The 165,174-nt window shown below is 62.3% G+C and carries 135 protein-coding genes (1 of these 135 cut by a window edge); 74 read left to right on the forward strand and 61 right to left on the reverse strand.

Features of this window, described 5'->3' with window-relative positions; all coding sequences use genetic code 11:
* Positions 1–2,981 carry the 3' portion of a LamG-like jellyroll fold domain-containing protein gene (locus BV071_RS11135; protein WP_035606468.1) on the forward strand. The gene continues 388 nt to the left of window position 1, outside the view, so the window shows 2,981 of its 3,369 coding nt (coding positions 389–3,369); its start codon lies off the left edge, out of view; the stop codon is at positions 2,979–2,981.
* 79 nt (positions 2,982–3,060) lie between these two features.
* On the opposite strand, the gene BV071_RS11140 is transcribed toward BV071_RS11135, so the two are convergent.
* The gene (locus BV071_RS11140) at positions 3,061–4,080 is read right to left on the reverse strand and encodes a glycosyl hydrolase family 18 protein (protein WP_035606471.1); all 1,020 of its coding nucleotides are present in this window, start codon (positions 4,078–4,080) and stop codon (positions 3,061–3,063) included.
* Positions 4,081–4,221: 141 nt separating this feature from the next.
* Between BV071_RS11140 and BV071_RS11145 the strand changes: the two genes are divergently transcribed.
* The 6 genes from BV071_RS11145 (at position 4,222) to BV071_RS11170 (ending at position 10,392) form a co-directional block, all read left to right on the forward strand.
* A complete protein-coding gene (locus BV071_RS11145) occupies positions 4,222–4,743 on the forward strand; it encodes a YcxB family protein (RefSeq protein WP_035606474.1) in 522 nt (173 codons plus the stop codon).
* Positions 4,744–4,776: 33 nt separating this feature from the next.
* Entirely contained in the window at positions 4,777–5,256 is a 480-nt protein-coding gene (locus BV071_RS11150) for a hypothetical protein (RefSeq protein WP_035606477.1), read from the forward strand.
* 65 nt (positions 5,257–5,321) lie between these two features.
* On the forward strand, positions 5,322–6,569 hold the full coding sequence (locus tag BV071_RS11155; RefSeq protein ID WP_265594330.1) for a hypothetical protein: 1,248 nt from the start codon (positions 5,322–5,324) through the stop codon (positions 6,567–6,569).
* A gap of 14 nt (positions 6,570–6,583) precedes the next feature.
* A complete protein-coding gene (locus BV071_RS32820; RefSeq protein ID WP_052573153.1) occupies positions 6,584–7,999 on the forward strand; it encodes a toll/interleukin-1 receptor domain-containing protein in 1,416 nt (471 codons plus the stop codon).
* Between the two features lie 77 nt (positions 8,000–8,076).
* Complete coding sequence (locus BV071_RS11165; protein WP_035606483.1) at positions 8,077–9,555, forward strand: MBOAT family O-acyltransferase; 1,479 nt, start codon at positions 8,077–8,079, stop codon at positions 9,553–9,555.
* A gap of 6 nt (positions 9,556–9,561) precedes the next feature.
* Positions 9,562–10,392, forward strand: coding sequence for a hypothetical protein (locus tag BV071_RS11170; RefSeq protein ID WP_035606486.1), 831 nt, complete (start codon positions 9,562–9,564; stop codon positions 10,390–10,392).
* Between the two features lie 52 nt (positions 10,393–10,444).
* On the opposite strand, the gene BV071_RS11175 is transcribed toward BV071_RS11170, so the two are convergent.
* The 11 genes from BV071_RS11175 to BV071_RS11225 all read right to left on the reverse strand — a co-directional run bounded on the left by BV071_RS11175 (position 10,445) and on the right by BV071_RS11225 (position 19,831).
* A complete protein-coding gene (locus BV071_RS11175) occupies positions 10,445–10,747 on the reverse strand; it encodes a hypothetical protein (protein WP_035606489.1) in 303 nt (100 codons plus the stop codon).
* 52 nt (positions 10,748–10,799) lie between these two features.
* A complete protein-coding gene (gene purU, locus BV071_RS11180) occupies positions 10,800–11,660 on the reverse strand; it encodes a formyltetrahydrofolate deformylase (protein WP_035606492.1) in 861 nt (286 codons plus the stop codon).
* A 73-nt stretch (positions 11,661–11,733) separates the two neighbouring features.
* The gene (locus BV071_RS11185) at positions 11,734–12,120 is read right to left on the reverse strand and encodes a hypothetical protein (RefSeq protein WP_035606495.1); all 387 of its coding nucleotides are present in this window, start codon (positions 12,118–12,120) and stop codon (positions 11,734–11,736) included.
* Between the two features lie 76 nt (positions 12,121–12,196).
* Positions 12,197–13,207, reverse strand: coding sequence for a cysteine synthase A (locus BV071_RS11190; RefSeq protein WP_052573154.1), 1,011 nt, complete (start codon positions 13,205–13,207; stop codon positions 12,197–12,199).
* A 17-nt stretch (positions 13,208–13,224) separates the two neighbouring features.
* Entirely contained in the window at positions 13,225–14,208 is a 984-nt protein-coding gene (gene epsC, locus BV071_RS11195) for a serine O-acetyltransferase EpsC (RefSeq protein WP_081885942.1), read from the reverse strand.
* Between the two features lie 2 nt (positions 14,209–14,210).
* On the reverse strand, positions 14,211–14,747 hold the full coding sequence (locus BV071_RS11200; protein ID WP_035606497.1) for a rhodanese-like domain-containing protein: 537 nt from the start codon (positions 14,745–14,747) through the stop codon (positions 14,211–14,213).
* Between the two features lie 4 nt (positions 14,748–14,751).
* Positions 14,752–15,222, reverse strand: a complete 471-nt coding sequence (locus tag BV071_RS11205; RefSeq protein WP_035606500.1) for an HAD family hydrolase — start codon at positions 15,220–15,222, stop codon at positions 14,752–14,754.
* A 17-nt stretch (positions 15,223–15,239) separates the two neighbouring features.
* Positions 15,240–16,967 (reverse strand): SufS family cysteine desulfurase, encoded by a 1,728-nt coding sequence (locus BV071_RS11210; protein WP_075090890.1) that lies wholly within the window; start codon positions 16,965–16,967, stop codon positions 15,240–15,242.
* A gap of 37 nt (positions 16,968–17,004) precedes the next feature.
* A complete protein-coding gene (locus tag BV071_RS11215) occupies positions 17,005–17,949 on the reverse strand; it encodes a family 2A encapsulin nanocompartment shell protein (RefSeq protein ID WP_035606503.1) in 945 nt (314 codons plus the stop codon).
* Positions 17,950–18,229: 280 nt separating this feature from the next.
* On the reverse strand, positions 18,230–18,682 hold the full coding sequence (locus BV071_RS11220) for a hypothetical protein (protein ID WP_265594331.1): 453 nt from the start codon (positions 18,680–18,682) through the stop codon (positions 18,230–18,232).
* A 111-nt stretch (positions 18,683–18,793) separates the two neighbouring features.
* Positions 18,794–19,831 carry a glycoside hydrolase family 43 protein gene (locus BV071_RS11225; RefSeq protein WP_265594332.1) on the reverse strand — a complete coding sequence of 346 codons (1,038 nt, stop codon included), beginning with the start codon at positions 19,829–19,831 and terminating at the stop codon, positions 18,794–18,796.
* 138 nt (positions 19,832–19,969) lie between these two features.
* Here BV071_RS11225 and pheS point away from each other — a divergent pair, with 138 nt between their 5' ends.
* Positions 19,970–20,986: a phenylalanine--tRNA ligase subunit alpha gene (gene pheS, locus BV071_RS11230; protein WP_035606509.1), complete on the forward strand. Its 1,017-nt coding sequence runs from the start codon at positions 19,970–19,972 to the stop codon at positions 20,984–20,986.
* A 48-nt stretch (positions 20,987–21,034) separates the two neighbouring features.
* Positions 21,035–23,410: a phenylalanine--tRNA ligase subunit beta gene (gene pheT / locus BV071_RS11235; RefSeq protein ID WP_035606512.1), complete on the forward strand. Its 2,376-nt coding sequence runs from the start codon at positions 21,035–21,037 to the stop codon at positions 23,408–23,410.
* A 13-nt stretch (positions 23,411–23,423) separates the two neighbouring features.
* On the opposite strand, the gene BV071_RS11240 is transcribed toward pheT, so the two are convergent.
* The 6 genes from BV071_RS11240 to BV071_RS11265 form a co-directional block, all read right to left on the reverse strand.
* A complete protein-coding gene (locus BV071_RS11240) occupies positions 23,424–24,197 on the reverse strand; it encodes a hypothetical protein (RefSeq protein ID WP_265594333.1) in 774 nt (257 codons plus the stop codon).
* A 29-nt stretch (positions 24,198–24,226) separates the two neighbouring features.
* A complete protein-coding gene (locus BV071_RS11245; protein WP_035606517.1) occupies positions 24,227–25,726 on the reverse strand; it encodes a sigma-70 family RNA polymerase sigma factor in 1,500 nt (499 codons plus the stop codon).
* Between the two features lie 139 nt (positions 25,727–25,865).
* On the reverse strand, positions 25,866–26,108 hold the full coding sequence (locus tag BV071_RS11250; RefSeq protein WP_035606520.1) for a Zn-finger protein: 243 nt from the start codon (positions 26,106–26,108) through the stop codon (positions 25,866–25,868).
* A 94-nt stretch (positions 26,109–26,202) separates the two neighbouring features.
* Positions 26,203–26,466, reverse strand: a complete 264-nt coding sequence (rpsT, locus tag BV071_RS11255; protein WP_035606523.1) for a 30S ribosomal protein S20 — start codon at positions 26,464–26,466, stop codon at positions 26,203–26,205.
* Positions 26,467–26,593: 127 nt separating this feature from the next.
* The gene (locus tag BV071_RS11260; RefSeq protein WP_081885930.1) at positions 26,594–27,241 is read right to left on the reverse strand and encodes a L,D-transpeptidase; all 648 of its coding nucleotides are present in this window, start codon (positions 27,239–27,241) and stop codon (positions 26,594–26,596) included.
* A 10-nt stretch (positions 27,242–27,251) separates the two neighbouring features.
* Complete coding sequence (locus BV071_RS11265) at positions 27,252–28,763, reverse strand: cellulose synthase family protein (protein WP_035606526.1); 1,512 nt, start codon at positions 28,761–28,763, stop codon at positions 27,252–27,254.
* Positions 28,764–29,217: 454 nt separating this feature from the next.
* On the opposite strand from BV071_RS11265, the gene BV071_RS11270 reads away from it, so the two are divergent.
* The 3 genes from BV071_RS11270 to BV071_RS11280 are packed head-to-tail and all read left to right on the forward strand — an operon-like array spanning position 29,218 to position 31,289.
* Complete coding sequence (locus tag BV071_RS11270; protein ID WP_035606529.1) at positions 29,218–29,787, forward strand: hypothetical protein; 570 nt, start codon at positions 29,218–29,220, stop codon at positions 29,785–29,787.
* Positions 29,788–29,818: 31 nt separating this feature from the next.
* Positions 29,819–30,025: a hypothetical protein gene (locus tag BV071_RS11275; RefSeq protein WP_035606532.1), complete on the forward strand. Its 207-nt coding sequence runs from the start codon at positions 29,819–29,821 to the stop codon at positions 30,023–30,025.
* A gap of 19 nt (positions 30,026–30,044) precedes the next feature.
* Positions 30,045–31,289 carry a hypothetical protein gene (locus BV071_RS11280; protein WP_035606533.1) on the forward strand — a complete coding sequence of 415 codons (1,245 nt, stop codon included), beginning with the start codon at positions 30,045–30,047 and terminating at the stop codon, positions 31,287–31,289.
* 284 nt (positions 31,290–31,573) lie between these two features.
* Here the strand turns inward: BV071_RS11280 and BV071_RS11285 are convergent, their stop codons facing one another.
* Positions 31,574–31,798: a hypothetical protein gene (locus BV071_RS11285; RefSeq protein ID WP_035606535.1), complete on the reverse strand. Its 225-nt coding sequence runs from the start codon at positions 31,796–31,798 to the stop codon at positions 31,574–31,576.
* 352 nt (positions 31,799–32,150) lie between these two features.
* Between BV071_RS11285 and BV071_RS11290 the strand changes: the two genes are divergently transcribed.
* The 3 genes from BV071_RS11290 to BV071_RS32825 are packed head-to-tail and all read left to right on the forward strand — an operon-like array spanning position 32,151 to position 34,661.
* Entirely contained in the window at positions 32,151–32,978 is an 828-nt protein-coding gene (locus BV071_RS11290; protein ID WP_265594334.1) for a hypothetical protein, read from the forward strand.
* A 2-nt stretch (positions 32,979–32,980) separates the two neighbouring features.
* A complete protein-coding gene (locus tag BV071_RS11295; protein ID WP_035606540.1) occupies positions 32,981–33,835 on the forward strand; it encodes an NAD(P)-dependent oxidoreductase in 855 nt (284 codons plus the stop codon).
* 4 nt (positions 33,836–33,839) lie between these two features.
* Positions 33,840–34,661: a folate-binding protein YgfZ gene (locus BV071_RS32825; protein WP_052573156.1), complete on the forward strand. Its 822-nt coding sequence runs from the start codon at positions 33,840–33,842 to the stop codon at positions 34,659–34,661.
* A gap of 57 nt (positions 34,662–34,718) precedes the next feature.
* Here BV071_RS32825 and BV071_RS11305 read toward each other — a convergent pair whose 3' ends face one another.
* Positions 34,719–35,414 (reverse strand): PEP-CTERM sorting domain-containing protein, encoded by a 696-nt coding sequence (locus tag BV071_RS11305; protein WP_035606543.1) that lies wholly within the window; start codon positions 35,412–35,414, stop codon positions 34,719–34,721.
* Positions 35,415–35,644: 230 nt separating this feature from the next.
* Here BV071_RS11305 and BV071_RS35325 point away from each other — a divergent pair, with 230 nt between their 5' ends.
* The 8 genes from BV071_RS35325 (at position 35,645) to BV071_RS11350 (ending at position 46,446) form a co-directional block, all read left to right on the forward strand.
* The gene (locus tag BV071_RS35325; RefSeq protein WP_265594335.1) at positions 35,645–37,834 is read left to right on the forward strand and encodes an alpha/beta hydrolase-fold protein; all 2,190 of its coding nucleotides are present in this window, start codon (positions 35,645–35,647) and stop codon (positions 37,832–37,834) included.
* Positions 37,835–38,125: 291 nt separating this feature from the next.
* On the forward strand, positions 38,126–38,266 hold the full coding sequence (locus tag BV071_RS35330) for a hypothetical protein (RefSeq protein WP_265594336.1): 141 nt from the start codon (positions 38,126–38,128) through the stop codon (positions 38,264–38,266).
* Positions 38,267–38,367: 101 nt separating this feature from the next.
* Positions 38,368–38,775, forward strand: coding sequence for a hypothetical protein (locus BV071_RS11320; protein ID WP_265594337.1), 408 nt, complete (start codon positions 38,368–38,370; stop codon positions 38,773–38,775).
* 830 nt (positions 38,776–39,605) lie between these two features.
* Positions 39,606–40,955, forward strand: a complete 1,350-nt coding sequence (locus BV071_RS11325; protein WP_052573157.1) for a protein kinase — start codon at positions 39,606–39,608, stop codon at positions 40,953–40,955.
* A gap of 9 nt (positions 40,956–40,964) precedes the next feature.
* Complete coding sequence (locus BV071_RS11330; protein WP_052573158.1) at positions 40,965–42,116, forward strand: ATP-binding domain-containing protein; 1,152 nt, start codon at positions 40,965–40,967, stop codon at positions 42,114–42,116.
* On the forward strand, positions 42,113–43,507 hold the full coding sequence (locus BV071_RS11335; RefSeq protein WP_265594338.1) for a hypothetical protein: 1,395 nt from the start codon (positions 42,113–42,115) through the stop codon (positions 43,505–43,507). Before BV071_RS11330 ends, BV071_RS11335 begins: the two co-directional genes overlap by 4 nt.
* A 78-nt stretch (positions 43,508–43,585) precedes the next feature.
* On the forward strand, positions 43,586–44,263 hold the full coding sequence (locus BV071_RS11340) for a recombinase family protein (RefSeq protein WP_035606555.1): 678 nt from the start codon (positions 43,586–43,588) through the stop codon (positions 44,261–44,263).
* Between the two features lie 1,133 nt (positions 44,264–45,396).
* Positions 45,397–46,446 carry a hypothetical protein gene (locus BV071_RS11350; protein ID WP_035606561.1) on the forward strand — a complete coding sequence of 350 codons (1,050 nt, stop codon included), beginning with the start codon at positions 45,397–45,399 and terminating at the stop codon, positions 46,444–46,446.
* Between the two features lie 78 nt (positions 46,447–46,524).
* Here BV071_RS11350 and BV071_RS11355 read toward each other — a convergent pair whose 3' ends face one another.
* Together BV071_RS11355 and bamA are read right to left on the reverse strand one after the other, a co-directional pair.
* Positions 46,525–47,688 (reverse strand): tyrosine-type recombinase/integrase, encoded by a 1,164-nt coding sequence (locus BV071_RS11355; protein ID WP_081885932.1) that lies wholly within the window; start codon positions 47,686–47,688, stop codon positions 46,525–46,527.
* Positions 47,689–47,840: 152 nt separating this feature from the next.
* The gene (gene bamA, locus BV071_RS11360) at positions 47,841–50,225 is read right to left on the reverse strand and encodes an outer membrane protein assembly factor BamA (RefSeq protein ID WP_035606567.1); all 2,385 of its coding nucleotides are present in this window, start codon (positions 50,223–50,225) and stop codon (positions 47,841–47,843) included.
* Between the two features lie 111 nt (positions 50,226–50,336).
* Between bamA and BV071_RS11365 the strand changes: the two genes are divergently transcribed.
* The 5 genes from BV071_RS11365 to BV071_RS32830 all read left to right on the forward strand — a co-directional run bounded on the left by BV071_RS11365 (position 50,337) and on the right by BV071_RS32830 (position 56,183).
* Entirely contained in the window at positions 50,337–51,737 is a 1,401-nt protein-coding gene (locus BV071_RS11365) for a hypothetical protein (protein ID WP_035606570.1), read from the forward strand.
* A gap of 400 nt (positions 51,738–52,137) precedes the next feature.
* Positions 52,138–53,469, forward strand: coding sequence for a trigger factor (tig, locus tag BV071_RS11370; RefSeq protein ID WP_035606573.1), 1,332 nt, complete (start codon positions 52,138–52,140; stop codon positions 53,467–53,469).
* Positions 53,462–54,154: an ATP-dependent Clp protease proteolytic subunit gene (locus BV071_RS11375; RefSeq protein WP_052573159.1), complete on the forward strand. Its 693-nt coding sequence runs from the start codon at positions 53,462–53,464 to the stop codon at positions 54,152–54,154. The genes tig and BV071_RS11375 overlap by 8 nt, the downstream gene beginning before the upstream one ends.
* Positions 54,155–54,230: 76 nt before the next feature.
* Positions 54,231–55,508: an ATP-dependent Clp protease ATP-binding subunit ClpX gene (gene clpX / locus BV071_RS11380; protein ID WP_035606575.1), complete on the forward strand. Its 1,278-nt coding sequence runs from the start codon at positions 54,231–54,233 to the stop codon at positions 55,506–55,508.
* 12 nt (positions 55,509–55,520) lie between these two features.
* Entirely contained in the window at positions 55,521–56,183 is a 663-nt protein-coding gene (locus BV071_RS32830; protein WP_052573160.1) for a type II secretion system protein GspG, read from the forward strand.
* 97 nt (positions 56,184–56,280) lie between these two features.
* On the opposite strand, the gene BV071_RS11390 is transcribed toward BV071_RS32830, so the two are convergent.
* On the reverse strand, positions 56,281–58,776 hold the full coding sequence (locus tag BV071_RS11390) for a phospholipase C, phosphocholine-specific (RefSeq protein ID WP_035606578.1): 2,496 nt from the start codon (positions 58,774–58,776) through the stop codon (positions 56,281–56,283).
* 208 nt (positions 58,777–58,984) lie between these two features.
* Between BV071_RS11390 and BV071_RS11395 the strand changes: the two genes are divergently transcribed.
* Positions 58,985–59,527, forward strand: a complete 543-nt coding sequence (locus tag BV071_RS11395) for a Uma2 family endonuclease (RefSeq protein WP_052573161.1) — start codon at positions 58,985–58,987, stop codon at positions 59,525–59,527.
* Between the two features lie 81 nt (positions 59,528–59,608).
* Positions 59,609–60,823: a S41 family peptidase gene (locus BV071_RS11400; protein WP_035606581.1), complete on the forward strand. Its 1,215-nt coding sequence runs from the start codon at positions 59,609–59,611 to the stop codon at positions 60,821–60,823.
* Between the two features lie 139 nt (positions 60,824–60,962).
* On the opposite strand, the gene BV071_RS11405 is transcribed toward BV071_RS11400, so the two are convergent.
* Complete coding sequence (locus BV071_RS11405; RefSeq protein WP_035606584.1) at positions 60,963–62,303, reverse strand: PhoPQ-activated protein PqaA family protein; 1,341 nt, start codon at positions 62,301–62,303, stop codon at positions 60,963–60,965.
* 85 nt (positions 62,304–62,388) lie between these two features.
* Between BV071_RS11405 and tsaD the strand changes: the two genes are divergently transcribed.
* On the forward strand, positions 62,389–63,420 hold the full coding sequence (gene tsaD / locus BV071_RS11410) for a tRNA (adenosine(37)-N6)-threonylcarbamoyltransferase complex transferase subunit TsaD (RefSeq protein WP_035606904.1): 1,032 nt from the start codon (positions 62,389–62,391) through the stop codon (positions 63,418–63,420).
* Here the strand turns inward: tsaD and BV071_RS11415 are convergent, their stop codons facing one another.
* On the reverse strand, positions 63,421–68,856 hold the full coding sequence (locus tag BV071_RS11415; protein WP_265594339.1) for a hypothetical protein: 5,436 nt from the start codon (positions 68,854–68,856) through the stop codon (positions 63,421–63,423).
* A 220-nt stretch (positions 68,857–69,076) separates the two neighbouring features.
* Here BV071_RS11415 and BV071_RS11420 point away from each other — a divergent pair, with 220 nt between their 5' ends.
* The 3 genes from BV071_RS11420 (at position 69,077) to BV071_RS11430 (ending at position 74,324) form a co-directional block, all read left to right on the forward strand.
* On the forward strand, positions 69,077–69,712 hold the full coding sequence (locus BV071_RS11420) for an HAD hydrolase-like protein (RefSeq protein ID WP_035606589.1): 636 nt from the start codon (positions 69,077–69,079) through the stop codon (positions 69,710–69,712).
* A gap of 57 nt (positions 69,713–69,769) precedes the next feature.
* Positions 69,770–70,960, forward strand: coding sequence for an OmpA family protein (locus BV071_RS11425; RefSeq protein ID WP_035606591.1), 1,191 nt, complete (start codon positions 69,770–69,772; stop codon positions 70,958–70,960).
* Positions 70,961–71,192: 232 nt separating this feature from the next.
* Positions 71,193–74,324 carry a Calx-beta domain-containing protein gene (locus BV071_RS11430; protein WP_035606594.1) on the forward strand — a complete coding sequence of 1,044 codons (3,132 nt, stop codon included), beginning with the start codon at positions 71,193–71,195 and terminating at the stop codon, positions 74,322–74,324.
* A 168-nt stretch (positions 74,325–74,492) separates the two neighbouring features.
* Here the strand turns inward: BV071_RS11430 and BV071_RS11435 are convergent, their stop codons facing one another.
* Positions 74,493–77,042, reverse strand: coding sequence for a beta-L-arabinofuranosidase domain-containing protein (locus BV071_RS11435; RefSeq protein ID WP_052573162.1), 2,550 nt, complete (start codon positions 77,040–77,042; stop codon positions 74,493–74,495).
* Between the two features lie 275 nt (positions 77,043–77,317).
* Between BV071_RS11435 and purB the strand changes: the two genes are divergently transcribed.
* Positions 77,318–78,772: an adenylosuccinate lyase gene (gene purB / locus BV071_RS11440; RefSeq protein ID WP_265594340.1), complete on the forward strand. Its 1,455-nt coding sequence runs from the start codon at positions 77,318–77,320 to the stop codon at positions 78,770–78,772.
* A gap of 5 nt (positions 78,773–78,777) precedes the next feature.
* Here the strand turns inward: purB and BV071_RS11445 are convergent, their stop codons facing one another.
* The 9 genes from BV071_RS11445 to purM form a co-directional block, all read right to left on the reverse strand.
* Positions 78,778–79,080 carry a type II toxin-antitoxin system VapC family toxin gene (locus BV071_RS11445; protein WP_052573163.1) on the reverse strand — a complete coding sequence of 101 codons (303 nt, stop codon included), beginning with the start codon at positions 79,078–79,080 and terminating at the stop codon, positions 78,778–78,780.
* A gap of 6 nt (positions 79,081–79,086) precedes the next feature.
* Entirely contained in the window at positions 79,087–83,163 is a 4,077-nt protein-coding gene (locus tag BV071_RS32835) for a Calx-beta domain-containing protein (protein WP_052573164.1), read from the reverse strand.
* Positions 83,164–83,481: 318 nt separating this feature from the next.
* Positions 83,482–83,811 carry a hypothetical protein gene (locus tag BV071_RS11450; protein WP_035606597.1) on the reverse strand — a complete coding sequence of 110 codons (330 nt, stop codon included), beginning with the start codon at positions 83,809–83,811 and terminating at the stop codon, positions 83,482–83,484.
* 243 nt (positions 83,812–84,054) lie between these two features.
* Positions 84,055–86,172, reverse strand: coding sequence for a PQQ-binding-like beta-propeller repeat protein (locus BV071_RS11455; protein ID WP_035606600.1), 2,118 nt, complete (start codon positions 86,170–86,172; stop codon positions 84,055–84,057).
* Positions 86,173–86,221: 49 nt separating this feature from the next.
* On the reverse strand, positions 86,222–86,608 hold the full coding sequence (locus tag BV071_RS11460) for a hypothetical protein (RefSeq protein WP_265594341.1): 387 nt from the start codon (positions 86,606–86,608) through the stop codon (positions 86,222–86,224).
* Positions 86,609–86,649: 41 nt separating this feature from the next.
* Positions 86,650–87,105, reverse strand: coding sequence for a hypothetical protein (locus BV071_RS11465; protein WP_035606604.1), 456 nt, complete (start codon positions 87,103–87,105; stop codon positions 86,650–86,652).
* A 57-nt stretch (positions 87,106–87,162) separates the two neighbouring features.
* Positions 87,163–87,723 (reverse strand): hypothetical protein, encoded by a 561-nt coding sequence (locus BV071_RS11470; protein WP_035606607.1) that lies wholly within the window; start codon positions 87,721–87,723, stop codon positions 87,163–87,165.
* A gap of 869 nt (positions 87,724–88,592) precedes the next feature.
* Entirely contained in the window at positions 88,593–90,518 is a 1,926-nt protein-coding gene (locus BV071_RS11480; protein WP_035606613.1) for an amidophosphoribosyltransferase, read from the reverse strand.
* A 17-nt stretch (positions 90,519–90,535) separates the two neighbouring features.
* Positions 90,536–91,531 (reverse strand): phosphoribosylformylglycinamidine cyclo-ligase, encoded by a 996-nt coding sequence (gene purM / locus BV071_RS11485; RefSeq protein WP_035606616.1) that lies wholly within the window; start codon positions 91,529–91,531, stop codon positions 90,536–90,538.
* 583 nt (positions 91,532–92,114) lie between these two features.
* Here purM and BV071_RS11490 point away from each other — a divergent pair.
* The 20 genes from BV071_RS11490 to BV071_RS11580 all read left to right on the forward strand — a co-directional run bounded on the left by BV071_RS11490 (position 92,115) and on the right by BV071_RS11580 (position 110,113).
* The gene (locus BV071_RS11490; protein WP_035606619.1) at positions 92,115–92,765 is read left to right on the forward strand and encodes an ATP-binding cassette domain-containing protein; all 651 of its coding nucleotides are present in this window, start codon (positions 92,115–92,117) and stop codon (positions 92,763–92,765) included.
* Between the two features lie 9 nt (positions 92,766–92,774).
* The gene (locus tag BV071_RS11495) at positions 92,775–93,542 is read left to right on the forward strand and encodes a hypothetical protein (RefSeq protein ID WP_035606623.1); all 768 of its coding nucleotides are present in this window, start codon (positions 92,775–92,777) and stop codon (positions 93,540–93,542) included.
* A gap of 55 nt (positions 93,543–93,597) precedes the next feature.
* On the forward strand, positions 93,598–94,464 hold the full coding sequence (locus BV071_RS11500) for a hypothetical protein (RefSeq protein ID WP_035606626.1): 867 nt from the start codon (positions 93,598–93,600) through the stop codon (positions 94,462–94,464).
* Between the two features lie 28 nt (positions 94,465–94,492).
* On the forward strand, positions 94,493–95,767 hold the full coding sequence (locus BV071_RS32840; RefSeq protein ID WP_052573165.1) for an ATPase, T2SS/T4P/T4SS family: 1,275 nt from the start codon (positions 94,493–94,495) through the stop codon (positions 95,765–95,767).
* A gap of 82 nt (positions 95,768–95,849) precedes the next feature.
* On the forward strand, positions 95,850–96,263 hold the full coding sequence (locus BV071_RS11510; protein WP_035606629.1) for a prepilin-type N-terminal cleavage/methylation domain-containing protein: 414 nt from the start codon (positions 95,850–95,852) through the stop codon (positions 96,261–96,263).
* Between the two features lie 124 nt (positions 96,264–96,387).
* On the forward strand, positions 96,388–96,798 hold the full coding sequence (locus BV071_RS11515) for a hypothetical protein (RefSeq protein WP_265594342.1): 411 nt from the start codon (positions 96,388–96,390) through the stop codon (positions 96,796–96,798).
* A gap of 143 nt (positions 96,799–96,941) precedes the next feature.
* Positions 96,942–98,729, forward strand: a complete 1,788-nt coding sequence (locus BV071_RS11520) for a hypothetical protein (protein ID WP_035606636.1) — start codon at positions 96,942–96,944, stop codon at positions 98,727–98,729.
* A 28-nt stretch (positions 98,730–98,757) separates the two neighbouring features.
* The gene (locus tag BV071_RS11525; protein ID WP_035606639.1) at positions 98,758–99,288 is read left to right on the forward strand and encodes a hypothetical protein; all 531 of its coding nucleotides are present in this window, start codon (positions 98,758–98,760) and stop codon (positions 99,286–99,288) included.
* On the forward strand, positions 99,285–99,419 hold the full coding sequence (locus BV071_RS35335) for a hypothetical protein (RefSeq protein ID WP_265594343.1): 135 nt from the start codon (positions 99,285–99,287) through the stop codon (positions 99,417–99,419). The genes BV071_RS11525 and BV071_RS35335 overlap by 4 nt, the downstream gene beginning before the upstream one ends.
* On the forward strand, positions 99,416–102,034 hold the full coding sequence (locus BV071_RS11530) for a secretin N-terminal domain-containing protein (protein ID WP_035606641.1): 2,619 nt from the start codon (positions 99,416–99,418) through the stop codon (positions 102,032–102,034). The genes BV071_RS35335 and BV071_RS11530 overlap by 4 nt, the downstream gene beginning before the upstream one ends.
* A gap of 71 nt (positions 102,035–102,105) precedes the next feature.
* Positions 102,106–102,681, forward strand: coding sequence for a hypothetical protein (locus BV071_RS11535; protein ID WP_265594344.1), 576 nt, complete (start codon positions 102,106–102,108; stop codon positions 102,679–102,681).
* Positions 102,678–104,372: an ATPase, T2SS/T4P/T4SS family gene (locus tag BV071_RS11540; RefSeq protein ID WP_035606647.1), complete on the forward strand. Its 1,695-nt coding sequence runs from the start codon at positions 102,678–102,680 to the stop codon at positions 104,370–104,372. Before BV071_RS11535 ends, BV071_RS11540 begins: the two co-directional genes overlap by 4 nt.
* Positions 104,365–105,510, forward strand: a complete 1,146-nt coding sequence (locus BV071_RS11545) for a type II secretion system F family protein (protein WP_035606649.1) — start codon at positions 104,365–104,367, stop codon at positions 105,508–105,510. The genes BV071_RS11540 and BV071_RS11545 overlap by 8 nt, the downstream gene beginning before the upstream one ends.
* Before the next feature lie 34 nt (positions 105,511–105,544).
* Positions 105,545–105,958: a hypothetical protein gene (locus BV071_RS11550; protein WP_035606652.1), complete on the forward strand. Its 414-nt coding sequence runs from the start codon at positions 105,545–105,547 to the stop codon at positions 105,956–105,958.
* A 78-nt stretch (positions 105,959–106,036) separates the two neighbouring features.
* Complete coding sequence (locus tag BV071_RS11555; RefSeq protein WP_035606655.1) at positions 106,037–106,459, forward strand: type II secretion system protein; 423 nt, start codon at positions 106,037–106,039, stop codon at positions 106,457–106,459.
* The gene (locus BV071_RS11560; RefSeq protein ID WP_035606658.1) at positions 106,456–106,965 is read left to right on the forward strand and encodes a hypothetical protein; all 510 of its coding nucleotides are present in this window, start codon (positions 106,456–106,458) and stop codon (positions 106,963–106,965) included. The genes BV071_RS11555 and BV071_RS11560 overlap by 4 nt, the downstream gene beginning before the upstream one ends.
* Positions 106,966–106,973: 8 nt before the next feature.
* Positions 106,974–107,780 carry a hypothetical protein gene (locus BV071_RS11565; protein ID WP_035606660.1) on the forward strand — a complete coding sequence of 269 codons (807 nt, stop codon included), beginning with the start codon at positions 106,974–106,976 and terminating at the stop codon, positions 107,778–107,780.
* Positions 107,777–108,511 carry a hypothetical protein gene (locus BV071_RS11570; RefSeq protein ID WP_035606663.1) on the forward strand — a complete coding sequence of 245 codons (735 nt, stop codon included), beginning with the start codon at positions 107,777–107,779 and terminating at the stop codon, positions 108,509–108,511. Before BV071_RS11565 ends, BV071_RS11570 begins: the two co-directional genes overlap by 4 nt.
* Positions 108,508–109,080, forward strand: a complete 573-nt coding sequence (locus tag BV071_RS11575; protein ID WP_035606665.1) for a hypothetical protein — start codon at positions 108,508–108,510, stop codon at positions 109,078–109,080. Before BV071_RS11570 ends, BV071_RS11575 begins: the two co-directional genes overlap by 4 nt.
* Positions 109,081–109,171: 91 nt before the next feature.
* Entirely contained in the window at positions 109,172–110,113 is a 942-nt protein-coding gene (locus BV071_RS11580) for an alpha/beta fold hydrolase (protein WP_081885934.1), read from the forward strand.
* 18 nt (positions 110,114–110,131) lie between these two features.
* On the opposite strand, the gene BV071_RS11585 is transcribed toward BV071_RS11580, so the two are convergent.
* The 6 genes from BV071_RS11585 to BV071_RS11610 form a co-directional block, all read right to left on the reverse strand.
* Positions 110,132–110,584, reverse strand: a complete 453-nt coding sequence (locus BV071_RS11585; protein ID WP_265594345.1) for a DUF3368 domain-containing protein — start codon at positions 110,582–110,584, stop codon at positions 110,132–110,134.
* Between the two features lie 5 nt (positions 110,585–110,589).
* Positions 110,590–110,829 (reverse strand): UPF0175 family protein, encoded by a 240-nt coding sequence (locus BV071_RS11590; protein ID WP_035606674.1) that lies wholly within the window; start codon positions 110,827–110,829, stop codon positions 110,590–110,592.
* Positions 110,830–110,890: 61 nt separating this feature from the next.
* Positions 110,891–112,564, reverse strand: coding sequence for a ribose 5-phosphate isomerase B (gene rpiB, locus BV071_RS11595; protein ID WP_035606678.1), 1,674 nt, complete (start codon positions 112,562–112,564; stop codon positions 110,891–110,893).
* Positions 112,565–112,864: 300 nt separating this feature from the next.
* Positions 112,865–113,611 carry an N-acetylmuramoyl-L-alanine amidase gene (locus BV071_RS11600; protein ID WP_035606681.1) on the reverse strand — a complete coding sequence of 249 codons (747 nt, stop codon included), beginning with the start codon at positions 113,609–113,611 and terminating at the stop codon, positions 112,865–112,867.
* A 50-nt stretch (positions 113,612–113,661) separates the two neighbouring features.
* On the reverse strand, positions 113,662–114,141 hold the full coding sequence (locus tag BV071_RS11605) for a low molecular weight protein arginine phosphatase (RefSeq protein ID WP_035606684.1): 480 nt from the start codon (positions 114,139–114,141) through the stop codon (positions 113,662–113,664).
* 36 nt (positions 114,142–114,177) lie between these two features.
* Complete coding sequence (locus tag BV071_RS11610; RefSeq protein ID WP_081885936.1) at positions 114,178–118,773, reverse strand: Ig-like domain-containing protein; 4,596 nt, start codon at positions 118,771–118,773, stop codon at positions 114,178–114,180.
* A gap of 192 nt (positions 118,774–118,965) precedes the next feature.
* On the opposite strand from BV071_RS11610, the gene BV071_RS11615 reads away from it, so the two are divergent.
* The 4 genes from BV071_RS11615 (at position 118,966) to BV071_RS11630 (ending at position 123,027) form a co-directional block, all read left to right on the forward strand.
* A complete protein-coding gene (locus BV071_RS11615; RefSeq protein WP_035606689.1) occupies positions 118,966–119,679 on the forward strand; it encodes a class I SAM-dependent methyltransferase in 714 nt (237 codons plus the stop codon).
* Positions 119,680–119,769: 90 nt separating this feature from the next.
* Positions 119,770–120,249, forward strand: a complete 480-nt coding sequence (locus BV071_RS11620) for a (2Fe-2S)-binding protein (protein ID WP_035606691.1) — start codon at positions 119,770–119,772, stop codon at positions 120,247–120,249.
* Positions 120,246–122,417, forward strand: coding sequence for a xanthine dehydrogenase family protein molybdopterin-binding subunit (locus BV071_RS11625; protein WP_035606693.1), 2,172 nt, complete (start codon positions 120,246–120,248; stop codon positions 122,415–122,417). The genes BV071_RS11620 and BV071_RS11625 overlap by 4 nt, the downstream gene beginning before the upstream one ends.
* Before the next feature lie 10 nt (positions 122,418–122,427).
* Positions 122,428–123,027, forward strand: a complete 600-nt coding sequence (locus tag BV071_RS11630; RefSeq protein WP_265594346.1) for a hypothetical protein — start codon at positions 122,428–122,430, stop codon at positions 123,025–123,027.
* 100 nt (positions 123,028–123,127) lie between these two features.
* Here the strand turns inward: BV071_RS11630 and BV071_RS11635 are convergent, their stop codons facing one another.
* Positions 123,128–123,301 (reverse strand): hypothetical protein, encoded by a 174-nt coding sequence (locus BV071_RS11635; RefSeq protein ID WP_265594347.1) that lies wholly within the window; start codon positions 123,299–123,301, stop codon positions 123,128–123,130.
* Positions 123,302–123,415: 114 nt separating this feature from the next.
* Between BV071_RS11635 and BV071_RS32845 the strand changes: the two genes are divergently transcribed.
* Positions 123,416–126,556 (forward strand): tail fiber protein, encoded by a 3,141-nt coding sequence (locus tag BV071_RS32845; RefSeq protein ID WP_265594348.1) that lies wholly within the window; start codon positions 123,416–123,418, stop codon positions 126,554–126,556.
* 18 nt (positions 126,557–126,574) lie between these two features.
* Here BV071_RS32845 and BV071_RS11655 read toward each other — a convergent pair whose 3' ends face one another.
* Positions 126,575–128,704 carry an ATP-dependent DNA helicase RecQ gene (locus BV071_RS11655; RefSeq protein WP_052573167.1) on the reverse strand — a complete coding sequence of 710 codons (2,130 nt, stop codon included), beginning with the start codon at positions 128,702–128,704 and terminating at the stop codon, positions 126,575–126,577.
* Between the two features lie 137 nt (positions 128,705–128,841).
* Here BV071_RS11655 and BV071_RS11660 point away from each other — a divergent pair, with 137 nt between their 5' ends.
* The 3 genes from BV071_RS11660 to BV071_RS11670 all read left to right on the forward strand — a co-directional run bounded on the left by BV071_RS11660 (position 128,842) and on the right by BV071_RS11670 (position 131,535).
* Positions 128,842–130,941: a hypothetical protein gene (locus BV071_RS11660; protein ID WP_035606698.1), complete on the forward strand. Its 2,100-nt coding sequence runs from the start codon at positions 128,842–128,844 to the stop codon at positions 130,939–130,941.
* A 187-nt stretch (positions 130,942–131,128) separates the two neighbouring features.
* Complete coding sequence (locus tag BV071_RS11665) at positions 131,129–131,326, forward strand: hypothetical protein (protein ID WP_265594349.1); 198 nt, start codon at positions 131,129–131,131, stop codon at positions 131,324–131,326.
* 20 nt (positions 131,327–131,346) lie between these two features.
* Positions 131,347–131,535 carry a hypothetical protein gene (locus BV071_RS11670; RefSeq protein WP_035606701.1) on the forward strand — a complete coding sequence of 63 codons (189 nt, stop codon included), beginning with the start codon at positions 131,347–131,349 and terminating at the stop codon, positions 131,533–131,535.
* Between the two features lie 129 nt (positions 131,536–131,664).
* Here the strand turns inward: BV071_RS11670 and dgt are convergent, their stop codons facing one another.
* Positions 131,665–132,957 carry a dGTP triphosphohydrolase gene (gene dgt, locus BV071_RS11675; protein WP_035606704.1) on the reverse strand — a complete coding sequence of 431 codons (1,293 nt, stop codon included), beginning with the start codon at positions 132,955–132,957 and terminating at the stop codon, positions 131,665–131,667.
* 93 nt (positions 132,958–133,050) lie between these two features.
* Between dgt and BV071_RS11680 the strand changes: the two genes are divergently transcribed.
* From BV071_RS11680 to BV071_RS11690, 3 genes are all read left to right on the forward strand, one after another.
* A complete protein-coding gene (locus BV071_RS11680) occupies positions 133,051–136,605 on the forward strand; it encodes a FlgD immunoglobulin-like domain containing protein (protein ID WP_052573169.1) in 3,555 nt (1,184 codons plus the stop codon).
* The gene (locus BV071_RS11685) at positions 136,602–138,284 is read left to right on the forward strand and encodes a hypothetical protein (RefSeq protein WP_035606707.1); all 1,683 of its coding nucleotides are present in this window, start codon (positions 136,602–136,604) and stop codon (positions 138,282–138,284) included. Before BV071_RS11680 ends, BV071_RS11685 begins: the two co-directional genes overlap by 4 nt.
* A gap of 133 nt (positions 138,285–138,417) precedes the next feature.
* Positions 138,418–140,106: a DUF4407 domain-containing protein gene (locus BV071_RS11690; RefSeq protein WP_035606710.1), complete on the forward strand. Its 1,689-nt coding sequence runs from the start codon at positions 138,418–138,420 to the stop codon at positions 140,104–140,106.
* Between the two features lie 35 nt (positions 140,107–140,141).
* Here BV071_RS11690 and BV071_RS11695 read toward each other — a convergent pair whose 3' ends face one another.
* Positions 140,142–140,546, reverse strand: a complete 405-nt coding sequence (locus tag BV071_RS11695; protein WP_035606712.1) for a VOC family protein — start codon at positions 140,544–140,546, stop codon at positions 140,142–140,144.
* Between the two features lie 132 nt (positions 140,547–140,678).
* Positions 140,679–140,918 carry a hypothetical protein gene (locus BV071_RS11700; protein ID WP_265594350.1) on the reverse strand — a complete coding sequence of 80 codons (240 nt, stop codon included), beginning with the start codon at positions 140,916–140,918 and terminating at the stop codon, positions 140,679–140,681.
* 223 nt (positions 140,919–141,141) lie between these two features.
* On the opposite strand from BV071_RS11700, the gene BV071_RS11705 reads away from it, so the two are divergent.
* On the forward strand, positions 141,142–142,320 hold the full coding sequence (locus BV071_RS11705) for a hypothetical protein (protein ID WP_035606718.1): 1,179 nt from the start codon (positions 141,142–141,144) through the stop codon (positions 142,318–142,320).
* Between the two features lie 10 nt (positions 142,321–142,330).
* Here the strand turns inward: BV071_RS11705 and BV071_RS11710 are convergent, their stop codons facing one another.
* Entirely contained in the window at positions 142,331–143,302 is a 972-nt protein-coding gene (locus BV071_RS11710) for a glycoside hydrolase family 43 protein (RefSeq protein ID WP_052573170.1), read from the reverse strand.
* Between the two features lie 249 nt (positions 143,303–143,551).
* Between BV071_RS11710 and BV071_RS32850 the strand changes: the two genes are divergently transcribed.
* From BV071_RS32850 to BV071_RS11725, 3 genes are all read left to right on the forward strand, one after another.
* Complete coding sequence (locus BV071_RS32850) at positions 143,552–144,319, forward strand: class I SAM-dependent methyltransferase (protein WP_052573171.1); 768 nt, start codon at positions 143,552–143,554, stop codon at positions 144,317–144,319.
* A gap of 73 nt (positions 144,320–144,392) precedes the next feature.
* Positions 144,393–145,535, forward strand: coding sequence for a metabolite traffic protein EboE (eboE, locus tag BV071_RS11720; protein WP_035606726.1), 1,143 nt, complete (start codon positions 144,393–144,395; stop codon positions 145,533–145,535).
* 11 nt (positions 145,536–145,546) lie between these two features.
* Positions 145,547–146,539, forward strand: coding sequence for a UbiA family prenyltransferase (locus BV071_RS11725; RefSeq protein WP_035606728.1), 993 nt, complete (start codon positions 145,547–145,549; stop codon positions 146,537–146,539).
* A 237-nt stretch (positions 146,540–146,776) separates the two neighbouring features.
* On the opposite strand, the gene BV071_RS11730 is transcribed toward BV071_RS11725, so the two are convergent.
* The 3 genes from BV071_RS11730 to BV071_RS11740 all read right to left on the reverse strand — a co-directional run bounded on the left by BV071_RS11730 (position 146,777) and on the right by BV071_RS11740 (position 149,118).
* Positions 146,777–147,682: a DUF808 domain-containing protein gene (locus tag BV071_RS11730; RefSeq protein ID WP_035606731.1), complete on the reverse strand. Its 906-nt coding sequence runs from the start codon at positions 147,680–147,682 to the stop codon at positions 146,777–146,779.
* Between the two features lie 132 nt (positions 147,683–147,814).
* Entirely contained in the window at positions 147,815–148,630 is an 816-nt protein-coding gene (locus tag BV071_RS11735; RefSeq protein ID WP_035606734.1) for a TerC family protein, read from the reverse strand.
* 71 nt (positions 148,631–148,701) lie between these two features.
* Positions 148,702–149,118 (reverse strand): SufE family protein, encoded by a 417-nt coding sequence (locus BV071_RS11740; protein WP_035606737.1) that lies wholly within the window; start codon positions 149,116–149,118, stop codon positions 148,702–148,704.
* 163 nt (positions 149,119–149,281) lie between these two features.
* On the opposite strand from BV071_RS11740, the gene BV071_RS11745 reads away from it, so the two are divergent.
* From BV071_RS11745 to BV071_RS11755, 3 genes are read left to right on the forward strand one after another with little or no spacing between them, the layout of a single operon-like run.
* Complete coding sequence (locus tag BV071_RS11745) at positions 149,282–149,746, forward strand: hypothetical protein (protein WP_035606741.1); 465 nt, start codon at positions 149,282–149,284, stop codon at positions 149,744–149,746.
* 53 nt (positions 149,747–149,799) lie between these two features.
* Positions 149,800–149,985 carry a hypothetical protein gene (locus BV071_RS11750; RefSeq protein WP_035606744.1) on the forward strand — a complete coding sequence of 62 codons (186 nt, stop codon included), beginning with the start codon at positions 149,800–149,802 and terminating at the stop codon, positions 149,983–149,985.
* Complete coding sequence (locus BV071_RS11755) at positions 149,970–150,272, forward strand: type II toxin-antitoxin system RelE/ParE family toxin (RefSeq protein ID WP_035606747.1); 303 nt, start codon at positions 149,970–149,972, stop codon at positions 150,270–150,272. Before BV071_RS11750 ends, BV071_RS11755 begins: the two co-directional genes overlap by 16 nt.
* Positions 150,273–150,278: 6 nt before the next feature.
* On the opposite strand, the gene BV071_RS11760 is transcribed toward BV071_RS11755, so the two are convergent.
* The 3 genes from BV071_RS11760 to BV071_RS11770 all read right to left on the reverse strand — a co-directional run bounded on the left by BV071_RS11760 (position 150,279) and on the right by BV071_RS11770 (position 153,953).
* Positions 150,279–151,817, reverse strand: coding sequence for a lysyl oxidase family protein (locus tag BV071_RS11760; protein ID WP_035606750.1), 1,539 nt, complete (start codon positions 151,815–151,817; stop codon positions 150,279–150,281).
* A gap of 61 nt (positions 151,818–151,878) precedes the next feature.
* Positions 151,879–153,099, reverse strand: coding sequence for a cysteine desulfurase (locus tag BV071_RS11765; protein WP_035606753.1), 1,221 nt, complete (start codon positions 153,097–153,099; stop codon positions 151,879–151,881).
* Positions 153,100–153,149: 50 nt separating this feature from the next.
* Positions 153,150–153,953, reverse strand: a complete 804-nt coding sequence (locus tag BV071_RS11770) for a hypothetical protein (protein ID WP_035606756.1) — start codon at positions 153,951–153,953, stop codon at positions 153,150–153,152.
* 124 nt (positions 153,954–154,077) lie between these two features.
* Here BV071_RS11770 and BV071_RS11775 point away from each other — a divergent pair, with 124 nt between their 5' ends.
* Positions 154,078–155,544 (forward strand): DHA2 family efflux MFS transporter permease subunit, encoded by a 1,467-nt coding sequence (locus tag BV071_RS11775; RefSeq protein ID WP_052573172.1) that lies wholly within the window; start codon positions 154,078–154,080, stop codon positions 155,542–155,544.
* 47 nt (positions 155,545–155,591) lie between these two features.
* Here the strand turns inward: BV071_RS11775 and BV071_RS11780 are convergent, their stop codons facing one another.
* The 8 genes from BV071_RS11780 to BV071_RS11815 form a co-directional block, all read right to left on the reverse strand.
* Positions 155,592–157,103 (reverse strand): DHA2 family efflux MFS transporter permease subunit, encoded by a 1,512-nt coding sequence (locus tag BV071_RS11780; RefSeq protein ID WP_052573202.1) that lies wholly within the window; start codon positions 157,101–157,103, stop codon positions 155,592–155,594.
* A gap of 53 nt (positions 157,104–157,156) precedes the next feature.
* The gene (locus BV071_RS11785) at positions 157,157–158,284 is read right to left on the reverse strand and encodes an HlyD family secretion protein (RefSeq protein ID WP_035606762.1); all 1,128 of its coding nucleotides are present in this window, start codon (positions 158,282–158,284) and stop codon (positions 157,157–157,159) included.
* 12 nt (positions 158,285–158,296) lie between these two features.
* Positions 158,297–158,992 (reverse strand): hypothetical protein, encoded by a 696-nt coding sequence (locus BV071_RS11790; protein WP_052573173.1) that lies wholly within the window; start codon positions 158,990–158,992, stop codon positions 158,297–158,299.
* A complete protein-coding gene (locus BV071_RS11795) occupies positions 158,989–159,447 on the reverse strand; it encodes a carbonic anhydrase (protein WP_265594351.1) in 459 nt (152 codons plus the stop codon). The genes BV071_RS11790 and BV071_RS11795 overlap by 4 nt, the downstream gene beginning before the upstream one ends.
* A 153-nt stretch (positions 159,448–159,600) precedes the next feature.
* Positions 159,601–160,068 (reverse strand): MarR family winged helix-turn-helix transcriptional regulator, encoded by a 468-nt coding sequence (locus tag BV071_RS11800; protein WP_035606768.1) that lies wholly within the window; start codon positions 160,066–160,068, stop codon positions 159,601–159,603.
* A 78-nt stretch (positions 160,069–160,146) separates the two neighbouring features.
* A complete protein-coding gene (locus BV071_RS11805; protein ID WP_035606770.1) occupies positions 160,147–162,480 on the reverse strand; it encodes a VCBS repeat-containing protein in 2,334 nt (777 codons plus the stop codon).
* A 71-nt stretch (positions 162,481–162,551) separates the two neighbouring features.
* On the reverse strand, positions 162,552–163,169 hold the full coding sequence (locus BV071_RS11810; RefSeq protein WP_081885940.1) for a VTT domain-containing protein: 618 nt from the start codon (positions 163,167–163,169) through the stop codon (positions 162,552–162,554).
* A 15-nt stretch (positions 163,170–163,184) separates the two neighbouring features.
* A complete protein-coding gene (locus BV071_RS11815; protein ID WP_052573181.1) occupies positions 163,185–164,600 on the reverse strand; it encodes an SLC13 family permease in 1,416 nt (471 codons plus the stop codon).
* Positions 164,601–165,174: the final 574 nt, after the last annotated feature.

Raw genomic sequence — 165,174 nt, forward strand, 5'->3', positions numbered from 1 at the left:
TGGGCGAAGGCAGCGCTTGGCGCATCGCCCGCAATGGTAACAGCAACCCGCTGAAATACAGCTATGCTGGCGGCAGTGGGGACATCACCACCGCCGCCACCTTCGGGGCCTCCGGAACGCCGATCACCACCTGGACCCACCTCGTCGCGGTCACGGAGAAGAATGTGGGCACCCGCCTCTATATCAACGGGGTGCAGGACGGAAATAACAATGCCATCCCCAACCTCACCACCAACAACAGCACCGTGCTCTGGATCGGCGGCAACCCGAACTCTGCCAACCGCACCTGGAACGGGCTTTTGGACGACATCGGGATCTGGAACCGGGCCCTGACCCAGGCCGAAATCACCCAGCTCTTCACCCAGGGCAACGCCGCCACGCCCCGCAGCCTCGGCTCACTGCTGGCAGAGGAAAACCTCGATACGGACGGTGACGGCTTGGTCGATGCTTGGGAGCAGGCCTATCTGCCGGCCGGAGCCTACCTCGACAACGGCTCGACCAATCCCGACTACGGCGCCAACGGCAATCCCGACGACGACGCCTCCACCAACCTTCAGGAGTTCCAGCGCCACACCCTGCCACTGGTGGCGGATACCGATGGCGACGGACTGAAGGATGGCTACGAAACCAACACCGGCATCTTTGTTTCCGCGACCAACACAGGAACCAATCCCCTGATCGCGGATATGGATGGGGATGGACTGAAGGACGGAGTGGAGAATCCCCTGATCCCCTTCAACCCGGCCAGCCCCCTCACCGAACCGGGCAGCAGCCCCTTCACCTCGGATGGCGACTCGGACGGCTTTCCCGATGGTGTGGAGGCGGCCAATGGCACGAATCCCACCAGTGCTGCCTCAATGCCCACGATTCCGGGCCTCCCGATCACCGACAATTTCAATGACGGGATCTTCGACACCACTCGTTGGGGCAGGAAATTAAACGTCCAACCCGGAGGCGCTGCAGTCACCGAGACGGGCACCCAGATCGAGCTGACCGGCCGCGGTCACCTCAATACGGCCAGCCAATTCAATCCGGATACAGTCGGCGGCCTCTATATCACCGGCAAGTGGACCTTCAAAACCGATGAGGACTTCCTGCAGATCCTGACCCGCACCGACGGCGAGCCCCAGGGCCAGTATGGCGAGACCGCCACCGGTCTGGAGTTCTACCTCGAGCAGACCTCCAACACGCCAACCATCCGGGGTCGTACCAGCGACATTGCTCCGGGAGCAATCACCCGGGTCGGCAAGCTCACGGTCATCCGCAACAAGACCTACAACTTCACGGTCATCGACGGAGGCACCGACTACGGCAACTTCGCCTCAATCCGCCTGACCCAAGCCGATGATCCATTCAACTCGGTAACGGTCTACACCACTCTCGCGAGCGCGACGGCGACGGCGAACTACGTGAGCTTCCACAACCGCGAGGGCGGCAACCACGTCTCCGCGCTGGATGATATCTCAATCAAGGCGGCGACGGATGCTGATGGCGATGATCTGCCGGACGCCTGGGAAAGCGACAACGGGTTGAATCCGCAGGTGGCCAACACCGGCGACACCGACGCTGACGGCTCCCTCGACATCGACGAATACCTGCGCGGCACGAAGCCCACAGTGAAGGACTCCGACGGCGATGGGGTTTGGGACGGCCCGGAGACGGGCACCGGCGGCTTCACTGATGCCACGGACACCGGCTCCGATCCCCTCATCCCCGATACGGATGGCGACCTGCTCTCCGACGGTGTGGAGACTGGCACCGGAACCTACGTCGACGCCACCCACACGGGCAGCAACCCGACAGTCGTCGACAGCGACGGCGACGGGATTGCCGACGGCGTGGAAGTCTCGGTGGGCATGAACCCTTCCGATCCCGATGACAAGGACCTCAAAAAGGGCCTCGTCTCCTATTGGACCTTCGACAACACACTTGCGGACGTCGCGCACGGCTCCGGCGTGGGCGTCAGTGGCACGGCGGACAACGGCAGCTTCACCGGCGCTCCGGATGTCGCCTACGACGCTGCCGGACGCTTCGGCCCCGGCATCTTGCTCAACGGCGGCGCCGGCTGGGTGACCGTGCCGAAGAGCCAGGACACTATCGGCGGACAGATCACCCACAGCGTGAGCGTCTCGATGTGGGTGAAGGTGACTGCCTTCAGTTCCGACTTCCAAACGCTGATCGCACAGGGTGAAGGCACCCACTGGCGCATCGCGCGGAACGGCAGCGGCAGCTTCTTCGCTTACGCCGGTGGCTCGAATGACATCAACTCCACCACCTCCTTCACCCCGCCCTCAGACTGGGTGCATGTGGTGGCGGTGAGTAGTGAAGGCGTCGGCACGAAGATCTTCATCAACGGCGCGCAGGAGAATACCGGTGGCGAACCGAATCTGGACCTGAACCTGGCCAACGCGAGCAACCTGTTCATCGGTGCCAATCCGGATTCCTCGAACCGCGAGTGGTCCGGCTACATCGATGATGTGGCGATCTGGAACCGGCCGCTCAAGCTTGAGGAGGTCGAGCAGATCTATCAGGCTGGGAGCGGCACCACCAGTCTGGGCGGTCTGGTCGGCATCGTGGCGACCAATACCTACGCGAACTGGATCAGCGGCTACAACGTGGGAACCAAGACCGGCTTCGAGGATGACTTCGATGGCGATGGCTTGGAGAACGGTGTGGAAAACCTGCTCGGCACGAATCCTTCGGTGCCCAACAAGGCACTGGTGGTGGCCAGCAGCAACGCGACCGTGACGACCTTCCGTCACCCCGCGAATGCCAGCCCGGCCAGCGACATCAGTGCCAGCTACCAATGGTCCACGGACATGAGCAGTTGGAACAACTCGGGCGTTGCCGTCGGAGGCACCACGGTGACCTTCGTGCCCACTCCGGACTCACCGGCACCCGGCACCACCACCGTGACGGCGACGGTCACCGGCACAGGACGGACCAAGCTCTTCTTCCGCCTCGTGGCGACGCAGGGGTGAAGTGAGCTGACCATACCCACCCGATATTCGCGCCGCCCGGGAGACCGGGCGGCGTTTTCTGTTCCACCAAAGACCTCATTCAATCCACGTTTCCGCGACTCTTGCAAAACTCCTCATCCAGCGCCTTCCAGTCTTCCCCGCCCATCTCCCACTCTGAGTAGATTGCGATGCCTCCGTAGCTCGCCGGCTTTCCGTTCGCCAAGGCCGCATGGACTCCGCGCAGGGCGTTGCGCAAGTTCTCCACCTTTGGATTGTGGTAGCCGCTGCCGGCATCGTCATAAGCAGGCAGACCTAACAGAACCGGCTTGCCTCCCGACCATGCCAGAACCTCCGTGGTCCAATCCACCATCAGCTTGCGGTACGGCTTCTGCCACTTGATGCCGGTGTCGTAGAGCATCGGCACGATCTGGTCGGCGCGCTTGGCGACTTCGCGGAAGTAGGACTCGCCCCAATGAACGTCGGGGAAAGGATGCCAGCGCGTAGGCGGCGGATAGGCCGCCACGGAGATCATCTTGCCGGGTGGCAGGGTGGCGCGCAGCTCATCCAGCAGGACGAGATAGTCGGAATCGCCCTCGGGCATCGGTTCGATATTCACGTGCACGCCTGCCAAGCGTGGATGAGCCGTGAGCAAAGCAGCGGCAGAAGAAGTGAAGCGAGCCCGCCACGCCTTCACACCCGGATGAGCGGATTCATCATGCACGCCGCCGATCCACGGCAGCACGCTGATGGAGGAGAAGCCATCCAGAAAGCGCTCCATCTGCACCGGATCATGCGCAGTGATCGAGCCATCCGGCAGGCAAGGGCAGAGATGGGGAAACACGTACTTGATGCCGTGACGCGTGAGCTGCGTCCGGAGCTGCTGGATCTTCTCCGCGCTGCGAAAGCGCGCGGGATCGCGGCCGTTCGTTTCGAACCACGCGTCATCCCCCAGCCAGCCATGCTGGAGCCATATGCCATTGCTACCCGTGTCGTCGCGCCCATCCGCGACGCGTTCGCCCGGTGACCAGGCGAGATAAGCCAAGCCGGCGACACCGAGCAACGCCGCCAGCAGGAGCAGCGTGCGCCACGGCGGGCGCTTGAGTCGCTGCCAGAGGGTCATTCCCTGCTATCTAGCGGCGGCTGGACCGGCTGGCAAGATCCCGCCAAGAGGAGGCGGGCAACGCTCCCGGGTTGCCCGCGCGCGATTCTTGCCTTACCAGTGCCTCCGCTGCTCTCACGCCCGCACCCGACGCACTCCTGAATGACGATATCCGCCACCCTGTCCCCCGAGGACTACCTGAAGGCCCAGCGCCTCCAGCTCCGCTGCCTGCTGCTGCGCAGCACGGTGGTGGCCTGGATGCTATTCGCGATCATCCCGGCGCTGACAATCTACTGCATCTGGCAATTGGTGGAGCGCCCGCCAGAAGGAATCAACTGGATGCCCTTCCTGATCGTGGGGATGGCGGCGCTCCTTCCGCTCTTTTACTGGGTGCTGCTGCCGCAGCAAATCCGCAAGGCCTTCGCCACCCAAGTCTGGCTCCAGGAGCCAAAAGAAATCCAGATCGATGGGGAGCGGCTCTCGATCCGCAGTTCCGGCAGGACCTTCTCCATGCCTTGGAAAGACTTCCTGAAGTATGAAGTCCACGGCGACATGGTCTTCCTCTACGAGACCCAGCGGAACTACCATATCTTCCCGCAGCTCTGGTTCACGGCTGAGCAATATGCGGAGTTCAAGGAAGTGCTGAAGAAGACCTTGGGCGACCGGAAGGGTTCCAAGTCCTGAATTGATTCGCGGCTCGCCGTTCCGTGCCACAGCATGCCGAAAGTGAAAATGAGCGCCATGGCCTCCATCCGCTTGCTGGCCGCGGTCATCGCCGCGATGGCCTGTGCCTGCACGGCTCCGAAGCCAGCGCCGCCCGCCGCGGTCGAATTCCGTCCGATCCCACCCGTGGCAGAGGCACGCCGCGCCCTCGGCCTGCATCTGCCCTGCGACTTGGCCACACTCAAGGCAAGTGCCGGACGGGACGGCTGGGAAGAAGTCCATCATTGGATGGGACCGCCCCGCTTCCCGGAGGAGGTGAAATTCGACCGCCTGCTGGATAAGCAATGGCGGCTGCCCGATGGCTCGGTGCAGACACTCGAGGCTGGCATACGCGACGGAGATCGCGTGGTGGGGATCAGGGTGTCGATTGCCACGCGCCAAGACGGGCGGCTCCTGCCACACACCACTTGGCACACGACTCCCACCCGCCGGGCAGTGCCCCTCGATTCGCTGCACATGGCGGGATTTCGCTGATTACTTGCGCTGCCCCACCGGATTTTTGATTCCCGCGCGAGCCGACTTCGGGCATGGTGGCAGGGATGCGAGCCCTCCCCCTGGCGATCCTCTGCTGTGGCCTCTTCCCTGCTGCCTATGCCCTCGAGGGCGTAGGCGTCCACCTCGCCGCCGGCTCCGGTGTGCCGAAGGGCTTGTCCGCGGACGAGTGGAAGGAGCATGAGTTCAACGCGATCCTATATACCGGCAAATCCGAGGGCGATAAACTCAGCATCGTGCCGACACTCGAGTGTCCGGTCGCCGGGGACAAGAAGGGGAACTACCTCAAGCTGCTGGCCGATGGCGGGCCAATCGCGCCGGTGGGCTATTCCTGTGAATACGACATCACCTTCCCGGCTCTGGACCTGAAGGTGGTGAACAACAGCAAGAAGGCGCTGCAGATTTCCGAGGTGCGGATGATGGTGGAGGAAAGCCGCCCCGACCTGACACCCCTGCCGCAAATCTTCAGCGACTACGATCAGGTCCAGCACATTGAACTCTACAACGAAGGTTGGGGCCGGATCGAGAAGGCGGACTTCGATTTCAACCTGCTGCCGGGTAAACCGAAGGGCAAGCCGAGCGCCGAGTTGCCCTTCCACCAAACGCTCTACCGCGTCGAGAAACCCACGAAACTGCAACTCAATGCCGAGCTGGAAAAGGCCGGCTTGCCTGCGGAGCTGACCAAGCTGGGCGGGGAATACCAGAACCTGCGCAACAAGATCACCGATCTCTACGACAAGGCCGGCGAGAACATCAGCGAGGACCTGGAGAAACAGAACGAAGCGCTGGACGAACAATGCTCCGAGATCGCGGCGAAGATGCACAAGATCGGCGACGGCCTGAAGACCGGCCCCTTCAAGGTGAAGCCGGACCAATTCGGCGACAGCACCATCGAGTGCTGGATGCACGGCTGGCTGAACTACACGTGGAAGGAGGGGGAGACGGAGAAGTCCAATCGGGTGGCCCTCCGCGTGCCGGTGCTGATCCTGCCGCCGGATGGCCTCGGCGCCACTGGACCGGTCGAGGGCAAGTATGAGGCGATGCTGCGCGAGAGCGACAAGGACTACGCGCTGAAGGTGCCGGTGACCCAGACGGTGAAGCCCGGGGCCACGACACGATTCACGGTAACGCTGGGCGTGCCGAAGTCTTCCTTCCACCGTTTCAAGGTGGCGCTGGTAAGCACCGATGGCGCGGAGATCGACGCCGGCCTGGTAGAGCTTCAGGCGCTGCTGCCACGCTCGGCCGTGGGCCAACTTGAAATGTCGGCGAAGGCTCCCAAGGAAGAAGGCGAATAAGCTCCCCGCATCGGATGGCCCACGACGTTTTCATCAGCTACTCCAGCAAGAACAAGCAGGTCGCGGACGCCATCTGCAGTGCGCTGGAGCAGCGCAAGATGCGCTGCTGGATCGCGCCGCGCGATGTGCCGCCCGGCGGCAACTATGGCGAGGCGATCGTGCACGCCATCGCCGGCTGCCAAGTGGTAGTGCTGGTCTATTCCGCGGCGGTGAATTTGTCCGCCGCGGTGATGCGCGAGGCGGAGCGGGCAATGCACCATGCCAAGCCGATCATCCCCTTCCGCCTGGAAGATGTGCCGATGCAGCCGGGCTTGGAATTCTTCCTGGCCTCCTGCCACTGGCTTGATGCGATCCACCCTCCGATGGAGGAACACATCCAGCGGCTGGGCGATGCGGTAGAATCGCTGATGGGACGCGAGGTCGCCAACCCCGTGCCCTTCCCCGCTGCGGCAGCGCACATCCCGGTCAGGAAGGCGCGTGTGGCGTGGCTGCCGATTCTGTTAGGTGGGACCTTGGTTGCAGGTGGAGCCGCGCTGGTGGCAATGAAGCCGTGGCAAGGCGCGCCGCCAGCAGCTGCGCCACCGGCGGCTAACACTTCACCGACCGAGGCTGCGAAGTCACCATCGCTTGCGATCGCTCTCGCAGGCGCGGGCGAGAACGTGATTGCCGGGCATTTCCATGAGGCGGCTCCGGGCTCCATCCACTACATCTCTAGCGAAGACAGCGGCAAGCTGGTGATCCGGCCCGCATTGCCCAAAGGCGTTCCACTGCTCGCAGCGGATGCCAAGGGGCGGCACTTCGCAGTGGAGCCGCTGCAGATCGAGCTGAAGCTGATTCACAATGGGCCGGGCACGCTCTACTTCCACACGGCGACTTTGGAGGTGGAATCGAGCCAAGTGGTGAGCACGCCCCTGTGGTTCATCGAGGCAAAGGGCCTACCGAAATCCGTCGAGTTGACTCACACCGGCGACGAAGCCGAAGCTGCGAAGCTGCGCTATACTTTGGCCGGGCCGCAGGATGCGGGTGATCTCTCCGCAGTCACGCCACTGGCCCTGCCGGAGGAAGGACGCTGGCACCTGGACCTGGCGGAGGGAAAGACCCTGCTGGGCGAGATCCTGCCTGCCCCGGGCGGGCAGGCGATTGCCTTCGAAGTGGCAGGCAGCAAGGCACCGACTCCGCCGCCGTCCCCTGCCAAGCCAAAGGAGCCCGCCTACGATCTGACACTGGGTGGAGTCGAAGGAGCATACGATACCAGCACCGATCTCTCGCAGAACCTCCGCAGCGGTGAAGGCGACCGTTTCTTCCTGAGCCTGAATGCCGAGACTTGGTCGCGGCATCGCTTCAAGATCGCGCTGGAATACGACGACGGTTCGGGCGCGAAGAAGAGCATCGAGAGCGGCTGGGTGGAGGCAGAGATCTTCCGGGAGTAGTCCTTCACCCGCGATCACGTGATCTCATCGCTATTGCCCGCGGCACTAATTCCGGGTTTTGATGGCGCGCCCCCCGCATGCTGTTCAATTCCCTGCCCTTCCTGGTATTGCTGGCAGTCACGCTGCCGCTTTACTACCTCCCGCTTCCGGCGAGGTGGTCGCGGGTGTGGCAGGTCCTGCTGCTGCTGGGCGCGAGCGCGGTCTTCTACGCTTGGGAAGAACCACGGCTGCTGATCCTTCTCGGCTTCTCCTGCGTGATGAACGCGGTGCTGGTCGAGCGCATCATCCATCACCAGCGAGACCCGCAGGGCGCGCCTGCCGCGAAACGCTGGATGATCGGAGGCGTGATCGCGAACCTCGCGCTGCTCGCCTTCTTCAAATACGCGGGCATTCTGTTGGGATTGCTGCCCCACGGCGTGGTTCCTCCGGAGGCGGTGAAATGGGTGAAGTCGATCCCGCTGCCGATCGGCATTTCCTTCTACACCTTCCACGCGCTCAGCCTGCTGATCGACGTGCACCGCCGCCACGTGAGCGAGGAGACACGCGAGCGCCTTGGCCTCCAAGGGGCGGGGCGGGTGTCCTCGATGAAGGACCTCTCGCTCTACATCATCTTCTTCCCGCAGCTGGTCGCGGGGCCGATCGTCAAGGCGAAGAACTTCATCGACCAGATCCGCGAGAAGCTGTGGCGCGACATCAATTGGGTGCAGGTGCGCCGCTATCTCATCACCGGCTACTTCCTCAAAATCTACGTGGCGGACAACCTCGCCGAGCAGACCGCGATGCTCACCATCGGCCCGAAGGCTCTGGCGGAGACCGCGCCGGTGCAACTGATGGCGCTACTCTATGGCTACGGCTTCCAGATCTTCGCGGACTTCGCCGGCTACTCGCTGATCGCGATCGGCCTCGGCATCATGTTCGGCTACCGCCTGCCGGAGAACTTCGACTTCCCCTACCTCTCGCGCAGCATCACGGAATTCTGGCGGCGCTGGCACCTCTCGCTTTCGGCATGGCTGCGCGACTACCTCTACATTCCGCTCGGCGGCAACCGCAAAGGCTCCGGCCGGACCTATCTAAATCTCTTCCTGGTGATGTTCCTCGGCGGCCTCTGGCACGGCGCGGAGTGGAAGTTCGCGCTGTGGGGCACGCTCCACGGTGTCTTCCTCGCGGTGGAGCGCTTTCTCACGCGGCGGCGCGGCAAGCTTGAGGATCAGCCCGCCTCACCGCTCCACGCCATCGCGGGCTGGGTCTATACCTTCCATGCGGTGACGCTGCTCTGGCTCACCTTCCTGATGCCGGACATGGCCAGCATCGGAGCCTTCTTCAAGGGCTTGGCCAGTGCCAAGCTCTCAATCCCCGGCCAGCCGCTCTTCGCCCTTGCGATGTATGGCGGCCCGGTGATCGCCTACCATGCCTGGGGCTGGATCAAGGAGCACCGCCCGCTCTCCGCCGCGCGCTGGCAACATCCGCTGGTCGAAGCGAGCCTCCACGCCATGATGGTCTTCCTGGTGCTCACGAATCCCGGCGCGCCGCGCGGCTTCATCTACTTCCAGTTCTAAGCTACCATGCGCCTCTACCCCATCGCCTTCCTCGCTGTGCTCGCCGCCTGTTTCGGCGCGCAGACGCTGGCGCTTCGCATGGCCGGCGGGCGCACGGTGAAAAGCGAGTCGAACTACTTTTCCTCGATCGCACGACTCCAGACCGGCAATCGCGAGGATGCCCGTATTCTCATGCTGGGGTCATCGATGACCGCGCGTCTCGCGGACCGCACCAAGCCGATCCCGGGCATCGTCAATCTCGGCTGCGACGGTGGCAGCGCGGTGATCACCCTGCGGGCCATCGACCGCGGCGACCTGAAAGCGGCACCCCTGGTCATTGTCGAAGCCAACATGCTGGCCTTCGAACTCGAGCACCGCGGCAAGGAGATCGCTGAATCGATCGGCTCGGACTGGTTCAAGCTCGGCACCCGCATCCCGAATCTCAGCGCCACCGCCCGGCCCACCGCTTTTGCCTACTCGAAGCTCCTGGCCCGCAACAACACCACCGCCAGCGGCTCACTGCCCATCGACACCAAGCCGCACCGGCTTGAGTCCGCGCCAGTGCCAGAGCTCGATCCCGCAGCCTCCGCCCTGGTGGATGAGCTGGCCGGCATCCTCAAGCGTTTGGAGGAACGCGGCAGCAAGGTGATCCTGCTGGTCCTCCCGCCCGGCATCGAGCCGGGCACGGTCCAAGGTGACCTGCCTGCTGTTCTCGCCAAACGCTCCGGCGTGCTGTGGTGGGATCTCACCGAGGGCCTGCCGAAGGATGCGGTGGGCTTCACCGATGGCTTGCATCTGGACACGGAGAGTGCGGGCAAGGTGCTCTCGCATGTCCTGTATGGTGTGGAGGGGATGTGAGCATCAAGGCCCGCCTCGCGCCGGGCTCTCATATTGCTCTTTCACCCAGCGACTACCCTCCTCTCGGCAGCGGGGAACAATAGCTGCGGAGAATTGAGGTAACCCGCTGGTCCGCCACTCCGCCGGGCTCGTTGTTGATCATGGGGAAGCTCTTCGCCAGCGCTTCGGAGTGATAGATACGGTAGCGGTTCGGCATCGACTCCTCTTCAAGGCTCACGCCATGCAGCGGGCAGCGCTCGCTTGCAGGTGCCCGCAGATCCAAAATCCGCGGCCGGGAGCGAAAATACATCACCCCTGCGCCACTGAGCACACAGGCGGTCAAGAACAGCGCGATGATTTTCGAGCGCTTGGTCATACGGTCTCATCCCCGGACTAACACGCCCTCACCCTTCCGACAAGTTGCGGCTTCAATCCGGAAACACGATCGCCCGGTGGCCGTCGATGATCGTGCGGTCATGCACGTGATAGCGGATCCCCTTCGCCAGCGCGATCCGCTCGCAATTCCGCCCCAAGCGCACGAGGTCATTCGGCGCGTGGAAGTGCTGCACGCGCTCGACCTCTTGCTCGATGATAGGTCCGGCATCCAGATCCGCGGTCACGTAGTGGCAGGTCGCGCCGATCAACTTCACCCCGCGCTCATAGGCCTGCTTATACGGATTCGCTCCGATGAAGGCGGGCAGGAAGCTGTGGTGGATATTGATCAGGCGCCCGGCGAAATCGCGGCAGAAGTCATCCGGGATGATCTGCATGAAGCGCGCGAGCACGGCCAGCTCCACATTCTCCTCCGCCAGGATCCCGCGGATCTTCTTGAAGCCATCTTCCTTCGCCGCGCCATCCATCTCGACCAGGTGGAAGGGAATCCCCGCCCGCTCAGCGATCGCCCTGCAGGTATCGCGGTTGCCGATGATCGAGGTGATCTCGACCGGCATCTCGCCGATCTCCGCGCGCCACAGGATCTCGTTCAGGCAGTGGTCGGTCTTGGTGACCAGCACCGCGGTGCGCATCTTGTAGGGCAGCTTGCGGAAGTGCCACTGTGCCCGCATCGAGCGGCCCAGGGTGCCGAAGCCCTCGATGAAGTCCTCCGGCTCCACGTCCAGCTCGCCGGTCTCGATCTCCAGGCGAGCGAAGAAGCGCAGCGAAAGCTTGTCTGTGAACTGCGCGAACTCGATCAAGTTTCCGCGGTGACCCGCCACGTAGCTGGCGATCTTCGCGACGATCCCGGGCTGGTCGGGGCAACTGAGCTTGAGAATCAATCCGGAGCGAAGCATGGCAGGCGACCGGATTGAGACTGGCCGGGGGGCGCTTGGCAAGGCGGGGGCGTGTCGCGACGCCCCGGGCCGATCAGTAGGGAATGCCCGGCCTAACGCCGATAGCGCGCAAGCCGCAGCGCCACACCAGCCAGAGCAGGAACAGCATGACCCCCAGCCAGATGGCTCCGCCGCCGATCCAGGACGGCAGTGCCTCCCGGACCACCTCCGCCCTCGCGGCATCCCAGCCTTGGGCGGGCTCGCTCTCATACCGGGAGGAAAGGCTGTGGAAGATCCCCTCGTCGATCACGCTCACTGCCAGGCCCAGGATCCCGAGCCAGAGGAGAGCCGCGCACGAAAGGACAAACACCAGCACCCATGCCGTGGCCTGCGACAGGAAGCTGCCATCGCCGTCTGAGACGCGATAGGGAGTGAAGATTTCGCCGCACTCCTCCTCCGGTCTGCTGATCCTGTGAGGCATAGGCGGCGACTCTACCCGGTCCGCGGCATTCACGGTGTGAAATGACGGCGAATTTCTTCGGGCCGGCCCCAAGAAATCACACCGGATCCAGCAGCACCTCCAGCGGCATGTTCGGATCCAGCCCGTTCTCCAGCAGCCAGTCGCGGTTGAAGAGCTTCGATTGATACTTCACCCCGGAATCGCAGAGGATGGTCACGATCGTCTTGCCGGGCCCTTGCTCCAAGGCATAGCGCAGCGCTCCCGCGGCATTGATCCCACTGGAGAGCCCCACGAAAATCCCTTCCTCATGCAGGAGCTGATAGACGATCGAGAGCGCGAGCTGATCGGGAATCCGGTAAGCCTTGTCCACCGGTGCGCCCTCCACGTTCTTGGTCACGCGCCCTTGGCCGATACCCTCCGCCACGGAATCGCCGTCGTCATCATCGAGGTTGCCGTTGGTAAACCATGACCACATGGCGGCACCACAAGGGTCAGCACAGATGACGGCCACCTGCGGGTTCTGCTCCTTTAGGAACTGCGAGGTGCCGGACAAGGTGCCGCCGGTGCCGATCGCCGCGACGAAGGCGTCTACCGTCCCGCCCGTCTGTGCCCAGATCTCCGGGCCGGTCGTCTCGTAGTGCGCCTGGCGATTCGCCGTGTTGTCGAATTGGTTCGCCCAGAACCATCCGCGTTTCTCTGCCAGCCCACGGGCGATGTGATTGTAGTTGCCCGGATCGCTATATGGCTTCGCCGGCACCGGTATCACCTCCGCCCCCAGCGTGCGGAGCTGCTGGAACTTCTCAGGAGCTTGCGTCTCGGGAATCACAATCACGCTCTTGTAGCCGCGCGCATGGCCAATCACCGTCAGGCCGATACCCGTATTCCCCGCCGTGCCCTCGACGATGGTGTCGCCCGGCTTCAGCAAGCCCCGCCGCTCTGCATCCAGAATGATGCCAAGCGCCGCGCGGTCCTTCACCGAGCCACCGGGGTTCATGAACTCCGCCTTGCCGAGGATCTCACAGCCGGTGAGCTCGGAGAGCTTGTTGAGACGGATGAGGGGCGTATTGCCCACGTGATGATCAAGCCCGTGATAGGAGGGTCGGCTCATGGGAGCAGTAAATGAGGTTAGATCGACCAGAGCAAGTCCGCCTGATCGCGACCCCTGCCCTTCCGGATGGGCTTGGTCTTGATGCTGAGATTTTTCTCTTCGTAGATGACGAGCGAGTTCGGCGGCACGCTGTTCATCAGGAAAACGTTGGCACCGATGGTCGAGTTCTCGCCGATCACCGTATCCCCGCCCAAGATCGTCGAGTTCGGGTAGATCGTGACATTGTCGCCCAGATCCGGGTGCCGCTTGAGGCCCTTCACCACGTTGCCATCCTCGTCCTTGATGAAGGTCCGTGTACCCAGCGTGACCCCGTGGTAGATCTTGCAGTGGTTGCCGATGTAGCAGGTCTCACCGATGACCACGCCAGTGCCGTGGTCGATGAAGAAGTGCGAGCCGATGCTGGCTCCCGGATGGATGTCGATACCGGTGCGGGAGTGCGCCCACTCCGTCATCATCCGCGGAATGATCGGCGCTCCGGCACGGTAGAGGCGGTGCGCCAGCCGCTGAATCGAGATGGCCTCGATGAAGGGATAGGAAAGGATCACTTCCTCCCGGCTGCGAGCGGAAGGATCATTGGCGAAGGCCGCCTCGATATCCGTGCGCAGCACCTCACGCACGATGTGGAGCGCACGGCAGAATTTCTGCATGATCGGCGGCGTCCTTCCCGTCGGAGTGTTCGGATTGCCGATCCGCACACTCTTGCGCACCTGGTCTTCCAAGCGCGAGATCACGTCCCACAAGCGCCGCGCGGTTAGTTCCGCCAGCGTCCCGTTCGCCACCACGTCGCTATCCAGGAAGCCGGGAAAGAGCAGCTTCAGCAGATCCTCGCAGATTTCGCCGACGATGTGCTTCGAAGGCAGATTGAGAGCATCAGCATTGTTCCACCCACCGAAGCGTTCGTATGAGGCGATCAACTTCGGCACATACTCGCCGTAGGGGATCTCGAACGGCGAAACGGTGGTCTTGTCGAACTTGGAAACGGATAGGGGCGTTTCGCTCATGATCATGATCGGGCGCGCTGGTTCCATGGAGCCTTGGCGATCAAGAGACCCATCCCGCACCAACCGGAAATACCTGCAAATATCAGACCCGTGCCGACGAAGGCAGACAGGCCGAAGAAACCGCGATGGACGAACCACCCCAACAACACGCCGGTGAGCACCAAGCTCCCCGCAGCGATGCAAACCTGACGCTCCAGCGAGATCACCTTCGACTCTCCGCGCGTGACCGGGAGATTCGCTGCGACCCAAGCCTGGGTGCCACCGGAGACCACAATGGCATTCTCATACCCCGCGGCAGCGAATTGATCGGCCGCCTTCTGCGCCCGTGCGCCGGATTGGCAGAGAATGTAGATCGGCTCCGTACCCGGCAGCTCGCCCTTGTCGATCAACTGCTTCGGCGTGAACCCGCCCAAGGGGAGATTCCGCGCCTGCGGCACATGGACTTCATCGAATTCCAGCGGAGTCCGCACATCGATGACGACCAAGGAGGAATCCTCATCCAGCAGGCTCTTCAAATTGGTGGGTGAAATCGCGCTCATATTTTCAGGATCGGAGTGTGGCAAGCAGGCGCCGGGGATGTATCAAGAGGTCGAGGGCATCGAGAATATTCGGAGCCACAAGGTCCGCCCTTTGAATGGCGCCGAAGGCGGCTCCTTCCTTCTGGACGACCACAATGCCAAGCGCGGCGGCTTCCAGCATCAGGCGGTCGTTGCGACCGTTGCCGATCGCCACAACCCGGTCCAGGCCGAGCTCGCGAATGTATTCCAGCTTGGTCTCCGCCTGCGCCTCGGCGGAGATGATCCGCAACTTCACCGGGGCATTCGCCAGTTGCGATGCCGCCTGCTGGTGCGAATCCGCAGTGACCACGTGCAACGAGAGCTCCCCCGCCAGGCAGCGCAGCTTCTCCAGCACACCGAGCTCCAGGCTGCCATCAAGTGCCAGGGTGCCGTTGTAGTCCATGACGAGGTGCTCAAGCCTGAGCTGGTCGAACCCGGGAATATCGATTTCAAGCATGAGTCCTACAGTCGGGTTCAGCGCCGCGCGATCTGGTGCAGCGCTTGGATCAGCGTGTCCACGTCAGCACGGTTGTTGTAGAAGGCCAGCGAGGGCCGCACCGTGCCCTCCCCGCCGAAGTGGCGCACGGCTGGCATCGCGCAGTGGTGACCGGCCCGCACCGCAATCCCCTGCTGGTCCAGATACTTGGCCACCCGCTCATTGGGGACACCAGGGATCACAAATCCGAAGACGCTGGCCTTGTGGCTCGCCGTGCCGATCGGCCGGACGCCCCGGACCGAGCGCAGCGCTTCCTCCGCATACTCAAGCAGCGAATGCTCGTACGCCGCCAGCGCCGGAATCCCGAGGCCCATCATGTAGTCGATCGCCGCGCCGAGCCCTACCACCCCGGCTATGTCCGGCGTACCGGCCTCGAATTTTTCCGGTGCTGCATTGAAGACCGTCTTCTCGAAGCTCACGTCCTTGATCATGTGGCCCCCGCCTTGCCATGGCGGCATCGCCTCCAGCAGATGCGGTTTCCCGTAGAGAGCTCCGATGCCTGTCGGAGCAAACACCTTGTGACCGGAGAACACGAAGAAGTCCGCGTCCATCGCTTGCACGTTGATCGGCAGGTGAGGCGTCGATTGAGCTCCATCCACCAGCACCGGGATGCCGCGGGCATGGGCCATTGCGATGATCTCCTCCACCGGATTCACGGTCCCCAAGGCATTCGACACCTGGGTCACGGAGACGATCTTGGTCCGGTCTGTTAGAAGCTTCGGCAGTTCCTCGATCAGGAGTTCACCGCGATCATTGATCGGGATCATCCGCAGCGTGGCACCCAGTTGGCCGGCGAGAATCTGCCACGGCACGATATTCGCGTGATGCTCCAGCTGGCTGAGCAGGATCTCGTCGCCCTCGCCGATGTTCTGCCGACCCCAGCTTTGGGCCACCAGATTGATCGCCTCCGTGGTGCCGCGGACGAAGACGATCTCCTTCGCATCCCCCGCCCCGAGGAACTGACGCACTTTCTCACGCCCACCCTCGAAGAGCTCGGTCGAGCGCGCCGCCAGCGTGTGGGCCGCGCGGTGGATGTTCGAGTTATCGCGTGAATAGAAGCGGGAGGTCGCATCGATCACCGCCTGCGGCTTGTGGGTGGTCGCCGCGTTATCCAGCCAGACCAGGCTGTTGCCATTGATGTGCTGCTGGAGAGCAGGGAAATCCTTGCGGACACCCTCGATATTGAACTCCGGCAGGGCGGCGAAGGGCGAAGGTTGCGTTCCGAAGGAGCTGAAGGCATTCACCCCCGGGAGATCCTTGAGGAAGTAGAACTGCGGCTCCGCGGAGATGCCGGGCAGGCCAAGCTCTCCGATCGGCAAAGCCTTCGCCGCCGGGGCTTCCACCCGGGAGTTCAGGCCCCGCGTGTAGAAGGATGGCTCACCGAATTCATGCGTGCGCCCATCCCCCGGATGGTGCGCCCCGCTCGGCGGCCGCGCGCTCTTCGCTGCCGGCTCGGGTTCCGCGGCAACCACCGTCGGGTGGACTGGCGGTGCCGAAGCAGCGGAAGCATTCGGAAAGCCGCCGGACAAGGCGATGTCCCGGCCACCGCCCGGCGCCACCGGAGATTCCAGAGGATTCGCCGGGATCTCGGTGGGCACTCCCGCGGCGGTCCGCGGCAAGGACACCGGAACCGTCGGCACATTCGCCTCCCCCATCGCACCAGAGAACAACTCCTTGGCCAAACGCGAGATCAACGCGGTCTCCATGGACTCCGCGGCGTTGCCAAAGGATGGTGGCGCAGATTCAAGCCTTGGGATAGACATACTCGTGGTAGTTGCCGATCGAGACGCCGTCCAAGCTGGCCAAGGCATCCTCTCCGAGCTTCGCGAGTGAGAAATAGCGCGTCACCAGATGGGAAGCGATCGAGTGCTCGTTGGTGCCCATGTAGCGGACCGAGAGACCTGGCTCGATCTCACCGGCCACACCAGCCTTCTGCAGGCCGACCACGCCGCGCTGATTCTCGCCCACGCGCAACAGCAGGATGCTCGTGGTGCCATCCTTGAGTGGCAGCTTGTCGCTCGGGATCAGCGGAATCCCGCGCCAGGTGATGAAGGGCGAGCCGAACAGCGTCACAGTCGGCGGCGGCACACCACGACGGGTGGCCTCACGGCCAAAGGCGGTAATCGCCTTCGGATGCGCCAGGAAGAAGGCCGGCTTTTTCCACACCAGTGAAATCAATTCATCCAGATCGTCGGGTGTCGGCGGACCGGTGCGGGTCTGGATCCGCTGCGTCTCGGCCACTGCATTCAGCAGGCCGAATTTCTTGTGGTTCACCAGTTCGTATTCCTCGCGCTCTTTCACGGCTTCCACCGTCAGGCGGACTTGCTCGCGAAGCTGGTCGATCGCGTTGCTATAGAGGTCGGTGATCCGGGTGTGGGTCTGCAGCACCGTCTGGATGGTGCTCAGGTGGTATTCGCGCGGGTCTTCCTCGTAGTCGATGTAGTCGCGAGGAAGCTCCGGCTCGCCGTCATCCACGGTCAGCAGATCGACGGTGATTCCATCGGGCTTCTGCTTCACGCGGTTGACGCGATAGACGCCGCCATCGACATCCACCCACGGCAGCAGCAGGTGTAGCCAGCGTGGCGTGATCTCATCCCACTGTGGCGGGGTGACGGTGGCGGTGGCCAGATTGCGGGCGGATTCCGCGCTGACACTGAGGCGCGCGGGAACATCGGCAGAGTCGCTCATGATGAGTGGGGAGAAAAATGGTTGGAACCTTGAAATACAGGCAGCCACGACATGGTCGCGGCAACACGGCGGCAGTTCTCCGGGGACCGGTGGAATCGCGCTCTCGCGGACGCTGCCATCCCTCGTGGGCTCGGCGCGGACCCTTGCCTCCTTAAGTCAGGTCGGCAGCTCGCCTTCACCGCGGGTATCCATGCGGACTCACCGTCGAGCGAAGCGAAGCAGGGGCAACCTGATGCGATGGCCTTGCACTGTCAACGCAAAGGCCTGTCTGCAAATCGCCTCAAGCGTCCGCGCTTGGCTGGACCGGGTCGTCCACCCGCACCATATGCCTCCGGTGATATCGCCACGCGCGCCAGCCCAGGAATCCATACCAGACCGCCAGATAGCCGGTGAGCAGCGCCTGGAAGGACCAGCTAACACCCCAGTAAGTCGATGAACCGACGAACGCGACGGGACCTTTTCTTCCGAGGCTCTGCATCCACAGGTAATGTGCTGGCCCAAATTTCCCGGGGGCAAAATCCAGCTGAAAACCCGTACCCGCCCCAAGCCCCGAGGCCGCTCCCGTCGCAAGCGAGAACCGCTCACTACCCAGAGCGACCACAATCTGCAGATCGCGGCGCGAATAGCTGAAGCCCATTGGCTTCGCGGTGGTCTTGAGCCAGAGCCACGAGATATACGCGGCCACGAGCATGCCGATCCACAGCAGGGGCGAGCGCAAGAGGAAGCGGACCATGGAGAAGCGAATCTCTCTCCCTAACTCCGCCATCCGGGGAAATTGCCTGTGACTCTCGATCCCGAGAAGGGATCACGGCGCGGCCCGATCCACCAAACCCTCAACCCAAGCTCAAGGAAACGCCGCCTTCAAGCTCTCCAACTCCTCTGCATCCACCTTGAACACACTCCCGTGCCGCGCATCCGCCGGGAAGCTCACATCCTCCTCCACCTTCCAGTTCAAGACATCATCCGACGACGACAGCCCGAAACGGTTCGTCATGCAGTAGTCATAGAGCAGCAGCCAGCCCTTGCCCTTCGGGTCCGGCATGATGCTCGGCCCCTCCGTGATCACCGGCACAATCTGCCCCTTGTTCAGCGGCCCATCGTAAATCTTGTACGGCCCCTCGACCGCATCGGCCACCGCCACCCGGATCGCCCGCCGCTCCCCGGTGGCCGGGCAGAACTCCTCTTCCTTGTGGAAGAGGTAGTACTTCCCGCCCTGCTCTAACAGCGTGCCATCGATCACCGAATACGGCGGCGCGAACAGCACCTTGGCCGGCGTGAAAGTCTTCCAGTCCTTCGTCCGCGAATACCACAGCCGGCTCTTCTTCCATCCCGCATCCTCGAAGGACGAAGACCACACCAGGAAGGTCTCCCCGCTCTTGGGATCCGCAAACCACACCGGCGCCCAGATGTTCCGCGCCGGCCGGCCTCCCTCGTCTTGCACGCCCTTCATCAGCGGCAGCGCCTCCACCGTCTCCCACTTCAGCAAGTCCCGCGAGACCGCGTGCAGGCACACCGGACCAGAGCCCTGCTCATCCGGCTTCTGCGCCGACCGGCCGCCCGTAGCCATGAGATGCCACATCCCATCCGCCCCGCGTCGGACGAAGGGATCGCGCAGGCGTTGGTTCCAGACCGGCTTGTTGTCGTTCAGCGGGGTCCAGTGACGGCCATCGGCCGAGATCGCGAGGTGAAGATACTCGACGTTCATCGGGTCCGGCAGCGGCACTTGGTGCTCCTTCCCTTGGGCATCAATCTCCACCCGGCCCTCGTAGCGCTGGCGGAAGTAGGCTAGCACCCAGCCCCCTTCCTTCCCGGCCTCCTGCGCCGGGCAGAGCGCGGCAAGTCCCAGAAAAACAGCAGCCTGCACGAAAAACCGTCGCCTCATCCCGCCAAGGTTCCCCCCTTTCCCCGCAGGGGGAAAGCGATTTGTCCCGGCGGGCCCTCCCTCTTGAAGACAAGCCTTTGACTCCGGTGCCCGCAGCGGCTATCCCCTGCGCCCCGCTTTTTCCCGTTTTCCCATCCCATGAAGGATCAGATCGAAGCCATTCAGGCCGAGGCATTGGCCCGGATCGAAGCCGCCGCCGATGCCCGCGCGCTGGAGGACGCCCGCGTCGCCGTGCTCGGCAAGAAGGGTACCCTCACCGAAGTCTCCGCCGGCATGCGCGACGTGCCGAAAGAGGACAAGGCCGCCGTCGGTGCCCTGCTGAATACCGCCCGTAGTGCGATCACCGCGGCGCTGGAGACCAAGCAACTGGCCCTGCAGGACGCCGCCGACAAGAAGGCGCTCGAAGGCATCGACCTGACCCTCCCGGCCCGCGCCCTGCATCACGGCTCGCTCCACCCGCTCACGATCCTGCGCCACCAGGCAATCTCGATCCTGCGCCGCATGGGCTTCGCTCTCGCCGAGGGCCCGGAAATCGAAGACGAGTTCCACTGCTTCGACGCCCTCAACACGCCCGCCGACCACCCGGCGCGCAATGAGAAGGACACCTTCTACTTCGACTCCGGCAAGCTGCTGCGCACCCACACTTCCAGCGTGCAGGTCCGCACCATGGAGTCGCAGGTCCCGCCGGTCCGCATCATCGCCCCCGGCTCCGCCTACCGCCGGGATGAAATCGATGCGACCCACCTTTCGGTCTTCAACCAGCTCGAAGGTCTCTATGTCGATACCGACGTCTCGCTCGGCGACCTGAAGGGCACGCTGGAATACTTCTTCCAAGAGATGTTCGGCTCCAGCACGGAGGTCCGTTTCCGCCCGCACTTCTTCCCCTTCACCGAGCCCAGCTTCGAGATCGACGTGAAGCTCCATGTGAAGGGTCAGGCCCCGCGCTGGGTGGAAGTCGCCGGTTGCGGCATGGTCGATCCCGCCGTCTTCGAGCAGATCAACGGCTCGCGCAAGGATGGTGCCTACGATCCCGAGAAGGTCACCGGCTTCGCCTTCGGCATGGGCCTCGATCGTCTTGCCATGATCCGCTGGGGTCTCAAGGACATCCGCCTGCTAATCGAGAACGACGCGCGCTTCCTGAAGCAGTTCGCTTGAGGATTGAAGGCACCACGAATTGGACGAATCTAACGAATTTCTTTTAGTATGAATGTTTCGCTGAATTGGCTCGCGACGCATGTGGATCTCAAGGGCAAGTCGCCTGAAGAGCTTGATCGCTTGCTTACCTTTGCTGGCGTCGAAGTCGAAGGCATCGAGGTAAAAGGCGTGGTCTCGGACAAGATCGTGGTCGCGCAGATCATGGAAGCCGTGCAGCACCCGAATGCGGACAAGCTGAAGGTCACGAAGGTGGATGCCGGCGAAGGCACCCTCCGCCAGATCGTCTGCGGTGCGAAGAACTACAAGGTGGGCGACAAGGTGCCCTGCTGCCTGCCCGGCGCGAATCTTGGCAGCTTCACCATCGGCGAGACCACCATGCGCGGTGTCGAGTCAAAGGGCATGCTCGCCGCAGCCTCGGAGATCGGCCTGGTGGACGCGGAGGACGGCCTCATGATTTTGCCCGCCAACGCACCGATCGGGAAGCCGGTGAAGGAGCTTTTCCACGGCGACGTCCTCTTGGAAGTCGAAGTCACGCCGAACCGCCCGGACCTGCTGAGCCACTACGGCATGGCCCGTGAAATGGCCACGCTGCTTGAAGTGCCGCTGGCCCCCCTGGAGATCCCCGAGCGGCACGGTCTGACCGGCAAGGGCGTGAAGATCGAAGCCTCTGATGCTTGCCCCTTCTACACCGCGGTGCGCATCTCCGGCGTGAAGATCGCGCCCAGCCCAGCCTGGCTGCAGGAGCGGCTCGAGTCCATCGGCCTGCGCCCGATCAACAACGTGGTCGATATCACGAACTTTGTGCTGCACGAGATCGGCCAGCCGCTGCATGCCTTCGATGCCGCAAAAGTCAGCGGCGCGCTGGTGATCCGCGCGGCGAATGCGGGCGAGCAATTTCTCGCCCTCGACGGCCAGACCTATCCACTGCTCGAAGAAGACTGCGTAATCTCCGATGAATCCGGCAGCGCCCTCGCCCTCGGGGGCGTGATGGGCGGCGCGGATAGCGGCGTCACCGACGGCACCACCGAGATCCTACTGGAGTCCGCGTACTTCACCCCTTCGCGCATCCGTCGCACCTCGCGCCGGACTGCACTTTCATCGGACTCTTCGTATCGCTTCGAGCGCGGCGTAAATCCGGACAATGTCCTCGCCGGTTCCGCGCTGGCGGTGAAATTGATCACCGAGATCGCCGGTGGCACCGCGGAAGAAGTCACCATGAAGGCGGGCGAGGAACCTGTGCTGACCCAGTCCGTGACGCTCGATACTACCAAGCTCGACCAGCTCACCGGCGGTAGCATCCCCCACCACGAGGCCACCACCATCCTCAAGCGTCTGGGCCTCTCGCTCAGCTCGAATGGCAGCTGGTATGTCCCACCCTTCCGTGCCGACCTCCAGCGCCACATCGACCTCGTCGAGGAGATCGTCCGAGTGAAGGGCCTCGATGCCGTGCCCTCGCGCTTGCGCGGCACCTTCGTGCCCTCCAGCAGCGTGGACGCCGCCTACGATGCCGACATGCGCATCCGCGAGCGCCTCGCCGCCCTCGGCTTCCATGAGTGCCAGACCATCAAGCTGATCTCCGACGCCCAGGTCGGCGATGCCCTGCCACTCAAGCCCCTGCTGCCCGGCGATACCATTCGCGTGAGCCTGCCGCTCAGCGAGGACCACGCGGTCATGCGCCCGAGCATCGTCCCCGGCCTCGTCGCCTCCGCGGCCCGCAATGTCCGCCAAGGCACCAAGGCGCTGCGCCTCTTCGAAATCGGCCGCGTCTTCCGCAATGCCGGCGGCGGCAAGGCCAAGGATCTTGAGGCCGACTCGCTCGCCATCCTGCTCTCCGGCCCAGCCCTGCCCACGGGCTGGGCTCGTCCAGAAGCTGCCGCGGACCTCTACGATCTCAAGGCGATCATCGCCGCTCTCGTGCCCACCGCGGCCGTCCAGCTTGTCCCGCGCCAGCGCGACGGCTTCGCCCTCGGTTGCGACATCCAGGCCGGCGGTCAGAACCTCGGCACCTTCGCGATGCTGCTGCCCTCGCGCCAGCGTGAGCTGGATGCGGAAGGCCCGATCTTCGTTGCCGAACTCGACCTCCCCAAACTCCGCAAGTTCGTCGCCGGCAGCAAGGACATCGCCGATCTTCCGCAGTTCCCCGGTTCCTCTCGCGACGTCGCCCTCGAAGCCCCGGCCGCGCTGGCGAATACCGAACTCGAGAAGGTCCTCGCCAAGGTCAAGGAGCCCCTGCTCACCGGCTTCGAGTGCTTCGACGTCTTCCGCGACGAGACCGGCGCCAAGCTCGCGGCCGACCGCAAGTCCATCGCCTACCGCATGCACTACCGAGCACCGGATCGCACGCTGAAGACCGAGGAAATCGACGCCGCGCACAAGGTGGTGGTGGAGGCGCTGACCAGCGGACTCAAGCTCACGCAGCGCTAGGCCTTGCCGCCGCTCATTTCCCCGCGGGAAGCTCGAACAGCTTGCCGAATTCGGCTTCGAATTCGGCCAATTTCGTCGTGTGGAATTGAGCCGTGCGGCCGTCCTTCGGGCTGCGCATCTGGTAGCTTACCATCACGGCACCTTCCCTAGGGCGGATCACTTCGGCCTCAAGGTCCGGCTTTGCCAAGCGTGCCGATAGATCGTCCCGGAACAGCCCTTTAATTAGCGCGACTGAATGCTTCTCGCCGAGGACGGGCTCGAATTCCTGCAGCAGCCCATCAAACAGAGCCAGCCCCCGGTCGCGGCGGGCGCGGGCATAGTAGAACTGGTGAAGGGAACCGTCCTCGGAATGATTCACGGTGGGCTTCATGCGGCTCGCTAGGTCCTGCGTGGCCTCTTTGCGAAAGCTCTTCATCGCCTCCTGTAGCCGCAGGACATTGGCATCCGTGAGCTTCAGGAGCTTGATAGCCTCCGGCGCGAGTTCTCCGTTCGTCTTCAGGGCAAAAATCTCGGAAAAGAGATTGGTCCCATCGCCGTCGTCGGACCACAGATCCTTCTTACCCTCCAATAGCAGCGCGGCCAGCTTGTCCGAGCCGGACGACGAGCGGGGCTCTCCGCGGGTTCTTCGCGGGCCGTAAGGCTTCGTCTCCCTGGAAGAATCGGAAGGACCCGCAGTCCCAAGGACACGGGCTCGCTCTCTCAATCCCGCCACCTCCCGGTTCTTGAGGACCAAGGCCCCCGTGAGAGCCAGCAGGATACAGCAGCCAAAGACTTTCCACAAATTCATGATCCTTATCCGGGGTTGAAGACCCAGCTCTAACGGCCCTGCGGAAGCGTGCGGATCGGGAGCTTCGGATAAGCGGCTCCGCCCTCTTCCGGAAAGTCGAAGACCTTTCCGAATCGTTCCTCGAAAGAGTCCATCGCTCCGGTAAAGCTTCCCCCGCCTTTGTCAGAGCCGGGCTCCCGGGAGACGCACTTCACCACCCCGATGTTGTTCTGCGTCGGCCCATAGAGGTCGAACTCAAGGTCGTATTTCCCCATGCCGCCGAGGAACTCGTCCTCAGGCATGGCAGCCCTGAAGCGCGTGCCACGCACTTCGCCGATCGCTGTGACGAAGGCCTTCGAAAGCTCCTCGAAGAAGTGCTGTCCGCGATCCGGACGCGCTGGCGCCTGATAGTAGTAGTGGTAGCCATCCGCCTTCTTCTCCTCCCCGGTCAGCTTCACCCGCGCCACGAAGTCCGCGCTCGCCTCCTCCCGCACTCGGCGGACGGCTGCTTCCAGAGCGGCGATTTCACCATCGGTGAGTTCCAGCCTTTCGACGGCGTCCGTGGTCGGGCGGCCCAAATTGTCGAGCCCGACCAGCTTGGGATCGAGGTCCATTCCATGCTGCTCGCCATCGACCTCCACTCCCGCACCCACGGAGAAGCCCGCCCTTGGTGCCACGGTGCGGCCGACACCTTTGCTCTCCGCCCTCATGGGCGCCGCGGCAGCCTCTCCCTCCAAGCGTCCACCGGAGCTCGGAAGCTTAGGCACGGCAACAGCGATTTCGGCGCGCAGCCGGTCAGCCTCGCGATTCTGGAGCAGCCAAGCCCCGGCGAGGAATACGGTCGCGATGGGAATGAGCATCTTCATGATCAGGCTTGTCGCAGTCAGGGTGGTGGCCGGGCCCGCAAGGACCGCGGCGCTGACCGCACCAGCCAAGGCCACCGGCGCGGCTTGCACCGCATGTCCCGGAATGGCGACCGTGAGCACACCCGCCGAAACGCTGACCCCGCGCCGTGCGAACAACTCACGCAGACGCTCGACAGCACGGTTCACCCGCTTCTGCGCGGACTCCGCGCTGATCCCCAGTTGCGCCGCGATCTCCTTCGCCGAGCGCTTCTCGAAGAAGCGCAGCAGGATTGCATCGCGGTCGGACTCACTCAGTTCGCCGAGCACCGCATCCAAGTGTGGCGCAATCTCCGCCCAAGCGGGCTCACCCTCGTTCGCATGGGCCGCTTGCTCATTCATGGCGATCGCTTGTTGCTCGCGCGACCGCCGGCGCGCGTCGCTGCGGATGCTGTTGGTCGAAAGATGCCGCGTCGTACGATGCAGCCAGCCCGCCAGCACCGGGTGGGAGGAAAGGCGCCCGGCCTCCCTGGCCAGCGCCGTAAAAACCGCCTGAGTCACGTCCTCCGCCGTATGCGGATTCCGCACCACCCGCAGCGCCGCCGAATGAACCAGATCAATGTGCCGCCTCACCAACTCCCTGAAGGCGCTTTCAGAGCGGCTCTTGGCGTACTCCTGCAGGAGCTGCTGGTCGGTCAAAGCGTTCACTTATCCCATAATAACCGCCGCCGGAAAAATCGGACAGCCTTGGGAAAAATTCCGCCGGGACCTCATGCCCCGAAGCGCCCGCCATAGGTCCTATAGGACCCATACGACCTATCGCCTCACCAAAGAGGCCGCCCCAGCCTCAGCTCAAATCCCCCGCCGTCACCGAGGTCTGCTCCCGCGACCCCAGCGCATTCGCCTGCTGGATCACCCGCTCCGCAGAAGCATCAAAGCGATAGCTGTGGCAGTTCGGGCAAAGCACCGCTCCGGCACCGACGATCGAGTCACAACCCTCGCAAACTTTGTAGCCTGAGGGATTGGCGGCGATCTTGGCGGCTTTGGCCTGGCGGGATTCGGGCTCGGGCGGCACGGGTGCGGGGTTCATGAATGAAAGGGTGGGTAGGTCTCTCAACCAAAGGAAAAAGCGGCACCGGATACCGGGGCCGCTTTTGGAAATTCCTTCAACCGTCCGGTTCAGCTTAGCCAATCGAAGCAAGCGCCTTGGCAGCCTTGCTCTTCAGGTTCGCGGCCTTGTTCTTGTGAATCAGGCCCTTCTTGGCGGCCTTGTCAACGGCGGACGAGAATTCGGACAGCGACTGACCGGCAGCCGGCTTGTCAGCAGCAGCCACCGCGGCAAGCGTCCTCTTGCGCAGGGTCTTGATGGTGGTCTTGCGGGTGCGGTTACGCTCGGTGCGGACCTTGGTCTGACGGACGCGCTTGAGGGCTGACTTGTGATTGGCCATGGTAAGAAACGGAAAAACGAAAAAACGGGACGGTTGAGAACCCGGGCGGGGTCGCGCGGGGGCGGCAATGTAGGGACACCGCCGCCCCTGTCAAGCTTGTCTGTGGGTCAGGACGAGAATTCCAGAATTAGAGTTTCGCCATCCCGGATCCCAGTCCCGTGCTCGGCGCGGGGCAGGCATTCGGGTGGGATTTCACCCACTCTTGGCCTTCGTAGGTCTCCAGCAGGGAACCGCGCATCACACGCACTTCCGCGCCTTCACCGATCTGGTTGTAGAGATCCACCACATCCTTCTGGCCCATCCGGATGCATCCGTAGGAGGCCGGGGTGCCCAGACGCCACTCCTCGGGAGTCCCGTGGATGTAGACGCAGCGCTTGAAGGTGTTCTGGTTCTGGGCCTCCATGCCGTGCAGCCACATGATCCGGCCCACGATCGGGTCACGGCCAGGGGCGTTCGGCTGGAGCACTTCACCGGTCGGCCGGCGGCTCTTGAAGACCATCCCGGAAGGATAGCCGTCGCCGATCTTGCGGGCGACTTCCATCTTGCCGAGCGGGGTGTAGTTGCTGCCGTTCTTCGAACCGATCCCGAATTTCGAGGTCGATACGACGTACGACTTGACCGGTTTGCCATCCTTGACCAGCAGCAAGCGCTGGTCACGAACACTCACAACCATTTGGCTGTGAGTGTCTTTGGCCGTGCCGCAGCTGTTCAATGACAGCGCGGCGGGTAATAAAAACGAGGAAGCGAGCGCGTAACGCAGGATTCGCTTGATCATGGGGTGCGACTTAGTTGTCCGTGGTGTGTTTTTCAGCAGTGGAGTCTGAAGGAACGCGACCGGAGGGCAGCAGGCGAGCCATCGACGAAAGCGACGTATAGAAAAATCCGACCGGGAAGGGAAGCAGAAGAATTGCTGACGAGTAATTCCCCTTAGCCGCCGCCTCAGCCACCACGAACAGGAAGAAGAAGCCGAAGAGCAGTTCCACCACCGGGGTGAGCGTCTTCATCGCCTTGTAGCTGCTCTTTTTCCAGTCGGTCTTGGCCTTCTGGCCCACCCCATACTTCGGCGTGCGGACGAAGGCGGTCTGGTGGTTCAGCAGCGCTTCGATCACCGCCTTGGCATTGTTGATCGACATCCCGATCCCCAGCGCCAGCAGCAGCGGCAGGTAGGGCAGCTCCTTCCACCAGCTACCCGGGCGCAGGGCCTTCTGGGCCGTGATGTAGAAGACCACCACCGAAACGGAGGAGAAGAAGAAGATCGGGATATTGATGATGTACTTCGTCATCGACCCGAAATCCGGCGCATGCTGCTGGTTCGGGTAGATCAGGAAGCACAGGCAGATCAGCATCAGATAGGCGAAGTTCGAGGTCAGGTGCGCCGTCGCCTCCATCTTGATGTAGAGCGGCACCTTGGCCTTCCAGATTGCCGGCAGGACCTTCTTGCACACCTGGATCGAGCCCTTGGTCCAGCGGTGCTGCTGGCTCTTGAAGCCGTCCATGTCCACCGGCAACTCGGCCGGGGTTTCCACCTCATTGAGGAAGATGAAGCGCCAGCCCTTGAGCTGCGCGCGGTAGGACAGGTCCATGTCCTCCGTCAGCGTATCGTGCTCCCAACCGCCGGCGTCGGCGATGCAGCTCTTCCGCCAGATCCCGGCGGTGCCGTTGAAGGTGAAGAAGCGGCCGCTGCGGTTGCGCGCGGTCTGTTCCAGCTCCAGATGACCGTCCAAGAACATCGCTTGAATCCGGGTCAGCACGTTGAAGGTGCGGTTCAGGTGACCCCAGCGGGTCTGGATCATGCCGATCTGGTCGTCGGAGAAGTAGTGCACCGTCTTCTGCAGGACGTCCGGATTCGGAACGAAGTCCGCATCCAAGATGAAGAGCAACTCGCCCTTGGCGAACTGGGTGCCGTGCTCCAGAGCGCCGGCCTTGAAGCCCGTGCGGTCATCACGGTGGATCATTTCGGCATCGAAGCCCAGCGCCACCAGGCGCTCCACGCCCTTGCGGCAGATCTCGGTCGTCTCGTCGGTCGAGTCGTCCAGCACCTGGATCTGCAGCTTGTCCTGCGGGTAATCCAGCTTGGAGACCGAGTCGAGCAAGCGGTCGACCACGTGCATCTCATTGAAGACCGGCAATTGCACCGTCACCAGCGGCAGATCCGAGAAAATCTCCTTCGGCACCGGGTGCTTCCGCGCGTGGCGCAGGTAGAGGTAAACGATGCACAGGCGGTGGAAACCGAAACCCGCAAGACCGGTGAGCACAACGATATACGAGAAATACCAAAGAGGTGAGGAGAGGTCCATGCGTGTGCTAGCTCAGGGTTGGGACAGTCGTTCGGGAAAAATTCAGCGTGCTCGGAAACGCGGAGACGAAATCGCACCGCGGTAGCGGTTGATTGGTTGTCAGAAATGGAATCCGGGCAGGCCGGAGGCCACCAGCTTTGCATTACACTGTCAAGACAGGAAACCGGTTCTCCAGCGGAAAGCCTTCAACCACAAGGTCCAAGCGGGAAGGCAGCGTCCCCGTTCCGGTTCTGTTGGATTCCGCCGAAGCGGATTTCGTTCAAACGAATTCTTCCCGGTATGAACGGGAGTGATAGGAGGGAACGAAGGATGCTGGCGGCTTCTTTCAAACAATTTGCTCCGCTCCGCGAAACACCGGCCCCCCAGCCAAGCCCGAGCTACGCGCCAGCACTGCAATTGACTGATCCCGGCTATCGGCATCTAGCATTGGCGGCAGAACCCCGCACGGATTCTCATGCCCAACTGCGACTTCTACGCCCTAGGCCAAGACCACCTCGGCATCCTCAGCCACCTCCTTGAGGCCGGTGAGTGCGACATCTACGAACTCAGCTCCCGCAGCGGCCAAGAGACACTCTGCTTCAAAACCCTCGCCGACTTCGAAGCGCGTTACCTCATCCCCGCTGGCGATTGGACCCAAGTTCCGGAGACCATCCACCTCCAGCTCCACGTACGTGCGGCCGGCGGCACGGTCCACCACCGCCGCATCCAGTTCACGGATACTCCCTCCTTCTGTTACAGCACAGAGGGCTGGGGCCTGATCCAGCTTTACCTCCGAGCCCCGCTCCGTGAACGCCTGGGCCCGTCCCACAGCAACCACAACAGCGCCATCCGTGCCACCACCTGGCGGAAGACCATCAAGGACATGGGTGACCCCGACTCCTGGGATTGGCCGCTGCTTACGTCCTTCTCCCGACGCTTGAACTCCTTTATCCGCCGCCAAGCGGTCGCGAAGCAGGGCTCACGGGTCATCCTGCCCGCCGCAGCCGAGGCCAAGGCCAAGGGACTGGAGTTCTCCCTCATTTGAATTTCCGCCCCAAGCTCGTCCGTAAGCCTTCATGATCAAACGCTGCCGCCGCTGCGATCGCATGGTCCTGCCCAACGACACGACGACCAGCGTTTCGCAGCCCGATCTCGCCGGCAAGCAGGTGGGGGACAGCTTGGACCTCATCGTCGATTCTCGGAACCCGCGCCGGCTGGCGGCAGGAAGTGGAACAAGCCGAAGCAACGGGATTGGATTGAATTCCCGCGCCTGCCGGGAATGATGAAAGCCATCTCATCCGCATGATCCGCCCGGCAATCCTCGCCACCACCGCCGCCTTGCTTAGCTTTGCGCCGGTCCTCTCTCTTTGCGCTGAGGAAGAGACCCAAACGGCCGAAGCCAAGGCCGAGATGGCCAGCCTGATCGAAGTCTGGAAAGAGCGGCTGAGGGAGGACCCCATCTCCAAAAAGGCGTATTGGGCGGAAAGAGCCAAAGAGGACGCCGAGTCCTGCGCGAAGGCGAAGGTCGAGATGGCACAGCTCAAGGAACGCGCCAAGGGCCTGACCGCCACCAGCACCCCCGTCGAGGTCGAGCAGGCCTTGGGCAAGGTCGGCTCGGAATCCTTCTCCGTCCGCGGCAAGACACGCACGAAGACTTGGAGCTACCTCGGTCATGGCGATGAGGATGCCTACCTGAGCTTCGCGGTCGACTTCGCCTCCGACAATACCTGCAAGGTCCGCGTCGTGGAGATGACCCGCGAGCAGGCGGAGGCCGAGCCCAAGCATGTGCTCGAAGGCACCATCGAAAGCTTCTACTTCGGCTATCCCAGCGACGAGAGACCGGGATTCGCCTGCAAGGACGTGAAGATCGATGGCAAGGCGGTGGGCCGGGTTCCCTTCATCATGACCGATGACCGCCCGCGGATCACCGGCAGGATGGATGTCGGTGCCAAGGTGCGGATCGTCTATCACGGCAAGCCCGACGACCTCGTCTTCCTCGACCAGCGGGCCTTGAGCCTGGTCTCGTTGGAATGCAGCGGCCTGCCAGAGCTCACGCCCGAAGGCGAGGCCGCCAAGGAACTGGAAGCGAAGCAGGCATATGAGCGGGAGCAGAAACAACAACCGCCGCCACCGCCCTACAAGCGACCGGACACCATCTTCCCGCCCGAAGCGCAGAAGACCGTGAACCTCCTCAAGAAGGAGATCGTCCCGCAGGTCGATTATGAAGACGTGGATGCCACCGTGGTCTTGGAGGACATCCGCCAGCGCCTGGAGAAACTAGACATCGACCACCGGTACATCATCAGGTTCTTCGAGCCCCTTCCGACTGAACCCTTGCCGCTAGGCATCGAACCACCAGAGCAACCCAAGAAGGTAAAAGAACTGCACCTGCGGAATGTCCCGCTCTTCGATTTCATGCATTACTTCGGGGAATCCGTCTATTGGGGCTGGATCGTCTATCCGGACGGTTCGATCCAATTCATTCCCAGCGTATGCGCCTGCGGCTATCCTAGGGACGGACGCGCTGGACATACCGCGAGCTTCTGAGCCTCGCCCGCTGCCATGCCAAGGCCGGCCGCCGCGACGATTGCCTGACAGCCCTTGCCGCCGCCCGTGCGGCTGGTGAAAGAATTCCCGACGCCGCAGACCAAGCTGCCCTTGAGACGGATCTCAAAACGGTGGAGGCAATGCTTTTCGTGGACGCGCCTTTGGAAGGGTGAAGCAAGGCTCTCACGATGCGGCTTGTTGCCGCCGAAGTGCGACGGTCATAGACGCGCCGCTACAGAGGAGGGATCGCGCGAAACGGCGATCCTTGCCTTTCATACAGCCTCTCAGCGGAACCCGCCCATCGTGAAGGCGCGTAGGGCGAAGAACAAGACAGCCAGCAGGGGCACCAACACGAGATACATCGCCACAGTCACCACGAAGCGCCCGAGGACTTCGCGGGTTTCGGTGTGATCTCCCGGCAGCTCCGGCCCCCGCGCTTGCAAGCGCACGGTCGGGGTCTCGGAGGAAGGATCGGATTCAGGATCGTAGCTTGGAAGGGATCGGGGCATGGCAGGAACTTACCCACAATCCCCTGATTCCCGGAATCGATAGGCCGAGGCTCTCCATCGGGATTTCCGATGAAAATCATTGCTTGCCTTCCAACTTCGATGTCGGGCGTTCGATGCTTTTATCTCTTACCCCCCTTCCCACTGCTCAAAACCCCCCTTCCCCTCGCGCCAAAAACCCCCGTTGAAACCCTCCCCTTCATCTTCTACTTCTTCTTCATCTTCTAAAGATACCCCCTACCCCTGCCAGGGGGAGTGCATGGGGGTCTGTGACGGTTGAGGAAAGTGGCGCTTTGCACGGGCATTCCGGTTGCGGGATTCGGGAACTGGTGGCAGCATGACTTCCGTGACACCGATGCGTTCGCTGCTGGGGATTTCGCTTGCCGTCATCATGGCGCTTCCAGCCGCCATGGGCCAGGATGCCAAGCCCGACAAGCCGGGGATCCCGGAAGACTTGCTCTCCGACGAGCATGTCCGGGAGGAATTGGCAGTCAACGAGTTCACAGCCCCTTCAATTGCCAAGATCTTCGAATCCCTGGAGGCGCTGGCCCCGATCCCGATGTTGAAATCGCCGCGGGACACCGTGACGAAGATGCCCTCGAACCGCGCCGATCTGGCGGTGGAGCTGGGCTTCCTGATCGCCGATGGCTTCCTGATCGTGCAGGCCGGTGAGCTCACGAAGGTCGAGACCATGGCCGCCGATCTGACGAAATACGGCAAGGGCCTGGGAGTCGGCGAGAAGGTCAACCGCCACGCCGCGAGCCTCCTGGAAAGCGCCCACAAGAAGGACGTGCCGACGCTCAAGAAGGAACTCGCCGCCACCCAGAAGGACGTGGAGCTCGAGCTGGTCTCCCTGCGCGATCCGGACGTGGCACACCTGATTTCCCTCGGTGGCTGGATCCGCGCGCTGCAGGTTTCCTCCGGTGCGGTGGAGACCCAGTTCAGCGAGGAGCGCGCCAAGCAGGTGATGCGCGAGGACATCGCCGACTACTATTCCCAGGTCGTCAGCGGTCTGGAGCCGAAGATCTCCGAGCGTGCGAACTACGTGGCAATGCGCGATCTGCTGGCTGGTCTGAGCCACGAGATGGTCACCGACGGCAACCCGGCGACCAAGGAGCGGATGGTTGAGATCCACAAGCAGGCAGAGAAGCTGGTCGAACTGGCCCTCACGCGTCACGAGTGATCATGAGCGCCACTATCTGGCAAATCGCGGTGCTCGGCCTGGGCATCATTGGTTCCCGCGCCGCCGCCAATCTGGCGAAGTCCGAACTGGGCACGGTCAAATCCTGGAACCGCACGCCCAAGGGGCTCCCCGGTGAATGCGCCAGCGTGGCGGAAGCCGCGGAGGACGCGAATCTAGTGCTGCTCTACCTGAAGGACGCGGCGGCCGTGCGGGAAGTCGCCCAGCAGGTTTTCGCGCTTCCGCCCATCACGGAGCGAGTGCTGGTGAATCACTCGACCATCGATCTGGCTACCACCAAGTGGCTGGCGGCGGAGTGCGCCCAGCGCGGAATCGTTTTCCTCGATTGCCCCTTCACCGGCAGCCGTGAGGCAGCGGCGGGAGCAGGCTTGGTTTACTACGCCGGCGGTCCGCAGGAGTGGATCGACAAGATCGAGCCGGTGCTGCTGAAGAGCGGCAAGGCGGTGCTGCGGACCGGTGAGACCGGCACCGCGACGATCATGAAGCTGGTGACCAACCTGATCTCCGCGTGCACGGTGCAGGCTCTGGCCGAGGCATTGGCAACGGCGACCAGCCACGGGATCGCTCCCTCCGCGCTGACCGAAGCGGTGGCCCTGAATGCATCCGGCAGCGTGCTGGCGGCGATGAAGCTGCCGACGATGGCTAAGGGCGACTTCGATACCCATTTCTCGCTGTCGAATATGCTCAAGGACAGCCGCTACGTGCTGGAACTTGCTTCTGAGGCCGGACTCGAGACACCGGCGATCCAGGCGGTCTCCACACGGATGGCTGAGCTCTGTGACCAGGGCCTGGCGGAGAAGGACTACTCGGCTCTGGCAGCACCCTACGTGCAGGCGTGACAAGATGAGCCGGGCTTTTTCGATCGGAAAGCGGGCCTTTTTCGCCCTGAAAGGCCCGGATGCGGCCCGCTATGCGAACGGTCAGGTCAGCCAGGACGTGAAGTTGCTGACTCCAGAGGCCGCGCTGCCCGCCTGTGTGACCGATGCCAAGGGACGCCTGCAGGCGCTGGTCTATCTCTACTCGCGGGAGGATGGCTCGATCTGGATTGAGGCGCCGGCGGAGCTGGAGGAAGAACTTGAGCCGCGGCTGGGGCGCTATCTGATTTCGGATGATGCCGAGCTGGAGAATGTCTCCGCGGAGTGGGAGCTGTGGCACGTGCTGGACGCCGCGGAAGCTCCGGCCGGCGATTTTGTCAGGCGGGTGAATCGCTTCGGCAGTGAGGGCTACGATGTGTGGCTGAAGGCCGGGGAAGCTTGCGGGATTCCTTCCATCGCGGTGGAAGAAGTGGAAGCGCGGAGGATCGCGGCCAAGGTCCCGGCCTGGGGCAAGGAACTCACACCGGGGATGCTGCCGCCTGAGGCTGGCTTGGACCGCGATGCGATCTCGTATCGCAAGGGCTGCTACATCGGGCAGGAAGTGCTGTCGCGGATCAAGAGCGCCGGGAAGCTGAACCGGAAGCTCAGCGGATTTTTGTTAGAGGCAGGTATCGCAGAAGGAGAACGCTTCGTGACCGGTGAAGGGAAGGAAGCCGGGGTGATTACGAGCGTTTCGTCTGTAGCGGATGCGGAGACGGGATTGGTTCCGGCCTTGGGCTATGTGGAGAAGGCGGGATACGGGATGGAGGAGTTCTCGGTGGGAGGAAGAGTAGTAAGGGTGCACCCTTGAGGAGATCGTCATCGATCTCCAGGGTACACACTCCCATCCGCAACTTGCAAAGTTGCGCTACTTCCGCCGCTGGCGCAGGAGGCCGAGCGCACCGAGTCCTGCCAGAGCCATGCACGAGGGCTCAGGGATGACGCCGAGGTCTCGGACTTGGACCAGGTTGATCTGGGCACTGCCGCCGTTAGGGTCGCCGTTCTGGGAGGGATCGATGAGGATCGATTGGCTGCCGTTGGCAGCGGCGACGAAAGTCCCGATGATGAATTGCCCTGGGCCGCTTCCATCGGCCGGGTAGTTGAGCACGGCGGAGAGGTCACCGGCACCGCTGGAGATCACGGCCGAGCGGGAGCTATTGATGTTGCGGGGATCGGAGATCCAGAGCTGGACGAGGTAGGTGTGGCCGGGAGTCATGCCGCCCCAGGAGAAGCCGCGGGACTCGGAGCTGTAGACGAAGGCGCCGTACTTCAGCAACTCGTTGTAGTTCGCATCGGCGGTGGAGGGGCCCCAGTAGCCGCCACCATCGTCAAAGGCGGAGTTCAGGGACGGCAGATCGGAGAAGCCTTGGAAGCTGACGCCATTGACCGGGGTGGAGGGAGCATTGGCATTGTACGGGGCCCACGAGCCGTAGTAGGTGCCTTGCAGGGTAACGTCGCTGGCACCGGTGATGTTGGATGGCGTTTGCCAGGAGATGACGGCAGCGGTGGCAAGATGGGCGGAGCCGCTGAGAAGGGCGGCAGCGAGGAGGGCGGGTTTCATCATGGGGCTTGGGTTGGGGGTCGACGCGGCGGCTTGGTCCTTTCCGCGTGATCGGGAAGCTATCCCCTTCCCCGGGTTTCGATCAGTCGCATGTCGGGGTGTCGCATGTCCGGGTGACAGAAGTGATCGATGCGGGCAGGGCTCCTCCAAGTGCGGGAGAATCCCATCCCCCATTTGCGGCTAGAGATGCCTGAAACATCGAGGTAGCGGGCGAGGTTTGAAGGGTTGCCTCCATGAATCCCCAAACCCATCTCGCGCTGGCCGTGGCGCTTTTGTTCGCACCTTGTGCCAACGCCGCGGAAAAGACCCTGATCGATTACTTCAAGCCGATGCCGATCGAGGGCAAGCTCTCGTCCGAGGCATGGGGTGCACCGGGCGTGCTGCCGCGCGATCCGCAGAATGGTCTGGAGGATACCACGATGGAGAAGTGGTGCTACTGGGATGGCGCGGTCATTCCCGGTGCGGATGGCAAGTTCCACCTCTTCGCCAGCCGCTGGGATCAAGCGAAGGGCCACAACGGCTGGTGGCAATCCACCGCGGTGCACGCGGTGAGCGACAAGGTCACGGGCCCCTACGAAGACAAGGGGCTGTGCTGGCCCGATGACCAGGGAGGAAAAGGTCACAACGTCACCGCACTCAAGCTGCCCGACGGCCGCTACGCCGCGGTGGTCAGCGAGACGAGGCCGGGTGATGTGTTCATCGCCGACTCGCCTGAGGGACCGTGGAAGTATCACGGCAAGATCCAGGTCGCGCCGGGTGAGTTCAGCGAACTCGGCAAGATGTCGAATGTCTGCGTGCTGCTGAGGCCCGATGGTGACTTCATGATCTTGGCACGCTCCGGGGCGATCTGGATCAGCAAGAGCGGCATTCTGGGCCCCTACACCATTCAGGGTGGCAGCGTTTACCCGACGGTCAAGGGACTGCCTCTGAAGGATCTGGAGGACCCGATCCTGTGGTACAGCGGAGGCCTCTATCACATCGTGGTGAATGGCTGGAGCACCCGCAAGGCATGGCACATGACCTCGCCAAACGGGATCGACAACTGGACGCTGCGGGGACTGGCCTATGATCCCACCACGGACTTCCTCCGCTACACCGATGGCACGGTCAATCACTGGGACAAGATCGAGCGGCCGGCGGTGGTGATGAAGGACGGGCACGTCACGCACTTCCTGCTCTCCGTGCTGGACGTGCCGAAGGATCAGGAGAAGGGCAACGACCGCCACGGCAGCAAGATCATCGTGGTGCCCTTCGACGGTGAGACACTGGATCGCGACCTCCAGGAGAAGACCCAGACGCCAGCCCCAGCCGCGGAGGAAAAGCCGGCACCACCCGCCGGTGTGCCCGCGAGCACGAATGTGCCGGGCGCGGAGTTCCCGCGGGTCCATCCTGACAGGCGGGTGACCCTGCGAATCAAAGCTCCGGAGGCGAAGAAGGTGCAGTTCGACCTCGGCAAGCGCTACAACGCCGAGCGCGACGCGGACGGAGTCTGGACCGCCACCACGGATCCGCAGGTGCCGGGCTTTCACTACTACTGGCTGGTGATCGATGGTGTGCAGGTGAATGACCCGGCGAGCGAGAGCTTCTACGGGGTGAGCAAGCAATCGAGCGGGATCGAGATCCCCGATGCGGATGGCGAATTTTATCAGCCGAAGGAGGTGCCACACGGTGAAATACGGGAACGCTCGTACTTCTCGAAGACCACCGGGGGCTGGCGCAGGATCTTCGTTTACACCCCGCCCGGCTACGATGCCGATTCATCGGCCCGCTATCCGGTGCTATACCTGCAGCACGGCGGCGGCGAAGACGAACGCGGCTGGGGCGTGCAGGGCCGGGTGAATCACATCATGGACAACCTCATCGCGGAGAAGAAGGCCCAGCCGATGATCATCGTGATGGAGCGCGGCTACGCGCAAAAGGCCGGAGCACCGGCGGTGAGCAGTGGCCCACGTGATTTCAGCCGCTCGACGGAAGCCCTGGAAGAGGTCTTCGTGAATGACCTGATTCCGATGATCGACTCCAGCTACCGCACGCTCTCCGATCGCGAGCATCGGGCGATGGCCGGGCTCTCGATGGGAGGGATGCAGACCTTCACCATCGGACTGAAGCACCTCGATCTTTTCTCGCACTTCGGTGGCTTCAGCGGGGCGGGCGGTGGATTGGGTGGCAGCAGCTTCGACGCGAAGACCGCTCAGGGCGGCGTCTTTGCCGATGCCGCGGCCTTCAATGCGAAGGTAAAGCTGGTCTGGCTGGGGATCGGCACAGCGGAAGACAAGCGCTTCTATGACGGGTTGAAGGGGTATCGGGATGCGCTGGAGGCCGCGGGCATCAAGACGGGCTACTATGAATCACCCGGCACCGCGCACGAGTGGCAGACCTGGCGGCGTTGCTTGAGGGAATTCGCGCCGCTGCTTTTCAGATGAGCTCCGCGAGGCATACGCCGCTGGCATCAAGCGTGAAGCCGCTCCCCCGCTTCGCGGGTCCGACGAAGTCCGCGTAGACGGTGCCAGCGCCAAGCGAGCCAGGTGGCCCAAGGAAGGAAAAAGAGGAGGATCAAGAGCCAGTAGGAGGCCACGATTCTCCAAGTAGAGATCTGCCCTTCCACCCGCCACGCCGGGCGAAACACCAGTCCTTGCGGTGGAGGAGTCCTAGGCGATTGCCAGGCATCGAAGTACGGCCCTGCGAAGGGCAGGGCCTGCATTCCCCAGGCGCCAATGGCACCATTCTCTTGGAAGACTCCGATGTGGCCAGGCACCAACATCGCCCATTTCGGAGGGCTGGTGATCGAGCGGGACCAAGCCCAAGCCAAGAAGCAGAATATGAGCACGCCGAGCCAGAAGGATTTCCACCGATAGAGGGGGCGTGGGGTCATCACAGCTGGGGTAGGTGTTAGCAGCCTTCCCTTTCCGGAACGAGTGGGCATTGTGGCACGGTGAAGCTGGCCTTGCATCGCTCCTTGATCTTTTGGTTCGGGCTGCTGGTGCTAGCCTTCATCTCCATCGCTTGGGTCGACAGTAACTTCCAGGGGACCAATTTCAGGCGTCACCTCTTCGGCACGCAGTTCATCGTCGTTCACGGGCAGAATAGAGTGCTGCTGTGGACCGCCAAGGGACCCGCTGTGGGAGTGCAGAATGTGTTCGATCGAGGCAACACCCCTGCCGCTAAGAATTGGGCCGAGATCTTCCGCTCCTTTCGGGCCCAAGCCTACGAAGTCCGTAATCCGGCGACGAATGCGATCGAATCCGAGAACTTGCGGCTCACCTTGCCCCATTGGCTCGCGGGATTGGTGGCAGTTGGGGTTTGGGTTGGCTTGCTGGTGTGGCGCGGGCGGCGATTCAAGGGACTCACGCAGCAAAACGCATGAAGGCCGCCCTCGCCCTACATCGTTGCCTATTTGGAGAGCGCAGAGGAGGAGGAAAACCATGGTATAAAAGGGAGACTGCCTAACTAAGCAGCCTACCAGTGCCCCTTCAGGGCACGTTTCGGATTGTCCGGGAGACCCAGGGTTGCGCTTCGCTTACCCTGGGCTTTCGGCGTGCCGCCCCCTTGGGGCTTTGGAGTTGTGGAGCTGGGATTGATTGAAGTGAGTCGGCCGTAATGGCAACTCGCGGCCCTTTCTTGCGGAGAGGGAGGATCTACCGAGAACTTGTGTGGCGGTGAGTGGGGAGACTTCGCCCAGAAAGCGGCGATGCTCGCGCGCACTCCCAAAGCGGCTGTGCCGAAAAGAGGGAGGACGAGGAAGAACAGAGGGGGCTGCGGACGGGGGAGGATCGAAAGCAGCCACGCCGCGAGCGGGTGCAGCGCCACTGCGGTAACTCCAGAAACAAAAAGGGCTGCGGTTGCCCGCAGCCCTTTGGAAGGTCGTTAGATCAGGCTCAGCTGATCCGATCAGTACTGGTAGTTTAGGGCACCGATTCCTCAATTCCGCTTGGTTGTATGGACTTTCAGCCTCGCAGGAATCCCTTGCACTAACACCTTGCACTAATGCGGACGATTTCGGCATTACAGAGAAGCACGCACGATCACCATCAAGAACTCACTTCCCGCAGTTCGATGTAGTCTCGGATTCTAGGGGCGATCCATCGCACGGCCCGACACAAGCCCAACCCTTGCCGGGGCCGGTTCGCGACCCAATGACTTGATTTCGTGGGCACGCTGGAATCTGATTTCCGTCTCACATACTCAAGCAAACGAATGCCCGATCTCTCCCCCGAAACCGTGGAGGCCCTCCGACAGATTGCGGAGGCTTACATCGCCGTCGAGTATGTTGGCTGGAAGCTTGAAAATCCACCGGGGGTGGGAGGATCGGCAGCAGTCTTCAAGGCCACACAAGGCGAAGAAAGCCGCGCCATCAAAATAACAGACCCACGATTTTTTGAAGGGGGCGATGTTGCGTCGCAACTCAAGCGTCTTGAATTACAAAGAAGGGTCATTGATCACTCGTGCGACAGCCTAGTTAAAATCTATGACCTCAAAATGTATGATCGCACATGCATTTGCGTCATGGAACACCTTCCTTGGAAGGAATTAAAGGATGTAATTGGGACGATACCGGCCGATCATATACAACCACTCGTCGACCAGCTTGTTAACGCAGTCGCTTACCTAAAAGACATCGGACTTATTCACAGGGACATCAAACCGGAAAATATTTTAATATCCGATGATCTCCGCACGCTTAAATTGGTCGATCTTGGCGTCGTTCGAGAAATCTCAAATAATGAGGACCGTCCTGACTCCACCGACCATGGCTTGCACCGACCATTTCTGGCCACGGCTCAATATAGCTCACCCGAGTATCTCTTTCGCACCGCGCAACCTTCCGAAGAGCTTTGGGAGGCACTTAACCTCTACCAAATTGGCGCGGTAATACATGACCTTATTTCGCAGGAGGAACTATTCGCCGAAGAAATGCGTCAGGAGAATAGATACAGACTTGCCCTTGCAGTCCTCAGCAAGCGGCCGATTATCTCCGATGACAAGCGGAGGCGTCATAATCGCCTAGCTTCGATTGCCGAAGCTTGCCTGATTAAAGATTCCAATACCAGACTTAATATCGTCAAACTCTCAGACTTTTCGGAGCCGGTCTCCCTTACACCTTCCCAGCAACTCAAAGGAGCGCTAGACCGACTCTTCAAAAGTAGCGACATCGACACCGACTCCATCATTAGGCAGCAAGTAACGTCGCAGCAAATTGAGGGCACGTTAAATAAAATCTTTGAGGCGGTATTCCACATGCTCAACAGTGAGTTTGGCTCGAACCTTGAATTAAATCGTATTGATGCGGCAAATTCGCCCACCAGTAGAACACTTTACGCGGGCATCCCCCCGGCCGGGATTGAATACAAATTCACTATTTCCGTGACACTCGCTGAATCATTCGACCTCACTTCCGAAGTTGAGGTGATACTGAAAGACGACAAAGAGATACATTCATCTTCCCCGCAGGGTGCATTCTCCCTCAATTCGGAGACTTCTGAGGAGGGCCTGATAGGACGGCTATTTGAAAGCATTTCGGCAACGCTGATAAAATCATTAACCTAACCCCCGATCATGCAAGGCACTTGGTGGAGAAACTTCGATCAATTGGACAAGGATCAGCAAAAATTTGCCGTCTTGTCCCCCGACGGGAAATACATAATATCCGGGCCGCCCGGATGCGGCAAAACTAACCTTTTATTACTGCGGGGCAAATTCACAGTCAGATCTCAGCTTCACAATATTTTATTCATCACATATGCCAACTGTTTGGCAGATTTCATCCGATCGGGCATAGGGTCTTATTTTGAATCGGATCAAGTTGTTACATACTGGAAATGGGCGAGGCAACATATCAGGAATTATTACCCGGAAGCTTTACCGGAATATTCAGCGCTATTTGATCTGGAGGATGACGCCGAGAAGCGCGCCGGACTCGTTCGGCTTCTAAGGCGCACTTACGAACGGCTACCTAGCCCCATCCTTTATGATGCGATTTTGATTGACGAAGCTCAGGACCTTTCAATTGATGAAATAGAAGAAATTGCGAGGCTTTCTCCCCGGGTAACCATCGCGGGAGACCGCAGGCAGGGGGTTTACCTTCAGAATGGAATGGGCGTCGAAGGCTACACTCCGGTCAAAATCAGGTATCATTATCGGATTGGCCTTCGAATTTGCGAGGTAGCAGACAAATTGCTAGCGCCTCCCGCAGGCGAACCAACGTTGAAAGACTTTTGCCGCTACAGCATAGAGCCATATGGGGAGGCCGAAGCCGAATCGTTTGAACACGCAACTCCCGAGGCGCAATATGAGGAAGTCATCGAACGGCTCTCACGCCAACTCCGCACTTACAGGAATGAATTGCTTGGCGTTTTCTTTACAAAAAACGAGTTTCTTTCAGATTTTCGTAATTATCTGAGCGGCAATCAGCTACTGGAACAGATCGCTTTCCATGATCTCAACGAAAGCGATCACACCTTTACGTCGACGAAGCCAATCCACGCGATGACGATACACGGATCGAAGGGGGCAGAATTTCGCGCGGTGCATATAGTGCGGGGTGAAACCCTTAAATTCCCTTTCAATCACCGAGAGCTAATATTTACGGCGGTCACCCGGGCAAAAACCTCTCTATCGCTGCATTACACCAATAAGCTTTCACCGTTTATAAAAACCGCTTTTGCAACTCCGACGACTCCAAATCCCGACGATCTGTTCGACGAATGAAATCGACCAATTATACTTGGCACGGGATTGAAACAATCAACCTCATGCCAATGCTTTATAGACTCCGTGCCGGTGAGCAACCAACAACCGTTCCGGAATCTTTCAGTCGCACTAGCGGAGCGAAATTGCGCTTAGCCGTCCCAATTTCACCATCGGAGAGGCATTGCCCGATCGCAGTGGTGTCTGACTCATACGCAAACGAATTTTTCGCTTGGCTCTATACGTTTGCCGAAGACGCAATGCCCATCAGCCTACATTGCAAAATACTTAAATCTTCCGACTTTGTTGACCTAGACTTAGCAATACCAGCCTTACCAACGGCAGACTTGGGCAGGTGGACAGCGCTTGTTATGGGCGAAATAATGTTCCGCACTGGAACTGAGGAAATATTATCTGAAGCGGCCACATCGTGGGCACTCCGTTCTTTCAGTTTCGCCGCGACCCTTTGCTACGCAACTTACGGACATCAACCGTCTGCCGTCATTGAGTTGTTCATCAATAGGCTTAAGCGTATCACCTCTGTCCAACTGCCTAATCAGCCCGATCCCATAGGTGCCTTTGCGACCATTTGGGGCATTTGCCACCGCAGCCAGAAATTCTTACATTCCCCCAGTGAAGCCGCAGTTTATAGCTTTCAACTATTGTTAGACACTTCACCCGAGCTTCGTAAAGTCCTTACCTCTAATCCCCCGCTTCTGAAAGCATTAAATGACGCCGTGCAGGGGGCGGATTTTTCTTCGGACTCGTTGGAACGTCGAGTGATGGTCTTCGACAAATATTCCGCCGTCATAAACAGCCTAGACGCTCAAAATTCATTTCTCGGAGGCTTCGGAATTGCAGTTGCGGCTTTCTTTGTGGGCCGGGGGACTTCGCATCTTCATCTTCTAGACGGTCAACTAAACAAGTTTTCGTATCTTTGGTTCTCTTTGCTTGCGGGCCTCTGCGGAGAGGATTGTTGGGACCCGAAATGGTTCGCGATAAATAGGAAGATTGCGACCTTAGCGGAGTTTTACTGGGTTAGCGACCCACTAAAGTCGACTCTGACCGATCTCTGCTGGGAGGAGTATAATTGGGTTTTACAAGGACGCGATGCTGCCGATCAACTCAAAGTTCTCCCCAAGATTACCCCAAACGTAGTCACGGTTGAGATCGTGCCGGGGGTGCCGCTTCAAGTCCGGTTGGGGAGAGCAGAGAGAGTTGGTCAGCCTAGCCCGAGCCGACCCGCGTTCGACGGGCTTAGTACACCCGCGTTGGCGTCATGGTTGGAAGAGATCGCGCGGGAATTCAAAAAGCGATCCAACAATACCGAGGCACCCTCGAATGTTCGGCAGCCCGAACTTCCTTTGGAAGAGCAATCCGGGGAAAGGAAACTTAGAAAACCGAAAAAGTAAGCATCGTCCATACGGAATCAACACCAATTCTAAAGAATTGGTGTTGATTCGAGACACAATTCCTTCATCCTATGCGCAATGAAGGCATTTTCATACCTCCGCGTTTCCTCCCGAGGGCAGATTGACGGCGATGGTTTCGACCGGCAGCGGGACAAGATCAACCAATGGGCAAAGTCCAACGGCGCAACCATTGAACGCGAGTTCTGCGAGAAGGGAATTTCTGGCGCGAACGATTTGGATGACCGGCCCGCGATGGTTGAGCTACTTGCCGCCATCTGCATGAACGGAGTCCGAACTGTCATCGTCGAGCGGGCGGACAGGTTCGCGCGTGATCTTGTGGCGTCCGAGTTGCTGTTGCGCGAATTCACACGCATGGGAGTGAGCGTCATTGAAGCCGAAGGCGGGAACGACCTTTCTGCCGGTGACGATAGCAACCCCACTGCGAAACTTGTTCGCCAGATTCTCGCGGCGGTAGCCGAGTTCGATAAAACAAGCATCGTCCTAAAGCTCCGTGCTGCCCGCACGCGAGCGCGCCGGGAAACTGGCCGGTGCGAGGGGAGGAAACCCTTTGGAGAACGCGACGGGGAAGGCCCCACGTTGGAATTGATCCGCTCCATGAGACGGAAGCCAAAAGGAGGAAAGCGCCTCTCATTCGCCGCCATCGCCGAAAAGCTTAACGATTCCAAAATTCCAAGCCGCACGGGTAAACCTTGGCACCCGGAAGTTGTCCGCAGGATGCTAGGAGCGGAGCGCTAATTATTTTCTAACATCGCACGATTTCTATTGACAGCCATTCACCGAAAAGGGGTGCCGCCGGTTCCTTGCTTTTTGAGAATGTGCTTACCGTGAAAACTGGTGGGGGGTGTTGCGACGCCTCGACCCGGGGAAAATCAGAAATGAACCGGGCTTGTGACTTCAAAATGTTTCAAGGAATGCCGGGGCTGATCGGATCACCAAAAAGAAGCCCAGCGGATTCACGCTCTTGCACCCCCTATCCTTCGAAGTGCATTTGACTTCGCAGTCCATTCATTAATAATCAATTAGTTACAACTTCAACCAAATGCCTCAGCCTGTTGATATTGTAAGCCCGAGGTGTCATAATGCGCTTTAAATCAAACAGTTATGAATTTTACTTTGGCCTCTGCTTATTTTGCTTTCCCATTGCATGCGCACTCGGAATGAACTTATTTAAACTTAACGTTCCGCCGCCACCCCCTAGGCAAGAGTGAGTTATACGCCCCGCAAGTGAACCGCCGTAGCCCCAAGCGCCCCGCGTTACTATTTTAAATTAAAACATAATGTCGGATCGCGAGTAACTCGCCGCCTCGAAAACCGTAACGCACTGCGGCAAATCCAATATATTCGCAATACTATGCAAGATAGTTCTTGCCTTTAAGTCTCATACCGTGGTATAACGACCCCCTACGTATGGACAACACTAAAAACAATAACGTTAAGAAACCCCTTCCGCTTCTCCTTACCACTCAGCAAGCCGCCGAGGCATGGGGAGTGTCCCCCGTCACAATTCGCAGGTGGGTAAAACAGAACAAAATCAAGCCTTACGGGGGAATGAAGGCTTGGAGATTCGAGATTGACGACTTCCGGGGGGCACTGGAACGCCTTTGATGCGGTCTGCTGGAATACTTTTCTGTTTTCGCGAGATAATTAGTTAATGTTTCCGCCGGGCCTCCGGTCCCACGCTCCTCGTTTGACTGGCATGGAGCTAGTGTAATAGACTCGGGAACGTTTTTTTGACTACTAATGAGGGAGGATAAGAGGAAGGGGGAAAGTAGTAGACATTAACAAGAAAGGCATTCCCTGATCCTAATTCAACAAGGATACGCCTCTAAGATCGCCCCTCCGCGCCCTATTTTTAAGAAACCATTGTTATGAATAAGAAACTATTTCAACCGCAAGTTGAAGCCGTGGCCGCGCTACCGTGGTCGAAATACAAGAAACTTGGCCAAGCTGCGGGCGCGTGGAATGCGGCCTCATACACTCTTCACCGCTGCCACCTCGCCCGGCACACCTCGGATTCCGAATGGGTTCCACTTTGGTCTCAGATGATGGCGAAAATTGCAGGGAACGCCAAGAACTGGGGGACGCTTTGGAAATTGCTCGTCTCTGAACGCTTCCTTGAATGCGACGGGAAATTCTCCCATGGCACCAAGAGCCTTTCTTTTCGCTTAGGATCGGCTCTAGCCGGTGCGAACTGGAAGCTGAGCGCCGACCCCTTCCCCCTTCCTGAAATTGCTCCTAGGGCCGTCTGGAAAGGGTTGAGCATAAACGCGACCGAAGCGCACAAGATTCTTGAGGCCATCGCCTCCGCCCGGGGTTGGGATCGCGAGCGGTTGGAGGCTTGGCATTACCGGGTGGCAGAGTTCTCACCGGGGTTCACTACTGGCCGCACCGGTCGCCAATTCGGGGACGCGAACCTATTGCCGTCCGAAGTGCGTGATGCATTAACGATCTTCGGCAAGCCGACTGCGGAGGTGGACATTTCCAACTCCCAACCTCTTTTCCTCGCCACACTCTACCCTCCAGCAAGCAAGGAACGTTCCCGTTATCTTGCCTTGGTCGAAAGGGGAGAAATCTACCAGTTTTTCGGGAAACTATTGGGCACCGATCGGGAAGGGGCCAAGGCTCGCTTTGCTCCATGGCTCTTCGGGGCGCGAGACGATCTCTTCGCTGCCCTATTCGCAAATCAATTCCCCGAGCTTGCCCAAGTGATCGGAGGGATTCGCGACAAGCATTACAAGGCGCTCGCTTTCGATCTCCAACGTAAGGAAGCGGAAGTGATTCTGGACGCGTGCGAAAAGTTTGAAGGCGTTAGCATACACGACGGAATTCGCGTGATTGAAGACCGCGAGGAAGACGTGAAGCTCCACATTGCGAAAACACTTAAGGAGCGGCACGGGCTTGCCGTTCAATTCAAGTAGGCGAAGCTAGTTCGAGCCGCTAGCCGGCGGTGATCCGACTGCGTGTCTGCTAGGCCCGCCAAGCCGACTTAAGAAGAGCTACGCGACCTTGGGCAGTTGCTTGACCACCTTCTCTAGTTCCGCCAAATCGACCCCATATTGCGATGCAATGATTGCTAGGGGTGAATCCTCTCCAATGGTCGGAATACTGGTTAGAGAGGCGTAATACTTCTCCGTTGTCGTGATGCTCTTGTGTCCTAACACCCGGCTGGCAACAAGCATGTTAAAGGTGGTCGCCAAGACGCTTCCGCACTCCTTCCGCAAGGTGTGAACGGGTTTCCGCCCTGTGACGCCTTTCAATCGTAACCAGATCGCGACGGTCTGAATGTGACCCTTGAGACGTTGCTTGCCGGTAAGCGCGTTCGGCACAAGAAATTCAGAGTCCGCCTCGCCCCGAAGCTCCAAAAGCTGCGCCGCGAGTTTCTCCGCGATTGGGAAGTCTCTTATTTCCCTTCCTTTGGGTTTAAAGCTCTCCTCCTCCTGAACGCGGAAAAGCCACTTGCCCGGCGCGACTTCACGAAGCCATTCAAGCCGCGCGGCGGCAATCTCTCCCGACCGCAATCCAATCTTGAGAGCCAAGAGGACGACGAGCGCTTGCGCGGGCTCAAGTTCCTCCTCGCATTCAGCTTCAATTTTCTGACGAAGCCCGGCCTTGAAAGGGCGATATGGCTGAATGCCATCCGTTTTCAGGTCCATTCCTGTTAACGGATTTTCGACGGTAAAACCCTGCTTCTTGTAAAACGCAAGGGCGCTGACCTTGAACACGCTGGCGGCCGATTTCAGAAGCCCCCGCAGGCTGGCCTCACTACCGTTCGGGTTTTCCTTCCGCCAGCCGATGCGCGCTTTCGTGTCGTCCAAATCCCGGATTTTCTTCGCGCCGCACCATTTGGCGACGCGGCGCAACGCACTGATATAGTTTTTTCGGGTGTCGTCGCTAACGGGGTTCTGCCCAACTTCGCAGAACTTGTTGTAAAGGGTCTCCAAGCGCTCCAGTTCTGACCCCTGATTCTCCTCCCCTTGCAACTCTCTCTGCGCCGCTTCAAAGCCCTCTTTCTCCGCTAAGGCTAGAAACCGGTTTTGCCGAGTGATCGCGTCCCGGAGGTTCGCGGTGCCCATGGAAACGGTTTTCTGTCCTACGCCGGGAAATGACTTTCGGAAGGAGAGAATCCCTTTTTTGCCCCTAGGCTTTAGCTCCGGTTTCATGCGCGGGGCAGGAATGACAAAGGGCTAGTGCAAGTCAACCTCGCACTAGCCCCTTGCACTAAATCCGCCCCAACGGACGATAATTCAAGGAAACGGAAGAGAACGGAAAATCATTAAGCAATAACGACTTGCCCCAATTTCCGTAGTTCAAATCAATACTGGTAGTTCAGGTAGAAGTTGAACTGGCCGCCCTTGTCCGCGACGGGATCGGGGCTGTCGAGCGGGAAGGCGTAGTCGAGGGCGATCGGCACGGGGCTGATCGGGAGCTTGAGGCGGACGCCAACGCCGATGTCATGATAGAGGTCGCTGGGGCTCGGGTCCCACGAATCGGCATTCACGAAGCCAAGGTCGTAGAAGACGGCAGCGCGGATGTTGTCGATGATGGGCACGGTGTATTCCGCGGAGAGGAAGCCGAGCGACTGACCACCGATGACTTCACCGGTGACTGGGTCGCGGGGGCCGACGTCGCGGAACTCGAAGCCGCGCAGGGTGCGGCCACCACCAAGGAAGAGGCGGTCGAAGACCGGGACGGTGCCGTCAGTGGCATCGACGAAGGCCAATTCACCGTTGAGCGAGAAGATGGAGTCCCATGGGAGGCTCCAGTATTTCGCGCCCTGCAGGGAGAGGCCGAAGATATCGACGTCGCCACCGAGGATGGTGCCACCGAGGGTGGCGCCGATGTCGACCTTGCTACCGGTACGGGTCTCAATGACGGCATCGCGGCTGTCGTAGACGAAGTTGGCGGCGAGGGCGCTGCGGAGGAAGTCGCCGTCATCAAGCAGCAGCAGCGAGGGCGGGCCACCATTGGCGACGGACTTCTTGGAGAGAGCGCCGACGGAGGGATCGAGATCGACCGAGACGTTTTCCAAGCGGTAGCCGACGCGCAGCGATGACTTCTCGCCAAGCGGCTTGCGGATGTAGATTTCAGCACCGGCGTTGGTCTGCTCGTAGAAGTCCGAGTAGTACTGCGAGTCCTTATAGAAGAGCTCGCCGCCGAGGGCCAACTTCCTGTCCATGAACCAAGGCTCGACCAGCGAGACGCTGAAGTCGGAGCGCTCGGCACCGAGGCGCAGGTTCATCGCGAAGCGCTGGCCACCACCGGTGAAGGCCCAGGGGTTGAAGAGGTCGAAATTGGTCTGCTCAAGGTTGACGAAGCCGACGATGCTATCGATCGAGCTGAAGCCGATACCGGCGCTGATGGAGCCGGTGCGCTTTTCTTCGACCAGCACGTTGATATCGCGGTAGCCGCCACGGCCGGGGGCTGCATCCACCTGGATATTGTCCTCGAAGTACTGGAGGTTCTTGAGGCGGGCGGTGGCGGTTTCGAGTTCGACCGTGTTGAAGTTGTCGCCCGGCTTGAGCGGAAGCTCGCGGCGGATGACCTTGTCCTTGGTCTTGGTGTTGCCCTCGATGTTGACGCGGCCGACGCGGTAGAACTTCCCTTCGGTGATGCGGTAGAAGATGGTGACTTGGTTAGGACCGGCGTCCTTGGTCTCCGGGGCCACGGTGGCGTCCGCATAGCCGCGGGAGCCGTAGTAGCTGCGGATCATCTTGATGTCCTCGCGCATCTTCTTGGAGGAGTAGCCATCGCCCGAGTTCAGGGTGAGGGCCGGGTAGAGTTCCTCCGGCTTGAAGATCGTCATGCGGCTGAAGCCGACACCAGCGACGGTGTATTTCTCGCCTTCGTTGATCGGGATCACGAGGTCCACGCGGCCGTCATCGACGGGATCGCGGCGGACGCCCGGGCTGCTGGCGCGGAGGTAGCCGCGGCTCTTGTAGTAATCGAGGACGTTGGCGACATCGGTGTCGAGCTGGTCGACTTCGAAGCGGCCGGACTTGGTGAACCAAGAGAACCAGCCCTTTTCCTTGACCTTCATCTGCTTGCGCAGGGTCTTGCTGTCAAACTTGGTATTGCCCTCGAAACGGATGTCGCGGATCTCGTTCTTGCCGCCTTCATCAATGATGAAGATCAGGGCGTAGCCGTTGCCGGACTGGCTGGGCTGGGTGCGGGTGGTGATGGTGACGTCCGGGTAGCCGTAACCCTTGTAGTAGGCTTCCAGGTTGTGCTTGGCGGTGAGGATCGCCTCGTCGCTGAGGGAGCCACCGACCTTGAGCTTGGATTCCTTGGCGAGCTTCTGATCGGAGAACTTCTTGGGATTATTCCCGGTGAAGCCGACTTCCACGACGGTACCGCGGGTGGTGACTTCGAAGATCACCTTCAGGGCCTCGCCGGCGGGCTCAGCGAGGACGCGGACGTCGTCGATGTTGCCGGACTCGTAGAGAGCCTTGATGTCGTTATCGACCTTCTCGCTGCGGTAGGTTTCCCCGGAGCGGGTGGAAATGTAGCTGCGCAGGCGGGCTTCATCGACCGTGGGCGGTCCGACGTAGCGGATGGCCACCTCCGAGATGTTCTTGCCTTCAATGTCCTGGGCGCGGGCCGGCGAGGCGGCGAAGCCGAGGAAGAAGAGCGCCGCCAAGAATAGATGGCGGGCGACCGAGGCCCAGCCCCGGTTACTTAGGAGGGGTGAAATATCCATGTGTGATAGCGACGGGGCTGATAGAACCTTTTTGAGGCAGGGTGCGTCAAGGGGATTGCTAGACGGGAAATGGCCTTCCCTGCGCGGAATTGGCAAGGAAGGATGGCAGGAATGACATTGCCGCCATGGCTGTGGCGCGTGCTGCGCTCGCGGAAGACCCGGCTGGCCGGGAAGATCGGGCTGTGCCTAGGGCTCGTGGTGGCGGGGGGATTTTATCCGGTGGTGAACTGGTGGGGGCGGCAGGAGTGGGAGAAGGCGGAGGCGGAAGTGAGGGCGAAGGGGTTTCCGGTGATCGAAGGGATCATCAAGGTGGAGGAGCTACCGGAGAGCTTTTTTTGCCAAGCGGGTTTTCTGGCGGAGGCAGGACGGCCCGCGGCGGACCGACTGGCCTGCCACAAGAGTCCGGGCACCGCCTCGCCGGACCTCTATAAGATCTTTTCCAGGCTTCCGGGGAGCGAGGCCATCACGGCGGAGCAAGCCCGCGCGGCCCGGGATTCCTTAAATTCATGGGAGTCACGGCGTCGGGCGCTGATCGAGGCAACCCAGCAGTCCACTCCCCTCTCCCGCGCCACGGTGAACTACTGCGTCGAGATCCCGCAACCGCTTGCCGAGGTCGCGCGGGATATGGCGCAGTACTTGGAGGAGGACGCGCAGCTCGCCGTTGTCGGCGGAAAGCCGGACGAGGCGTTTGAGAGCATCGAGGCTTACTTCCGGATCATCGCGGACCTGATGGACGCGCGGGCCCTGCACGGACATTTGCTGCGCGAGAGGTGCCCGGAAGAGATCCGACGGCTGGTGCGCGGCGCGATCATCGGGCCAGCAGGAGGGGGCTTCAGCGAGGAGCAACTGAGGAAGATCGACGCGATGCTGGCGGGAATCGATGCCAATGCCGCGATCACCCGATGCCTGCGGGAAATGCCGGGGGAATGTATCACTATCCATCTGGACATCCTGCGCCGGAATTTGCCAGGCCCCGCACCGCGGTATCGCACGCGGGATCTTCTCGCCAGTTGGCGCTGGGATCCGGCTGAGATCATGCGCCGCGCCAAGCTAGCGGGGGAGATCTGGAAGCCCTTCGGCTTCCGCGAGATGGAGATGGCGCGGCGACTGACGGGCCTAGCGGATGTGGTGGATCGGCCGCAGCTTGAGGCGATCCGGGAGTTGGGGAGATCTGAGGCCTTGTCGAACTTCATGAGGTCGGCGGGCGCGGTGCCTCAAAGCCGTTCCTATGACTATCATTCCGGGCTGGGGCATTGGCAGGCGGACTACTCCATGGCGAACGTGGTGCTCGCAAGGTATGTCATTGCGATCCGGCGGCAGGTGCTCCGGCATGGGAAGGTGCCCGCGAAGTTGGAGGATCTGGATGGGGATTTGAGGACGAAGCTGCCAGTGGATCCCTTGAGCGGGCGGGCGCTGGAGTATGCGGTAGAGGGAGGATTTTATACACTGGGGTACTCCGCGGCTTGGGCGAAGGGAGGGAAAGAGACAGTGAGGTTTACTTGGGGGGAGTGAGGGAGATGGGCTTGGGGGAAGGATTGAGAGACGCTTCTGCTTCTAGAAGCTGGCCCGAGAAATGACGCTCGGAGAGCGGCACTCCACATGGCGGCGGGCTGGTGGGAAGCGGTCGGGCCGACTGAAGTCGGCGCACCCAGTGGGCCGTCCGTGGGATGGGCCCGAAGGGTGGGTTCGCCCGACCTTCCAAGCCGGACAGGAGCCGCGGCGGTCCCAAGGGACCGTCCGGGAAGCGGGTCGCCGGGAACCCTTCGTCCGCTCACAGGGCTTAGCGGACTACCTCGCGGACTTATTTCGGGGTGCCTAACCGCCGCTACTTCGCTTTGACAAGGCGCGGGCGGCCCCCTTAGCTTCCCGCCCCCGGCGCGCCTAAGGCCTTTCCCGCGCCGTTCTTTCCGCCATGAACATCACCGTTGAAAAGCAGCCGAACTGCATCGCCACGCTGCGCGTCGAAGTCCCCTCCGCCACCGTGAGCAGCGAGCGCGCGAAGATCGTGTCGGGCTATACCGCCCAGGCACGGATTCCCGGCTTCCGGCCCGGCAAGGCGCCGAAGAACGTGATCGAGAAGCGCTTCCAGACGGCCATCACCGAGGAACTGGACGATCGTCTGGTCCGCCAGGCCTATGACGAGGCGCTGCGCAAGGAGGCGCTGAAGGTGCTGAACTTCGGCATCCCGCAGAATCTGGCCCACAATGAGGACGGCAGCCTGACCTTCCACGCAACGCTGACGCTGGCTCCGGAAGTGGCGCTGCCGCAGTACAAGGGCATCACCGTCAAGGCTCCCTCCACCGAGGTGACCGACGAGGAACTGGATGCCCAGCTCCAAGGCCTGCGCGAGCGCATGGCCGATTACACGGATCTGGAAGGCCGCGCCGCCGAGGCAGGCGACTTGGCCGTGATTGATTTTACCTCGACCCTTGAAGGCAAGCCGCTTGAAGAGGCGCTGGGCAAGTCCGCCGGCTACCTGGCTGGCCGCGAGGGCTTCTGGCTCAAGCTGGACGAGAACAGCTTCCTCCCCGGATTCGCCGACCAAGTGGCAGGCCTGAACGCCGGCGACAGCAAGGACATCGCGCTGACGATCCCGGAAGAATTCCCGCTGAGCGACCTGCGCGGCAAGGAAGTGGTTTTCCACGTGACCCTGAAGGGCCTGAAGCAGGCGGTGCTGCCGGAGCTGGACGACGAATTCGCAGCCAAGCTGACCGGGGGCAAGAACCTCGAGGAGCTGAAGGGTCTGGCCAAGCAGCAGATCGAGGTGGAGAAGCGCCGCCGGATCGACGACTACAAGGTCAACCAGATTGTGGAACACTTCAATTCGCTGGTCGATTTCGACCTGCCGGAAGACCTTCTGCGTCATGAAACGCAGGGTCAGGCCGACCAACTGGTCGAGCGCGGCGTGAAGTCCGGGATGACCCAGGAAGAGCTAGTCGCGCAGCAGGGCGAGATCTTCGCCACGGCCGGTGAGCAGGCCCGCACGAACCTGAAGACGAACTTCATCCTGCAGGAAATCGCCCGCACCGAAGGCATCAGCGTGAACGACAACGAGCTGGTGCAGCACCTGGTGATGATCGCCCAGTCGCGCAAGCAATCGCCGAAGAAGTTCATCAAGGAGCTGCAAAAGGGCGGCCGGATCCCGGGCATCCGCAACTCGATGCTGGTGGGCAAGGCCATTGACTTCGTTCTGGAGCACGCCACCGTTGAGGAAATCGCAGATGAACCGACCACAGATGAGTGATTTCCCTAGTGTGATCCAGGCGGGAGGAAGCCCCCGCAACAGCTATTACGTGCCCGTCGTCATCGAACAGGATGGCCGCGGCGAGCGCTCCTTCGACATCTATTCCCGGTTGCTGAAGGACCGGATTATTTTCATCGGCACGGCGATCGATGACTTCGTCGCCAACTCGGTGATCGCCCAGCTTCTGTTCCTGCAGATGCAGGACCCGAAGAAGGACATCCACATTTACATCAACAGCCCCGGCGGCTCCGTGACGGCCGGTCTGGCGATGTATGATACCATGCAGTTCATGACCTGCGACGTGAACACCTACTGCATCGGCATCGCGGCCTCGATGGGCTCGGTGCTGCTGACGGCGGGGACCAAGGGCAAGCGTTTCTGCCTGCCGAACTCGCACGTGATGATTCACCAGGTCTCCGGCGGTGCCCAAGGCACGGCGCTGGACGTGGAGCGGACCTTCGGCTTCATGATCAACTTGAACAACCGCCTGCACGGCATCCTCGCCAAGCACAGCGGCAAGACCTTGGAGCAGCTCAAAAAGGACTCCGAACGCGACAACTACATGAGCGGCGAAGAGGCCGTGGCCTACGGTCTGGTCGACAAGGTCTTGGAGAACCGGAAGCAGCTTCCGGATGTCGTTGCGGCCCTCGCGGACGCAAATGACGGAAAAAAGGACGACGCCTGAGAAGTTTTCCGCTATTGTAGGGCGTCGGGCTTAATCGGCCCGACGCCTGCTTTTTTATACCCGGCACCCCGTATCCATGGCACGCGCTTCCAATCTCACGATGTGTTCCTTCTGTGGCAAAAGCCACTCGGAGGTGAAAAAGCTGATCGCCGGCCCCGGCGTGTACATCTGCAACGAGTGCGTGGAGGTGTGCTCGAACATCCTGGACAAGGAGCTGAACGAGGGCCCAGCGAAGCCTGCCAAAAACCGCCGCAACCAGAACGTCAAGCGCGTGCCCTCCCCCGCCGAGCTGCGGGCGAAGCTGGATGAATTCGTGATCGGCCAAGAGCACGCCAAGAAGGTTCTCTCGGTGGCGGTCTACAACCACTACCAGCGCCTGCGGCAGGACCAGCCGAACCTGGCTGAGGAATTCAGCGAGGTGGAGATCGAGAAATCGAATGTGCTGCTGCTGGGACCGACCGGCTCCGGCAAGACCCTGCTGGCGCGGACCTTGGCCCGCCTGCTGGATGTGCCTTTCTGCATCGTGGATGCCACCACCCTGACCGAAGCCGGTTATGTGGGTGAGGACGTGGAGAATATCATCCTGCGGCTGCTGCAGGCCTCGGACTTCGACGTCGAGCGGGCCGAGCGCGGGATCATCTACGTGGACGAAATCGACAAAATCGGCCGCAAGACCGACAACGTCTCGATCACCCGGGATGTGTCCGGCGAGGGCGTCCAACAGGCGCTACTGAAGATTCTCGAAGGAACGGTCTGCAATGTGCCGCCGCAGGGTGGCCGCAAGCACCCGCAGCAGGAGTACATCCAGGTGAACACGGAGAAGATCCTGTTCATCTGTGGTGGGGCTTTCGTCGGGCTGGAAGACATCATCGAGCGCCGGATGGGCCGCAGCACGCTCGGCTTCCACGGCCGCGTGGAGGACGTGAAATCCGTCACCGGCAATGTGCTCGACCTGACCGAGCCGGAAGATCTCCTGCACTTCGGCCTGATCCCGGAATTCATCGGCCGCCTGCCCGTCATCTCGGCGCTGCGCAAGCTGACCGAGGAGGAGCTGGTGACGATCCTGACCGAGCCGAAGAACGCGCTGGTGAAGCAATACGGCAAGCAGCTCGCCCTGAACGGCGTGAAGCTGCGCGTGACCCGCGATGCGCTGCGTGCGCTGGCGGAGGAAGCGGTGCGCCGCGGCACGGGAGCCCGTGCGCTGCGCTCGATCTTCGAACGCCTGATGCTGGATGTGATGTACGATGTGCCCTCACAAGGGAACATCGAGGCAATCACGATCAACCGCCCGGTGGTGCTTGGAGAGCGTCCGCCGCTGATGAGACGGAAGCGCGCGGACAAGGATGCGGCCTAGTCCGAGGTATCCGTGATCGAGCAAGTCCTCAAGGTCTGCTTGGGCTGCTCGATCGCGGCGATGGTGGCCTGCGAGTTTTTCATGGGACGGCTCACGAACGAGTTGGTCCGCTTGATCGAGGCGGTCCCTTGTCAGAAAGGGCTCAGCAAGAAGGAAAGCTCCAAGTTCGAGAGCATCACCGTGCAACCACTTTTCAGGCGGGCGGTGCTGACATTTCATGCTATAGGCAAGCTCATGAAGTTCACCTCCATCTCCGCGCTCAGCGCTGCCCTTCTCGTCGCGTCCATCTCGCTTGGCATGGCTGAGGAAGCCAAACCCGCGGAGAAAGCGGTCGAGGAAGCAAAGGACAATGCCAAGGTAAGCCGCACCGATGCCGATTTCAAAGCCATCGCCGCGGCGCTCCAACAATACAAGCTCACCACGGGGGACTACCCGACGGAGGAACAAGGGCTGAAGGTGCTGGTGGAGATACCAAGAACCCCACCGACTCCGAAACGCTGGATCAAGCTGATGTCGGCAGTTCCCAAGGACGCATGGGGGCGGGATTACCGCTATGTAGTCCGCGTGAAGGACAAGAAGAAGGAGACCCTGCTGCTCTCCGATGGACCGGACGCAAAGGACAAGAAGGACGACCTCGAATTTGTGGTCACCTCCGTGGCGGCGGAGAAGAAGTAGCGCAACTTCGAACGTTGCGGATGAGGGCGTTCGGATTCGGAGCCCCGCACGCTTTTCAGTTGGGTGACCGCACCCGGCCACAACTTGCAAAGTTGTGCTACTTCCCTGCGGTCTGGCTGCGTTCGCGGCCGATGAGCGGATCGCTGACGCCATGCTCGCCGTTTTCGACGCGGCCGGCGAAGCGGCGGAGGAAGCGGGGATTGCCGTTGATGGTGATGCCGAGGTCATACCAGCGAAAGCTGGAGCTGAGGTCCACGCTGAGATCCTTCGCCTCCGAGGCTTCCAAGCGAAGCGGGCGTGCCGCGGTACCGTAGCCGTGATCCGTGATGAGCAACTCCACCGCAGTCGAGCCCCGGTTCACGAATTGAAGGAGGAGTTGCGGTCCGGCATAGCGGCAGGCAACAGCCAAGGGCTCCGCGCCATCCCCCACGTATTCTCGGAAGAAGCCATTCGGCCCGTAAGTCCGAAGGTGATAGTAGCCATCCGCGAAGAGATCGAGCGGCCACTGGTAGGAGAGCTTCTCCCCCACCCTGACGGCGAAGGCCCAGCGGCGGCATTCCTCTACCGGCGGCGGCGCATCGGTGTAGCTGGCGCGGTCGTCGGGATAAACAAGTCCAGGCGCGTAGACTTGGAACGGTGCGCCGCCGGACTTGCCCGGGAATTGATGCTCGGCGGCCTCGAAGGTGATTTCGATCGAGCCGTCCCGCAGGCAGGTATCGGCGTGCAATTCGTAGGGCAGCGCGCAGGAGGGGCGTGTGCCCGGCTCCTGGCGTGGCAGGAGGGCGGAGTGCAAGGGATTGTCGCGGATCGAGAGGACTTCCCGCTCATCCAAGGCGCGGAAGCTCGCGGGTGGCTCCATGTAACGCGCGCGGTGGATACTTTCCACGAAGAGATCGCGCTCTACCGGCAAGGGGTGGGAGTCGCGCTCGCCGTCGTGGCGGCGAAAGGCGGAGGTGAGGTCACCGCAGACCATGCGCCGCCACGGGGCAATGTTCGGCTCCTGCACTTGCTTGCCGGTCTTGTGACTGAGGAAGACTTCCAGGAATTGCAGCACCGAGGTGTGATCGAAGACCTGCGAGCAGACATGGCCGCCGCGGGTCCATGGCGAGGCGATCACCATCGGCACACGGTAGCCGAGGCCGACCGGATGGCCGTGCGAGTCGAACTCAAGCCGCGTGTCCAAGCCCGGTGAGGCGGCTCCGCTGCCGGCAAGATCCGGATGCGGCGCGACGAAGGGCGGCACGTGGTCGTAGTAGCCGTCGTTCTCGTCGTAGGTGAGGATGAAGATGGTCTTTTTCCATAGCTCGGGATCGCGGGTGAGGATCTCCAACACCTCGGCGACGTACCATGCGCCATACCAAGGCGCGGAGGGATGGTCGGAGAAGTTCTCCGGGGCGACCAGCCACGAGACCGCGGGCAGCTTGCCGGTGTCCGCATCCTGGCGGAATTGGTGGAAGATATCGCCGGCAGGCACGCGGACATCGCGGAGCTCTTCACCATCCAAATACTGCATGGTGGCCAGCTCCCGCTGCAGGGCATCGCCGGTATTCACCGTGAAGGCCTTTTCATGAAGGCGCTGCTCGCGTTCGGGCAGGCGGGCGAAGTTCTCCGGCGAATATTGCTCCAGCTCGGCGGCCATTCTCGCGATCGCTTCTTCCAGACTGGTGCGTCGGGTCACTGCTTCTTCCGGCGAGATACCCGGGGCCGGGTCCTTCTCCAAGCGCGCCTCCAGGACGGCAAGGCGCTCGCGCAGGAAGGCTTGGCGAGCCGGCGAGAACTCCGCGTGATACTGCGAAAAGTATTCCAGCGGATTGTCGCCGAAGTTGCTGAGCCAGGGGGCCGCCTCGTTGGACAGTCCGGTGGGCAGGTAGAGTTCGTTCTGATAAACCTTCCAGGAGATGCCGTGCTGTTCGAGGCGCTCCGGAAAGGTGGGCCAATCGATGTGGGTGCTGTTGTCGGCATCGCCGTTGCCCAGGATCACCTTTGACTCCGGATCGCGAGGATCGCGGCTGGTGCCGGTCCAGAGGTAGAGGCGGTTCGGCGTGGTGCAGGTCTGCAGCGCGCAGAAGTGCTGGTCGCAGATGGTGAAGGCATCCGCGAAGGCATAGTAGAAGGGAATGTCACTACGATCATAGTAGCCGAGGGTCAGCGGCAGCTCCGCATATTCCTCGTGGCCGGATTGCATCACTCTCAGCCACTGGTCGTGCTTGCCGCCATTGCCGGCCCCGACCTCCGCCTGGCGGCTGTGGGGCAGGCAGCTCATCCAGGTGGACTTCGACTCGTGGATCTTCAGGCCGAAGGGCGCGTAGGTCTCGCCCTTTTCGTCCGTTTGCAGCCAGACCGGATTACCGCCGGGGACCGTGATCGCGCGCGGGTCGTCGAAGCCACGGACGCCGCGCAAGGTCCCGAAGGCGTGGTCGAAGGAGCGGTTCTCCTGCATCAGGATCACCACGTGCTCGGCATCAAGGAAAGTGCTGCCAGCGGCGGGCTCGATGCCCAGCGCCTTGAGGATGGCCGGGGGCATGGCGGACAGCGCGCCGAGGCCGCCGGAGAGGAGGCTGGCTTGCTTGAGGAAATCGCGGCGTGAGGTCATTCAGTGGGTGCGCTTGAGACTACGCGATTGGATGCGATCCCTTGCGGGTGGCAATTGCGACTTTGGCAAAAACTATGGGCAAAATCGCCAGATTGGGAAGACGGGAGGCTACCGCGGAAGCGCAGAGGAATGTGGAGAGTGCTGAGAATGCGGTTTCCAGGTGCTTCGACAGCATTGCAACAGCCGCTTCATCTGGTAGCTTAGAGGAGTGAGCACGGTTTTGGAGTCTCCGGAGCGCGATGCGGTCGAGCATGACCGCACCGCCTTCAACCTTGCAGTGTGGGACAAGATCGTGGCGAACCCGGAATTCGCTGCGATGGCCTATCGCTTCGAGACGGACGAACACGGGCAGATTATCATGTCACCTCCTCCCGCCCCCAGCCACGGCAACAAGCAATCGAAGATTGGCCATCTACTCTGGAGCCTTGCCCCACCGGGAGAGGTGATCAGCGAATGTCCGGTATCGACCCGGAAGGGGGTGAAGGCGATCGACGTGGCCTGGTGCTCTCCAGCAGTCTGGAAGAAGTCGGAGGGCAAATCCTGTCTCGTCCGGGCACCGGAGATTTGCGTGGAGGTGCTATCCCCTTCCAATACCCGAGGGGAGATCGACGAGAAGAAGGAACTCTATTTTGAAGCCGGGGCTGCCGAAGTGTGGATCTGTACCCAAGACGGAGACATGACCTTCCTCTCCCCCACCGGAGAGTTGGATGCATCGGGGATTTGCCCGGACTTTCCCAACAAGTTGGGCTAGGCGGTTCACCATCTCTTCTTCTGCCTTTTCCCCCACATTTCCGCCTTCCCTGCCAGCCAGCGGCTTTCGCATGCTAGGGCCATGCGCTGGCTGTTACCCCTGCTGATCCCACTTGCAGTCCTAGCCGATGAGGCCCCCAAGGCAGCAACACCGCCGGATCCGGATGAAGCGGCGTATGCGGCGATCGAGCGCTTCGTGAAGGTGTTGGAGCAGGTGCGGCAGCGGCATCCGGACGCGGACAAGGTGGCCTATGACCGGCTGGTGAACCATGCGCTGGAAGGGATGCTGTCGAGCCTGGATCCGTTCTCGAGTTTCATCCATCCGGAGATGGCGCGGGCGATGGAGGCGGATCCGAAGCTGGATCCTTACTTGCCGGCCCTGGGTTTGACGCTCGGGCTGCGCGACGATGGCGTTTACATTTCGAACGTGGCGCCGGTTTCGCCGGCGTCGCGAGCGGGCTTGTTACCAGGTTCGGGGATTCTTGGGATCAATGGCCGGAAGCCGGAGGAGCTTCCCGTGCTGCTGACCTCACTGCGCAACCAGGCGCCGGGGACGAAGACCAGTTTCACGGTGAAGGCGGAGACGGCCCCGAAGCCTATCACTGCTGACCTGACCCATGTCGCCGTGGAAGAACGTGCGGTGACGGAGGCGCGGTTGCTGGCCGACAATAGCACCGGTTATATCCGCCTCGCGTCGTTCATGGGCAATTGCGCGCGGGAGATGGAAGCGGCACTCGACGAACTGGAGGACAAGGGCATGAAGCGCCTGATCCTCGACTTGCGCGGCAATCCCGGCGGCGACCTCCACCAGACGGTGCAAATCCTCGGCTTCTTCCTGCCGCCAGATACCGCAGTGGTGACCACCAAGGGTCGCGGTGGCGAAGTCCTGGGCGAGCCGCTGAAGACGCCGGAAAAGCAGCGCCGCAAGCGCGAGTATCCAATCAATGTCTTGATCGACCGCATGTCCGCCTCGGCCTCCGAGCTGACGGCGGGAACCTTGCAGGATCTCAAGCGCGCGGTGATCGTCGGCGAGACGAGCTATGGCAAGGGCTCCGTGCAGAACATCATCCCGATGGGCGGCGGGACGGCGCTGCGTCTAACGATCGCGACCTATCACACGCCTTCCGGGAATACCCCGCACAAGAAGGGCATCACGCCGGATGTGAAGGTGAACTTCACGGATGGAGATCGCGAGAAGCTGGAGCTTGCCTTCCGGAAGGCTTCTTTGACGGCGGAGGAAGCGAAGAAGCTGGAGGGGTGGGAAGATCCGGGGATGAAAGCGGCGGAGGGGAAGTGACCGAGTGAATCACTTATCGCTGCGATCCATTCAGGATCGATCTCATTTGCGTCGCTATACCGGGGGCGTCGCTTCGCTCAACCCCCGGCTACCGGAGCTATGATCCCTTCGGAATCAGAGGAAGACTTGCGCCCCTTGGTTACTTGTCCTCCGCCCCCACCACGCGCAGCTGCGTGCAGAGCCACTGTGGCAGGCCATCGATCTGATAGCCGAGATCGGCGTAGTAGGCGATGAAGCCTTTGTCCGGCTTGGGCCCGGCGGCAATGACGGGCTGGCCCTCCTTCAACTCGATCGGCTGGGACTCCCAGCGGGACTTGCGGAAGTCGCGGGTATCAGAGCGGGCATACCAGAGGCGCGCTTGTTGGGGCGCAGGGTCGGCGGTGACGGTGAGCTTGAGGCTGCCGTCCGGCTCGGTGCTGTGTCTCCAGCCGAGTTTCGGCAGCGGCTTGCCGCTGAGCTGATAGCGGATGAATGCGGAGACGTTGTTGATGGAGCGGTCGGCAGTGAGCTTCTTGCCCTCGGCATCGCGCTCAGTGAGATCGTGGCCGGCGTTCGGGGTGTAGGAGATGTATTTCTCCCCGGGCAGGGCGTCCCAGTAGAGATTGAGGGCATCGGTGCTCCAATAAGGATCGTTGTTCCCGAGGACGATCAGCTTGGGCATGGTGAAGCGCTCGCGGTAGGTCCATGGATCGACCATGGTCCAGAGGCTATTGGCGCGCGGCGTATCGGGAATCGGCACCAGGCCGCGGCTGGTGTAGGGCGAGATCTCCTCGCTGGTGCCGCCGAGTGACTTTTGCTGGTGGGTGAGCTGCTCGCGCATGTTCAGCACGTCGATGACCATCGGCGTGATCGCCATCACGCGCGGATCACTGGCAGCAGTGAGCCAAGTGGTCCAGCCGCGCTTCGAGCCGCCGCCGACAATGAACTTCTCGACCTGCCCACCCCACTCCTGCTTGCTGAACTCCTGGAGCGAGTCCATCGCCTTGACCACGCTCTTCACCATCGGGAAGAGCAGAGGCCATGAGGCATCGCCGGAGTCGAGATAACGGACGAAGGTCTCCGCGATGAGATTATCCTCCTTCTTGCCGTCGAAGAGCGGCTGATTCGGAATGCCGAGCAAGATCGCGACCGGGGCCTTGATCTTGCCTGCAAGGAGGGCCGCGTACATGGCCTTTTGCTCGGAGGCGCTGCCACCTTCATTGAGCAGTAGCATTTTCCCGGTCGGCACGTCCGTCGGGCGCACCACCAGCAGATCGTGGGTCCAAGTGATGCCCTGCCAAGTCTGCGAGGTCAGCTTCAAGCGCCAGACCTTGGCGACGCCGAAGTCCTTGGAATCCTCAAGCTTCCACCCGGATTCCGGCTCCGCCTTGGTGAGATAGTTGGCCAGATCCGCCGGGATGGCGGAGGCTTCCTTGGCTGGCGAGAGGGCCACCGAACCCAGCAAAATCAGTGGCAGCAGGAACTTTCCGAACAAACGCATTCGCCATGCTAGCCGACAAGCGGCCCGGCACAAGCCGCGGATTCTTTCCTTGGCACGCGGCGGGTCTTCCTTGGAACCTCGCGACGTGCTCCTGCTCGCCCTCGAATCCTCCTGCGATGAAACCGCGGTCGCCATCCTGCGTGGCGAGCCGGGGCAACCGGCGGAGATCCTGTCTTCTGAGATCGCCTCGCAAATCGAATTGCACCGGCAGTATGGCGGGGTGGTGCCGGAGGTGGCCTCGCGCAATCACTCGCTGCACCTGCGGCCGCTGGTCGAGCAGGCGCTGGCACATGCCGGCGTGGCGATCAATGAGGTCGATGTCTTCGCCGCCACCTCGGGTCCGGGGCTGGCGTCGTCACTGTTGATCGGAGCCACGGCGGCGAAGGCCATGGCCGCGGCGGCGGGAAAGCCCTTCCTGGCGGTGAATCATTTGGAAGGGCATTTGCTCTCACCCTTCGTCGGCACCGGTGTGGTTCCGCCTCACCTCGGGCTGATCGTCTCTGGTGGGCACACGCTTCTCTTGGACGTGGCGGCACCCGGGAAGTATCGCAAGCTCGGTGGCACGCGCGATGACGCGGCGGGCGAGGCCTTTGACAAGGTCGGCAAGATGCTCGGCCTCCCCTACCCCGGCGGTCCTGAGATCGAGAAGATGGCACGCGGTGGACGATGCGATGCCTTCAACTTCCCGCGCTCGATGATGAAGGAGCCGGGCTTCGATTTTTCCTTCTCCGGACTCAAGACCGCGGTGCTCTACACGCTCTCACAACGCAATCCTGAGACCGGCACGCCCTTGCCGGACGAGCTCGCGGATCTTTGCGCCTCCTTCCAAGAAGCGGTGATCGAGGTGCTGGTGAAGAAGACACTCAAGGCCGCGCGGCACACCGGACGCAAGATCATCGCGCTCTCCGGTGGGGTGAGCTTGAACAAGGCCTTGCGCGAGGCATTTGCCAAGGCGTGCGGACGGGAGGGCATCGAGCTCGCGCTCGCGTCGCCCGGACTGTGCACGGACAACGCGGCGATGATCGGTTTCGCCGCGCTGCAGCATGCCTTCCATGGCAAGTCATCACCGCTCGATGGCGACATCAATCCGAACCTGTCCTTGGTGGCAGCGGATTGATCAGGGCTTCACGCGGACAATATTGCCGCGACTATCCACATAGTAGATCGTTCCATCCTTGGGATCGAAGCTCAGCTCCCTTGATACCGGGAGGGAGACGATGGCCTTGCCGTCCGTTTGCTCGTGCGCGGCAAGCCTTTCGCCCAAGCGCAGGCGACCTTCCCAAATGCGGGGAACTTGCACCTCGCCGGGCCTCTCGCCGCCAACGGAAATCTCGGGCGGAGCCGACTCTCCGGCTTGCCCTTGCCCGAAGTCCCCGATCTTCAGGAATTCCCACTTCCGGTCTTCCCTCAACAGATAGATGCCATCCGCAGCAGGCCTGACGGCATCATTTGGCCCCAGGGACATCTCACGCGACGCGCCACCTCCAGAAGGAATCAGGAGCAGGTGCTCGCCATTGATCCAAGCGAGCAACCATTTGCCATCGGGCGTCAGATGCAGCTTGGGATCATCCGCACGGTTCTTGAACTGCCGCACCAGCGTGGGAGCCAGTGTCGCGGTGTCGAAGCGACGGAGCCGCTCCTTCTTGTCGACCACATACAGATCCTTCCCCAGCCAGCTCAGGCTGGACACGGCCAACTGGCTATCCCGCGGCACCAAGGAGACCTCCTCGCGGCTGGTGCTCACCTTGCCCGATTTGAGATCGGCGATGGCAAGCCTGCCATCGTCCAGCCCCACCGCCAACTTCTCGCCGTCCGGAGACAAGGCGACGGCCATCGGGCGGCCCGGGACCTTGGCCATCTTTTCAAAGCCCGCCGGAAGTGCCGGCCCCGGCGTGCGCAGGATCCGCGCATCGGAGACCGAGAAATAGTGGGCTCCCTCCGCGCCGCCGGTGCCATGATAGCCAAAGCGGATGCGGGCGGTGCGCGCCGGAATATTGAACCCCTGCTGCGTCATACCGCGCTTCTGCCACGCCATCCGGAATGCATCCATCGGGTTCTCATCACGCGTCTCGACGACTGCGCCCAGCTCATCGAGAAATTCCATCTGCAAGACCCCGCCACCCGAGATCCAGGCATCAAACTGGAAGGAGTCGGCGCCGTTCCACTCGAGGTTGGCGATCTCCACCTCACCGTGATGACCGAGGGGAATCTGATAGGCCGGTGAACCGCTGGGGCCGTTTTCCTGCTTCCGCGCCATGCCCTTCGCGAGCAGCTCCGCCTCCGCGGGCAACTCCACCAGACCGCGGTTCTCTTGAAGCTCGATGGGAGTGGTTTCCCGCGAACGCCCGCTGCCGGACTCAGCAAAACGCAGCGCGAAATACTTCACGCCCTCCGGGACCTTCAGCTTGAGGCGATCCTTGTTAGGGGCCACCGGCACTTTCTGGAGCACTTCCAGCTTGCTGCTGTCCTTGCCCGCCAGGATCTCCAGGTCGAACTTCCCATCCATGGCCGGCACCTTGGCCATGGGCACGTCGCGCATCACTTGGCCAGGCACACCGGAATCCGAGGTGACCAGATTCCACGAGAGCGCGACTTCCCCGCCAGGAAGACGTCCCGCCTCCAACCAAGGGAAGACTCCCGTAGGCCGGCCCAGGGTCTGACTACAGAAAGCCGCGACTTCCGGTGCATCGCCAGTAATCTTTTCGCGGAGCTCTTTCAAAAGCTCCAGATCACCGGTAGCCAGCACGGTGGCGACCCAACCGAAGGCCTGGTCGGGATCACCCAGCAGGCCGATCTCCTTCACCGACCGCGCCATCACCTGCCGGGCCCGCTCAGGCTGCACGCCTTCCTCCAGCCCACCGTGAAGCGGGAAGTCCTCAAGTTCACCAATCGGCTCCGGATCCGAACTACGCCAAGCCCAGTAGTTCTTCCAAGTGGCGTCGTCCGCCGCCAGAACCATGGCGGCCACGATCCGTCGGGCATCCTTGGCGGCCTCGTCCTTGCGCTTGCCCTCGGCGAGCTCCCTGGCCATGCGTTGCCACATGCGCCCGATCATCGCGCTGCTGCCGGGATACTGCGAAGCCTCCCGGATCGAGTAGCTCATGGAACTTGTATCGTTTTCACGGCGATAGCTCCGCTCCTCAAGCAGGCGCACCATGAGATCGGAAGCATTGGGCAGCTTCTTGAAAGTGTTCTCCCAGCGGCTCACCAGATTGGAACGAAGCATGTCGTCCATTTGCGCCAGCAAAGGCACAGCCTCCGTTTCGAAGGTCTTCGCCACCGGATTCGCAGCCAGCTTCAGGAGCACCACTTCCAAAGGAGAGATATCGCCCAACTCCTGCGCCCGCTTGACCGCGGCATCCAGCAGCTTCCACTTCGCGAGCACTTCGAGGTCTGCCTCATACAGGACCGCATCCCGGTTCGATTCGCGTCGGCGACCTTCGTTGGCTTGCTTCCGGGGAAAGGCCCATGGCTCCCCGCTGCGCTCACCGGGCACAATCAATGGCCTGAGCAGCAGCTCCACCGCCGCGGCCTTGTCTCCAGCCGCAACCAATTGCTCCGCCATCAGCGGTCCAGCCTGCCGGCGATGCAACCAGCCCGATTGGCCCGCAAGCCACTCCCTCAAGCCCGCGGCCAAAGCCGGATCAGCGTTGAGGAAGTATCGATGAAGAAGCCCTGCCTGGTGCATTTCAGGCCCGCGCCCGGTCATGGGCGCAGCCACAATCGCATCCAGCACGGCGCGCGCTCGCTCCGGCCCCAAGACCTCCAGGCAAGTTGCGTCCGCGATGAGTTCCGGCCTGCCCTGGGATATCTCGCGGAAGACGGCGAGGACCCGCTCCGGGTCCTGCGTCTTCAGGGCCTCGCGCAAGAGGACCATGGCTTGCTGCGGATTGGGAGCATTCACGCCCGGCTTCTCCCGCGCCAGTGCCGGCTGCGCGGCCGGATCCCCGGTTCCTTCCAGGCGGCTGAACCAGCCCTGAATCTCGGCATCGAACATCCCGAAGATCTCCAGCTTTGCGGTCGCCCGCTCGCGCCACGCTTCGAGCTTCTCTTGCTTGCGCAGCACCTCCACCGCGACCTTGGCTGCTGCTTGAAGGTTTACACCATCCCGCCGGTCCATGCCGCCACGTCCAGGAGCAAAGCCGCGTCGGCCCATCCCCGGGCCACGCTCCAGGGCGGAGCTGGCCAAGTATCGATCCAGCACCTTCTCCGCGAGCTCCAGCCCCAGTCCGCCACCCGCTTGATCCGTCCGCGCCATGTTGATCAAGCGCGCCTCCGTGCCGTCCTCGCGGAAGCCATCTTCCTTCGCGGCAGCGGGATTCACGATGAACTGATAGACCAGCTCGGACGGCGCTTCGAAGGGACGCCCCAGATTCCCCATCGTTTGGAGAAAAGACTTCTGCAAGGTCGGCGGGAGTTTGACCAGATCCTCTAACACCGGCAGCAGGACCGCAGGCTCCCGGCTTTCCGCCATCAAGCGCGAGTAGCGGAACAGCTCCGTTCCCCTCGCCTCTTTCTTCCCCTCCATCAGGGCTTGCACACTTGCCGCTGCCTCTCCCTTCAAAGTCGCGTCAGGACAAGCGAGGCTGCCGCTGGCAATCAGGATCTCGGCAGGCACGCGGCGTGGATGATCTTTCCCCAGCGAGCGCATGACCTGGCTCAGCATCTCGCCATTCACCGACGGCAACTGATCCAATGTGCCCATTTCCCAGCGGTCCATGCCGGCGAGCGGATTCGATCTCGCGCGGGAGGTGTATTGCATCCGCGACCTGGTCCCGGGCGCTTCGGGGAAGCCGGAGCCGATCCGACGAATCTCCGGCATCGGAAACAGCGCCAGCACCTGTTGTAACTCCACAGCCTTCTTCAGGGACTTCTCCTGCGCCTGATACTCGGGCGTCTTTTCCGCCGCTTGTGCCTGGGGCTGCACCGGCTCCGGAGGAACGACATCCTGATAGCCCGCAGCGCGGCTGCTCACCGTGCGAAGCCAGAATCCGATCGTTCGCTCCTGATCGGGGAAGCGCTGCCGCACTCCGTCCATCAGGCGCGCGGTCGACTCCTTGAGCAGTACCGGATCGACCTTGTTCTCCACGAAAATCTCGAAAAGGTCTTGGGGTGTCTGGCTCAGCCTGCGTGCGGTCCGGCTTGAGCCACCCAAGATGAGCTCGGGGAACTTCTTCATGAGCCCGGCGAGGATCTCCGGCGGAATGATCCGATCCTGGCTCCGCTCCTTTAGCGTCCGCACCAGCAGTTCCGGCAGCACCTCGTTCTCCGGCTTGGTGAGGTCCGCTTCTAGGACGGTTCGGACAAACTCGTGATCCATACCTGCCGCCGCCAAGTAGCGGGCGCGGTCAATCTCGGGCAGTTCCGCGAAGTCCTTCCGCCCCGCGAGCAAGGGATGGATGCGATCCTGCCGATGCATCATGCCGAGGTAGCCCAAGGCGACATAGGTGGTATCCCCGGTGACCCCGCGCGAAACAGCGCGCAGGTTGTCAAAGCGCCACTGATAGGGATCTGGATTGGGTATTTGGCTGAAGGGCCCACGAGCCGCCTTCTCGAACAATCCAACCGCCCGCTCCGGCTGGGGTTCGACCAGAAATCTACCTAACAGAATCGCAAATCGCGGCTCGTCCGGCCAGCGCTGGACCAGCTTCTCCAGAATCGCTTGCCGTGCCGGATTGTCCTGAAGCGTGCCGATCCACCGCTCCCAAATCTCCGCTGCCAACTGAGTGGCATCGCCTCCGCGATCAATCCATTCGACGAAGAGAGCCATGAACTCCTCACGCGCCACCAATCCGTCCAGCAAGCCCCACAGCTGCTGCCGCTGCGGCAGCGGCAAGTCCGCGCTCTTCCACAATGCAATCCCCGCGGCTTCCAGCGCCTCGCTTCGCGGCAGGATCTCCATCATTTCCAGCAGCGCCGCGGGATCCGCCTTGGCAGCGAGCGGTGCTACGGCGGCCTCGCTCTCCCTTTTATTCCCGAGCCGGAAGTGCAATACGGCCAACTTGAAGGGATCCTTGGCCGCAGCATCCGCGAGCAGCTTGGGCAGCAGGTCGCGATGCCATGCCACATCCAATTCCTCGGACCACACCGCAGCCTTCCATTCTGGTGTCTTCAACTTTTCCTCCACCAGCGCGAGGAAGCTCCCCAGAGCCTCCCACGATCCGGCATCCTCAAGCGGCCGGCATGCCTGCTGGAGGCGTTCGAGCGGCTTCGCTCTCTCCAATTGAGAAAGCCCGGCCACCATCTCATCCGTGAAGGCGGCGGAGGCTTCCGCTTGACGTCCCACCCGCACCAGCAGACGCACTTGGTCCAAGCCCTTCGCCATGGTCAGGGCCTTCGCGAAATCTCCCCGGCCCTCGAGTGAGCCTGGGCTCGCCTCCATCTGCTTCGCATGCGCATCGGAGAGCGCGAAGCCCGCCAGCAGAGGCCGCGGCCCCTCCCGCATGGGACCGTGGTCAGCTCTCTGGAGATCCGCCGGAGCGATTCCCACGTCGTCCAAAATATCGGCCGGGCTCACCTGCAATCCGCAGGAAAGGGCCGCAAGGCAAAGCATCCACCGGGCATTCATAGGGTTTGGGAGGGAAAAGCGATATCGCGTAGGACAGGCTAGCAGCACCTTCCTACATCTTTGAACGCGTATCTGGGCGCTTCCTTGAAGAATTCCGATGAAGAGCCGGTGAAAATTCAGTCGCGCCGCACCTGATCAGGTGACGTTTTCGCTTTCCGGCAAGCGGTTCTTGCGTGTTCATTGCCTTTACCTTTCGTTCACCCAAATGCCTTATAGCACGGTCATTTTCGACTTCGACGGCACCCTCGCAGACACGCTCGAGGAGAGCCGCCGGATCTACAACCACTTGGCCCCGGAGTACCGACTCCGCGAGGTGAGCGCGGAGGAGCTGCCCGTGCTGCGGAATTTCTCGCTGCTGGAGCTGCTGGACCACCTCGACATCCCGAAGCGCAAGGTCCCTTCCCTGCTCTCGCGGGGCACCTCGCTGATGCGCGGCAATATCACCAATCTGCCGCTGATCTCTGGAATTGCCGAGATCCTGCCTGAGCTGCGCCAACGGGTGGATAGCTTCGGCATCCTGACCTCGAATGCCACGGCAAATGTCGATCTCTTCCTGAAGGCCCACGGCCTCCGCCAGCACTTCGACTTCATTTCCTCCACCTCGAAGCTGACCGGCAAGTCCAAGCACCTGCGGGCGATCTGCAAGACCTTCTCCGTCCGCCCGGAATCCATGCTCTACGTGGGCGACGAGATCCGGGACGTAAAGGCCGCCAAAAAGGCCGACGTGCCAATGGCTGCGGTGACCTGGGGCTTCAATTCGGCAGACTCCCTGCGGATCCTGGCACCGGAGCACTTGCTACACACCCCGGCGGAGCTCCTGGGGCTGTTCTCCGAGGGCTGAACTGCCCCGCAATTTCCGGGTTCGACATTCGTCGGGCCATCGGCAAGCTCCGCCTCCATGAATCCCGATCCCTCCATCTCCCCGCCGGAGCCGCAGGCCCCCGAACCCGTCGTCACCAAGCCGACGATGCCGCCTTCCGTGCTGATTCTCGGCTTCATGGTCGTGGTCCTGCTCGGGGTGCTGGTGGCGCTCGCCCTGAAGCCGAAGGACGCTGGCGGGAACGATACCGCCGCCACCGATGACCCCGCCATGCGGGACATGAAGGCGCGCCTGCAACTGATGCAGGAGAACGTCAATCAGGATCGCGCCAAGCTCGGCCTCTCCCCGCTCTACACCGGTGAGACCCGCGACTCCGCGGAGGCGATTGCCAAGCGCATCACCGACGACGCCGCGACTCTGGTAGCCCTGTCGAAGGGCGTGAAGGACTTGATCGCCGACAAGGATGCCGAGCGCGCCAAGACCGCCAAGGAACTGAGCGACGCCCTCCAGCTCCAAACGATCCTCCGCGAGAAGAGCGAGGCCCTCCAAAACCAGCTCAATCAGGCCCTGCTCGACGGCGCCAACGTGCCGAAGCTGCGCGCGGACCTCGAGCGCGCGACCAGCACGATCGACACGCTGCAGAAGGAAATCGCCCGTCTCGGCAAGGGCCCGGACGAGCTCAAGCAGATGCTGACCCAAGCCACATCCGAGCGCGACCGCCTGCGTGCCCAGGTCGCCGAGCTGCAGGCCCGGCTGTCCAAGACCTCGCTCTTCGCCGGCACCGAAGCCCAAATGTTCAAAGAAGCGGTCGAACTCTTCCGCAACCTCCGCCAACTCGAAGGGAAATCCGATTCCGAGATTGCCCAAGCTTACAGCCAATACGGGGTGAAGCTCGGCGCGGTTAGTTTCGGCAAGGTAGAATTCGTGACCGGCTCCTCCGAGCTCGCGCCGGAAGACATCGAACGCGTGCGCGGCTATGCGGGCGAAGCTGCGGACAATGCCTACATCGTCGTGATCGGCTACGCTTCCGAAACCGGCAATGTGGACAACAACCGCGTGCTCTCCTCCGACCGTGCCACCGCCGTGGCCCAGATCCTCGACGCCGCCAAGAAGCCAGGCCAACAGGTCCAAGCGGCCTACCTCGGCCAGACCGATCGCTTCGGCTCCAGCCGGCCCGAGCGCAACCAGATTTGCGAAGTCTGGCAGATCATGCCGAAGACTGCTTCTGCCAACTCCGTGCCTCCGCCGCCGCCAGCGCCGGGAGAGTGAACTTGGAGGGCGGAGCGCCGATCTGCCAGCGCCATTTCGAAGGCGAGCTTCCTTGAGAAGCTCGCCTTATTTTTGCCGTGATGCGCCGGATCTCCAAAGCCCGGCTCGCGACTGCTTGTGCGAAAAACCCCTACGCCGAACTCAGGAGATACCCTTGACCATCAAGGCGCATTAAGTTTGTCGGTTCGCGCTTTCTCGGATAAGAAGTCCGACAGGCCCTGCCAGCACACCCATGCGCCCCAAGACCTCCCTCTTCGCGGCTTTGTTCCTCCTTGCCCCGCGCCTCTTCGCCGGGGACCCGTCGAACCCGATCCTCTTCGTCACCCAGGTGCCGATGCCGGAGGAGGTGAACACGCGGACGGTGACCCAGAGTTACATGTCCTGTGTTTCGCCCTTCGGGAATCACCTTGGCGGCACTGCCTTCGCCGGACGCGGCGGCTCCTTGTGGGTGCGCTTCGGCCCGAATGCGACACCAGCACTCAATCACCAGCAGGTCGATCTGCTCGCTGGAGCCGATTGGTCAGCCATCCCCGGCGGCAAGCCCGACTTCAACACCGTGGCGGTGCGCAATCCGCATGTCCACTGGGGCGTGGGCCGGGCGATCTTCAGCATGGTGATCGGCGCGCCGACCGGCCCTGCGGACGACACCGAGTTCTTCTGGCAGTTGTACGAGATCACCCTGCCCACGCAGGCGCAGCTCAGTGCGAACGTGAAGCCGGTGATCACCAAGGTGGCGAACCAGCCGCCTTACAACAACATCATGCCGGCCTACACGCCGGATGATCAGATCATCTTCTCCAGCGACCGGCCCTACAATGGCCAAGCCCACCTGCGCCAGCGCGAGGAATACCTCGGGCTGCCAACCGTCAGCGGCTTGTGGAAGCTGAATACTGCCACTGCGAAGCTGCAACTCCTGCATCACTCGCCCAGCGGCTCCTTCAACGCGAGCGTCGATAGCTTCGGCCGGATCGTCTTCATCAACTGGGATCACCTCTCACGCGACATCGAGGCCGTGACCGACGAGCGCGACAGCGACGCCAGCTACGGTGAGCCGGCACCGAACACTTTCGGCGGCTGGTTCCGCACTGGCAATGGCTCGGGCAACTTCGCTGATGAAGGCCCCTTGGCGGACTTCGCGCCGGGAGTCCTCTATGGCACCGGCCCGCATCTCGACAATTTCCCGGAGCCGCGCAATGCGGACAAGCGCACGCTGCGCACCGAGTTTCCTTGGGCCGCCAATGTAAACGGCACCATGACCAATGTGATCGCCGGCACGACGACGAATGTCTTCATGCCCTGGATGATCCAGCTGGATGGCAGCGGCGGTGAGCTGCTGAATCACGTCGGACGCCAGGAGGTGGCTGCTGGCGTTACCCGCAAGAGTTTCCTCACGGACAACGCCCTGGTGGATCTCAACTCTGCCATCGCTCCGGGCTACGGCGGGCTGACCGTGCACAATGGCTTCGGCAACTTCTTCTCGATCCGCGAGGACCCGCAGCACCCGGGGACCTACTACGGGGTGGATGCCGTGGACCTCGGCTCGCATGCAGCCGGCCGGATCATCAAGCTCACGAATGCCGGGGGCGGTGTGAACCCGGACACCATGCAAGTTGGCTTCGTCACCGCGAATCCCGGCGCGCTCCCGATCGTGCAGGTCGGCATGCACGTGACCTCGCCGCCGACACCCTTCTCCCCACTGGCCTCACCGGTCACCGTCTATCGCACACCGCTACCGCTGAAGGATGGCAATCTGGTAGCCTCCACTGCGGCCGCGGACCGCGCCGATTACAACCACGGTACTTTGGCCACGCCGCAGTCCTGGTTCACGCCCTTCCGCATCCAATCGCTCAAGCCACAGACCACCGGCTCTTCCACCTATGTGCCGGATCTGACGCTCACCAGCGGCATCACAATCAGCTCGACTTACTTCGTGCCGGGTCAGGCGCAGGCGGTGACTTTCACCAATGTGCCGGCGTGGGAGCTTGATCCGGTGGAGGTGGTCAGCACGCAGCTTCCCGCAAACGTCCCGGCGGCGGGTGTCGATCCGATCGAGGCGGGGGCCTTCACCACCGCACAGGTTCACTTGCCGAGCTTCAAGAAGTGGCTGACGGACCATAACTACGCGCTGAGCGTGAGCCGCAATGTCCTGAAGCGCGACCAGCACGACCGCCAGCAGCCCTTCAACCTGCGCAATGCCTGGAGCGGCCAGCAGCTTGTCGCCACCGGTAGCAGCGGCACGGTTTACAATGTCGCTTGGTCGCAATTCATCCAAGCCGACCTGCGCCGCGGTTATCTGTTGGGCGGTGCCACTCCGGCACCGGGACGGCGCGTGATGGCCACGCCGATGCATGACGGCTTCAGTGAAAATCTGGCCACACCCGGAGCACCACCGGGCGCGGTGAAGCTGGGGAATGACAGTTCGGTCGCTGCCATCGTGCCTGCGGGCAAGGCCTTGACCTGGCAACTGCTCGACAATGACGCGAACCTGACGGCCCAAGTCCGGGAACGCTTCTGGGTGACTTTCCAACCGGGCGAGATCCGCACCTGCGCAAATTGCCATGGCATCAATACCGCGGACCAAGCCGGTGGCACCACCCCGACGAACACGCCGCAGGCCCTGCTCGATCTGCTGGCCTACTGGAAGGGCAACCACCCGTCCGGCACGCTACAATCGGCAGACGCGCTGCTGAGCTACATCAAGTCCGCATCCTCCGCCGAGGTCGCGGTGCAGCGCACTGGCGGATCGATGGGTCCCGCGAGCGTCCAATACGCGACCCAAAACGGCAGCGCGGTGGCAGGCACGGATTTCACCGCGACATCCGGCACGCTCAACTGGGATGATGGCGATACGGCGCCGAAGATCGTTTCGATTCCCCTGCTCCACCCTACTGCCACGGGACCCACGAAGAGCTTCGACCTGCAGCTTTCCTCGCCGGTGTATGCCAGTCTGGGAGCACCCGCAGTCGTCACCGTCGATCTAACGGAAGCTCCGCTCGATGCCTTCCTCTACACTTGGTTTGGCAATGGCGCGAACCAAGCAGGTGGCGGACTGCCGGAGGATGACGCGGATGGCGATGGCCAGAGCAACGAAGCCGAGTTCATCGCCGGGACCTCACCGGTGGATGCATCATCGGTGCTCGCCTTGCACATGACCCTCGAATCCGACGGGCAAATCCATCTGAGCTTCCAAGCGCTCGCGGGCAAGGCCTACACCATCCAGCACAAGGTTGACCTCAACGATCCGGAGTGGGAGGTGGAAGCAAGTATCGCGACTTCCGCATCCACCCACACCGAAGAGCTGGTGATTTCCCACGGTGCAGAGGCCACTGGTTTCTATCGTCTGGTGACGCCTCAAGCACCCTAAGACTGGCGCCCTGCGAGCCGTCCCATGGAGTGCGGCGGCACGACGCTGCTTGGGCTGCGAGTAGATGCCGCTGCGGTCAACGGTTCCGGATTGGCAGGAAGAAAGTCCTCACCAAGCCAAAGCGGCGTCGTGCCGCCACACTCCATCACCAGAGGGCCTTGCCCATCCTCACATCCCGCTCGCCTTGATCTTCGAGAAGCCCACTGGCCCATCTTCGCCCTGTGCCGTATAGCGCCGGATTCCGATGCAGCCTTCCGCGAAACTCCCATCCTCCACCTCGATCTTCGGCGTGTCCATGTCACCCACAAACACCCGGATCGCCTTGCCTTCCGCCTCGACGCGGATCGCGTAGGGCTCGCCTTCCTTGACCTCGAAGGGCACGCTCTTGAGCTGAGTCCACTTGTTGTCGGCCTTACCCAGCACGATCTCCTGTTTCTCGATGCTCACCCCGGCATAGTAGCCGCGATAGATATCCGGCCCGAGTGCTGCCTGGCTAACACGAAAGAGTAATCCGGCATCGCCCTTGTCGCTGAGCTTCACCGTGCCGTCATAGACCAGATCGGAGAACACCGCGCCCGGCACCACCGCCTTGATCCCCGGCGTGCCAGCGCTCTTCGGATTCTGGTTGCTCACTCCATAGAGCACCCCCTCCTTCGCGAACCAGCCGCCGCCATAGGGCACCCAATCCTTGAACTGACCCTCGCCGAACTTGTCCGCAAAGGACTCCACCGGCGCACCCGGCTTACCCACAACCGGCAGGCTGGTCATGCGCAGCATCCCGGCACCAAAGGGAATCAGCGTGAGATTCTCTTCAGGAGCCGCGGACGCCACCGGCGATTGCGGCGGATCATAGACCACGGCACCACTCGGCACCAGGCTCCAGTCGATCTTCTTCGCCTTTACGCTCAGGCTCACCGGCGTCTTCGAGCGGGCAAAGGGATTATCCGGCAGCGCACCTGCCGACTTGAATTCGAAGGACGCGGCGGGATTCGCGGGATCCAGCACCAGGGCATAGTTCCATGCCGACTCTGGGAGGATCTCATAGGAGTCGAAGCCGAGCTTTGCCCACTTCGCATTGCGGTCATCCTTCTCCTTCGCGTAGCTCTTGTGCTCTTCCTTGATGCCGAGCGCATAGACGAGCGGCCCGCGGGTCACGGACACGCTGCCCTTGATCCCCGGATGCACCTGCACCTTCATCGGCAGCTTGAGCAGGACTTCATCGCCCTGCTTCCACTTGCGCTCGATCCGCGCGAAGCTGCCGGCCTTTGGGGCAACCTCAGCTTGGCCGTTAACCGTTAGAGAGGCGGCATCGCACCAGCCCGGAATCCGGACTGAAAGCGGGAAGCTCACCTCAGACGGCGTGGCGATGCGGATCTTCACCGTATCGCCGAAGGGATAGTCGGTCTCCGCGCGCAGCATGATCTTCGAGCCGTCACCCACCGTGGCGCTCCGCTCGGTGGGTGCCAGCGCCAGCATCGCCAGGCCCTTGTCCGGAGTGGCGGCCCAAGAGTTCTGCACGAACTTCGGCCAGCCCATGTGGAAGTTGTAGCAGCAGCAGTGGAAGCCGGAGATCGGCGAGGGCACGTTGCCGTTGTCATAGTCCTGGTTGAAGCCCTTGCTCGCCCGCACCGCGATCGCGTTGTTCGGCACGCAGTAGTACACGTGCTGGTGGATGTCCTCTGACAGCGAGCCCGGCAGTGCGTTGTAGGCCATCCGCTCAAGGCTGTCGCCGATGCTGGCATCGCCCAACACCCGCAGCGCCGTGGCATCGCTCAGCATCCGCTCCACCACCGAGCAAAGCTCAATGCCCTGCGTGGTCGACTGCCCGGCGAGGAACTCAGTGCCGGAGTTGATGCCCACCGCGAGACCGTGATCGCGATCCAGATTGGCGACACCCGCGGCATAGGCCTTGCGGTCCTCTTCCTTGCCGGAGCGCTGCGAATACACCGCCGGCATCTTCAGCGCCTGCGGCACATTCACCCCGTGCTTCGGCTGATAGTCGTCGCCGAACTGCAGGAAGCGGTTGTTCGTGAAAATGTCGGTCCAGGGATAGGCCTGCTGCGCCAGCTTGTCGGAGAGCGTCAGCAGCGACGCCTCGCCGGTGCGGTTGTAGAGCCAGAAGATGTTGTCGATCTCGTCCCCCGCGCGGGCCTTGCCCCAGTCGCGCAGGTGATCGCCATCGATCTTCGAATTCATGTAGGCGTAGTACTTCGTGAGGAAGGGAATCACCCGCGCATCGCCGGTGGCTTCCTGGTAGTCCCGCAGCAGGTAGTTCACGACCATCCGCGGCCACCAGTCCAGGTTGTCCTTGGGTCCGTAGAAACCGCTATCCACTTGGGTCGCAAGGATGTCATCGATCCAAGCCTTGGCATCCGCCTCCAGCTTCTTGTCGTCGAGCCCCCAAGCGAGCGACACGAGGCCTTTCAGGTAATAGGGACCTTTCTCCCAGTTCTCGCCCTTGCCCCCACGCCAGGCGCTGTCCTTGCTCACGGCCTCCAGCAGCTCGCCCGCATGACCGGTCAGACCGTCGCGCTGGAGCTCGAGCTGGTGCTTCAGCCAGCCCTGCGGCCTCACACTGCCCAGCGGCAGCGCGGTGAAATGACCCTTCTCCAGCGGCGCCTTGTTCCCAGTCGGGGCAGTGGCCGGGTCAGCCAGCGAAACGGAAATTCCCAAGAGGACGAGCGGGCTGGCGGTGGCGAGAAGCTTGCGGGTGGTCATCGGCGGAGCGGGGTTACGGGCGGATTCTGGAATTCATTCACCATATTTCAAACCTGTTTGACCTGTTGACACAGATCAATCGGGAAATTCCTTGGGCCGAGCGACAAAGAAGCAGTTAACCGCGAAAAACGCGAAATCCCGCGAAATTTGAAAAGCCCGGGAGAAAATGCCCTTGGTCCCATGCCTTTAGATTTCGCGGATTTTCGCGTTTTTCGCGGTTGAAAATCCCGGCCCCCGGCACCCTGCGTATCAACGTCACCAGAATCAATTTCCCCTTGCCTGAAAATCCCCTCTGCCCGCTACTCCCCGCCGTGATTCCGAACGTCCTCGCCGAGCGCTACGCCTCCCCCGCCCTGCAAGCCATCTGGTCCGCAGAGGGCCGCATTGTCCTCGAACGCGAGTTCTGGATCGCCGTGATGAAGGCCCAGCGTGAACTCGGCCTGGACATCCCGGAGGAGGCAATCGCCGCCTACGAAAAGGCCAAGGACAGCGTCGATCCAGGCTCGATCATGGCTCGCGAACGGGTCACGCGCCACGACGTGAAGGCCCGGATCGAGGAGTTCAACGACCTCTCCGGCCACGAGCACATCCACAAGGGGATGACCTCGCGCGACCTCACCGAGAACGTCGAGCAGCTCCAGGTTTACCGCTCGCTCCTCGCCATCCGCGACAAGTCAGTGGCCGTGCTCCACCGCCTGCGCTGCCGCGCCGAACAGTGGGCCGATCTGGTGATCACCGCACGCACGCACAACGTCGCCGCGCAGCCGACCACCCTCGGCAAGCGGATCGCGATGTTCGGCGAGGAAATGCTCAGTGCCTTCCACGCGCTGGAAGACGTGATCGCCCGCTACCCTGTGCGCGGCCTGAAGGGCGCGGTCGGCACGCAGATGGACCAGCTCTCGCTCTTCAATGGCAATGCCGAGCAGGTCCTCGATCTGGAGAAGCGCGTGGTCAATCACTTGGGCATGCCCTGCGTGTGGACGAATGTCGGCCAAGTCTATCCGCGCTCGCTGGATTTCCGCGTGGTCTCCGTGCTCACCGATCTCGCCAGCGGCCCCTCTTCCTTCTGCCGCACCCTGCGCCTGATGGCCGGTCACGAGACCGCCAGCGAAGGCTTCGCTCCCGGCCAGACCGGCTCGAGCGCCATGCCGCACAAGATGAATTCCCGCTCCTGTGAGCGCGTGAATGGCTTCCACGTGATCCTCAAGGGCTACCTCGCCATGGCTTCTGGCCTCGCCGGTGACCAGTGGAATGAAGGCGACGTCTCCTGCTCGGTGGTCCGCCGCGTGATGCTGCCGGACGCTTTCTTCGCGATCGATGGGCTCTTCGAGACCTACCTGACCGTCCTCGACCAGATGGACGCCTACCCCGCGGTGATCGGCAAGGAGAACGCCCACTACCTGCCCTTCCTGATGACAACCACCATCATGATGGAAGCCGTGAAGGCTGGCGTCGGCCGCGAGACCGCCCATAAGGCGATCAAGGAGCACGCTGTCGCCACGGTGAATGACCTCCGCGCCGGCAAGACCACCGTCAACGACCTCGTCGCCCGCCTCGCCAACGACGAGCGCATCCCGCTTGATCAAGCCGCCCTTGCCGCAATCGTCGCGGAAGGCGAGAGCAATGCTGGCGCGGCCCGGGCGCAGATCACGCACTTCGAGCGCGAGATCAACGCGATCGAGAAGCGCTACCCGAAGGGCGCGGCGTATGCGCCGGGGGCGATCCTGTGATCGCGCTACGATTTGGAGGGGCGCCAAGCCAAAAGCTTCAGCCCCTTCACACACCGAAATTCAGCGGCATTCGCTGTAACCAAGGTCGCAGCGATGCTACGTGCCTGCACTGCGATCAAGAGATCAAACGGCCCGATGGGAGTGCCTCCCGCTTCCAGATCTGCCCTGATCTCGGCGTAGTGATGTGCGGCGCCGAGGTTGAAATCCACAATCGGGAATGGTGACAGGAAGTCCGCCAAGCGGGCCGCGTGTTGTGGACGTGTTAAATTCTTCTTCACGCCAGTCCACAACTCCGCGACCACGATCATCGGTCCTCACGGTGCCAGCGTCACCTGCACGCGCATGAAGCGATTGGGAGCGCTGCCCTGCGCCACGCTATCACGGTAGGTCACGGTCTCGGTGCCGTCGCCGTTGTTCAGCGGGCTGCCGACGAGCACCGCGCCGCCGGTCCAAGTCCCGGGCAAGTCGCCATTGACCTGCGGAGTGTAGGTGAGCTCCGGCGCGGCAAGTCGACGCCGGAAGCTCAGTGTGAGGTAGGGCGTGCCGCCAATGCTCTGCAAGGCACCCACCGGTGCATTGATCAGGCTCGCGTTCCTCGGGGTCATGTTGAAGGCGAACTCCAGCAGGTTGGAGTAGCCGTCGCCATCCGGGTCCGCGTTGTCGCCGCTGATCGCCGCATTGCTGAGTTCACCGGCGGTGAAGTTCGCATTCCGCCAGGCCTGATAGGCAGTGACTGAGGCAGCATCACTGATGCCAACCGTTGCTGATTGGATCCCGCCGAGAATCGCTCCGCCCATCAGCGGCTGACCAATGTTCACAGTGAAGCTCTCGCCGCTTTCGGCGAGGGCGTCGGTCGTGATCGGAACGGTGATGGTCTTGCTGCCACTGTCGCCATCGGCCCAAGAAACCGTGCCCTTGGTCGCCGTGAAGTCACTCAGGCCAGCACTGCTAATGACTGTGGAGTAGTTCACACTCACCGCGCCGAGGGAGCCACCCGTGCGGCTCACGGTCAGCGATGCGTTGTTCCCTTCAGTCGCGTCGAAGCTACTGGAGCTGAATTGCAGCGTTCCGGGCGAACTGGACAGACCGCTGAAGATCCGCCACAGCGGCCCTTCCCCGGCGCCTTGCAGCGCGGCCCAATCACTGCCGAAGACCAGCCTGGTATCCGACTGCATCGCCAGCGAGTTCACCTCCGCATCCGGGCCGCCCGCCGCCACGAAGGCGGTGTCCACCACCCCGGCAGGACTGAGACGCACCAGGTTCGAGGCAGCGCTGCCATTGAAGGTCGAGAAGACACCTCCGATCACGATCTGGCCATCGGGCTGCACCAGCACCGCGTTGCAGGTGCCGTCCGAGGTCCCGGGGAAGCTGGAATCGAGGGCTCCGGTATCCGTGAGCTTCGCAAAGCCTCCACGGGGGACGTTGTTGTAGGCACTGAAGTTGCCCACAATCAGGATCTTCCCGTCAGGAGTCACCACGATGGCATAGATCGAGCGCAGACTGTTGGTGTTACCGGCCACCGTGGGGCCCTGCACGACCCCGTTGAAGGCGGCATCGAGTGCACCGTTGACATCCACCCGACACAGGCCCGGCTCGAAGCTGGGGCCGCCCGAGAAGTAGAAGGTCCCGCCGATCAGGAGCTTGCCATCCGGCTGCAGCGCCAGCGAGTTCACCCACCATCCGCTGCTATCCCCGAAGTCAGGACCGGTGAAGCTGTTGTCCACGCTGCCGTCCGGATTCAGGCGAGCCACGTATTCACGCGCAGTGCCATTGTAGCTGGTGAAGTTCCCGCCGATCAGGATCTTCCCGTCCGGTTGGACCAGCACCGCACGCACGGTGGCGTTCGCTCCCGTGCCCGGGTTAAATCCCAGGTCGAGCGAGCCATCCGTATTGAGACGCGCGACGCGGTTGCGGGCGGTGCCGTGCATGTTGGTGAAGTTGCCGACCACCAGGATCTTGCCATCCGGCTGGCAGGCGATGTCGTTCACGTTGGCACCGGCATTGACCCCTCCAGCGGCAAAACCATTGTCCACACCGCCGGTCGCAGTGATCCGCGCGATGCCGCCGCGGGTCGTGCTCTCGATCTGGTCGAAGTATCCGCCGATGATGATCTTACCATCTGGCTGCACCAAGGACTTGATGACCGAGCTGTTGATGAAGGTGGCGGCGAAGGCCGCATCGTTGGCGCCAGGCTCGGCGATGTTCACCGTGGTCGCGGCATTGTCCACGATCACCCCGCCGGAGGGCGAGCTGAGCGTGACGCTGAAGTTCTGGATCCCCTCCGAGACAGCATCGCCCACAATCGGAATCGTAACCGTCTTGTCGGCCGCGTCACCGTCCGCCCAGCTCACATTGCCGCTGCTGGCGGTGTAGTCGGAGGGGGCGGTGGCGGAGCCGTTGGAGGTCGCCCAATGCACGCTTACCGCGCCGCTATTGTTGTTGCTGCGCGTGAGCGTCAGCGTCGCGCTGCCGCCGTTCTCGTCCACGGTGTAGCTCGACTGAGTCCAAGAGACACGCGGCTGGAAGGCAACCTGCACGTCCAGGTATTCGTTCGCTCCACTGCCGCCACGCGCCACGGTGGTCAGGCTGATGCCCGCAGCGCTGTCATCGAAGGTCTGCCCCACTGCCAGCGGTGCATCGCTGACGTTGCTGCCCGGGGTATTCAGATCCAGCAGAATGCCGTTGGTATTCTCATTCGCACCCCACACGACATAGGCACCGTTGTCGAAACTGGCATTGCCTGAGCCACGGCGGTAGCCGATCCAGTAATCCTGCGTACGGTTGCGCACCACTTTCAGGGCGAGCGCATTGCTGAGATTCGCGGCCGGGTCATCGAAGCGATAAACGCGGAAGGTGCCACCGCTGCCGATGGTGGTGACCGCCGTGTCCGGCAACCATTGGGCGATGCTCTTGTTCCAGTGGCTGAACTCACCACTGGAGCCGCTGGCGCTACCCATCACATCGCTGTTGTCACCATACTCGACCAGTGCGCCCGCAGGAGAGACCGGATTGCCATCGGTCACTTGCCACGAGCTGGCGTGGTTCAGGCCATAGTTGTGGCCGATTTCGTGGGCCACGACGCCGAAGTGATAGGCGCCATTGATCCAGAAGCTCTTGCCCGGCGTGGAGCCCAGACCACCGTAAGTGATCTTGCTGTTAGGAAGGCCGCTCAGATTGCTGAACACCACGCCGATGCGATCGTAGTTGTCGAGATTGTAGCCCGCGCTGGTCGCCGCGGCTTCCGCATGCGTGTGGAGCAGGCTGGAATTCCCGGTGCCGCCGACCGGACCGTAGTTCGCATAGCTGGCCGCGGTGGCCGGCATCCGCAGCACTGGCGTGACATCCGGCGAAGCGCCGCCGCTCACCGGAGCGATGCTGAGGGAGGTCTGCCCATAGCTACACTTCTCGTAGTATTCCTTCGCTCCGCCGGAGGTATTGAAGAGATCTACCGCATACTGGGGCGTGACGACTTCGCTGCCGAAGCTATTGACCGGCGTGCCCACCAGGTCGGAGAAATCCACGCGGATGATCAGCACTTTCTTCGTCCCGTGCGTCCAAGCATAGGAAGGACGGCCGCTCACCGCACTTGAGCCCTGGCTGCCGTTGGCCAGCAGCACCTCACCGCTGACGAGCTTTCGCTCCAGCGTGGCGATGTGGTTCGGCTTGCAGACCACTTGCACTTCGCCATTCACCTCCACCGCATGAATCTCGCCGGCGTTAAAGGGAGCATTGTCCGTCACCGGCGTTTTGATCCCGGAGATCGCACAAACCTCTTCCACCTTGCGGCCAGCCGCGGATTCACCAGACTCCAGAACCCGCAACGGTGAATCGCTCAGAGCCAGCGATCCATCCAAGGCGATGCCGACGATGGAGATGTCCGGCAGGTAGTTGAGCTTCGCGCGCCGTCCATAGGAGAAAGCTTCGTATTCGCTGCCATTCACCAAGGCATGGCGGCTGTATGGCTGGATCGGCGTGGTGCGGCCGGGAGCCGGCGTCGCGGCCAGCAGCTCCACCGAGCCCCGGCCGGAAACCCGCTCTTCTAACAACGCTGTAATCTCCGCCGGAAGCTGGGCCCGGACCATCACTGGCACCGCTGCGGCCAGTGCTTGCTCCGGTGCCTTACGGATCATCTCCGCGAGCACCACGCGGCGAGCGCTCGCGACGGCGATACCATCCTGCAAAATCTGCGCACGCTCGGCGTGCGGCAACGCCACGTAGCGCTTTGCCCATCCCGCAAAGGCAGCCAGCTCCGGCTGCTGCTGCGCTTGCCACCGCGAACCGATCACCGTTCGCGCTGCTGCGCTGGAAGCATCCACCACCAAATCCGGCTCCGGTCTTTCGGGACGGGCGGCCACCGGAACTTCACTGGATGCCGCGTCCCTCGCGGACATCGCAGCGAGCGGTTCAGCGGAATTTCTGTTAGATAAATACCAAGCCGCGGGAAGGACGATGGCAGCGGTCAGAGTAGCAGCAACAGCACGCGAGTGGGAGCGGGAAAGAGGAGGCATAGGTGGGAGTGGGTGGACGCGCGAGACGGCTTCCCCATGGGACACGCCTGCCATCGCAGCCTCGGCAGGCTGCACCAGCAGAGCCGAAACACCAGCCAAATTGACATTCAGCTGGCCCGTAACAACCACCCTAACAGCAAGAAACGAAAACGGCCAAGACGGAGAAATCCGCCTCGGCCGTAGATCACTCGCGGGTCTACCTTAGTGGAAGAATCCGCCCTTGAAGCTGATCTGGTCGTGGCTTTCGCTGCCAAGCATGGCGGTCTCGGCCTGATCCATGGTGAGGTAAACCTTGGGCACCCAAGAGATGAGCGTTGCTTCTCCCTGGCGGGAAGTCGCCATCACCGCACTCAATGACACCGTCAGGCACATGATCGCTGCGGGTAGGCTCGGATAATGATAGCGTCGGCGGTTCGGGCGCGCGAAGCGTCCGGCGAGCATTTGGTTTACCTCGGCTGGGTCACCGGGGGCGTAGGGGACAAACGGAAGCGCATCGGCCTCCGCAAACGAACCTTTCACGGTCGTTGTCATGGGGGAGTGGGGGGTTTTGGTTTGGGACAGCCCAAAGAGAACGGGGGTCGATCTCTAGGACGACCGCATTATTCGAGGCCATCGACTTTCTCCCATTACGCGATCGCGTAGTACTGGTTTATTTTCTGGCCAAGACGAATCAAGTTAGATCGAAAATCGAACAAAAACAGCAACTCACTCATCTTCAATACACTGAAGATAAGCCGCATTAATTTACCAACATCATCCCGTAGGCGCGATTTTTCACTCCGGGAGCGCGAAGGCCACGTACGAATCGCCGCTCTTGGTTCCCATCTTCCCTCCTCCGCAGGCCACGACCACGTACTGGCGGCCCTTCACCGTGTAGGTCGCAGGGGTGGCATAGCCACCAGCGGGTAGCTTGGTCTTCCAGAGTTCCTTGCCGGTCTTGCGGTCAAAGGCACGCAGATGTTCATCCCGGCTGGCAGCGATAAAAATCAGGCCACCGGCGGTGATGACCGGTCCGCCGTAGTTCTCCGTGCCGGTCTGGGGAATGCCCTTGGCGGTAAGTTCGGGATACTCCCCGAGCGGGACACTCCACTTGCGTTCACCCGTGTTCAGATCGATCGCGTTCAAGGTGCCCCAAGGCGGCTTCACCGCGGGGTAGCCTTGCGGATCGAGCCAGCGGTTGTAGCCGGTGGTCGAGTAAGGCACCGCCGCAAGGCCGCCACTGCCGGGTTCCTCCTTATGACCCGCGTCATTGGCGGCCGGTGCCACCTCGCCGAAGAGGTAGTCCACCACCTTGGCCCGCTGGGCATCTGTTAGAAAAGCGAAGGAGGGCATCACGTTCTTGCCGGTCTTCAGTACCGCATGCACATCCGGCTTCTTGAGGCGTGCGCCAATGTCCACTAGCGAGGGCACGTTCTGCGCCGGGTTGCCCTTGCGGTCGGCGCCGTGACAGGCGGCGCAGATCTGCGCGAAGATCGCCTCGCCGCTGGCTGGAGCCGCGCCGCCTTCAGTCTTGGCCGGGACCATGGTGAGGATCCAAGGCATCTCGTTGGCATTCACATAGAGGATACCATCGGCATCGGCCGCGGCACCGCCCCACTCCGCGCCACCGTCGAAGCCGGGAAAGATGATCGTCCCCTGCTCGCTCGGCGGTGTGAAGGGTGCATGCTTGCGGACTTGGGCAAGGCGGCTCATCACCGCGGCCCGTGCTTCCGGCGAGACATCGGTGACCTGCGATTCATCTAACACCTGCCGAGCAAAGGGCGCAGGCTTCAGAGGCAAAGGCTGGGTGGGCCATGCCGACTCGCCCTGCAAATCCGAGGGCAGCACCGGCTTCTCCTCGATCGGGAAGAGCGGCTTACCGGTCTCTCGCTCGAAGACGAAAACGTGGCCCGATTTGGTGACCTGCGCCACGGCATCGATGCTCTTCCCGTCCTGCTTCACGGTCACGAGGTTCGGCGGCGCGGGCAGATCGCGGTCCCAGAGATCGTGATGCACGAACTGGAAGTGCCAGCGGTACTTGCCGGTGGCGGCATCCAATGCGATCAGGCAGTTCGCGAAGAGATTCTTGCCAAGGCGGTCGCCACCCCAGAAGTCGAAGGCCGCCGAGCCGGTCGGGCAGAAGACCATGCCGCGCGCTTCATCCAGCGCGAAGCCGGTCCAGACATTCGCGCCGCCCACCGACTTGTGAGCTTCCGGCGGCCAGGTCTCGTAACCCGGCTCTCCCGGCAAGGGGATCGTATTGAAGCGCCAGACCAGCTCGCCCGTCCTCACATTGAAGGCGCGGATGGGGCCGGGTGCAGCGGGCGCGGGGCCCTCGCCGAGTCGCATGCCCATAATGAGCAGGTCCTTGAAGATCACTCCGGGGGTATTCGCGGCGAGGTAGAGGCCGCCGGCATTCGGCCCGAGGCCGTCCTTCAAATTGAGGCTACCTTCCTTGCCAAAGCTGGAGATCCGCTTGCCGGTCTGCGGATCGATCGCGTGGAGGAAACAGTCATTCGCGAAGAAGAGCCGCGCCTCCTCCTCCTTCTCGCCCGGCCAATAGACCAGACCGCGGTTCACGCCGCCCTTCGGCATGCCCACGGATTTGGGATCGAAGCTCCACTTCTTCTCCCCGGTGGCAGCATCCACCGCAAAGAGCTCGAAATCCGGCGATGTGCCGTAGAGCACGCCGCCTATCACCAGCGGGTTACACTGGATCTGCGCCGCTCCGCCGGAGTGGTAGGTCCAAACTTCTGTTAGCTTGGTGACATTCTCGGGCGTGATCTGCGCGGCGGCGGAATAGTGGCTGCTGGTCTTGTCCCCGAGATAGGCGCTCCAGTCCTGATCCTTCTCTTGGGCAGATGCGGCAGTGGCGGCAAAAATCAGGGCGAGGCAGCAACGGTTGATTTGCACCTCACCTCAACGGCAGGGCAGAGGCCTAGCCTTTCACCGCTGACCCACCTCATTCCGCGTAAGGCGCAGCCCATGCGGGATGCCCGTCCTTCACGGCGTAGGCGGCCACGCTGCCCTTCCGGTCACCGCTCACTGTATCGAACAACTCAATCGTGGCCGGGCCGTGCTCGGCGCGAGACTTGGTCACCACGTTCTTGCCGCCGTTCACGAAGCGCCACTCCTCCACCACCGGCAAGGCAGTGCGGATGGACGTCAGCGGCGCCCCCTTCTCCGTCACCATCAGGCCGCCCGAAACCACGCGCGCGCGGTAGCTATTGCCGGGGCCATCCATCGGGATTTCCTCTACCGCCGGCTCACGCGAGGTCCTAGTCATGCCACCGCAGGAGGCGAACACACAGCACGCGAGGGGCAGCACAAGGAAGAGAGAGAATCTCATGAGCGGAGATGGTGGAAGTATTTCCGGGGCGGGCCCTGCCGTCACGGCTTATCACGAAGATGGATCAATTTCAAAAGTTCCGCCGAAAAGCCCGAGGCCGAAAGCAGCCGATCCTCAGGTCCGTCCACCATCGAGATCCGGGCGGCACCCGCAGTCGCCTGATAGTCGTAGCAAACCATCCCGGCAGGTCCGGCCACCGTGATCTTGAAGCGGTCAGGGTAGCTTAAGCGCCCCTCACCCGGACCGGCCGCAAGATCGGCGGATAGAGCCTTCTCCAACAATTCTCCTTCCCCGGGGGCAAGTTCGAGCGCCACGCTCTTCGAGGGCTTGTTTCCCAGATTGTAGGACACCAGCACCCTCTCGGCATCCTTGAAGTATCCCGCGAAGCTCAGCACCCGCGGCGGCGGCCCGGAAATCGGCATCTCTTCACGGGGCGCGATCAGGTAGCCAGCGGCAAAGCAAACGAAACCGAAGATCAGGAGCCAAACAAACTTCATGCGAGTCGCGCCTTATCTCTCTGCCGCGGTTTTGCGAAGTCAAGCGGGCTCACTGCCTCAACGCCGGTTCGGTAGCGCCGCCAGCTCGCGCAAGGCCGCGACCGTGATCATCGCGATGCCTCCGAGCTCCAGAATCCAGTTCATCTTCATCCCCGCGACCTTGGTTTTGAAGAAGGCATCCACGTGGTGAAAGGAGATCGCCCGCACCACGATGAAGGTCAGCGTGAAGAGCAGGCCGAAGGCGAGCAGCTTGTGCCCCTGGATGAAATCCCGGAAGCGCCAGAAGAACCACGCGCCGAATACCGCAGCCCCGGCGATCACCCCGATCACGAACCACTTCTGCACCCCGCGCCGCTCGCCATACCAGTCGCCCTCCTTCGCGACTTCCCGGCCGAGGTCGGTGAACAGCGACTGGAGGTCGAGCTGCTTGTTGATACAGAGCGCCGCCATCACAATCGCCACCCAGATCCAGATCTTTCCGCGCTTGTCCGGTCCGCTCTTCTTCCCAGCGCGCCATGCGAAGAAGGCCGCCAGCGCGTAGGCGAAGACCGTGAACCAGCCCATGAAGCCCGGATCGCCGATACCGGGGCGCCACTTGATATGAAGCAGTAGATCCATCGCTCGTGGGGGAGGCTTCTTTCCCTCTCTCACCACGTCGCGGATGTCGATGGATTTTCCCGGTTGGAGACGAGTGGAGTCGCCCCCCGTCCTGCTCTCAAAAGAAAAAACCGGGACCGCCCATCCCCCCGGATCAGGCAGTCCCGGTTAGATCAAACCGGATGCGCGTGTGTGTGTCGTGTCAGAGCAAGGAATTCAGCGCAGCGGGCGGCAGGGCGGCGAATTCAGCGCGCCGGGGTCCCCCCGGACCCCGGCAGCACCTGAATACTACGTTTGCCGACAACCTGGAAAGCGTCGGGCACGGCGCATGTCAGGTCCCCCGACCCTTGATGCACCGAACCCGTGGAACCGGCCGATTGACAGACGGTGCCGGCTTGGGGCTCCACGAGCGAGGTCCCCCGACCCTGCTTCGCTTCGCATCCTTCGCGATTGGCAACCGTTCCCCCCGCCAAGCGGGCCGGTGTTTGTTGAAAAAATGGTCGGCACCGGGGAGCTTTCGCTCCCGACGGTGCCAAGACGAGATTCATCCCGGCGTAAGCCCTGTCCGCTCGGAGCGCACCCCCCGGAACGTCCGTACCGGTCAGGGTCTCGTTGGGAAGGAAGCTCGTCATTACTGAACCAATCGCAGTCGACTCAGGTCGATTTCCAAAAAATGTGAGAAATTTTTGAACGCGGATGATCCGCGGTGTCTAATGTTTGGGGTTTCAGTGATTTACGGAAAATTCGATTTCCCGCGAAAATCTCGAAATGTGGCCCAGAGCCACTTCGGGACGGGACCCGACCCGGCATCCCCCACTCCAAAATAGCGAACGGGCGCGATCCATACAGATCGCGCCCTCTAAATCGCTTCAGCCAAGCTGCCTCCGGGATCAGAGCTGCAGCCCGTAGCTGCGGCCGCCGATGCCCTCATACCAGCGCACATACGCGGCATTCACCGTGGAGTAGCCGCCGGCGGTGGGATAATCACCGGTGAAGTACCAGTCTCCGCAGGGCCCCTTGATCGAGGCATGCAGGTCATCGATCTTCTGGAAGATGACCTGAACCTGGCCGTCCCACTCGATGTCCTCAGGCGAGACCATCCGACTGATCTCCGCGGAGATTTCTTCCGGTGTGAAGGCTTCATAGACCCCCTTCACACGGTTGACCATTTCGCCCGTGGGCTTCTTCAGCTCAGTACGACATTCATCGTAGATGCGGTCAAGAAGCGCTTGGTTGCCGGCACGGCGGTGCAGTGCCACGGCTGCCTGGAAGGCGATGAACTTGCCGAGCTCCGACATATCGATGCCGTAGCAATCCGGGTAGCGGATCTGCGGCGCGGTCGAGCAGACCACGATCTTGCGCGGCGAAGTGCGGGCAAGGATCTTGAGAATCGACTTCTTGAGTGTGGTGCCACGCACGATCGAGTCGTCCAGCGCCACCAACACGTCATCCTTGCGGACCACGCCGTAGGTAATGTCGTAAACGTGCGAGACCAGTTGGTCGCGGCCCTTCTCCTGGGCGATGAAGGTCCGCATCTTGATGTCCTTGTGCGCGATCTTCTCGCCACGCGGCCAGTTGCGGAGAATCAGATCATCCAGCAGTTCCGGGGTGAGCGTGCCATTCGCCTGGGCCTCGAGGATCGATGATCTCACCTCCTGCCGGCGGAACAGACGCAGGCCATCCATCAGACCGTAGTAGGCCGTTTCCGCGGTGTTCGGGATGAAGGCGAATACCGCCTTGTCGAAAGAGCCGTCGATCGCCTCGGTGACTTGCGGCACCAGCGCGGCCCCCATCGCCTTGCGCTCGCGGTAGATCTGCGGGTCGTTGCCGCGGGAGAAGTAGATCTTCTCGAAGGAGCAAGGCGTGTACTTCTGCGGCGGCGAGAAGGGCTTGTCGGTGTAGCTGCCGTCCGACTTGATAGTGATGATGCTGCCGGGATCGACGGCCTTGACCTGCGAGGCATCAGCCTCGAACACGGTCATCAGCGGCACCCGCTCGGAGGCAAAGGCGATCACCTCGTCCGTCACCAGCATGTGGCAGGGACGGATCCCGCGCGGATCGCGCATCACGAACATGTCGCCATTGCCCACCACGCCACAGATCGAATAACCGCCGTCCCAAGGCTGGGCGGATTCGCCGACGATGCGGGCGAGATCGAGCTGCGAGGAAATGCGGTCCGGCATGTCGCGGCCGTCGACTCCCTCGTCGCGCAGCTTGCGGTAGAGATCGGTGTGAGCCTCATCCAGATGGAAGCCGATTTCTTCCAGCACGGTCTGGGTATCGGTGCCGAAGACCGGGTGCTGCCCGCGCTCGACCAACACCTGGTTGAGCTCCGCGGCATTGGTCATGTTGAAATTGCCCATGACCATGAGCGTGCGGGTCGGCCAGTTGCTGCGACGCAGGTAGGGATGGCAGGAGCCTTCGTCGAACTCGCCGGAGGTTCCATAGCGCAGGTGGCCGATCAGGACCTCCGCCCCGAAATCGTAGTGAGCCTTGACCGATTCCGGCTTGGTGGGATCAAGAATCCCTTTCCGGGCCAGCTTGTGGTAGGTCTTCATCTCCTTGCGGAAGATGTTGGCCAAACCATCACGCTCGCTGTCGCGGCGCCGGAAGATGTACGGCTGGCCCAGCGGCATGTTCAGCTTGGCGCAGCCGATGCCGACTCCGTCCTGGCCGCGGTTGTGCTGCTTCTCCATCAGGAGGAACAGCTTCTGGAAACCCCACAGCGCGGTGCCGTAGCGGTCGTAATAGTAAGCTAGCGGTTTGCGGAGCCGGACGGCGGCGATTCCGCATTCGTGCTTCAAAAAGTCGCTCATCGGGTAGTGCTAGGGCCTCACTCGCCGCGGACTTTCACCCGAACTCCCTCGGTGTCAACCAAGGTCCCCAGAATCGTGCCGCCGGGACCGGCAGCAAGGATCTTCTCCGCCTCGCTAGGCGAGACGATGGCCACCCACCCGATGCCCATATTGAAGGTATGGAAGCGGTCTTCCGAATCGACATGAGCGAGGAGCTTGTCGATTCCGGGCAGCTCCCAAGCGGGGATTTCCAGATCCGCGCCGAAGCCGCGGAACAGGCGCTCCAGATTCTCCGGCAGGCCGCCGCCGGTGATGTGGGCAAAGGCCTTCGGTTTCACTCCGGCGGCGCGGATGTCGCGCACGACGTCATGATAAAGTCGGGTCGGCTCGAGGAAGCCGCGCAGTTCATCCTCGCTCACGCAGCCGGGATGCTCGCGCAGCACACGGCGGACGAGGCTCCAGCCATTGGCGTGGATACTGTCGGACTTGTAGCCGACCAACACGTCACCGACTTGCAGCGTGGAAGGATCCACCAGCTCCGGCTTTTCCGCGCAGCCGATGCAGAAACCGGAAAGCTCGATCACGTCCGGCGGGACGATTCCCGGCATTTCCGCAGTCTCGCCGCCTGCCAGGATGCAATCGCAGGACGCAAGGTAATCGCACATGCCTGCGATCAGGCGGGTGATCTTCTCTTCATTCAGCGCGGCAATGCCGATGTAATCGAGGAAGAGCAGCGGATCGCCACCGGTGGTGAGAATGTCGTTCACGCTCATCGCCACCAGATCCTTGCCGGCAATTTCCAGCAGGTCGTGCTCGAGCAGTAGCTCCAGCTTGGTTCCCACGCCGTCGCAGCCCGTCACGATCACCGGCTCCTTATAGGAGCTCAGATCGTAACATGCGGCGAAGAGCCCGAAAGCCCCGAGGAGCTTGCGGTTCTGCTGCGTGCGAGCCACGTGGCTCTTAATGTCACCCACCAAGGCGGCCGCTCTGCGCGTGTCCACCCCGGCCTGCTGGTAAGTCAGCTTTGATCCCATGCGTTCGGCTCGGTGAGCGGGTTGTGACAGCGCCCACCGGGGCGGTCACGCGGAAAATCCACGGATTCCACTCTGATCACCGAAACTTGCTGCAAGCTCTTGATAATAAACCCCGGCAGCCCGATCGAAAGCCTGCAAACACCGAGATGATCGAACGGGATGTGTGGCAGACCTCCGCATAGGGTGCCTCAATGTATCTCCTTAATATACGCGATCACGGAATATCAGGAACGAGGAGAGCGACCTAGCTTGCCTGAGCAGTCGGCTACGGCCCTCCCCCCGACCGACTGCGCTCCAGCACACGGCTTTCAAAAAAATCAGCGTGCCAAGTCGGCAAAAACCACGAATCGGACCCTGAAATTCCGCGTCATGGCGAAATTGACCTGCTAGATCCGGGTTTTTCCCACTTTCCGGACTTCGCCTAAAGGCTGATGACCAAGATGTTTGGAAAATGTTCAAAAATTTATTGCCTAGTTCGCAAAAAATTCATAAAGCCTAGACCCAACGGGACGCCGGATATTTAATTAATCTTGAATATCTGCCCGCAATCGCTAGAAACCGCAACTATCACGTTGCATAGAGCATGAATCTGCAATCGCCACAGTTGAAGCTCGAAGCAGGCCTGACCATTGGTTATGGCAAGCCTCTCGCAACGACCGCCGAGGAGATCCTCCTTGGCAGCGGAACGCATTTCCTGATCGCTCGTAACGGGCGCGGCAAGACCACCCTGCTGCGGACGATCTCCAAGACCCTGAAGCAGCTGAAGGGCTCGTTTGAAGCGGAAGGCAAGATCCAGTATCTGCCGGAAGACCTTCGCTTCGACCCCGAGATCACGGTGGCTGGCATCTTCAGCGCGATGCTGCCGAAGGCCCGCTATAAAGAAGCGCTTGATCTGGCTGCCTCCCTCGAACTCGACGTGCGGAAGCCCTACGGCAAACTTTCCACCGGCAACCGCCGCAAGACCAACCTGATTGTCGCCGAGTACTCGATCGACGAGAAGCGCGGCAACATCCTGCTGCTCGACGAGCCCTTCAGCGGCCTCGACGCCTATGCGCGGGAGATTTTCGAGGACATGTGGCGCAAGAGCTCCGGCACGGTGCTGCGCCTGGTGAGCTGCCACCCGGACTACGACTCGATGGGGATGCCCAGCGCGATCGTGATCCAAGGCAGCGGCATCCACCACACGACCGGCTCCGCGCAGACGTGGAGTGAACTGAAACAACAGCTCAACTGACCGATCGACATGCGCCTTTTCCGACTCACTACCTCCACACTCTTCCGACGCAAGTCGTGGGTGGTCTGCGCCTTCGTCGTGGCGGTGCTGCCCTTCCTGCTGGTGCAAATTTCCGGCGGCACGGAAAACCCGGCGCTCCTAAAGCCGGCGCTCGCGCAAGCGACTTGGGCGATGACCCTGCTGTCTTCAATCTTCTGGGGCTTCTTCACCGCCTCCAAGCAAGGTGAGTCCAATGCCCGCTCCGGTCTGGGCGAGTATTTCCTGACCACCGGCGTCTCCGCCACCCGCCAGCTCTTTGAAATGTGGCTGTCGGTCTTCACCTTCCTGGCACCGCTGCCCTTCATTTCCGCCGCGATCTGCATCTTCGCCGCCAGCCCCTCGCTGCCGGACGAGCGCAGCATGTGGCTCCAGACGAATTTCCAATACGCGGTCCTGTTCCTGCTGGTGATAGCTCCATTGGTGGCTCTGGCCAGCGCGGTCGCCTCGCGTTTTGGCAGTATCACCGGCTTCCTGACTTCCAGTGCGCTGGCGATCTACGGACTCTACGGTGTCGGTTACCTGAAGCTGCTCGGCAATCTGGATAAGAGCAGCTTCGCCAAGTGGCTCTGGACGAGCTCGCCGCACTATCACTTTGCCGATCCGACCGAGCGCCTGCGTTACAAGCTCGGGGAAATCGCCTGGGACAAGTTCCCGCTGCTATTGGCCTACTTCGGCGGCATCCTTCTGGTTTACGCGGCAGTTTCGCGGCTCGTCTTTAGAGCCCGCACCACCGCCTGAACCGGTCCCGGTCCCACACCAGCCACCCCTCCCAACTCCCAAAGCTGTCCCAGCCATGAATCCTCGCACCCTCGTGATCACTTCTGCGCTCGCCGTCGCTGGCGTATCGCTGTGGTCTTACGGTGCCTCGAAGCTGGTTGCCTCCGGTGACTTCGACTTCCGCCCGAATCCGCTGGGCATCAAGGAGAGCCCCTACGGCCAGGTGGTCGCACTTGCCGTCCAAGGCGGAATCGATTCCGACTGGCACGGCGTGGAATCCGCCGGTGGCGAGCATTTCTGCCCGGACTGTGGTCACAATCACGGCGACGGCGAAGGCGACGAAGCGTGCTCGGCCAAGCACATCGACGATCCTAACAGCTTCATCGGCCGCCTCGAAACCGCGGTCACCGAGCGCACCAACAGCCGTTCCGCCACTCCGGGCCACAAGTTCTATCTCCGCCGCCAGGTGGAAGATCGCCTGAAGTTCGCCTACCTTCTGGATCCTGCCAACTACGCGAACTACAACGCCTATCATCTCTTCCTCACCGAGCCTTCGGTCGGCACCCGCCCGGTCCTGACCGACAAGGTGATCGAGCTGGCCCGCATGACGGTGACCTACTGCCTGAAGGAAGACTCCGACCCGCGCCCGGCACTGACTGCCGCTTCCGCTTCGGCGAACATCCTGGAGCTGATGTTCCTGCATAAGGATGAGTTCACGATCGAACAGATGCGCGGGCAGCTCGAGATGCTCGACTATACCCTCTCCAAGAACCGCGTGCTGACCTCCCGCTGGAAGGAGTCCGGCGATCTGGAGCGGATCTCCAAGGCCCGCCTCACCGAAATGGAAGGCCGCCTGACTTTCCTCAGCAAGGTTCAGGAAGCCTCGGTCAAGACGATCGAGCGATTGTCCGGAACGAGCTCGCAGATCAGCTCCAAGTTCTAACACCAGTCACCCTTTTACTCCCCGCCCCATGTTCACCGCCGTCCACGAACCGCCACCGCTGCCCGCCAGGAATACTCCTGTCGCCCTGCCGCGCTTCGCGCCGGGCATGGATGGCACCACGCTGCTGGCGATCATCTTCCGCACCTGCAAGGAGCTGCGCGTCTCGGACATCCAGATGCGCACCGACCGCCCGGTCTACATCCACACCAACAAGGGCGTGGAGAAGCTCGACTTCCTGGGCGTGCTGGGCTCCGCCCACCTCGACGAGATCCTCAAGGCTCTCATCTCGAACCGCGAAAGCGCCAGCCACGGCTTCGGCGAGGAAGAGAACCTCAACGAGCGCGTGGAAGACAAGATCGCCAACGCGATCCGCGATTTCGCTGAGAGAAAAGTGGCCGACTTCTCTTGCGATGGCATCCCGATGGGCGAGAATGGCGAGCGCTCCGGGCGCCTGCGTATCCAAGCCCACTTGAGCGCCTCCGGACTCGGCATCACCTGCCGTATCCTGAATGACTTCATCCCGGAGCTGGAAAGCCTCGGCATCGACCAGGACACCAACTACGTGCTGCGCCAGGCAGTGCAGAAGCGTGCCGGCCTTTGCCTGGTCACCGGCCCTACCGGTTCCGGTAAATCGACCACCCTCGCCGCACTGATCGACTGGCTGCGCCGCAACCACGGCAAGCACATCGTGACCGTGGAGGACCCGATCGAATACCAGTATCCGGACGACATGGAAGATCCGGAGTATCCGGGCCGCCGCATCCCCTGCCCCAGCGTCGTGACGCAGCAGGAAGTCGGCCGCGACGTTCACTCTTACCGCCAAGGCCTCAAGGACGTGCTGCGTAAAGCGCCGCACATCATCCTGCTGGGGGAAATCCGCGACCGGGAAGCCATGGAAACATGCATGGAAGCGGCACAAACCGGTCACTTGGTGCTCTCCACGCTTCACACCACTGGAGCGGTTAAGACCATCGGCCGTATCCTTGAGCTCTACCCGAAGGAGAACCACTCCGCAGTGCTCTCCCGGCTTGCTGAAATTCTCATCTTCATTCACTCGCAAGGTCTCCTCAACGGAGTCCAAAAGCGGGTCCTGACCTACGAGTTCCTGCAGAACAACGACGACGCCGTCGCCTCTGCAATCACGAACTACGACGGCGGCGCGCGATCACTCGAAGACGTGATCCGCCGCGCCGGTAACATTGAGTGGGATGCCAACCTGCGCCGCCTGATGCGCCAAGGCCTCATCACCGAAAACACCTTCGAGAATGCACGGATGAACCGGGACGACACTGAAATCCTGTAACTCCGCCGCGCATTCTCCCTCCCAGAAGAAAACACAAAGCAAACACTGCTCCTCCACCCAGAAAACACACCCTAGTTAATACATGAAACTGACCAACACCTCCCGCCGCGCGAACAAAGGCATGACCCTGCTCGAACTGACCGTGGTCATCCTCGTTCTGTTGTCCCTCATCTCGATCCTCTTCGTCGGCGCCCGCGCCTGGAAGAAGGGTTCGGACCGTGCGGCCAACATCATGAACATCCGCAACGTTCAACAGGCCGTCCGTGCCCACCAGAACATGCAGGGTCTTCTTGAAGGCGCCGCTCTGGCTGACACCGTGATCTTCGGTTCCGGCCCTGCCACCGAAGGCTACCTGAAGCGCCCGACGCCGCCGGCCTCGACCCTGACCTACACCTACGGCACCACCGTGCCGGCCATCGGCACCCTGTACCTTGCCGTCACCGGCACCAACGCCGCCGACTACGCTCCGGCGACCGGCACCTACGCCGATTGGTAAATTGCACACGTCTCCACCGCCGCCTCGACTCTTCCAGAGCGGCGGTGTGAGCCGCCCTTTGCACCCAGCGAAGGATTAATTCTCCGGCCAAAGACAAACACAACACCCAGACAACACACCAAACATGAAACTGACACGTACCACCAAGCGCGCAAACGGCATGACCCTCCTTGAATTGACGGTCGTCATTCTCGTTTTGCTCTCCCTTATCTCGATCCTCTTCGTGGGCGCCCGCGCTTGGAAGAAGGGTTCCGACCGCGCTGCCAACATCATGAACATCCGCAACGTTCAGCAGGCCGTTCGTGCCCACCAGAACATGCAGGGTCTTCTTGAAGGCGCCGCTCTGGCTGACACCGTGATCTTCGGTTCCGGTCCTGCCACCGAAGGCTACCTGAAGCGCCCGACGCCGCCTGCCACCAGCCTGACCTACACCTACGGCACCACCGTGCCGGCTCTGGGCACGCTGTACTTGGCCGTCACCGGTGCTGACGCAGCCGACTACGCTCCTGCCACCGGCACCTACGCCGACTGGTAAATTGAGCACCCTTTCGACCTGGTCGTAGGACCGGGACGAAACCAGCCATTGTCTCCCGTCCGCTTCCATGCGGGCGGGAGACCCCCTTTCCCTCCAATTCCCCCGCCCCCCGATGCTGTTCCCACCCTTACCCACCCAATCCCTTGGTCGCCTACCAACATCCTTCGGGGCTCAATCCACTGCAGCGCTTCCGCCAAGCCGGCGCGATCCTGCGGGGCACGAGCCGTGCGGTTAATCCCGCCTGGTACCTCAACGCGCTTGATCTGGACCTCCAGCTTCACCTGCGCGTCGACGGCAGCCGCGTGGATTCCTGGATCTTCGACCGCCGCAGCAAGGCATGGTCGCCTGGTCCGGTCCTCGACGAAGCCTGCGCCCTTGATCTTTCCCTGGTTCCGGCCTTCGCCGAACAGGTGCTCGCCACTGCCAAGCAGGCAGGCGCACCCGCGATCGGCCTGATCCTCCACATCGCGGATGAATTCGCGACCTCCGAGCTCAAGCCCGAGCTCGACAATCCCGGCGCGCTGGCCGAACTGCGCGCCCAGATTGAGACCGATCCCAAGGCTGTCCTGGATGACGCCTCGGTCATCGCCGCGGACAACTCGTGGCGCTTGGTTCCCTACCCTGCCGCAGGCAGCGAGGCGATCGCGACCACCCTCTGCCTCAGCCATCGCTGGGCCGGCTTCCTGGATGCACTCCGTCGCATCGGCGAGGAAAAGAATTTCCCAATCGTCACCCGCGGCATCAGCTCGCCGCTGCTGTGCCTAATGGCACTGCCGGATCTGAAGACAGATGCCGTGACCCGGCCGCTGATCGCGATCCTCCCCTATCCGCGCTTCACTCTGCTCGCCTTTTTCAATGAGCATGGTGACCTGCGCCTGCTGCGCACGCTGCAGCACCGCGGCCAGCGCCGCCCGACGAACCTGCGCCACGCGACCTCCACCACCGCTGCGGCCCTGGAACTCGCGGATCCCGAGATCTACCTGTTCCACATTGGCGACGCCACGGATCCCCAACTCGCTGCGGACGTGCAGGTCGTATTCCCCGCCACCTCGATCCACGAGATGGACTGGCAGGGTTCGCGTTTCTTCGAGCCCGCGATGGGAGCCTATTTCCCGGAGCTGCTGATCGCCGCAAATATCGCGACGCCTGCAGAAACTCCGCTGGCCGCCGCTCATACCTTCAGCGATTTCCGCACGGAAGGCTGGGCCAGCCAGGACTTCCTGCCGATCCCGAAGGAAGCCGGCGAGCTCTTCCCGAGCCGCGGTGAGATGAAGCTCCTGCATTCCGCGAAGTTCGCCCGCATCGGCTTCGCCGCCGTGGCCCTGCTCGCACTCGTGTGGGTGATGATGGGGATGATCGCCATGATCCGCCAGCCGGAGTGGGCCTTCAACACGGAGAACTCCCAAGTCGGCAAGCAGCGCCTCACGATGGTGACCGCGGAACGCACCCGCATCGAGCACTGGGACAATCTCCTGGAAGACCGCTCGAAGGCTTGGGTCTCGATGGAATTGCTCTCCTCGCTCTTCCCACCGAAGAGCGGTGCACTGACCAAGACCTTCTCCCACAACGTCCGCACCGAATCCGCTCCGGCCCAAGCCAAGATCGGCTTCGTGAAGGAATGGAAGATCACCGGCCTCGCCCGTGAAGATGCCTTGGAGCGCCTGTCCGTGATGAACACCCGCGACGGCATCTCTGCGATCTTCAACGAGGTGGCCAACATCACTGGCAACGAGGCATTCCGCACTGACGTCGGCGCCCGCAGCATCGTCGTCAACGTGAAGACCCTGGAGAACCCGGGTTACAAGCCCGCTCCGCCGGAAGAAGCACTCGATATCGACGAGAGCTCCTACCCCTTCTCCTTCGACCTGACCATCATCCAGCGCTTCGAGTCCTCGGACCCGATGGCGGTGAAAGCATCCAAGGCCCCGTAAGCCACGGCACCTCTAACCGAATTTCACCATGTTTTACCGTCAGTCGATCATCATCTTCGGCTTCGTTCTGCCCGCCGCGGTGTGCGCCATCATCGTGGGCGGAGGCATCGTCCTGAAGTCCAAGGCCACGGCCTCCTTCGAGGAGAAGCAAGCGCTCTACAAGTCCTCCGAACAGAGCCGTGCCGGCTCCCAGAACATCGAGAAGGAGATCAGCCAGAAGCGCGGCTTCGTCGAGCACTGGAACTCCCAGCTCGAACGCGAAACCGCGAACGCCATCTCCTCCGCCCTGAAGGAGATTGGCGACAAGCTTCCGGCCAAGGAATTCCAGCAGACCGCGGTGGAATACCCGAACGGTGCTGCCGGCTTCGCTGCAGCCTCGGCCCAGTCCTCCTCGCAGGTCCGCCTCGCCTTCCGCGCCACCTACCGCTCGATGCAGCGCGCCTTCCTCGAGCTCGAAACGCTGATGCCCCAGCTCCAAATGCAAGAGCTCAAAATCGACCCGAACTCCTCGACTTCGTCGATGAACTTCTCGGTCACTTACACCGCATGGGAGAAATGAAGATCGCTTCCGCCACCGCAACTCTGGCGCTGATCACGCTGCCCGCCACCGGCACCACGCCGGCGGAGGGCCGCGATGCTTCGCGCGGCTTGCCTGGCTCTGGCATCGCATCCACCAGCCCTTCAAAATGAAAACGATTCCGACTCTTGCCCTGCTGAGCCTGCTTGCTCTGCCCGTCCTGCACGCGCAGTCGGCGGAAGGCTTCGATAGCCCCGCCGCGGCACCTTCTGCTCCCGCACCGGCACCGGCTACGAAGACAGCTGCTCCTGCCGCCGCGGCACCGCAGGCAGCGCCTGCGGCAGCCAAGGCCGCTCCCGCCACCGATGCGAAGAAGATCCCTTCGCGCTATGCCGGCACGGGTCCTGAACTCGCCGCTTACGTCGAATCTCTCAACGCACGCTTCGGCATCAAGAACCGCCAGACGGACGTCTTCGGCCGCTACCAGGATCCGAACTACGCGGCGCAGGCCCCACAACCTGCGAAGCCTGGTCTGCACACCCCGACCTTCACGAAGATTCCGCAGACGCCCTTCCCCGATGTCGTCAACGCTGTTGAGGTCAACACCCTGATCCCCGCCAAGAAGCAGTTCCTGGTGGGCTCACGCAAGTTCGCCGTCAAGGACGTGCTTCCGATCCGCCTGCCCACTGGCAAGACAGTAAAGGCCCAAGTCATGGACGTCACCGCCCAGGCAATCACCTTCCGCAATCCCGATACCGGCGAGACCGCTGTCCGCAAGATGTCCAGCCTGCCGGAAGGAATGGTCCGCGGCACCGCAGGGATCTCCGCCCCCGGCATGCAATCCCTCAGTCCGAACGCCCCCATCGAAATCCAGATCGCACCCCAGCCCCCCCCATCTCGTCCAACTAATGATGGAGCCTCGTCTCCGACTCCCTTGCTGTCCCACAAAACACCTGCACACACCATGAAGCCTGCAATCGCCGTCGCCACGCTGCTGGCCCTGCCTACATCACTCGTCACCGCTCAGGTGGACGGCGTTCCTGCCGCTCCCGATCTAGTGCAGGCGAATGATCCCGCCGTACCTGATCTGCCGCCGCCCGCACCGGCTCCGGCCCCGCCATCCGATCTGCCGAATATCCCGGTCGCACCGCCACCGCCAGCACCAGGTGCTGATTCGGTCGAGCCGGTCGCACCACCTGTAGCCCCAGCTCCCGGAGCCACAGCCCCGGCAGCTCCCGGTGCAAGCACCGGCCAAGAAATCCAGGAGTCCGAAGAGGGCTACCTGATCAAGGATGCGCCGATCAACGACATCTTCCAGTTCCTAGCCAAGCAGGCAGGCCGCCAGTACTTCCACAATGCGAAGCTGGCCACCCCGGACTACCGGGTGACGGGTCACCTCAACGACGGCAACCCGCTCAACCAGATGGAAGAGCTGGCCTTCATGTATGGCCTGACCCTCTACACCAAGGGCAATACCATCTACGCCCTCAGCCAGGCCCAGCTCGGCCAGCTGCCGAGCGCTGAGTTCAACTACCAGCTCCGCTATCTGCGCCCGACCGACATGGAGCAGATCACCAAGCTGCTCACCCCGGTCCTGACGCCCGGCACCGGCATCGTGAACTTCGAGCCGAAGACCAACACGATCGTCATCGTCGACACCGCCCACCGCATCGAGCAGGCCAAGCACCTCTTGGAAAGCATCGATCGTGCGAAGGGCCAGATCGTGGTGGAGACCAAGATCCTGCGCGTGAACAGCGCTGCTGCGGAACGCACCGGCATCAACTGGTCCGCCTCGCTCGGCGAGAACGGCACCTCGATCGAAGTCGCGCGCAGCTTGAACAGCATGTTTGGCATCGACTCCGATGTCTCGACCAAGGGCGCCTCCGTCGGCTCTGCGCTGGCCATGGCTGAATCGACCGCCAGCCAAAACCTGGTGCTCTCCCCGCTGCAGCTCAACGGCGTGCTGCGGGCCCTGGCGGAAGGCAACTTCGCGACCCAGATCTCCAACCCGACGCTGATCACCGAGGACAACGAGCAGGGCTCGATCTCGATCATCGACCGCGTGCCGATCATCACCGCAACCGTCAACCAGTCGAACGGGGTGAGTAACATCACCGAAGAAGTCCGCTACAAGATCGACTCCCAGGACAAGACGATCTCGGAAGATCCGGACAAGCACCGTGAAATCGGCATCTCGCTGACCGTGACCCCGACCCTGCTGCCGGACGGCACGGTGCGCATGCGCCTCCGCCCCCGCTCCGCCCAGATCGTGGACAACGTCGTCGGTCAGTCGGGTAACGTTTATCCGCGCGTGACCGAGTCCATGATCGAGTCGCTGTCCCGCGTGCCGGATGGCCACTCGCTGGTGGTCGGCGGCTTCTACGGTGAAATCGGCAATAAGGATCGCACCAAGGTGCCGATCCTCGGCGACATCCCGGTGATCAACTTCTTCTTCAAGTCCAAGGACACCAAGAAGGAGAACTCCAGCCTGGTCTTCATCGTCACTCCGACGTCCTACGATCCGGCCAGCAAGTCGGCGACCGCGAAACAGTCCAGCCGCGTGCACAGCAACGTGAGCCTCACCCAGGATCACGACTGGGTCGACCCCGAGTGCAACCCCGGCCCGGCCCACGAGCCGAACCTGCGCCGCGGGATCCGCGACCTGCGCCCGAGCCAGGCCCCATACTATCCGACGGCCGAAGAGATGGCTCCGAAGCCGGCGCCCGCTCCCGCCCCGGCCAGCACCACCACGGCCAAGCGCAAGTTCAGCCGCGCCGGAGGCAAGTAAGGCTTCCCATGGGCGGAGACGACACCCCCGTCTCCGCCCTTTCTCCCTCTGCCGTTTCCACCCACCCTATCATGTCATCCCCCGCTCAAGCCATGTACGATCAACCGGTGCGCAAGCCCGGCGACATCGGCGACCTCGTCCGGATCTGCCTCGAGCAGACGATCCAGGCGATCCAGGCCACCGGCATCGCCACCGAAACCGAAATCGCCCGGGTCCGGGTGCTTTTCGAGCGCTCCGTAGCCAAGGACGAGCCGATGGACGTGCTCGAGATCCTGGCCCGTGTGCAGGGAGCGGAAGAAGAACATGTCGGGGTGGAAGTGGCCCGCATCACCCACTCGGTGTCCGCGGTCATTCATCCTTCGCCGCCGCTGATCCCCTTCGCCGGCAAGTTGATCGCCCCCTCCGCTTTCTACGAATCCTTCGACCACGTGCACAAGGTCGCGCGGGCGCTGCTGGCGCCGGTGATCTATGCCGAAGATACCGATGCCATTGGCACGGGCGCCCTCAATCCGGTCGCTGCCCGCATCATGGCAGATGAGATCCTCTCCACCGTGGATCGCCGCTTCGGCATCAAGCCTTTCGTCACCTCGGTCCGCATGGACTACGAGAGCTGGTCTTTCCTCACCCGCAAACACTTCGCGTTGTGATCGACTTCGACAGCATGTCCTTCAATGAGCTGATCAGCGGGCAGATCATGCGCGCGCTGGCGATCCATGATCCCCAGTACTCGGAGCTCTCCCACGATCAGGTCGCCAACCGCGTGACCCGCTATTGCTTCATGGGCGCGGTTGCCAAGATCAACGGCCTGCCCTTCTTCCCGAAGGTAGCGGAATTTTGTGACGGTTCGCTGCACACCTACTGCGACCCCACGGTCCTGACCCGCGGCCTCTTCAGCCCGCTCTGCGTCACCGGCGACAAGCTGGTGGTGGCCGTGGCGAATCCCTGGAGCCCGCTGCCGGACGAATACCTCGCCCCGCGCTTCCCGGATCTCGAGATCGTCAAGATCGTCACCCTGGCTTCGGAAATCGCCCGCGCGATCGAGTCCGTGGCCACCAACTCCGGCCCGAGCCGCTCCGAACTGGAAGCGATCGACGTCGAGGACATGGACGAAGGGATCCGTGACTTCGACGTGACCACCGACTACACTGAACCGATGGCCCAGCTGGTGGCCACCGTGATGGCGGATGCGGTCAAAACCCGTGCCTCGGACATTCACTTCAAGGTCGAGAAGGAATCCTTCTACTATGCCTACCGGGTCGATGGCGACATCGGCAACAAGGTGGAGATCCCGATGAAGCTGAAGGACCGGCTGGATGCCTTCCTGCTGAACCTGATGAAGCTGCCGACGGAAATCCGCGCCACCGCGCCGGGTATCTCCGGCCGCTTCACGATCTCCTACTTTCACCGCCCGATCGACATCCGCTACGAGCGCCACCGTACCTACCGGGGCTATCACGTGACGATGCGTCTGCTCGACAAGAGCAACATCAACGTGACGCTCGGCAAGGGCACCCTGGCCTTCGACGAAGACACCCTTTTCGAACTCAGCAAGGTGATGAAGGTGCCAGCCGGCATCATCGTCATGTCCGGCCCCACGGGATCGGGCAAATCGACCACCCTGAACGCGATCCTGCGCGAGCTGAACCGGCCCGACGTGAACATCCTGACGCTGGAAAACCCGGTGGAAGACGAAGTTCCCGGGATCACCCACTGCGACTTGCGCAGTGCGAAGGAGTTCAAGCCGATGATCGCCTCCTTCATGCGGTCCGACCCGGATATCATCCTGATGGGTGAGGTTCGCGACATCGAATCCGCGGAACTTGCGATCGAAGCCGCGGTGACGGGCCACAAGGTGCTGACCACGATTCACACCCCGCGCGCCTCCCAGATCATTGAGCGTTTCGAGCAGCTCGGCATCGAGCGCTGGAAGATCGCCCAGACCCTCAAGGCCGCCTGTGCCCAGCGTCTGGTCAAGATCCTCTGCCCCTACTGCAAGGAGGCCAAACACGGCATCTCCGAGCTCGACCGCCGGACCTTCAACCTGGACGACACTTGGGCGGATATCCCGGTCTTCCAGGCCAAGCCGGGTGGCTGCGCGGAGTGCCGCAACTCCGGCTACAGCGGCCGTACCGCCATTCTCGAAATCATCCCCATCACCCCGAAGACCTCGGACATGCTGTCGAAAGGCGAGATCTCGCCCTACGACCTGGAAGTTAAAATCCAGGAAGAAGGCAAACTGCCGAACCTCCGTCGCAGCGGCTTGCGCCTGCTGCGCGAAGGCAAGACGGACATCGACGCCGTTTCCAAGGTCATCGACATGACTTACACCGATGAGTAGTGCATCCGTCGCCGCACCCAGCACCGCCAAGCAGCAGCAGCAAGGTGGCAAGCCCGCCCAGGCTTCCTTCAGTTTCCTGAAGTCCGGGAAGACCAAGGAGTTCAGCAAGAAGACGCTGATCTCCCTGTTCCGCGGCCTTGCCTCGATGCTGCGAGCCCAGATCAACACCGCGGACGCGCTCAAGTACTACGGCCAGGGCCTGAACGACAAGATCATGTCCGACACGCTCGCGAAGATCCGCGACGAGATCAACTCGGGTGTGAGCGTTCACGAGGCCTTCCGCCGCACCGGCCGCTTCAGCGACATGGTGATCGGCCTGATCCAGGCGGGTAGCGATGCCGGCCAGCTCAACGAAGCCTTCAAATCGCTCGCCGCGCGCTTCACCAGCGAGCTGCACTTCAACAAGGCAATCAAGAAGGCCACCGTGATGCCGGTGGTCATCATCTCGGTTTTGATCGGTGCCTTTATCACCTCGCAGGTCAAGATCGTGCCGCAGGTGGAAGATATGCTTTCGGGCGTCGGCGCCAAGCCGGACGGCATGACTGCGATCTCCTTCGGGGTCTCGCACTTCACCCAGACCTGGTGGAAGCTGGTGGTGCCGATTATCATCGGCATTGCCGTCACCATCTGGCGCTCGGACAAAGTCCGCAACCTGATCCTCGGCCTGGCGATGTCCAAGTGGCGCCTGTTGCGCCTGCTGATCCTCAGCCTCCGGCAGATGACCTTCCTTGCCACGATCCGGCTGCTGCATGCCAACGGCATCAACCTCGCCAAGTCGATCCGCGTGTCCGCGAATAGCGTGAAGGGCACCCCCTTCTACGCCGAGCTGCGGGAGGCTGCGGAAAAGTACGAGAACTCCGGCGTGCCGCTCTCCACCGCTTTCGCCAAATACACCTCCGTGGACTCGCAGGTCGTCCACATGCTCTCGATCGGTGAGAAATCCGCCTCGCTGGACACCCAGCTGGATATGCTCACCCAGATGTATGAGGAGGACTCCGAGAACTACATGGCAGCCTTCACCGCCACCATCGGCTTCATCGTGCTGATCGCGGCAGTGTTCCTGATCGGCGCCGTGTTCGTGGGAACTTTCCTGCCCATCTTCCTGATGGGTCCGAAGATGATGAACAACGGCATCTAAGCCGGTCGCCCAACACCCTGCTGCCCTTACACCCATGCAACTCACACGACTCGACCGCTATCTCCGCGAGCGCTTCGTCTACGAGACGCACATCTACACCCTGCGCCTGCCGGCCTCGATCCCGGCAGGTGCTATCGCCGAGGAACTCCCTGACTCTCCCGGGCGCAAGTTCCGGCATCGCTTCATCCTCCGCAGCGACAAGGCGGTGAGCGCCCTGATCTCCGAACTGCGGGACGGAAACCAGATGTTCACCACCCGCGTGGTGGACCGCGAGGCCTGGTATGTCCCGCTCATCGCACCAAACGGTAAGTCCGTGACCTGGTGGTTGATCTGGGCATCCCTCGCCATCGTCGCCACCTTCGGCTTGGTCTATCTGGGCAACATGCTCTGGGCCAACGAGGAGCTGCGGAAGAACGCCGCCGAAGCGCTGAAGCTCTTCAAGAACTAATCTCCGATGCGGGCATGGAAATCATTTAGATTTCCGTCTTTTCAATCATTCTTAAGAACCTTAAACATTTGCTGTCCCATGAACTCCGGGTCCCATGCCAATCCTTCTCGCGGAGGATTCACGCTCATCGAGATGTCGTTGGTGATCTTCATCTTGATCATGCTCCTCAGCTTCGGCTTCGGGCTGTCTAACCAGATCACGAGCTGGAAGCTGGGGCGTGCCGGCTCGGAGATTTTGCGCACGGTCTACACCGCGCAGCGGACCTATCTGGCCGATCACCCGACCACACCGGTGAATGCGCTGACGCCCGCGATGCTGATCCCCTACCTGCCGAACGGCGCGGTGGCCATGCCGACCTGCACCTCGCTGACGAATACCCAGCTATTCGTCCACGTGAATGTTTCCCCCCCTGTGCTGACGGTCACCCCCGGTGGCCTCGCTGGAGTCACCTACGATCCCTCCGGAAGAGCAAATGACTCCCTCTGGGACGTCGGGGAATGATGAAACACTATCGCCCTAGCATCGTCGCCTTGCTTGCCGCCGCCCTCGGATTCATCGGGAGCGCCGCGGCCGGGGAATTCACCCCGATGGGTGAGTACATGATCCTTCGCCAGATGAAGATCACCGGCAGTGGCAAGGTGGTGGAGATCCCGATCAAGCCACTGCCAATCAAGGTCGAGACCGACGGAGTCACCGTGCGTCTTTCCGCTGACACCAGCTCCGACAACGACAACTGGTCCACCTTCAAGATTTACCGCTCCGATGGCATCGGCCGCCAAACGGCTCCAGGGGGTCCGCTGGAAGTGGTCCCCGGCGTACAGGCTACCAGCGATACCAGCGGAGTGCACAAGCACCTGCGGCTGACACGCGACACGCTGACGCTAACGGTTTTCCCGGGAGTTTCCGACCAGACCCTGGTCACCCAGGCCAAGCTTGTGGCCCCCGCCGAGTCCGGCGGGGCCGCCCCGCCTGCTGCGGATGCGCGGGCGGAATCCGAATCACCTTGAACGATCCCATGCGCCCTTTGCCCACTTCGACCCAGATCGCTCCGGTTGCCGCGAAGACGGCCCCGGTGGTCGCCACGCCCCAGACCTTGGAGTTGGGGCCGCTCACCGGCAGCAACTCCGCGGGCACGAACCGCCGCGCGCCCGCTGCCACGGCCCAGCGCGCGTATCCCTGGCTGCTGGTGACGAGCACCCTGCTCTCCGCGGGCTTCTTCACGCTCTACCTGACCAAGCCGGTGATCGCCGCCGGTGTCTCGTCCACCGCAGCTACCATGAACGTGGCCGGCCCGATGGATCCCACACCGCCGCCAGCCCCGGCACCTGCCGGGACCAAGACCCAGGATTCCCTGCTGCCGAACGGCCACGCGCTGCCCGGCGACAAGAACAACAACAAGCCCCAGGCTGCCGATCCACGCCGCCTCGGCTCGGCCGCGGTCTCCGGTTCCGCTGCCTCTTATGAGGAGACCAACCTACGCGTCCAGCACGTGCTGAATGCCCGCGGCCCGGCTGGCGAGGACCTCGGCAAGGTCACCCTCGAGGTGCCCGTGCTCTACGGCAGCCGCTCAATGCGCTGGACCCCCACTGAGGTGGCGCGGGCCCGCGAGTTGCTGGTCCGCATCGGCGACTATCAGGAACGCTCGCGCGCCCTGCGTGAGGAAGGCCGCGTGCTCATGGAGCAATGGAATGGCCTGGTGGGCGACTCGATCCCCGCCGAAGTCCTCCGCGCCGACAGCCCGACCCTGACCCGGGCCGGCGTGAACAGCAGCCCGACCGCCGAATTGGACAGCTCTGAAGCCATCGAAATCCAGAACCGATGAAAGCCACCCTTCTTGCTTGCGCGCTCATCGCCGCCACTGCCTCCGCCCAGGACATCGCCCCGAAGGATTCGGAGCGGGATCCGCTGCTGGCGGCCCTCAGTGAAAATCTGGATGAAGAGCCCGCGGTCACCGTGGATATCCGCTCCACCGCCCCGCCGATGGTGCCGACGATGGATTCCGAAGCCCCGGTCCTGGTGACTGGCAAGCCGTCGGAAGTCGCTACCGAAACCGGCGAACCCGTTGCCGAGCCGGAAGGCGTGACGGTGAATGTGGAGCCTGGCAGTGCCGGCTCCAGCGCGGTGGATGCCAAGTCAGTCAAACTGCTGGCCCCCTTCCCTGCCAAGCCGCTCTCCCACCCGCCCAAGGGCTGGCGCTTGGAGCACCCGAAGGAAGTGCCTGCCTTTACCCGCGAAGTGCCGCTCTCGAATGGCACCCACATCCAGCTTTCGATCCGCCCGCACCTGCTGGTGCCGGATGCGGATGGAGCACACGTAATCGCAGTGAAGGAGCCCGGCTACGAACCCGACAAGCGCTACGCGCAGACGGGTACGATGAGCGCCGTACTTTCCACCTCGATCGATCAGCTCGACCAGGACGCCCGCCAAATGAGCGAAGCCATCGACCGGCTTGAGCAGCTTCTGGGTTCCCTGCCTGCCACTGAGGCAGCCGCCCCGCGTGCCACGATCGTCAATCCTCCTCCGGTAGCACCCAACCGCAAACCGACCCGATGAAAACCAGCTCTGTTCCGATCGCCTGCGGGACTGCCCTCGCCCTGATGGCAGGGGCCGCCGCTGCCCATTGGCTCTCCGTGCGTGACATGGTCACCTTGGCTACGCTCCTGCCGCAGCAAGCTCCCGCACCCGCTACCTCGCATCACGATGCAGCGATGCTGGCCAAGCTCACCGCCCCGCAGCCGCTGCCCGATGACAGCGTGGCCCGCGAGGCCAAGAGCACCCTGGCCGCCGCCCGCAAGGGTCAACCACAGCCGCTGTTCCAGCCTCAGCAGCAGCAGTTGCAGCCCGTGAGCGCACCGGCACCGGCCAATCCCAATCTCGTCGCCAGCCGGATCCCGGCTACCGCCAATAGCACGGAAGAAAAGCTCCTGCGCCATCTTGAGGACATCCTCGCCCAGAACCAGGAACTGCGTGACCGCGTGGCGGACACCAACCGCGACATGATGGAGCTGCGCCTGCAGGTCGATAGCTACCATGGCCAATTCCGCCCGCTCAAGGTGGAGGAAGAGCCTCGCTACTTCGACGACAGCAGTGGCGGCGTGCTGCCACCGCTGGACGCTCCCTGAGTAAGCTGATACTCTACGACTTGAATCCGAACACCGGATTGTAATCGGGCGGCTGATTGAACTCTGCCGCCCGTTTGCGTATCGTCAGCAAATGGCAGCCCCGTCGTCATCCTCCGCTACTCCGCCCAAGCCCCGGCGGCGCCGCCTGAAGCGCTGGATGAAGATTACCGGGGCCACGGTGCTGGTCTTCGGCTTGGGCTCCTGCAGCTTGACCAAGCGTCTCGTCGCAGAGGCGATCGTCCACCCGCAACGCAAGGGCGTGGGCGCACCGGTGCCGGAAGACCTGACGGCGCGGACCTTCAAACTGCCGGACGGCGTGGAGCTCCGCACTTGGGAAGCCCGCCCGGCCGGACCGCCGAAAGCCGCGGTGCTGGTACTTCACGGCATCTCGGACTCGAAGGCCACCCAGGTCGAGACACTCCGCTTCCTAGCCCGCCGCGGTATCATGGCGATGGCGCCGGACATGCGCGCCCATGGCGATAGCGGCGGCCAATTCGCCACTTACGGCTATGTGGAGAAGAACGACCTCTCCCTGCTCCGCAAGGTGGTGGAGAAAGAATTCTCGAAGCTGCAGGTCGGCCTTTGGGGCACCTCCTACGGCGGCGCGATCGCGCTGCAGGCCATGAGCATCGATGACCAGTTCGACTTCGCGATCATCGAGAGCACCTTCGCGGACCTCCGTGATGTCGCCCGCGCACAAGTGGTCAGCCATACTACCCTGCCGGTAAGCTGGCTCGGTCCCTACATGATGAATGAGGCCGGCAAGCTCGCCTCCTTCGATCCCGGCCAAGTCTCGCCCGAACACTCGATGGAGAAGATCAAGGTCCCCATCCTGCACATGCACGGGGTCAACGACGAGATCATCCCGATCGACCAAGGCCGCCGCATCGCGAGCCATTCCCATGATCCGAATTACCGCTTCGTGGAGATTCCGAAGGGCACGCACTTCGGGCTGAAAGCCGGGGATCCGAAGAAGTACGATGAAGAGGTGAAAGCGTTTTTGGACAAGGTGGTGGGACCAGCACCGGAGTAAATCGACGGGCCATTCACGCTACTCTCCGACCGTCTCCAAAGCCCGGTTCTTGAGCTCGGCCGAAAGATACATCCCCGCTTCAGACTCCAGCCTGTCCAAGAGGGCTCTTGCGGAGGAAATCAGGTCCTGCCGCTTTGCAAGGAGAAGCACACCCAACAATCCAATTACCGGCACACCTTCTTGAGCAGCCAGTGCACGTCCCTTACGTTCGTCAATCAGCAGGCGATCTGCACCCAGTTCTTTCGCGAGTTCGATGGCTTCGGCTTCGCCCTTGTCCACGACCTCTGTCATGCGCATGGCTTCGGCTGGATTGACGACAGCTTCAACACGCAGCCAGCCGGGGAGGTCGGCATGATTGCGCAATAGCTCCGTGCGAACTGCTTCCGGGATAACGACTTCGTTGAAGAGCTTTGGCAGAAGCTCAGCTTCGCCAACGGTTAGCAAAGCCGTCAGCGGCGAGGTATCAGACACTACAATCATCTCCCGGACAACAACTCGACCGTTTCCAAGTCCGCCTCCAATTCGTCCGAGCCGTAGTGCAGCGGGATCTTCCGCCGGCCGAGTTCACGAAGAAAATCCGCTTGGGTCAGGTCGGATATCTCCGCGGCCTGTCCGAGGGTAGCCTCGTCGGAAACAAACAAACCGATCGCCAGATGCAAGACGGCCTGCTGCGGCGAAAGTCGCTCCTCCAGTGGCTTTGGCAGAGTCACCTCCATGACTGGAGGATGCTCTCTTTATGCCAGCTACGCAAGGATGGAGGAAGATTCCCCCATTGCCTCACATCGGCATCGGGAAGGCCCGGTTGAACGCAAACACCTTGTCGCGGATCGCGTGCAGCTTCGCCTCATCGCCGACGGCCGCGAGGGCCTCTGCGATGAAGTCGGCGACTTGCTCGACGTCCTTCTCCCTCATGCCGCGGGTGGTCACAGCCGGGGTGCCGATGCGGATGCCGCTGGGCTTCATCGGGGTGCCGGTGTCGAAGGGGATCGCGTTCTTGTTGACCGTGATGCCGGCTTCATCGAGCGCGTGCGAGGCATCGGCGCCGTTGAGGCTCTTGGCGCGGAGATCGACCATCATCACGTGGTTGTCCGTGCCGCCGGAGACGATGCGGAAGCCGTGCTGCGTGAGGCGCGCGGCAAGGGCCTGCGCGTTCTTCACGATCTGCTGCTGGTAGTCCTTGAAGTCCGGCTTGAGCGCTTCGCCGAAGCAGACCGCCTTGGCGGCGATCACGTGCATCAGCGGACCGCCTTGGATGCCCGGGAAGACCTGGGCATCGATCTTCTTCGCGAACTCTTCCTTGCACAGGATGATGCCACCGCGCGGACCGCGCAGGGACTTGTGGGTGGTGGAGGTCACGAAGTCGGCGTGCGGCACCGGATTCGGGTGCACGCCCGCGGCCACGAGACCAGCAATGTGCGCCATATCGACGAAAAGGTAGGCTCCCACTTCGCGGGCGATGGTGGCCATGCGCTCGAAATCGATCACGCGGGAGTAGGCGCTGGCGCCGACGGTGATCAGCGCGGGCTTGGTCTCGCGGGCCAGCTCGGCGAGGTGATCGTAGTCGATCCGCTCGTCGTCCTTGCTCACGCCGTAGTGGGTGACTTCGTAGAACTTGCCGGAGAAGTTCGCCTTGTGCCCGTGGGTCAAGTGACCGCCGTGGGCGAGATCCATGGTCAGGATCTTGTCACCCGGCTTGAGCACGGAGAAATAGACCGCCGTGTTCGCCTGCGAACCGGAGTGGGCCTGCACGTTGGCGTGCTCGGCACCGAAAAGCTTCTTGGCGCGGTCGATCGCGAGCTGCTCGACGACATCGACGTTCTCGCAACCACCATACCAGCGGCGGCCGGGGTAGCCCTCGGCATACTTGTTGGTCAGGACCGAGCCCTGCGCTTCCATCACCGCCGGGGAGGCGAAGTTCTCGGAGGCGATCAGCTCGATGTTGTTGCGCTGGCGGCGCTCTTCCGCGGTGATCGCGGCGTAGAGTTCCGCGTCGATCTCGGCGATGCGGGAGCCGGAGGACTTGCAGACGCGGGCCTCGTGGCGGCCACCTTCAAAGGCGGTGGTAAGGAAAGCATCGATCATCGCCACCGCGGTGCCGGCATCGACGGTCTTGGCGCCCAGGCAGAGCACGTTGGCGTCGTTGTGCTGGCGGGCGGTCACGGCCTCTTCCGCGGTCCGGACGTTCGCGGCGCGGACGTGGCGGTGGCGGTTCGCGGCGATTGAGACGCCCACGCCGGAGGTGCAGCAGAGCACTCCATAGTCCTGAGTGCCATCAGCAACAGACCGACCGACCAGATTCGCGAAGTCCGCGTAATCGACCGAATCGTGACCTTGGGTGCCGAAGTCGGTGACCTCATGCCCTGCCGCCTTCAAGTGGGCGACAAGTTGGTCCTTCAGATCGACTCCGCCGTGATCGGCACCGAGGGCAATGCGCAGGGACTTTTGGCTCATAGGTAGGCTCGCTTGGGAGGCACGGAAATGGGGGCGCGACCCCGCCCTGCCAAGTGAAAAGTGCCCGCCGCCGGGAGAAGGGGCCGAATCCCGAGGAGAAACTGTGCCATCCGGTCAAACCGGGATTCCGCAGAGCCTTAGGCCCCCGAAATCCGGGCTTGAGGCTCCCGAAAGGCGGGTGAAACCACGAATGAACACGGATTAACACGAATGAAGACCATGCTCCGGCGATCTTCCCTGCCTTTCATTCGTGTTTATTGGTGTTTATTCGTGGTTCCATCGGCACCCGAACACGGCCACCTACTCCTTGGATTTGGCATCAGCCGGGGCTACGGCATGCTCCACCAACGCCTTCGCGACGCTGGCAGCAATCTCCTTGCGGATCGCGGCGGAACTCTCCCCTTCCAGCAGCCATGCTGCCACCTTCGGGTTATCGATGAACTCGATCTCCAGGAAACAGGCGTCCAGAGCCTTCCCCCGCTCGAGCGCGCGAAGATAGCGGAAGAGGTGGGAGCCCTCGGGCTTGCGATCAAAGATCTGGGCTGGCTTCGCCTTCGACGCGGGATCGTACTTGAGCGTCACGGCTTCCACCGCCTTCGACAGGCTGTCCCCGAATGCCTTGTCCCGCTTGAGCTGCGCGGCGGTATTGGCCGGAACTCCCTGATACTTCTCACCCTGCACCACAGCCACCGGTCCATGTGCCGAGGGAGTAGAATTGAAATGAATGCTGACGAAGGCGATCGCGCCGGGCAGATCCGCGGTTTTGGCCCGCGCCTGCATGCCCACATTCACGTCGCTCGTGCGGGTGAGAACCGCTTTGGCCTGCCCGGATTCATTCACGAGCCGAGCGATCTCCTTGGAGAGCTCCAGGGTGAGATCCTTCTCCGAATAGGTCTCGCCGGAGCGCGGCGACTTGAATTCCGCGTTGTTCGGGCTGCTGTGGTCCAGTTCGGCCCCGCTGCCGCCGTGCCCCGCATCGATCACCACGATCGGGAGTTCCCCGCGAGCTACGGAGAGGATCGCGACAAGCAGGGCTACGGACTTCATCCTCATGAGTTCCCGTATAGCGGATCTTCGCCCTCCGAGGCAGGGATCTTCTAACCCTGCCAAGTCTGGTCGATAAAGGCCACCAGCGTGGGAATCGCCAGATCCAGGGTCTTGGCCGTTTCCTCATACGCCTTGCGACCCATGCCGATGGGGTCCGGCACGTCCGCGGAGACACCCCGGCCGGGCAGATCCACAAATTCGCAGGTCAGGTAAAACTTGTCCGAGAAATCCGGAAACAGGTTTTCCAGAGCCTCCAGGTGCCCGCTGGTCATCGCAAAGACGTGCGTTGCTTGCTCCAGAAGCTCCGCTGTTACCGGCTGGCTGCGGAATCCATCCAAGGCGATACCGCGGCCGCCGAGCAGCTTCTTGGTTTCAGGATTCGGCTCGTCTCCCGCATAGGCAGCCACACCGGCTGAACCCACCTCGAAGTCGCCGCGGGCCTCCACCGCCTTGCGGAAGAGGCCCTCCGCCATCGGGCTGCGACAGGTGTTTCCCGTGCAGATGAAGAGAACCGATTTCTTGGAGGACATGGCGCGGGCGCACCATGTCCCCAAGGCCCCTTGTGGTCAAGGCGGGGCGATAATCACCAACACACGCCCGAAGCGCTGGCCGGAGGAAGCTCCCACCGGATCAGCAACGGTGACACGCTCCCAGGTCCCATCGATCGACTCCACCACCGGCGCGGTGCCCGCGCCGCTGAAGTCCTCCAGGCTGCTGCCAAACTGGGCGGTGTAGGTCAGCCCGGAATTCTTCCGGCGCAGGTATTGCAGCGAGAGGATCTGGCCCGTTGGATTACCCGGAGTGACCACCATCTTGGGCAAGCCCGAACCCGGGATCACCGCCGGATCGTATTCGTCGAGGTCCGCCACGGCCGGATTCAGGTTAAAGGCGTACTCCAGCAGCTTGGCGATGCCATCGCCGTCTTCATCGGCAAGCTGTGAGAGGGCCGAACCGTCCACCCCGCGGTCGAAGGCCCACTCTTCATAGGGCGTGCGATAGGTCACGCTTACCGGATTCGAGGCGAAGTTGGCCGCGCCGCCACCGTCCGTCACGGTGCTATCGCCCAGTGACATCGTGACCGTGGGAGCCGTCGGCTTGACGGTCACCGTGTAGGAGGCGCCCGTGCCAGAGATCGCGACTACCTGCCCACCGGTGATCTGGAAGTCACCCAGCGCCAGGCCGGTCACGCTTTCGGAGAAGGTCAGGGTCGCATTGAAGTTCCCGTTCACCACGCCCGGCGGACCGGTGAGAGTCGCCAGCGGTCTCACGCTCTCGAATTCCAGTCGGTCGAGCCGCGCGCCATCGTCGCGACCGTAAACGGTCACCGTGTGCGTGCCGGCACTGAGGTTCATGACCACCGGATCCGTCAACGGCGTCCGGTTGTTCATGTAGTCCCAGACGTAGGCGGTTCCCACCGGCGTCACGTCCCAGAGATACACCGTGCCCGTCGCCTGGTTGCCATCGATCTCGACCCAGAAGGAATCGCTGGAGTTATCCGGTGGCATGATCAGGCCCTTCAACATCCATTGGCCCGTTTGCGGCAGCACGAAGTTGTACTGGACGCGGTGCTGGGTCTTCACCGGCAGGTTGAAGTTGTTCGGATAGAGCGTATCCGGCAGCCAGACATACTGGCCATGCGGTGCCGCGGGATCCGTGACCAGCGCCATGCCGCCGCCGAGGTAGGCATACTCCGCCGCATTCCGCGCCAGAACCTGCGGCAGGTAGAGCAGCGTGGTGGAGGTGCCCGCGCCCATCGGCAGGCCCGACAAATCGGTCACCGCACCCGGCAGCAACTCAATGCCCACGCTCCCCGGGGTCAGGGGCGAGAAGTTGAGGATGTAGTTCACCCCGTCTGGCACGATCGAATTCAACGTCGCATTCGTCAGCGTGAAGTCAGCCGCACTCAGACCGGTGACCGCTTCGCCGAAGCTGAGGTTGATGGAGAAAGCCCCCGCCACCTGCGCCGGGACGTTCGTGAAGACCGGCACCGGCGGCTGGGTATCGACAAAACTCACCGCCAGCACCGAGGAAGCGCGGCTGCCAAGACCGTTCGGACTCACCGCATCCGCCGGCACGCCGACCGTCACATTCGCGGCACTCGGCGCGATCGTCGCCACGTAGTAGTAGCCCTTGCCACGCAACGCGCTCACCGAACCACCCGTCACTTGCAGGTCCGCCGCGGTGAAGTCGGTCACGTCCATGTCGAAGGCCACGGTGACATCGAAGGGACCGGAAACCTGTGCCACCGGACCTGCGATCTGGCAACGCGTCTTGCGCAGGCCAACCAGCCCGTCGTAGCGCTGGGTGGCGGTGCCATTCGGCCAAGTGCCGGAAGTCATCAGGGTCCAATTGCTGGCATCAGTGCTGTAGTGGACTTGATAGTTCGCGATCCGGCCGTTTTGACCGTCCTGCCGCGGCACATAGACAAACCCTCCCACGCTACGCGTCGAGCCGAGGTCGATGGTGATGTAGTGCGGCAACTGGGTGGTATCGGCCCCCCAAGCGGTGTGCCAATAGGTAGTGGTATTGCCGTCAATGGCACGGGTAGCCGGCGCCACCTCGTCCGCCAGTTCCTGGCTGTCGGCCGCATAGACCGAGAGATCGGAAATCGGAATGGTGTTGCCGTTGCCATCGAGGATCGAAAGCTCGGCAACACTGGTCCACGGATTTCCCCCGACTTCCGACGTGGCGGTCAGCCGCACATAGCGCGCCTGCGGCGAGGGCAAGGGTTGGAATTCCGCATCTGTCAGGCTGTTGATGTACTGCTGCAGCTTCGTGACCGCCTTCTGGTCGACCAGGTTCTTGGCCAAGGGCGGCATGGCGGCACCGTTGCCGACATTCGACATGCGCACATGCAAGGCCGAGAGACTCGGCGAACCGGGCTTGATGTAGCGGCCATCCGGACCGAGATCGAAGGTCCCCTGGATCAGGCCATTGATCAGCCTTTGCTGATTCAGCGGCGTCCCGAGCCGAGCATCAAAGAAATCCACCGTGCCACCGGGCCGGTGACAGTGCGAGCAGTTCGAGTCGATGTAGGAGCGCACCCGATGTTCCAGAGGTGCCGTCTCATCATCCAGCGCACGCGACTCCGTGAAGTTCGCGATCTGCGCTGCGGTGAGCGTCGTATCGAACATGCCCAGCGCATTGAAGGTCGTGAGCTGGTTCGCCGTCCGCCCGGTGGCCGGATAGGTGAAGGGCTTGTCGAGCGCCGCGGTGCGCACCCCGAGCGCTTGCCCGGCGGCGTTGTTGTGGCAGAGCAAACAATCGCCGCGGGAGGGGAAGTCCCAGTGCTGCGTGGTCGTGCTGCCGTCTTGCAGCGTGACCTGAATGTTGTCCGAAGCGCCGGAGGAAAGCAGCGTGGCATCGGTGCCCGCCGCGTTCCACTTGTAGGTGAAGCCGTACTTCCCGCCGTTGTCGGTGCAGACGATGACGCGGGTTTCGAGCCGGTGCAGAATGGACGGATTGCGCTCGTCGGTGGGCAGTTCGAAGTGCTTCACGAATACGGTGCCCGCCGGGAAGACCCAAGGGCCTTCCTCGCTGAAGGTAATCTTCTCGGAGGGGGCATCGTGGGTGCCGTCGTTCGGCAGGATGATCCAGCGGCGCTTGGCCGCAGCATCCGACCAGAGAGGGTTCGCCACGCTGTAGGGGACGACTCCCGGAGCGGTGGCGAGGGTCGCCATATCGGTGAAGATCCCGGTCTGCGAGAGCAGCGCCGGCGGTTCATCGGAGACACCGGCGGAGACCAGCTTGCGGATGGTGCCGCCGGTCTTGTTGGTGCCATTGACGATCGGCAGGAAAATCTCTCCGCTGGAGTCCTCGCAGAAGTTCGCAAGGCCGACCTTGTCGCCGGTTGGCAAGCCCTCCGCGATCAAGTTCACGGTGGGTGCACCACCCGAGGTCGACAAAGTGGCGGTCCAGATCCGGCCGCGGGCGTGGTCGCCGAACAGCACCTTCCCACCAAGCACGCTGTTCCACTTAGTGCCGCGATAGCGCATCCCGCCGATGATGCAGGAACCGTCGCTGCGCGTGTAGTCGTAGTCCGGCACCTGCGCGGTGCCGATCAGCGGAGAGGGCACTGCCCCCGGACCGGTGATGGAGCCTTCCATGTAGCCCCACTGGTTGTTGGCACCCTTCGGGGCGCGGCCGATCTCCTCGCGCGAGCCTTCACCCACATCGCCGACCCAGATGTCGCCGGTGACCTTGTCGAGATGCATCGTGTGCGGACTGCGCAGGCCGAGCGAATGATACTCTTCCAAAATCGAGCCACCCGGATCGAGCCAAGGGTTGTCGTTGGGGATTCCGTAGCCCTGCGTCGAACTCGCGGGCCAGCCTGCGGGCTTGTTGGTCGGACTCAGCGGCTGACGCCGGATCGCGTGCGAGCGGGCGGGCTTGTTGTCGACGTCGATCTTGAAGACGCCACTGAAGAGGCCCCAGTTGAGCCTCTGGGTACGGCTCAGCGCGCCATCGGCACCGGCCAAGCCGCCGCCCTCGGCGCTATCGCCGCCATCCCCGCAAATGATGTAGAGGTAGCCATCGTTGTCGAAGAACATCGCACCACCGTTGTGCCAGCGGCAGCGGTCATACTGGTTCATCAGCACGAACTCGCTATTGGGATCAAGGGTGCCGCTGGCAGGCAGCCAGGTGAATCGCGAGACCCGCCAGTACGAGTGGTTCGCATCCGCACCCGTCAGCGCCGGCTTGTAGTTGTAGCAGACGTAGGCGTAATTCGCATTCGGCGAGCCCGCTTGTCCGAACTCCGGATGGAAGGCCAGCGAGTAAAAGCCCTGGTCCTCGGACGACATGGTATTCGACACCCACTCCAGCACCTTCGTAACCTGCGCCTGGGTGGTCGCGGCGTTGTTGGCGAAGCGCCAGAGCTGGCCGTTCTTGCCCACGAGGAGAAGCTGGTTGGTGCCGGGGATCTCCGTGAGCCACAGCGGATCCACGAAGGTAAGATTGGGAAAGGCATTTACCGTGGACCAGCCGGTGGATTGGCCGGGTGCGGTGGCAGGGAAGGTGCTATTGAAGTAAGCACCGACCGCTTGTGGCGCGTCCAAGCCGCCTCCTTGCGCAACTGCATCCTGCGGAAAGGCCGCGAGAAGGCATGCTGCGACGAGAGAGGTCAGCCCCGTAACGCGCCCGCATGAGGGTTTGGCGGGCATGATTGCTTCCGCTATAGCAACCGGTTTTCGCGAATCAACGGAATTCCTGACGATCGGTGCCACTCGTTCGGGTAGTTCCACGTAGCCTTCCCGTGGTTGCTGGATTTCCAAGGGCCGGGGAAGTTCGGCGCTACAAAATTGTCACAATTCCCCGGGCTTGCCCCTCCCCCTTCCGGGGTCTTGCCTGCGGCCATGTCATCTCTGCCACGCCTGCCCGCCTTCTTCGACAAAGACCAGGCCTCCACCTACGACGAGCGCTTCGCCAAGCTGGTTGCCATGCGCGATGCGATCCACCTGATCATGGGCTCGGCCTTCGCGGATCTTCCCGCAAACGCCCGGATCCTCTGCGTCGGCGCTGGCACTGGAGCAGAGGTCTTCTACCTCTCCCGCAAGTATCCCGGCTGGCACTTCACTGCGGTGGAACCAGCTGCGGCGATGCTAGACGTCTTCCGGCGCCGCGCGGCGGAGGAAGGAATCAGTGAGCGCTGCAGTTTCCACGAAGGCTATCTTGATTCGCTGCCGCCGACGGATGAGTTCGATGCAGCCACCTCTATCCTAGTCTCGCAATTCATCCTCGATCCGGAGGTAAGACGCGAGTTCTTCGAAGGAATCGCAACCCGACTGAAGCCGGGCGGGCCGCTACTGAGCGCCGATCTCTCCACCCACCTCGCCAGCAACGAAGGCCAGGGTGTATTCAACCTTTGGCTCGGCATGCTGGCCTCCTCAGCGATGCCTGCCGAACAGATCGCCCAGATGCGCGCGGCCTATGAGCGCGATGTCGCGATCCTCCCGCCCGGCGAGGTGGAGGCCATCATCATGGCCGGTGGCTTCGGGCAACCCCTGCGGATCTTGCAAACTCTATTGATCCGCGCGTGGTTCGCCCGCCGCGCGGAAAGCATTTCATAAGCGGAGAGGGCAATTCCCGTGGACGCCCACGGGAGATGGTGTTTCGTGCGAGTTGGGTACCCGGCCAGGTCCCCCCAATTCGACGCCGCCATGACCACTCTCACCGTGAATCGCAAAAAGCACGACGTGGATGCCGATCCATCCACCCCGCTGCTCTGGGTCCTGAGAGACCTCCTCCATCTCACCGGCACCAAATTCGGTTGCGGGATGGCGCAGTGCGGGGCCTGTACCGTCCACCTCGATGGTGAGGCCGTGCGCTCCTGTGTGACTCCCCTCTCCCGCGCGGAGGGCAAGGAGATCACCACCATCGAGGGCCTTTCCTCCGACAACAGCCACCCGCTGCAAGTCGCGTGGATCGAGCAGGACGTGCCGCAGTGCGGTTACTGCCAGTCCGGTCAGATCATGTCCGCCGCGGTGCTGCTGCGGGAAAAGCCAAACCCCACGGACGAGGACATCGATATGGGGATGAGCGGCAACATCTGCCGCTGTGGGACCTACCAAAGAATCCGCTGCGCGATCCACCGCGCCGCCGAACTTGCCGGAGCCGGCGCGAAAGGAGGTGCCAAGTGAGTGGCAAGGAACGCATCGGCCGCCGCGGCTTCCTCAAGGCCAGCGGACTTCTCACCGGCGGCTTGGTCGTCGGCTTCCAAGTGCCCCTCGGTCAGCGCGCCGCCGCCCAAGCGCCACCACCGGGCGCAGGCAAGCTACCGCCGCCGAATGCCTTCCTGCGAATTGCCGCGGACGGCAGCGTGCTCGTGCTGCTCGCGCACTCGGAGATGGGCCAAGGCATCTGGACCTCCCTGCCGATGTTGATCGCGGAGGAGCTCGATGCCGATTGGTCGAAGGTGAAGGCGCAGCACTGTGGAGTCGCTCCGGTTTACAACCACACCGCCTTCGGTTTCCAGATTACCGGCGGCTCGACTTCCACGCACTCGGAGTTCGACCGCTACCGCCAGGTCGGCGCGATGGCCAGGCAGCTGCTGGTGCAAGCGGCTGCCGAGAAGTTCGGAGTGAAGCCCGAGGACTGCAAAACCGACAAGGGCGTCGTGACGGCCGGCAACAAGAAGGCCACCTACGGTGAACTGGCCGAGGCAGCCGGGAAGCTGCCAACACCGGAAAAAGTCACGCTCAAGGATCCGAAGGACTGGAAGATCATCGGCAAGGACACCAAGCGTCTCGACAGCCCCGAGAAGGTCAACGGCACCGCGCAGTTCGGCATGGACGTGCAATTGCCGGGGATGCTCACCGCGGTGGTCGCCCGCTCGCCAGGCTTCGGCGGCCAGGTGAAATCCTTTGATTCGAAAGATGCTCTGGCCGTCCCAGGTGTGCGCCAAGTCGTGCAGGTCCCAAGCGGCGTCGCCGTGCTCGCCGATCACTACTGGGCCGCCAAGCAAGGCCGCGACAAGCTGAAGATCGAATGGGAAGAAGGCCCCACCGCGGGGCTCGACAGCAAGAAGCTGCGCGAGGAGTTCAAGAAGCTCGCGGGAACCGCCGGCAACAAGGCCGCCCAGGCGGGCGACGCCGCTGCCGCGCTGGCCAAGGGAAAAATACTAGAAATGGAGTACTTCGTTCCCTACCTCGCCCACGCGCCGATGGAGCCGCTGAACTGCACGGTGAAGTTGAGCGCGGACAAATGCGAGATCTGGAGCGGCACCCAGCTCCAAACCGTGGATCAGGGCGTTGCCGCGCAGATCACCGGCCTCAAGCCGGAGCAGGTGGAAATCCACACCACCTTCCTCGGCGGCGGCTTTGGCCGGCGCGCCACCCCTGTCTCGGACTTCATCTCGGAAGCGGTGCAGGTCGCGAAGGCCAGCGGCAAAACCGTGAAAGTCGTCTGGAGCCGTGAGGACGACATCCGCGGTGGCTATTACCGACCCTCCTTCCTCCACCGCGCGAAGATTGCACTCGATGAAAAAGGCCACCCACGCGCATGGGATCACGTCTTGGTCGGCCAATCGATCCTCGCCGGCACGCCCTTCGAGGCAGCGATGGTCAAGGACGGCATCGATGCCACCTCCGTGGAAGGCGTCGCCGATTCGCCCTATCTCAAGGAGGTCCCCGATCACCACGTCCACCTACACTCGCCGAAGACCGGGGTTCCGGTGCTGTGGTGGCGCTCGGTCGGCCACAGCCACACCGCCTTCGTGATGGAGAGCTTGATCGATGAACTCGCGCACGAGGCGAAGAAGGACCCCGTCGAGTATCGCCGCGAACTCCTGAAGGATCACCCCCGCCACCTCGCCGCGCTTAACTACGCGGTGGAAAAATCCGGCTGGGGCAAGCCGCTTGAGAAAGGCCATTTCCGCGGCGTCTCCGTGCACGAAAGCTTCGGCAGCTTCGTGGCCGAGGTCGCGGAAGTCTCCGTCTCGAAGGAAGGCATCCTCAAGATCCACAAGGTGACCTGTGCGATCGACTGTGGCCTCGCCGTGAACCCGGCAGGCGTGAAAGCCCAGATGGAATCCGGCATCATCTTCGCCCTGAGCGCCGTGCTGCATGGCGAGATCAGCTTCGCCGATGGCAAGGTCCAGCAGCGCAACTTCCACGACTACCTGGTCGCACGGATGTTCGAAGCGCCGCTGATCGAAGCCCACGTCGTCCCCAGCACTGGCAAGATGGGTGGCGCGGGCGAATGCGGCGTGCCGCCTCTCGCCGCCGCCGTCACGAATGCCATCTTCGCCGCCACCGGCAAACGTCTCCGCGAGCTGCCCATCCATGTTGACCAACTCAAAACCGCATGAGCACCTCGCCATGAAGACGAACCGCAACTTGATCCCCACCGCCGCCGCCTTCTCGGCCATTGCTATCGCCGGCTACGCCTTCCACCTGCAAGGCCAGGACGCGCCCGCGGCGAAGAAGCAGGACGCCGCCGCATCCAAGGCCGCCTTCAAGGAAGTCTACAAGGTGCTCATGCACCCGCGCTGCCTGAACTGCCACCCGAACGGTGACGCACCGCTCCAAGGCGACGACAGCCACCCGCACATCCAGAACGTCAAGGCCGGCCCCGAGGGCAAAGGCGTCTTCGCGATGAAGTGCACGAACTGCCACCAGGAGCATAACCTGCCCGGCGCGAACATGCCTCCCGGCAACGAGGTCTGGCACCTTCCCAAACCGGAAATGCCACTGGTCTTCGAGGGCAAGTCCCCCAAGCAACTGGCCGCGCAGATCAAGGATCCCAAGCAGAACGGCGGCAAGACCCTGGAGCAGCTCTTCCACCATGTCGCCGAGGACAAGCTGGTCCTCTGGGGCTGGAATCCCGGCGACGGCCGCACCCTGCCGCCACTCAGCCACGAGGAATTCACCAAGCAGATGCGGATCTGGATCGATAATGGCGCGGAGGTCCCGGATTGAGAGATAAGGAGCGGGGACATTCCTGTCCCCGCGCACAATTCCGGCAATCGGCTCCTCGCTCCGCATGGAAGCGCTGCGTCGCAATCTGGCCGCGCACCCCTCAGACGCCACCTCTCCAGTCCTGCGACACATGCCGGACCATCGGCGGCATGGCGATTCCCGGGCTCAAGGATGAGTCCCGCGCCTGCACGGCTGGCTTCCCCGGCTTCAGGTAGAGCTCCTTGGAATCAGGGAATCCCATGAACTCCACCGCTCTGTAGCGGGTGGCATTCATCACCATTCCGCCCAAGGTCGGAATGAGCTTATCATTTATTGTCCTTAACAAGCTTTCCCCTTTGTCCTACAGGCAGGCTGCTTCCCACCCCACTCACCCACCCGCCCTTACATCATGGATCACCTCCTTGTCCGTGACGCGCGTACGCGTCTCGGCTCCCTGAGTCGTCTTCTTTTCGCTCTCGCCGGATGCTGTAGCGCCCTGGGGGCGGCGACGAGCACCGGTCCAAGCGGGAATGGCAGCCCGGCGGACCACATGCAGCCCGGCCTGGTGCTGCGCCACATCCTCCTGATGGAAGGCATGTATCCCAGCCGCGGCGAGGGCTACCCCGGCACTCCCCCAGAGGGCGGAAGCTATCTGGGCGAGATCCGCATGTACGCCGGCGGCACCGTCTTCAATGACAACAGATGCCCCGAGGCCGCCGGACAGATCAAGTCGATCCAGCAGTATACCGCCGTCTTCTCGCTCCTTGGCACCTACTACGGGGGCAATGGCATCCAGAACTTCGCGCTGCCCGATCTTCGCGGTGCGCGGCCAATCCCAGTTGGACAAGGGCAGACCCTCTCCCTGATCGATATCGGCGAAAAGGTGGGCGCGGAAAAGGTAGGCCTAGTTCCGGCCAACCTGCCTTCCCACCGCCACCAGTTCCACTACATGAACGTGGATTCGACCGGCTCGGGCGTGGGTCTTGAGAACCGCCAGCCCGGAGTCGGGGTAAGATACCTGATCAATGCCAGCGGCGAGCTCCGCATGTTCGCCGGAAACTTCACACCGGAAGGCTGGGCCTTCGCCGAAGGGCAGCTCCTGCCGATCGAACAATATCCGGAGCTCTACGCCACCCTCGGCACCACCTGGGGCGGCGACGGCCAATCGACCTTTGCTCTGCCCGACCTGCGTGGTCGGGTGCCGGTGGGGGCAGGCAACGGCCCGGGCCTGACGCCGCGAGTGCTGGGCGACCGCTTCGGCAGCGAGACCACCACGCTCAACACCAGCAATCTCCCCCCTCACGATCATACCTATGAGGGGAGTGCCACCAGCTCCACTTACTCCCTTCCTGCCGGTTTCAGCACCGTGGAGCCGTCAGCCGCCGTGCAATTCGGCGTCACGATGGAGGGCATTTATCCTTCCGAAAACGGCGGCTTCCAATACGGCATGCCCGTGTTCGGTGAGATCGTGATGTATGCTGGCACGGTGCTTCCGGAGCACGTGCTGCCCGCCGATGGCCGGCTGCTGCCGATCGCCGAAAACGAAGCTCTCTTCAGTTTGCTGGGCACGACCTACGGCGGCAACGGTGAGACCACCTTCGCGCTGCCGGACTTGCGCGGACGCACTCCACTCGGGCGCGGCACTGGCAGCGGCCTGACCCCGCGGGTGCTCGGCCAGCAAGTCGGCGCGGAGACCCATGCCCTTGCCGCGGCGGAACTGCCCCCGCACCAGCATTCGGTTTCCCAGACGCCGGCCACGATCAATAACCCGAGCTTCGAGGCGGACAACTTCACGGTCTATCCCGGCTACTCCTCCGGAAACGGCGGCTCGATCAGCGGCTGGTTCTGGTCCGGGCAAGCCGGGCTCAACCCCTCGAACGGTTCGCCATTCGCCAACAACGGTGCCGTCCCGAATGGCAGTAAGGTCGCCTTCCTGCAGAGCAACAACCTGATTCCCTGCTCGCTCGCCACCACCGTGGTCGGCCTGACTCCAGGCACGACCTACACTGTGAGCTTCCGCGCGAACTGCCGCGACTACAACGGCAACCAACCCGCGCCGACCTGGTCGATCAACAATGGTGCTCAAGGCCCATCGCTTCCCTTCACGGCGTCCCCCTTCAAAGGCGGCACCAATCCCTACTACAGCGTCAGCGGCAGCTTCACCGCCTCCGCCACCTATGCGGACATCGTGGTGAGCAACCAATCGATACTGGATAGCGCGGTGCTGCTGGATGATTTCAAGATCACAGCCGCGAGTTCACCTCCATGGAGTGTGACGCGCTGGGACAACGACGCGACTTCCGGTATCTACAATGTTCCCGGCGCTTGGGCTTATGCGCTGGGAAACTCCTTGGGCGGCATCGTGAATAACTTGATTGTCGGCGGGCAGTTCAATGTGAATCCGCAGATTCCCGGTCGTCTGAAGATCAATGGATTCACCAGCCGGGTGGAGTCCGACTTCACGATTCCAGGCAACGCCGGCGGCTCGGAACTCGGCAAGAGCTTCCATTACGGCGCGACCAACGGCAGCATCACCCTGGAAGGCCTGCTGCCGGGCTCGAGCTACCGGCTGCTGTTCTTCGGCGCGGGCTTTGATACTGATCAACTGCGCCTCAGCACCTTCGCGGCCGACAACGACTCCTGTGCCGTGGACGAAAATCGCTACGGCTTGGATCAGGGCGTACTGATCCAGCACAACTTTACGGCGGACTCCGCAACCCGGGTGGTCCAACTGCAGGCCCACAATCCGGGTTCGACCTTCCATCTCTACGGCATTGCCCTGATCCCGGACGACCCGCAGATGTCGGTGGAACTCGTCAACAACACGCCCTTGCCCGCACTCGTGGACTTCGGTTTCGTGGAGTATCCCCTTCCCTCCGCCACGATCCAAGCCTTCGTCCGCAACCGCGGTCTCAAGCCCCTGCTGGTCGATGCCATCAACTTGGGTGGAGGCAACACCTCGCGTTTCGAAGTGCAGCCCGCCACGGCGGCAACCATCTTGCCCGGGGACAGCCGCGCCATCACTCTCAAGTATCTCGCATCCAACGGCGGGCCTGCGCAGGCGACGATGGCAATCACGAGCAACGACCCCACTTTCGCGACTGGAAATTTCACCCTCAAAGGCGACAGCGCGGTCACCTACGCGTATTGGAAGGCAACGGAATTCCCGGGGAATCCCGCCAACTCCGGAGCCAGCGCCGATCCCGACGGGGATGGCATCCCGAACCAGTTGGAGTATGCCTTCCGCAGCAATCCGAAGGGCGCCAACCTCTCGCCGGTCGAACTGCCCTCCACCGTGGCCGGTGGCACGCGGCGCTTCACCTTTCCCTACCTCCTCCTCGCTGGAGACATCACCTACACCCTGCAACGCAGCACCGATCTCTCCGCTTGGACGGACGTGTATACCTACAAGCGGGTCCCCGGCGGCACGCCGCTCATCTCAGGGGTAAGCGGCTCCGCAAACAGCAGCACGCAGACGATCGAGGTGAATGTTCCAGATGGAGCCCTCTTCGAAGGCGCGAACTTCTGGCGAGTGAAGGTGGCGCCCTAACAGAACACCCGAGGCCTATCACCCTCGCCACTCCGCGAGCACCCGCAGGAATGCCGGCAAGTAGCGCTGCGCCTTGGCTTCGCCGATCCCCGGCACGGCCAGACCTTCCTCGACATCCACCGGGCGATAGCGGCACAGCGCTTCCAAGGTCTTGTTGCTGAAGACCACGTAAGGCGGCACGTCATCACGGTCCGCCAAGGTCTGGCGGACGTCCCGCAGCAGTGAGTAGAGCTTCGAGTCGAAGCCCAGGTCCTTCAATTCGTGGCCAGCCGTGACCGGCGCGGTGGAAGGCCAGACCAAACGGAACTTCGCCTTGCCGAGCATCGCGTTCTCGCCGCGCTCGGTGAGCGTCAGCAGCGGGAACTCACCCACTTCCACCCGTAGCAAGCCTGCATCCTGTAGCGAGCGCATCAGGCCGTTCACGTAGCCGGTGCCCTGGGTCTTCAACAGGCCATAGGTGCTCAGCTTGTCGAGGCCACCGGCCAGGATTTCCTGCGAGCGGCTGCCACAGAGCATCTGCACGATCTTACCGCGGCCGAACTTGCCTTCCCAACCGAAGCCCGTTTTGCGCGACATCCGCGCCACACCACTCAGCGCCTTGCGGACCACCATGTCTTCCTCAAGCGTGGGGGCACGCTGCTCGCCGCCGCCGTTCTCGCGGCACATGTCGCAGTTCCCGCAGGTCTCGGCATTCTCCTCGCCGAAATACTCCAAAATCCACTGCTGGCGGCAGGTCCGCGCATAGCAGAGGGCGACCATCGACTTCAGCTTCTCGCGGTCGCGGCGGTCTTTTTCTTCCAGCGCGGCATCGTCGAGCTCCAGGGCGCGGGCGAAGACATCCGGGCGCTTCAGCCGCGTGCCACGTTGCCGCTTGCCGGGCACGTCGAAGCGCTCGATGTAGCCGGAGCGTCCCAGCGCCGCGAGCGCGCTGCTCACCGCCATCGGGTTTTTCACCTCGGCGCCCTCGGTGATATCCTCAATGCTACGATGAACCTCGTACTCCTTGTCCGCCTGGTTGAGGAGATACTGGTAAACCTGCCGGATCACCGAGGCCCCGGGATTCGCACCATCGATGAAGAACTCCTGGGTCCGCGTGTCTGCGTAGTTGAAAAGCAGCTCGCAGTGCGCCGCCTCGCCATCACGACCGGCGCGGCCAGCCTCCTGGTAGTAGGCCTCGATGCTCCCCGGCACCTCGAAGTGGATCACGAAGCGCACATCCGAGCGGTCGATCCCCATGCCGAAAGCATTCGTCGCCACCGCGATGTCCGCCTTGCGCTGGAGGAAGATGTTCTGGGCATCCTCGCGCTCCTTGTCACTCATCCCGCCGTGGTAGGCGATCGAGCGGGCACCCCAAGACGCGAGGTTCTCCGCGACTTCCTCCACCTTCTTGCGGGTGGCGCAGTAGATGATCCCGGTCTTGTGGACCCTCACGATATCCCGGATCCGGTCGTACTTCTGCTGCTTCTTCTCGACCTGGGTGATCGCCAGCGAAAGGTTGGGCCGCGCGAAACCGCTGACCACCTCAAAGGCGTCCTTCAGCTTCAGCACCTCGAGAATGTCCGCACGCACGATCGGCGTGGCGGTGGCCGTCAGTGCCACACACTGCGGCCGTCCGATCTTGTCGAGCGCCTTGCCCAGCCGCAGGTAGTCCGGCCGGAAGTCGTGACCCCACTGGCTCAAGCAGTGGGCTTCATCAACCGCGAAAAGAGAGACCTCCACGCCCTGCAGCGCATTCAGGAAGGACTCCGCGCGGAAGCGCTCCGGTGCCACATAGACCAGCTTCCACTTGCCGGTGCGCATCCCGTCCAGCCGTTCCTTCTGCTCCGGCCACGGGACCGTGGAATTGATCAGCGTCGCGGGAATCCCCTTCGCCACCAGCGCATCCACCTGATCCTTCATCAGCGCGATCAGGGGCGAGACCACCAGGGTCACGCCCTCGAAGCACAGCGCCGGAAGCTGGTAGCACAGTGACTTGCCGCCGCCGGTCGGCATCACCACCAGGCCATCAAGCCCGGAGGTGATCTGCTCGATCACGCGGTCCTGCCCGTCCAGAAACCCACTGTGCCCGAAATGCTTCTGCAGCGCTTCGAGCGGGGTCTGGATCAGGCGCTTGGTCGGCGCGGCCGGCACTTGTTCAGATGAACTCATTTTTAACCTTCGGTCAAGCCGCAGGGAATGCGCGGCTAGCCCCACTTCCAAGGCCAATCTCCGGTGAAAAATCCATGAAGGCCGCCTTGGCTCCGGATTCTACTGGCAGGAATTTTCGCCCCGGCATTTCTGGAGTTATGCGAAAGATTGGCATTCCGGCCTTGTGCGTTCTCTTGGGTTGCACGGGCGGATATTTCCTCGGCAGTGCGGGGAAGACTGCTGCGGAAGCCAATGGCTCCAAGGCACCGGCCAGTTCCCGCACGGAATCCCGTGAAGCCCGCGGCACGGACCGAATCATCCCTCCGGCCACCTCGCTCGAGGATCTGAAAGCTCTGCTCAAGACCGGCCGCTCCCGCATCACCGAGGCACGAGTCACGCTCGCTCTGGAGAACGTGCCGCCCCAGCAACTCTCCAGCCTCGCCACCGAGATGCGCGAATACTACCGCACCCACCCTGGCTACGACTTCGTGCAGACCCAGTTGCTGGGCTCGGTGATGGGGGCTTGGGCGGACCGGGATCCGGATGCGGCGCTCGCCTTCGTCCGCGATTCGCCCTCGAAGATCTTCCGCAACATGGCAGACGATTCGATCTTCCGCGTGCTGGCCGAAGCCAATCCGGAGGATGCAATCGCGCGCGCCAAGCAACTCAGCTCTCCGGCAGAGCGCCTGAACGCACTCGGCGCCGCGGCATGGGCGATGGTCAAGAAAGACCCAAGGGAAGGACTGCGCCTCTTCGGCGACATCAAGGAGCTGCCGGGCCACATGCGGATGCTGATGCTCGAGCAAGTCGCCAACACTTCGCCCGAGGAAGCCGTGGCCGCCTTGGCCAAGGTCTCCCCCACCGAGCGCGACAACTTCTGGAATAGCGAGGGTGTTTTCACCGCATGGGCGGCGAATGATCCGGAGGCCGTCCTGAAGTGGGCAGAAACCGCGACCGATCTGGACATGAAGAACTCGGCCTTGCGCGCCGCCTGCCGTCGCATGGCCAGCGACGACCCCGCCGCCGCGCTCGCGAAGATCGACGGCATGCCCGCACACCTCCGCGGCCAGTTGATCGGCGGGGTGATGGCCACCTGGGCGGACCGGGATTTCAACGGGGCCTTGGCCGCGGCCGGCGCGATGAGCAAGCCCGCCGAACGCGAGCAGGCGATGGCGGCAATCGTCGATCGCATGGATTGGAGTGATCCGGGCCAAACTTCGAAAGTCGTCCTCGCGATGCCGAAGGGCAATGCCCGCACCTCAGCGCTCGAAAACCTGAGCTACAGCCTGCGCTGGCAATCGCCCTCCGAGGCCGACGCGGTGCTGGCCCAGTTCGAAGGCGTGGAGCATTCAATCCTCGCCGGTAGCCTCGCCGGGACCATGGTTGCGGATGATCCGGAGGGCGCGATCAAGCTTTTCAACTCCATCCCCTCCACCCTGCGGGACGAGGACAAGCTGCAAACTTTCGTGTGGTCGCTGGCGCGGCATGATCCGGAGAAGGCGCTCGAATTCGCCACCTCGCTCAGCTCGGCGAACGAACGCAGCCAGGCGGTCCGCCAAGCCATTCAGCAGATGGCGGTGCTCTCTCCCCAGGATGCCGTGAAGCAGCTGAGCTCATTCAAGGACGCGAACGACCGTCAGCAGGCGATGGTGGCGCTCGCGGAAACCTGGGGCTCGAACGATCCGGAGGCCGCCCTGAAATGGGCCGAGTCGCTTTCCGGCGACGAACAGACCACGGCGCTCGCCAAGCTCCTGCCCGCCCGCGCCAAGAACGACCCCGCCGAAGCCTCTGCACGCCTGCAATCCTTGCTGGAAAACCCCGGCAGTGCCTCAGGCTCCGCGCTGCAATCGGCCACTGCGGATCTGGCCACGGAATGGGCTGGCCGCGATCCCCAACAAACCGCGGCATGGGTCGGACGCTTGCCTGCGGGAACCGCCGCGGAATCCGGTGCCACAGCACTGGTCACCAACTGGAGTAGCCACGATCCCGCCGCAGCCGCCAACTGGATCGCCAGCCTGCCGGACGGTGGCGTGAAGGACGCGGCGATCCAACCGCTGGTCGGAGCGATCCTTCAGAACGATCCCGACAACGCCTTCTCCTGGGGCCTCTCGATCCAAGACCCCACCAAGCGCGCCGAGGTGATGGCAGGGACCATCCGCCAATGGAATACCAACGACGGGGAAGCCGTGCGCGTGGCGATCCAAAGGGCCGACCTCAATGACGAGGAGCGGGCGACCTACGAGAAACTACTGCATTAAGCTGCGTCTCTGTGCCATTTGCACGATCGCGTATCTGCGAAGGTGCGACATGCGCAGCCAAACTGGTGTTCGAGTAGCGCTGCAATAAGCACATAAACAACTAGCCGCCAATGCCTTGAAAGGCGTTGCAAACGGACTTGTGCCGACCCGGCACTAGCTTTGCTCAGTGATTCTCACCATGAGAATCATGCTCTACCTAATCGGCTTCCTGATCTTTCTCGGAGCTATCTGCTACGCCGCCACCTTGTTTGGCGCTCCCGCCCTCTATGTGGGCATCGGTGCCGCAGCCATTTTAGGCATCGGCCTGATGGGCGCAGCGCGGACCGGGTCACGCCGCGCAATCGGCGACGACACGGCCACCACCGTTATCAACAAGGTCGATTAACCTTTAACCCAAACACTACCATGAAAACAATCCTGAGCTTTATCGCGATTGCCACCTTGGCAAGCTTCACCAGCTGCACCTATGTGGAACCCACCCCGACCGCCGGCCCGACCAGCACCACACGTGATACCACCACCACTGCCACCGACTACAATACCGGTGAATCGGTGACGACCCACAAGCGGACTACCCACTATCCTGCTGAATAAGCAGGAAGAGAGCCGAAATCCGAAGCCAGCGGGCCGGGTTGCATCACGCAGCCCTGCCCGCTAGTTTTTTTCCACCACTCGCCATGGGCAGCAGCCCAACCCCGCACGACAAACCGGCCGCCCTGACGTTCACCCGATCAAATCGCCGATCGACCCAAACTCCGGCGTGAACAGACGCTTGTACATCCGCGCAGCATAACCATCGGTCATGCCCGCCAAGAAGTCACATACCAGCCGCGCCTTCTTCTCCTCGCTGTCGGCCTGCGCGATCTCATTCGCCGCATCCTCCGGCAACAACTGGAAGTCCTGTCCGTCGATCTCGCTGCCGGTCACATAGCGGCGCAGCAGCACATCCCACAAGGAGTGCAGCAGGTGATTGCCCTTGTGCTCAAGTTGCTTCAATTGCGGCGAAAGGAAGACCAGCTCGAAGGCCATCTTCTTGAAGAGCTTGGACTCCGCCTTCACCTCTTCCTTCACCTTCAGGCGGAAGCGGTAGCGATTGCTCGCGCCGCTCAGGAAATTCACGTCCGACCCCAGCGACGCCGCCTGGATGTAGCGCCCGATGCGCTTGCCTACGAAGGGATCCACCCGGCGCTTGCGGATCGCCGTGACAAAATCCCCCAAAGGCGTGCCTTCGCCGGCATCGATGCCATTCTTCTCCGCCCAGCCCTCGATCCGCTCGATCCTCAGGAAGCCGGCACGGACGCTGTCCGCCAGGTCATTCAGCGAATAAGCGGTGTCGTCCGCCCAGTCCATGATCTGGCACTCGATCGACTTGAAGCTATCGCGGTCCTTGCCCGGTGGCAGCTCGGCGGGGAAGTCGTTCCCCCCCATCGCCCAATCCAGCCAACCGTGCTGGAAGTCATAGAGGAAATGGTGCTCCGGCAGCTTGCCGCCGTTACCCGTCTTCAGCTCGGTCCACAGGGATTTATATTTCAGCACCGCATCCATGAAGGCGCGAGTCGGATCCATCCCCGTGCGCCGCACTGAGAAAATCCTCTCGGTCAGCAGCCGCAGCGTCTGCGCATTGCCCTCGAAGCCGCCGTACGGAGCCATCAGGTAATTCAGCGTCCGCTCCCCGGCATGACCGAAGGGCGGGTGCCCGAGGTCATGCGCAAGACAAGCCGCCTCCACCAGATCCGGGTCGATGTAAAAATCCTCCGCCAGCGGCTCGCCGGTGTGTTTCAGCCAGTGGCAGATCGAGCGCCCGATCTGCGCCACCTCCAGCGAATGCGTCAGCCGCGTGCGGTAGAAGTCATACTCCCCGCTCCAGAAGACCTGCGTCTTGTTCTGCAGCCGCCGGAAGGTCGGCGTGTGCAGGATCCGGTCGCGGTCGATCTGAAAGGGCGTGCGGAAGTCCCCGTCGTCGGACTTGCCGGAAAATCGCTCGGTATCGAAGGCGCCGTAGAAGCGGTTGGGCATCAGCGCAGAGCTTAGGAATCGCGCCGGGCATGGCCAGCGCCAATCGTCCGGGCGATGAAAGCCGGACCGGCTTGGCGGCTTATTGATAAATCCATGCGTTCCCTGCTTCCTTGCTACATCTTCCTCCTCGCGGGTCTGGGGCCGCATGCAGGCGCAGAGGTCCTGACAGCGCCTCCGAATCTCACCCTGCTCTCAAGCCCGCTCTCCCCGCGGGTAGCCTTCGATGCGGTGCAGCGTGGGAAGCAACTCAGCGTCTCGATTGAGGTAGAGTCCTTCGCCAAGGAGACCCCGGAACTAGGCCTCGGTCTCGCGGGCGATCACGGCAAGATCCTGCTAGGTGGGAAGGATGCCAAACTCACCCGCAGGGATCTCGATCCGGCAGGCGGCCCGGCGACCACCCGCTGGACCTTCAACATCCCGGAGGCGAGCTTGATCAACGGCCCGAAGGGTTGGCAGCAGCTTCGCATGGGCCTCGCGGTCGAATGGCCCGGCGGGCCGCTGGGACAAGCGCGGCAGCGCGAGCGCTTCCTACACCTCCATCCCGCGGCGGCCCATGCGGGACTGGCACTCGACCCGGCAGAGTGGCGGCCGCTCGATCTGAAAGAGCGCGCACGCCTGGCGGAGGATCACAGCCTGGAAATCGCCATCGATTTCCAACAGCCCATCGACGGTAAGGCCACGCTGGTGATCGAAAATGAAGCCGGCCAACGCGTGAAGAACTTGGTCTCCGGCCAGACATTTTCCAAGGGCCCGCACCGCATCGTCTGGGATGGCCTCGATGAAAATGGCAACGTCGCCGCACCCGGTGAATACCGCTGGCGCGCCATTTCACATCCCGGCCTGAAGCCGGTGCATGCCATGGATTTCTGCGATGGCCCGGGCTCGAACCACGGCACCTTCCAAGCGGCAGCGACCAACGGTTCATCGCTCTTCTTCGGTTCGCCGGTGGCAGAAGGCGGATACGAGATCGTCGAACTGGCCGCGGACGGCAGCTTCATCCGCGGCTTCAATCCACCGCATGGCCATGGCTTGGGTGCGATCGCCCTCGCAGCGGATGAGAACTACCTCTACGCCGCTCACGATGGACTCGCATGGGGTGAGCATATCGATCGATCAAAGGCGGATTGGAAGGAGACCCGCACGGTCAGCCTGATGCGTATCGACCTGAAGACGGGAGTTGTCGCGGACTTCGCGGACAAACAAAGGCACGCCACGCTGTGGAAGTATGAGGCAGGGCCAGGCTCCAACTGGAAATCCGCTGCGGACTTCTCACTCGCGGGCATGGCACTCGCCGGCGGGCAACTCTTCCTCGCTGATCGCGGCACCGGAAAGCTGCGGATCGTCTCGCCCACGACCGCGAAGCTCGAGCGCGAGTTTCCCCTTGAGGCACCCGAGGCTCTCGCGTCCTTCGGGGAATCCCTGTTCACCATTGCAAAGGGCCAGCTCTCGCGGATCGATCCCAAGTCCGGCAAGCTTTCCGCCATCACCAAGATCGGCGGCAAGCCGAGCGGCTTGGTCGCAGCGGAAGATAGCACCTTTTTCGTCAGCGACCGCGAGGCGAACGTCGTGCAGATCTTCGGTGCATTGAGACAGCGCTCGCAGCTCATCGGCAAACCGGGCGGAATCGAGCCGGGGCCCTACGATCCGCTGAAACTCCAAAACCCCGCTGGCCTCGTCGCGCTCGACGGCAAGCTCTGGATCACGGAGCGCGACCGCTGGCAACCGAAGCGGCTCGCCGCCTTCGACATCGCGAACGGCGCTGTGGTGCAGCAGTACTTCGGCCCGACCAACTACGGGGCACAAGGCGCGGGCTTCGACCCGCTCGATCCAACCCGCTGGATCGGTCAAGGTGCTCTCTGGAAACTCGACTTCGCGGCGCACACCGCAACTCCCACCTCCATTCTCGGCGGCAAGAGCGGCCGCCGCCATAGTTTCTACCGGCAGGGTGGCCGCACCTTCATCCTCAGCTCCGGCAAGGCGACTTGGATTCAAGAGCTGCTCGACGACGGCACGCTCCATCCACGCGCCTGCATCTCCTCCGCGCACCAGTTCTCCTACGACAACGACTGGCGGCCGCCTCAGGCCTTCATCGATGCCTTCCACCGCGACTATCCCAATGTCCCCTACGGCGGCAGCCAGAATGGCAGCATCGACGACGGTAAACCTAACCATGGCTACGGTATGCTTTGGGTGGACCGCAACGGTAACGAGACGATGGAAGCGGAGGAAATCGAGTTCGCCACCGCCGCCAGCAACTTCGCCGGTGCAGGCTGGAGTCATGACTTCCACGACCTGACCTTGCGCGTGCCCGCGGAACGCGAGGGCAAGCCGGTGATGGTCACGCTCAAGCCGGATGGCTGGTGGCCCGGCGATGCCCCGCGCTACCCCGCGCTGAACGATGCCGTGCGCGCCGCGGTCCCTATCGATCTGCCCGGCAGCACGATGGTCGAGAGCATCACCGACAGCGCCGGCAACATGGTGGTGAATTCCGATCCCTCCATGCGCTGCTTCGCCCCGGATGGCAGCCTGCGCTGGAGCTACCCGAACCGCTGGAGCAACGTCCACGGCTCGCACAAGGCCCCTCTACCCTCCACCGGCGAGCTGCAAGGTTCGCTCTTCTACAGCGGCATGGCCCCGCTCGATGACAAGTCGGACGTCATGCTCATCAACGGCAACCATGGCCGCGCCTTCGTGATGAGCAGCGACGGACTCTACCTCGACGAGATGTTCCCGGATGTCCGGATGATGAACAATGCACAAGCCACCGGCGTCGGCATCCTCGGCGGCGAGTGCTTCGGCGGCACCTTCGGGAAGGCCAATGATGGCTGCTACTACTTCCAGGGCGGCGGCATCGCCTACCGCATCTATCGGGTGGAAGGCCTGAACCAAACCCAACGCGCCGCGGGCAAGATCAGCGTCAGCGGGCCGCAGGCACTCGCGGCGGCGAGAAACCAAGCGCGCAAGGTCGCCGACAGCAGCGAACCCGCCACCGTGAAGATTTCCCGCGGCAAAGATCCCAACATCATCGCCGCGAAATGGGAGCGCGAGGGCCAATTCCCGGTGACCGTGAAAGCTTCCCAAGACGGTACGCTACTATACCTCCAGTATGAAGTCGCCGATTCCTCTCCCTGGATCAACCAGGGCAAGGACTGGCAGGCGCTTTTCAAGACTGGAGATAGCATCGACTTCCAGCTCGGCACCAATCCAGCGGCGGACCCAAAACGCAGCGGCCCGGCACCCGGCGACCTCCGCCTCCTGATCGCACCTATGGGGGATGAAAATCTCGCCGTGCTCTACCGCCACCGCCTGCCCGGCGCCCCGGCGACGGAGGCCGTGAACTTCCAGAGCCCATGGCGGAGCGAGAAGGTCGACTCCGTGCGCCGTCTCGATTTCGCCAAGATCGAAGTCCAGCGCGGTGGCGATGGCTATAAACTCAAGCTCAGCGTGCCGCTCGCCGACCTCGGCCTCAGCAACCCCACTGGCCTCATCCTCCGCGGCGACTTCGGCGTGATCTACGGCGACCCCGCGGGCAGCATCAATACCTTCCGCAACTACCACGCCAACCGCGCCACCGGCCTGGTGAACGATGTACCCGGCGAGATCATGCTCAGCCCGGACCAGTGGGGCGAGATCCGCTTCGAACCATGAAAGCCCTCGCAATCTTCATCACCCTCCTGTCTCCCCTCGCCGCGGAGACTTTGCACTGCAGCGGCGTGCTGGGTAATTCCGGCGAGCAGGGCGCTGCACTCGTGCGCTTCGCGGCAAAGCCCGCCAGCGGCATGGGCGTGGTTTACGATGCCAGCGGCTCGCTCTGGGACCGTGCCGGCGACGGCCAGCTCAATCGCTATGCCGCAGACGGGCGTCTGCTAGCCTCCTATCCCCTGCCACCCGGCGGGGCTGCGAATGAACGCGACCAGATCGCCCAAGGTCCCGTTGGCTTACTGATCAAGGTCGGCAGAAAACTCTACCTCTTGGCGAACGATGCGGCATCCGGCACTGCTCCACAGCCTCTATCGGTAGAAGCCAATCGCCTGTCCGCCAACCATCACGAAGGCTGGTTCGCCGCCGCCCTCGACAAGTCCGTATTCCTCGTCAATTCCGCCGGAGAAACCAAGCCGGTCGCCACGCTCGATGACAATGTCACCGACATTGCGATTGGACCGGACGACGGGATCTATGTCTCGTCCAATGGCGAGATCCGGAGAGTCGATTCATTCGCTCCAGCAGACCGCCGTGGCCCTTGGCCCAGCCCCGGCGACCGCGCCCAGTGGCTAGCCGGCGCATGGTTCGGCTCGGCATGGCACGGGACCCTGCGCCGCTTCGATGCCCAATTGCAGCCCGATCCCGGCGTGGTTCTTGGCGGTGCCTCGGGCTCATTCATCGGCTACGTCCCCGGCAATCACGAGCTCAACGACGCCCGCGGCCTTGCCCAAGTGCGCGGTCAGCTCTTCGCCGCGTCCGGCTCGGAGGGCATCCTCCATCTGCTGGAGTGGCAGCCTGCCGCCCGGCGCTTCAGCATCCTGCGCCGGATCGGCGCGGTGCCCACCTGTAGCGCGCTTGCGATGGATGGCAGCGGGCGCATCTGGTTCTACAGCGGCTTCTGGGAATGGAGCGACGCGCCGGATACCCCGCTGCGCCACAGCGTGCCACCGCCGCAATCGCCCGGCTTCGCGGGAGCGATCGGACTTCCCGGCGGGAACATCGCCGCCCCGGGCATCCGCTGGGGAAAGCCCTCCCTCTATTATGGCAAGGGCGATGGCCCGGCCTCCCTCTCGGAAGACATTCCTCTACCTAGGGACGCCATCGCCTGCACCCTGACCACCGCAAAGGACCGGCCCGCCCTGCTAGTCACGGACGACAAGGGCACCGGCCGCCTGCTCCTCATCAACAGCGAGGGAAAATACGAAGGCGATGGCGGCCCCTCCGAACTCCCCGGTATCACCACCCTCACCAGCCTGACTTACCACGGCAACGAAATCCTAGCCGCTACGGCAAACAGCATCGTCCGCTTCACTCCGCAGGATTCCGGCTTCCGCGAAACCGCGCGCTGGAACTCTTGGGGCGATAGCCCCGCCGACCATTTCGGGGAAAGCATCCACGCTACTGCGGACTCCGGCCGTCTCTGGGTCTCCGATAGCACTCGCCACCGGGTCCTCTGCTTCGACGCCGCCAGCCGCAAGCTCCTCGGCAGCTTCGGAACACCCGACCAAGCCGGAACCAGCCTCTCGCAGCTCGACCGCCCCACCACCATCGCCGCCCGCGGTGATCACGCGGTGGTCTTCGACTCCGGCAACCAGCGGCTGATCAAACTGGAGCTGAGCGAGTAACATTCACCGGATTTTCATGAAACCCCCTGAGAGAAATGCGGTTTTTCCAGCGTTTCCGCATAAATATTCCCCGCCGCCTCGTTTTTGGCGGAAAATCGGTTTTGATCCCACCTCCCCGTTCCGTTCGCCCGCTATGAACAATACCAATCCCTTCAAGCGCCTCTTCTTCTGGCTCTCCGGGGCAGGCACCGAGACCCTCGAGCAATGCCCGAATTGGGAACAGCGCAAGTATGTCGCCTTCGGCGCGACCGTGCTGGTGCCCTGCGCCTTCGCATTCATCGCCTGCTCCTACGCGCTCTCGACCCTCACGGAGAATCCGAAGGTCATCTACGGAGTCGCCGCGGTCTGGGCCTTCATCATCCTGACCATCGACCGCGCCCTGCTGGCCGGCTACCGCCCCTTCCTCCCTTGGTGGCGGAAGCTCTCGCAGTTCTCCCTGCGCCTCGTGGTTGCGATCCTCATGGGCCTGACCATCGCCCACCCGCTGGTTTTGCTACTCTTCCGCGACACCATCCAGACCGTCGTCGAGGAAGACCGCTCGAAGGAAATCGCCGCCGAGCGTGACAAGTTCACCGTGACCAAGGACGCCGCCCGCGGCGAGATCACCAAGCTTGAGGAAGCGATCGAGACCCAGCGCGAGAAGCGCAAGGAAACCTTCCAAGCCAAGTTCATCATCCAGGAACGCGAGGACGCGCAGGCCGCGATCCCCGGCCTGACCCCGGAGCAGCAGGCCGAACTCAAGGCCGCCACCGACGAGGCCACCAAGCCCTTCCGCGACCGCCTCGACAACGTCAACAAGCAGTCCGACGAACTCACCCCGCAGTATGCCAAGCTTCAGGAAGAGCTCGGCTTCTGGCAGGCGGAATTCGAGCGCGAGCTGAATGGCCAGCGCTCCGGCATCCGTGGCGAAGGCCCCCGCGCCCGCTCGATCCGTGCTGATCAGCTCGAACCACGCCGTACGGAGTCACAGCGCATCGGCGGTCTGCTGGAACACCTCACCAGCGAGAAGGCCACGCTCCAAACCCAGGTCCGCCAAGCGGAAAAGGGTGCGATCGCTTCCTTCCAGACCAAGCTCGCCGAAATCGCCGCCGCCAACAAGGCCGAGGAAAATCGCGTGAATGCCCTCAAGCGCAAGGTCGAGGAAAGCCAGGCCGACTCCTTCACCGAGCAGCAGAACACCCTCCGAGCCTCAATCGACCAACAGGTCAACATCCGCCTCGCCGAGCTCAAGCGCGCCCAGGACGAACTCGCCACCGTGGCTGCTGACGAGCGCGCCCGTATCGAGGCGATCCAAGCCGAACCGCGCAAGGACATCCTGACCCAGACCCTCGCCCTGCACGGTATCTTCAAGGCCGGCAGCGAGGCCGGTATGTTCGCATTCTCCACCTACATCGTCCTGACCCTGCTCTTCATGCTGGTGGATACCATCCCGCTGGTCGTGAAGTTCTTCACCAAGCCGGGCCCCTACGACACCCTGCTCGACCGCGACGAGATCACCTACGATGCCGAGCACAAGGCCTTCCGCACCAGCCACCAGCGCTACATGGAAAAGGTCGCCGCCGGCAATCTCTTCGCCGTCACTCGCAACAAGCGCCTCGAGAACGCGCTGGTCGATGGAGTCGAACATTCCCGTGCCGCACAGGAGTTTCTCGATTCCCTGATCCACATGGAGAAGTCCTTCGCCGAGAAAATCCGTCTGGAGCAGGAGGAAGCCCGCCACGCCGGCCCGGAAAAACTCGCCGCGCTGGAAGCGATCAAGAAGCGCTTCTACGAGGACATGCAGCACCGCATGGAGGTCTTCTTCGCCGGGCAGTCGGCGTGAAAGGCAGAATCAATGAGCAGGGGTGCTGAGGTGGATCAGGACGGCATGCCGCTCATGTGGACCAGCTCCCAGCGGTGGCCGTCCAGGTCCTGGAAGCTGTGCTGCAGCATGAAGCCGTAGTCCTTCGGCTCGGCATAGGTGCAGCCACCGGCGGCCACCGCCTTGCGGACGAGGGACTCGACCTCGTCCCGGCTCTCGCAGCTCAGGCAGATCAGCACCTCGACAGCCTTCGTGGCATCGCAAATCTCGATCTCCTTCGGGATGAAGTCACGGATCTTGGGATGGGTGAGCAGCATCACGTGGATGTGCTCGCTGATCACCACGCAGGCGGCGGTGTCGTCGCTGAACTGTTCGTTGCAGGAGTAGCCCAGCGCTTCGAAGAAGGCACGGGACTTGGGCAGGTTGGCGACGGGCAAGTTGACGAATATCTGGCTGTTCATGGTATTGTGGAGTGGAATCGGAAGCTGGAAACGAGCGTCCGATAAGGAGACGAACCGGGCATGCCGAAAAAGACAGGCCGCGCGGGATTTTGTTAGGTGATTTTTTCTGTCATGCCAGCGTAGAGCAGATACTCAACGCTTGCCTCTCTTCGGCTTCGCCCTTGACCAAATCAAGACGCCGGAAATCGCGACCGCCATGCTGAGCCAAGGAAGCCACGCCGGCAGCTCAATGAAGGTGTAAGACCCGCCCCCGAAGGTCGGCACCGAGTGGAACTTCACCAGCCAGCTATGGCTCTCCGGTGCTGGGCCTTCGCCATACGGGAACAAGGAACTCGCCATCACTGCCGCCATGCCTGCGATGGACAGCAGCATGAGCCCAAGTCCGAGAGTTTGCATCGGTGTCCATTTCCACATGACCGCGGAATCTGGTCAGCTCCGATCCGGATATCAATCTCGCCCCTCTCCCTCTTTGACTCCCCGCCTTTCCCGAAAACCGTGGAATGTGCTTTTCCTGTCCCACGCTTTCCACACCAGAACGTCGCGTCCATGACAAATGATTGCTGCGTCTGGAATTTCCCGCTACAAGGGGAGAGCCATGTACCCCCGGACCCTCCCTCTGGTGGCCCTGATCTGCCTTTGTCGCGCGGAAGAAGCCGAAACGAAGCGCAGCCCTCAGGAGTGGAAGGAACAACTCTCCGCCACCTACGCCAAGCACTCGGGCTTCAAGGCCGGTTACGAGGCCCGGGGAAAGCGGAGTAGTCTCACCGCCACTCTGGCTTGGGACCGAGCTGGAGATGCGGTGCTGCAACTCCAAGGCGTCGCGGATGACAAGCCCTTTGGTGCGCGCTGCTGGAACCTGGACGAATCCGCCTTTCTCGAAAGCGATGGCCAGCTTTGGGTGGACACAAAGATCGGCAAAATCGTGCAGCGGTTCACAGAGCTGTCCCGCCAATTGGACCTGAGCGGCGATGCCAAGCCGCCGCTCACCCTTGCATTCATGCCACGGCTCCTGCTGGCCGAAGACGGCTTGAACGCAGGATTACAGGTGTACGACGCCGCACTGCCGCCGTGGGGTTTCGATGTGATGGGCTCCACCGCCGTGGATGTCGACGAGCAGGAGGTGGTCTTCCACACCACCGGATCCGGCAAGATCAGCGTGAGCCGCAAGACCGGGATGATGACCAAGCAGGAGATCATGAGTAAGAAGGGAGAGAAGCATGAACTCATCATTTCCTCCCTGGAGATGGACCTCGGACGCGAAGCCGTCGTGGAAATCCGCCGTGATTGGAGTACCGAGGGAGCCAAGGAGTTCGATCTCAAGCCTCTGGCCCAAGCCGCCCCCCTGCTGGTTTTTCAACCGATCGTTGCGGAGGTGGATAGTGGCCAAGCCACTCCCGAAAAGCTCAAGGAAGTACTGGCTGCCAAGTCCGGCTACTTGCGAAGCCTGCTCCGGATCTATGTGGACCCTTGGAAAGATCTGTCTGCCGAGGACCAGGCGCAGTGGAAGGAGATTGTCTTGGAGGCGAAGAAAGAACTCGGGTTGAAGGAGAAGCCCGACATCCCGGCGATGAAGGCCCAGCTCAGCGACTACCTAGCGAAGCTCCCCGGCCAATCCTCCGAGGAACTGTGGAACGCGATCTTCGGCAAAGGCTTCGATGAGCTTGCCAAGCCCGCCACCGACAAGGGCCGGGAAGCGAGGAAGCTCATCGCCGAAGCGGTCGCACGCGCTTACTCGGAAGCTGAGGCCGAGCAGCGGGTGGAGGATCTGTGGTAAGCCACCTTGCCTACTTCTCCCCGGACGGCACCGGAATCTCCTTCTCCAGCGCCAGCGGCACTACCTTCATCGGAAAGCCATCCTTGTCCCACTCCAGCTTCTGCACCCGGGTGCTCCGGCCGCGGTAGGTGTATTCCTTGGAAGTCTTCCCGTGATAGGCGATCCAATCATCCTTTCCGTCCGGCGACTTGAAGAAGCTGTGGTGCCCGGGCCCGAAGACATTCGCGGCGTCATTGCGCTCCAGCAGCGGGTTTTCCTCCTGCGTCCATGAGGCCGGCTTCAGCGGATCCTTGTCATCTGGCATCCACAGGTAGCCCACCTTGTAGTCCGGCTTGCCGGTATCGCAAGCGGAGTAGGTCAGGAACAAGCGCTTGCCGTGCTTCAGCACGTACGGACCTTCTCTTACTTCCTCGCAGCCGAAGCCGGAGGCCGGGATCATCACCCGCTCGCCCTCCAGCGTGAAAGGATCCTTCATCCGCGAGATGAACAAGCGGTGTCCCGGATGGCCCGCCCACATGAAGTAATATTTCCCCGCGTTCTCAAAGACGGTCCCGTCGATGGCATAAAACTCATCCTTGGGATCGGTCTTGATCTGCTTCGCTTCGCCGTAGGGCCCCAGGATGCTCTTCGTTTTGCTCTCCGCCACGAACATCCGGTGCTTCACATCCTCGCCATCCGTCTTGGTGAAGTAGCAGTACCACTTCGGCCCGAGACGCGTCGGCAATTGGTGGAACTCCGCAGCCCAGACGCCGATTCCCTTCTCCCACACCGTCACCGGCTTCGCATCCTTCAGACCGCCGATCGTCTTCGCGCTCCACATCCGCACCCGGTCACCCTGCGTTGTACTGAGATGATATTGGCCCTCGAAATATCCCAGCCACGGATCGGCCGAGGGATTGATCGGATTGCGAAAGGTCGCCGGATCGGCGGCCATCGCGCCGCCAGCCAGTGCCCAGGCAGCGAGGGTGAGGAGCTTCATCATGGCAGTATAAACCACCGGGATGGAGAATCCTCCCACCCCAACGTGTCAGCACACCGGGTGCCCACTGGGTGCGCCGACTTTAGTCGGCAAGTTGTGGCCGGACGGCTTCTTCACACGGATATTGCTGGTCCTTCTGGCCGACCAAAGTCGGCGCACCCAGTGGGCAACAGCTGAATTGGACACTCATCCAAACCCAAACCACCGCCATTCAGACTCGCCCATCCCGCCACACCAAACCACCCTCAGCCCATGAGCGCCTACACTTCCCTCGAAGCCCTACTCTACGACGCCTTCTGGGCGGAGGAAGGCGAGGCCGCCGAGCTGCCCTTCATGGAGCAAGTCCTCCACGAGCATCCCGGTCTCTCGCTGGAAGTCGGCTGTGGCTCCGGCCGCCTGCTGCTCCCGCTTCTCACCAAGGGCCACCAAGTCGAGGGTCTCGAACTCTCCCCCGACATGCTCGAGCTCTGCCGCAAGGCCGCGTCAGATCTCTCCCTCGCCCCCGTGCTCCACGAGGGCGACATGATGAACTTCGACCCGGGTACCCGCTACGCCTCCCTGCTCCTGCCCGCCTTCACCCTACAGCTCGCAAGCGATCCGGCTGCCGCACTCGCCCACTTCCACAAGCTGCTGGCACCCGGCGGCGTCATCTACATCAGCGTCTTCATCCCCTTCGCCGAGCTGCACAAGGAGCTGCCCGAAGATCAGTGGTACGAGGATCATCGTATCCCGTGGACCGAAGGCCGCAGCGGTGTCCTCGAAACCCGCCACCGACTCCAGCGCAAGGAGCGCATCCTCGAACGCGAGCACCGCTACCGTATCGTCGACAAGGACGGCCAGGTGGAGGCCGAGCACCTCTCCAAGCAGACCCTGCGCTGGTTCACCGCCCGACAGCTCCACGGCCTACTCATGAAGGCGGGCTTCGAGCCCCTCCACGCCCTCGCCGACTTCGACCCCGAAGTCCCGGTCGACGAGGAAGCGCAGATCATCACCCTAGTAGCGCAGGCCCGGCCCTCGTAGCGGAACGGCGCAGCCGTTCCGCTACTTGATTTCCCGCCCTTGCGCGCTCTCCAAAATCCACCATCCTCCCCCCATGCGTTTCGCCCACGGCCACCTCGCCTACTGCACGAATATCCACCCCGCCGAGGACTGGAGCAGCACCTTCCAGGCGATTTCGACCCACGCCCTGAAGGTCCGCGACCTGGTCGTGCCGGATGAGGCCTTCGCCATCGGCCTGCGCCTCTCCGCCAAGGCCGCCTCCGAGCTACTCCGAGGCGATACCCTGCCCGAGTTCAAGGACTGGCTCGCCGCCAAGAACGCCTACGTTTTCACCATCAATGGCTTCCCTTACGGTGACTTCCGCGCCGGCAGCACCGTGAAGCGCAATGTCTTCCGCCCCGACTGGACCGATCCCGCGCGACAGGAATACACCAAGGAGCTTTTCACCATCATCTCCGAGCTGGTCCCCCATGGCATTGAGGGCTCCGTCTCCACCCTCCCCGGCTCCTTCAAGGAATTCAATGCCGACGAGGAAGTGATCCGCAAGCAGCTCATCGAGCTGGCCACCTTCGTCGAGGCCCTCAGCGAGGTCTCCGACCGCGACCTCCACCTCGGCATGGAGCCTGAGCCTCTTGGACATTTCGAAAACAGCGTCGAGACCTTGCGATTCTTCGACCGCCTGCTCGACGACGCTCCCGACCACGACCTCATCAAGCGCCGCATCGGCATCAATTACGACTGCTGCCACTTCGCGCTTCAGTATGAGAATGCCCGCGAGTCCCTGGCCGCCCTGCGCGGCGAGGCCCTGCGCATCTCGAAGATCCACCTTTCCGCCGCTCTTGCGCTCGACCCGCGCATCCCGGAGGCCGTGGAAGCCGTGAGCAAGTTCCAGGAACCCACCTTTCTCCACCAAGTCCTGGCCCGACATCCAGACGGCCGCATTGATCGCTACCCAGATCTTCCCGAAGGCCTCGCCTCACTCGACACCGCGGATGGCAGGGACGCCGAGCAATGGCGCGTCCACTTCCACATCCCGCTCGATGCCGAGCCCGCGGAGCCGCTCAAGAGCACCCGCCAACTCTCGCTTGATGCCCTGCGCCTCGCCCAAGAGATCCCCGGCCTCTGCCAGCACTGGGAGATCGAGACCTACACCTGGGGCGTGCTTCCCGGTACCTTGCAACGTCCGGTGGAAGAACAGATCGCCGGCGAATACCGCTGGGTCCTCGCCGGAGCTTGAGTTAATCCAATATGAGCCGCCCGGGAAAAGTCCGCGCCCTGTTGGCCACCCTGCGCATTGCCAATGCGCCCAGCGTGGTGAGTAATGTATTCTTGGGCTTCATGGTCGGTTGGATCCAAGTCGCCGAATTCTGGAACCCGGCGAACATGGATTGGGGCAAAGCAGGCCTCGCCGCCCTCAGCGGCTTGATGCTCTACTTTGCGGGCAATCTCGCGAATGACTGGTTTGACCGCCGCTGGGATGCAGAAAAGCGTCCCGAACGCGCTCTGCCCTCAGGGCTTTTCAAACCGGGAAGCTATCTGACCTTCTCTCTGATCCTTGCGATCGGAGGCGTCTCGCTCGGCTTCTATCTGCATCTGCTCTGCGGTTGCACCGCTGTCCTGATCTGTCTGCTGATCGCGATCTATACTTACTTCCACAAGCGTGCGGTATGGGCGGTCATCCCGATGGGTTTATGCCGCGTCGGTCTCTACTTCCTCGGCTACTTCGTCTGGTGGTTGAGCCTCGATTACCTCCAAACGATCGGCTATGCGTCACAGTCGCTCGCGCTGGATAAATTGAAGATCCCTGCAATGCTTGGGGTCGGCCTTTTCTCCTACATCGTCGGGCTCTCGCTATCGGCCCGCTACGAAGGCATGGAAGATCCGCCACGGGCGCCTCAGACGATCTCGCGGATCATGCTGCTCGTTCCCTTCGTGGCGATGTCCGCTGCCTTTCTGAGCGAAGATCTGATCCCGTCCTTGATCGGAATGATTCCGTTCGGAATCTGGCTCACACTCTGCCTCACCCGATTCAAGAAGCCGATTCCACGCTACGTCTCCGCACTGCTGGCGGGCATTCCATTGGTGGACCTCATCGCCGCCACGCCGATCGTCATGGGGCTTAATGCCACGATGCCAACCCTTGGTCTCCGGGACTTGCCCCACCTCGTGGCCATGCTCGTGATCCCTGTGGTCGCTTTCATTCTCGGCCGCCTCCTCCAGCGCCTCGCCCCGGCGACTTGAAGTAGTCCGCACAGTCCCCTGTGCGGACGAAGCAGTTCTGGTGGCGCTCGGAAGCCAAGTGCCCCAGGGAAGCTGTCGCATTATCCCTCCCCGTCCCAAAGGGACGACTCATACCAGCCCGGCACGAGGAACGAAGTGCCGGGTAGGCACCCTGAACAGATCGCGTCCTGTAAGGACGCCTCATGCAGGGAAACGCAATACTTAAGCAAGGTCCCCGGAACTCCGGAGACGATCTCATCAATGCGCAGCCTTCTTCCCGCGCAACTTCGCGATCCCCGTCATCAACAAAAGCACCACCGCACCCGCCAGCACCCCGAAGATCCCGTCCAGCAAAAGCGGAATCACCTTCCAGACGAAGCCACCGCCCTCCGACATGTGCTCGAGCCAATGATGCACCGGGTCGATCCCGTGCGTCAAAATCCCACCGCCCACCAAGAACATCGCCACCGTCCCCGCGACCGACAAAAACTTCATCAGGAACGGCGCGAACCACAGGATCGCGCGACCACAAGCCTGTGCCGCCGCCGTTGCCCGTTGGCTCAGATAAAGCCCCAGGTCATCCAGCTTCACGATGCCAGCCACCAGGCCGTAGACACCCACAGTCATGATCACCCCGATGGCTGACAAAGTCATCGCCTGCTTCTCCAGCGTCTCCTTCGCCACCACACCCAGGCTGATCACGATGATCTCCGCCGATAGCACGAAGTCGGTGCGGATCGCCCCCTTGATCTTCGCCTTCTCATCCAGCTCCTCCCCGGGGGCCTTGAGCTCCACCGTCACGTCCTCGGTTGTCTTCTTCTCATGACGATGGAGGAACTGGTGCACCAGCTTCTCCACCCCCTCATAACAAAGGTAGAGACCACCCAGCATCAGCAGAGGCGTCACCAGCCACGGCGCGAATTTGCTGATCACCAGCGCCGCCGGCACCAGGATCAGCTTGTTGATAAACGAGCCCTTCGCCACAGACCACACCACCGGCAGCTCGCGCTTCGCCACCACCCCGCTCACCTGCTGGGCATTCAAGGCCAAGTCATCCCCGAGTACCCCTGCCGTCTTCGAGGCAGCGGTCTTCGTCATCACCGACACGTCATCCAGCAGTGACGCGATATCATCCAGCAGTGCGAACAGACTTCCTCCAGCCATGCCCCGATCATGCCCAGCAACCCACACCCAGGGGCAAGGCCAAATGGTCGTAGAATTACCTACAGATTTCCCAATTGAAGCAAAGTAGTCCGCACACGCCGTGTGCGGACGAATGGTCCCCAACTGCCGACCTCACCCCAAATCCCCCGAGGAAACCCGCTTCGCCTTCGACCGCAGCTTCAGATTCAGCAGCTCCACCGCCAGCGAGAAAGCCATCGAGAAGTAGATATAACCCTTCGGGAAGTGGAAGTGCATGCCCTCCGCGACCAGTGCGGTCCCGATCAAAATCAGGAAGGACAGGGCCAGCATTTTGATCGACGGATGCTTCGAGACGAAAGCGCCGATCGCTCCCGAGGCCAGCATCATCACCGCGATGGAGATCACCACCGCCACCATCATCAGCGAGACCTTGGTGGGATCATTCACCATGCCCACCGCCGTGATCACGGAATCGAGCGAGAACACGATGTCTACAATCACGATCTGAAGGAGAATCGCCCCAAAGGCACTCCTGCCTGAGCCACCACCCGGAATATCCTCATGCCCTTCGATCTTCCCGTGGATCTCCTTGGTTGACTTGTAGATCAGGAAGCCGCCCCCCAGAATCAGGATCAGGTCTTTCCATGAGACCCCGAGCTTCCCCTGATGCTCCGCCGCCGAAGGCATCATGTCCCAGAGGGTGGGGTGAATGGAGAATTCCCAGATGGGCTTCTGAAGTCCCATGATCCAGTTGATCGAGAGCAACAAGGCAAAGCGCGCAAGCATCGCCAAGCCCAGCCCCAGCAAGCGCCCCTGCTTGCGCTTCTCCTCCGGCAGCCGGTCCACCAGGATCGAAATGAACACGATGTTGTCGATCCCCAGCACGATCTCCAACAGCGACAAAGTCAGCAGCGCGCCCCAAGCCTGGGGATCATGGAGCCAGTGGAATTCAAGGAGCGACGCAAGCATACCGCGCTCCGGATAGTCGCTCTAGCATCCCCACGCAAGTCCGCGTAAGGCCCTGCCCCTACAAATCAGAATCAGCTCGCGCTGAACTCCAGCGCGCGCTGCTTCATCTGCGTCGCCATCAGGTTCAGCGCATTCGCCCGGGTCGGCGCGAGGTGCTCCTTCAGGCCGGTCTTGTCGATGAAGGTCATGTCCGCCGAAAGGATCTCATCGGGTGTCCCGCCATCCAGCACCCGCACGAAAAGCGCGATCATGCCTTTGGTGATCACCGAATCCGAGTCCGCCAGGTACTGGACCTTGCCGTCCTCAAGCTTCGCATCCAGCCAGACCTGGGATTGGCAGCCCTTGATCAGCCTGTCGGCGGTCTTCGACTCCTCCGGCATCGCTGCCAGCTTCCGGCCCAAGCCGATCACGTACTCGTAGCGCTCCTGCCAATCTGGAAAGAAAGACAGTTCCTCCAGAACTTCCTGCTGCTTCTCGGCGATGCTCATCCCCGCCCCAAGGAAGGCCCGCCCGCCGGGGATTGCACGCGGAAAAGACGCCGCAGCCCGCAAACGCCTTTTCTTGCCAAGCCTGCACTCCACCAAAAGTGGCAAGGCCCGCGCCACTTCCGGATCGCCGCCGATTCCGCGCCATGCAGCTTGAGCCGAAGCCATGGCACTCCGCCTCCGTTATCTCGCCGCCCTCGCTCTCCTGCCCCTGATCCCCTCTTGCACCGTCGCCTTGGCCAAGAGTCATGCCGAAAAGCCCAATCTCTTCGCAGGCACCCCGCGGGAGCAAGTCATCGCCAAGCTCGGCAAGCCGGTGAAGAGTTCAAGCTATCCCAAGCCCCTCCGCATCCGCGACCTGCCGGAGCGCGCCGGAAAACCCAAGATGCACCAAGGCCCTGCCTACAAGATCGCCGCGCACAAGGATGAGTTCCTCGTCCGCGGCTGGTATGGAGGCGGCTGGACCAAGATGGACTCCCTGTCCGTGAGCTCCGCCTCCACGGGATTCCTGCTGGAGCCCCTCACTAGCACTGCCGCCCTAGCCGAGCGCAGCCGGCTCGCCTCGCAACAGCACAAGGTGCGGGCCTGGTACGGGCCGGACTACCGCCTCGTTTACTCGGAGTGGGACTAAGCGCCCCACGACAGAATCGTTGCGAGCTTCTCTAGGATTGCTATCCTTCCAACATGTCCGACAAGGAACTCGCCCTACAAGCCGTCCAGCGCTTGCCAGACACCGTTTCCCTCGGGGAGATCGGTGACGAATTGGCGCTCATGGCCGCCTTGCGCGAGGGAGTGGCGCAGGCCGACGAGGGCAAGGTGAGGTCACATGAGGAGGTCAAAGCACTTCTCAGCCAATGGACTTCCAAGTAGTTTGGACCGACCTCGCGATTTCGGATCTCGCGGCGGTAGTCGAGTTCGTGGCGGCCGACAACCCGGAAGCAGCGCGAATCCTCGGCGGCGATATCATCGCAGCCACGGAGGTCCTGATGACCTTCCCCTTCATCGGCCCGGCCTATCCACGGCGTTCCCGCAGCAACGTGAGGGAGATTATCTGCCGCAAATGGTATCGGATCTTCTACCGCGTGGTGGAAGCTTCCAACCAAGTTGAGATCCTCCGTGTTTGGCATGGAGCAAGAGACGAACCGTCCCAACTCTAGCCTCCCTCACTCCTCCGGAATCGTCACCGGGATCCGCACCACGTTGTTGTCGTAGTTGGACTCGCTCAGGATCGAGTCCGGATTCACGATCACCTCGAGCTGATAGTCCCCGGCGGGCAGATCGCCGATCTCGATCCACTGCCCTGGCAGGCCGCTGTCATAGACGTCGCCCCAGCCGGCCTGGATCCCCTGCGAGCCGCAGTTGTACTTGCGGGCGGTCTTCGCGCCACGCTCCCAGCGGATGCTGTCCAGCAGGCAGAAGCTCACCTTGCGGCCGGTCCTCACCTCATTGTCGTTCATGTCCAGCAGCCGCGACGAGGCAAAGCCCTTGAAGTGGTAGTGCCCGTGGCAGGCGTGGTATTCGAAGAAGGGGTTGTCGTGCGGGTCCGGCATCACCATGTCGAGCGAGCCGATGTTCCGCACCTCGGTGCTGTAGCGCAGCAGGCGGCGCTGGCCCTCGCCGATCAGTCCCTCCTGCACCTCGCAGGACAGCGGGTCGAATTCCTCCACGCTCACATAGGGGCGCAGTGCTTCTGCCCACGGCATCAGGTCCGGTCCGTCGCCAGCGACCGCAGCCATCAGCGAGCGGCCGGAGAAAGCGCCAGTCGCATCCAGAGCGATGTAGTAGTCCCCTGCCTGGGTCTCCGGGATCACCACCCGGCTGGCCCCGCGGACCGTTGGCTCGCCCTTCACCGGCTTGCCGGTCGGCGGGGCTTGGCCGAAGAGGACCGCCAGAGCCGACTTGCCCTTGCCGCCCTCGCTCTGGACCGCCAGCCGCTGGCCGGCCTCCACGGTGACGCGGAAGAGATGCCGTCCACCCTTGCCAGAGGCGAGGTGCGAGATGGTCTTGGTGTTCACCAGATCGATCACATCGCCGGGCGGGCGAACCTGGTAAAAGGCCTCCGCAACCGGGCCTTCCTGGCCCGCATTCGGCCCGGTTTGGCCGTAGGAGCGGGCCTTCAGGGTGGTATCGCCGGTCAGGGTCACGCTGCCGGGAATGAGCGGTGATCCGGAGTCCGGATCGTTCCCGTCCGTGGTGAAGCGGGTCACGCTCTTCTTTGTGCGGGACTTGATTTTGCAGGTGACGCTGCCGGGATAAATCCCTGGCGGCGGATCAAAGGATGGTTGAACCAGCGCGCCCTTCGCCACGGGCGTTTGTACCAGCAACTGCACCCCAAAGTAGCCACCGTCCGCCTGCAGGCCGACGTACCAGACTCCCGGCTCCGGCGTGGGAATGCGGACCTGCTGCCGTGTCCCCGGATAGCGCGAGGAATAGTCGGTCTGAGCGCCATTGTAGGTCGGGTGGGCACCCTTGCGGACGAAAACGTCGATATTCCCCGTGCCGCCGCTGGTGGTCACCAGCAAGCGCTCGGCACCGGCTGGCACCTCCACGCGATAGACCACAAGGGCGTGAGGATCGCTGGCGATCAAGCCGACGATCGGCACCCCGGTTTGCACCACCTTGGGAAAGGGGGTCACCTCGTAGTGCGCCTGCAGGGGGAGCACGGCACTGAGGCCGAGCATCAGGGCGAATGCCGCTTTCATCGCGGCCGACTCTGTCGTATCCGCGCCAAAGAGAAAGCCGAAGTTCCGGGGAAAATCGCGCTTAGCGAAGCATCGACAGCGCCTTGTCCACCGCCGTCACCAGGGTCTCCACCTCCGCTGCGGTGTTGTAGGCCGCGAAGGAAGCACGGGTCGTCCCGGTGATCCCGAAGCGGGCCATCAGCGGCTGGCAGCAATGGTGGCCGGTCCGCACCGCCACCCCCATCTGGTCGATCAGGGTGCCCAGATCGTAGTGGTGAACTCCTTCAATTCCAAAGGACAGGGCGCCCGCGCGGTCCGCGGGACCGTAGAGCTTCACTCCCGGGATGGCCGACAGCCCCTCTGCCGCGGCGCTGATCAGGCCGCTCTCGTGAGCGGCGATCTCCGCCATGCCAAGGCCCTCCATGAAGTCGAAGGCCGCCGCCAGCGCGATCGCACCCTCGATGTTCGGGGTGCCGGCCTCATACTTGAAGGGCAGATCGTTGTAGGTGGTCTTGGCGAAGGTGACTTCCTTGATCATCTCACCGCCGCCGCGCCATGGCGGCAGGCTGTCGAGAACATCCCGGCGGCCCCAGAGGATGCCGATCCCGGTCGGCGCGTAGACCTTGTGGCCGGAGAGGGCCAGGAAATCCGCGCCAAGAGCTTGGACATCAATCGCCAGGTGGGGAGCCGCCTGCGCGGCATCGATCAGCACCAGTGCGCCCGCAGCCTTGGCCGCGGCGACCATTTCCTGCACCGGGTTCACGGTGCCAAAGGCATTCGAAATCCAAGTAAAGGCGACCACCTTGGTCCGGTCATTCAGCAGTGCCCGGTAGGCATCCTGGTCGAGAGTGCCGTCCTCGTGGCTGGGAATCACCTTGAGCTCGGCTCCCCGGCGCTCGCAGAGCATTTGCCAAGGCACGATATTCGAGTGGTGCTCCAGAGTCGAAATCAGCACCTCGTCGCCGGCCTGGAGCTGATCCGAACGCCCTAACACGCTGGCTACCAGATTGATCCCATCGGTGGTGCCGGAGGTGAAGATGACTTCCTCGGGGGCGCTGGCGTTCAGGTGCCTGGCGATCTTCTCGCGGGCCTCCTCGTGGGCCTTGGTCGCCAGCCGCGCCAGATGATGCACCCCGCGGTGGATGTTGGCGTTGATCGCCTCGTAGTAGTGCCGCGAGGCGTCCAGCACGGCCCTCGGCTTCTGGGAGGTCGCCGCATTGTCGAGATAGACCAGCGGGCGGCCGTTCACCGATTGATCGAGAATCGGGAACTCGGCGCGGAGGGCGGTGGGATCGAAGGCCATGTGAGGGCAAGGGAAGCGAGGGAATGCCGGGACGCACGCGAAATGTCCGCTCAGGGCTGCTTCGGCAAGTGCTCGGAGCAGTATTCCTTGCCGTCCGGCATCACGAAGAACTCCAGATCGGCGGGGTCCCGCTCATTGCGGCGGCAGACCTCGCAGACGTGGAAGGGCTCACTTTCCGGGCCCTTGGAGATCGTGAATTTGCGGCGGCGCGCAACGGCATTCACCAGAGTCTTGCGGCTCTGGATCACCCCCGGCAGCACCCACAAGCCATACGGAATCAGGGCAGGCACCGTGATCAGCAGGGTCTCAGGGTGAAGAATGCCATTGGCCAGCAAGAGGATCCCGGCCAGCCAGCCGAGGATCCGCACCTCCACCGGCAGAAGGAAGAACAGGCGGAACTCCACCTTGGGAAACAGGGTCGCGAAGGCGAGGAAGACCGAGGTGTAGAACATCATCCCGGCATTGATCGCGCCGACCCCGGGCGGCAGATCGAAGAAAAACTGGGCAGCCGCGAGGCAAAACCAAGTGGCTAGCAGGTAGAGGGTCATCCGAGTGCTACCCCAAGCTCCTTCGAGCGAATCATTGATCAAAACCGCGATCGAGACCCCGAAGAACATGAACACAACCCCCATGGGGGTGAAAGGCTGCGAGCCGAAGGGGATCAGGACGAAGGAGAAGAGCCGCCACACCTGGCCCGACAAGATCGCCTCCTTGAAGAAGACCAAATCCAAGAGAATCAGCGGCCTGGCGTAGCTCGCGGCAAAGGTGATCGCACCCAAGAATGCCAGCCACTTGAACAGACCACGGAAATGCAACCAATCCAACTTGCGTTCGAGTTTCTCCAGCCAGCGCACGGGCCGAGAGAAACCCGCCCCGCCGTTCCTGACAAGGCACAAGGGCTGGAGTGCCCCCATCGAAAACGCCACCCCGGGATTAGGGTTTGGAAGATCAGGAATCGGTGATTTCTTGCCCGCGTCCATGAGCGAACTGCCGGTCCCCCTCCCCCCCGCCGACGCCGCTCTGGAGAAAACCCGCCGCTACCTGCCCTGGGTGGTGGCGGTGGCGCTGTTCATGCAACAGCTCGACGGGACGATCGTGAACACCGCCGCACCGACGATGGCGACCTCCCTGGGGGTGGCGCCGCTGGCGCTGAAGTCGGTGCTGACCAGCTACACCATCGCGATCGCCGTGCTAATCCCGCTGAGCGGCTGGCTGGCGGACAAGTTCGGGACCCGGCGGGTCTTCGGCTTCGCGGTGGCGATTTTCACGCTCGGCTCGCTGGCCTGCGGGCTATCGCTGAACCTGCCGATGCTGGTGGCCTCCCGGGTGCTGCAGGGCGTTGGGGCGGCCTTCATGATGCCGGTAGGGCGGATCGCGCTGCTGCGGACCTTTCCCAAGTCGGGGATCCTGCGGGCGATGAATTTCGTGATCATCCCCGCCCTGCTGGGTCCCTTGCTGGGACCGCTGACCGGCGGCCTGATCGTCCACTGGCTGCCATGGCGGGTGATCTTCCTGATCAATATCCCGATTGGAATCCTTGGACTCTTCCTGGTGAAGTGGCACATGCCGGATCACCGCGGCTCCGCGACCGATCCGCTGGACACTAGGGGCTTCATCCTCTTCGGCTGCGGGATCGCTCTGCTCTCCTGGGTGTTGGAGATCTTCGGTGAACACCGCTTGGATCCGCTGCCGGTCGTGGGGCTGGCCGCGCTTTCGCTGGTCTTGATCGGCGCCTACTTCCGCCATGCGCGGCGGGTGCCAGACCCCTTGCTACCGGTGAACTTGTTCGGGATCCGCACCTTCCGGGTCTCGGTGGTCGGCGGTTTCCTGACCCGACTCGGTATCAGCGGCATGCCTTTCCTGCTGCCGCTGCTTTATCAGCTCGGCATGGGTTTCCAGCCTTGGCAGGCTGGTCTGCTGGTCATGCCACAGGCGCTCGCAGCCATCGGCATGAAGATACTGACGGAGCGGATCATGGGCCGCTGGGGCCACAAGCGGGTGCTGCTCTGCAACACCGTGCTGATCGGCCTGATGATCGCCGCCTTCTCACAGGTCGGGCCCGGCACGCCGGTGGCGGTGATCCTACTCTTCAGCGTAATGCAAGGTAGCGTCTCCGCGCTGCAATTCACGGCGATGAACTCGCTGGCCTACGCGGACACCAGCGATGCCCAGGCCAGCGACGCCAGCACGGTGGCAAGCACGGGCCAGCAGCTCGCGATCAGCTTCGGGATTGCCTTCGCCTCGCTGGTCACGGCCTGGTTCTTGGGTGGGATCGATCGCTCGGATTCCGCGCAGCTCATTCCCGCACTGCACAAAGCCTACCTGCTGTTAGGCGGAGTGACGGTAGCGAGTTCGGCGATGTTCCTGACGCTGCGTGCTAGCGACGGGGACAATGTGAGCGGACACGCGCAAGCGCGGAACTTGGAGGAGCCGGTGGAGGGGTAAGAGTTGCCCCGGCATCGCAAACCCGAACCCAGCTGCTCCGCGGTTCATCAATGAGCGTCTCCGCTGGGCATGGCTGGAGGCGAGACCTTGCGCATCAGGGGAACCAGGAGGGCGCCGATTCCGAAGCAAATGGCGATGACCAGGAAGGCATCCGCGAAGCTGAGGACTTGGGCCTCGCGGAAGGTCAGGGACCAGAGCCGCTTGAGGGCCACGGCGTGACCGTGCAGGGCATCGCCACCATGCAGGCCGGCGAAACGATTGCCGGTCTTGTGAAGCATGTCCTGCATGGCGGTGTTGCCGGAGTTCAGATTCTCGGCCAAGCGCAGGAAGTGGAGATTGGTGCGGTTGTTGAGGAGCGTGCCGCAGATCGCGATGCCGATCGCACCGCCGAGATTGCGCATCATGTTGAACAAGCCGCTGGCATATTTGAGGCGCTCCGGCGGCAGACTGCCCAAGCCGAGGTTCACGGCAGGTGCCACCGCGAAGACCTGGGGAAAACCGCGCAGCACCTGCGGCCAGAAGAGTTCCGATGAACCCCAGTCGTGGGTGATAAAGGTGAAGCTCCACAGCCCGAAGCCGAAGAGAGCCAAGCCGAACATCATCAGCCAGCGGGTATCAAACTTGCGGGCCAGCATGATGTAGGCTGCCGTTCCCACCAGCGAGGCCGCTCCGGTGGAAGCGACCGCGAGTCCCGTCTGCCATGCACTATAACCGCGGACGTAGCCCAGGAAGAGCGGTGTCAGATAGACGGTGGCGAAGATGCCCACACCCGTGATGAACGAAAGCACACAGCCCAGCAGGAAATTCCGGTTCGCGAAGGCGCGCAGGTCTACGACCGGGCTGGCGGAAGCCAGACAGCGGACCACGAAGAGCACACCGGTCACCGCGGCGATCACGGCGAAGGTCGTGATGGCTTCATCATCGAACCAATTCCAGCGGGCACCTTCTTCCAGCACATACTGAAGGCTGCCCAGGAAGACGGCCATCAGTGCAATCCCGAGGTAGTCCGCCCGCCTGATGAGCGAGAAATCCGGCTCATCGATCTTCACAAGAAAGGGGACAGCGATAGCAACCGCAGCGCCGGGAATGAGATTGATGTAGAAGATCCAGCGCCAGTCCAAGCTATCGGTGATCCAGCCGCCGATCACCGGCCCCAAGGTCGGAGCTATCGATGCGATGGTGCCGATGACCGCGGCGGAGTAGACCCGGCGCGCGCCTTGGAAATAGTGGAAAGACGAGGTGAAGACCGTCGGAATCATCGATGCGCCGAGGAAGCCTTGGAGCACCCGGAACACGATCATGCTCTCGATATTCCACGCGAGGGCGCAGAGCAGACTGGTGATGGTAAAGCCGGTGGCCGAGATCGTGAACAACCAGCGCGTGGAGAAGACCCGGGTCAGCCAACCGGAAAGCGGAATGGTGATGATCTCCGCAATTAGATAAGCGGTCTGCACCCAGCCGATTTGGTCGCGTGAGGCAGACAGACCACCGCCAATGTCCTGCAGGGAAGAAGCGACGATCTGGATGTCCAGCAGGGCCATGAACATGCCCACGCACATGACGACGAAGGGCAGAACATCCCGGAAGCGGAAGGGCGTTTGTGCGACCGCATTCACGAGCCCTCCTTTCCACTGGAACGCGTGTCCACCTCCGCCTTCACCGAAAGGCCGGGCCGCAATTGGAATGAGGCCCCCTCCAGGTCATCGAGCACCACGCGGACCGCGAGGCGCTGCACGATGCGGGTGAAATTCCCGGTGGCATTTTCCGGCGGCAAGACGCTGAACTGCGCACCAGTGGCGGGGGCGATACTCGTCACCTTGCCGGTGAAAGTCTTGCCGGGGATTGAATCGATCCGAACCGAGGCAGGCGAGCCCGGCGCCATGCCCGCAATTTGGCTCTCCTTGAAGTTCGCATCGATCCAGAGGCCATGCACGGGCACCAGCGAGATGAGCTGCGAGCCGGTGCCGGCATAGGCACCCACCTGGGCACTGCGATTGCCGACGATGCCATCCACCGGGGCGCGGAGCTCCACGTAGCTGAGATCCAGGCGTGCGGATTCCCGCTGGGCCAGGGACTGGGCCAAGGAGGCCTCCGCCTGCAGCTTCTGCGCGGCGATAACTTCCAGGTAGCGCTGCGCCGCTTCCAAGGCGGAGCGGGTCTTGGCTCCCGCAGCCTCGGCGCGCTGGTAGTCGGCATCGGCTTGCTGCGACGCTTGCGCGGAAATCGCATGGGCGGACAAGAGCCTTTGCAAGCGGGATTGATCTTCGCGGCTGCGGGTGATCTCCGCCAGCGCCGCATTCACTTCCGCCTCGGCCTGGGCAATCGTGGCAAGATGCTGGTGCCGCGTGGCATCGAGATTCGCCAAGGCAGCCTGCTGCATGGCGACTGCAGCGTTCGCCTTTGCGAGGGCCGCGCGGTAGTCGCGATCATCGAGTTGAACCAGGAGGTCGCCGGCGTGGACGAGCTGATTGTCCTCCACCGCAACCCGCGCGATGAAGCCGGAAACCTGTGGCGCGATACTGGTCACGTTGCCACCGACATAGGCGTCGTCGGTGCTCTCCATGAATCGCCCGATGGTCCACCAGCGGTGAGTCCATTTGGCGGTACCGGTGGCAGCGAGAACAAGGAGGCCAAGCAGGAGCGCTCGCTTCAAGATCGATTGGCGGCGGGCGTTGGGGATCGTCTCTGTGCCCGGATGGCCGCTGACATCGGAAGCGGCGGGAATTGAGGTGGTTTGCATGATCTCAAACGGTTAGATTTTGTTGGCGGCGCCGCCGGCCGCATTGGCGAAAGCCAGCTTCATGGCGGACAAGTGAAGGGCCACCGCGAGGGGCACGAAAAAGCCGGGTATGAACATGAAGGGAAAGGTCCCTATCATCAGGTTGGGGACCTCGGCGTGGATGAGGTTCAGAGGACCCGGAGCGGTCAGCACGGCGCGAACCACAACATTCGCCAGGGCGAGGAGTCCCAACACATTCCAAACGATTGCGATCACCGGCCCGTGCTTGGAGCGAGCCGAGATCAGAGCCACCAGTGGTGCCGTGGCCCCCACGTAGATATCCACGTTCGCGCCGGAGAAGGTCAGCACTGCCGGCACAAGTCCCTCGTGCCAGAGTTGATGAATGAAGAGTTCGACGATGACGCGGAAGCTCTGGATGGATAGCAGGAGCGAGAGCGGAAGGGCCGGCCCGACAGGCGCTCTCAAAGTGCCGACAGCGAGAAGCCCCAGAAAGAGCATCACCGGAGCGAACAAGAATACCGCCCCGGGCGGACGCATCTCGGTATTCCGGATGACACCTGAATAGCCGATCACAGCCACATAGGCCAACCAAGTGATCAAGGAGACAGTGGCGATGATCGCGGAGCGCCGTGCCAAGCCACGCCAGACCAGCCATAGAACGACCCCCGCCATCGCTGCCACAAACACGAGGAAAAGGAGAGCGGTCATGGTTTTGTTTGGTTGGGCAGGACGACATCGACCTTTCCCGTGGCAAGGTCGTAAACCATGCCGGTGATGCAGATCCCGGCAGCCAGTTGCGGATTCGCCTTCAGGGCAGTCACGTCCACCGCCACGGATTGATAGGGGTCGGTGATGGCCAACTCCGCCAGGCCGGACATCTCTACCCCGAAGTGCTTGGCAAGTAGCTCCGGGGAATGAGCAAGACAGTTGATCCCACAATCCGTGTGATGCAAGACGATGAGGTTCCAGCCCGGACCCACTTCCTCACCATTCAATTTCGCGACCATGCCCAGCATAGCCAGGGTCTGGAGCGTGGAGGGAAAAACCCGGCCGCCTATATTGCGGATTACAGCGGCCTCTCCGGCTGCCAGACCGAAGAGGTCGCCGGGATCCACGCGGGGATCGACACAAGCGAGGATCGTCGTCTTCAACGAAGGCAACATCTTCAAGCCGGGGCTAAAGCGACTCGCGGCAAATGCAGCGTTTCTTTGGGTGAGTGTTTCGATGGTGCTCATGAGTGGATTCTCCAGAGGAGGAGTTGGATACAGGCTCGGCCAATGTTGCATATACAACATTAAGCCCAAATAAAAAGTGCCTCAGCCGGGCTTGGACTTCATGAGGCGCTTGGCCATGTCCTCGATGGCCGCGACGTTGTTGTCGCCGAGCATGGACTTGGCTTTCTCCTGCGCTTTCTCCCATGCGGGACGGACCTTGTGCAGCAGGCTAAGACCCGCAGCCGTCAGGACCATCGGCCGGGCCCGACCGCCCGCGCTGGTGGCGATCTCCTCGATCCAACCTTCCGAGATCAGAACCTTGAGATTGCGCGTCAGGGTGGAGCGGTCCTGGTGATGGTAGCGCCCGATCTCCGCGCGGCTGGCGGGGCCGATCCGGTAGATGACCACAAGCATCGCAAACTGCGGGGCATTCAATCCGAACTGCCGGAGCTCGTCGTCATAAACGCCGGTGAGCACCCGCGAGGTCAGCCGGGTGCGCATGAGCAGGCAAGTGGAGGCGAATTCGGTGATGACCTCATCACCGGCTGCCGGAGTTCCATTGCGCTTCATGGGAGAACTAATGTTGCATATACAACATTGAGTCAAATCCCTTTTCCGGAATTTTTCCGGAAGCCGTCCCTAAGCTCCCTACTTCGAGCTGGCGCGGTAGTAGTGACGGGTGCCCTGCACGACCGGCGTGGTGGTGCCGATCAGGGTATGGTCGCCATCGGGGATAAACTGCGAGCTGAGGGGCAGCCAATTCACGAGGTCATCGCTGCCTTCAAAATCCACCCAAGAGCCCGGCGTGCCGACGACCCTGAATTGATACAGGCCACCCGGGGTCAAGGTCCCCGGCTGCAGCACCAAGTTCGGCGAGGGACGGGCGCTGATTGCGATCGACGGCGCTTCACCCGGTACTCCGACCGGCGAGCGACCACCCAAGCTGAAACGGCAGCAGCACTCCTGAACCTGCGTCTGCAGGTCGAAGGCGAGAACCGTGGGCCCGAGATCGACTGGCGAGCCGCCAGCGAGCAATTCCGGCACGCCATCCCCATCCACATCGCCGGTGGCAACCGTGATGCCGCCGGTGAAGTCATCACCGAAGGGCGAGTAGCTTCCCAGATCCGCGGAGCTGAGACCATCGAAGACCTTCACGTGCGGGCCACCACCCGCACCGCCACCGACCATTTTGGAAATGATCACATAGGGTGGCGAGGTCGGCCGCAGACGCCCATCGCCCAAGGCTGCCACTTCCACCCCGCCGGTGTAGCCAAGATCGAAGGCAAAGAAGCTATTGGTCTCCACCCCAGTCGAACCATCGAAGACCTTCACGTGTGGACCACCGCCCGCACGCGCGCCCGTAATGATCTCCGCCCGGCCATCACCATTCAGATCACCTGCGGCAACGCTGACACCGCCTGCGAAGCCGCGATAAGCCAAGAAGCTGCGGATCTCCGCGCCAGTCTTGCCGTCGAAGACCTTCACATGCGGGCCACCGCCCGCAGCGGCACCAGTGACGATGTCCGCCACACCATCGCCATTCACATCCCCGGTCGCCACGGTGACACCGCCGGTGAAGGCGACATCGTAGGCAAGGAAGGATCGGAGCAGTTGATTGGTGCGACCGTCGAAGGCCTTCACGTGCGGAGCGCCGCCCGCGCCTGCAGCGACGACGATGTCAGGGACACCATCACCATTCACATCACCGCTGGCCACGCGGACACCGCCGGTGAAGGAGGGATCGAAGGCATTCGTGTTAAGGGTGAGATTTGAGCGCGGCGACCAGATCAAGGCGCGCGGTGCGCTGCCGCCGGTGGCCAACTCCGCCAAGCCGTCCTTGTCGATATCGCCGACGGCGAGCGGGAATTGGTCGCCCTCGCTGGTCTCGTCATCTCCCCAAGTCCACATCTCACGGTTGGCATAGGGGTCGCCTGTCTTGTTGCTCTTGAGGACCTCCACACGGCGGCGGCCATTGACCACGCCACCGATCGCGAGATCCGCGCGGCCATCGCCATCCAGATCTCCGACTGCCACGCGCACGCCTCCGAGCGAACGGCCGCCGAAGGGGAAATAGGAAACCTCGGTAGGTGGACCACCGGTGCCGAAGCTGGCACCGCTGAAGACCTTCACATGCGGACCACCGCCCGCACCGGTCGCGGTGATAATCTCGGCGCGGCCATCGCCATCCAGGTCACCAGCCGCGACGTAGATGCCACCCGCCGGTGCCTCCTTATAGGCAGCAAAGGAGAAGATCTCAGTCTCGCTGAGACCATCGAAGACTTTCACGTGCGGCCCCCCACCGGCACCGGCCGCGGTGATGATGTCGTCCACGCCGTCCCCGGTCACATCACCGGTGGCGACGCGGATGCCGCTGTTGAAGGAGTCATCGTAGGGCACGAAGATGTTCATCATCTTGCCGTCCTTGCCGAAGACCTTGATGTGGGGACCACCACCCGCGCCAGCTCCGGTGACGATCGCTGATTCCCCACCTTCAAAATGGCCGACGGCCACGAAGCGCGGTGCCGTGGCGCCCCCAGCGCCGCCCCCACCCTCGGGCACTTGGATCTCCAGTATCGGTGCAGTAAGCGAGGCCACCGATGCGGTGCCTCCATGGCGGTAGACCTTGATGTGGGGACCGCCACCGGGACCGCCGCGGAGAGTGCTGCAGACCAAGTCCGCCGCGCCGTCGCCATCCAGATCCCCGATCGCGAGATGGACGCCCGGTTCATCGATCGCGATGGCCGAGCCGGGAAGCGGATGGGAGCCGCCGGGCAGATCCTCGCGGAAGGCCTGCGGGTAGAAGGGAAAGCGCTGCGGCATGAAGTCGCGGCGCTGGACGAGCGGCGCACCGCCGGGACCAGCCCCGGCGAGAATGCGGAATTGCGGTTCGCTGCCAGCCTGCGTCGGCGGCGCGGTCAGGCTGCAGATGAGCAGGACGGAAAGACGCGAAGACGATCCGGCAAGGCGGCTCAGGGTTTTCATGAATAAGGGAGGGAAACTACGTAAGAGTTTACATCCCGCTTCTCCTAGGGACAGCCTTTTTCTCCGGCCCGCTACTTCAAGCGGCTGGCTAGCAGCCAGAGGATCGCAGGCACGCCGATGCTGAAGCCGAAGGCCCATGCCGGAGCATCCCGGCCAACCGAGCCGATCCAAGCATAGAGGAAGCCGACCGGGAGGCTGCCGCAAGTCATGGAAGCCAAGAAGCGACCGAAGGGCATGCGCACAAGGCCGGCGGTGCAGGAAAGCGCTTCCGGAAGAATCGGCACGGCACGGGAGAGGGCGATCATCCAGCCGCCGCCCTTGGTGAAGAGCTTCTGGCCCTTTTCGAAGTCACCATCGCCCAGAAGTTTCCGCGCACCCTTCTCGCCGATCAGGCGGCCGACGCCGTAGCCGAAGAGGCCGGCAAGAATGGATCCCGCGGAGGCGATCAGGCCGCCCCAAGCGGTGCCATAGACCCAGCCCAAGGCGGACATGACGACGGTGCCAGGCACAGGAAGCACAAGGTCCGCCGCCAGCAGGCCGATGCCCGCAGCCCAAGCCCACGGGCCAGCGCCCTCGATCCATGCCACCGCACCGGCGAGAGTGAAGCGCTGCTCCCAAGCTCCGCCCCAGATCAGCCAGACGGCGATGACCAAGGCAGCGAGAGCGATGAACCAGAACAGCAATCTCATGTCCCGGTCATGCTGCTAGAAGACCCACCACGCCAGCAAGGTCACGGCCACGAGGCAGAAGAAATCGAGCAGCGCGCCAGCCTTCATCATCTGGCGCTGGGGGATCTTGCCGGTGGCGAAGACGATCGCATTCGGCGGGGTGGCGACTGGCAGCATGAAGCCGCAGGAGGAGGCGATCGCGATCGGGATCACCAGCTTCGCCGGGGCGACGCCGAGCTCCTTGCCTATGGAGTAGAAGATCGGCACCATGAGGATGGCGGTGGCGGTATTGCTGGAGAACTCACCCAGCAGGATTACGAAAGCCAATGAGGTGCCGATAACCAGGATCAAGGGCCAGTCGTGTACCAGCGCCACGATCTGCCGCGCGAGGAAGGTGCTGGTACCGGTCTTGTCCAGAATCGCACTGAGTGCCAAGCCGCCGCCGAAGAGCAGCAGGACACCCCACTCCGTGCCCCTTTCGATATCGCGCCAGCCGGCGGCCTTGGAGATCACCAGCGCGACAACCGCGAGCAAGGCGACCAGGGTATCGGTATCCGCGGCGATGCCAAAGTGCTTGCCGATGATCTCGCCGAAGATCCACAGCAGGCCCGCCATGCCGAAGATCACCAGGGTCGCGATGCGGCGGCCGTGCCACTCGAAGGCGATGGCCTCGGGACGCGGAAAGGTGGCTGGCACGGGACGGCAGGTCAGGCGGAGTGCAAGGACCATCAACGGCAGGAGAACAAGCATCGAAGGGATGCCGAAGCGCAGCCACTCCTGGAAGCCGATGTTCAGCTGATCCGCGGCGATGCCATTCGGCGGTGTGCCGACCACCGTGCCGAGGCCACCGACGCTGGAGGCGTAGGCGGTGCCGAGAAGAAGGAACATCGAATTACAATCGGTGGCCTCGCCGGGTGGCAGCTGGCGGAGGATGCCCAATACCAACGGGATCATCAGCGCGGTGGTGGCGGTATTGCTCATCCACATCGAGAGGAAGGCGGTGGCGCAGAAGACCAACCAGGAGACGCGCATGAAGCGACCCCGGCCAGCGACCATGATCCAATTCGCGATCCAGCGATCGAGGCCCTGCACGGTCATGGCGGAGGCCAAGGCGAAGCCGCCGAAGAAAAGGTAGATGAGCGGATGACTGAAGTTCGAGAGCGCCGACTTCATGTCCATCGCGCCGGTGAGGGTCGCAAGGATCGGCACCAGCAGCGCGGAAGCGGCGAGGGGGAGAACCTCCATCATCCACAGCACGCCGATGCAAAGGAAGATCCCGAGACCAAGACGGATCTTGTCCGGATTGAGTCCAGTCGCAGCCGCCTGCGAGACATCGATCGGCAACAAGCGAGACAGCGGGATCAAGGCAAGGCAGCCCGCCAGCATCGCGAGCTGCCGCCAGGAAAAGGACTGGGAAGCGGTGGAGTCATGCTGGGGAGGTGGCTCTTCCATGATTCTTCGGATGGCATTCGGTCGGCAACAGCAAGCGTCCTAACACGAGACGGATTTCCCCGCGCCGCGAGGGATGAATTCCCACGTTCGTGGGAGCATGCGCTTAACAGTCCTTAACACGACAAGCGCGCATTTCCCTGCTTTTGTCATCGCATACCCAAGAGCGCAGGCAGCGATGCCCGCACACCACGGGAAACCAGATTTCCAGGAGAAGTAATTCCCGGGGTGCAGGTGTGGCTCGCCACACGGAGGAGCTGCACTCCGGGTTTCTTTTGTACGGATTGCGACCAGCACGGCGCGGCGGATTACGCATTTCCACGCAGGCCGGAGAGGTTCCCGCTTAACAGTCCTTAACACGACAAGCGGCCGAATCCGTGCTTTAGTATCACCAGTTCCGAGAGCGCGGGCCGCAAGGCCAGCACACGAGGAAGCCAGTTTTCCAGGAGAAGTTAATTCCCGGGGTGCAGGTGTGGTTCGCCACACGGAGGAGCTGCACTCCGGGTTTTTCTTGTACGCGATCGCGGCATCTAACAGGTCAATTCCGCTTAACAGTCCTTAACACGACAAGCAGCCG

It is taken from the genome of Haloferula sp. BvORR071, assembly GCF_000739615.1.
Lineage (GTDB): Bacteria > Verrucomicrobiota > Verrucomicrobiia > Verrucomicrobiales > Akkermansiaceae > Haloferula.

What these genes read in the sequence shown, in the direction of transcription:
- BV071_RS11140 (WP_035606471.1), bottom strand. Translation starts at nt 4,080, where the DNA reads ATGACCCTCTGGCAGCGACTCAAGCGCCCGCCGTGGCGCACGCTGCTC.
- BV071_RS11145 (WP_035606474.1), top strand. Translation starts at nt 4,222, where the DNA reads ATGACGATATCCGCCACCCTGTCCCCCGAGGACTACCTGAAGGCCCAG.
- BV071_RS11150 (WP_035606477.1), top strand. Translation starts at nt 4,777, where the DNA reads ATGCCGAAAGTGAAAATGAGCGCCATGGCCTCCATCCGCTTGCTGGCC.
- BV071_RS11155 (WP_265594330.1), top strand. Translation starts at nt 5,322, where the DNA reads ATGCGAGCCCTCCCCCTGGCGATCCTCTGCTGTGGCCTCTTCCCTGCT.
- BV071_RS32820 (WP_052573153.1), top strand. Translation starts at nt 6,584, where the DNA reads ATGGCCCACGACGTTTTCATCAGCTACTCCAGCAAGAACAAGCAGGTC.
- BV071_RS11165 (WP_035606483.1), top strand. Translation starts at nt 8,077, where the DNA reads ATGCTGTTCAATTCCCTGCCCTTCCTGGTATTGCTGGCAGTCACGCTG.
- BV071_RS11170 (WP_035606486.1), top strand. Translation starts at nt 9,562, where the DNA reads ATGCGCCTCTACCCCATCGCCTTCCTCGCTGTGCTCGCCGCCTGTTTC.
- BV071_RS11175 (WP_035606489.1), bottom strand. Translation starts at nt 10,747, where the DNA reads ATGACCAAGCGCTCGAAAATCATCGCGCTGTTCTTGACCGCCTGTGTG.
- purU (WP_035606492.1), bottom strand. Translation starts at nt 11,660, where the DNA reads ATGCTTCGCTCCGGATTGATTCTCAAGCTCAGTTGCCCCGACCAGCCC.
- BV071_RS11185 (WP_035606495.1), bottom strand. Translation starts at nt 12,120, where the DNA reads ATGCCTCACAGGATCAGCAGACCGGAGGAGGAGTGCGGCGAAATCTTC.
- BV071_RS11190 (WP_052573154.1), bottom strand. Translation starts at nt 13,207, where the DNA reads ATGAGCCGACCCTCCTATCACGGGCTTGATCATCACGTGGGCAATACG.
- epsC (WP_081885942.1), bottom strand. Translation starts at nt 14,208, where the DNA reads ATGAGCGAAACGCCCCTATCCGTTTCCAAGTTCGACAAGACCACCGTT.
- BV071_RS11200 (WP_035606497.1), bottom strand. Translation starts at nt 14,747, where the DNA reads ATGAGCGCGATTTCACCCACCAATTTGAAGAGCCTGCTGGATGAGGAT.
- BV071_RS11205 (WP_035606500.1), bottom strand. Translation starts at nt 15,222, where the DNA reads ATGCTTGAAATCGATATTCCCGGGTTCGACCAGCTCAGGCTTGAGCAC.
- BV071_RS11210 (WP_075090890.1), bottom strand. Translation starts at nt 16,967, where the DNA reads ATGGAGACCGCGTTGATCTCGCGTTTGGCCAAGGAGTTGTTCTCTGGT.
- BV071_RS11215 (WP_035606503.1), bottom strand. Translation starts at nt 17,949, where the DNA reads ATGAGCGACTCTGCCGATGTTCCCGCGCGCCTCAGTGTCAGCGCGGAA.
- BV071_RS11220 (WP_265594331.1), bottom strand. Translation starts at nt 18,682, where the DNA reads ATGGTCCGCTTCCTCTTGCGCTCGCCCCTGCTGTGGATCGGCATGCTC.
- BV071_RS11225 (WP_265594332.1), bottom strand. Translation starts at nt 19,831, where the DNA reads ATGAGGCGACGGTTTTTCGTGCAGGCTGCTGTTTTTCTGGGACTTGCC.
- pheS (WP_035606509.1), top strand. Translation starts at nt 19,970, where the DNA reads ATGAAGGATCAGATCGAAGCCATTCAGGCCGAGGCATTGGCCCGGATC.
- pheT (WP_035606512.1), top strand. Translation starts at nt 21,035, where the DNA reads ATGAATGTTTCGCTGAATTGGCTCGCGACGCATGTGGATCTCAAGGGC.
- BV071_RS11240 (WP_265594333.1), bottom strand. Translation starts at nt 24,197, where the DNA reads ATGAATTTGTGGAAAGTCTTTGGCTGCTGTATCCTGCTGGCTCTCACG.
- BV071_RS11250 (WP_035606520.1), bottom strand. Translation starts at nt 26,108, where the DNA reads ATGAACCCCGCACCCGTGCCGCCCGAGCCCGAATCCCGCCAGGCCAAA.
- rpsT (WP_035606523.1), bottom strand. Translation starts at nt 26,466, where the DNA reads ATGGCCAATCACAAGTCAGCCCTCAAGCGCGTCCGTCAGACCAAGGTC.
- BV071_RS11260 (WP_081885930.1), bottom strand. Translation starts at nt 27,241, where the DNA reads ATGATCAAGCGAATCCTGCGTTACGCGCTCGCTTCCTCGTTTTTATTA.
- BV071_RS11265 (WP_035606526.1), bottom strand. Translation starts at nt 28,763, where the DNA reads ATGGACCTCTCCTCACCTCTTTGGTATTTCTCGTATATCGTTGTGCTC.
- BV071_RS11270 (WP_035606529.1), top strand. Translation starts at nt 29,218, where the DNA reads ATGCCCAACTGCGACTTCTACGCCCTAGGCCAAGACCACCTCGGCATC.
- BV071_RS11275 (WP_035606532.1), top strand. Translation starts at nt 29,819, where the DNA reads ATGATCAAACGCTGCCGCCGCTGCGATCGCATGGTCCTGCCCAACGAC.
- BV071_RS11280 (WP_035606533.1), top strand. Translation starts at nt 30,045, where the DNA reads ATGATCCGCCCGGCAATCCTCGCCACCACCGCCGCCTTGCTTAGCTTT.
- BV071_RS11285 (WP_035606535.1), bottom strand. Translation starts at nt 31,798, where the DNA reads ATGCCCCGATCCCTTCCAAGCTACGATCCTGAATCCGATCCTTCCTCC.
- BV071_RS11290 (WP_265594334.1), top strand. Translation starts at nt 32,151, where the DNA reads ATGCGTTCGCTGCTGGGGATTTCGCTTGCCGTCATCATGGCGCTTCCA.
- BV071_RS11295 (WP_035606540.1), top strand. Translation starts at nt 32,981, where the DNA reads ATGAGCGCCACTATCTGGCAAATCGCGGTGCTCGGCCTGGGCATCATT.
- BV071_RS32825 (WP_052573156.1), top strand. Translation starts at nt 33,840, where the DNA reads ATGAGCCGGGCTTTTTCGATCGGAAAGCGGGCCTTTTTCGCCCTGAAA.
- BV071_RS11305 (WP_035606543.1), bottom strand. Translation starts at nt 35,414, where the DNA reads ATGATGAAACCCGCCCTCCTCGCTGCCGCCCTTCTCAGCGGCTCCGCC.
- BV071_RS35325 (WP_265594335.1), top strand. Translation starts at nt 35,645, where the DNA reads ATGAATCCCCAAACCCATCTCGCGCTGGCCGTGGCGCTTTTGTTCGCA.
- BV071_RS35330 (WP_265594336.1), top strand. Translation starts at nt 38,126, where the DNA reads ATGGCACCATTCTCTTGGAAGACTCCGATGTGGCCAGGCACCAACATC.
- BV071_RS11325 (WP_052573157.1), top strand. Translation starts at nt 39,606, where the DNA reads ATGCCCGATCTCTCCCCCGAAACCGTGGAGGCCCTCCGACAGATTGCG.
- BV071_RS11330 (WP_052573158.1), top strand. Translation starts at nt 40,965, where the DNA reads ATGCAAGGCACTTGGTGGAGAAACTTCGATCAATTGGACAAGGATCAG.
- BV071_RS11335 (WP_265594338.1), top strand. Translation starts at nt 42,113, where the DNA reads ATGAAATCGACCAATTATACTTGGCACGGGATTGAAACAATCAACCTC.
- BV071_RS11340 (WP_035606555.1), top strand. Translation starts at nt 43,586, where the DNA reads ATGAAGGCATTTTCATACCTCCGCGTTTCCTCCCGAGGGCAGATTGAC.
- BV071_RS11350 (WP_035606561.1), top strand. Translation starts at nt 45,397, where the DNA reads ATGAATAAGAAACTATTTCAACCGCAAGTTGAAGCCGTGGCCGCGCTA.
- BV071_RS11355 (WP_081885932.1), bottom strand. Translation starts at nt 47,688, where the DNA reads ATGAAACCGGAGCTAAAGCCTAGGGGCAAAAAAGGGATTCTCTCCTTC.
- bamA (WP_035606567.1), bottom strand. Translation starts at nt 50,225, where the DNA reads ATGGATATTTCACCCCTCCTAAGTAACCGGGGCTGGGCCTCGGTCGCC.
- BV071_RS11365 (WP_035606570.1), top strand. Translation starts at nt 50,337, where the DNA reads ATGACATTGCCGCCATGGCTGTGGCGCGTGCTGCGCTCGCGGAAGACC.
- tig (WP_035606573.1), top strand. Translation starts at nt 52,138, where the DNA reads ATGAACATCACCGTTGAAAAGCAGCCGAACTGCATCGCCACGCTGCGC.
- BV071_RS11375 (WP_052573159.1), top strand. Translation starts at nt 53,462, where the DNA reads ATGAGTGATTTCCCTAGTGTGATCCAGGCGGGAGGAAGCCCCCGCAAC.
- clpX (WP_035606575.1), top strand. Translation starts at nt 54,231, where the DNA reads ATGGCACGCGCTTCCAATCTCACGATGTGTTCCTTCTGTGGCAAAAGC.
- BV071_RS11390 (WP_035606578.1), bottom strand. Translation starts at nt 58,776, where the DNA reads ATGACCTCACGCCGCGATTTCCTCAAGCAAGCCAGCCTCCTCTCCGGC.
- BV071_RS11400 (WP_035606581.1), top strand. Translation starts at nt 59,609, where the DNA reads ATGCGCTGGCTGTTACCCCTGCTGATCCCACTTGCAGTCCTAGCCGAT.
- BV071_RS11405 (WP_035606584.1), bottom strand. Translation starts at nt 62,303, where the DNA reads ATGCGTTTGTTCGGAAAGTTCCTGCTGCCACTGATTTTGCTGGGTTCG.
- BV071_RS11415 (WP_265594339.1), bottom strand. Translation starts at nt 68,856, where the DNA reads ATGCTTTGCCTTGCGGCCCTTTCCTGCGGATTGCAGGTGAGCCCGGCC.
- BV071_RS11420 (WP_035606589.1), top strand. Translation starts at nt 69,077, where the DNA reads ATGCCTTATAGCACGGTCATTTTCGACTTCGACGGCACCCTCGCAGAC.
- BV071_RS11425 (WP_035606591.1), top strand. Translation starts at nt 69,770, where the DNA reads ATGAATCCCGATCCCTCCATCTCCCCGCCGGAGCCGCAGGCCCCCGAA.
- BV071_RS11430 (WP_035606594.1), top strand. Translation starts at nt 71,193, where the DNA reads ATGCGCCCCAAGACCTCCCTCTTCGCGGCTTTGTTCCTCCTTGCCCCG.
- BV071_RS11435 (WP_052573162.1), bottom strand. Translation starts at nt 77,042, where the DNA reads ATGACCACCCGCAAGCTTCTCGCCACCGCCAGCCCGCTCGTCCTCTTG.
- BV071_RS11445 (WP_052573163.1), bottom strand. Translation starts at nt 79,080, where the DNA reads ATGATCGTGGTCGCGGAGTTGTGGACTGGCGTGAAGAAGAATTTAACA.
- BV071_RS32835 (WP_052573164.1), bottom strand. Translation starts at nt 83,163, where the DNA reads ATGTCCGCGAGGGACGCGGCATCCAGTGAAGTTCCGGTGGCCGCCCGT.
- BV071_RS11450 (WP_035606597.1), bottom strand. Translation starts at nt 83,811, where the DNA reads ATGACAACGACCGTGAAAGGTTCGTTTGCGGAGGCCGATGCGCTTCCG.
- BV071_RS11460 (WP_265594341.1), bottom strand. Translation starts at nt 86,608, where the DNA reads ATGAGATTCTCTCTCTTCCTTGTGCTGCCCCTCGCGTGCTGTGTGTTC.
- BV071_RS11465 (WP_035606604.1), bottom strand. Translation starts at nt 87,105, where the DNA reads ATGAAGTTTGTTTGGCTCCTGATCTTCGGTTTCGTTTGCTTTGCCGCT.
- BV071_RS11470 (WP_035606607.1), bottom strand. Translation starts at nt 87,723, where the DNA reads ATGGATCTACTGCTTCATATCAAGTGGCGCCCCGGTATCGGCGATCCG.
- BV071_RS11480 (WP_035606613.1), bottom strand. Translation starts at nt 90,518, where the DNA reads ATGAGCGACTTTTTGAAGCACGAATGCGGAATCGCCGCCGTCCGGCTC.
- purM (WP_035606616.1), bottom strand. Translation starts at nt 91,531, where the DNA reads ATGGGATCAAAGCTGACTTACCAGCAGGCCGGGGTGGACACGCGCAGA.
- BV071_RS11490 (WP_035606619.1), top strand. Translation starts at nt 92,115, where the DNA reads ATGAATCTGCAATCGCCACAGTTGAAGCTCGAAGCAGGCCTGACCATT.
- BV071_RS11495 (WP_035606623.1), top strand. Translation starts at nt 92,775, where the DNA reads ATGCGCCTTTTCCGACTCACTACCTCCACACTCTTCCGACGCAAGTCG.
- BV071_RS11500 (WP_035606626.1), top strand. Translation starts at nt 93,598, where the DNA reads ATGAATCCTCGCACCCTCGTGATCACTTCTGCGCTCGCCGTCGCTGGC.
- BV071_RS32840 (WP_052573165.1), top strand. Translation starts at nt 94,493, where the DNA reads ATGTTCACCGCCGTCCACGAACCGCCACCGCTGCCCGCCAGGAATACT.
- BV071_RS11510 (WP_035606629.1), top strand. Translation starts at nt 95,850, where the DNA reads ATGAAACTGACCAACACCTCCCGCCGCGCGAACAAAGGCATGACCCTG.
- BV071_RS11515 (WP_265594342.1), top strand. Translation starts at nt 96,388, where the DNA reads ATGAAACTGACACGTACCACCAAGCGCGCAAACGGCATGACCCTCCTT.
- BV071_RS11525 (WP_035606639.1), top strand. Translation starts at nt 98,758, where the DNA reads ATGTTTTACCGTCAGTCGATCATCATCTTCGGCTTCGTTCTGCCCGCC.
- BV071_RS35335 (WP_265594343.1), top strand. Translation starts at nt 99,285, where the DNA reads ATGAAGATCGCTTCCGCCACCGCAACTCTGGCGCTGATCACGCTGCCC.
- BV071_RS11530 (WP_035606641.1), top strand. Translation starts at nt 99,416, where the DNA reads ATGAAAACGATTCCGACTCTTGCCCTGCTGAGCCTGCTTGCTCTGCCC.
- BV071_RS11535 (WP_265594344.1), top strand. Translation starts at nt 102,106, where the DNA reads ATGTCATCCCCCGCTCAAGCCATGTACGATCAACCGGTGCGCAAGCCC.
- BV071_RS11545 (WP_035606649.1), top strand. Translation starts at nt 104,365, where the DNA reads ATGAGTAGTGCATCCGTCGCCGCACCCAGCACCGCCAAGCAGCAGCAG.
- BV071_RS11550 (WP_035606652.1), top strand. Translation starts at nt 105,545, where the DNA reads ATGCAACTCACACGACTCGACCGCTATCTCCGCGAGCGCTTCGTCTAC.
- BV071_RS11555 (WP_035606655.1), top strand. Translation starts at nt 106,037, where the DNA reads ATGAACTCCGGGTCCCATGCCAATCCTTCTCGCGGAGGATTCACGCTC.
- BV071_RS11560 (WP_035606658.1), top strand. Translation starts at nt 106,456, where the DNA reads ATGATGAAACACTATCGCCCTAGCATCGTCGCCTTGCTTGCCGCCGCC.
- BV071_RS11565 (WP_035606660.1), top strand. Translation starts at nt 106,974, where the DNA reads ATGCGCCCTTTGCCCACTTCGACCCAGATCGCTCCGGTTGCCGCGAAG.
- BV071_RS11570 (WP_035606663.1), top strand. Translation starts at nt 107,777, where the DNA reads ATGAAAGCCACCCTTCTTGCTTGCGCGCTCATCGCCGCCACTGCCTCC.
- BV071_RS11575 (WP_035606665.1), top strand. Translation starts at nt 108,508, where the DNA reads ATGAAAACCAGCTCTGTTCCGATCGCCTGCGGGACTGCCCTCGCCCTG.
- BV071_RS11580 (WP_081885934.1), top strand. Translation starts at nt 109,172, where the DNA reads ATGGCAGCCCCGTCGTCATCCTCCGCTACTCCGCCCAAGCCCCGGCGG.
- BV071_RS11590 (WP_035606674.1), bottom strand. Translation starts at nt 110,829, where the DNA reads ATGGAGGTGACTCTGCCAAAGCCACTGGAGGAGCGACTTTCGCCGCAG.
- rpiB (WP_035606678.1), bottom strand. Translation starts at nt 112,564, where the DNA reads ATGAGCCAAAAGTCCCTGCGCATTGCCCTCGGTGCCGATCACGGCGGA.
- BV071_RS11600 (WP_035606681.1), bottom strand. Translation starts at nt 113,611, where the DNA reads ATGAAGTCCGTAGCCCTGCTTGTCGCGATCCTCTCCGTAGCTCGCGGG.
- BV071_RS11605 (WP_035606684.1), bottom strand. Translation starts at nt 114,141, where the DNA reads ATGTCCTCCAAGAAATCGGTTCTCTTCATCTGCACGGGAAACACCTGT.
- BV071_RS11610 (WP_081885936.1), bottom strand. Translation starts at nt 118,773, where the DNA reads ATGCCCGCCAAACCCTCATGCGGGCGCGTTACGGGGCTGACCTCTCTC.
- BV071_RS11615 (WP_035606689.1), top strand. Translation starts at nt 118,966, where the DNA reads ATGTCATCTCTGCCACGCCTGCCCGCCTTCTTCGACAAAGACCAGGCC.
- BV071_RS11620 (WP_035606691.1), top strand. Translation starts at nt 119,770, where the DNA reads ATGACCACTCTCACCGTGAATCGCAAAAAGCACGACGTGGATGCCGAT.
- BV071_RS11630 (WP_265594346.1), top strand. Translation starts at nt 122,428, where the DNA reads ATGAAGACGAACCGCAACTTGATCCCCACCGCCGCCGCCTTCTCGGCC.
- BV071_RS11635 (WP_265594347.1), bottom strand. Translation starts at nt 123,301, where the DNA reads ATGAATGCCACCCGCTACAGAGCGGTGGAGTTCATGGGATTCCCTGAT.
- BV071_RS32845 (WP_265594348.1), top strand. Translation starts at nt 123,416, where the DNA reads ATGGATCACCTCCTTGTCCGTGACGCGCGTACGCGTCTCGGCTCCCTG.
- BV071_RS11655 (WP_052573167.1), bottom strand. Translation starts at nt 128,704, where the DNA reads ATGAGTTCATCTGAACAAGTGCCGGCCGCGCCGACCAAGCGCCTGATC.
- BV071_RS11660 (WP_035606698.1), top strand. Translation starts at nt 128,842, where the DNA reads ATGCGAAAGATTGGCATTCCGGCCTTGTGCGTTCTCTTGGGTTGCACG.
- BV071_RS11665 (WP_265594349.1), top strand. Translation starts at nt 131,129, where the DNA reads ATGCTCTACCTAATCGGCTTCCTGATCTTTCTCGGAGCTATCTGCTAC.
- BV071_RS11670 (WP_035606701.1), top strand. Translation starts at nt 131,347, where the DNA reads ATGAAAACAATCCTGAGCTTTATCGCGATTGCCACCTTGGCAAGCTTC.
- dgt (WP_035606704.1), bottom strand. Translation starts at nt 132,957, where the DNA reads ATGCCCAACCGCTTCTACGGCGCCTTCGATACCGAGCGATTTTCCGGC.
- BV071_RS11680 (WP_052573169.1), top strand. Translation starts at nt 133,051, where the DNA reads ATGCGTTCCCTGCTTCCTTGCTACATCTTCCTCCTCGCGGGTCTGGGG.
- BV071_RS11685 (WP_035606707.1), top strand. Translation starts at nt 136,602, where the DNA reads ATGAAAGCCCTCGCAATCTTCATCACCCTCCTGTCTCCCCTCGCCGCG.
- BV071_RS11690 (WP_035606710.1), top strand. Translation starts at nt 138,418, where the DNA reads ATGAACAATACCAATCCCTTCAAGCGCCTCTTCTTCTGGCTCTCCGGG.
- BV071_RS11695 (WP_035606712.1), bottom strand. Translation starts at nt 140,546, where the DNA reads ATGAACAGCCAGATATTCGTCAACTTGCCCGTCGCCAACCTGCCCAAG.
- BV071_RS11700 (WP_265594350.1), bottom strand. Translation starts at nt 140,918, where the DNA reads ATGCTGCTGTCCATCGCAGGCATGGCGGCAGTGATGGCGAGTTCCTTG.
- BV071_RS11705 (WP_035606718.1), top strand. Translation starts at nt 141,142, where the DNA reads ATGTACCCCCGGACCCTCCCTCTGGTGGCCCTGATCTGCCTTTGTCGC.
- BV071_RS11710 (WP_052573170.1), bottom strand. Translation starts at nt 143,302, where the DNA reads ATGATGAAGCTCCTCACCCTCGCTGCCTGGGCACTGGCTGGCGGCGCG.
- BV071_RS32850 (WP_052573171.1), top strand. Translation starts at nt 143,552, where the DNA reads ATGAGCGCCTACACTTCCCTCGAAGCCCTACTCTACGACGCCTTCTGG.
- eboE (WP_035606726.1), top strand. Translation starts at nt 144,393, where the DNA reads ATGCGTTTCGCCCACGGCCACCTCGCCTACTGCACGAATATCCACCCC.
- BV071_RS11725 (WP_035606728.1), top strand. Translation starts at nt 145,547, where the DNA reads ATGAGCCGCCCGGGAAAAGTCCGCGCCCTGTTGGCCACCCTGCGCATT.
- BV071_RS11730 (WP_035606731.1), bottom strand. Translation starts at nt 147,682, where the DNA reads ATGGCTGGAGGAAGTCTGTTCGCACTGCTGGATGATATCGCGTCACTG.
- BV071_RS11735 (WP_035606734.1), bottom strand. Translation starts at nt 148,630, where the DNA reads ATGCTTGCGTCGCTCCTTGAATTCCACTGGCTCCATGATCCCCAGGCT.
- BV071_RS11740 (WP_035606737.1), bottom strand. Translation starts at nt 149,118, where the DNA reads ATGAGCATCGCCGAGAAGCAGCAGGAAGTTCTGGAGGAACTGTCTTTC.
- BV071_RS11745 (WP_035606741.1), top strand. Translation starts at nt 149,282, where the DNA reads ATGGCACTCCGCCTCCGTTATCTCGCCGCCCTCGCTCTCCTGCCCCTG.
- BV071_RS11750 (WP_035606744.1), top strand. Translation starts at nt 149,800, where the DNA reads ATGTCCGACAAGGAACTCGCCCTACAAGCCGTCCAGCGCTTGCCAGAC.
- BV071_RS11755 (WP_035606747.1), top strand. Translation starts at nt 149,970, where the DNA reads ATGGACTTCCAAGTAGTTTGGACCGACCTCGCGATTTCGGATCTCGCG.
- BV071_RS11760 (WP_035606750.1), bottom strand. Translation starts at nt 151,817, where the DNA reads ATGAAAGCGGCATTCGCCCTGATGCTCGGCCTCAGTGCCGTGCTCCCC.
- BV071_RS11765 (WP_035606753.1), bottom strand. Translation starts at nt 153,099, where the DNA reads ATGGCCTTCGATCCCACCGCCCTCCGCGCCGAGTTCCCGATTCTCGAT.
- BV071_RS11775 (WP_052573172.1), top strand. Translation starts at nt 154,078, where the DNA reads ATGAGCGAACTGCCGGTCCCCCTCCCCCCCGCCGACGCCGCTCTGGAG.
- BV071_RS11780 (WP_052573202.1), bottom strand. Translation starts at nt 157,103, where the DNA reads ATGTGCGTGGGCATGTTCATGGCCCTGCTGGACATCCAGATCGTCGCT.
- BV071_RS11785 (WP_035606762.1), bottom strand. Translation starts at nt 158,284, where the DNA reads ATGCAAACCACCTCAATTCCCGCCGCTTCCGATGTCAGCGGCCATCCG.
- BV071_RS11790 (WP_052573173.1), bottom strand. Translation starts at nt 158,992, where the DNA reads ATGACCGCTCTCCTTTTCCTCGTGTTTGTGGCAGCGATGGCGGGGGTC.
- BV071_RS11795 (WP_265594351.1), bottom strand. Translation starts at nt 159,447, where the DNA reads ATGTTGCCTTCGTTGAAGACGACGATCCTCGCTTGTGTCGATCCCCGC.
- BV071_RS11800 (WP_035606768.1), bottom strand. Translation starts at nt 160,068, where the DNA reads ATGAAGCGCAATGGAACTCCGGCAGCCGGTGATGAGGTCATCACCGAA.
- BV071_RS11805 (WP_035606770.1), bottom strand. Translation starts at nt 162,480, where the DNA reads ATGAAAACCCTGAGCCGCCTTGCCGGATCGTCTTCGCGTCTTTCCGTC.
- BV071_RS11810 (WP_081885940.1), bottom strand. Translation starts at nt 163,169, where the DNA reads ATGAGATTGCTGTTCTGGTTCATCGCTCTCGCTGCCTTGGTCATCGCC.
- BV071_RS11815 (WP_052573181.1), bottom strand. Translation starts at nt 164,600, where the DNA reads ATGGAAGAGCCACCTCCCCAGCATGACTCCACCGCTTCCCAGTCCTTT.